The 230,686-nt window shown below is 69.9% G+C and carries 196 protein-coding genes, 1 tRNA gene and 1 other RNA gene (2 of these 198 only partly in view); 87 read left to right on the forward strand and 111 right to left on the reverse strand.

The features are described 5' to 3' along the window. Positions 1-1,235, forward strand: the 3' portion of a protein-coding gene (locus tag ACSHV8_RS36065; RefSeq protein WP_436523269.1) for an MGH1-like glycoside hydrolase domain-containing protein. The gene continues 142 nt to the left of window position 1, outside the view; only the last 1,235 of its 1,377 coding nucleotides appear in the window; the start codon falls outside the window, past its left edge; its stop codon occupies positions 1,233-1,235. A gap of 145 nt (positions 1,236-1,380) precedes the next feature. Here the strand turns inward: ACSHV8_RS36065 and ACSHV8_RS36070 are convergent, their stop codons facing one another. The 9 genes from ACSHV8_RS36070 to ACSHV8_RS36110 form a co-directional block, all read right to left on the reverse strand. Then, on the reverse strand, positions 1,381-2,466 hold the full coding sequence (locus ACSHV8_RS36070; protein ID WP_436523271.1) for an S-(hydroxymethyl)mycothiol dehydrogenase: 1,086 nt from the start codon (positions 2,464-2,466) through the stop codon (positions 1,381-1,383). Between the two features lie 33 nt (positions 2,467-2,499). Further along, positions 2,500-2,949, reverse strand: a complete 450-nt coding sequence (locus tag ACSHV8_RS36075; RefSeq protein ID WP_436523273.1) for a MarR family winged helix-turn-helix transcriptional regulator — start codon at positions 2,947-2,949, stop codon at positions 2,500-2,502. A gap of 303 nt (positions 2,950-3,252) precedes the next feature. Next, positions 3,253-3,642 carry a cupin domain-containing protein gene (locus ACSHV8_RS36080; protein ID WP_436523275.1) on the reverse strand — a complete coding sequence of 130 codons (390 nt, stop codon included), beginning with the start codon at positions 3,640-3,642 and terminating at the stop codon, positions 3,253-3,255. Positions 3,643-3,656: 14 nt separating this feature from the next. Beyond that, positions 3,657-5,297 carry an EAL domain-containing protein gene (locus tag ACSHV8_RS36085; RefSeq protein WP_436523277.1) on the reverse strand — a complete coding sequence of 547 codons (1,641 nt, stop codon included), beginning with the start codon at positions 5,295-5,297 and terminating at the stop codon, positions 3,657-3,659. A 337-nt stretch (positions 5,298-5,634) separates the two neighbouring features. Beyond that, positions 5,635-9,489, reverse strand: coding sequence for an AAA domain-containing protein (locus tag ACSHV8_RS36090; protein ID WP_436523279.1), 3,855 nt, complete (start codon positions 9,487-9,489; stop codon positions 5,635-5,637). A gap of 716 nt (positions 9,490-10,205) precedes the next feature. After that, entirely contained in the window at positions 10,206-11,000 is a 795-nt protein-coding gene (locus ACSHV8_RS36095; protein ID WP_436523281.1) for an SDR family NAD(P)-dependent oxidoreductase, read from the reverse strand. 329 nt (positions 11,001-11,329) lie between these two features. Beyond that, positions 11,330-11,998, reverse strand: coding sequence for a hypothetical protein (locus ACSHV8_RS36100; RefSeq protein WP_436523283.1), 669 nt, complete (start codon positions 11,996-11,998; stop codon positions 11,330-11,332). Between the two features lie 1,065 nt (positions 11,999-13,063). Further along, positions 13,064-13,471 (reverse strand): YbaB/EbfC family DNA-binding protein, encoded by a 408-nt coding sequence (locus ACSHV8_RS36105; RefSeq protein ID WP_436523285.1) that lies wholly within the window; start codon positions 13,469-13,471, stop codon positions 13,064-13,066. Between the two features lie 76 nt (positions 13,472-13,547). Next, positions 13,548-13,919: a hypothetical protein gene (locus ACSHV8_RS36110; protein WP_436523287.1), complete on the reverse strand. Its 372-nt coding sequence runs from the start codon at positions 13,917-13,919 to the stop codon at positions 13,548-13,550. A gap of 82 nt (positions 13,920-14,001) precedes the next feature. On the opposite strand from ACSHV8_RS36110, the gene ACSHV8_RS36115 reads away from it, so the two are divergent. The 4 genes from ACSHV8_RS36115 to ACSHV8_RS36130 all read left to right on the forward strand — a co-directional run bounded on the left by ACSHV8_RS36115 (position 14,002) and on the right by ACSHV8_RS36130 (position 19,296). Further along, positions 14,002-15,297 carry an AAA family ATPase gene (locus ACSHV8_RS36115; RefSeq protein WP_436523289.1) on the forward strand — a complete coding sequence of 432 codons (1,296 nt, stop codon included), beginning with the start codon at positions 14,002-14,004 and terminating at the stop codon, positions 15,295-15,297. A 36-nt stretch (positions 15,298-15,333) separates the two neighbouring features. Further along, on the forward strand, positions 15,334-16,332 hold the full coding sequence (locus ACSHV8_RS36120; RefSeq protein ID WP_436523291.1) for a beta family protein: 999 nt from the start codon (positions 15,334-15,336) through the stop codon (positions 16,330-16,332). Positions 16,333-16,353: 21 nt separating this feature from the next. Next, positions 16,354-17,187 (forward strand): bifunctional DNA primase/polymerase, encoded by an 834-nt coding sequence (locus ACSHV8_RS36125; protein WP_436523293.1) that lies wholly within the window; start codon positions 16,354-16,356, stop codon positions 17,185-17,187. 249 nt (positions 17,188-17,436) lie between these two features. Further along, positions 17,437-19,296, forward strand: coding sequence for a SpoIIE family protein phosphatase (locus ACSHV8_RS36130; RefSeq protein WP_436523295.1), 1,860 nt, complete (start codon positions 17,437-17,439; stop codon positions 19,294-19,296). A 345-nt stretch (positions 19,297-19,641) separates the two neighbouring features. Here the strand turns inward: ACSHV8_RS36130 and ACSHV8_RS36135 are convergent, their stop codons facing one another. Together ACSHV8_RS36135 and ACSHV8_RS36140 are read right to left on the reverse strand one after the other, a co-directional pair. Further along, a complete protein-coding gene (locus ACSHV8_RS36135) occupies positions 19,642-21,072 on the reverse strand; it encodes a hypothetical protein (protein ID WP_436523297.1) in 1,431 nt (476 codons plus the stop codon). After that, positions 21,069-22,115: a hypothetical protein gene (locus tag ACSHV8_RS36140; RefSeq protein WP_436523299.1), complete on the reverse strand. Its 1,047-nt coding sequence runs from the start codon at positions 22,113-22,115 to the stop codon at positions 21,069-21,071. The genes ACSHV8_RS36135 and ACSHV8_RS36140 overlap by 4 nt, the downstream gene beginning before the upstream one ends. A 131-nt stretch (positions 22,116-22,246) precedes the next feature. On the opposite strand from ACSHV8_RS36140, the gene ACSHV8_RS36145 reads away from it, so the two are divergent. Beyond that, positions 22,247-22,531, forward strand: coding sequence for a DUF427 domain-containing protein (locus ACSHV8_RS36145; RefSeq protein WP_436523301.1), 285 nt, complete (start codon positions 22,247-22,249; stop codon positions 22,529-22,531). A 21-nt stretch (positions 22,532-22,552) separates the two neighbouring features. Here the strand turns inward: ACSHV8_RS36145 and ACSHV8_RS36150 are convergent, their stop codons facing one another. Then, positions 22,553-22,885 (reverse strand): hypothetical protein, encoded by a 333-nt coding sequence (locus tag ACSHV8_RS36150; RefSeq protein WP_436523303.1) that lies wholly within the window; start codon positions 22,883-22,885, stop codon positions 22,553-22,555. Positions 22,886-22,934: 49 nt separating this feature from the next. Next, positions 22,935-23,414 carry a hypothetical protein gene (locus ACSHV8_RS36155; RefSeq protein WP_436523305.1) on the reverse strand — a complete coding sequence of 160 codons (480 nt, stop codon included), beginning with the start codon at positions 23,412-23,414 and terminating at the stop codon, positions 22,935-22,937. Positions 23,415-23,575: 161 nt separating this feature from the next. Between ACSHV8_RS36155 and fxsA the strand changes: the two genes are divergently transcribed. From fxsA to ACSHV8_RS36170, 3 genes are all read left to right on the forward strand, one after another. Next, positions 23,576-23,764: an FxSxx-COOH cyclophane-containing RiPP peptide gene (fxsA, locus tag ACSHV8_RS36160; RefSeq protein ID WP_436523307.1), complete on the forward strand. Its 189-nt coding sequence runs from the start codon at positions 23,576-23,578 to the stop codon at positions 23,762-23,764. A gap of 11 nt (positions 23,765-23,775) precedes the next feature. Beyond that, entirely contained in the window at positions 23,776-25,479 is a 1,704-nt protein-coding gene (locus ACSHV8_RS36165) for an aKG-HExxH-type peptide beta-hydroxylase (RefSeq protein WP_436523309.1), read from the forward strand. A gap of 271 nt (positions 25,480-25,750) precedes the next feature. Beyond that, positions 25,751-27,433 (forward strand): putative bifunctional diguanylate cyclase/phosphodiesterase, encoded by a 1,683-nt coding sequence (locus ACSHV8_RS36170; protein WP_436523311.1) that lies wholly within the window; start codon positions 25,751-25,753, stop codon positions 27,431-27,433. 68 nt (positions 27,434-27,501) lie between these two features. Here ACSHV8_RS36170 and fxsT read toward each other — a convergent pair whose 3' ends face one another. Further along, positions 27,502-29,922, reverse strand: coding sequence for an FxSxx-COOH system tetratricopeptide repeat protein (fxsT, locus tag ACSHV8_RS36175; protein WP_436523313.1), 2,421 nt, complete (start codon positions 29,920-29,922; stop codon positions 27,502-27,504). 95 nt (positions 29,923-30,017) lie between these two features. On the opposite strand from fxsT, the gene ACSHV8_RS36180 reads away from it, so the two are divergent. Next, positions 30,018-30,332, forward strand: a complete 315-nt coding sequence (locus ACSHV8_RS36180; protein ID WP_436523315.1) for an STAS domain-containing protein — start codon at positions 30,018-30,020, stop codon at positions 30,330-30,332. Positions 30,333-30,619: 287 nt separating this feature from the next. Here ACSHV8_RS36180 and ACSHV8_RS36185 read toward each other — a convergent pair whose 3' ends face one another. Next, entirely contained in the window at positions 30,620-31,900 is a 1,281-nt protein-coding gene (locus ACSHV8_RS36185) for an MFS transporter (protein ID WP_436523317.1), read from the reverse strand. A 53-nt stretch (positions 31,901-31,953) separates the two neighbouring features. Here ACSHV8_RS36185 and ACSHV8_RS36190 point away from each other — a divergent pair, with 53 nt between their 5' ends. The 9 genes from ACSHV8_RS36190 (at position 31,954) to pilO (ending at position 40,979) form a co-directional block, all read left to right on the forward strand. Further along, complete coding sequence (locus ACSHV8_RS36190; RefSeq protein WP_436523319.1) at positions 31,954-32,931, forward strand: GlxA family transcriptional regulator; 978 nt, start codon at positions 31,954-31,956, stop codon at positions 32,929-32,931. Between the two features lie 69 nt (positions 32,932-33,000). Then, complete coding sequence (locus ACSHV8_RS36195) at positions 33,001-34,665, forward strand: GspE/PulE family protein (protein ID WP_436523321.1); 1,665 nt, start codon at positions 33,001-33,003, stop codon at positions 34,663-34,665. A gap of 86 nt (positions 34,666-34,751) precedes the next feature. Further along, a complete protein-coding gene (locus ACSHV8_RS36200; RefSeq protein WP_436523323.1) occupies positions 34,752-35,873 on the forward strand; it encodes a type IV pilus twitching motility protein PilT in 1,122 nt (373 codons plus the stop codon). A 2-nt stretch (positions 35,874-35,875) separates the two neighbouring features. After that, positions 35,876-37,108 carry a type II secretion system F family protein gene (locus ACSHV8_RS36205; protein ID WP_436523325.1) on the forward strand — a complete coding sequence of 411 codons (1,233 nt, stop codon included), beginning with the start codon at positions 35,876-35,878 and terminating at the stop codon, positions 37,106-37,108. Positions 37,109-37,217: 109 nt separating this feature from the next. Then, positions 37,218-37,733, forward strand: a complete 516-nt coding sequence (locus ACSHV8_RS36210) for a prepilin-type N-terminal cleavage/methylation domain-containing protein (RefSeq protein ID WP_436523326.1) — start codon at positions 37,218-37,220, stop codon at positions 37,731-37,733. A 40-nt stretch (positions 37,734-37,773) separates the two neighbouring features. Then, entirely contained in the window at positions 37,774-38,556 is a 783-nt protein-coding gene (locus ACSHV8_RS36215; protein ID WP_436523328.1) for a prepilin peptidase, read from the forward strand. A 110-nt stretch (positions 38,557-38,666) separates the two neighbouring features. After that, complete coding sequence (pilM, locus tag ACSHV8_RS36220; RefSeq protein ID WP_436523330.1) at positions 38,667-39,695, forward strand: type IV pilus assembly protein PilM; 1,029 nt, start codon at positions 38,667-38,669, stop codon at positions 39,693-39,695. Next, on the forward strand, positions 39,692-40,372 hold the full coding sequence (locus tag ACSHV8_RS36225; RefSeq protein ID WP_436523332.1) for a hypothetical protein: 681 nt from the start codon (positions 39,692-39,694) through the stop codon (positions 40,370-40,372). The genes pilM and ACSHV8_RS36225 overlap by 4 nt, the downstream gene beginning before the upstream one ends. Positions 40,373-40,379: 7 nt before the next feature. After that, positions 40,380-40,979, forward strand: a complete 600-nt coding sequence (gene pilO, locus ACSHV8_RS36230) for a type 4a pilus biogenesis protein PilO (protein ID WP_436523334.1) — start codon at positions 40,380-40,382, stop codon at positions 40,977-40,979. Between the two features lie 40 nt (positions 40,980-41,019). Here the strand turns inward: pilO and ACSHV8_RS36235 are convergent, their stop codons facing one another. Continuing rightward, the gene (locus ACSHV8_RS36235) at positions 41,020-41,859 is read right to left on the reverse strand and encodes an LLM class flavin-dependent oxidoreductase (protein WP_436523336.1); all 840 of its coding nucleotides are present in this window, start codon (positions 41,857-41,859) and stop codon (positions 41,020-41,022) included. Between the two features lie 297 nt (positions 41,860-42,156). Here ACSHV8_RS36235 and ACSHV8_RS36240 point away from each other — a divergent pair, with 297 nt between their 5' ends. Continuing rightward, positions 42,157-42,543: a response regulator gene (locus ACSHV8_RS36240; protein WP_436523338.1), complete on the forward strand. Its 387-nt coding sequence runs from the start codon at positions 42,157-42,159 to the stop codon at positions 42,541-42,543. Here ACSHV8_RS36240 and ACSHV8_RS36245 read toward each other — a convergent pair. The 12 genes from ACSHV8_RS36245 to ACSHV8_RS36300 form a co-directional block, all read right to left on the reverse strand. After that, positions 42,518-43,480: a fatty acid desaturase family protein gene (locus ACSHV8_RS36245; RefSeq protein WP_436523340.1), complete on the reverse strand. Its 963-nt coding sequence runs from the start codon at positions 43,478-43,480 to the stop codon at positions 42,518-42,520. The two genes, ACSHV8_RS36240 and ACSHV8_RS36245, sit on opposite strands and share 26 nt — an antisense overlap. Before the next feature lie 40 nt (positions 43,481-43,520). After that, positions 43,521-44,327, reverse strand: coding sequence for a phosphate ABC transporter ATP-binding protein (locus ACSHV8_RS36250; protein WP_436523342.1), 807 nt, complete (start codon positions 44,325-44,327; stop codon positions 43,521-43,523). 18 nt (positions 44,328-44,345) lie between these two features. Beyond that, entirely contained in the window at positions 44,346-45,341 is a 996-nt protein-coding gene (locus ACSHV8_RS36255; protein WP_436523344.1) for a class E sortase, read from the reverse strand. Between the two features lie 25 nt (positions 45,342-45,366). Then, positions 45,367-45,990 carry a hypothetical protein gene (locus tag ACSHV8_RS36260; protein ID WP_436523346.1) on the reverse strand — a complete coding sequence of 208 codons (624 nt, stop codon included), beginning with the start codon at positions 45,988-45,990 and terminating at the stop codon, positions 45,367-45,369. After that, a complete protein-coding gene (locus ACSHV8_RS36265; protein ID WP_436523348.1) occupies positions 45,983-46,966 on the reverse strand; it encodes a WxL protein peptidoglycan domain-containing protein in 984 nt (327 codons plus the stop codon). Before ACSHV8_RS36265 ends, ACSHV8_RS36260 begins: the two co-directional genes overlap by 8 nt. A 68-nt stretch (positions 46,967-47,034) precedes the next feature. Next, positions 47,035-48,615, reverse strand: a complete 1,581-nt coding sequence (locus ACSHV8_RS36270; protein WP_436523350.1) for an Ig-like domain-containing protein — start codon at positions 48,613-48,615, stop codon at positions 47,035-47,037. 20 nt (positions 48,616-48,635) lie between these two features. Beyond that, on the reverse strand, positions 48,636-49,613 hold the full coding sequence (locus ACSHV8_RS36275; RefSeq protein ID WP_436523352.1) for a hypothetical protein: 978 nt from the start codon (positions 49,611-49,613) through the stop codon (positions 48,636-48,638). Between the two features lie 127 nt (positions 49,614-49,740). Continuing rightward, a complete protein-coding gene (locus ACSHV8_RS36280) occupies positions 49,741-52,173 on the reverse strand; it encodes a hypothetical protein (protein WP_436523354.1) in 2,433 nt (810 codons plus the stop codon). After that, entirely contained in the window at positions 52,170-53,756 is a 1,587-nt protein-coding gene (gene pstS / locus ACSHV8_RS36285; RefSeq protein WP_436523356.1) for a phosphate ABC transporter substrate-binding protein PstS, read from the reverse strand. Before pstS ends, ACSHV8_RS36280 begins: the two co-directional genes overlap by 4 nt. Positions 53,757-53,800: 44 nt before the next feature. Further along, positions 53,801-55,018: a phosphate ABC transporter permease PstA gene (gene pstA / locus ACSHV8_RS36290; RefSeq protein WP_436523358.1), complete on the reverse strand. Its 1,218-nt coding sequence runs from the start codon at positions 55,016-55,018 to the stop codon at positions 53,801-53,803. Beyond that, entirely contained in the window at positions 55,018-56,040 is a 1,023-nt protein-coding gene (gene pstC / locus ACSHV8_RS36295) for a phosphate ABC transporter permease subunit PstC (protein WP_436523360.1), read from the reverse strand. Before pstC ends, pstA begins: the two co-directional genes overlap by 1 nt. Next, on the reverse strand, positions 56,037-56,384 hold the full coding sequence (locus ACSHV8_RS36300) for a hypothetical protein (RefSeq protein WP_436523362.1): 348 nt from the start codon (positions 56,382-56,384) through the stop codon (positions 56,037-56,039). Before ACSHV8_RS36300 ends, pstC begins: the two co-directional genes overlap by 4 nt. Positions 56,385-56,765: 381 nt before the next feature. Here ACSHV8_RS36300 and ACSHV8_RS36305 point away from each other — a divergent pair, with 381 nt between their 5' ends. After that, the gene (locus ACSHV8_RS36305; RefSeq protein ID WP_436523364.1) at positions 56,766-57,188 is read left to right on the forward strand and encodes a PLD nuclease N-terminal domain-containing protein; all 423 of its coding nucleotides are present in this window, start codon (positions 56,766-56,768) and stop codon (positions 57,186-57,188) included. A gap of 391 nt (positions 57,189-57,579) precedes the next feature. Here the strand turns inward: ACSHV8_RS36305 and ACSHV8_RS36310 are convergent, their stop codons facing one another. Next, a complete protein-coding gene (locus ACSHV8_RS36310) occupies positions 57,580-57,900 on the reverse strand; it encodes a hypothetical protein (protein ID WP_436523366.1) in 321 nt (106 codons plus the stop codon). Positions 57,901-58,194: 294 nt separating this feature from the next. Between ACSHV8_RS36310 and ACSHV8_RS36315 the strand changes: the two genes are divergently transcribed. The 3 genes from ACSHV8_RS36315 to ACSHV8_RS36325 all read left to right on the forward strand — a co-directional run bounded on the left by ACSHV8_RS36315 (position 58,195) and on the right by ACSHV8_RS36325 (position 61,480). Next, a complete protein-coding gene (locus ACSHV8_RS36315; RefSeq protein ID WP_436523368.1) occupies positions 58,195-58,857 on the forward strand; it encodes a DUF4097 family beta strand repeat-containing protein in 663 nt (220 codons plus the stop codon). A 45-nt stretch (positions 58,858-58,902) separates the two neighbouring features. After that, positions 58,903-60,126 carry a serine hydrolase domain-containing protein gene (locus tag ACSHV8_RS36320; RefSeq protein WP_436523370.1) on the forward strand — a complete coding sequence of 408 codons (1,224 nt, stop codon included), beginning with the start codon at positions 58,903-58,905 and terminating at the stop codon, positions 60,124-60,126. Positions 60,127-60,538: 412 nt separating this feature from the next. Further along, the gene (locus tag ACSHV8_RS36325) at positions 60,539-61,480 is read left to right on the forward strand and encodes a hypothetical protein (protein ID WP_436523372.1); all 942 of its coding nucleotides are present in this window, start codon (positions 60,539-60,541) and stop codon (positions 61,478-61,480) included. A gap of 243 nt (positions 61,481-61,723) precedes the next feature. Here the strand turns inward: ACSHV8_RS36325 and ACSHV8_RS36330 are convergent, their stop codons facing one another. After that, complete coding sequence (locus ACSHV8_RS36330) at positions 61,724-61,975, reverse strand: hypothetical protein (protein ID WP_436523374.1); 252 nt, start codon at positions 61,973-61,975, stop codon at positions 61,724-61,726. 251 nt (positions 61,976-62,226) lie between these two features. On the opposite strand from ACSHV8_RS36330, the gene ACSHV8_RS36335 reads away from it, so the two are divergent. Both ACSHV8_RS36335 and ACSHV8_RS36340 read left to right on the forward strand, forming a co-directional pair. Continuing rightward, entirely contained in the window at positions 62,227-63,090 is an 864-nt protein-coding gene (locus ACSHV8_RS36335) for a hypothetical protein (protein WP_436523376.1), read from the forward strand. Positions 63,091-63,715: 625 nt separating this feature from the next. Continuing rightward, positions 63,716-64,273, forward strand: a complete 558-nt coding sequence (locus ACSHV8_RS36340) for an HD domain-containing protein (RefSeq protein ID WP_436523378.1) — start codon at positions 63,716-63,718, stop codon at positions 64,271-64,273. On the opposite strand, the gene ACSHV8_RS36345 is transcribed toward ACSHV8_RS36340, so the two are convergent. Both ACSHV8_RS36345 and ACSHV8_RS36350 read right to left on the reverse strand, forming a co-directional pair. Continuing rightward, positions 64,261-64,731: an NUDIX hydrolase gene (locus ACSHV8_RS36345; protein WP_436523380.1), complete on the reverse strand. Its 471-nt coding sequence runs from the start codon at positions 64,729-64,731 to the stop codon at positions 64,261-64,263. The two genes, ACSHV8_RS36340 and ACSHV8_RS36345, sit on opposite strands and share 13 nt — an antisense overlap. Before the next feature lie 12 nt (positions 64,732-64,743). Beyond that, positions 64,744-65,487, reverse strand: coding sequence for a helix-turn-helix domain-containing protein (locus ACSHV8_RS36350; RefSeq protein WP_436523382.1), 744 nt, complete (start codon positions 65,485-65,487; stop codon positions 64,744-64,746). Positions 65,488-65,645: 158 nt separating this feature from the next. Here ACSHV8_RS36350 and ACSHV8_RS36355 point away from each other — a divergent pair, with 158 nt between their 5' ends. From ACSHV8_RS36355 to ACSHV8_RS36425, 15 genes are all read left to right on the forward strand, one after another. After that, positions 65,646-65,966, forward strand: a complete 321-nt coding sequence (locus tag ACSHV8_RS36355; RefSeq protein ID WP_436523384.1) for a hypothetical protein — start codon at positions 65,646-65,648, stop codon at positions 65,964-65,966. 310 nt (positions 65,967-66,276) lie between these two features. Continuing rightward, positions 66,277-67,206, forward strand: a complete 930-nt coding sequence (locus tag ACSHV8_RS36360; protein WP_436523386.1) for a hypothetical protein — start codon at positions 66,277-66,279, stop codon at positions 67,204-67,206. Positions 67,207-67,219: 13 nt separating this feature from the next. Continuing rightward, on the forward strand, positions 67,220-67,576 hold the full coding sequence (locus ACSHV8_RS36365) for a hypothetical protein (protein ID WP_436523388.1): 357 nt from the start codon (positions 67,220-67,222) through the stop codon (positions 67,574-67,576). Then, on the forward strand, positions 67,576-67,911 hold the full coding sequence (locus ACSHV8_RS36370) for a hypothetical protein (protein WP_436523390.1): 336 nt from the start codon (positions 67,576-67,578) through the stop codon (positions 67,909-67,911). Before ACSHV8_RS36365 ends, ACSHV8_RS36370 begins: the two co-directional genes overlap by 1 nt. Before the next feature lie 99 nt (positions 67,912-68,010). Continuing rightward, a complete protein-coding gene (locus tag ACSHV8_RS36375; protein ID WP_436523392.1) occupies positions 68,011-68,889 on the forward strand; it encodes an FtsK/SpoIIIE domain-containing protein in 879 nt (292 codons plus the stop codon). After that, entirely contained in the window at positions 68,886-69,158 is a 273-nt protein-coding gene (locus ACSHV8_RS36380; protein WP_436523394.1) for a hypothetical protein, read from the forward strand. The genes ACSHV8_RS36375 and ACSHV8_RS36380 overlap by 4 nt, the downstream gene beginning before the upstream one ends. A gap of 119 nt (positions 69,159-69,277) precedes the next feature. Beyond that, positions 69,278-69,736 (forward strand): DUF6197 family protein, encoded by a 459-nt coding sequence (locus tag ACSHV8_RS36385; protein WP_436523396.1) that lies wholly within the window; start codon positions 69,278-69,280, stop codon positions 69,734-69,736. A 23-nt stretch (positions 69,737-69,759) separates the two neighbouring features. Next, positions 69,760-70,059, forward strand: coding sequence for a hypothetical protein (locus tag ACSHV8_RS36390; RefSeq protein WP_436537076.1), 300 nt, complete (start codon positions 69,760-69,762; stop codon positions 70,057-70,059). After that, complete coding sequence (locus ACSHV8_RS36395; protein WP_436523398.1) at positions 70,056-70,472, forward strand: RRQRL motif-containing zinc-binding protein; 417 nt, start codon at positions 70,056-70,058, stop codon at positions 70,470-70,472. Before ACSHV8_RS36390 ends, ACSHV8_RS36395 begins: the two co-directional genes overlap by 4 nt. Next, positions 70,469-70,759 carry a hypothetical protein gene (locus ACSHV8_RS36400; protein WP_436523400.1) on the forward strand — a complete coding sequence of 97 codons (291 nt, stop codon included), beginning with the start codon at positions 70,469-70,471 and terminating at the stop codon, positions 70,757-70,759. The genes ACSHV8_RS36395 and ACSHV8_RS36400 overlap by 4 nt, the downstream gene beginning before the upstream one ends. Then, positions 70,756-71,508 (forward strand): DUF2637 domain-containing protein, encoded by a 753-nt coding sequence (locus ACSHV8_RS36405; protein WP_436523402.1) that lies wholly within the window; start codon positions 70,756-70,758, stop codon positions 71,506-71,508. The genes ACSHV8_RS36400 and ACSHV8_RS36405 overlap by 4 nt, the downstream gene beginning before the upstream one ends. Beyond that, entirely contained in the window at positions 71,505-71,798 is a 294-nt protein-coding gene (locus ACSHV8_RS36410; protein ID WP_436523403.1) for a hypothetical protein, read from the forward strand. The genes ACSHV8_RS36405 and ACSHV8_RS36410 overlap by 4 nt, the downstream gene beginning before the upstream one ends. Then, positions 71,798-73,615, forward strand: a complete 1,818-nt coding sequence (locus ACSHV8_RS36415; protein WP_436523405.1) for a replication initiator — start codon at positions 71,798-71,800, stop codon at positions 73,613-73,615. The genes ACSHV8_RS36410 and ACSHV8_RS36415 overlap by 1 nt, the downstream gene beginning before the upstream one ends. Then, positions 73,612-73,848, forward strand: coding sequence for an excisionase family DNA-binding protein (locus ACSHV8_RS36420; RefSeq protein ID WP_436523407.1), 237 nt, complete (start codon positions 73,612-73,614; stop codon positions 73,846-73,848). The genes ACSHV8_RS36415 and ACSHV8_RS36420 overlap by 4 nt, the downstream gene beginning before the upstream one ends. Before the next feature lie 153 nt (positions 73,849-74,001). Then, positions 74,002-74,985 (forward strand): tyrosine-type recombinase/integrase, encoded by a 984-nt coding sequence (locus ACSHV8_RS36425; RefSeq protein WP_436523409.1) that lies wholly within the window; start codon positions 74,002-74,004, stop codon positions 74,983-74,985. 57 nt (positions 74,986-75,042) lie between these two features. On the opposite strand, the gene ACSHV8_RS36430 is transcribed toward ACSHV8_RS36425, so the two are convergent. Both ACSHV8_RS36430 and ACSHV8_RS36435 read right to left on the reverse strand, forming a co-directional pair. Continuing rightward, positions 75,043-75,118: transfer RNA gene (locus ACSHV8_RS36430), tRNA-Ala, on the reverse strand. Positions 75,119-75,195: 77 nt separating this feature from the next. After that, positions 75,196-75,744 carry a YqgE/AlgH family protein gene (locus ACSHV8_RS36435; RefSeq protein WP_436537078.1) on the reverse strand — a complete coding sequence of 183 codons (549 nt, stop codon included), beginning with the start codon at positions 75,742-75,744 and terminating at the stop codon, positions 75,196-75,198. A gap of 123 nt (positions 75,745-75,867) precedes the next feature. On the opposite strand from ACSHV8_RS36435, the gene ACSHV8_RS36440 reads away from it, so the two are divergent. Together ACSHV8_RS36440 and ACSHV8_RS36445 are read left to right on the forward strand one after the other, a co-directional pair. Then, entirely contained in the window at positions 75,868-76,674 is an 807-nt protein-coding gene (locus ACSHV8_RS36440) for an S-methyl-5'-thioadenosine phosphorylase (protein ID WP_436523411.1), read from the forward strand. A 142-nt stretch (positions 76,675-76,816) separates the two neighbouring features. After that, on the forward strand, positions 76,817-78,841 hold the full coding sequence (locus ACSHV8_RS36445; RefSeq protein ID WP_436523413.1) for a prolyl oligopeptidase family serine peptidase: 2,025 nt from the start codon (positions 76,817-76,819) through the stop codon (positions 78,839-78,841). 19 nt (positions 78,842-78,860) lie between these two features. On the opposite strand, the gene pntB is transcribed toward ACSHV8_RS36445, so the two are convergent. Next, the gene (gene pntB, locus ACSHV8_RS36450) at positions 78,861-80,258 is read right to left on the reverse strand and encodes a Re/Si-specific NAD(P)(+) transhydrogenase subunit beta (protein ID WP_436523415.1); all 1,398 of its coding nucleotides are present in this window, start codon (positions 80,256-80,258) and stop codon (positions 78,861-78,863) included. Positions 80,259-80,263: 5 nt separating this feature from the next. After that, on the reverse strand, positions 80,264-81,781 hold the full coding sequence (locus ACSHV8_RS36455; protein ID WP_436523417.1) for a Re/Si-specific NAD(P)(+) transhydrogenase subunit alpha: 1,518 nt from the start codon (positions 81,779-81,781) through the stop codon (positions 80,264-80,266). Between the two features lie 851 nt (positions 81,782-82,632). On the opposite strand from ACSHV8_RS36455, the gene ACSHV8_RS36460 reads away from it, so the two are divergent. After that, entirely contained in the window at positions 82,633-85,482 is a 2,850-nt protein-coding gene (locus ACSHV8_RS36460) for a M36 family metallopeptidase (protein ID WP_436523419.1), read from the forward strand. Between the two features lie 173 nt (positions 85,483-85,655). Here the strand turns inward: ACSHV8_RS36460 and ssrA are convergent. From ssrA to ACSHV8_RS36500, 8 genes are all read right to left on the reverse strand, one after another. Further along, positions 85,656-86,037, reverse strand: a transfer-messenger RNA (tmRNA) gene (ssrA, locus tag ACSHV8_RS36465). A gap of 30 nt (positions 86,038-86,067) precedes the next feature. Continuing rightward, complete coding sequence (locus ACSHV8_RS36470; protein WP_436523421.1) at positions 86,068-86,775, reverse strand: cellulose binding domain-containing protein; 708 nt, start codon at positions 86,773-86,775, stop codon at positions 86,068-86,070. A gap of 97 nt (positions 86,776-86,872) precedes the next feature. After that, entirely contained in the window at positions 86,873-87,349 is a 477-nt protein-coding gene (gene smpB / locus ACSHV8_RS36475) for an SsrA-binding protein SmpB (protein ID WP_436523423.1), read from the reverse strand. 36 nt (positions 87,350-87,385) lie between these two features. Further along, positions 87,386-88,633, reverse strand: coding sequence for a M23 family metallopeptidase (locus ACSHV8_RS36480; RefSeq protein ID WP_436523425.1), 1,248 nt, complete (start codon positions 88,631-88,633; stop codon positions 87,386-87,388). Between the two features lie 121 nt (positions 88,634-88,754). After that, the gene (ftsX, locus tag ACSHV8_RS36485) at positions 88,755-89,636 is read right to left on the reverse strand and encodes a permease-like cell division protein FtsX (RefSeq protein WP_436523427.1); all 882 of its coding nucleotides are present in this window, start codon (positions 89,634-89,636) and stop codon (positions 88,755-88,757) included. A gap of 66 nt (positions 89,637-89,702) precedes the next feature. Beyond that, entirely contained in the window at positions 89,703-90,383 is a 681-nt protein-coding gene (gene ftsE / locus ACSHV8_RS36490) for a cell division ATP-binding protein FtsE (protein ID WP_203739818.1), read from the reverse strand. 140 nt (positions 90,384-90,523) lie between these two features. Then, positions 90,524-91,636 (reverse strand): peptide chain release factor 2, encoded by a 1,113-nt coding sequence (gene prfB, locus ACSHV8_RS36495; protein WP_436523430.1) that lies wholly within the window; start codon positions 91,634-91,636, stop codon positions 90,524-90,526. A 52-nt stretch (positions 91,637-91,688) separates the two neighbouring features. Then, the gene (locus ACSHV8_RS36500) at positions 91,689-92,204 is read right to left on the reverse strand and encodes a PadR family transcriptional regulator (protein WP_203739816.1); all 516 of its coding nucleotides are present in this window, start codon (positions 92,202-92,204) and stop codon (positions 91,689-91,691) included. Positions 92,205-92,535: 331 nt separating this feature from the next. Here ACSHV8_RS36500 and ACSHV8_RS36505 point away from each other — a divergent pair, with 331 nt between their 5' ends. Next, complete coding sequence (locus tag ACSHV8_RS36505; RefSeq protein ID WP_436523432.1) at positions 92,536-93,573, forward strand: hypothetical protein; 1,038 nt, start codon at positions 92,536-92,538, stop codon at positions 93,571-93,573. A gap of 10 nt (positions 93,574-93,583) precedes the next feature. On the opposite strand, the gene ACSHV8_RS36510 is transcribed toward ACSHV8_RS36505, so the two are convergent. Beyond that, positions 93,584-94,117, reverse strand: a complete 534-nt coding sequence (locus tag ACSHV8_RS36510) for a DUF6912 family protein (protein WP_436523434.1) — start codon at positions 94,115-94,117, stop codon at positions 93,584-93,586. A 139-nt stretch (positions 94,118-94,256) separates the two neighbouring features. Between ACSHV8_RS36510 and ACSHV8_RS36515 the strand changes: the two genes are divergently transcribed. Together ACSHV8_RS36515 and ACSHV8_RS36520 are read left to right on the forward strand one after the other, a co-directional pair. Further along, positions 94,257-94,484: a helix-turn-helix domain-containing protein gene (locus tag ACSHV8_RS36515; protein ID WP_436523436.1), complete on the forward strand. Its 228-nt coding sequence runs from the start codon at positions 94,257-94,259 to the stop codon at positions 94,482-94,484. Between the two features lie 913 nt (positions 94,485-95,397). Beyond that, a complete protein-coding gene (locus tag ACSHV8_RS36520; protein ID WP_436523438.1) occupies positions 95,398-95,772 on the forward strand; it encodes an Rv3235 family protein in 375 nt (124 codons plus the stop codon). A 345-nt stretch (positions 95,773-96,117) separates the two neighbouring features. Here the strand turns inward: ACSHV8_RS36520 and secA are convergent, their stop codons facing one another. Next, positions 96,118-99,024: a preprotein translocase subunit SecA gene (gene secA / locus ACSHV8_RS36525; protein ID WP_436523440.1), complete on the reverse strand. Its 2,907-nt coding sequence runs from the start codon at positions 99,022-99,024 to the stop codon at positions 96,118-96,120. A gap of 184 nt (positions 99,025-99,208) precedes the next feature. On the opposite strand from secA, the gene ACSHV8_RS36530 reads away from it, so the two are divergent. Continuing rightward, the gene (locus tag ACSHV8_RS36530) at positions 99,209-100,300 is read left to right on the forward strand and encodes a GNAT family N-acetyltransferase (RefSeq protein WP_436523442.1); all 1,092 of its coding nucleotides are present in this window, start codon (positions 99,209-99,211) and stop codon (positions 100,298-100,300) included. On the opposite strand, the gene hpf is transcribed toward ACSHV8_RS36530, so the two are convergent. The 13 genes from hpf to nfi form a co-directional block, all read right to left on the reverse strand. Next, positions 100,284-100,901, reverse strand: coding sequence for a ribosome hibernation-promoting factor, HPF/YfiA family (hpf, locus tag ACSHV8_RS36535; protein WP_436523444.1), 618 nt, complete (start codon positions 100,899-100,901; stop codon positions 100,284-100,286). The two genes, ACSHV8_RS36530 and hpf, sit on opposite strands and share 17 nt — an antisense overlap. A 287-nt stretch (positions 100,902-101,188) precedes the next feature. Further along, positions 101,189-101,908, reverse strand: coding sequence for a ComF family protein (locus tag ACSHV8_RS36540; RefSeq protein ID WP_436523446.1), 720 nt, complete (start codon positions 101,906-101,908; stop codon positions 101,189-101,191). Then, positions 101,905-103,737 carry an LpqB family beta-propeller domain-containing protein gene (locus ACSHV8_RS36545; protein ID WP_436523448.1) on the reverse strand — a complete coding sequence of 611 codons (1,833 nt, stop codon included), beginning with the start codon at positions 103,735-103,737 and terminating at the stop codon, positions 101,905-101,907. The genes ACSHV8_RS36540 and ACSHV8_RS36545 overlap by 4 nt, the downstream gene beginning before the upstream one ends. After that, positions 103,737-105,383 (reverse strand): MtrAB system histidine kinase MtrB, encoded by a 1,647-nt coding sequence (gene mtrB, locus ACSHV8_RS36550; RefSeq protein WP_436523450.1) that lies wholly within the window; start codon positions 105,381-105,383, stop codon positions 103,737-103,739. The genes ACSHV8_RS36545 and mtrB overlap by 1 nt, the downstream gene beginning before the upstream one ends. A 29-nt stretch (positions 105,384-105,412) precedes the next feature. After that, entirely contained in the window at positions 105,413-106,102 is a 690-nt protein-coding gene (mtrA, locus tag ACSHV8_RS36555) for an MtrAB system response regulator MtrA (RefSeq protein WP_014688036.1), read from the reverse strand. Between the two features lie 186 nt (positions 106,103-106,288). Beyond that, positions 106,289-106,492, reverse strand: a complete 204-nt coding sequence (locus tag ACSHV8_RS36560) for a DUF397 domain-containing protein (RefSeq protein ID WP_436523453.1) — start codon at positions 106,490-106,492, stop codon at positions 106,289-106,291. 53 nt (positions 106,493-106,545) lie between these two features. Continuing rightward, positions 106,546-107,394, reverse strand: a complete 849-nt coding sequence (locus ACSHV8_RS36565; protein ID WP_436523455.1) for a helix-turn-helix domain-containing protein — start codon at positions 107,392-107,394, stop codon at positions 106,546-106,548. A gap of 966 nt (positions 107,395-108,360) precedes the next feature. Continuing rightward, positions 108,361-109,545, reverse strand: a complete 1,185-nt coding sequence (manA, locus tag ACSHV8_RS36570; RefSeq protein WP_436523457.1) for a mannose-6-phosphate isomerase, class I — start codon at positions 109,543-109,545, stop codon at positions 108,361-108,363. Between the two features lie 20 nt (positions 109,546-109,565). Next, positions 109,566-110,528 (reverse strand): cation diffusion facilitator family transporter, encoded by a 963-nt coding sequence (locus ACSHV8_RS36575; RefSeq protein WP_436523459.1) that lies wholly within the window; start codon positions 110,526-110,528, stop codon positions 109,566-109,568. Continuing rightward, a complete protein-coding gene (locus tag ACSHV8_RS36580) occupies positions 110,525-111,748 on the reverse strand; it encodes an SIS domain-containing protein (RefSeq protein WP_436523461.1) in 1,224 nt (407 codons plus the stop codon). The genes ACSHV8_RS36575 and ACSHV8_RS36580 overlap by 4 nt, the downstream gene beginning before the upstream one ends. Further along, entirely contained in the window at positions 111,748-111,945 is a 198-nt protein-coding gene (locus ACSHV8_RS36585; RefSeq protein ID WP_436523463.1) for a Trm112 family protein, read from the reverse strand. The genes ACSHV8_RS36580 and ACSHV8_RS36585 overlap by 1 nt, the downstream gene beginning before the upstream one ends. A gap of 80 nt (positions 111,946-112,025) precedes the next feature. After that, positions 112,026-113,405 carry a phosphomannomutase/phosphoglucomutase gene (locus ACSHV8_RS36590; RefSeq protein ID WP_436523464.1) on the reverse strand — a complete coding sequence of 460 codons (1,380 nt, stop codon included), beginning with the start codon at positions 113,403-113,405 and terminating at the stop codon, positions 112,026-112,028. An 88-nt stretch (positions 113,406-113,493) separates the two neighbouring features. Beyond that, the gene (gene nfi, locus ACSHV8_RS36595; RefSeq protein ID WP_436523466.1) at positions 113,494-114,147 is read right to left on the reverse strand and encodes a deoxyribonuclease V; all 654 of its coding nucleotides are present in this window, start codon (positions 114,145-114,147) and stop codon (positions 113,494-113,496) included. Between the two features lie 66 nt (positions 114,148-114,213). Between nfi and ACSHV8_RS36600 the strand changes: the two genes are divergently transcribed. The 4 genes from ACSHV8_RS36600 (at position 114,214) to ACSHV8_RS36615 (ending at position 118,648) form a co-directional block, all read left to right on the forward strand. Next, a complete protein-coding gene (locus ACSHV8_RS36600) occupies positions 114,214-115,470 on the forward strand; it encodes a GAF domain-containing protein (RefSeq protein ID WP_436537080.1) in 1,257 nt (418 codons plus the stop codon). 32 nt (positions 115,471-115,502) lie between these two features. Then, the gene (exaC, locus tag ACSHV8_RS36605) at positions 115,503-117,026 is read left to right on the forward strand and encodes an acetaldehyde dehydrogenase ExaC (protein WP_436523468.1); all 1,524 of its coding nucleotides are present in this window, start codon (positions 115,503-115,505) and stop codon (positions 117,024-117,026) included. A 3-nt stretch (positions 117,027-117,029) separates the two neighbouring features. Beyond that, positions 117,030-117,410: a DUF779 domain-containing protein gene (locus tag ACSHV8_RS36610; protein ID WP_436523470.1), complete on the forward strand. Its 381-nt coding sequence runs from the start codon at positions 117,030-117,032 to the stop codon at positions 117,408-117,410. Positions 117,411-117,793: 383 nt separating this feature from the next. Then, positions 117,794-118,648 (forward strand): polysaccharide deacetylase family protein, encoded by an 855-nt coding sequence (locus tag ACSHV8_RS36615; protein ID WP_436523472.1) that lies wholly within the window; start codon positions 117,794-117,796, stop codon positions 118,646-118,648. A gap of 468 nt (positions 118,649-119,116) precedes the next feature. Here ACSHV8_RS36615 and ACSHV8_RS36620 read toward each other — a convergent pair whose 3' ends face one another. Further along, positions 119,117-119,482, reverse strand: a complete 366-nt coding sequence (locus tag ACSHV8_RS36620; RefSeq protein WP_436523473.1) for a DUF3499 domain-containing protein — start codon at positions 119,480-119,482, stop codon at positions 119,117-119,119. A 157-nt stretch (positions 119,483-119,639) separates the two neighbouring features. On the opposite strand from ACSHV8_RS36620, the gene ACSHV8_RS36625 reads away from it, so the two are divergent. After that, positions 119,640-120,146, forward strand: coding sequence for a metallopeptidase family protein (locus ACSHV8_RS36625; protein ID WP_436523475.1), 507 nt, complete (start codon positions 119,640-119,642; stop codon positions 120,144-120,146). 626 nt (positions 120,147-120,772) lie between these two features. Here the strand turns inward: ACSHV8_RS36625 and ACSHV8_RS36630 are convergent. The 3 genes from ACSHV8_RS36630 to ACSHV8_RS36640 form a co-directional block, all read right to left on the reverse strand. Next, positions 120,773-121,030 carry a WhiB family transcriptional regulator gene (locus ACSHV8_RS36630; protein WP_014688021.1) on the reverse strand — a complete coding sequence of 86 codons (258 nt, stop codon included), beginning with the start codon at positions 121,028-121,030 and terminating at the stop codon, positions 120,773-120,775. Between the two features lie 868 nt (positions 121,031-121,898). After that, a complete protein-coding gene (locus tag ACSHV8_RS36635) occupies positions 121,899-124,397 on the reverse strand; it encodes a bifunctional FO biosynthesis protein CofGH (RefSeq protein WP_436523477.1) in 2,499 nt (832 codons plus the stop codon). Between the two features lie 97 nt (positions 124,398-124,494). After that, a complete protein-coding gene (locus ACSHV8_RS36640) occupies positions 124,495-125,385 on the reverse strand; it encodes a hypothetical protein (RefSeq protein ID WP_436523479.1) in 891 nt (296 codons plus the stop codon). A 93-nt stretch (positions 125,386-125,478) separates the two neighbouring features. On the opposite strand from ACSHV8_RS36640, the gene cofD reads away from it, so the two are divergent. From cofD to ACSHV8_RS36660, 4 genes are all read left to right on the forward strand, one after another. Further along, positions 125,479-126,429 carry a 2-phospho-L-lactate transferase gene (cofD, locus tag ACSHV8_RS36645; protein ID WP_436523481.1) on the forward strand — a complete coding sequence of 317 codons (951 nt, stop codon included), beginning with the start codon at positions 125,479-125,481 and terminating at the stop codon, positions 126,427-126,429. Then, the gene (locus tag ACSHV8_RS36650) at positions 126,426-127,388 is read left to right on the forward strand and encodes a coenzyme F420-0:L-glutamate ligase (protein WP_436523483.1); all 963 of its coding nucleotides are present in this window, start codon (positions 126,426-126,428) and stop codon (positions 127,386-127,388) included. The genes cofD and ACSHV8_RS36650 overlap by 4 nt, the downstream gene beginning before the upstream one ends. Beyond that, the gene (locus ACSHV8_RS36655; RefSeq protein ID WP_436523485.1) at positions 127,385-127,939 is read left to right on the forward strand and encodes an NUDIX hydrolase; all 555 of its coding nucleotides are present in this window, start codon (positions 127,385-127,387) and stop codon (positions 127,937-127,939) included. The genes ACSHV8_RS36650 and ACSHV8_RS36655 overlap by 4 nt, the downstream gene beginning before the upstream one ends. Positions 127,940-128,037: 98 nt before the next feature. Further along, the gene (locus ACSHV8_RS36660) at positions 128,038-128,688 is read left to right on the forward strand and encodes a DUF4232 domain-containing protein (protein ID WP_436523487.1); all 651 of its coding nucleotides are present in this window, start codon (positions 128,038-128,040) and stop codon (positions 128,686-128,688) included. Between the two features lie 65 nt (positions 128,689-128,753). Here the strand turns inward: ACSHV8_RS36660 and ACSHV8_RS36665 are convergent, their stop codons facing one another. Together ACSHV8_RS36665 and ACSHV8_RS36670 are read right to left on the reverse strand one after the other, a co-directional pair. Continuing rightward, positions 128,754-129,872, reverse strand: coding sequence for a mannose-1-phosphate guanylyltransferase (locus tag ACSHV8_RS36665; RefSeq protein ID WP_436523489.1), 1,119 nt, complete (start codon positions 129,870-129,872; stop codon positions 128,754-128,756). A 21-nt stretch (positions 129,873-129,893) separates the two neighbouring features. Beyond that, positions 129,894-131,039, reverse strand: a complete 1,146-nt coding sequence (locus ACSHV8_RS36670; protein ID WP_436523491.1) for a glycosyltransferase family 4 protein — start codon at positions 131,037-131,039, stop codon at positions 129,894-129,896. A 203-nt stretch (positions 131,040-131,242) separates the two neighbouring features. Between ACSHV8_RS36670 and ACSHV8_RS36675 the strand changes: the two genes are divergently transcribed. Further along, positions 131,243-131,980: a TIGR03089 family protein gene (locus ACSHV8_RS36675; RefSeq protein WP_436523493.1), complete on the forward strand. Its 738-nt coding sequence runs from the start codon at positions 131,243-131,245 to the stop codon at positions 131,978-131,980. On the opposite strand, the gene ACSHV8_RS36680 is transcribed toward ACSHV8_RS36675, so the two are convergent. Continuing rightward, entirely contained in the window at positions 131,958-133,910 is a 1,953-nt protein-coding gene (locus tag ACSHV8_RS36680) for an acetoacetate--CoA ligase (protein ID WP_436523495.1), read from the reverse strand. The two genes, ACSHV8_RS36675 and ACSHV8_RS36680, sit on opposite strands and share 23 nt — an antisense overlap. 16 nt (positions 133,911-133,926) lie before the next feature. Continuing rightward, positions 133,927-134,430 carry an acyl-CoA thioesterase gene (locus ACSHV8_RS36685; RefSeq protein ID WP_436523497.1) on the reverse strand — a complete coding sequence of 168 codons (504 nt, stop codon included), beginning with the start codon at positions 134,428-134,430 and terminating at the stop codon, positions 133,927-133,929. A 59-nt stretch (positions 134,431-134,489) separates the two neighbouring features. Here ACSHV8_RS36685 and ACSHV8_RS36690 point away from each other — a divergent pair, with 59 nt between their 5' ends. Further along, positions 134,490-135,524 carry a hypothetical protein gene (locus ACSHV8_RS36690; protein ID WP_436523499.1) on the forward strand — a complete coding sequence of 345 codons (1,035 nt, stop codon included), beginning with the start codon at positions 134,490-134,492 and terminating at the stop codon, positions 135,522-135,524. Here ACSHV8_RS36690 and ACSHV8_RS36695 read toward each other — a convergent pair whose 3' ends face one another. Continuing rightward, complete coding sequence (locus ACSHV8_RS36695) at positions 135,525-136,964, reverse strand: PLP-dependent aminotransferase family protein (RefSeq protein WP_436523501.1); 1,440 nt, start codon at positions 136,962-136,964, stop codon at positions 135,525-135,527. A gap of 64 nt (positions 136,965-137,028) precedes the next feature. Between ACSHV8_RS36695 and ACSHV8_RS36700 the strand changes: the two genes are divergently transcribed. Next, positions 137,029-138,183, forward strand: coding sequence for a trans-sulfuration enzyme family protein (locus tag ACSHV8_RS36700; RefSeq protein WP_436523503.1), 1,155 nt, complete (start codon positions 137,029-137,031; stop codon positions 138,181-138,183). Positions 138,184-138,334: 151 nt separating this feature from the next. Then, positions 138,335-138,970: a SnoaL-like polyketide cyclase gene (locus ACSHV8_RS36705; RefSeq protein WP_436523505.1), complete on the forward strand. Its 636-nt coding sequence runs from the start codon at positions 138,335-138,337 to the stop codon at positions 138,968-138,970. Between the two features lie 200 nt (positions 138,971-139,170). Here the strand turns inward: ACSHV8_RS36705 and ACSHV8_RS36710 are convergent, their stop codons facing one another. Beyond that, positions 139,171-140,535: an MFS transporter gene (locus tag ACSHV8_RS36710; RefSeq protein ID WP_436523507.1), complete on the reverse strand. Its 1,365-nt coding sequence runs from the start codon at positions 140,533-140,535 to the stop codon at positions 139,171-139,173. After that, positions 140,532-141,746: a M20 metallopeptidase family protein gene (locus tag ACSHV8_RS36715; RefSeq protein WP_436523509.1), complete on the reverse strand. Its 1,215-nt coding sequence runs from the start codon at positions 141,744-141,746 to the stop codon at positions 140,532-140,534. Before ACSHV8_RS36715 ends, ACSHV8_RS36710 begins: the two co-directional genes overlap by 4 nt. Positions 141,747-141,802: 56 nt before the next feature. Here ACSHV8_RS36715 and ACSHV8_RS36720 point away from each other — a divergent pair, with 56 nt between their 5' ends. Continuing rightward, positions 141,803-142,888, forward strand: coding sequence for an Lrp/AsnC family transcriptional regulator (locus ACSHV8_RS36720; protein WP_436523511.1), 1,086 nt, complete (start codon positions 141,803-141,805; stop codon positions 142,886-142,888). Between the two features lie 6 nt (positions 142,889-142,894). Here ACSHV8_RS36720 and ACSHV8_RS36725 read toward each other — a convergent pair whose 3' ends face one another. From ACSHV8_RS36725 to ACSHV8_RS36735, 3 genes are all read right to left on the reverse strand, one after another. Next, positions 142,895-145,054 (reverse strand): carbohydrate-binding protein, encoded by a 2,160-nt coding sequence (locus tag ACSHV8_RS36725; protein WP_436523513.1) that lies wholly within the window; start codon positions 145,052-145,054, stop codon positions 142,895-142,897. Then, positions 145,054-146,925, reverse strand: coding sequence for a ricin-type beta-trefoil lectin domain protein (locus ACSHV8_RS36730; RefSeq protein ID WP_436523515.1), 1,872 nt, complete (start codon positions 146,923-146,925; stop codon positions 145,054-145,056). Before ACSHV8_RS36730 ends, ACSHV8_RS36725 begins: the two co-directional genes overlap by 1 nt. Before the next feature lie 122 nt (positions 146,926-147,047). Beyond that, positions 147,048-148,040 carry a LacI family DNA-binding transcriptional regulator gene (locus tag ACSHV8_RS36735; RefSeq protein ID WP_436523517.1) on the reverse strand — a complete coding sequence of 331 codons (993 nt, stop codon included), beginning with the start codon at positions 148,038-148,040 and terminating at the stop codon, positions 147,048-147,050. Between the two features lie 188 nt (positions 148,041-148,228). Here ACSHV8_RS36735 and ACSHV8_RS36740 point away from each other — a divergent pair, with 188 nt between their 5' ends. Further along, on the forward strand, positions 148,229-149,251 hold the full coding sequence (locus tag ACSHV8_RS36740) for an alpha/beta hydrolase (RefSeq protein WP_436523519.1): 1,023 nt from the start codon (positions 148,229-148,231) through the stop codon (positions 149,249-149,251). 10 nt (positions 149,252-149,261) lie between these two features. On the opposite strand, the gene ACSHV8_RS36745 is transcribed toward ACSHV8_RS36740, so the two are convergent. After that, positions 149,262-150,086: a helix-turn-helix domain-containing protein gene (locus ACSHV8_RS36745; protein WP_436523521.1), complete on the reverse strand. Its 825-nt coding sequence runs from the start codon at positions 150,084-150,086 to the stop codon at positions 149,262-149,264. Between the two features lie 100 nt (positions 150,087-150,186). Here ACSHV8_RS36745 and ACSHV8_RS36750 point away from each other — a divergent pair, with 100 nt between their 5' ends. Beyond that, positions 150,187-151,269, forward strand: a complete 1,083-nt coding sequence (locus ACSHV8_RS36750) for an NAD(P)/FAD-dependent oxidoreductase (RefSeq protein WP_436523523.1) — start codon at positions 150,187-150,189, stop codon at positions 151,267-151,269. Here the strand turns inward: ACSHV8_RS36750 and ACSHV8_RS36755 are convergent. Then, entirely contained in the window at positions 151,266-152,084 is an 819-nt protein-coding gene (locus tag ACSHV8_RS36755; RefSeq protein WP_436523525.1) for a TrmH family RNA methyltransferase, read from the reverse strand. The genes ACSHV8_RS36750 and ACSHV8_RS36755 overlap by 4 nt on opposite strands. 194 nt (positions 152,085-152,278) lie before the next feature. Here ACSHV8_RS36755 and ACSHV8_RS36760 point away from each other — a divergent pair, with 194 nt between their 5' ends. Both ACSHV8_RS36760 and ACSHV8_RS36765 read left to right on the forward strand, forming a co-directional pair. Continuing rightward, positions 152,279-153,841, forward strand: coding sequence for a 2-isopropylmalate synthase (locus ACSHV8_RS36760; protein WP_436523527.1), 1,563 nt, complete (start codon positions 152,279-152,281; stop codon positions 153,839-153,841). A 174-nt stretch (positions 153,842-154,015) separates the two neighbouring features. Continuing rightward, complete coding sequence (locus tag ACSHV8_RS36765) at positions 154,016-154,429, forward strand: ATP-binding protein (RefSeq protein WP_436523529.1); 414 nt, start codon at positions 154,016-154,018, stop codon at positions 154,427-154,429. On the opposite strand, the gene ACSHV8_RS36770 is transcribed toward ACSHV8_RS36765, so the two are convergent. The 3 genes from ACSHV8_RS36770 to ACSHV8_RS36780 form a co-directional block, all read right to left on the reverse strand. Continuing rightward, on the reverse strand, positions 154,374-155,168 hold the full coding sequence (locus ACSHV8_RS36770) for an ANTAR domain-containing protein (RefSeq protein ID WP_436523531.1): 795 nt from the start codon (positions 155,166-155,168) through the stop codon (positions 154,374-154,376). The genes ACSHV8_RS36765 and ACSHV8_RS36770 overlap by 56 nt on opposite strands. A gap of 193 nt (positions 155,169-155,361) precedes the next feature. Continuing rightward, positions 155,362-155,997, reverse strand: a complete 636-nt coding sequence (locus tag ACSHV8_RS36775) for a LuxR C-terminal-related transcriptional regulator (protein ID WP_436523533.1) — start codon at positions 155,995-155,997, stop codon at positions 155,362-155,364. Continuing rightward, the gene (locus ACSHV8_RS36780; RefSeq protein ID WP_436523535.1) at positions 155,970-157,235 is read right to left on the reverse strand and encodes a sensor histidine kinase; all 1,266 of its coding nucleotides are present in this window, start codon (positions 157,233-157,235) and stop codon (positions 155,970-155,972) included. The genes ACSHV8_RS36775 and ACSHV8_RS36780 overlap by 28 nt, the downstream gene beginning before the upstream one ends. Before the next feature lie 125 nt (positions 157,236-157,360). On the opposite strand from ACSHV8_RS36780, the gene ACSHV8_RS36785 reads away from it, so the two are divergent. From ACSHV8_RS36785 to ACSHV8_RS36800, 4 genes are all read left to right on the forward strand, one after another. Beyond that, the gene (locus ACSHV8_RS36785; RefSeq protein ID WP_436523537.1) at positions 157,361-158,386 is read left to right on the forward strand and encodes a fatty acid desaturase family protein; all 1,026 of its coding nucleotides are present in this window, start codon (positions 157,361-157,363) and stop codon (positions 158,384-158,386) included. 11 nt (positions 158,387-158,397) lie between these two features. Next, positions 158,398-159,573, forward strand: a complete 1,176-nt coding sequence (locus tag ACSHV8_RS36790) for an FxsB family cyclophane-forming radical SAM/SPASM peptide maturase (protein WP_436523539.1) — start codon at positions 158,398-158,400, stop codon at positions 159,571-159,573. Between the two features lie 66 nt (positions 159,574-159,639). Next, a complete protein-coding gene (locus tag ACSHV8_RS36795) occupies positions 159,640-160,242 on the forward strand; it encodes an eCIS core domain-containing protein (protein ID WP_436523541.1) in 603 nt (200 codons plus the stop codon). Between the two features lie 326 nt (positions 160,243-160,568). Beyond that, a complete protein-coding gene (locus tag ACSHV8_RS36800; RefSeq protein ID WP_436523544.1) occupies positions 160,569-161,300 on the forward strand; it encodes an AfsR/SARP family transcriptional regulator in 732 nt (243 codons plus the stop codon). Here ACSHV8_RS36800 and ACSHV8_RS36805 read toward each other — a convergent pair. From ACSHV8_RS36805 to ACSHV8_RS36840, 8 genes are all read right to left on the reverse strand, one after another. Continuing rightward, the gene (locus ACSHV8_RS36805; RefSeq protein WP_436523546.1) at positions 161,287-162,237 is read right to left on the reverse strand and encodes an NADase-type glycan-binding domain-containing protein; all 951 of its coding nucleotides are present in this window, start codon (positions 162,235-162,237) and stop codon (positions 161,287-161,289) included. The two genes, ACSHV8_RS36800 and ACSHV8_RS36805, sit on opposite strands and share 14 nt — an antisense overlap. 344 nt (positions 162,238-162,581) lie before the next feature. After that, positions 162,582-163,130: a phage tail protein gene (locus ACSHV8_RS36810; protein ID WP_436523548.1), complete on the reverse strand. Its 549-nt coding sequence runs from the start codon at positions 163,128-163,130 to the stop codon at positions 162,582-162,584. Positions 163,131-163,173: 43 nt separating this feature from the next. After that, entirely contained in the window at positions 163,174-165,123 is a 1,950-nt protein-coding gene (locus tag ACSHV8_RS36815) for a putative baseplate assembly protein (RefSeq protein WP_436523550.1), read from the reverse strand. After that, on the reverse strand, positions 165,123-165,536 hold the full coding sequence (locus ACSHV8_RS36820) for a GPW/gp25 family protein (RefSeq protein ID WP_436523552.1): 414 nt from the start codon (positions 165,534-165,536) through the stop codon (positions 165,123-165,125). Before ACSHV8_RS36820 ends, ACSHV8_RS36815 begins: the two co-directional genes overlap by 1 nt. A 1-nt stretch (position 165,537) precedes the next feature. Continuing rightward, complete coding sequence (locus ACSHV8_RS36825) at positions 165,538-165,882, reverse strand: PAAR domain-containing protein (protein WP_436523554.1); 345 nt, start codon at positions 165,880-165,882, stop codon at positions 165,538-165,540. A 10-nt stretch (positions 165,883-165,892) separates the two neighbouring features. After that, positions 165,893-167,641 (reverse strand): VgrG-related protein, encoded by a 1,749-nt coding sequence (locus ACSHV8_RS36830; RefSeq protein WP_436523556.1) that lies wholly within the window; start codon positions 167,639-167,641, stop codon positions 165,893-165,895. A 3-nt stretch (positions 167,642-167,644) separates the two neighbouring features. Further along, entirely contained in the window at positions 167,645-168,340 is a 696-nt protein-coding gene (locus ACSHV8_RS36835) for a CIS tube protein (protein ID WP_436523558.1), read from the reverse strand. Further along, positions 168,340-168,768 carry a phage tail protein gene (locus tag ACSHV8_RS36840; RefSeq protein ID WP_436523560.1) on the reverse strand — a complete coding sequence of 143 codons (429 nt, stop codon included), beginning with the start codon at positions 168,766-168,768 and terminating at the stop codon, positions 168,340-168,342. Before ACSHV8_RS36840 ends, ACSHV8_RS36835 begins: the two co-directional genes overlap by 1 nt. A 187-nt stretch (positions 168,769-168,955) precedes the next feature. On the opposite strand from ACSHV8_RS36840, the gene ACSHV8_RS36845 reads away from it, so the two are divergent. After that, a complete protein-coding gene (locus tag ACSHV8_RS36845) occupies positions 168,956-169,261 on the forward strand; it encodes a hypothetical protein (protein WP_436523564.1) in 306 nt (101 codons plus the stop codon). A 2,998-nt stretch (positions 169,262-172,259) separates the two neighbouring features. Here ACSHV8_RS36845 and ACSHV8_RS36850 read toward each other — a convergent pair. The 4 genes from ACSHV8_RS36850 to ACSHV8_RS36865 are packed head-to-tail and all read right to left on the reverse strand — an operon-like array spanning position 172,260 to position 174,843. After that, positions 172,260-172,418: a DUF6760 family protein gene (locus ACSHV8_RS36850; protein ID WP_436523566.1), complete on the reverse strand. Its 159-nt coding sequence runs from the start codon at positions 172,416-172,418 to the stop codon at positions 172,260-172,262. Beyond that, positions 172,415-172,846: a hypothetical protein gene (locus ACSHV8_RS36855; RefSeq protein ID WP_436523568.1), complete on the reverse strand. Its 432-nt coding sequence runs from the start codon at positions 172,844-172,846 to the stop codon at positions 172,415-172,417. The genes ACSHV8_RS36850 and ACSHV8_RS36855 overlap by 4 nt, the downstream gene beginning before the upstream one ends. Continuing rightward, a complete protein-coding gene (locus ACSHV8_RS36860) occupies positions 172,843-173,283 on the reverse strand; it encodes a phage tail protein (RefSeq protein ID WP_364487506.1) in 441 nt (146 codons plus the stop codon). The genes ACSHV8_RS36855 and ACSHV8_RS36860 overlap by 4 nt, the downstream gene beginning before the upstream one ends. Before the next feature lie 15 nt (positions 173,284-173,298). Then, positions 173,299-174,843 (reverse strand): phage tail sheath family protein, encoded by a 1,545-nt coding sequence (locus ACSHV8_RS36865; RefSeq protein ID WP_436523570.1) that lies wholly within the window; start codon positions 174,841-174,843, stop codon positions 173,299-173,301. A 239-nt stretch (positions 174,844-175,082) separates the two neighbouring features. Here ACSHV8_RS36865 and ACSHV8_RS36870 point away from each other — a divergent pair, with 239 nt between their 5' ends. Then, on the forward strand, positions 175,083-176,249 hold the full coding sequence (locus ACSHV8_RS36870; RefSeq protein WP_436523572.1) for a hypothetical protein: 1,167 nt from the start codon (positions 175,083-175,085) through the stop codon (positions 176,247-176,249). Between the two features lie 24 nt (positions 176,250-176,273). On the opposite strand, the gene ACSHV8_RS36875 is transcribed toward ACSHV8_RS36870, so the two are convergent. Further along, entirely contained in the window at positions 176,274-177,125 is an 852-nt protein-coding gene (locus ACSHV8_RS36875) for a helix-turn-helix transcriptional regulator (protein ID WP_436523574.1), read from the reverse strand. A 117-nt stretch (positions 177,126-177,242) separates the two neighbouring features. Between ACSHV8_RS36875 and ACSHV8_RS36880 the strand changes: the two genes are divergently transcribed. Further along, complete coding sequence (locus tag ACSHV8_RS36880) at positions 177,243-178,190, forward strand: SDR family oxidoreductase (protein ID WP_436523576.1); 948 nt, start codon at positions 177,243-177,245, stop codon at positions 178,188-178,190. Here ACSHV8_RS36880 and ACSHV8_RS36885 read toward each other — a convergent pair. From ACSHV8_RS36885 to ACSHV8_RS36900, 4 genes are all read right to left on the reverse strand, one after another. Then, positions 178,183-180,225 carry an ATP-binding protein gene (locus ACSHV8_RS36885; RefSeq protein ID WP_436523578.1) on the reverse strand — a complete coding sequence of 681 codons (2,043 nt, stop codon included), beginning with the start codon at positions 180,223-180,225 and terminating at the stop codon, positions 178,183-178,185. The two genes, ACSHV8_RS36880 and ACSHV8_RS36885, sit on opposite strands and share 8 nt — an antisense overlap. Next, the gene (locus ACSHV8_RS36890) at positions 180,222-180,932 is read right to left on the reverse strand and encodes a DUF4255 domain-containing protein (RefSeq protein ID WP_436523580.1); all 711 of its coding nucleotides are present in this window, start codon (positions 180,930-180,932) and stop codon (positions 180,222-180,224) included. The genes ACSHV8_RS36885 and ACSHV8_RS36890 overlap by 4 nt, the downstream gene beginning before the upstream one ends. Then, positions 180,929-183,913 (reverse strand): hypothetical protein, encoded by a 2,985-nt coding sequence (locus tag ACSHV8_RS36895; RefSeq protein WP_436523582.1) that lies wholly within the window; start codon positions 183,911-183,913, stop codon positions 180,929-180,931. The genes ACSHV8_RS36890 and ACSHV8_RS36895 overlap by 4 nt, the downstream gene beginning before the upstream one ends. A gap of 83 nt (positions 183,914-183,996) precedes the next feature. Continuing rightward, complete coding sequence (locus ACSHV8_RS36900; protein WP_436523584.1) at positions 183,997-184,617, reverse strand: response regulator transcription factor; 621 nt, start codon at positions 184,615-184,617, stop codon at positions 183,997-183,999. Positions 184,618-184,800: 183 nt separating this feature from the next. Here ACSHV8_RS36900 and ACSHV8_RS36905 point away from each other — a divergent pair, with 183 nt between their 5' ends. Beyond that, positions 184,801-186,090 (forward strand): COG1470 family protein, encoded by a 1,290-nt coding sequence (locus tag ACSHV8_RS36905; RefSeq protein WP_436523586.1) that lies wholly within the window; start codon positions 184,801-184,803, stop codon positions 186,088-186,090. 194 nt (positions 186,091-186,284) lie between these two features. Continuing rightward, positions 186,285-188,450, forward strand: coding sequence for a hypothetical protein (locus tag ACSHV8_RS36910; RefSeq protein ID WP_436523588.1), 2,166 nt, complete (start codon positions 186,285-186,287; stop codon positions 188,448-188,450). 7 nt (positions 188,451-188,457) lie between these two features. Here the strand turns inward: ACSHV8_RS36910 and ACSHV8_RS36915 are convergent, their stop codons facing one another. Then, complete coding sequence (locus ACSHV8_RS36915; RefSeq protein ID WP_436523590.1) at positions 188,458-189,108, reverse strand: hypothetical protein; 651 nt, start codon at positions 189,106-189,108, stop codon at positions 188,458-188,460. Between the two features lie 104 nt (positions 189,109-189,212). Here ACSHV8_RS36915 and ACSHV8_RS36920 point away from each other — a divergent pair, with 104 nt between their 5' ends. After that, on the forward strand, positions 189,213-189,503 hold the full coding sequence (locus tag ACSHV8_RS36920; protein ID WP_436523592.1) for a hypothetical protein: 291 nt from the start codon (positions 189,213-189,215) through the stop codon (positions 189,501-189,503). A 5-nt stretch (positions 189,504-189,508) separates the two neighbouring features. After that, on the forward strand, positions 189,509-190,108 hold the full coding sequence (locus ACSHV8_RS36925) for a hypothetical protein (RefSeq protein ID WP_436523594.1): 600 nt from the start codon (positions 189,509-189,511) through the stop codon (positions 190,106-190,108). Between the two features lie 161 nt (positions 190,109-190,269). On the opposite strand, the gene ACSHV8_RS36930 is transcribed toward ACSHV8_RS36925, so the two are convergent. Genes ACSHV8_RS36930 through ACSHV8_RS36940 form a run of 3 tightly spaced genes read right to left on the reverse strand, consistent with a single transcriptional unit; the run spans position 190,270 to position 196,719 of the window. Next, the gene (locus tag ACSHV8_RS36930; RefSeq protein ID WP_436523596.1) at positions 190,270-194,613 is read right to left on the reverse strand and encodes an FtsK/SpoIIIE domain-containing protein; all 4,344 of its coding nucleotides are present in this window, start codon (positions 194,611-194,613) and stop codon (positions 190,270-190,272) included. Positions 194,614-194,671: 58 nt separating this feature from the next. Continuing rightward, entirely contained in the window at positions 194,672-194,965 is a 294-nt protein-coding gene (locus ACSHV8_RS36935; RefSeq protein ID WP_436523598.1) for a WXG100 family type VII secretion target, read from the reverse strand. Between the two features lie 32 nt (positions 194,966-194,997). Then, positions 194,998-196,719 (reverse strand): hypothetical protein, encoded by a 1,722-nt coding sequence (locus ACSHV8_RS36940; protein ID WP_436523600.1) that lies wholly within the window; start codon positions 196,717-196,719, stop codon positions 194,998-195,000. Positions 196,720-196,874: 155 nt separating this feature from the next. On the opposite strand from ACSHV8_RS36940, the gene ACSHV8_RS36945 reads away from it, so the two are divergent. Beyond that, positions 196,875-198,188, forward strand: a complete 1,314-nt coding sequence (locus ACSHV8_RS36945; RefSeq protein ID WP_436523602.1) for a hypothetical protein — start codon at positions 196,875-196,877, stop codon at positions 198,186-198,188. Here ACSHV8_RS36945 and ACSHV8_RS36950 read toward each other — a convergent pair. From ACSHV8_RS36950 to ACSHV8_RS36965, 4 genes are all read right to left on the reverse strand, one after another. Continuing rightward, complete coding sequence (locus tag ACSHV8_RS36950; protein WP_436523604.1) at positions 198,172-198,687, reverse strand: sigma-70 family RNA polymerase sigma factor; 516 nt, start codon at positions 198,685-198,687, stop codon at positions 198,172-198,174. The two genes, ACSHV8_RS36945 and ACSHV8_RS36950, sit on opposite strands and share 17 nt — an antisense overlap. Positions 198,688-198,768: 81 nt before the next feature. Then, a complete protein-coding gene (locus tag ACSHV8_RS36955) occupies positions 198,769-201,582 on the reverse strand; it encodes an AfsR/SARP family transcriptional regulator (RefSeq protein WP_436523606.1) in 2,814 nt (937 codons plus the stop codon). Between the two features lie 119 nt (positions 201,583-201,701). Next, a complete protein-coding gene (locus ACSHV8_RS36960) occupies positions 201,702-205,256 on the reverse strand; it encodes a family 78 glycoside hydrolase catalytic domain (protein ID WP_436523608.1) in 3,555 nt (1,184 codons plus the stop codon). A 164-nt stretch (positions 205,257-205,420) separates the two neighbouring features. Next, positions 205,421-207,250 (reverse strand): arabinofuranosidase catalytic domain-containing protein, encoded by a 1,830-nt coding sequence (locus ACSHV8_RS36965; RefSeq protein WP_436523610.1) that lies wholly within the window; start codon positions 207,248-207,250, stop codon positions 205,421-205,423. A gap of 198 nt (positions 207,251-207,448) precedes the next feature. Here ACSHV8_RS36965 and ACSHV8_RS36970 point away from each other — a divergent pair, with 198 nt between their 5' ends. After that, positions 207,449-208,240 carry a PrsW family glutamic-type intramembrane protease gene (locus ACSHV8_RS36970; protein WP_436523612.1) on the forward strand — a complete coding sequence of 264 codons (792 nt, stop codon included), beginning with the start codon at positions 207,449-207,451 and terminating at the stop codon, positions 208,238-208,240. 43 nt (positions 208,241-208,283) lie between these two features. Here the strand turns inward: ACSHV8_RS36970 and ACSHV8_RS36975 are convergent, their stop codons facing one another. From ACSHV8_RS36975 to ACSHV8_RS36995, 5 genes are all read right to left on the reverse strand, one after another. Continuing rightward, positions 208,284-211,682, reverse strand: a complete 3,399-nt coding sequence (locus ACSHV8_RS36975; RefSeq protein WP_436523614.1) for a CARDB domain-containing protein — start codon at positions 211,680-211,682, stop codon at positions 208,284-208,286. 225 nt (positions 211,683-211,907) lie between these two features. Further along, on the reverse strand, positions 211,908-212,798 hold the full coding sequence (locus tag ACSHV8_RS36980) for a YhjD/YihY/BrkB family envelope integrity protein (protein WP_436523616.1): 891 nt from the start codon (positions 212,796-212,798) through the stop codon (positions 211,908-211,910). Between the two features lie 72 nt (positions 212,799-212,870). After that, the gene (locus ACSHV8_RS36985; RefSeq protein WP_436523618.1) at positions 212,871-213,920 is read right to left on the reverse strand and encodes a glycosyltransferase; all 1,050 of its coding nucleotides are present in this window, start codon (positions 213,918-213,920) and stop codon (positions 212,871-212,873) included. Then, on the reverse strand, positions 213,917-215,029 hold the full coding sequence (locus ACSHV8_RS36990; protein WP_436523620.1) for a glycosyltransferase: 1,113 nt from the start codon (positions 215,027-215,029) through the stop codon (positions 213,917-213,919). The genes ACSHV8_RS36985 and ACSHV8_RS36990 overlap by 4 nt, the downstream gene beginning before the upstream one ends. A gap of 124 nt (positions 215,030-215,153) precedes the next feature. Continuing rightward, entirely contained in the window at positions 215,154-215,327 is a 174-nt protein-coding gene (locus tag ACSHV8_RS36995; RefSeq protein ID WP_436523622.1) for a hypothetical protein, read from the reverse strand. A gap of 265 nt (positions 215,328-215,592) precedes the next feature. Between ACSHV8_RS36995 and ACSHV8_RS37000 the strand changes: the two genes are divergently transcribed. From ACSHV8_RS37000 to ACSHV8_RS37015, 4 genes are all read left to right on the forward strand, one after another. Next, the gene (locus tag ACSHV8_RS37000; RefSeq protein WP_436523624.1) at positions 215,593-216,027 is read left to right on the forward strand and encodes a hypothetical protein; all 435 of its coding nucleotides are present in this window, start codon (positions 215,593-215,595) and stop codon (positions 216,025-216,027) included. A 666-nt stretch (positions 216,028-216,693) separates the two neighbouring features. After that, positions 216,694-217,926: a tyrosine-type recombinase/integrase gene (locus ACSHV8_RS37005; protein ID WP_436523626.1), complete on the forward strand. Its 1,233-nt coding sequence runs from the start codon at positions 216,694-216,696 to the stop codon at positions 217,924-217,926. 183 nt (positions 217,927-218,109) lie between these two features. Next, positions 218,110-218,763: a hypothetical protein gene (locus ACSHV8_RS37010; protein ID WP_436523628.1), complete on the forward strand. Its 654-nt coding sequence runs from the start codon at positions 218,110-218,112 to the stop codon at positions 218,761-218,763. A gap of 214 nt (positions 218,764-218,977) precedes the next feature. Next, entirely contained in the window at positions 218,978-220,696 is a 1,719-nt protein-coding gene (locus ACSHV8_RS37015) for an ATP-binding protein (RefSeq protein WP_436523630.1), read from the forward strand. Positions 220,697-220,970: 274 nt separating this feature from the next. Here the strand turns inward: ACSHV8_RS37015 and ACSHV8_RS37020 are convergent, their stop codons facing one another. Further along, positions 220,971-221,402 carry an ASCH domain-containing protein gene (locus ACSHV8_RS37020; RefSeq protein ID WP_436523632.1) on the reverse strand — a complete coding sequence of 144 codons (432 nt, stop codon included), beginning with the start codon at positions 221,400-221,402 and terminating at the stop codon, positions 220,971-220,973. Next, positions 221,402-223,471 (reverse strand): GNAT family N-acetyltransferase, encoded by a 2,070-nt coding sequence (locus tag ACSHV8_RS37025; RefSeq protein ID WP_436523634.1) that lies wholly within the window; start codon positions 223,469-223,471, stop codon positions 221,402-221,404. Before ACSHV8_RS37025 ends, ACSHV8_RS37020 begins: the two co-directional genes overlap by 1 nt. A 314-nt stretch (positions 223,472-223,785) precedes the next feature. Here ACSHV8_RS37025 and ACSHV8_RS37030 point away from each other — a divergent pair, with 314 nt between their 5' ends. The 4 genes from ACSHV8_RS37030 (at position 223,786) to ACSHV8_RS37045 (ending at position 229,587) form a co-directional block, all read left to right on the forward strand. Continuing rightward, positions 223,786-225,423: a GNAT family N-acetyltransferase gene (locus ACSHV8_RS37030; protein ID WP_436523636.1), complete on the forward strand. Its 1,638-nt coding sequence runs from the start codon at positions 223,786-223,788 to the stop codon at positions 225,421-225,423. 269 nt (positions 225,424-225,692) lie between these two features. Next, a complete protein-coding gene (locus tag ACSHV8_RS37035) occupies positions 225,693-227,069 on the forward strand; it encodes a hypothetical protein (protein ID WP_436523638.1) in 1,377 nt (458 codons plus the stop codon). After that, positions 227,066-227,638, forward strand: a complete 573-nt coding sequence (locus tag ACSHV8_RS37040; protein ID WP_436523640.1) for a hypothetical protein — start codon at positions 227,066-227,068, stop codon at positions 227,636-227,638. The genes ACSHV8_RS37035 and ACSHV8_RS37040 overlap by 4 nt, the downstream gene beginning before the upstream one ends. Continuing rightward, positions 227,635-229,587 carry an AAA family ATPase gene (locus ACSHV8_RS37045; protein ID WP_436523642.1) on the forward strand — a complete coding sequence of 651 codons (1,953 nt, stop codon included), beginning with the start codon at positions 227,635-227,637 and terminating at the stop codon, positions 229,585-229,587. The genes ACSHV8_RS37040 and ACSHV8_RS37045 overlap by 4 nt, the downstream gene beginning before the upstream one ends. Positions 229,588-229,941: 354 nt before the next feature. Here the strand turns inward: ACSHV8_RS37045 and ACSHV8_RS37050 are convergent, their stop codons facing one another. Next, a protein-coding gene (locus tag ACSHV8_RS37050) for a serine/threonine-protein kinase (RefSeq protein WP_436523643.1) crosses the window boundary here: on the reverse strand, positions 229,942-230,686 show its 3' portion. Its footprint extends 272 nt past the window's final position; 745 of the gene's 1,017 nt are visible here — the last part of the coding sequence; its start codon lies beyond the right edge, outside the window; its stop codon occupies positions 229,942-229,944.

Genomic DNA, 230,686 nt, shown 5'->3' on the forward strand with positions numbered 1-230,686 from the left:
GCTGGGACGCCGCGTTCATCGCGGTCGGGCTGGCCTACGTCAACCCCACCCGGGCCTGGCGCGACCTGCACAACCTCTTCGAGGCGCAGTGGCCCGACGGGCGGGTGCCGCACATCGTCTTCGACCCGGCGACCGCCGAGGACGACTACTTCCCCGGTCCCGGTTTCTGGAACGTCCCGGTCCTGGCCGGGCGCCCGGCCCGGCGCAGCACCGGCATCGTCCAGCCGCCGCTGCACGCCCTGGCCGCGTGGGAGGTGTACCGGCACGCGTCGGCGCACGGCGCGGCCTGTGTCAGCGAGGCGCGCACCGAGCTGGCCTGGCTCTATCCCCGGCTGGTGCGGCAGCAGGAGTACCTGACCGAGCGGCGTGACGCGGCCGGCGCCGGGCTGGCCTCGATCGTGCATCCATGGGAGTCCGGCCTGGACAACAGCCCGGCCTGGGATCAGGCGCTGTCCGAGGTGCCGGCCGACATGTCGCTGCTCGATCGTTATCAGCGGCGGGACCTGGCCGTCTCGGAGGCCGCGCACCGGCCGACCGACCAGGACTACGCGCGGTACGTCGGTCTGATCCTCAACTACCGCGACGGTGGTTACTCCGACACCGAGCTGGTGCAGCGGCACCCGTTCGCGGTCGAGTGCCCGTCCTTCAACAGCATCCTCGGTGTCGCCGAGCTGGCCCTGGCCCAGATCGCCGGGGTGCTCGGGCGGACCTCCGACGCGCGGCGGCACCGGGACCGGGCCCGGGAGATCACCGCGGCCATCTCCCGGCGGCTGTGGGAGCCGGAGACCCGCACGTTCCGGGCCCGGGACGCCCGGACCGGCCGGCTCAGCCCGGTGCGCTGCGTGAGCGGGCTGATGCCGCTGATGCTGCCCGACCTGCCGGCCGATCAGGTCCAGGCGATCATGGCGGAGGCACGGTCGGAGCGGTTCGGGCTGCCGGCGCCGAGCGTGGACCGGACCGACGAGAGCTTCGACACGCATCGCTACTGGCGCGGGCCGGTCTGGGTGAACGTGAACTGGCTGCTGCGGCGGGGCATGCAGGTGCACGGGTTCCGCGGGGAGGCCGAGCAGCTGCGACGGGCGATGCTGCGGCTGGTGCACGAGCACGGGCACTACGAGTACTTCCACCCGGAGAGCGGGGCGGGGCTGGGGGCGCCGACCTTCGGCTGGACCGCGGCGTTGTGCCTGGACCTGCTGGCCGATCGGTCGGCGCCCGCCTATGCCCGGGCGGATTGAAAGGGTCTTGGGGTAACCGTGCCCACCCACGGAGATCGCCCTGGAGGGCTGAGCGTTCTGGGCGCGCCAGCGCCCTGCTCAGCCCGGAAGGGTCCCCGCGGGAGCGACGGTCTGTACCCCGGCGGACCTAGGCCATGAAAAGCTTTTAAAAGACGACGACCGAGCGCAGGACGTCGCCGGTGTGCATCTTGGCGAAGGCCTGCTCGACGCCGTCCAGCGGGATCTCCTCGGTCACGAACGCGTCGAGGTCGAGGCGGCCCTGCCGGTACAGCTCGGTCAGCATCGGGAAGTCGCGGCTGGGCAGGCAGTCGCCGTACCAGCTGGACTTCAGCGCGCCGCCCCGGCCGAACACGTCGAGCAGCGGCAGCTCGATCTTCATGTCCGGGGTCGGCACGCCGACCAGCACCACGGTCCCGGCCAGATCGCGGGCGTAGAACGCCTGCTTGTACGTCTCCGGCCGCCCGACCGCCTCGACCACCACGTCGGCCCCGAAGCCGCCGGTGAGCTCACGGACGCGCTCGACCACGTCGTGCTCACGCGCGTTGATCGTGTGGGTGGCGCCGAAACCCTTGGCCCACTCCAGCTTCCGGTCGTCGGTGTCGATCGCGATGATCGTGGTCGCCCCGGCCAGCGCCGCGCCGGCCACCGCGCCGTCACCGACGCCGCCGCAGCCGATGACCGCGACCGAGTCGCCGCGGGTCACGCCGCCGGTGTTGATGGCCGCGCCCAGGCCGGCCATCACGCCGCAGCCGAGCAGGCCGACGGCGGCCGCGCGGGCCGACGGGTCGACCTTGGTGCACTGGCCGGCGTGGACCAGCGTCTTCTCCACGAACGCGCCGATGCCGAGGGCCGGGGAGAGCTCGGTGCCGTCCTCCAGGGTCATCTTCTGCTTGGCGTTGTGCGTGTTGAAGCAGTACCACGGCTTGCCCTTGTTGCAGGCCCGGCAGTTTCCGCAGACCGCCCGCCAGTTGAGGATCACGAAGTCGCCGGGGGCCACGTCGGTCACCCCGTCGCCGACCGCCTCGACCACGCCGGCCGCCTCGTGCCCGAGCAGGAAGGGGAACTCGTCGTTGATCCCGCCCTCCCGGTAGTGCAGGTCGGTGTGGCACACGCCGCACGTCTGCACCTTGACCACGGCCTCGCCCGGACCGGGGTCGGGCACCACGATCGTGGCGATCTCGACGGGCTTGCCCTTCTCCCGGGCGATCACGCCCCGCACCAGCTGACTCATCTGTCGCACGCACCTTTCCGCATGAACAAGACCTTACGGATTTTTCAGCAGGGCTTCGGCCAGCTTCGTGAGCTGGCGGACCTGCGCGTCGGTGAGCCGGTCGAAGACCAGCTGCTGGACGGTCTCGGCGTGACCGGGCGCGGTTGCCACGACCTTGTCGAATCCGTCGTCGGTGAGCACGGCGATCTGCACCCGGCCGTCACCGGTGTCGCGCTCGCGGCGGATCCAGCCCTTCTCCTCCAGCCGGGCGACCACGTGGGAGAGCCGGGACAGCGATGCGCAGGCACGTTTGGCCAGGTGGCTCATCGGGAGGCGGCGCTCCGGATGCTCGGAGAGGGTCATCATGACCAGGTAGCCCATGTGGGTCAGGCCGGCGTCGCGCTGCAGTTGCGTCTCGAGCGCGGCGGGCACCTTGACCAGCACCTCGACCAGTTGCCGCCAGGCCGATTGCTGCTCCTGGGTCAACCACCGGGCGTCGTCCATGCTGGAAGGTTAGTGGCGTTCGGACAGTGCAGCATGGGCCGGGCGGACACCATTCCACAGCGGGTCACCGAATCGATCGACTTACGTGAACCTCAGCGAGTAGGCTGTCCGAGGACTTTCCACCTCGACACGGCGCCGGAACCGGCTGGCTGGGGGGCCTCGGCCGGTTCCGGCGTCGTGCGCTAAAGGCTTCCGGCGTCGCACACCGAAATTCAAAATCCAAACAATTGCGACGTACGTCGTGACGAAGCCAAGCATTCGGAAAAGAATGCGCGGAATCGGAAGTCCGAAGCGGCGAAAACGCTACTGAACGGGCGGGTTGTCGAGCCCGGCCTCCTCCAGCGCGTCCCCCTCCTCCTTGGTCTTGTGCACCGCGCCGTCGGCGTGCTCGGGCGGGCCGTAAACGGTGTGCAGGACGAGCGGGTTCGGCCCGTCGTTCACGAAGTTGTGCTTGGCCCCGGCCGGGACGATGACCAGGTCGCCCTGCTGGACGGCCCGGGTCTCCCCGTCGATGATCGCCTTACCGACGCCGCTGACGAAGGTGAGGATCTGGTCCACGTGGTGGATCTCCTCGCCGATCTCGCCGCCCGCGGGGACGGTCATGATGACGAGCTGGGTGTGCTTGCCGGTCCACAGCACCCGGCGGAAGTCGGGGCTCTGCTCGGCGACCGTGGCGATGACGTAGTGCTCCATGCCGGCCACGCTATCTAAAGCAGGCCGCCCGGAACCACCGGCGACGGACGGCCGATCAGGTAGCCCTGCACGTAGTCGACGCCGAATTCCCGCAGCATACGCAGGGTGGCCTCGTCCTGGACGAACTCGGCGACGGTGTGGATGCCGTAGGCCTGGCAGACCTGGACCAGGGCCCGGACCAGTACCTGATCCTGGGGGTTGTCGACCAGGTCGACCACGTACTCCCCGTCGATCTTGACGAGGTCGATCGGGAAGAGCCGCAGGTAGCGGAACGACGCGTAGCCGGAGCCGAAGTCGTCGAGCGCGAGGGAACACCCCAGATCGCGGATCCGGTCGGCGAACCGGCGGGCCTCGCTCAGGTTCCCGATCAGCGCGGTCTCGGTGATCTCGAAGGTGAGCTGCTCGGGATTCACCCCGTACTGCGTGAGCAGCCGCTCGACCTCGGCGGTGAGCCGCGGATCACCGACCGAGCGGCCGGACAGGTTGATCTGCAGGCCCATCCCGGGCTGCTCGGCGGCGAGCTTCATGGCCCGCTCGACCACCCACAGGTCGATGTCGAAGACCGCGTCGAGCCGCTCGGCGGTGTCCAGCACCTGGGTCGGCGACTGCGGGCCGTCGGCCTCGTCGAGCACCCGCAGCAGCAGCTCGTGCCGGGTCACCCGGTTCGTCTGCAACTCCAGGATCGGCTGGGAGTAGAGGGTGAACCGGTCGGTGCCGAGCGCGTCGGCGACCCGGTTGCGGTACGACCCCTGGCGGTCACGCGCCGGCACCGGATGCGCGACCAGGGTGATCGGGCAGTCCGCCTCACGGGACTGCCGCCAGGCCTGCTCGGCGTCGATCAGCAGGTCGTGGCTGCCGGCCTCGCCGTCCGGCCGGAAGCGGACCAGGCCGCCCCAGACCCGCGCGCCGGAATCCCCGCGCAGCGCCTCGACCAGCGCGCCGGCCTGCTTGCGGGCGGACGCCCAGTTGCAGGCGGCCAGCAGGACCGCGAGCTCGTTGGTGCCGACCCGGCCGAGCAGCTGATCCGGGCCGATCAGGTCCTCCAGGCGCCGGGCGGTCCGGTTCAGCAGGTCGGGCTCCTCGCCCTGGACCCGCAGCACCAGCAGCGCACCGGACGCGTTGCGCAGCGCCCGGTCGATCTCGTCGGCGAACCGGGCGCGAGTCAGCAGGCCGGTCGCCGGATCCGGGTCGACCAGCGAGGTCTGCACGGTCTCGCCGCGACGGGTGAGCCGGACGTCCTCACGGCGGGCGCGTTCCCGGTCGGTGACGTCGCGGACCGTGCCCCGCAGGCCGCGGACGGTGCCGTCCGGGCTCATCATCGGCTCCAGCCGGCAGTCGACGTCGAACCAGCCGCCGTCGTGGCGCATCAGCCGGACCGTGGCCCGCACGGTGGCCCGGCTGGTCCAGGCCTCGGTGATCGCCCCCAGGGCGGCCGCCAGGTCGTCCCGGTGCACGTAGCGGGCGAGGATCTGGCGGGTCATCTCGCCCGCTGCCGGGGCGCGGCCGAGCATCGCGGAGAGCGCCGCCGACCAGACGATCTGATCGTTCGCGGTGGTGTAGGAGAACCAGGCGGCCCGGTCCTCGACCGGTGGGCGCGGCTCGGGCAGCGAGGCGGCCGGCGGCGCCCAGCGCTCGCGTTCTTCGGGCACGGTCATCCGACAGCACCTCCCCCCTCGCGCACGGCTGTTTCCCCTGCCACCAAAGACCCCTACCTATTACGACCTGTCACCGGGCCGTAGTAACAGTGGACGTCATAGTCAAAGTTTTGACGTATCCGCCGGCAAGGCCAGGAGCAGGGAATTATCGCCCATCCAGAGTATCGAAACAACCGAACGGTGGACCGCTTTACCACCCAATTCCCCCGAAAAGCGTCTCAGTATCCATGACGGACAGTCACTGTTTGTATCGAGCGGAAAACCTTGTGCGATTTCCTACCCGCAAGCGACCGTCCACATGCACGCCGCGTTTCCAAAACCCTCCGTTGCGTGATCGTCACTCCCCGGCCGGGGTGATCTCCAACTCGCTGATCCGCTGCCACACCGGCCGCATCGCCGCCTCCGGCTCGCGGGCGAACACGCTGCCCCGGATCCGGACGAACACGCAGTTGCCGACCCGTTCCAGGACGGCCTGCCGCCGCATGTCACTCTCCCACTGATCCGGCCCCTGGTAGGCGTCGCCGTCGCACTCGATCGCCAGCCGCCGCCCGTCCGGCGCGTTCAGCACGAAGTCGATCCGGTAACCGCCGATCCGGAACTGCGGAATCGGGCGGTAGCCCCGGACGGCGAGAAGGCGCAGCACGTCGCGCTCGAAATCGCTTTCGCACCGGGCCGCCGGATCACTCCCGGTGGTTTCCACCGGAAGATTCACCGCGTACGAGAGAAGGAGTCCCCGCGCGTCATCGGCAAGCAGCGTTCCCGGCCGCACGGAATGGTAAATCCACAACTGGTCCCGCGCCCGGGACGCGGCCACATTGATCCGCCGGTGGTAATCGCGCTTGGTGAACGCGGCTATCCGGGGATCATTCTCGGACACCACCATGGACACGAGCACCACGTCGCGCTCGTCCCCCTGGAACGTGTAGGCGTCACCGACCCGCAGCCGACGCGCCTGGATCTCGTCCTCGCCGATCGCCTCGCGCAGCCGGGTGAGCATGTGCCCGGCCTGCCCGCTGCTGCTCAGCAGACTGATCACGCCGAGCGTCTTACCGTCGTACCGGGGATCGGCAACGATCTTGGTAACGCGGTCGACCAGGGCATCCGCTTCGGCCGGGTTGATCTCGCCGACCCCCGGCCGATTTTCCCGGGCACCGTCGGAGCAGAACTCGGCCCGGATCGGCGGCAGCGCCGGACGATCCGCGCGCAGCGGCATGATCTTGCTGTCGTAGTAGTGCCGCGACGAGAACTCGATGATCTGCGGCACACACCGGAAGTGCTCGGTCAGCAGAATCCGCTCCGGGGAGCGGCGCACCGCGTGATCGTAAAGTGACGACTCGGGGTCGAAGTGCTCGGCCGACGGCACGTCGGTCAGGTGCCGCTGGATCAACCCCTGGACCGAGCCGACGAAGCTCAACTGCGGGCCGATCTGCTGATCGTCGCCGACCACCACGGCCCGCTCGGCCAGCGACAGCACCGGCAGCGCGAACAGATCGGCCTGCGACGCCTCGTCGACGATCACCACATCGAATTTCGCGCCGCCGGCAAACTGCTCGATCGCCCGGTCGACCGACATGACCCAGACCGGGACCGCGGAAACGGCCGACTCCATCGCACGCTGGGCATGCGCCTGCCACAGCGCGGCACTACGGCCGGTCCCCTTCCCGATCTTGCGGAGCGCGGTGGTCCAGTCGGCCAGCGCGGCCCGGCGGCGATCGTCCAGCGCGCGGGCCACCTCCAGCCAGGCCGAGGCCACGACCAGCTCACCGGTCAGGCGGCGGATCTTCGCCCGGGCCCGCTCGACCCGCCGGGCCAGCACCGCCGGATCCACGTCACCGACCACGTTGTCGAACCAGGTCTGAGCGCGCCGCCACTCCCACGCCTCCAGACAGGCCTGCCCGGAAACCACCGGGTGCTCGCCCGAGGCGATCTGGGCGGCCCACTCCGGCGCCGGATTCACCAGCCGGTCGTGCATGGCGTGGAAACGCAGCACGTCCGGCTGCAACAGGGCCACCCGGGTGATCTCGGCGACCGACGCGTCCCAGCCGTCGAGCGTCAGCCACGCCTCGGCCAGCTCCGGCCACGGCGCCAGCCGCTCGGCCACCGCCCGCTCGGTCGCCTGGGCCTGCTCCAAGGCGAAGATCTCGCCGGCGCCGTCGATCATCTCGGCCACCGCGGCGAGCCGCGCCGCGTCCAATTCAAGATCAATTTGAGGTACGACGGCGGTCATGCGCTCCACCAGCGGCGGCCAGCGGCGCAGATCGAACTCCAAGGACTGCGCGGCCTCGGTCAGCAGCAGCCCCGCCCACACCTCCGGATCGGTCCAGCCACCGGTCGGCTCGTCGATCCGCAGCCGCTCCACCCAATCCGTCCACACGTCACCCAGTCGCCGATGCGCCTGCGCGCGCCGCACCCGGGCCGCCACCAGATCCACGTCCTCCACCGTGCGCATCGGCTCGCCGTCGACCCGGATCTCCTCGGCCACCCGGAACAGGGCGGCCTGCAACAGCCGGCTCACACCCTTACCGGCCGCGAACCGCTGACGGATCTCGCCCAGCCGGGACAGCAGCAGCTTCGGCTCGGCCAGCACCTGCTCGCCGATCGTCACCCGGTGACCGGCCTGCTCGCGGGCGCTCACCGCCAGCTCGTCGAGCAGCGCCGACACCGTGGCGACGTGATCCGCCCACAGGGTGCGCCAGTGCTGATCGTCCATCAGGCGACCCAGACGGTCCGTCCACGTGCCCTCGCGCCGGCGCAGCCAGGCCACCGCGTCACGGAGATCGCTCATCAGTTCCGTGTGGGCGGGGCGGTGCTCACGCCGTACAAAATCGAAATCGACGCCTTGGTCGGCCAAGCGTGAGAGGCGCAGCTCGGCCGCGGCGATCTCGGCCCGCCGGGCCGAGGCCGTGGCCTCGTCCGGAAGATCCATGATCTCCGGGAACGGCCGCATCGACGCCGCCCGATCATCCGCGGTCAGCCGCGACGCCAGCTTGAGCAGCGTCGCGAACTCCTCGATGGTCAGCGGCGGCGGACCCGAAACCGCGTCCGGAATCCCGCCGTGCGCCGCCGCCCGCTCCCGCAACCAGGCCCCGACCTCGGCCGGGAGCAGACCGACCCCGCCGACCTGGTACGTCACGGCCTCGCTCTCGGCGATCAGCCGCAGCCCGGCCAGCGCCGACGCGAGCTCCCGCTCGGCCTCCTCGACACTCGCGGTCAACCGGTCGACCCGGCGCGCCTCGGCATCCTTGTCCAGAGTCGCGGCCCGATCGGAAAGCTCCCGGGCGGCGAGCTGTAGCTGCACCAGCTGATCGGTCGTGCGGCCCAGAACGGCCAGGCAGAGCGCCTGCACCTCCTCCGGAAGCCCGTCCCGCAGCACCCGCAGCGGCTCCTCCTTCTGGGCCACCACCAGGACACGCTTGCCGTTCGCCATCAGATGGCAGATCAGGTTGCGGATGGTGTGCGTCTTGCCGGTGCCCGGCGGGCCCTGAACAGCGACGTTGCGGTGCTGGGCGAGCCGGCGGGCGATCGACTCCTGGGCCTCGTTGGTCGGGAGCGGCATGAGCAGACGCTCGCCGACCCGATCCCAGGACTCGGGGTGATCGTCGGGCATGGCCAGGCGGCTGGGCTCGTGGGCGAGGATCGCGGCGAGAGCGCCGACCCCCTCGGTGGCGCGATTCTCGGTGAGGCGGTTGCGGAGGTTCTCCAGGAAGCCGCGAAGCTGGCGCTGCCGGGGGCGGGCGAAAAGCAAGGCGGTGTCTCGAATGAGAGCCTTCGCGTCGCCGCCCCTCGCGTCCCCGGCTTTCGCGTCGCCGACCTTCGCTTCGCCGGCCTTCAGGATCACGCGGTCGTAGCCGAGGCGGGTCATCGCCCGCTCGAAGAACTCCCGGCGCTCGAAATCGTTCCAGAGATCGACCTCGACCACACCGCCCGGGCCGGCCAGCCCCTGCAGCTGACTGAGATGACGCTCGTCCAGCCCGTGCAGGGCATCGGTCTGCAGCCGCGACGGACCGGCCGGGGAGACGCTGATCAGCGCGCGATCCGCGTCGTACTCGATCAGGACCGGCGTCGCGACCAGCGGATACCGGACCCGGGTTCCGTCGATCGTGGTCTCCAGGATGCCGTGACCCCAGACCATCTCGGTGGTCGCGGCCGCCATGTCGATCTGGTGCATCCGGTCGAACAGCTTGCGGTGCAACTCCCGCGCCTGCTCGGCCGCGGCGGTGAGCTGCGACCAGGGGCGCCAGGTCTCATCCCGCCAACGCTCGAAGTCATCCCCGGCGTCGCCCTCTTTCGCCGCCGCGCCCTCGTGCCCCGCCGCGCCTTCTTGGTTCGCCGCGCCCTCTTGTTCCGGTGCCGCCTCCGCACCTTCTTGTTCTTGTTCCGGTGCCGCCTCCGCACCTTCTTGTTGCGGCGCAGCCTCGGTGGCCCTCCGCCCTTCGGTCGCATCGTCTGGGCGCGGGGCGACTCGCGTTGCTGCCGCAGAGCCCCGGCTCTCGGCGGCAGTCGGCGTAACCACCGCCGGATTTATCGCGATATCTGAAGCTTTAGCGGGGTGGTCGACAGCGGGCTCAGCTGCCGCGGTGACGTCTCCGCGAAGGCGGCGGCGAAGGGCGGCCGGGACGCTCACCGGCCCCGGCAGTTCCGGTCGACCCACCCGCAGCCAGGAGGAACCATCCGCGCCAGGCCCGGCCTGGCAGTCCGGATGGGCGGGCAGCGCGTCCAGCCAATGCGCGTCCGAGGGCACGGTGCGAGCCGGGCGGTCCATCTGGGCACGCACCGCAAGCAGGTAGTCGGCGACCGCGACAGCCCGGTCCCGGATCGTCGTGGGCGACTCCATCCCGTGAAGTCTAGAGGCGCCCGGGCATTCCGGCCGACCCCCATCTCACAAGGTCAGAACGGATCGACGAACCCCTAAGCCTCCTCCGGATCCCGCCCCACCGCCGACCGACCACCGTCCAGCGGAATGATCGCCCCGTTCACGAATCCGGCCGCCTCGGACAGCAGAAACGCCACCACTTCGGCCACCTCATCCGGCTGCCCCATCCGCCCGAGGGGCTGAAGCAGCCGGATCTCGCGGTCAAAAGCCAGGCGCCCCGCCTCCGGGAGCCCTTCCAGGTAGGCCGCCGACCGTTCGGTCGCGATAGACCCAAGGGCAAGAGCATTCGCCCGTACGCCATGAGCCCCGTAGTCGACAGCCAACGCCCTGGTCAGCCCCTCGATCGCCGCCTTCGAGGTCGCGTAGGGCAGAGCCCCGCGCACAGCCCGCTGCGCCTGATGCGACGAGACGTTCACGATCGAGCCCCCACGTCCCCCACCCAGGAACGACCGCACCGCGGCCGCACAGCCGGTAAGCGTCAGGTCGAGGTTGCGCCGGATCATCGCGCTCACCTCGGCCGCCGAAGTCTCATGAAGCCAGGCGGTCGGAAAAACGGCCGCGTTGTTGACCCACCCGCGGAGCGGAGCAGCCCTCTCCGCGACCTCCGCCGCGCGCTCGGCGACAACCTGCTCGGTAGCGTCCCCGATCACCGGAACGATCCGATCCCGGCCGGGATGTACCGCCACCCAGTCCAGCGCCTCGGAGTCGTTGTCCAGCACCACAACGGTGTCCCGCTGGCCGACCAGCCGTTCGACGATCGCCCGCCCGATCCCCCGGCCGCCGCCGGTGACCACGAACGAAGACCCCGGCACCGCTCCTCGAGAATCCACCAATCGACGGTACCCAGCCCGCCACCACCGGCAGGCGAGCCGAGGCGCGGGATCGATGGGCGACGCCACAGGGGCGAACGCGCGGCCGGCCCGGTCGCGGCTCGTGCACTCGGCGAACCGTGGACGGCGGCGGAGAGGCCGCAGAGAGGCAGTGGAGAAGGCGGCGGAGCCGGTGGACACCGTTCAGGGCGGGTGGGCGGTGTCCACCGGGCGGCTCCGGCCCGCCGCCAGCAGAGTTTGCGAGAGCCCGAGGGCTCAGCGGAACCGCGTGCGCCGGAGTTCAGCGGGCCTGCATCCGCCGAGACTCGGCCGAACTGATTGGCGTGACCTCAGGGGAACTGCATGCGCCGGGGGCGCGGGATGACCGGCGGCGGGAGCGGCAGGTCGTCGAGGTGACTCCAGTTGAGGGTGCCGTTGTCGGTGGACTTGACCTCGCCCAGGCAGGCCCGGAGCAGGCCGAGGTTGGGCGCCCCGGCGTAGCCCGCGATCACCACCTCGGGTTTCGGCTCAAGGCGGGCGATGGCCGCGCAGATCTTGGCGACCTCGCGTTCGTCGACCGCGTCCAGCGGAAGCGGCGACTCGACCGGTGAGCGACGCCACGGTGGCCCGAAGCGCCCGAGCAACTCGCGGGCGAGCCGGCCGAACGAGCGGCCCACCTCGGCGTCGGCCATCGACAGCCGCGCGGACTGCCCGTAGCACCACGGCACCACGATGTGGCCGTTGATCAGCACCAGTTGATAGACCGACCGGGGGACGCTGATGATCTCGGCGCCCGGAAGCGTACCGAGGAAGAGCACCAGTTCCTCATAGGGCAACGCCCATCGCGGGTTACCCAGCACGCGCTCCACGGTCTGCGTCATGGCCGGGTGCGCGTGCACCTCACGGTCGATCGCCGTGCTCAGAGCCTCGGGCACTCGAGTCCACAGCTCGTCGGCGATCCTGTCGCCGAACTGCTCGACCAGCCAATCGCTGGGACCGATGAGAACGTCTGGACGCATTCCCCACCACCACCGTCCGTGATTCCGACGTCACTGCTGGCTAGAAGAGTTGCACTTCCGATGATCGACTGGAAGGGGCGGCAACGAGATCATAAAAACAAGCGTGAATGAAATCGCGCATGCCGACCAAAGGCTAGCCACCACGGCGGGGCGTTGAGCCGAGAAGCATCGAAACCTGCAACTTGCGCGGCGAACCGCACGCGCAAGTTGCAAGCCGGTTTCGTATTTCTCCGTACCCGATATTGAACACCCGACTTATTTCCGGCCGGTGACAGAGACGCGAACATCCCTTCACGAGCCTTGATCAAATAGTCTGCCACCTGCACGACTGCCACCTGGCAGATCACCTCGGACCAGGCATCCGATGTGGACCAATGGGACGGAAATTCCTTGCAGTCATTGCTTCCCTCTTTCACCTAGATCCACACATGCGCCATCGACCCTTGGCAACCGGGCAAACCCCGGACGTATGCGCAACTTGAGACAGGTCAAGTGTCGGATTCCCGTCAGAACATCTGTTCTTTGATCAAATAGCCCGGGCAAACGCTCTCCGGCCCGGCTCCAGCTCAGGATGATCTCCGGCGCCCCGCCGGCCGCGCGCGACCGGAGGACGAGCCCCGACCGGGCTCCCCCGCGCCACCGCCCACGAACGCACGCATACGGACCACCACTCCCCCTATCAAGACTCCTGGCCGAATTGCCTATCGCGCCGTTGGATCGATCCAAGACATCGCGAATGCAATTCCACGACTGCCGCCACGGATATAGACCCGGCCCGGATCGGGACGAGAATTCACCGAGCCCGGAACCCTATTCCGCATTCACCCGATGACACGCTCAGCATCGCCGGCCTCCATGACGCGGAGTAACTATTCCCTCCGCCCGCGGGACGGCCTAGCTCCCCGAACTCGGCTCCCTGAAGATCAGCTGAGTCGAGAACCGCAGCCCACCAGGCATTTCCACCGTCCCCGGAATTGACCGCCGGCCCGGAAAGGCGCGCCGACCACGATCCCGCACCGGCCGCGCTCGCATTCCCGGCCTGAACCGGTACAGCATCGACGCCGCTCAGCCCCCTTCTGCAGCAGCCCCGAGGCCACCACGACCGTTCCGGCCGGGCACCGCATAGGCCGCGGCCACCGCACGCCCGGTCGCCGACCCGGCCCCGACCGTCTCCGCGGTCGCCTGCCGCACCGCCTCGGCCAGCGCCTCCCGGGCCGCGTACACCGTCGCCTTGATCTTCCCGGCGGTCTCGGCCGCCGGCCGCCGCCGGATCCCCTCGCCCAGCTCCAGCCCGAGCAGCTCGCCACCGGGCCCGACGGTCGCGCTGATCAGCCCGTCCGGACTTCGCGCGGTCCCGGACAACTGATGGAGCCGGGTGGACAGCTCGCGCGCCCACCGGGCCCGCTCCGCGAACCCGGACCGCCACTCGTCGATCCAGTCCTGCGCGTCCTCGATCTCCCGACCGTCGTTCATGGACTGCCTCCCCTCGCCGTGGCGCCGACGTTATCGCCGTCGGCAAGATCACGGAGGGGCCTGTGGATAACCTCGGTCAGACCGGTTCGACGGTGTCCCAGGAGTAGTCGAAGCCGGCCGGGGGCAGGCGCCATTCGCGGAGCACGGCGAGGAGCTCGGACTCGTCCGCGGCCTCGGCGTGCCGGATCCGGACGACACCGAGGTCCTGGTCGTAGCCCTCCAGCCGGTCCGCCTCGTACTCCCAATGGGTGATGAGGAAGCTGCGCCCGGAGTCGAGACGGGCGGCGCCCTCCCGGATCGCCGCCTCGTCGGCCGACCGCCCGCTGGGCACGATGTGCACGAACGACCAGCGGTACGGCTGCGAGGCCGGGACCAGCATCGCCAGCCTCCGGCCGAGCCGTAACGCCGCCAGCTTCGGAGCCGGCCAGTCCCATTCACGATGATCCATGACAGGTCGAAGCGTACCCATGAAAGGTTTCGACGCGACGGACATCAGCCGTTCTGTCGGACCGCCGCGCTACCGTGCCCGGGTGAGTGAAGTCAGCCCGGCCGAGGAGGCCGCCACCGTGATCGCCGCCGTGCTCGGCGATCTCCGCTCCGGTCGGCACCGGGGCGTCGTCGTCGACTCGCCGCCCGGCGCCGGCAAGTCGACGCTGGTGGTGCGCGCGGCCGGCGAGCTGGCCGCCACGGGCGCCCCGCTGATGATCGTGGCGCAGACGAATGAGCAGGTCGACGACCTGATCGAGCGGCTCGGCACGCGCTCGCCGGAGGTGACCGTCGGCCGGCTCTCCGCGGTCGACTACGAGCGGACGGATCGGGTGAAGGATCATCCGAGCTGCCGGGTCGCGGCCAAGGTGCCCGATCTCGGCTCGCCGGCGATCACCATCGGCACGGCGGCCAAGTGGGCGACCGTGGCCGAGGGCAGCTGGCCGTGGGCGATCGTCGACGAGGCCTATCAGATGCGGTCGGACGCGTTGCTCCGTGTCGCGCCCCGGTTCGAGCGGGCGCTGTTCGTGGGCGATCCCGGTCAGCTCGACCCGTTCTCCACCGTCGAGGTCGACCGCTGGACCGGCCTGTCCTGGGATCCGATGCAGAGCGCGGTGGCGGTGCTGCTCCGGCACAATCCGGAGCTGCCGGTGCACCGGCTGCCGGTGTCCTGGCGGCTGCCCGCGTCGGCCGCGCCGGTGGTGGCCGAGGCGTTCTATCCGTTCACCGGGTTCCGCTCCGGCACCGGCCCGGGTGATCGCACGCTGCACTTCGAGCGCGCCGCCGAGACCCCGCTGGACCAGGTGCTGGACACCGCGGCCAAGACCGGGTGGGGGCTGCACGAGCTGCCGGCCCGGTTCACCGTGCGCACCGACGCCGAGGCGGCCGCGGCCTGTGCCCAGCTCGCCGCCCGCGCGCTGGCCCGGGGCGGGGTCACCGAGTCCGAGGCCGGCACCGGCCCGCTGTCCCCGGCCCGGATCGCGATCGGCGCCGCGCACCGCGACCAGGCGGCGACGATCCGCGCGCTGCTGCCCCCGGAGGCGGCCGGCATCACCGTCGACACGGCGAACCGGCTCCAGGGCCGGGAGTATGACTTGACCGTCGTCCTGCACCCGCTCTCCGGCCGGCGGGACGCCACCGCGTTCCATCTGGAGTCCGGGCGGCTCTGCGTGCTCACCTCACGGCATCGGCACGCCTGCGTGGTGGTGGCCCGATCGGGCATCCCCGAGCTGCTCGACGCTCATCCCTCGACCGAGCCGGTGCACCTGAACGTGCCGGTCAAATTCCCGGACGGCTGGGAGGCCAATCAATCGATGCTCGCGCATTTATACCGAACGTAACCCACTGGTAACTGTCAATCCGGTTACCGTGGTGCTATGACGCCCAACGGGGCTTATCAACCGATTCTCCGGCCCCGCCGCGGTGAGTTCGCGGCACTCGCGCACCTCTCCGACGAGGAGGCCGCACGAGTCACGCCGATCGTCGAGCTGGATCCGGCGGTCAGCATCGTCCCGCTGGTGCGCGAGCTGCCGCCCCGCACCGAGGTGCTGGCGCTCGACTTCGGGCACATTCCGGAGCCGATCGCGCCGGTGTCCGTCGCGAGGCAGCTCGCGCGACTCGGGGTGGCCATAGTGCCGGTGCTACGGCCGTACGAAAGCGGCCGTCGTCTTGTCGCCCATGGTCTCGCCGCACGAATGCACCGCCGTCGCGCGATCCTGCGTCTGCAACCGCACATCGACGCCGGCAATCCGGTGACGGCCGACCTGGTCACCGACCGGGTACTGGCCGCCACCGCGCTCGACTCGAACGAGGTCGACCTGCTGATCGACCTCGCCGAGACGGCCTGCCAAGCCCACGCCGACGAGGTCGAGGATCGGGCGCGGCGGGTCCTGCGCTGGGCCCGGACGATGCCGTGGCGCTCGGTCAGCGTGGCCTCGGGCGCGATGCCGCCGAACCTGGACGACCTGCCCACGGACCGCCCGGTGACGGTGGGCCGGCTGGACGCCCGGGTGTGGGCGCGGCTCGGCGAGCCCGGCGTCGGATACGCCGACTACGGAGTCACCTCCCCGGTCCGGCGGCTCGGCGTGCAGCATCATCGCCAGCTGCCCACGCTGCGGTACACGACCGAGCGGGAATGGTGGATCTACCGCTGGGCACGACGCGGCGGACGCAGCGACGACCGCTGCCACGACCTGTGCCGCACGCTGGTGACCTCGGCGCAGTGGCCGTCGGCGGGTTCCCGCTTCTCCTGGGGCGACGCCGAGATCGCCCGGCGGGCCCGCACCGCCCGGGGCGCGGGCAGTTCGGCGAGCTGGATCGCCTGGAGCACCTCGCACCACATATCGCACGTTCTTCGGGCACTGCCGGAGCGCTGAAATTGTCGTACGGTTGTTCTAATGTCGCTCACGGCTGCCCTCGCGTACGCCCGGCATGGCATCCCTGTCCTGCCGGTGCACACGCCTGACCGGGGTGGTGTCTGTTCCTGCCCGCGAGGAGAGCGATGCGACAGTCCCGGCAAACATCCCCGGCTGCGGCACGGGGTGAACGAGGCCACCACCGATCCGCGCCGGATCGAGATCTGGTGGTCGCACTGGCCGCAGGCCAACGTGGGCCTGCGCACCGGCGTGATCATGGATGTGGCCGACGTCGACTCGGTGGAGGGCTGGCACGGGCTGCGCCACCTGCTGGACGACGAGATCCCGCCCGGTCCGCAGGTCAAGACCGGTGGGGGCGGCCGCCACCTGTGGTTCCGCCCGACCGGCTACGGCAATCGGGTCCGCCTGCTGCCCGGGCTGGACTGGCGCGGCGCCGGTGGTTACGTGCTGGCCCCGCCGTCCCGGCACGCGACCGGTGGTGGATATACCTGGATCCGCCGCCCCGGCCCGCCCCTCCCGGTCGGGCCGCCGGCGCTGCGCGCCATGATCGCCGGACCGCCGCCGATGCCGTCGCGACCGGTCACGCACCCTGATCGGTATGCCGAGGCCGCACTGGAGGCCGAGGTCGAACGGGTGGCCGGCGCCGTCGTGGGGTGCCGCAACGACACGCTGAACCGGGCGGCGTTCGCGCTGGGCCGGTTCGTCGGGGCTGGGTTGCTCGACGCCTGGGTGGTGCGGCGGGCGCTGGAGGAGGCGGCTCGCTACGCGGGGCTGGGGCAGGCCGAGATCCGCGGCACCATCCGGTCCGGGATGCGGGCGGGCACCCGCCAGCCGTTCGCCGACCACGCCGCCTGACCAGACCCGCCGCCAGGCCAGGCCAGGCCGCTGCCAAGCCAAGCCGCCGCCAGGCCAAGCCGCCGCCAAGCCGAGCGAGCAGGCCCGCAGCCAGGACGTCACCCGGGCCGGGCCCAGCCGGCTCGGCCCGAACCCAGCCGCGGGCCGGGCCGGGCCAATAACGCAGGACAATGCCGAATGGCACGGATGAGGGGGCGGATTTGACCGATTGGCCGACCGGAAACGGATGATCGGGTCGGGAGCACACGGGTGAACCCGCCCCGGACGCCGGTAGCCTGGCAGGCGACCGGCTGGGGGGCGATGGTGCTTCAGTGGGACGTCATCGGTGACACCGAGCAGAGTGTGCTCGCTGATCCGGTGCGCCTGCGTTCGGTGCGACGGCTGGGTGGGCCGGGGCCGGACGAGGCGTTCGACCGGGTGGCGATGCTCGTCCGCAAGCTGGTGGACGCGCCGCTCTGCGTGGTCTGCCTGGTCGACGAGGAGATGCAGTTCCTCGCCGGGCAGGTCGGCATGCCGGAGCCGTTCGCCAGTGACCGGAGCATGCCGCTGACCCATTCGTTCAGCCGGCACGTCGTCGTCGCCGGCGAGATGCTGATCATTCCGGACGTGCGCACCGATCCCCGGACGCGTGGCAACCCGTCGATCGACCAGCTGAACGCCATCGCGTACGCGGGCGCTCCCATCACCGACCCGGACGGCCTGGTCGTCGGGGCTCTGTGCGCGGTCGACGAGGAGCCCCGCGAGTGGACGCAGAGCGAGATCGCCCTGCTCAGCGAGCTGGCCGCGGTCTGCTCGTCGGAGGTCTGCCTGCGGATCGCGCGGGCTGCGGCCGAGGAGGCACGGCGGGCCGCCGAGTCCGCCCAGCAGCAGTTGTCGCTGCTCACCGACCTGACCGAGTCGCTCGCGGCGACGATGGACGTGGAGGAGGCGATGCGCCGGCTCGGGCGGATCGTCACCGGCCGCCTGGCCGACTGGTGCGTCGTCACCTACGCCGACGAGCCGGGCGCGAGCCCGCACGTCTCGGCCACGCACCGGGATCCGGCCCACGCCGCCGACATGGACCGGCTGGCCGATCTGGCCGCCCGCTCGCGCACCGACCTGCAGGCGATCGTGCTGGCGGCGCGCCGGCCCGGGCGTTCGGTGCGCCGCGAGCACGGCCCGGCCAAGCTCCGCGGCCGGCTCAGCGACGCGGAGATCGCCACGATCGCCACCTCGGCCGGGCTCGGGTCGTCGATGATCGCGCCGATCCTGTCGCCGGTCCGGCGCGTGGTGCTGGGTGCGGTGTTGCTGGTCAACGGGCCGGACCGGCCACCGTTCAGCGAGGCCGAGGAGCGTGTCGCGGCCGAGATCGGCCGGCGGGCGGGCCTGGCCGTCGAGAACTCCCGGCTGTACCGGGAGCAGCGGCACGTCGCCGAGGTGCTGCAGCGGAGCCTGCTGACCGAGCTGCCCGCGCTGCCCGGCGTCGAGTTGCACGCCCGCTATCTGCCCGCGCAGGACGGCGCCGCGGTCGGCGGTGACTGGTACGACGCGTTCGCTCAGCCCGACGGCAGTGCGATGGTCGCGGTCGGCGACGTGTCGGGGCACGACATCGAGGCCGCCGCGATGATGGGCCAGCTGCGGAATCTGGTGCGCGGCGACGCGTATGGCCGCGCCGACGAGCCCGGCGTCCTGCTCACCCAGCTCGATCAGGCGCTGCACGGCCTGCACGTCCCGGCCGCGGCGACCGCGGTGCTGGCCCGCGTCCGGCAGTCCTGGTCGGGCTACGCGATCAGCTTCGCCAACGCCGGCCATCCCCCGCCGCTGCTGCTCATGCCCGACGGCCGCGTCCAGGTCTGGTGGATCCCGCCGGAGCCGCTGCTCGGCCTGCCGCCACAGCAGCCACGCACCACCACTGTCCGATACGTACCACCCGGCTCGACCCTGGTCCTCTACACCGACGGCCTGGTCGAGGACCGCGAACAACTCCTCGACGACGGCGTCGCCCGCCTCGCCGAACGCCTCCGGGAGAGCTGCGCCTACCCCGGCGACGAACTCTGCGCCCGCCTCCTCGACGTCGCCCCACGCCGCAGCGACGACATCGCCCTGCTCCTGGTCCGCCTGACCGGCTGATCAAATTCAAGATCTTCATTGCCTAGGTCCGCCGTGGTCCCGATCGTCGCTCCCGCGGGGACCCTTCCGGGCTTCGCAGGGCGCTGGCGCGCCCAGAACGCGAAACCCTCCAGGGCGATCTGGGTGGGTGGTTGCGGTCAGAGCAACACCCCCGCCCAAGCCCGAAACTGATCACCCAAGTCCTGCCCTGCGGGCCCGCAAGGCCACAGCCACTCACTCCCCAGCCGCGTCACAGTCCCGGCCGGCGCTCGGCGGTGCCTCCGGCACCGGAAACGACCAGCTGGGGCACAGAACGACGCGAGGCGGACACGGGTGGCGCGTGGGCGTGGTGCCGGCGGGGCGCGGTTAGGGGCGAGGGAGGTCTGGGGTTGGGTCGTCGTAGATGGGGGGACCACCGTGGGTCCAGGGCGTCTCGGTCGGGTCGGGCAGGGACCCGCTCCGACGGAACTCCTCGGACAGCGTGGTCAGGATCAGCTGTTCGCCCACGGACGGGACCGTCCCCGGTTCCGGCGTCAGCTTGCGCCCCATCCCCCCGGAAAGTTCCAGCAGCACGTCGGACTCCCCCGAGTCGAGCCGGGCCACCGAGATCACCCGGGCCTTCTGGGCCGGCCGCGACGGCGAGGTCAGGGACGTCCCGGCCTCGACCCGCACGGCTTCGGCCGTCCGGACCATGATGCGCGGGCGCAGGACCGGCCGTTTGCCGGTGTCGTCGACCCGGTCCGGGGCGGCCAGGGTGACGGTTCCGGCGAAGGCGGCGCCGGCCAGGCGGTATTCGGCCAGGACGAGCGGGTCGTCGAAGGCGCGCTGCACCGCGTACCGGGAGGCCGCCGTTTCGAGTCGTTGCAGGCGGGCCGCGGCGGCGACGGCGCCGTCCCGGCGGGGCTGGGGTGCGCCGCCTTCGGCGACGTGCTGGGTGAACGCCGTGTACGCGTCCCGGTCGGCGTCCCACCGCTGCCGCACCCGTTCGCCGGCCGGGAGCCGGCGCAGCAGGTCGTGGACCCGCCACATCCGTTCCCAGGTGGGCCACATGAGTTCGCGCAGCACCCCGGGCAGTTCGGGTGCGGATCGTTCGATGAGCGGGGCCAGCACCCGGTTGTCGAAGTCGGGGTCGGTCGCCGGTCCGGCCACCGGCCCGTTCTCCACGGCCCGGGCCGCCGCGAAGCCGTCCTCGATCCAGGCCAGCAGGACACCGAGTTGCGCGTCCTCGGCGCTGCTCTGCCCGGTCACCCAGTGCAGCCCGAGCGCCTGTACGGCGTTGAGCAGCAGCGACGACCCGGGCACTTCGGCACTGTTGGCGAAGAACGTGAGCCAGCGCCCCAGCATCGGCACGGATGCGGGCACCGGGTGTTCGCCGTCGACCGTGCGGAACCGGGTGGATCGGCCGAACAGGCGCAGGAAGTCGACGCCGCCCGGGTTCGGCACCCAGATCTGCGGGGCGTCGAGATAGCGGGTGCGCACGTCCTTGCCCCGGTCGATCGGGACGTCCTCGGTGCCGTCGGCGAACATGTCGACGTACGCGATGATGATTTGCCCCAGTCGATCGGCGAACCGGAATCGTTCGTCGCGGTCGCGCGGCTGGGTGACGACGAGCAGTTCGGGTTCGGCCGGGTCGGTGCCGACCATCGCGGCCAGCGGCGCGTTGGCCTCGCCGGCCATCGCGAGCGGCACGAGCACCAGCGGATGGTCATGAACGTGCAGGTGGCGGACGGTGGCGATGGGTTGTGCCCGCCCGGCCGCGACGGCCTGCGCCCGGGCCAGGGCGGTGAGAGTGCTCACGGGAGGGCCTCCGACCTCAGGCGGAGCGCCTGCCGCAGCAGTGCCGCGGCCTCCTCCTGATCCGGAGTCGGCGGGCGGGTCCCGGCGGCGAGTTCGAGCACCTCGCCCACGCTGTCGATCCCGCCCAGCGCTTCCCGCACCGGGCGGCCGAGCGCCCCGGTCGTCCCGCTCGCCTCGTTCCGGCAGAACATCGACAGCTCGCAGGTCGAGAGGCATTCGGGCGCGTATCGCGGGGTCACGTGCCCGAGCGCCACCGCGATCTCGTCGGCCGGCCGGTTCAGGTCGAAGGTCAGCCCGGCCGGTAGCGCGTCGATGATCTCGCCGACCGAGGCCAGCCGGGACAGCTGCCGGCGCAGGGTGGAGAGCTGTTTGCGCACGTCGAGGCGGACCGCGACCGGGCGCATGGCGAAGTTCTCCGGGCAGACCAGCACGACCTCGTGGTCGACCAGCAGCGGGTCCAGGCCGAGGCGTTCGAGCAGTTGACGCAGCGCCAGCACGTACGTCGCGGCCTGGATCGCCGCCGCGGAGACTTTCGCGCTGTCGGCCTGCCCGTCCACGATCGCGAACGACTTGATCTCGACGACCTGCAGGCGGCCCTGATGCGCGTAGGCCACCAGGTCGGGTTCGAGGTAGACGGTCTGCCCGGCCACTTCGAGGGTCAGCAGCGGGTGGTCGATCAAAGCCGACTCCGCCGCCCCCAGAAGCGACGTCGTGCGAGCATGCCGGTCACCCAGCGTGTCGTCCGAGTCCGCTCCCAGATCCTGATACGGCAACGACGCGGAGGCGTCGAGCACCGACCGCAGCAGTGCGCAGTCGTCGGCCTTGAGCATCGCCTCGAACGCGTTGCCCCGGGACAGCGCGAACCGGGACTGGCCGAAGCTGCCCGGGAAGCCGACCGCCTCGGCGAGCTTCAGCTTGTCGACGCCGGCCGCGTCCAGCACGGCACGCCGGTTGCAGCCGGGGTTGCCGGTCAGAGCGGCGATCGTGCGCGCGTTGTGCCGCTTGGCCTTGCCTGAGCCGCGCAGCTCGTCAAGCCGGGTCATCCGCGCCCTTCTTGATCGACAAATGCAGGGGAATTCTACGGGACGGCGGCAATCTCGCCGCGTTTCACCCGCGAGAGGTGAATAAAACGCACATATCAGTCACAAATCCGGCGGCGCGCTAGGTTCGGGGCATGCCGAAGGCCATCTGGAACGACGAAGTGATCGCGGAGAGCGACGACACCGTGGTGCTTGAGGGGAATTACTACTTCCCCCGCGCCTCGGTGCGTGCGGACGTGCTCATCCCCTCCGACACGCACACCGTCTGCCCGTGGAAGGGCAAGGCGTCCTACTACTCGCTGCGTGCCGAGGGGCAGACCGCGGCCGACGCCGCCTGGTACTACCCGGACCCGAAACCGGACGCCTCGGCGGTCCGGGACCGGGTCGCGTTCCGCAAAGACGTGACCGTGGAAATCTGAGAACCCGCAGCGGAGGCCCGCTCACGCGATGCGCGGGTGGGCCTCCTCGATCGCGGTCACCTCGAGGTAGTCCAGCATGTCCCGCTGCTCCTCGGGATCCAGCGCCCGGAAGGCCGCGTAGGCCTCCTCCCGGGCGTTCTCCGTCTCGGCGGCCAGCAGCGCGATGATCGCCGACCAGGCCAGCGACACCCGGTCGAAGAGCCGCGCCCGCCGCAGCGACGTGAGCCGGGACAGCATCGCCACCTTGGCCACCGCGTCGTCGTCGGCGGTCAGACGGTCACACAGCTCGAAAAGCGCCCGCCCGCGATACGGATGCTCGGCCTCGACCATCCGCGCCAGCTCGGCGTTGCTCATCTGATCGGTCGGCGGGGCCGGCCCACGACGCGGCAGGCGGGGACTCGGCTCAGCGTGCACGACTGTCCCGCCCGCTCTCGAAACCGTTGCCGGGCGCCTGATGCGGCAGCGACGGCACCGTGCTGAACGACGGGAACGGCGCCCGCGCCGGCATGACCGGGGCGGCCGCCTCCTCCGGCCCGGACGGGGCGGGGAAACGCTGCGTGAAACTGTCCAGCACCGCCCGGCCGGTCTCGGTCTCCGTCCCGACGGTCTCCTCGACCGCGTCGGCGACCCGGCCGGCCAGTGCCGACTGGGCCCGACGGATCGTCCGCAGGATCTCGGTCGCCAGGCCGGGCGCACCCAGGCCCAGGGACCGCTCGTCCAGCTCCAGCTCCGTCACGTTCCCGGAACTCGCCACGGTGACCAGCACCGCACCGTCCGCACCGGCGGCCGACGCGCGCAGCGTCGCCACCCGATCGGCCAGCGCGGCGGCCGCACCTCCCGAGAGGGATGCGCCGTTTCCGGCACCCTGCTCTCCACCCAGCACGATTTCGCCCTCCGTTACCGACTTACGGTGGTGATGTCCCATGAGATCACGACCACGCCATCCCCGCGAGCACCCACGGTAGCGACTCCCGGCGCTCACTCGACCCGGCGACCGCCGTAACCTTCAAGCAACGTATCGACCGCCACGATCGAGGAGGTGCCGTGGAGACCGGTCAGCCGGACGACGGACCCACGCCCGAGTGGCGGTCCGCGATGATCGACGTCTCCGAGTCCACCCTCGCCGAGCTGGTCACTCGCGACGACTCCGTCCTGGACCGCTGCCTGCGCCGCCTCGCCGGTGACCTGGGCGGGCCGAGCGAGCAGATCGCCGGCTTCAACTCCGCGCTCTGACCGGGCCCGCGGTGCATCCGTTCCGGCTCGCCGACCCCGATCTCGTCGCTCTCGGCGCCGGGCGACCCGCTCCGGAAACCCTCGGCCTGCTGCGCCGGGCGCAGCTCAGCCGCCATCTCCTTCTCCTCCGGGAGATCCGCCTCAAGACCGATCAAGATCCGATTTGGTACGGCGTTCTGCACGCGATGCCGGTCGAGGAGTCCCGCACCCGGATCGCCGACCCGATGACCGGCCTCTGGGCCGCCCAGGCCCTGTCCGCACTCCGCGCCGCGGCGCCGCCCGCCCCGGGCTCCGTCCCCGGCCCGGCCCCGACCACCCCCGCCCCGGGCCCGTCCCCGGCCACCCCCGCCGCGGGCTCCGTCGCCGGCCTGTCCCCGGCCACCCCCGGCCCGGCGATCGCGCTGGGTGAGCTGCCCGAGCCGGCCGGCCATGTGCTCTCCGTGACGCACGCCGGCCGGACGCTGACCGTGCGACTGGATGATCGCGGCCCGCTGCGGCACCTGCTCGGGCTGGCGCCGACCGGCCCCCTCGACCCGGCCGGGGTGGCCCACTGGCGGACCTGTCTCGACGAGGCCTGGCGGATTCTGATCACCCGGCATCCCGGCGCGGCCGACATCGTCGAAGGGGTGCTGCGCGTGATCGTTCCGGCGCGGCCGGATCCCCGGGCCGAGGGGGTGAGCGCGACGTCGGCGATCGCGTTCGGGGCGGTCGCGATGTCGGCCCCGGTGACCGGCACCGGCCTGGCCGTGGCGCTGCTGCACGAGACCCAGCACAGCGTCCTGAACGCGGTGCACGGCCTGTTCGAGCTGGTCGGCCCGGGGAGCGAACTCGGGTATTCGCCGTGGCGCGAGGACCCGCGGCCGGCGTTCGGGACCCTGCACGGCGTCTACGCGTTCCTCGCCGTGACCCGCTTCTGGCGCACCGAACGGTCCGCCCGCACACCGCATCCGCTCAGCGCCCCGGCGCATCCGCTCAGCGCCCCGGCGCACCTGCCCGGCGCCCAGGCCGAAACCACGCGCCGAGACGAGCGCGCGACACGCACCGAAGGCGCACAGCGCACGCGAGGCGGGAAAAACACGGGAGGCGGCAGCGAGGCGGAGTTCGAGTTCGCACGCTGGCGGGCCGCGGTGCACGAGACCGCCGGACAACTGCTGGCCGGCGGGGAGCTGACCGCGGCCGGCGTCCGGCTGGTCGGCGCCCTGCGGGACGAGGTCGAACCCTGGCTCGACGAGCCGGTCGACCCCGAGGTCGAGCGGCTCGCGGACCTCGCCCGGGCCGACCACTACGCGCGGTGGCGGCTGCGGAATCTCACGGTCTCCCCGGAGGACGCGCGGGCGCTGGCCGAGGCCTGGCGCGCGGGACGGGCCGCACCGGCGGTCGAGTCCACGGTGTCCGGCGGCGAGCGGGTCATCGAGTCCAGTCCCCGGTTGCAGCTGATCCGGGCCCGGCTGCGCGGCGACGAGATCCACGCGACCGAAGCGCCGAGCGACGCCGGAGATGTGGCCTGTGTGCTCGGCGATGCGGACGCGGCGCTCACCTCGTACCAAATCGGGGTGGTGAATGACCAGGATGCGGCCTGGAGCGGACTCGCCCTGGTCTCCCCGCACCCAGCCCTGCGCCGCAGGCCGGAACTGGTCCGCGCCGCCGCGCTGGCCGCCCCCGAAGCGGACCTCGCGGAAATCGCCGCCTGGCTGTCCAGCGCCGACGAACGCTGAGCCGACGCAAGACGCCGACGCAAGACGCGGAAATAAGACGCCGACGCGAGCCGCGGACGCAAGACGCAGACGCAGGACGCGGACGCGAGCCGGGGAAGGGCGCGGAAACCGCAGCTGCACGTGCAGCGGAAAGCGCGTCCGCGAAAACCGACCGCCCCCCGGTTGCAATACGGTTGACCTGCGGTTTTGTGCCAGGTAGCGAACCACGAAAGCGCCCCGGATGACTTAACCCACCCGCCCCCGGACCGATGTGAGCGACCGGAGGTGGATCGTGGCTCGCAAAGCTCTGTTGGACCGGATGCGTCGTGCCGTCGACGACGGTGTAGTTCTGGCTTCGCTGGTACTGCTGGTCTGGCCGGCAGCCGACGCTACGGACGTGACCCTCACGTCCCGGCTCGTGCCGCTGGCCGCGGCTCTCTGTCTCGGCCTGGCCATGCTGCTGGTGGCGCCGGAACGTCCGGTGCTGCGGTTCGCGCCGACCGCGGCCGCGCTGGCGGTGAGCGGCATCCGGCAGGCTCAGGGTGAGCTCGCCTCGGGCGCGGTCTGGCTGCTGCTCGGGATGGCGCTGGCCGTGCTGGTCCGTCGCTGGCTCGGCGCCGGCACGGACAAGGCGCTGCTGCACGAGATGACCACGCAGCGGGCCATGCTGGCCCGGCAGGCGTACCGGGACCCGCTGACCGGGGTCGGCAACCGCAAGATGTTCCTGGAGCGGGCCGATCACGAGCTGGCCGAGGCGAGCCGGACGATGACCGCGGTGATCGTGGTCGACCTGGACGGTTTCCGCGAGCTGAACGACGAGTTCGGCCACGAGGTCGGCGACGACCTGCTGCGGGCCGCGGCCGATCGGCTGGCCGCCAACGTGCGCGCCAACGACGTGGTGGCCCGGCTCGACGGCGACGAGTTCGTGGTGCTGCTGCCCGGCCTGGAGGACGAGCAGGCCGCGGTCGCGGTGGCCGAGCGGGTGCTGACCGAGCTGCACCGGCCGCTGGAGGTGGGCGGTCTCAAGATGACGGTCCGGGCCAGCGCCGGGGTCGCGATCACGGCCGGCGGCGAGGGCATCGATCACGTGCTGCGCGAAGCCGACCAGGCCCTGCACCGCGCGAAGCTGGACGGTGGCGGTGCCGCCCGGCGCTTCGACCCGGAGCTGTTCGCCCTGGAGGAGCAGCGCCGCAAGGCCGAGGGCGACATCATCCGCGCTCTCGACCTGGGCGAGTTCGAGGTGCACTACCAGCCGATCGTCGACCTGCAGGGCGAGCAGACGGTCGGGGTCGAGGCGCTGATCCGCTGGCAGCACCCGGAGAAGGGCCTGGTCCCGCCCGGCCTGTTCCTGGAGCTGGCCGAGCAGCTCGGGCTGCTCCCCCGGCTCGGCGGCTGGGTGCTGGAGGAGGCCTGCCGGCAGGCGGTCAAGTGGCAGCACCAGTTCCCCGGCTTCGAGATGAACGTGAACCTGTCGGCCTCCCAGCTGAGCAACCCGAACCTGGTCGCCGAGGTCCGCTCGGTGCTGGAGCGGACCGGTCTGGAGCCGGAGCACCTGGTGCTGGAGCTGACCGAGTCGGTCGCGCTGGTCGACCTGGAGGAGTCGGCCCGCATCCTCAGCGAGCTGAAGGACCTGGGTGTGCGGATCGCGCTGGACGACTTCGGCACCGGGTTCTCCTCGCTCAGTCACCTGAGCGCGCTGCCGGTGGACGTCGTCAAGATCGACCGGTCGTTCGTGCAGGCCATGCCCGAGAGCGGGGGCGCGTCGGTGGCCGAGGCGGTGCTGCACATCGCCCGGACGTTCAACCTGGCGCCGGTGGCCGAGGGCGTGGAGGACGCGGCCCAGGCCGAGTGGCTGCGCGAACTGGCGTGCAGCCGGGCCCAGGGCTACCACTTCGCCCGCCCGATGCCCGCCCTGGGCGTCACCGAACTGCTCGACAAGCAGAACGATGACAAGGAAATCCCGCTCGCCTCCTGACACACCTCAACGAGACCTGCTCCAACTCCAGCCCGCGCATTTTGCCCGCCGAGCGGAGCGAGGCCAGGTTAGAGGGGCGGCAGGTCGATGTCGGTCTCCAACCTCTGTGCGGCGGCGGTCATCCGGAACACCGGGTGGCCGTCGCCGTACGCCTTGGCCAGCGCCCCCAGCGCCTGCTGCTGCGCTGCCTCGTCCTGATCGGCCAGCGCCAGGTTCCACGCGCAGGCCACCGTGTCCGGGTGGTCGGCCCCGCGCACCACCCGGGACCGCCGCAGCGTGTCGGCCGCCAGTTCGCGTGCGGGCTGGCCCTCGCCGGCCGCGAACAGGTCCGCGGCCAGCCCGTTGGCGCAGCTCAGGGTGAACGGGTGATCGGCGCCGACGCTGCGCCGCAGCCCGCCCAGGACTTCTTCGTCGATGGTCCGCGCCTCGTGGAACCGTCCGGCCGCGCGGACCACCCCGGCCAGCCCGGCCGAGGCGGCCAGCGTGAACGGATGCTCGTCGCCGAGCACCGCGTGGAACCGGATCACGGCGCGTTCCAGCAGTTCGTGGGCGGCGGTCAGGTCGCCCGCGGCCCGGACGCAGTTGGCCAGCGACAGCGCCGTGGCCAGGGTGTCCACGTTCAGGTCGCCGAACCGCTGCCGGCACGCCTCCAGGTTGGCGGTGGCCAGGTCCCGGGCTTCGGCCTGGCCCAGCCGGTACGCCGCCATCGCGGTCAGCCGCGCGGCCCAGAGCGCGAACGGATGGTCCTCGGCGACCTGTTCGGCGTGCCCGGCCAGGGTCTCGGCGACACCGGTGTAGTCGCCGAGCCCGAACAGGTCGTAGGCGAGCGCGGCCCGCGACGACAGGGTTTCCGGGTGCCCGTCCACGAAGATCGCCTGCCGGTGCCGCAACGTCTGCTCGTCGAGGGCCCGGGCGCCCCGGAAGTCGCCGAGCAGCCGCAGGTCGATGGCGAGGTTGTTGGCGCAGCGCAGCGCGGTCGGGAAGCTCTCGCCGAACAGCCGCCGGTACCGCACCAGGTTGTCGGCGTCGAGCTGCCGGGCCTGCCCGAAGTGGCCCTGCATGCGCAGGTCCCCGCCGACGCTGTTGGCGGTGGCCAGGGTGGCCTCGTCGTCGGCGCCGAACACTTCGCGCTGGGTGCGCAGGGTCTGCAGGTTCAGGTTCCGCGCGTCGGCCGAGCGGCCCACCGCACGCATGGCGTTGGCCAGGTGGAACGAGGCGAGCAGGGTCTGTTCGGCCGATTCGCCGAGCGCGTCCTTCCAGCGGGCCACGGCCGCGCCGGCCAGTTCGCGGCTGGAGTCGTAGTCGCCGCGGGCGAAGTGGAACCGGATGCAGTTGATCACCAACTGGCGGACCTCCTCGGCGTCGCCGCCGAGCAGGTCGGAGTGGATCAGGTGCGGGGCCAGCTCGGCGTACCGGTACCAGCCGGCCGGGTTGTCCGGGTCGCCCGGGTCGGCCGCGGAGAGCATGCCGCGCACCAGGCGCAGCAGCTCGGCGTGCCGCTCGGAGCTGAGTTCCTGCCCGAACATGCCGCGGACCAGCGGGTGCACGGTGAGTCGCTCGCCCGACGGGTCGAGCCCGGCCAGCCCGAACCGGGCGATCCGCCGCATCGCCGCCCGCAGCCGGCGCTCGACCCGGACCGTGCGGGCCACCTCCGGTTCCAGCGGGAGCGTGCGGGCGGCCCAGAGCAGCTGCCAGGAGACCGGCGCGCTGGCCAGGAACGTGCAGAGTTCGAGCAGCACCCGGTCGGCCGGGGCGGCCTCGCCGAGCGCGTCGGCGGCCAGACCCCAGGTGACCCGGATCGGGGTGGGGAAGGCCAGTTCGGCGGCCCGGTGGTCGTACCGCTCCAGGTATTCCCCGACCGGCCAGCCGGTGGCTGTGCGCACGGCGGTGGCCAGGTCGAGCGCCATCGGCACGTCGCCGAGCCGGTCCGCGAGCCGGTCGGCGTCCTCGGGCGAGAGCTCGGGGGCGCGGGTGCGGAGCAGGTCGATCGCGTCGGCCCGGTCGAAGACGGGCACCGGCAGGGCCTGCGCCACCTCGGCCGTCCAGCGCGGGTTCCGGCTGGTCACGAGCACGTGGCCGGCGCCCGAGGGCAGGTACGGCATGATGTCCTCGGGCCGGTTGGCGTTCTCGAAGACGACGAGCCAGTGCCGGTACGGTTCGCCGCGGCTCAGCGCGTCCCGGACAGCACCGAGCGTGCGGTTGAGGTCCCGCGCCTCGGGCAGCCCGAGTTTCTGGGCGAGACCGGCCAGGGCCGCGCGCATGCCCGCGTTCTGCTCGGCCGGGATCCACCACACCAGGTCGTAGGCGTCGGCGTGGCGGTAAGCATATTCCACCGCCAACTGGGTACGTCCTGTCCCGCCGAGTTGATGGTCCGGGCTCGGCAGCAGCACCACGGGACCGTTGCCGAGCAGGCCACGCACGCGGGACAGTAACTCTTCACGGCCCACGAAGCGGGGATTGCGCGGCGGCAGACCGCCACGGATCGGCACACCGTGCTCCTCACGTGTTGGTGATGCCGATTACCGTACGTGGAACCCCCGCCACAGCAAAGCGGGCACCGGCCCGGCGAGACGGAAGGCCCCCCGTGATCGAAGAAGTGACGAGCCTGGATGCGGACGGCACCCTCACCACCGTCTCCCTGCGCGGCGAGATCGATGTTCTCACTGTCGAGCAGGTCCGCGTCGCGCTGGGCGAGGCGGTCGCCGGCCGTCCACGGCAGATCGTGGTCGACATGCACGACGTCGCTTTCATCGACTCGACCGGTCTGGGCGCGCTCATCTCCGGCTTCCAGCGGGCCCGTGACCAGGCGATCGCCTTCCGGCTGGCTCGCCCGAGCAGCAACGTCCGCCAGATCCTGATGCTCAGCGGCCTCATGGAGGTCGTCGAGGTGACCCCATAAAACCACCCTGCCACGTCCGGGCCGCTTCGGCGCCTTCTCTCCCATTTCCCGTACGGCGATGAGCCGCCCGCCCGCAGCCTCTGTCGCAAGCTCCGCTCGACACCGGCCCCAGCCGCGACTCGCGCAGGGTCAGCTGGTGCTGAGGGCTGTCTCCGAGGGTCGGAGACAGCCCTGAGCACCAGCCGGAAGGCGGGGGCGCGGCTGGGCCCGGAGCTCGGCGCGGGTCGCGGCGGCGGGTGCGGGCGGGCGGCTCTATCGCCGTACGGGAAAGCGGATCTGGGGTTTGGTCAGGCTTTTGACGTGACCGCGAGACCGATGCCGGGGGCGATCGGCTTGAGGTGCTTGCCGGCGAAGAGCATCAGGCTGAGCAGGGACGCGAGGATGGCCAGGGCGCCGGCGCCGTACCAGGCCCAGGTGTAGGCGCCGAGTTGGTCACGGACCAGGCCGGCGGCGGTGGCGGCGATCGCGGCGCCGAACTGGTGGGAGGCGAAGACCCAGCCGAAGACGACCGGGCCGGCGGCCCCGAAATACTCCCGGCAGAGGGTGACCGTGGGCGGCACGGTGGCCACCCAGTCCAGGCCGTAGAAGAGGATGAAGACCAGCATGCTCGGGTGCGCGGTGGCGGCCAGGATGGACGGCAGGATCAGCAGCGACAGGCCGCGCAGGGCGTAGTAACCGCCGAGCAGGATCCGGCTGTCGACCCGGTCGGTGAGCCAGCCGGAGGCGATCGTGCCGACGATGTCGAAGAGACCGACCAGGGCGAGCAGGCTCGCGGCGGTCGTGGTGGGCATGCCGTGGTCGTGGGCGGCCGGGATGAAGTGCGTGCCGACCAGCCCGTTGGTGGTCGCCCCGCAGATCGCGAACCCGCCCGCGAGCAGCCAGAACGCCCGCGTCTTGGCCGCGTCCCGCAGAGCGGTGAGGGCGGTCCGGGCGGCGTTGCCGGTCGGCTTGGCCGGCGGGTCGGTGACCCCGCCGAGCGCGGTCACGCCGAGATCCTGCGGGTGGTCGCGCAGCCGCCACAGGATCAGGGGCACGACCAGCAGCGCGACCGTGGTCACGGTGAGCGCCGCGGTGCGCCAGCCATGCGCCTCGGTGATCCGCGACAGCACCGGCAGGAAGATCAGGTTGCCGGTGGCGCCGCCGGCCGTGAGCACGCCGGTGACCAGGCCGCGGTGCTTGACGAACCACCGGCCGGTGATCGTGGCCACGAAGCCCAGCGCGAGCGAGCCGGTGCCCAGCCCGACCAGCACACCCCAGCAGAGCATCAGCTGCCAGCTGGAGTTCATCCAGATGGTCAGGCCGGAGCCGAGGGCGACCAGGCCGAGCGCGACGGCGGCGACCCGGCGGATGCCGAACTTGGCCATCAGCGCGGCCGCGAACGGCGCGGTCAGGCCGTAGAGCAGCAGGTTGACCGAGACGGCGGCGGAGATCGTGCCGAGCGACCAGCCGAACTCGTCGTGCAGCGGCTGGAGCATGACGGACGGGGTGGAGCGGAAGCCGGCCGCGCCGATCAGGGCGATGAACGCGACGGCGGCGACCGACCAGGCGGGGTGGAGGCGTGCTTTCACGTTCTGAATTCTCCGGGTCACCGCCCGTCCGGACGAGTGGCCGGGAGGCCATCATGCGCAAGAATTGGGCCATGCCCCATGTGCTCGCGGTTCTGGTCCTGGACGACGTCGTCGGTTTCGACCTGGGCGTGCCCCCGCAGGTGTTCCGGGCCGCTCGCCGCTCCGACACCGACCACCTCTACGACGTGCGGGTCTGCGGCCCGGGCCCGGTGCACAGCGCGGCCGGTTTCACCGTCGTGCCCGACCACGGCCTGGACACCCTGGCCGTGGCCGACACCGTGGTGATCCCCGGCATCCACGGCACCGGCCCGATGACCGACGGCACCCTCGACCCGGTCATCCGCGACGCGCTGCTCGCGGCCGCCGCGCGCGGCGCCCGGATGGTGTCGATCTGCACCGGGGCCTCGGTGCTGGCCGCGGCCGGTCTGCTCGACGGCCGTCCGGCGGCGAGCCACTGGGGGTGGGAGCCGCGCCTGCGCCGGCTCTACCCGGGCGTGAGCTGGGACTTCGACGTGCTCTTCGTCGACGACGGGAACGTGCTGACCTCGGCCGGGGTCGGCGCCGGGGTCGACCTCTGCCTGCACATCATCCGCTCCGACCACGGCTCCGAGGCGGCGAACCGGGCGGCCCGGCGCTGCGTGGTGCCGCCATGGCGGGACGGCGGCCAGGCGCAGTACATCGAGCGTCCGGTCCCGGCGGCCGCGGGCAGCGGTACCGAGCCGACCCGGGCCTGGGTGCTGGATCGGCTCAGCGAGCCGGTCACGCTGGAGGAGATGGCCGCGCACGCCCGGATGAGCGTGCGCACGTTCACCCGGCGCTTCCGCGACGAGACCGGCTCCAGCCCCCGGCAGTGGCTTCTGCGCCAGCGGGTCGAGCACGCCCGCCTGCTGCTGGAGTCGACCGACCTCGGGGTGGACGTGGTGGCCCGGCGGGCGGGGCTGGGCAGCGCCACCGCGCTGCGGCAGCACCTGCACGCCACGATCGGGGTCGCCCCCAGCGCCTACCGGCGGACGTTCCGCCACGCGTCCTAGCGGCTAAGTTTTGCGGCCCGATGTCCGATGGAGGGGTGTATAGCCGGTGCCGCCGCGGTTGAGGAATCCATGGACCAAACCTTCCGTCCGCTGCTCGATGCCCTGAAGCAGATCGGCGTCGACGCTCATGCGGTCGACGCGGCTGCCGAGGAGGCGTTGCGCAGCGGCCGCCCGGTGCGTGCGGTCCTGATCAACGACCAGGTGGTCACCGAGGAGCAGCTGACCCAGGCGGCCGCCGCCGCGTTCGGCATCAACACGCTCGACCTGGTCGGTTTCACGCCGGACCCGACCGCGCTCAAGCGCATCCCGCTGCCGGTGGTGCTGCGTCACCGGGTGCTCGGCCTGGCCATCAACGACGGCGAGCTGGTGGTCGGCGTGACCGACCCGGCCGACGTGGTGGCGCTGGACGACGTCCGGGCCGCGACCGGCATGACGGTCCGCCCGGTGGTGGTGGCCCGCAGCGAGGTCCGGCGGATCATCGAGAAGCTGCAGCGCGAGGACAGCGACCTCGGGGACCTGGCCGACGCCGTGGCCGAGTCGACCGGCATGTCGGCCCAGCAGACCAGCACCGAGGACGCGCCGATCGTCCGGTACGTGAACAGCCTGATCGAGCAGGCCGTCATGAACCGCGCGTCCGACCTGCATCTGGAGCCGACCGAGGACGACATGCGGGTGCGGTACCGGATCGACGGCGTGCTGCACGAGGTGGACATCGTGCCCAAGGGCGTGATGGCCGCGCTCACGTCCCGCATCAAGATCATGTCCGGGGTCGACATCACCGAGAAGCGGGTGCCGCAGAACGGCCGGATCACGGTGCTGATCCGGGACCGGACGGTCGACCTGCGTACCGCCACGCTGCCCACGGTGTGGGGCGAGAAGATCGTGCTCCGGGTCCTGGACACCGGCGGCATCGACCTGGACCTGCGCAAACTGGGGTTCACCGAGCACAACCTGAGCCGCTTCGAGGCGTCCTTCACCAAGCCGCACGGCATGGTCCTGGTCACCGGCCCGACCGGCTCGGGCAAGTCGACGACGCTTTACGCCACCCTGGGCCGGATCAGCAAGCCCGAGGTCAACGTGATCACCATCGAGGACCCGGTCGAGTACCGCCTGCGCGGCGTCAACCAGGTGCAGGTGAACGTGAAGGCCGGACTGACCTTCGCCGCCGTGCTGCCGGCCATCCTGCGTTCCGACCCGGACGTGGTGCTGATCGGTGAGATCCGGGACGGCACGACCGCGCAGATCGCCGTCGAGGCCGCGCTCACCGGTCACCTCCTGCTCTCGACCCTGCACACCAACGACGCGCCGGGCGCGGTCACCCGCCTCACCGAGATGGGCATCGAGCCGTTCCTGGTCGGCTCGTCGCTGGACTGCGTGCTGGCCCAGCGGCTGGCGCGGCGGCTGTGCGACTGGTGCAAGGAGGCGTACGCGCCGACCGAGGAGGAGGTCTACGCGGCCCGCTGGCCGATCGAGGACCTGCCCTTCCCGAACGCGCTCTACCGCCCGGTGGGCTGCCGCAACTGCGCCAACACCGGGTACAAGGGCCGGATCGCGCTGCACGAGGTGATGCCGATCAGCTCGGAGATCGAATCGCTGACCATCCGGCGGGCCCCGGCCGGCGAGATCCGGGAGGTGGCGGTCGCGCAGGGGATGTACGACCTGCGGGCGGACGGCCTGGCCAAGGCGTCGGGCGGATTGACCTCGGTCCGCGAGGTCTCCCGGGTCGCGGTCTGAGCGCACCCCGTCCGCAACTAAACCGGATTCCGGTCGTGCCGATTCAACAAACGTCGGGACATGAACGGAGAGGGCCGGAACAGCAGATGGACACCATCGAGCACGAGGCGCGGGTCGCGGACTCCGCCGGTAGCGCGGACGACCTCGCCGTGCTCGACCAGCTGCTGGTCACGCTGGTCGGGTCACGCGGTTCCGACCTGCACCTGACGGTCGGTTCGCCGCCGATGATGCGGGTGGACGGCTCGCTGCGCCCGGTCCCCGGGTACGGCAAGCTGAACGCCGGCGACACCGAGCTGCTGGCCCGCGCGGCGGTCACCCCGGACCAGTGGGAGACGTTCCAGCGCGAGCAGGAGATGGACTTCGCGCACAGCATCGTCGGTGTCTCCCGCTTCCGCGGGAACCTGTACAAACAGCGCACCTCGTGCGGCGCGGTCTTCCGGGCCATCCCGCACAAGATCAAGCCGCTGGACGAGCTGGGCATGCCCGAGTCGGTCGGCCGTTTCGCCCACCTGCCCCGCGGTCTGGTGCTGGTGACCGGCCCGACCGGTTCCGGCAAGACCACCACGCTGGCCTCGATCCTGGACCTGGCCAACCGCAGCCGCGCCGACCACATCATCACCATCGAGGACCCGATCGAGTTCCTCCACCCGCACAAGCGCAGCATCGTCAACCAGCGCGAGGTCGGCTCGGACACCGAGACGTTCGCCAGCGCGCTCAAGCACGCGCTGCGGCAGGACCCGGACATCATCCTGGTCGGCGAGCTGCGGGACCTGACCACCACCTCGACCGCGCTGACCGCGGCCGAGACCGGCCACCTGGTGCTGGCGACGCTGCACACGCAGAGCGCTACCCAAACCATCGACCGGGTCATCGACATCTTCCCGCCGCACCAGCAGTTGCAGATCCGCGCGCAGCTGGCGGCCAGTCTCCAGGGTGTGGTCACCCAGGCGCTGGCGCCGCGGGCGGACGGCAAGGGACGTCAGGTGATCTGCGAGATCCTGAGCGCGACGCCGGCCATCCGGAGCCTGATCCGGGAGGGCAAGTCGCACCAGATCCCGTCCTTCATGCAGGCCGGCAGCAACGAGGGCATGCTCGCCTTCGACCAGCACCTGGCCGAGAAGGTGCGTGAAGGCGTCATCACCATGCAGACCGCCCTGGAGATCACCCACTCGGCGGAGGAACTCAAGCGGCTCGTCGGGCGGAACTGACCATGAGCGCCAACAAGACCTTCATGTACAACACCATCGACGCCTCGGGCAAGAAGTCGAAGGGGACCATCGAGGCCCCCAACGAGGCGGCGGCCACCCACATGCTCCGGCAGCGGGGCGAGGTGCCGCTCGGCCTGGTCGAGGCCGGCCAGGGTCTTCAGCGTGAGCTGAAGATTCCCGGGCTGGGCAACCGGGTCAAGCTCAAGGACCTGGCGGTCTTCGCCCGGCAGTTCGCCACCATGACCGCGTCGGGCATGTCCCTGCTGCGCTCGCTGTCGATCATGGAGGAGCAGACCTCGGCCCCGCCGCTGAAGAAGGCGATCGGCGAGGTGCGGGCCGACGTGGCGGCCGGTGGCGGGCTCTCGGCGTCGATGGCCAAGCACGACCGGGTCTTCCCGCGGCTGATGATCGCGATGATCCGGGCCGGCGAGACCGGCGGCATGATCGACCGGGCTCTGGAGCAGATCGCCGACAGCCTGGAGAAGGACACCGCGCTACGCGGCAAGATCAAGAGTGCCCTGACCTATCCGGCGATCGTCCTCGGCTTCACGTTCCTGCTCATCGCGGCAATGTTGATCTTCATCGTGCCGATCTTCGAGCAGATGTTCAAGAACCTCGGCGGCGAGCTGCCGGCGATCACCCAGTTCCTGGTCACGACCAGCCACAACATGTGGTGGATCGGACCGCTGGCGATCGGCATCGGCATCGGCGTCACCGTCGCCTACAAACACCAGAGCCGCACCAGCGCCGACTTCCGCCTCAAGGTGGACAAACTCAAGCTTCGGATGCCGGTCTTCGGCGCGCTGTTCCAGAAACTGGCCATGAGCCGGTTCTCCCGGAACCTCGGCCTGCTGCTCAACGTCGGCGTGCCGGTCATGCAGGCGCTCGCCGTGGTCGGTGAGACCACCGGCAACGAAGTGATCAACATCGCGATGAAGGACATCCAGGCGACCGTCCGTGACGGCCAGCCGATGTCCTCCTCGATGCGCAACCACAAGGTCTTCCCCGAGATGGTCAACCAGATGATCGAGGTCGGGGAAGAGAGCGGTCAGATCAGTCAGATGCTCGACAAGGTTGCCGACTTCTACGACAGAGAAGTCGACGCCGCCGCCGAGTCCCTGGCCGCCTCGATCGAACCGATCATGGTCCTCGTCATGGGCGCCGTGGTCGGCGGGATGGTGGTCTGTCTCTACCTCCCGATGTTCACCATCTACCAGAACATCCAGTCGAGCTGACCCTTCCGGCGTGCGACGCGGCACGCCAGGCGCAACACCCGGCCGATTCCCGACGGCCGTAACACCCCTTCCCCGCTCCACCCCACCCCTTGCCCTGGAGGCACCCCGAATGCAGAACGTCATCGACCGCCTGGCCGTCAAGCGCGACGACATCATGGCCAAGAAGGACGACGAGGGCTTCACCCTCATCGAGCTCCTGGTCGTGGTGGTCATCATCGGCGTCCTGGTCGCGATCGCCGTGCCGGTCTACCTGAACTACCGCCAGGGCGCGGCCGACAAGTCGGCGCAGTCCGACGTGCGGGGTGCGATCAGCGCGGTGGAGCAGTTCTACACCAACAACGGCAACGCCTACCCGGGCACCTCGCAGCTCGGTGACAACTCGGCCGGCGCCGCCCCGAACCTGACCCTGACCGGCACCAACGGCAACGCCACGATCACGCTGTCGGACAAGACCAAGCTGCAGTACGCCTACGTCGCCGCCAGCGGCAGCACCGCCGCCAGCTACAAGATCTGCGCGACCAACACCGGCGGCAGCGGCAAGTACTACCTCTACGACAGCACCGCCGGTGGCTCGGTGAAGTCGGTCACCGGCATCACCACCACCAACTTCACCACCTGCGGCTGACGCCGGCCTGACGCCCACCGCGAGCCTGAGGAGAACCGCCGTGCCGCAGTACTTCCTGCTCTGTGTCACCGGCCTCCTCGGGCTCGTGGTGGGCTCGTTCCTGAACGTCGTGATCCACCGGGTGCCCCGCGACGAGTCGCTGGTCCACCCCGGCTCGCACTGCCCGCACTGCGGCCACGCGGTCCGCAACCGGCACAACGTCCCGGTGCTCGGCTGGCTGATGCTGCGCGGCCGGTGCGCCGACTGCGCGGCCCCGATCAGCGCGCGCTACCCGCTCGTCGAGGCCGGCACCGCCGCCCTGTTCGTCGCGGTGGCCGCCCGGTTCGGCTGGTCCTGGGCCCTGCCCGGTTACCTCTACCTGGCCGCCGTCGGGATCGCCCTGGCCCTGATCGACCTGGACGTCATGCGGCTGCCCGACAAGATCGTCCTTCCCTCGTACGCGGTCGCCGCCGCCCTGCTGGTCCCGGCCGCCCTGCTCGCCGGTGACCCGTCGGCGCTGCTCCGGGGCGCGGTCGCGGCGATCCTGCTCTACCTGCTGTACCGCGTGCTCGGCGGGTTCGGGATGGGCGGCGGCGACGTGAAACTGGCCCCGCTGCTCGGCTTCTACCTCGGCTGGCTGGGCTGGGGCGCGGTCGCGGTCGGCGCGTTCTCCGGATTCCTGCTCGGTGGCCTGGCCGGCGGGGTTCTGCTGCTCACCCGGGTCGCCGGGCGCAAGAGCCGGATCCCGTTCGGGCCGTACATGCTGGCCGGGGCGTTCCTGGCGGTCTTCGCCGCGGCGCCGATCGCCGATTGGTACGCCAACCTGCTCACCCCGATCGCGTAACGACCGATAGCCCGTAGGACACCGTCGCGCGAGCGGCGGTGTCGACCGGCAGCGTCGTCACCGCGGCGTCGTCACCCCGCAGCATCCGTCACACCAAGGAAGGAAGACCGATGGCTGGCGCAACACCGATCGGGCTGGACATCGGCTCATCCTCGATCCGGGCCGTCGAGGTCCGTCGCACCCGGGACGAGTACTCGCTGAGCAACTTCGGCCAGATCCCCCTCGAACCCGGCGCCGTGCACGGCGGGGTGGTCCAGGACCCGGCCGGCGTGACCAGCGCGCTCAAGCAGCTCTGGGCGGCCTCCCGGTTCGGCACCAAGCGGGTCAGCCTGGGCGTCACCAACCCGCAGCTGGTGGTCCGCGAGATGTCGATCGCCAACCTGCCCGCCGGGCAGATGCGCCAGGCGCTGCCGTTCCAGGTCAAGGACGCGCTCCCGCTCGCGGTCGAGCGCTCGCTGCTGGACTTCTACCCGCTGGAGCAGCCGGGCAACAACCCGACCGTGCGTGGCCTGCTGATCGCCATGCCCAAGGACGCGGTGGCCGAGTTGGTCCAGGCCGTGGAGAAGGCCGGCCTGCACGTCACCGGCGTCGATCTGGCCTCGTTCGCACTGCTGCGCGCCGCTTCCCGGCTGGACAGCCAGGTGGAGGCGATCGTCGACATCGGCGCCGACATCACCAGCGTGGTCGTCCACGCGGACGGCGAGCCGCTGTTCGTGCGGACCCTGCCCCGGGGCGGCACCGAGATCACCGACAGCATCGCCACCCGGCTCGGCGTCCCGGCCCCGCAGGCCGAGGACATCAAGTGCCGTTTCGGGCTGCACGGCGACGGCAGCCCGGACAGCGTGGCGGCGATCACCGACGCGGTCCGGCCGCTCGCCAGCGAGCTGCGCAGCTCCTTCACCTACCTGGCCTCGGGCGAACGGCAGAAGCAGGTCACCCGCCTGGCCCTGTGCGGCGGCGGCGCCCTCATGCCCGGTCTCGCCGAGCACCTGCAGGAGCAGCTCAGCGGCATCGCCGTGATGTACGCGGACAGCACCTCCCGCCTGCGCGACACCCGCCGGGCCCGGGAGCGCGGGTTCGACAGTTTCGTGCCGTCGGCCGCCGTGTCGATCGGCCTCACCCTGGGAGCCGGCCGATGACCACGACCGCGTTGATGCCGCTGGACCCGACGGTCTCCCCGCAGCAGGCGAACCGGGTCCTGCCGATCCGCGCGAACCTGCTGCCGCAGGACATCAGCGACGGCCGGCGGGCGCGGCGGACCCGGACCGCCGTGATCATCTCGGTGGTGCTGGTGCTGGCCATGCTCGGCACCTGGTACTGGCACGCGGCCGGGAAGAAGCAGGACGCCGAGGCCGACTTCGTGTCGGTCACCGGGCAGGTCTCCCAGATCCAGAAGGCCCAGGGCAAGTACAGCAAACTGACCACCACCAAGAACACGATCACGGTGATGGACGGACAGCTGGCCAAGCTGATGGCCGCCGACCTGCCCTGGCAAACCATTCTCGACCTGGTCCGCAGCACCGGAGACAAGTACGACGTGAAGGTCGCCGAGGTCACCGGGCAACTGGCCCAGGCCAACGGCACCACCTCCAGCGACGTGGTCGGCACCCTCAACCTGACCGGATCGGCGCCCGACAAGAAGGCCGTCGCCAAGTACGTCCTCGCGATCGTCGACCTGAAATCCAAGGGCCTGGCCGACCCGTTCGTCAACGACGTGTCGGGAGCCGACAAGGACGGCGTCACCTTCGACATCACCGTGTCGCTGACCAAGACGGCACAGTGCGGCAAATACACCACGAAGTGCAAGGCCTCGTAGGAGATAGATGATGAGTCTGTTCCGCTCCGACCGCGTCTGGCTCTTCGGCGGCCTCGGCCTGATCGCGATGGTGATCGCCGCCGGGTGGTTCCTGATGATCAGCCCGAAGTACGCCGAGGCGTCCGACATGCAGAGCCAGGTGGAGGAGACCACCATCCAGCTGGCCACCCTGAAGAAGAGCCTGTCCCAGCTCAGTGCCGACAACGCCAACCTGGCCACCTACACGGCCGAGAAGGCGGAGCTGATGAAGGCGCTGCCGACCGGCGACCAGATCCCGGCCGACGACATCCCCGCCTTCCTGACCCAGCTCCAGGTGATGGGCATCGACCTGGGCGTCGACGTGGACGCCTACTCGGCGACCGGCAAGTCCAAGTCGGACGTGATCCCCACGGTCGAGGCACTGCCGATCGCGCTCAACGCGAAGGGCCCGACCAAGGCCATCAGCAAGTTCATCAACCAGCTGCAGAACACTCAGGCCCGGGCCGTCCTGATCAAGTCGGCCCAGCTGACCGTCGACGAGTCGGCCGGCACCGCCGAACTGGGCCTGACCCTGAACGCCTTCCGGAACCCGGACGGCAGCACCACCACGGCCGTGACCACGAACTGACCGCGACGGCCGGGCCGCCATCAGGCAGCCCGGCCGCCCGTCACCCCAGCAGGGCGGCGACGCCGTCGAAGGCCGGGCGGCGGACCGCGTACCGGCTGATCCCCCACCGGGCCTCGATCCGGTCCAGCTTCGCCCGGATCTCACCCAGGGTTCCGGCCATCATGTAGGGCGTCAGGGCCGCCTCGGCCGCACTCATCTCGGTCTCCAAGGCCCATGTGGCGTACGTGGCCTCGGCGTCATCCGTCACCTCGAAGTAGTGCGCGAGCACCTCCACCGGGGTCGCGCCGGCCAGCTCGACCTGCCGGTCCACGTCCTCGACCCGGAACCGGGCGGTGTGCTCGTGCCCGTCGGCCAGGGTGCGGCCCAGGCCGGAGAGCCCGATCAGGTCGGCGTGCTCGGCGGCCCAGCGCAGCAGCCGGGTGTTGCCCCCGCCGAACAGCAGCGGCACATGATCCTGCACCGGCCGCGGCCAGGTCAGGCCGTCCCCGGCCAGCAGGCGCTGAGTGGCCTCGGCGACCCGGATGAAGTGGTCGACCCGCTCGGCGACCCCGGGGCGCTCGCGGCCGACCGCGGCCCACTCGGCCGGGGTGTGGCCGGCGCCGATGCCGAGAACGGCCCGGCCGCCGGAGATCAGATCCAGGGTGGCCACGTCCTGGGCGATCAGGATCGGCTCGCGGACGCCGGCGTTCACGACGTAGGAACCGAGGCGGATCGTGCTGGTGACCGCGGCCGCGGCGGCCACCGCGACGAACGGGGAGGCACTCGTGCCCGGGTGGTCGGCGGTGTAGAGGGCGTGGAAGCCGGCCGCCTCGGCCCGGCGGGCCAGGTCCAGCCAGTCGGCGGCGTCGGTGGGTCGCGCCTGCAGCGAGAAAGTGGTCATGCGTCATTGTTCGCGGCGATCAGGCACGAAGCCGACAGACTTCTGCCGATGGCAGAGGATTTTTGGGGTAACCGTGCCCACCCACGGACGCCGCCCTTTCGGGCCTCGCGTTCTGGCCGCGCCAGCGGCCTGCGAGGGTCGGAAGGGTCCCCGCGGGAGCGACGGTCTGTACCCCGGCGGACCGAGGCAATGAAGAATGTGATCTTGGGTTATTTGCGCTCCTGATCCGCAACTCGGAATACCTGCTGCAGGGCAAGCAATCGTCGATCAGATGGGGGCACACGAGGAGGAGCCCCGATGAACCAGAACCTGATCCTGATCGCCGATGACGACGCCGACGTCCGTGACCTGCTGTCGGTCACCCTGGAGGCGGCCGGCTACCGCGCGCTCGGCGCCAAGGACGGGCACACCGCGGCCCGCATCCTCACCGTCGCCAAACCGATCGGCATGATCACCGACGTCCGGATGCCGGCCATGAACGGCATGGAGCTGTGCCAGCTCGCGCGCAGCAACCCGGCCATCCGGGACATGGCGATCCTGATGGTCTCCGGCAACGCGCACGCCTACGACGTCGACGCCGGGTTGATCTCCGGCGCGGACGGCTACCTGGCCAAGCCGCTCGCGCCGAAGGCGCTCGTCTCCGAGCTGCAGAACCTGATCAACCGTCGTCACCTGGGGGTCTGACGGCGCGCAAACGGTCCGCGGTCGACGGAATCGGGCCGCGGACCTGACGGACCGCCGCGTTCCACCAGCTCAGGTCGAACCGGCCGCCGTCGGCCAGGAACGCGCCGCGCAGATCGGCCCAGGCCAGACCCGGGTGCTTGTGGTGGATCCCGTGCAGGTTGAACGCCAGGATGAAAGTCTCCAGCGGGCGCGGCAGGTAGAGGTTCATCGCCTCCAGCGGCTCGTCGAGCGGCGTCGCGTAGTGGTAGGCATTGTCGGCCACCGACACCACGAACGCCCGCCCGAGCAGCGCCGCCAGCAGCATCCACCAGTGTGGACCGTAGGCGGCGAACGCGGCCGCGTGGACCCCGACGATCAGCGCGGCGTCCAGGCGGAACATGCCCAGCCGGCGGGCCGCCACGTTCTCCAGCAGCAGCGACGTGACCGTCTCGGGATCCTCCAGACGGCGGGCGGCCCAGGCCCAGCCCCGTCTCGGCAGGGGCGCCAGCAGCAGCGACGACACCTCGGCCAGGTACAGCCCGCCGAACAGGCGCAGGTAGTACCCGGGTGCCTGAGCACCCCAGGTGGTCCGGCCCGGATCGAAGATCTCGGTCCGCTCGCGCGGTGTCCGGCTGAACCGGTGATGCAGCAGGTGCCCGGCCTTGAGCAGGGCGAACGGTGCGCCGTAGGCGACCGCCAGCAGGCGGCCGAGCCGATCGTTGCCGGCCCGGTCGCGAATGAGAGACCCATGGATGGACTCGTGCAGCAACGACCACAGTGGCGTGTTGGTCAGCACGATCGGAATCAGGAGCCATCCCCAGGCCGTGCCTCGCGGCAGCAGCCCGAGCGGGATGACGAAAAGTTGGCCGCCCACAAGGATGAGGGCGATGGCGACGAGCGCGGACGAGGTCGCGGTGGCTCCGTACGTGCGCGTCGGTCCCGTCGAGACGGTTCGCACCCGATCACGTTAAAGGCCCCGGGCGACCACCCGGTGTACGTCAGCCGAAGACCCCGTTGACATAGTCGTGGGTCCGCGGGTCGACCGGCGCGCCGAAGATCTGCTGGGTCTCGCCGGCCTCCACGATGTGACCCGGCGTGCCCTGCTCGGCCAGGAAGAACGCGCACTGGTGGGACACCCGCGCGGCCTGCTGCATGTTGTGCGTGACGATGACGATGGTCACCGTCTCGGCCAGCTCGGTGATGGTCTCCTCGATGCGCCGGGTCGACGTCGGGTCCAGGGCCGAGCACGGCTCGTCCATCAGAAGAACCTTCGGACGTACGGCCAGGGACCGCGCGATGCAGAGCCGCTGCTGCTGCCCGCCGGAGAGCGCGCCGCCGGGCTGACGCAGCCGGTCCCGCACCTCCTTCCACAGGCCGGCCCGGGTCAGACTCTCCTCGACCAGCCCGTCCTTCTCCCGCCGGGACGCCCGGGTGCCGGTCAGTTTGAGCCCGGCCACCACGTTGTCGTAGATCGACATCGCCGGGAACGGGTTCGGCTTCTGGAACACCATGCCGATCTTGCGGCGGGCGTCGGTGACCCGGACCGCGGCGTCGTAGATGTCCTCGCCGGCCAGCTTCACCTCACCGGCCAGCGACGCGCTGGGCACCAGCTCGTGCATCCGGTTCAGGATCCGCAGGAACGTGGACTTGCCGCAGCCGGACGGGCCGATCAGGGCGGTCACCTGGCGGGCCGGCATGGTCAGCGAGACCCGGTCGAGGACCTTGCGCTCGCCGAACCACGCGGACACGGCGGCGGCCTCCAGGGCGAGCGCGTCCGAGCGCACCGGGGCTTCCATGACGGTCATGGCGATTCCTCTTCTCGATCAGATCAGGTTGGGCAGCAGGCGGGTGACCTGGCCGGCCACGAGCAGGCCGAGGACGGCCAGCACGGGCAGGCCGATCAGCCACGCGTGCCACAGGCCGAGCCGCTGCCGTACCCAGGCCACGGCCAGCGCCGAGATGAACATCAACTGTCCCCACAGGACGAGCGGGACCAGCGCGATCAGGTCGATGCCCATCAGGTTCTCGGACGGCGGCAGCAGCGCGGTCGAGACGGCCAGGGCGGGCGTGTCCTGCACCTTGGAGGTCAGCTTGGCGTCGACCCGGAGGACGTTGTTCGGCAGGTAAGCGGTGCCGTCGGCGGTGACCAGGGTGAGCCGTCCGGAGCCCGGGGTGAGCGTGGGCGGTTGCGGGTCGCCGGCGCGGCGGACACCCATCACCTCGTACGTGTGCTCGCCCTGCCCGGTGACGACGGAGATCCTGTCGCCGCCGGAGAGCTCGCCGATCCGGGAGAACGGGCCGCCGTAGCCCGCACGGCGGGCCATCAGGATGCTCGTGCCGGCCTGACCGGGCAGCACGGTGTCGCGGCGGTGGCCCGGACCCCGGGTGAGCACGCCGCCGTCGGTGCCCTCGAAAACCACCTCGCGCAGGCCGATCGCCGGGATGTCGATCACCGCGACGGCCGTGCCCGAGGGCAGCGCCGTCTTGCCGTCCTCGGTGACGTGACCGACCGGGGCGGTGGCCAGGGCCAGTTCGGCTCGGAAGTTGGCGTAGGCGAGCTTCTGTGCCCGGTCGTGTCCGAGGTCGCCGAGGACGGTGAACTGGAGGACAAAACCGAGAAGTACGGCGGCCAGGATGCTGAACGCGGTGCCGGGCAGGCTGGCCCAGAGCGGGCCCGGGCGCGCGGGCGGGGCCGGCGGGGCGGCCGCGGGCGGGGTCGGCGGCGCGGCCACCGGGGGCGGGACCGGGGGCGCGGCAGCCGGGGGCGCGGCAGCCGGGGGCGCGGCGGCCGGCACGACCGGGGTGATCGTGGTCGTCACTGGACCTCCTGGGATGTCGCGGGTGTCACGGGGTGCGGGAGCGGCGGCCGAATCGGCGGCCGGCTTCGAAGGCGAGGAGGACGACGGCCAGGCCGGCCACCAGCCACCACGGGGACGGGGTGGTGCCGGTCGCGGCCGGGCGGGCCTCCGTCGTGGGCACGGCCTCGGCCTCGGCCGGCGCGGTCACGGGTGGCTCGGCAGCCTCCGAGATGACCGGGGCCGGTGACTGGGTGGCTGCCCCGCCCGCGGCTTTGTACTTGTTCGGGGTGCTGAACACCATCGCGCCCCGGTACTCGGCGTGGACGGTGTTGGAGAACTGCTCGACGCAGTACACCGTCACGTCGTACCGGCCGCTCAGCTTGGTGCTGTTGTCCTTGGCGAAGTCGGCCATCGTCTGTGCGAAGTAGACGTCGAAGCCCTCGGTCGCCGACATCCCGGCCGTGGTCGGCGCGGTCACCATCTGGCCGTCCTTCGGGAAGCCGTGCCCGCGCGCGACGGCGTAGAACCCGTCGGCCGGCGCCGGGCAGCCCCCCGAGGTGTGCACCTTGATCGCGGCCAGGTCGATGCTGTCGGCCGGGGTGAACGTGATCGTGCCGGTCGCCGGGGCCGGAACCGCGAGGAGCAGCGCCACCAGCGCGCTCTCAAGCATTCTTGACCGCCCGGCGGCGACGGCGCCGGTTCAGGAGCACGCCGGCGATCAGGACCACGATCAGGAAGACGACGGCCGCGGTGGTCCACGAGAAGGCCCAGAAGCCGTACTCCCGGGTGACGGCACTGAGCTGCAGTTTCTGGTCGCCCGGCTGGGCCAGCGGGTCGGCGTGCACCTCACCGGTCAGCCACACGGCGGGCAGGGCCCCGTTGACCTCGGCGGTCATCGTGACCGCGTCGCCGGGCAGGATCTCGGCGACGTCGGCGATGCCCACGGCCTCCCGCTTGCCGCCCCACAGGGTGCTCACGGTGACCTTCTGGCGGGCGCCGAGACGGACGTTGCCGGTGTTGCGGACCAGGTAGGTCAGCGTGGTGCGGCCGCTCTTGAGCGGGTTGGCGTTCGGGTGGTACTTGGCGGTCAGCTTCTCGACCGTGATCCCCGGCGTCAGCGTGCCGCTGATCCGCAGGTAGACCCGGGAGCCGACGCGCTGGTCGACGGAGACCTTGTTGCCCTTGGCATCGGTCTGCAACGACGACACCGAGGCGACGATGCCGGCGGTGTGGTCGCCCGGGGTCGCGGTGGCCGGGATCCGGAGGGTGAACGGGACGACCGTGCGACCGCGGGCGGGAACCGTCACCGAACCCTTGGACATGGTCACCCAGGCGCCGGCGTCGGCCGACTTCCCACCGGACGCGAGCACGTCGAAGCCGCCGCCGGAGGTGGTGAAGGCGTCGTTGGCGTACACCCGTACGGTGATCGGCCGGGTCCCGGCGTTGGAGACCTCGACCTGGTCCTCGACCGAGGCGCCCGGCGTGGCCGCGTAGGCGAAGGTGGAGCGCTTGTCCGGACCGGTCTTGCCGGTCGGCCGGACGCCGAACGTGACCCGGCCGTCGCCACTCGCGGGCGCCGCGGCCGCGGGACCGGCGAGACCGATCCCGATGAAGGTGGCGAGGAGTGCCGTGACCGCACGCCGCATGGTGACCGTCCTTAGAAGCTGTGGGGTGGTGCGGGGCGGCGGGCAGTGCCGCCCCGCACCGGGGTGTTTCAGATGGCGGTGATGGTCAGCGTCGCGGTGTAGGTGCCGGCCACCGTGGTGGTCGGGACCTGCAGCGACACGTCGGCGGTCACGTGGGCGGTGCCCACGCCCGCACCGGCGCCGGCCAGGGCCAGCGTGCGGGCCGAGGCCAGGCCGAGACCGTTCGGCGCGGTCGCCTGAGGCGCGATCGCGTTGGCCGGGTCGACCTTGCTGCCGGGGGTGATCGTCTGCGAGGCGGACTTGTCGACGAGCTTGGGCGACCAGCCGAGGTTGGCGCCGTTGATCGCGTGGCTCGCGCCGTCGGAGAAGTCCGACACCTGGCCCGAGACGTTCCAGCCGAAGTTGCCGGCCCGGGTGTCGGTGACGGTCAGCGGGTTGATCGAGCCCGCGGTGGTCAGCTTGGAGGCGTCCGACGTCAGGGCCGGAGCCGGGAGCACGACCGGGGCATTGTTGGCGACGCTGATCGTCAGCGCACCGCTCTCCACCGTGGTGGAGATGGTCTGCGAAGCGCTGCCGCCCTTGAACGCGGTGACGGTCAGCGGGACCGACGCCGACTCCGAAGCGGTGTAGACGGCCGCGTCGGCCGGGACGAACTTGGCCGTGAAGCCGTGGTCACCCTCGGACAGGCTGCTGGTGTTCAGCACGGCGGTGCCACCGGAGACGGTCACCGGGGCGCCCAGGTTCTGGCCGCCGTCGGTGAACTGGACCTTGCCCGCGGCCTCGCTCGGGCTGACCGTCGCGGTCAGCGCGACCGGCGAGAACTGCTCGACGGTCGGCTGCGGGTTGACGGCCAGGCCGACCGAGGTGGCCTGCGCCGCGGCCCGGTTGACGACCAGGGTGGCGGCCGACGAGGTGGAACCGGAGACGCCGGCCGTGGTCGGGGTGAAGACCGCGGTCAGCGTGTGGGTGCCGGCGGTCAGCGCCGTCGTCTTCAGCTCGGCGACACCGTTGGCGACGGTGACCTCGCTGCCCAGGTTCTCGCTGCCGTCCTTGAACTGGACCTTGCCCGCGGCGGCGGCCGGGGTGACGGCCGCCTTCAGCGTGACCTCGTCACCGGCGGTGACCGGGCCGGTCGGGTCGACCGAGATGGTCGTCGTCGACGGCGAGCTCGAGTTCGGGTCGGTGGTCGTGTACGCGGTCGGCGACGTGAAGTAGAACGCCGTCGTGAAGGTGCCGTATTCGTGCTGCTCGAACGAGTCGACACACGTGATGACCAGGTCGTACTCGCCGGCCACGATGGTGGTGCCCTGGTCGGTGGCGACGTCCTTGAAGCTGTTGTCGACCTGGATGTCGAACGGCGCCGTGGCCGAGAAGTTGGTGTCCTTCGGCGTCACGACCTGCACGCCGCCGGTGAACTTGCCCGGGCCGAAGAGGTAACCCCAGTAGGAGTCGGCACCGGTGGTGCCACAACCGGCCGAGGTACGGACCTTCGGGACGGTGATGTCGGCGCCGGTCGCCGGGGTGGCGGTCAGCGTGCCGAAGCTGCCGGCCGGCGGGGCGGCCTGAGCCGCCGCGCCGAACGGGAGGACCAGGGCGGTGGCCGCGACGGCGACCAGGGCACCCTTGGCGGTACGGGACTTGAGCTGCATGGAAGTCTTCTCGCCTTCGATCACGGGGTGCGCAGGGACGTGTCGCCGCAGGACGTGTGCGGCGCGAAGCCGAACTTCTTGATCGTCGTGGTGTTGGAGCAGATCTTCGAGGTCGGGCCGACGAAGACCGAGGCGTACGGCTCGGCGCCGATCCGGGCGGTCGGGACCACGTTGTAGACGTCCCGCGTCATCGTCGAGCCGGTGTTCAGCACGGTCGGCGCGATGCCGTCGAGCTGGCCCAGGACCGACTTGCCGTGCACGTCGGCGACGACCGCGGTGGTCTGCGACAGGTACTGCGCGATCGAATAGGGCACGATCTGCTTCGGGTCGGTCAGCAGGGTGCCGTTGTTCTCCTGCAGCGGGGCGTTGGTCGCGTCGACCTCGCCGATGCAGGTGTGGTTGGCGGTCTGGGTGAAGGTCGACGCGTCGGTGAAGCCCAGCGACTTCAGGAAGAAGGAGCGCGTGCCCGAGCCGAACTGCGGGAGCAGCGGCTTGTACAGCGTGGTGTTCGAGCAGTTGTAGATGCTCGTGAGCTGCGCCTTGGTCAGCTTGCGGGAGATGTTGCTGTCCCCGCGGACCGCGTAGGTGACCGCGTCCACCCCGAACGGGATGTAGGTCAGGTTCTTACCCGGGTAGCTCGCCGAGTTGTTGCTCGACGAACGTGCGAAGTCCACGCATCCGTTGTTCGCGTCGAGCGAGTTGACCAGGGCCGTCACGCCGGCGCCGGAGCCCGACGGGCGGGTGATCTCACAGCCGGTGGCCTTGGTCTTGATCGTCTGCGAGCCGAACGCGTCGTAGGAGGCGATCTGCTTGGTGGTGCCGTCGAGGACGAGGTCGGACAGACCGTTCATGACGCCCTCGGTGGTGTCCGAACCGACACCCGCGAGCACCCGGTAGGTGGGGTCGCCGGCGGGGTCGGCCTGCGCCGGGGAGGCAGTCACGGCGAGTGCCGCGATCAGCCCCATCCCGACCGCGGCCAGGAACCGTTTGTTCTGCACTGCGGCTATCCTTTTCTCTGCGTTCGCGTGCCGGACGGTTGTCCGGCCGCACTACGCCGGCAGCTGCGAACTGCCGGTCGCTGTGGCCAGGAGTGGTAGCTCCTGGCCACAGTCGTCTTGGTGGTGATCACCCGTTCCTCCGCTTGGCCCGGGCGATGGTGAGCAGGATCGGCCCGGCCAGCGCCGCGAGCAGACCCGCGGCCAGCGCCGCGAAGAGCCCGAAGCGCACGTTGCCGAGCGGGGTGCTGGGTGTCGGGTTCGACACCGCGACCGGTACGGCCGAGCCCAGGCCGCTCGGCGTCGCGGCGGGCACGTCCGAGGGCGTGCCGGTGCCGGTGTTCGACGCCTTGGTCGGCTTGGTCGCGGGCTTGGTCGTAGGACTCGTGGCCGGGGTGTCGGCCGAGCCGGAGACGGCGTTCGGGTCGACCCCGGCCGTCTTCTGGATCGTCGTCGCGGCGGTCCGGGTCTGCGCACGCAGCTTGGCCGGGAGCGGGGCGTATCCGGCGGGCAGGGTGCCCGGCTTGACGCCCGGGGTCTGTCCGTTGCCGGCGGCGTAGCGCAGCAGATCCCCGTACGCCGCGCCCAGGTCCTTGTCGATGTCGGCCGGCGCCGTCGCCGCGTAGATCACCGAGGTCAGCGGGTACGCCTGGGCCGACGTGGTCGACGGGTTGGGCGCGAGCACGCTCTTGTCGACGGCCGACGGCTTCATCGCGGCCACCGCGGCCAGCATGCTCTCGGAGGTCGGGGCGACGAACTTGCCGGCCGCGTTCTGCAGCTGGACCATCGGCAGCCCGAACCGGGTGGCGGTGGCGGTGTCGGTCACCGCGAGCACGGCCCGCTTGCCGGGCAGCTGCGGGGTGCCCTTCTTCCAGCCGATGACGTCGCCGTTGCTGTCGAACGAGGTGGCGTTGCGGACCAGCGTGTCACCGCGGGCCGCGGACCGGGCGGCGTCGTGCATGTTGTTGGCGAACGGGTGCATGTCGAGCGTGCACCAGTCGACGTCGTTCTGTGCCTCGTTGCGCATCTTGACGCAGTACAGGTCGCTCTTCGGGAAGTTGTCCTGCGGCCAGGTCAGGCCCGGGTAGACCGGGTTGACCACCATGCCCCACGGATCCGCCTTGCCCTTCAGGAACGCCTTGGCGTCGGGGTCGGACAGAATCCAGGACCAGAGCTCGGTGGCCATGTCGGTCTGACCGACGCCGACCAGCGCGTCCCCGATGGCCAGCGGCAGCTGCACGCTGGACGTGGTGTCTTCCGGATCCTTCTGCACCCAGTCCGGGTTGAGCTGGCGGAACTCCGGGTCGAAGGTGATCGTCTGCGGGTTCTTGATCACCGTCGGCCGATTCAGGTCGGCGCCCGACCGGTACGACTGGGTCATCAGCTTCGCCACCAGCCGGGCCGTGAGTTTGAGGGTGGGCAGGCGTTTGCCCTCGTTGGCCAGTTCCTCGGGGTTCGCCCCGGAGCCGGAGACCCAGTCGATGTTCATGGCGATGGCCAGTCCGGAGACGGCGGCCGGCGCGTAGACCACTTTCCGGCCGGGGACCGGGGTCATCGGCTGGTTGACGAAGACCATGCCGGGGTCCACGCCGGCCAGCCGGTCGCGGGCCGACGCGTCGGTGGTCTGCGTCCAGCCGAACACCCGGTCCTTGCGGCCACCGGCGCACAGCGTCGGCTGCCAGCGGATCATCGCCTCGGTCATCGCCTCGGCGCCGATCGCGCGCTTCTCGGCCGCGCCGAGCGGGCAGACCCGGCCGAGCGGCTGGAACTTCAGCGGCACGACCAGGCGGTTGGCCCAGTTGGTGGCGCTCAGCGGCGAGGAGTCCAGCGCGTGGTGCGGCTTGGCGTCACCGCTGGTGCCGTTCACCTCGGAGTCGTTGCGCGGCACGATGACCATCCAGCAGGACCGGCCGGTGCCGTTGGCCAGCAGCGACCCGCAACCCAGGCCGGGGGCTTCGAGGGCGGTCTGCACCTCGAAGAACTCCTCGCCGTGGCCGTCCGGGCTGGTCCGGCCGTACGGAATCTCGTTGGTCGTCGCCTGGTCGAAGTACTCGCCGCCGGTGCCGTTGGTGACCGGGTCGCCCTCGACCGGCTTGAACGGCGCGAAGACGTTCACGTTGGCCTGGGTCATCTTGACCGTCTCGAGCGGGTCCCGCAGACCGTCCGGGCACGTGCCGGCCTTCTCGTTCTCCGGCGAGCAGTACGGCGCGTAGTTCAGCTGCCGCTTCCCGGTGTACAGGCCGCCGCGCTGGTCGGTGTAGAGCGCGCCGAACTGGCACTGCTCCCGGGTCGGCCCGCTCTTGGCGTCCCCCCAGCACTGCATGATCTGCAGGTAGTTGGAGTAGGCGGCCGAGTCGCCGGTGGGCGCGCCCCCGGTCCAGGTGACGTCCACGACCTGGTTGATCAGGTTGGTGGTCTGGCTGACGGTGACCTTGAGGTCCTTGAAGTCACCCCGCCCGGTGACGGTCACCGCGGTCGAGTCGGCGGCGTCGGCGGCCGGGGCCGGGGCGGTGAACATCAGCAGTACGGCGGCGAGCGCGGCCGCGGTCCAGCGCCGGATCATGGCTTTCCTCCCCGCCGGAACACCCGGGCGATCAGGGGCGGGCCGACCGTGAGGCCGACCAGCAGCGCGACGGCGAGCGCGATCAGGACCGTCTTCAGCGTCGAGTCGAGTTGGATGCCGACCGAGACCGGGACGGCCAGGGCCGAGTCGGCGCCGGTGCCCCCGCCCGTGCCGCCGGCCGGCAGCCCGGTGTCCGGATCGACCGCGCCCGCGGCCGGCCCGTTGTTCGTGCCGGTGGCTGTCCCGGTGCCGGTGCCGGTGCCCGTACCCGTGCCGGTGTTTCCGGTGTTGGTGTTGGTCTTGCCGCCGTTGTTGTTGGTGGTCGGCGTGTTCTGGGTGGCGCCGCCGGTGCCGGTGGCGCACTGCGTGGTGCCGACCTTGTCGCACGCCTGCGGGTAGGGCGCGTTCTTGGCCAGCGTGTTCGAGCCGTCCTTGGAGAAGGTCGGGTTGTTGCAGGTGGCGATGTTGATGTTCTTGACCACCACGCCGGGGATCTTCTTGGTCTGGGTCAGACCGGCCTCGACCAGGTTCTTCGGCAGCGGCGAGTAGCCGAGCTCGTCGGCCTGCTGCTGCCCCTCGCAGAGGAAGTAGTAGTTGAACGCGCCGAGGGTCTTGCCCTTGGTGGTGGTGAACCGGTCCGTCGTCGCGGTCGGGATCAGCATGTAGCTGTAGCTGGACAGCGGATACGTACGCGGGTCGTTGTAGGTGTAGACGCCGCTCAGGTCCTGGGTCAGGTAATCCGGCCCGGGCGTCTGGTTGATCTTGGCAGCGAGCAGCGCCACCGCGACCGACTTGGCGGTCGGCTCGACGTAGTAGTCCTTGGCGTTGCGGATCTTGGCCACCGGGAATCGGGCATTTTTCGCGTACGAGTATTCGACGTACGTGATGGCGCCGACGCTCGACGCCTGGGCCACGTAACCGGCCACGTTCTGCGAACCGCTCTGCGCGGTCATCGCACTGCCCGGGATCGTCGGATACAGCGAGGTCACCTTGCACGGCGTGGACCGGCCGGCCTTCTTGCAGTACGCGTCCCAGATGCTCGGGTAGCGGGCCTTCATCCACGTGGTGAACTGGGCGGTCGTACCGGAACCGTCGGACCGCACGACCGGGACGATCTTGCGTGCCGGCAGCGACAGACCGGGGTTGTCGGTCTTGATCGCCGGGTCGTTCCAGACCGTGATCACGTTGGTGAAGATCTTGGCGAGGGTGTCGCCGGAGAGCCGCAGGTTGGTGACCCGCTTCCCACCGATCTCCAGGTTGTACATGAACGAGGTACCACCGGCCACGATCGGCATGTACGCGTAACCGAACTTGGGCTTGGCCTCGGTGTCACCGGCGTCGTCCTTGCCGTACGCGATCTCCGAGACGCCGAAGTCGAGCAGGCCACTGGCGAACTGGTTACGCCCGGCGGTGGAGCCGTTCGCGGTGTAGTTCACCGTGATGCCGTACTGCTTCACATTGGACGTCCACTGGTCGATCGCGTTGGAGCTCCACGTCGAGCCGGCCCCGGTGATCGGCACGTAGACCTCGGCCGCGGCCGGGAGGATCCCCGCCACCTGGCCGGCCGCCGTGAGCGCTAACACCACAAGCGCCGCGGAAACGGCGCGGAGAGCGCGCCTCAACATGGTCACTGAACCTCTTTTACTTGTACGGATTGCTGTTGTTCGTGCGCGTTGCCGGGCAACCCGGCGCTCTCGGGCGTGTTCTCCCAGAGGGGGGTGAGGACCGCCGGAGCCTGCTTCTGGAAGCGGGCCAGATCCCGCGCCGACGCCCGTGCCCGGGCCGCCCGCTGGCGATCGCTCAGCTCCAGCGGCCCGCGTCCGCCGATCAACCGGGCGATCACGAACAGCAGCAGCACCAGGAGCAGCAGCAGCGCCGCGGTGCCGAACCCGCGCGCCACCATGTTCGGCTCCGGCGACTTGATCAGCGTGAACGTGGCCAGCGGCAGCGACACCTGCGACTCGTGGAACGCGTCCGGGTTGAGCGCCTTGTTGTATCCGGCGGTCAGCAGCACCGGCGACGTCTCCCCGATGCCGCGGGCGGTACCCAGGATCACCGCGGTGGCCAGGCCGGGCCGCGCGGTCGGCAGGATCACGTGCCAGGCCGTCCGCCAGCGGCTCGCGCCCAGCGCCAGCGACGCCTCTTTCAGGTTGCCGGGCACCAGCCGCAGCACCACGTCCGAGGCCCGCACGATGATCGGCAGCATCATCACGCTGATCGCCAGCGAGGCCGCGAAACCGGACTGCTGGAAGCCGAGGATCAGGATCACCGTCGCGTAGATGAACAGGCCGGCGACGATCGACGGCAGCGCGGTCATCGCCTCGACGATGGTCCGGACCAGCCGCGGGAACGGTCCCCGCATCTCGGCCAGGAACAGCGCGCAGAGCATGCCGGACGGGACGGTGATGGCCAGGGCCAGGCCGATCTGTTCCAGCGTGCCGACCACCGCGTGCACCGCACCACCCTCGGTGAGCGGGGCGAGCGGGCCGGTGACACTGAGGTCCCGGGTGTAGAAGTTCAGGTGGATCAGGGCCTGGAACCCGCGGATCAGGGTGAACCCGACCACGAAGACCAGCGCGCTGATCATCAGGATGGCCGCGCCGTGCACCACCGTGGAGACCAGCCGGTCACGGACCGCCGGCCCGTCCCGGTCCAGCCAGACCAGCACCGCGTAGAGCGCCAGGAACACCACGAACGAGCAGACGACAAAGCCGAGCAACCCGGAGAACGGGGCGATCCAGTAGAAGACCAGGGCGGTCAGGGCGACCGCGGCGACCGCGGCGCCGAGGCCGGCGAAGACGTCCTCGCTGCGCAGGGACGCGGTGTTGCGCCGAAGTTCGGACATCAGGCTTCGCTTTCCGCACCGGAACGGCTCCGGGCCACGATCATTCCGGCGCCGAAGTTCACGACGAGGGTCATCAGGAACAGCGCGACACCGGCGGCCATCAGGGCGGAGAGCGCGACCGGGCCGGACTCGCCGTACCGCAGGGCGATCAGCGCCGACACCGAGTTGGCGCCGTTCTGCAGGATGTGCGGCTGGATCACGAAGACCGGCGAGATGATCAGGTAGACGGCGATCGTCTCGCCCAGCGCCCGGCCCAGGCCGAGCATGGTGCCGCCGATCATGCCGCCCCGCCCGAACGGCAGGACGACCGAGCGGATCATGCCCCAGCGGGTGGCGCCCAGCGCGTACGCGCCCTCCCGCTCGCCGATCGGCGCCTGAGAGAACGCTTCGCGCATGATCGAGCAGATCACCGGCGAGATCATCATCGCGACGACGATCCCGGCGATGAACGTCGAGGACGTATAGACGGTCGCCGTGGCCAGCGGGTCACGAGGATCAGAATTGGTCACGCGCAGGAAGGGGATCCAGGCGAAGTACGTCGACAGCCAGCGCGACAGCCCGATCACGTGCCCCTGCAGGAACGCGAAGCCCCACAGTCCGTAGACCACGCTCGGCACGGCCGCCATCAGGTCGACCAACGCGATCAGCGGGCGCTTGAGCCGGCGCGGGACGTACTCGGAGACGTACAGCGCCATCCCGGTGGCCAGCGGCACCGCGATCGCGATGGCCACGCTCGCGATGAGAACGGTTCCGGTCAGCACGGCCGCGATACCGAAGTGCCCGGAGTCCGGTTCCCAGGCCTGCGTGGTCAGGAACGACCAGCCGGCCACGTTCAGCGCCCGCGACGCCTTCTCGAACAGGAACACACCGACCAGCGCCATCAGCACCAGGACGAACGCACCCCCGACCCGCAGCACCGACCGGTAGAGCAGGTCGACGCCGCCCGAGGGCCGGATCCGCCGGCGCTGCTCGGGCGCGTCCGGCTGCTCCACCACCGCCGGCATGGTCAGGGTGTCGGTCATGACCGCAGGCCCTCGGCGAGCGGCGCGGCCTGGGGCAGGAGGGTGAGCATGACCGTCGCCGACCGCTCGGCCTGCAGCCGCCGGTGGTAGTCCCGGCTGGCCACGGCCACGATCGTGTCGCCGACCAGCATCCGCCAGCGCCAGCCGATCGAACTGCTGCGCACCAGCGTGATCCGCATCTCGGCCACGTGCTCCTGCACCCACTGCGCCGCGGCCCGGGCCGCCTCGTGGTCCGGGTAGACCGTCGAGGACCGGCCGAGGTCACGATTGTTGGTGGTCAGCAGTCGCCAGCCGACCCAGTCGGATGTTCTGGTCGGAAGAAATCCGAAACGCGCCGCAGACACAGTTCCGCCTCGCCTGAAGGGTGGGAACACGCGGAACCGGATTCGATCGTCACGCGTGCGATGCACACGCTGAACAGGCTCTGTACACAGAGCGCGCACAACCGGTTAACAGGAGACGCAGCGCAAGAGACGGGGAGCACGGAACTGCCAGCAAACACTCAAGTTACCCGCCGGTTACCGGCTGTATAAGAATGTTATGCGCTGGCCACGGTCTCGCCGATGCCTTCGGGACGCTAACCGACAAGGCTTCAAAAACCAACATCAAACTTATTTCGTACGAAGGAAGCGTCGCAACCGTACCGATCCCCGCAACCACCACAACCAGCACGGACTGCGAAAACGGGGCAGCAGAGTCCCCACATCTTTGGCATCATCTGCCGCGTGTTTCGTCTCTACTCGCTGTTCGCGCTGGTCGACCTCGCGCTGCTCGTCATCGCCCTGATCGACTGCCTCTCCGTCGAGGAGTACGCGATCCGGGCCCTGCCCCGCGGCCTCTGGGTCTTCCTCATCCTGCTGTTCTCACCGATCGGCGCGATCGCCTGGTTCATCGCCGGCCGCCCGGCCCGCCCGGTCCAACTGAGCAACGGCACCGTCTGGCGCCCCGGAGCCGGCTTCCCGGAGCACGAGCGCCCGGCCGGCCGCCGCGGCCCGGTCGCGCCCGACGACGACCCGGAGTTCCTCCGCGGCCTCACCACCTCCCGCAAGGAGGACGAGCAGATGATGAAGACGTGGGAGGCCGACCTCCGCCGCCGCGAGGAGGAACTGCGCCGCCGCGAGAAGGACCGCGGCGACGACACGGCCTGACGCCCGCCTCGGAGCGGGTCGGCGCTCAGCTCACCGGCGGGTCTCCGGTGGGCCGGCGATCGGCTGCGGCGGCGGTCCGAGCTCGGCGAAGCGAGCGCGGAGCTCGCCGAATCCGTCGCCGATGAGTGTGGTCTCGATGTGAGACCGTCCGCCCCGCTCCTCCACATCGACGCTGAGCAGGGACTCCCGGCCGGCGGTGACAGCAATGAATCCGTCGGTCAGCCACTCCCCCGCGGCCGGGGCTCCGGAAGTCGGCGATGACTGCGTCCCGCGCCTTTCTCGCCTTCCACTTCCACCGAGCCGATGCGGCGCGGCTCGCGACCTCACTCGCTACAGGGCGGCTTCTCTTCGTAGTTCGCCTTCGACTTACCGATGCTGACCCGGAGTCGATTCAAGCCGTCCCGCCGGCCGGCTCGACCGCGCCGACCTCCCGGTGCGGGGCGTGCGGCGTGTCCGCGTTCAGGTCGTTCCAGTTGCCGGTCACCAGCCACGTCTTGCCGTTGCACTCGTGGACGCAGCCGCCCTGACCGCACCCGCCGAATCGTCCTGGCAGGATTCGGCAGGCGGTTTTGCGGGGCGGTTCGTTACCGGTGACGCCACCGTCGGTCGGCGGCGGCAGTTCCGGTTCTTGCTGCACGCAGGTCGACGCCGAACCGCCCTTGCCATACAAGCCGGACGCGTCAGCCGGGCCGGCACGCCGCAGCAGATCCAAAGACGATCATGAATATGGGTCGCGATCCGGTTAACGAGAGACGCCATGCCGGAGTCAAGTGACTACACATCGCATTCTTCGGCCAATCACGCACCCGGGCTGAGTCGTCGCATTAACCTTCACTCCATTGCAACGCCAAATCCCCCCTCGTTGCATTAACCGAGAGGTCCAGTGCAACGATTTAAGCATCTTGAACTGCTAATTTGCCTCTTAGATGCAACTTCGATGTTGCCCGATCAGCGAACGCAACGTAGCGTTTCTCTCATCGGAAACAACGCATCGAAGGAGCCCACGATGAACAAGTTCGCCACCACCGCCGCGATCACCGCCGTCCTCGACATCCCGGCCGGCCGCATCCAGGTCATCGCCGCCGACCGGTCCGACACCGTCGTCGAGGTCCGCCCGGCCGACGCCACCAGCAGCCGCGACCAGAAGGCCGCCGAGCGGGCCCGGGTCGAGTTCGCCGACGGCGTCCTGCGGATCGGCACCGAGCGGAGGAACCCGATCCTCGGCAGCCCCGGCTTCGTCGAGGTCACCGTTCAACTGCCCAGCGGCTCCCGCGTCGAGGCCAAAGCCGCCGCGGCCGACTTCCGCGGCGTCGGCCGCCTCGGCGACGTCACCCTCGACACCGCCCGCGGCGACATCAAGATCGACGAGGCCGCCGCCGTCCGCTCCACCACGGCCGCCGGCGACGTGACCATCGACCGTCTCACCGGCCCGGCCGAGGTCGCCGTCAGCAAGGGCGACATCCGCATCACCGAGGCCCACCAGGGCCGGGTCGCCCTGCGCACCGAGGCCGGCTCGATCACCATCGGCGCGGCCACCGGTGTCTCGGCCGCCCTCGACGCCGGCACCGGCCACGGCCGCATCACCAACCGCCTCAAGAACGACGGCGTTCCCGCCCTGACCATCAAGGCCACCACGGCGTACGGCGACATCGCCGCCCTGAGCAACTGAAACCCACCTCTCATCAGCCCGCCGCGCTCGTCAAGGAGAACCGCCATGACCAACCCGACCCTCACCGCCGCCGGCCTGCGCAACTGGCGGGCGACCCTGGCCCGTTACGTCGACTCCGGCCGCATCCCCGGCCTGGTCGCCCTGCTCAGCCTCGGCGACGAAACCCACGTCGAGACACTGGGGACCATGCGCCACGACGGTGGCCCGCCGATGCGCCGCGACGCCATCTTCCGGATGGCCTCCACGTCCAAGCCGGTCTCCGTGGCCGCCGCGATGATCCTGCTCGACGAATGCCGGCTGCGCCTCGACGAACCGGTCGACCGGTGGCTGCCCGAACTCGCCGACCGCCAGGTCCTCAAACGCATCGACGGCCCGCTCGACGACACCGTCCCCGCGCGGCGCCCGATCACCGTCCGGGACGTGCTGACCTCCACCTGCGGGATCGGCATGGACATGACCTCACTGGGCACGCCGATCATGAACGCGGTCTTCGAGCAGGGACTCACCCCCGACCTGCCCACCCCGATGCCGGCCCCGGACGAGTGGATGCGCCGCCTCGGCACCCTCCCGCTGATGCACCAGCCCGGCGAACGCTGGCAGTACCACATCGCCAGCGACCTGCTCGGCGTGCTCGTCGCCCGGGTCACCGGCCGCACGTTCGGCGAATTCCTGGACGAGCGCGTCTTCGGCCCGCTCGGCATGACCGACACCGGCTTCCACGTTCCGGCCGACAAACTGGACCGGCTGCCCCCGCTCTACGCCCCCGACCCGCAGACCGGCGAGTTCCACATCTGGGACGAAGCTTCCGGCGGCCGGCACAGCAAGCCCCCGGCCTTCGAGGGCGGCGGCGGTGGCCTGGTCTCCACCGTCGACGACTACCACACGTACTTCACAATGCTCGTGAATCACGGCATGCACGGAACCGAGCGGATCCTCTCCCGCCCGGCCGTCGAGTTGATGACCACCAACCGCCTCACCCCCGACCAGCTGGCCGCCCGCACCACGATGGCCCGCGACAACGTCCACATCTCGTTCGGCCAGGGCCAGCACGGCGGCTGGGGCTTCGGCATGGCCGTCCGCACCTACCGCGGCGACTACGCCCCGGCCGGCCAGTTCGGCTGGGACGGCGGCTCCGGCACCGCCACCTACGCCGACCCGCACACCGGCCTGACCGGCATCCTCCTGACCCAGGTCGGCCTGACCGTCCCGCACGCGGCCCACCTCGCCCAGGACTTCTGGACCACCGCCTACCAGTCCCTCGACCACTGACCCCATCAGGGCCGTTTCGGGCGGCGGAGCGACCGCGACCAACCGCGATCCCAACGCGGACGCCCGGCCTTCGGCTGGGCGTCCGCCCAACCCTCACCGCCCGGCCCCGGGTCGGGCATCCCCCAGCCCTCACCGCCAGCCCGGCGACCCGAGCCCGCCCGCCGAGGCGGACAACGAAAAACGCTCGGACCAATGGTCCGAGCGTTTGCAAGGGTGGAGCTGAGGGGACTCGAACCCCTGACCCCCACACTGCCAGGACGGTGCTCGCCCAAGATCGCTGATCTGCAGCTCGCTGACCGGCAGCGCCGTAGGTCGACTTACTGTGACTCCCCGCTGCACCCCGCCCGCAACTCCCCCATCTGGCACGGATCTGGCACACGGCTGTCAGTGATACTTGCGGCGATGGACGCGGATGCCCTCCGGAGCGTGGACGGCCGTCCGGAGCACGATCGAGTCAATCGAGATCATCCGCATCGACTGCTGCGTCAGCGTTGCCGTCAACGTCACGGCTGCTGGTGTCAATGCTTCGGGTAGGCAGCACTTGACTCGTCAGGCCAACTTGAGCCTGTCCGCTACCGTTGCGGACTGGCTGTTACTCGTAGAATTCCGGGAAGGAAAAATGGCGAACGAGGACGTCGAGAGAAGCTGGGATGTCGGAGCAAACGCGACCGGCAATGCTGTAGGCGGCCTATTGGGAGCCGCTTTAGGCGCCTCTTTTGGCCCTGTTGGGGTGGTTGCTGGCGCCGCCGTGGGTGCTATAGCAGAAGACTATGTCAAGCTCTATGCAGCGGACCGCGCAAGGCGTGTACGTGCTATGTCGGCCGCAGTTAGCGAAGTTGCCGGAGACTCGTCCGACGAACTCTTTCCGGCGATCCTCGGTGACGAACGTAAGCGTGAACTTTTGGCCAGGGCCGTTGAAGAGGCTGCCCGCTCCATGGAAGATCAGAAAATTCACGCTATAGCTCACGCCTTCGTTACTGGTGCACTGTCAAGCGACCCTGCAGCGGTCGACGACGCGATGCTAGCTATCGAGGTGGTGCGACAACTCGAAGCTCCGCATTGGCGTCTGATTTCTACACTCGTCCGAACATCACCTATGAGCGGGGTCGATACAACGGACGAGGACCTGGTTAACCGGTATCAATTCGCTTGGACTAGGGAAGAAATCTTGAAAGCGGATCCCGGCCTAGAACGGGTTTTCGATCACTTGATTGGCCGTATCATCAGTCTCGGTTTGGTAACCGACATAGCCATTGGGACATGGGACTACACGGGCCGCTGGGCTTTAAATGCATTCGGAAAGACCTGCGCGGAGTACCTGAATATTCTGGGAAAGAACGGCCTCGCGACGTAACACGGCTGGCGGCCCCCTTGACCCCCAGGCAACTCATGATCTTGAATGAACTTGGTCAACATGGTTCTGACCTGCTAGTGGTCGTCCGCCAGCGTCCACCGACGTCCCTCGCGATCACTGGCGATTGTCACTCAGTTAGTCACCCGGCTCCGCGCCCAGGGCCAACCATCGCAACCTCGTTCAACGGGATCTTGGCGACGAGGGGGTTGATCCCGCTGAGGCATGACCACCGCAGACTTGGCCCTACACCTCTTCAGCTCGGCGCTTGTGTTCCAGGAGGTGCTCCAAGTCTTCAATATCGCCGTCGCCAGGGCGAGGAATGATGTTCTTGCGGGATCCGTCAGAGCGGGTCGCCTGCTCGAAGAACGGCTTGGCGCAGCCGTCGGAGAAATGCTGCTTGTGCGCGCCAGCACGGCGCTCCAAGATCCAGAAGACAGCGCCCCACCCGACGAAGATCACGGCACCAACCAACAGAAGCCACTGCAACCAACTCACAGCACGAATCCTTCCGACCTGTCGATGAGCGTGCCTGACTGCCTAAGCCCAGGCGCGAGCCGTCGCGGAAAGTAACTATACAGTTACTCACGCCAATGCGGCTATGCGACTCGGACATGCAGCTGCACCTAGCCGTTCACCAAATTACTGATCTTGAATTACTGATCTTGGTCGGTCATGCACAATGTTGCAACCGACGCAAGTCGGACGATAGAGGCAGTACTCTTGACGCACTCCGGCACCATGACTCGATGGAGGATGAGAGTTATGAAGATCCAATCTTTACCGAGGAAGAACTCGAAGATCTAGTCGAGGTACAATCGCGGCCTCGACGACGATACCGCCGAGTTACTATTCTCGTTCCAGGACGAAGGTTTAGGCGGCCGATAACTTATCTTTTCGCGCTCGCCTTCCTCGGACTTCTGATTTATCTCATCCTGCAAAGTATTCAGGAGAACGAACGTCCTCCTTCATATGGAATAGCCAGCGAAAGGCGTTCCGCTATTGAGAGTTGGCTTAGTTTTTTCTACACTTGGCGACTGGAAGTAGTTGCATCACTCTTCGTTCTCTTCTTCGTGATCGGCGCGTATCGCCATACTGGCTATCGGAAGCTAGCCTTCGGCATCAAACGTCCGCCCTGGATATTAGGTGCAATTTTAGGCACCCTTGCCGTGGCAATTGGGGGCATTGCCCTCGCGGTACTACTCAATGAAGCCAACAAGGTTGCACCAGATAAGCGGCCCGAAGTCAGAATAGAGGCTATCAAAACGGCCGCGACCGTTGCTCTCGGAGCCTCCGGGCTGAGTGCAATATTTCTTGGAGCGCGCCGTCAGTGGACTGGAGAGTCGGATAGAATTGACGACAAGTTCAACAAAGCAATTGAGCTGGTCGGCAGCGATAAGGGAGTAACCCAAGTAAGCGGAATGGTTGTGCTCGACCGACTTTCGCGTCAAAATCCCGAGTACGGATTTGGCGCATCTCAAATATTTACTTACATGGCGTCTACCATGCCCGAGGCGCAACGGGTGCGCGAGGTTGCACAAAGCATGCTACAGGAGCGCCGCCACAGAAAGCGCATGTGGCGTTGGATTAGCGATGACGACATTCAACCTTGACTTGATACGGCCCAGATTGATCGGCGTCAAGGTGCTCTTGACACGTTAGCAACGTCCGAGTCGGTGCAGGGAGTGGCGGCGCGCGCCATGATGCGGGCAGGCCATCGGCCTGCCGCTTGACCACCTGACCGCTAGGGCCGTAGAGGCTCCGAGGTCCAGGGCGGCCGCTTGCGGCCGTCGCTTGCGACGCGAAGCGCCCTTGACCTCGGAGGGGCGGCCCGGACACACTGCGCGCCGCCGCGACCGGCATCCGACGGCCATGACTCGCGCTGCGGCCCGGCGCGGCAGCTCGGCCGCGCCGCCTTGGCCGCACCGGTCGGCAGCCGGCCAAACTCCCCAAGCCTCACCCACCTGTTGACCTGTCGTCGCCGCGGCCCGATCCGCTCCTGCACGCCAGCCGACGGGCTGCCTGCGTGCCGGTCGTGTGCGCCAGCTAAGCGACCGGCACGCGCCCAGGCGGCGGCGTGAGCGGCCCGTTTCGGGCCGCCTTGAAGACGTACAGAAAGTTTGAACAAGATCCGGCGGCCGACCGGCTCAGGTGTTCCCCTGGTCAAACCCCAGGGACGTCCCAAGACGTCCCTTTCGGCGCTAGCCCGGCTTCGCTGTTTCGTGCGAGCCTGAACTGGTGAGCGAATTGATCAACAGGGCCGCGATGCTCGCTGAGTCCTACCTCGCCGTGGCGCTTCCTACGCGCTGGCAACATGTCCAGGCCGTTGCTGCAAAGGCTGCTCGCGTCGCCCCAATCCTGTCTGACGCCGATGCCGAAGCGCTCGTTGCTGCCGCGTGGCTGCACGATGTCGGGTACGCCCCGGGAGTCACCGACACTGGCCTTCACTCGCTGGACGGTGCTCGCGAGCTTCTGAAGAACGAGATTCCTCGCCGCGTGGCCGACTTGGTCGCGTACCACTCCTGTGCCATTTTCGAGGCGACTGAACGGGGCCTAGCTGATCTGCTCACTGCAGAGTTTGTAGATGAGCGATCGCCGGTGACGGACGCGCTCTGGTACGCCGACATGACGACAGGACCGTCCGGGCACAGTCTTTCGGTCAACGCTCGGCTTGGGGAGGTACGTCAACGTTACGGACCGGAGCACGTCGTAACCCGCTTTTGGGCTACTGCTGAGCCGACGCTGGTAGCCGCAGTATCGCGTACGGAAGAGCGTCTGGGCACTCAACCGATGTAAGGCTTGCTCCGCTGCTCAAAGCCGTGATCGATGCGAAGCCTCATCGAAGGATGGATCGGAAGCGCGTCCAACTCTTCGGCGGCAACCCACCTGACTTCTGACGACTCGCTGCTGGTCGTCGGCTCACCAGCGACGTACTCGGCCCGGAAGCAGATCGAAAACTGCTGCCGGACTTCGCCATTGCTGTACTCGACGAGGTGGTGTGGGTTCGTGTAGATACCGACCACGTCAACGACCTCGATCGTGATGCCGGCCTCCTCAGCCGTCTCTCGCACTGCGGTCTGAGCGATGTACTCGCCAAAGTCCTGAGCACCTCCAGGCAGCGCCCACAGCGTGTTGTCAGTACGACGGATCAGCAGCACCCGGCCCTCTCCATCTTGAACGAACGCTGTTGCAGCCGAGACGATGCTGTTGGCCTTCGGAGCTTCTGGATCGTTGAGGTGCTCGATGCGTGCCATGGTCCTACCTTGTCACGGCCAGACGTAACGGGACTTTGAGATCACGCGCTGGAAGCTATTGGCGTACCCATCGAACAGGTCGCCGCCTCCGAGGCGCCGTAGATGCAGGACTGGTGCGTAAGCCGCCGGGATGCCGTAGAGATGTGTGTTCACCAGCATCTCGTCGTCGAAGCGATAGATCGAGTTATAGAGGGTCGTCTGGTGGAAGTAGACCGAGGCGTTGTCGTTGCCCTTCAAGTCGCGGTAGAAGGCCAGGGCGTTGTGGATCTTGCTTGCCATTGCTTCGCCTATGCCCTCATCTGCCCCTCGTTGAGCTACCTCTGCGCTGTCGGGATCACCGAGTGCGACCTCGACGACGGCACCTGAGTCTGCTTTCTCAATGAGGGTTGGAACGAAGCGAGGATTCTGCTCCGGCAAGAACAGTCCAGCGTAGGCAAGGATCCCAATATGGTTGTTGGCCTGGTCCAACAACTCTTGCCACAGGTCATTCGGAACGGCACTCCGTCTCGGATAGATGCGTAGAATCTCCGACTCTGCAACCCGAGTAGCTCTCTGAGGCGTAAGCGCTGAGGGCCAAAGGTAGGACTCGGCCTGGCGCACGAGCTGTGCGATCGCGTGGCGATGCTTCGGATATGGATTCCGATCCTGAGTAATCCAGCGTTCAACCGTCTTGGGATCGACGCCGATCTGCTGAGCCACCGACGCCACCGTCAGATCTTTGCGCAGAATCGCGTCACGCAGTCGCTCGTTCGGCATCAATTCCTCCGGGACATCTAGGGACGTCTTCACATTAGGACGGACGTCCCTAGCTGTCCATACTGCGTGGTGAAGTCGTCATGCCAATTCACGAGAGTCTTTCTCCAGATCGAGCAGTCGTCCGCAGGGGACGCGCTCAATATCAGGGAGGATCCCTCGTGAAGATCTACGTGGACACCACCGGCATCACGTTCACGGTGGCGAAGAAGGCTCAGCCGAAGGTGGACGAGAAGGGCAATCAGCGGTCCGAGAGGGGAACGGGCCGTCCGATGTGGCAGACCCAGGTCGTCGCTCTCGACGAGACGGGTGGCGAGGTCATCAACGTCACGACGGTCGGTGAGATTCCGTCGGTGGAGGTTGGTCAGTTCGTCACTGTCGAGCAGCTGGAGGCCAAGGCATGGGCCACCAATGGTCGTAACGGCACCGCGTTCCGCGCGGCGTCGCTGAAGCCCCTGACGAGTGCCTCGGCGAGCAAGTAGCACTTCAGTAACACCGGAACACCCCCGCCACAGTGTCCGTGGCAAATCCTCGACCATTGACGGTCGCCATCTCCACTGATTCAACCTGACGGCCCGGGAATTCCGCTGGTTCTCCAGCATCCCGACCTATCGGCCACCCATGTTGGCCGAAGCAATCCGAAGTGTGGCGCGGGGCTGGTACTGGTCTCATCCCTGCCAGCCTCGCCGCCTTCGATCTCGAAGAGACGACGTGGGGCCGGTTCACGGGCTACCAACCTGCCGACCCCTACGCCTTCCAACCCATCCCAGCCCTGATAAGGGAGGACGTGTCGTGTCCAAATCTAGCCGAGGTTTCGGTTTCGGCAGAAGGTCCGGAACTGTCACCGTCATCGAACAGAAGGTCCTGCGTACCACCGCCCGGAACGCCCGGATCGCGTTCATCATCACCGCGCTGATCGTCGGCATCCTGGCCATGACCGTGGCCTCCGACCACATGCACCCGATTCTCGCCGGGCTGCTCGCCATCCCGATCGCCTTCGTGGCCGGCGCTTTCGTCTGGACGCTGGTCCGGATCTGGCCCGTGCTGCGGGTGCTCTGGTGGTGGACGCCGGAGATCAGTGCCAGCATGGCACTCGTCTACGGCTGGATCGCCCTGGCCAACGCCACCCCGGCCATCATCACCTTCGCCGTCATGGCACCCCTGGTCGGCATCCCGGCCGCCGTGCCTGCCATCCGCCGCCGGGTCACCGCCCTCGGGTGGTGCTTCATCGTCCGGCACCGACTGCGGGTGTGCTTCTCGCAGTTCATCATCGCCAACAAATCCGGCAGCCTGCCGCTGATCCTGTGGGCACACCCGACCCCGGTCGGGGAACGTGTCTGGGTCTACCTGCGGCCCGGCCTGTCACTGTCCCGGCTGCAAGACCGTCTCGAAGAGATCGCCGTAGCCTGCCACGCCAAATCGGCTTTGGTGGAACTCGCCAGCAAGGGTGAGAAGGCCGCCTACCTGCGGTTCGACATCAAACGCCGCGAGGTCCTGACCGCCCAGGTCAGCTCGCCGCTGCCCGGTGTCATCGACACCGAGAACATGCCGCACGCGTACACGGCACCCACCGACGTGCCGACCGCCCTGGATCTGCCGGACGTTCCGGCCGAACCTCCGTTCGCCACGGCTGCCAAGTCGGCCACCAGCCCGAACGGCAAGAAGGCGGCCAAAGCTGCCCCTGCCGCCGACACCTTCGACGAAGACGACCTTTGGGACTGAAAGGACAACCGAGATGGCTGATCTTTCCTACTTCTCCATGACCGAACACACGTCGCGATTCGACGACGTCACTGCTGCCGCCTACGTGGACGAGATCGCCGCCGAGGTCGACGGCTCCGAGAGACTCGTTGTTTCTCGTCTCGCCTCGGCCATTGCCGGGCTCCTCGGAGACGCCCAAGGGCTGTCGGACATCTTCATCAACGATGGCCTCAACCCGGACGTCTACGACGACTGGGCCCTCGCACCCGAGCAGCGTGACCAGGTCATTGACCTGATCGAGAACGTTGCGACGAACGTCGCGCTTCTCGCTAGCCAGCTGCGTAGCCGCCACACACCTAACGTTCGGCGACCTGGTCGGGACCCTCTCTGATGACCCTCGACTTGTCGGGCACGTTCCCGGCAGACATCCACGATCCGCACAACGCTCAGCAGCTCTTGGACTACCTCACAGAGCTGCGCGCCCAGCGGGACGTCATCGACTGTCAGATGCGGCGAGTAGTCGCCTACGCGCGGGAGCACGTCAAGCCCCGCCCGTATCCGCTGGCCGACCTCGCTGAGGCGTCTGGCCTGTCCATCTCCGGTGTCCGGACCTTCTACAGCCCGGACGACACCGCCCTCGTCGCCCCGCTTCTCGATGTGGGCGGCTACCTCGCTTGCGGCTGTGACGGCTTGCAACGCGAACACACCTGCACCAACAACGACTGACCTGTAAACGGAACCGACGCGAAGGCCGCACACGGCCTCCAAGCAGCAGCGTCCTCCGCGTCGGTCTCCGCAGTTTATCGCCTATCGGAGGCCATCACTATGTCCATCGTCGCCCGCGACCCTCTCGGCCAAGACCGGGTACCGGTCGCTCCTGGCCTGTCGATGTTCGACCCGATGTTCATCGGCATCGACGAATTCGGCGAGCACGTGATGCTCGACGTCGTCTATCACAACCTGCTGATCGCCGGAGAGCCCGGCGGCGGCAAGTCGGGCCTAGTCAATCTGGCAGCAGGAACGTCGGCCTTGGCCGACAACACCCGCCTCATCTTGTTCGATGCCAAATGGGTCGAGCTTGGCCCCTACATCGACGTGGCCGACGAGTTCATCGGCGACGAAATCGACAAAGGCATCAGCGTTATGCGGCGGCTGCTCACCGTGGCCCGCAACCGCTATATCTGGATCCTCTCGCAACGCCGACGCAAGGTTCGTCGGAAAGATCTTCTTTCGACCATCGTCACCATCATCGACGAGCTCGCCATGTTCACCACTGTGCTCGGCACCAAAGCACAACAGGAGGAGTTCGAGGGCCTGCTCCGCGGGCTCGTCTCACTCGGTCGCGCCTGCGGCATGCCCGTCATCTGCGCGACCCAGCGCACCAGCTGGGACATCATTCCGGCCAGCCTGCGGGACCTCTTCGGCTACCGCTGCGCATTCCACTGCACCACCAACGGCAGCTCTGACGTCATCCTCGGCGACGGGCACGCCGCCATGGGCTACGACGCCTCAAAGATCAACCCGGACAACCCCGGAGAGGCGCTCCTGCGGGCAGGGAAACGAGCCCCGTACCTGATCAAGGCCGCGTACCTGACCGACGAGCAGATCTACAACATCGCCGACTACGCCGCATGGATGCGACGTCCGTCCGGCATCACCGTTCCCGCACCCACCACCACACCGCAATGGGAGATGGCGGCATGAACTTCTTCACTCGAATCCTCGACCGTATCCACGCTGACGGCGACGCCCAGGCCCTCGCTCAGGGCTTGACCGTCGAGGTACTGCCCGGCGGTCGTCGCCGTATCGGGCACCCCGACTTGCCGGCCTTCCTCGAAGCCCGACGCCGAGCAGTCATCCTCTCCGGTCCTGACTTCGCCGATGGTGCCCTGACGGACCAGGCGACCCGCGACGCACTCGACGCGACCCGGCAGCGCATGAAGGCCACCAGCCGACGGACCGCCGTCCACTGACCGACCAGTCCGGACAAGTGCATAAGCACGGCCGACAGGACCCGACCCGAACGCTCGCCAGCAACGGCGGGTCCTGCCAGCCATCCAACAACCACCACCCAGAAAGGGACGTGGCTGCCATGAAGGCTACCCGTCAACCGACCACGACACCCGACGACGACCCGGCCATGACCCCGGCCGCGTTGCTCCGCGGAGCAGCCCTCTACCTGGGCACCCATGGCTGGACTCAGCACGAGTTCTACGACCTGGTCGACGACACCACCGGGCCGTTCCCGCCCGCCTGCGCCTCCGGCGCCATCATGGCCGCCGCGCACGGGCGTTGCTTTGGCAACAACATCGGTGCCCTCGATGTCCATCGCGAGGACACGGACACCATCGCCGCTATCCGGGCCATGCGGGTGTTCGCCGCGTACCTCGACCTCGAATACATCCCGAACAACAACTACGACACGAGCGCCATCGACGTGATCGGCGACTGGAACGACTACGACGGCCGCACCATCGACGAGGTCATCGAGGGCCTCATCGACGCCGCCACCGAGTGGGACCGTCTCCGCACCACCGGGGGTGCCCGGTGAGCGGCTTCTTTGTCAACCTCGCCTTGACAACCGGCACCGGAAACGGCGACACCCAACCGCCCAAGCCGCGCCGCCGCAACGTCGTCGAGAACGACGAATACGGCGCGTTCGTCCGGCGCATCATCCGCGCCTACGCCCGACGCATCGCCACCGGCGACGTCGAAGCGCTCCGCGACATGGTCGCGCTCTCCACGCTGCTCGACGAATCCCTCGATGACGCGGTCGAAGGCCTGCGTGAACACGGCTACTCCTGGGCCGAAATCGCCACCCGGCTCGGGATCTCCCGGCAGGCCGCTCACCAGCGGTGGGGAGGCGGAAAGTGACCGCCGCCGCGCTGACCAGCGAATTCCTCGACGCTCTCGGTGCTCGCACGGGCATCCGTGTCGAGTTCTACGACCCCACGGGCAGCCGCTACGGCTTCCCCACCTTTCCGTTCCGGCTCGCTCCGGACTTCCTGGCCACCCGCCGCCAGCTGCGGGCCGAAGGACTCTGCCCCGGCGGCCATGACCCCGTCGCTCAGATCCTGTGGCGACACCGCAAACAGCGCCGCATGGCCTACCTCTACCGGCGTGACCTCGCCCGGCCCAAGCGCATCGCCAGCCCGGCACAGCTCGCCGTCATCGAACGGATGCTGACCGCCCGCCGCACCTGCCCGGGCTGCGGCGTCACCCGCGACTACTACATCCCGCGCCGCACCGGCACCTGCCTGACCTGCGAGAACGGAGGCACCCGATGAGCCTCATCGACCTCGGCGCGCACCTCGCCGCCGACAACTGCCTGTGGTGCATCGGCGGCATGAGCCCTGCCGGCATCCACGACGACCTCGGCCCCGTCCTGTCGCTGTGCCCGACCCGGCGGTGGTGCGACGAATGCGGCGGCCTGTCCCTGTTCCCCGCCGAATACGAAACCCTCGACGACCGCATCAACGAACTCTTCGACGACGGCCTGTCCGCCGTCTGGTGCTCCTCCTGCATGGGCGTGACCGCTGTCATCCCCGTCACCAACGACGGAGGCATCCGATGACCACCACCAGCCTCACCCAGCAATTCGCCACCGCCTACGCCAAGAAGGCCGTTCCCGGCATGCTCCGGGCGATCCGCATCATCAAGCTGGCCAACAAAGGCATCGTCGTCGGTGCCGTCGCCGCCAGCTACCTGCACCAAGCCCATTTCCTCGACCACCTCGGCGCGGGCGTCTTCTCCTGGATCGTGCCCGCCGTCTTCGACCTGGCCATCGTCTCCATGCTGACCATCACCCAGACCGTCGGCATGGCCACCGACGCCAAACGCGCCGCCCTCAAAGTCCTGATCGTCGTGGTCGTCGTCTCCGGCGCGGTCAACGCCGCCGCCCCCGGCCCGATCGGACTACGCATCATCTTCGCCCTCGTCGTCGGCCTGGTCGCCGCCGTCGAATGGGTCGCCGGAAAAATCCGGCCCGACTTCACCGCCATCGAACACCGCGAAACCGAACTCACCACGGGAACCACCACCCCGACCGACGACACCGCCGACGGTCTCACGCAGGTAGCCACCACAGCGCCGGCCAAACCCGACCGTCACCCGACCGACGACATCCCGCCCCGGCTCGTCTCCGCCGCCCGCATGATCACCATGCAGCACCGGCAAACCTCCACCGAGCCGATCACCGCCGACGAACTCGCCGCCCGGCTCAACACCACCCCGGCCATCGCCGGACACCTCCTGACCGCCATCGACAACCCGGCCCCGACCCGGATCAACGGCAACATCCCCGCCCTCGGCGGCACCCGATGACCGCCTACCTGGTCGACGTCCACCACTACACCCACACCTGCCCGGCCGACCCGCAACCGCACCCCTACGACACCCGGCGCACCATCGTCGCCACCGTCCCCGGCGGCCCCTGCCGCAACCCGGTCACGGTCCGGTCCGGCGACACCACCGCCGTCATCGACTGCGGACGCCACATGCCCCGCGACCGGCAGTGCCCGGCCTGCCGGATCACCGTCATCGAACACACGGTGACCTTCACCCACACCGGCCACCACGGCCCGCAGCACCCGACTACCGGAATCGCTGCCTGATGAGTTCGACGCTGGACCTCGTACCCCGGGAGCACTCTGCCCGGGGTACGGGCTCGAACGCCGACACCTGGACACCACCGGCCGCCGTCTCATCCGCCGCCGGGCAAGCCCTCGCCCGCGCCTCACGCCCCGACTACTTCGACTGGCTCACCCACGTCCAAGCCGCGTCCGGCTGCACCCGCCCGGTCCGGCTGTCCGGCACCCTCGACACCATCGAAGCCGCCACCGGACGCCTGCTCGACGCCCGGCACACCGACCAGCTCCCCGACGCCGCCATCTACAAAGCTTGCGGCACCCGGCTCGCCTCGGTCTGCCCGTCCTGCGCCCGCACCTACCAGCGCGACGCGTTCCAGATCCTGCGCTCGTTCCTCGTCGGCGGCAAAGGCATCCCCGCCACCGTCGCCCAGCACCCCGGCGTGTTCCTCACCTTCACCGCCCCCAGCTTCGGCACCGTGCACACCCGCGTCGTGCGCAAACACACCTGCGCAAGCCGCAAACGCTGCGACTGCCGCCCGGAACCCTGCCACGCCCGCCGCGACACCGGCCTCTGCGAACACGGACACCCCGCCGTCTGCTGGACCCGGCACACCGCCGACGACCCCACCCTCGGACGCCCGCTGTGCCTCGACTGCTACGACCACGACCACCACGTCGTCTGGAACCTGTTCTCCGGCGAGCTATGGCACCGCACCAAACAAGCCGCCGACCGCTACCTCGCCCAACTCTGCAAAAGCCGCGGCCTGCCCCCCGTCGCGAAAACCACCGCCACCGGCAACGTCCGGATGGTGCCACCAGCCCAGCTCACCCACGGCAAAGCCGCCGAATTCCAGCGCCGCGCCATCGTGCACTTCCACGCCCTGGTCCGCCTCGACGGCGTACACCCCAACGACCCCGACGCCGTACTCGCACCCCCGCCCGGAGTCGACACCGACGACATCATCGCCGCATTCACCCACGCCGTCCGCTCCATCGCGTTCACCACCCCACCGCACCCCACCCGGCCCGACGGCTGGACCATCCGATGGGGCGACCCCGACAAAGGCTTCGACGCACAAGCCCTCACCCTCGCCGGGGACGGCAGCATCACCGACGACATGATCGGCGACCACCTCGCCAAAGCCGGATACCTCGCCAAGTACGCCACCAAAAGCACCGAAGCAACCGGCTTCTCCTCCACCCGCATCACCGACGACACCGCCACCCAGCACGACCCGGACGGCGACCACATCGCCCGCCTCATCGCCGCCTGCTGGCAACTCGGCCGCCCCACCACCGACCCGACCACCCACAGCCGGCCACCCGCCGACCGGCCCACCCCCGCCAACGGCAACCCGTTCGGCGCCCCCTGGGACTGCCCCGACTGCGGCACCCACACCCGCTACCGCGCCTGCCCCGTCTGCGTCGCCGAGCGTCAAGCCAGTCTTGACACCAAAACCACCAACACCAACACCAACAACCCCTACGCGCGGCTACGCCGATGGGCACACCGGTTCGGCTTCGCCGGACACTTCCTGACCAAAACCCGCCGCCGCGTCGTCCGCTTCGCCACCCTCCGCGACACCCGCATCGCCTTCCGCCGAGCCGAGGACCAGGCCGACACCGACCCCAGCACCATCCGCACCGCCGACCACACCGACGAAACAACACTGATCGTCGGCACCCTCTCCTTCGCCGGAGTCGGCTGGCACAACAACGGCGACGCACTCCTCGCCAACACCGCCGCCGCCATGGCCCGTGAGCGACATGCCGTAGGCCGCGAGGAACTGGCGCACGAAATCGGTAGCGCCCTCACCGTGAACGATCCGATAGCCGCATGACACATCGAGTGGAGGAATCACCATTGGCCGAGAAATACCTGTCCCTGCCGGAGGTTGCCGAGATATTAGGAACCACGCTACGGTTCCCGCGACGCCTGGTGGAGGAAAGGCGTATCGAATTCAAACGCTTCGGCCGTCACGTGCGGATTGCCGAAAGCGTACTCAACGCCTACATCGATCAGTGCACGGTCTCGACCATTCGGCGACCGTCACGAGGAAGGAGGGCCGCCTGAGTGTCCGGGAACGCGAAGGGACGTAAACGTCGGTTCGGAAGTGTGCGCCAGCTTCCGTCCGGCTCCTGGCAGGCCAGGTACACCGGCCCGGACGGGTTGCCCCGTACCGGACAGTCTCCCTTCGACACCAAACGGGCCGCTGAGCAGTGGCTCGTGGAGGTCGAGGCCGACATCCTCAAAAACGAGTGGGTCGACCCCGATGCGGGCAAGGTCGAATTCAATGACTATGTCGCCCGCTGGATTAAAGAGCGTGACCTCAAACCGCGTACTCGCGAAGAGTACGAAAGGCTTATTCGGCTGCACGTCCGAAGCCAAATAGGCGAGGTTCCCCTGAATCAAATATCTCCGCAGCGGATACGCACATGGCGGAGCAACCTGCTTGAAGCAGGAACAGGGCGACCTACGGTCGCGAAAACATATCGAATCCTTCACGCCATTTTTGTCACAGCGGTCGACGATGACTTGATCCGACGCAACCCCTGCCGGATCAAAGGCGCTGGCTACGACAAGGCCGACGAACGTGATACCGCCACCCTCGACCAGGTCTTCGCGATAGCCGAACGTATCCAGCCGCGTTACCGGCTTCTGGTCCTGCTCGCCGCCTTCGCTCAACTGCGGTTTGGCGAACTGGTGGCCCTTCGCCGCACCAGCATCGACCTCGCCACCATGGAGCTGCGCGTCAGCATGGCCACCGGAGAGATGGAGGACGGCACCCAGTTCGACGATGATCCTAAGTCGGACGCGGGCAAACGCCCCATTAGCCTGCCGACAGGCTTACGCGGGGATGTCCAGGTCCATCTAGACCGTTACGTCCAGCCCGGCTCAGACAGCCGGCTCTTTCTTGGGCCACTCGGCGGCATCCCCCGCCGTCGCAACTTCAACCGGATCTGGAAGGCCGCTCTCGAACGCGCCGGGATCCCACCGGAGATGGACCTGCACCTTCATGATCTGCGGCACACCGGGAGCACCTGGTCCGCACAGAGCGGCGCAACCCTGAAGGAGCTGATGGCCCGGATCGGCCATTCCAGCACGCGGGCAGCCATGATCTACCAGCACGCCAGCCGGGATCGGGATCAGGCCATCGCGGCAGCCTTGGACGCGTTGATCGTCGAGGCTCGTACGCAGGCCGAGAAGTGATCTGGCACGGATCTGGCACAAACCAAAAGACCCGGACCGAAGTCCGGGTCTTTTACCTGGTGGAGCTGAGGGGACTCGAACCCCTGACCCCCACACTGCCAGTGTGGTGCGCTACCAGCTGCGCCACAGCCCCTTGCCGTCGTCCCCGGCGTTTCCCCCGGGCACGCTGGAAATACTACACACCCCCGAACCGCCCCCTGCAGCACCCCCTCAGTTCAGGGAGACGTCGGGTGGGAAGTGGGCGACCGCGGCCAGGATGTCCCCTTGGCGGCGCAGGACCATGGCCCACAGGTCGTCGGGGCGTTCCACGAACGGGTCGCCGGGGAGGGCGTCGAAGACGAACCAGGAGCCGGAGGCGATTTCTTCTTCCAGTTGGCCCGCGGACCAGCCGGAGTATCCGGCGAAGACGCGGATGCCGGCCACGTTCTCCCGGAGGCGTTCCGGGTCGGCCGACAGGTCGAGGGTGCCGAGGGATCCGGAGACGGGATGGAATCCGGTCACCCGCTTTTTCACTTCGGGGCGGGTGCGGGCCAGGCAGATGGCCGATTCGGGCTGCACCGGGCCGCCTTCGAAGAGGACTGCCGGGTCGCCGGCCAGGTCGCCCCAGTTGCCGAGCACTTCGGCGACCGGGACTTCGGTGGCCCGGTTGAGGACCACCCCCAGGGCGCCGCCCGGTTCGTGGGCGACGAGGAGCACGACCGTACGGTCGAAGTTCGGGTCTTTGAGGGTGGGCGTGGCAACCAGCAGCTGACCGGTCATCGACTCCACCGACCGGCCTCCGATCCGCTGCCCCTCACCGAACACGGGGTTCCTTCCGCCGTCCGACGTCAACGCCATGTCAGCACATTAGCCTGCGTTTCCGGCCATGGATAAGGTCTGCTCATGAACCCGTCACCCCCGGCAGCAGAGATCGGTGTCATCGGCGGATCCGGGCTGTACGCACTGCTCGACGGCGCCATTGAACACGACGTCGAGACGCCGTATGGTCCGCCATCCGACAAGATCACGATTGCCGAGGTCGGTGGGCGCCGGGTGGCGTTCCTGCCCCGGCACGGGCGGGACCACCGGTTCCCGCCGCACAAGATCCCCTATCGGGCGAATCTGTGGGCTCTGCGGTCGCTCGGTGTGCGCCAGATCGTCGCGCCGTGTGCGGTCGGCGGTCTGCGTCCGGAGCTGGGCCCGGGCACGTTCGTGGTGCCGGATCAGCTGATCGACCGCACGAGTGGCCGGGTGCAGACGTTTTTCGACGAGGGTGCGGTGCACCTTTCTTTCGCCGATCCGTATTGTCCGGCCGGGCGCGCCGTGGTGCTGGATTCCGCCGCCCGGGTGAATGCGGTCGACGGCGGCACGATGGTGGTCGTCGAGGGTCCGCGTTTCTCGACGCGGGCCGAGTCCCGCTGGTTCACCTCGATCGGCGGCACGATCGTGAACATGACCGGTCACCCGGAAGCGGTTCTGGCCCGCGAGCTGGCGGTCTGTTATACGGCGATCGCGCTCGTCACGGATCTGGACGCGGGTGTCGAGGGCGATCAAGGCGTGACTCAGGAGGAGGTTTTCCAGGTTTTCGCCGACAACACGGCCCGCCTGCGCGATGTCCTCCTGGATGCGGTGACCAAGCTGCCGGCCGAGCGCGCCTGCCCCTGCAAGGACGCCTTGCAGGGCATCAAGCTCCCGTTCGATCTTCCCTGAGCTGCGCCGGACCCTCACGGTCCGCTGTGGTTCCGCTTTCCCGATTTCCCGTACGCCGTGAGACGCGCCCCACAGCTCGGGGCGCGTTCGCGTCAGGTCTTGGCAACGGCGGCTGCGGGTGCGAAGGTCGAGCCACTGATCGATGCTGGGGGTGGCCGTGCCGGGCGACGACCGTTATCTCTGGCTGGAGGAGCTGGATTCGCCCGAGGCGCTGCGCTGGGTCGCCGACCGTAACGGCGAGACGCTGAAGCGTTTCGGTGACGCCGAGTTCGGGCGGTTGAAGGATGCGATCCGGGAGACCTTGGACAGCAAGGACCGGATTCCGTATCCGGGCTGGCGCGGTGACGGTCTCTATTACGACTTCTGGCAGGACGCCGAGCATCCGCGTGGCCTGTGGCGGCGGACCACTGTGGAGCAGTTCCGGCGGGACGAGCCGGAGTGGGATGTGTTGCTCGACGTCGACGCGTTGAACGCGGCCGAGGGCGAGAACTGGACGTGGGACAGTGTGACGGTCCTCCGGCCGGGCTACGAGCGCTGCCTGATCAGTCTGTCCCGGGGTGGCGCCGACGCGGTCGTGGTCCGCGAGTTCGACCTGGTCGCACGGGCTTTCGTCGAGGGCGGGTTCACGCTGCCGGAGGCGAAGACCAGTGTCAGCTGGATCGACGCCGACCACATCTATGTGGGCACGGATTTCGGCCCGGGTTCGCTGACGTCGTCGGGTTATCCGCGGGTCGTCAAGCAATGGCGGCGTGGCACTCCGCCGGCCGAGGCCGAGGTGGTTTTCGAGGGGCGGGCGGATGATGTTCTGGTCGCCGCCGGCCGCGATCCGTCGCCCGGGTTCGAGCGTGATTCCGTACTCCGGCTCGTCGATTTCTTCCGCAAGGAGCTCTATCTGCGGACGGCCACCGGCGATCTCGTCCGAATGGATGTCCCGGATGACGCCGACTGCGACTGGCACCGGGAGTGGCTGCTGATCCGCCTCCGATCGGCGTGGACGATCGGCGATGTCGTGCACCCGGCCGGTTCGCTGCTGGTGACCGATTTCGACGATTTCCTTTCCGGGGTACGGCATCTGACCGTCCTGTTCGAGCCGGACGAGCACACCTCGTACCGTTCGCATTCGTGGACGCGCCACCACCTGCTCCTGGTCACGATGACGGATGTCCGCACCCGCGTGCAGGTGCTCACCCCGGCCGCGGACGGCTGGGTCCGTGAGCCGCTCGGCGACCCGGGTGAGGAGGACGATCTGGGGATCGTCGAGACCGATCCGGATCGCGACGACTCGTACCTCATCTCGTCCGAGGGTTTTCTCCGCCCGGACACTCTCAGCCTGGGTCGTGTGGGCGGCCCGGCCGAGGTTCTCAAACGGGAGCCGTCGTTCTTCGACGCGAGCGGCATGACCGTGCGGCAGTTCTTCGCCGTTTCGGCCGACGGCACCCGGGTGCCGTATTTCGTGATCGGCCGCGGCGATCGGGGGCCGACGATCCTGCACGGGTACGGCGGTTTCGAGATCTCGCTGACGCCGGGTTATGACGGCGTGCTGGGCCGCGGCTGGCTCACGCGCGGCGGCACCTATGTGGTGGCCAACATTCGCGGCGGCGGCGAATACGGTCCGGATTGGCACAAGGCGGCTCTCCGGGAGAACCGCCCGCGGGCGTATGAGGATTTCGCCGCGGTCGCCGCCGATCTCGTCACCCGCGGGATCACCGTGCCGAGCCGGCTCGGTATCACCGGCGGCAGCAACGGCGGCCTGCTGATGGGCGTCATGCTGACCCGGTATCCGGAACTGTTCGGCGCGGTCGTGGCCTCGGTCCCGCTGCTCGACATGCGCCGGTACACGAAATTGCTGGCCGGCAAGTCCTGGGCGGCTGAGTACGGTGATCCCGACGTCGAGTCGGATTGGGCGTTCATCCGCGAGTTCTCGCCGTATCACCAGGTGCGGGCCGACCGTCCGTACCCTCCAATTCTGTTTTTGACCTCGACCCGGGATGACCGCGTGCATCCCGGGCATGCCCGCAAAATGGCGGCGCTGCTGCGCGAGCACGGCTACGAGGTGGCGTATTACGAGAATGTGGAGGGTGGGCACGGCGGTGCGGCCGACAACGAGCAGGCCGCCACCATCGAGGCCCTGAGCCTGGAATTCCTGTGGCGTGAGCTCAGGGCCTGACGGGGGGCGGTTTTCTCGGTCAGAACGAGCGCAGGATGTCGTTCACGCGCTCTTTCGCGTCGCCGAAGAGCATCGCGCTGTTCTCGCGGAAGAACAGCGGGTTCTGCACTCCGGCGTAACCGGACGCCATCGACCGCTTGAAGATGATCACCTCGGCCGCTTCCCACACCTTGAGCACCGGCATCCCGGCGATCGGGCTGGACGGGTCGTCGGTGGCGGCCGGGTTCACCGTGTCGTTGGCGCCGATCACCAGGACCACCGACGTACGTGCGAAGTCGTCGTTGATCTCGTCCATCTCGAGAACCACGTCGTAGGGCACCTTCGCCTCGGCCAGCAGCACGTTCATGTGACCGGGCAGGCGCCCGGCGACCGGGTGGATGCCGAACTTGACGTCGACGCCCCGCTCCCGGAGCTTGCGGGTGAGTTCGGCCACGCCGTACTGCGCCTGGGCGACGGCCATGCCGTACCCCGGCGTGATGATCACCGATTGGGCGGTCGACAGGATCTTGGCGACGGCGTCGGCCTGGATCTCCCGGTGCTCGCCGTAATCGGTGTCGGACGACGGCCCGGCCTCGATCCCGAAGCCGCCGGCGATGACCGAGAGGAACGACCGGTTCATCGCCTTGCACATGATGTACGACAGGTAGGCGCCGGACGATCCGACGAGCGCGCCGGTCACGATCAGCAGGTCGTTCGAGAGCAGGAAGCCGGAGGCGGCCGCCGCCCAGCCGGAGTAGCTGTTCAGCATCGACACCACGACCGGCATGTCCCCGCCGCCGATCGACGCGACCAGGTGCCAGCCGAGCGCCAGCGCGACAGCGGTCACCGCGATCAGCAGCCAGAGCCGCGGGTCGATCACGAACCAGACCGTGAGCAGCACGAACGCGACCAGGGCGCCCACGTTGAGCAGATTCTTGCCGGGCAGCACCAGCGGCCGCGAGTTGATCCGCGCCGACAGTTTGAGGAACGCCACGATCGACCCGGTGAACGTGACCGCGCCGATGAAGACACCGATGAACACCTCGGCGCTGTGGATGCCGACCAGGCCCTGCGCGTCGAGCGTGGCCGTGTCGGCGTGCAGGTATCCGTTCCAGCCGACGAGGACCGCGGCGAGACCGACGAAGCTGTGCAGCAACGCGATCAGCTCCGGCATGCCGGTCATCTCGACCTTGCCCGCCCGGTACAGGCCGATCGTCGCGCCGATCGCGATCGCGGCCAACATCAGGGCCAGCGCCGTACCACTCAAGTCGCCGTCGATGGCCAGAGCGATCGTGGCCAGGAGCGCCAGGGCCATGCCGCCGATGCCGAAGGTGTTGCCGAGCTTGGCGCTCTCGTGCCGGGACAGCCCGGCCAGCGCCAGGATGAACAGGAGAGCGGCGACGAGATACGCCGCCTGGGCGGCCTTTTCGATGGTCATCGGGGTCAGCTCCTGGTGAACATGGCGAGCATGCGGCGCGTCACCGCGAAGCCACCGAAGACGTTGATGCTGGCCAGCAGGATGGCGGCGAACGCCAGCGCGGTGACGACGGCGCCGCCGTGTCCGAGCTGCAGGAGCGCGCCGACCACGATGATCCCGGAGATCGCGTTGGTGACCGACATGAGCGGCGTGTGCAGGGCGTGGTGCACGTGCCCGATCACGTAGTAGCCGATGACGATGGCCAGCGCGAAGACCGTGAGGTGTCCACGCAGGGCGACCGGCGCGAACGCGGTCAGCACGAAGAGCAGTGCCGCGCCCACGCCGACGAGCGGTCGAGTCCGATTTTTCGGCTTATCAGTTGCTTTTTCAGTTTTTTTGGCCGGCTGTTCTACTGCTGGCGCTGCGGACACTGACACCGGCGGCGGGGGCCAGGTCAATTCCCCTTCGCGTACGACCGTGATCGAGCGCTGCACCACGTCGTCGAAATCGAGCACCAGCCGGCCGTCACGCTCCGGCGTCATCAGCTTCATCAGGTTCACCAGGTTCGTCCCGTACAGCTGGGACGCCTGCGCCGGCAGTCGCCCGGCCAGATCGGTGTACCCGATGATGGTCACCCCGTTGGCCGTCACGATCGACTCCCCGGCCACCGTGCCCTCGACGTTCCCGCCGTTCGCGGCCGCCATGTCCACGATCACGCTGCCCGGCTTCATCGTCGCCACCATGCGCGCCGTGATCAGCCGCGGCGCCGGCCGTCCCGGGATCAGCGCGGTCGTGATGACGATGTCCACGTCGGTGCACTGCTCGGCGTAGAGCCGCGCCGCCCGCTCGTTGTAGTCGTCCGACATCTCCTTGGCGTAGCCGGTCGACGAAACCTCGACATCGGCCGCCTTGACCGCCAGATACTCCCCGCCGAGCGACTTCACCTGGTCGGCCACCTCCGGCCGCGGATCCGTGGCCCGCACGATCGCGCCCATGCTCCCGGCCGCGCCGATCGCCGCCAGACCGGCCACACCCACCCCGGCCACCAGCACTTTCGCCGGCGGCACCTTGCCGGCCGCGGTCACCTGCCCGGTGAAGAACCGCCCGAACGCGTGCGCCGCCTCGACCACCGCCCGATACCCGGCGATGTTGGCCATCGACGACAGCACGTCCAGCGACTGCGCCCGCGAGATCCGCGGCACCGCATCCATCGACAGCACGGTGATCGGCCGCCGCGCGAACTCCTGAACCAGCTCCTCGTTCAGCCGCGGGCTGAAGACACCGACAAGCGTCGCCCCACCCTTGATCCGATCCAGCCGCGCCGGCTCAGGCGCGTTGATCGTGAAGACGACGTCGGCCTCGTAAGGATCCCCGATCGTCGCCCCGGCCTCGGCGAACGCCTCATCCGAGAACGACGCCAGCCGCCCCGCCCCCGGTTCGACGACAACCTCATACCCCAGCTTGAGCAACTGCCCGACGGTCGCGGGCGTCGCCGCCACGCGCCTCTCCCCCGGGCTGGACTCCCCAAGAACACCAATGATCATCAATCGACTCCCATGTAGTTCTAGCGACGCTGCCGGACCTACGGCGGAAACGTGAATGTGGGTGTCTTCACGGATGCCGACCATGAACGCGTTCAAGGCGTGAGCTTGTTACTCGCCGGTAGCTTAACGCCCCGCATGACCCTCGTCACCCTACAAGACATCACATCACTCTCAGTAACCTCAAACTAAGCATGCGAACCACGAAAAACACATTCTTCATTGCCTATGTCCGCCGTGGTCCGGACCGTCGCTCCCGCGGGGACCCTTCCGACCTGAGCAGGGCGCTGGCGCGCCCAAAACACTCAGCCCGAAAGGGCGACGTGGTCAGCTGGGCACGGTCAGATCAACAAACCCGCCCACGACCGACCCCTCCCAAACAGCGCCCCGCGCCAGCTCGCAGCCCCACTCTCGGCTGGTTCTCACGGCTGTATTCCGGCCCAAATACAGCCGTGAACACCAGCCGGGACGCCACACCGCGGCGCCGGTCGGACCACGCAGAAACCCGCGCCCGCATCCGACCCGACTCGCCGCCCGCCGCGGACTCAGCCGAACCCGCGGCCTCCGCCACCGTGGCAAACACACTCAGCGCGCAGAGACGCATATATGGATCGTGCCAACTTGAACGGCACGGCGGATGTGTCCGATTTTCTCCACGGCGTGATCTCGGATCGGTAAAGATCCAAATACATCTCTAGTTATGTACACCGATGGCAATGAGCATCACCCATCGACGGGCCACACAAGTGAGGTGCGGACCGGCCCCGGGCTAACCCCGGGGCGGGGCCGCACCTTAGCCCGGTCGAGAGGGGCTGAATTTGAGACCGTTATCCGTACCGTCCGCAACCCGGCGGGTGGGAGCGGCAGCCGCCGGTGTCGTTCTGCTCGCGGCGTTGCTGCCGCAGCAGGCACAGGCCGCGCCGCTACCAGGCGTCGTGCCCGCGGGCGCTGACAGCAACTCGCCACGGCGAGCCGATTACGATTCCCGTGAGAACCTGGCCGCCGCGGCCGAAGCACAAGCGCCGGCGGCCGCGCCCAAGAGCAGCGCGCTGAGCCGCGCCTTCGCATCCGCTCCGTCGGCCTCGGCGGTGCAGGCCATGCGCAACACGCTCGGTGTGCAGGGCATCGTCGACATCGATCGGGCTACCGGCACTCCACGCCGGGTGGCCAAGCTGGACGGCTTCCTGACCGGCCCGAGCCGCAAGAAGCCGACCACGATCGCGCTCGATTACGTCAAGGCCCACCCCGAGGTCTTCGGCTTGGACGCGGCCGGCCTCGCCACGCTCGAGCTGCGCCGCGACTATGTCGATGTCGATGGCACCCACCACCTCAGCTGGGTGCAGGTGGCCGACGGCGTGCCGGTGTTCGGCAACGGCCTGAAGGCGCACGTCACCAAGGACGGCCGCCTCGTGCAGGTGGACGGGTCGCCGCTCACGTCGCTGCCTTCCACGGCGGGCGCCGCCAGGATGACCGCCACGGACGCCCGCGCCGCGGCGGTCAAGGACGTTTTCGGCGCGTCCACCGCCAAGGTCACCACGACCGCGGCCGGCACGACCACCTTCAGCGACAACGGCACGGCCAAGAAGGTCTGGTTCCAGACCGTCTCAGGCCCGCGCCTGGCCTGGCAGACGATCGTTGTCGACGAGGGCTACGTGCACGTGATCGACGCGGCCAGCGGCGAGGTGCTCTATCGCCACAGCACGATCGCGAACGACACCGCCGAGGTGTTCAAGAACTATCCAGGCGCGCCCAAGGGCGGCGTACAGCAGAAGGTCGATCTGACCGCCAAGGGCTGGCTGCCGAACAACGCGCGCCAGCTGTCCGGCAACGTCGCGCACGTCTACTCGGACGTGAACGACAACAACCTGGCCGACCCGACCGAGGAGGTCGGCCCGTCCGGGGTGCGCCGGTGGGACTACCCGCTGGTCGACTTCAACGACGAGGTGGGCGGTCTCTGCTCAGACGCGTACCCCTGCTCGTGGGACCCGAAGACGGCGAACTCGTGGCAGGTCAACCGCAAGCAGAACGCGGTGCAGCTCTTCACGTTCCTCGGCACCTTCCACGACCACCTCAAGTCCTCGCCGATCGGCTTCACCCGGGCGGCGGGCAACTTCGAGGCGCAGGACGGCGACGCGGTGCAGGGCCAGGCCATGGACGGCGCCAACACCCTGAACGGTCTGCCCGACGGTGACCACACCGACAACGCCAACATGAACACCCCGCCGGACGGCATCCCGCCGGTGATGCAGATGTACCTGCTGAACCCGGCCCCGGACGCGGTCGCCGCGAACACCGGTGACGAGTCCGACGTCGTGTTCCACGAGTACACGCACGGCCTGTCGAACCGGCTCGTCGTCGACGCCGCCGGGAACTCCACCCTGAGCAACATCCAGGGCGGCGCGATGGGCGAGGCGTGGAGCGACTGGTACGCCGAGGACTACCTGCACGCCACGGGGCTGGAGAAGGACACCGCAAAGCCCGGTGACGTGCTGATCGGCAAGTACTGGACGGCCGGCGGCACCATCCGCACCGAGGCTCTCGACTGCACCGTCGGCATCGTCGCGGCGGCGTGTCCCGGCACCCCGACGGCCGGCCCCGGCGGTTACACGTACGGCGACTTCGGCAAGATCTCGTCGCGTGGTACCGAGGTGCACGCGGACGGCGAGATCTGGGCCCAGACCCTGTGGGACCTGCGCCGCGCCATCGGCAGCAAGAAGGCCGAGTCCATCGTCACCCGCGGCATGGAGCTGTCCCCGGACAACCCGTCCTACCTGGACATGCGGAACTCGATCATCGCGGCCGACCTGGTGGTCAACCAGGGCAAGAACGCCAAGACCATCTGGAAGGTCTTCGCCAAGCGGGGCATGGGCTACTTCGCCGCCGCCATCGACGGCGACGACGCCCAGCCGATCGAGGACTTCTCGATGCCGCCGGCCGCGAGCACCCCGCGCGGCACGCTCACCGGCAAGGTGACCGACCAGGACACCAAGGCCCCGGTGTCCGGCCTGACCATCGCCTTCGGTGGGCACGCCTCCGGCTTCGCCGGTGACTACCGCGCCACCACGGCGGCCGACGGCACCTACAAGATCTCGGGGATTGTCCCGGGCACGTACGCCAAGGTGTACGCGCGCGGCGCCGGCTACGACCAGGTCGTCAAGACGGTCTCTATCAACTCGGGAACCAAGGCGGAGAACTGGGCGGTCCGCCGGGACTGGGCGGCCTCCTCCGGCGGTGCGGGCATCATCAGCGCCACCGGTCCGGACTACACCCCGTATGGCTGTGGCCCGGGTCAGCTGATCGATCAGTCGCAGATCTCCGGCTGGGGTTCCGACGTCTCGGCCGAAGGCCAGAACGCCGTGATCCGCCTGTCCGACGTCGTCAACGTCGCGCAGCTGGTCGTCAACCCGTCGGCCACCTGTGGTGACGACGCGACGGCCTCGACCGGTGGTTACCGGATCGAGACGTCGAAGGACGGCGCGACCTGGGTCGTCGCCGCGAGCGGCAGCTTCCCGGCCGGCACCGTCACGCCCACCCCGGTCGCACTGGCCGCGGGCACCGGCGATGCCATCGAGTACGTCCGGTACACGATGCTGACCACGCAGGCGCAGGATGCCGGGCTCTGCGCGGCCGGCCAGCCGGCCACCGCGAACGGCTGCACGTTCATGGACTCCACCGAGCTGGCGGTCTACGGACCAGCCGCCTGACCAGTGATGGTGCCGGTTGCCCCGCGGTGGGCAGCCGGCACCATCCCTTTCTGCCGGGAGACCACGGCAGCGGACCGCGCCCCGCGTAACACGCGGGCCTGGCGGCTCGGCCCTCAGGATGAAATACGAAACGGCCCCCGGCTCGCGCTTTCCGCGAACCAGGGGCCGTCCACCAGTGGAGGTGCCGGGAATCGAACCCGGGTCCTTCGTTGCTTTGTCAGGGCTTCTCCGAGCGCAGCTCACTACGTCCCTACTCGGCCCTCCGACTCATGTGAGCAAGTTCGGACGACGGGCCCAGTCACTGATTAATCTCGCCGCGCGGTCCCCGTGACCGGGACCGGTTGGCCAGCCTCCTAGCTGATGCCGGCAGCTGGGACGGAGGCGCTCCCAGACCGACAGACCACGCTACTTGCCTCAGGCGGCGAGAGCGTACTGGTCAGCGTCAAACTTAGAGTTGGCGCTTATAAGTTTCCGACGACCGATTCTCGAGACGACGTCGGCTTCCTCGGCTCGCTTCCCCTGTCTCCACGTACGAAGTCGAAACCAGTCACCCCCTGGATATTGGTACAGCCCGACAATATTAGCTCACCCGCCGACAACCGCCACCGAGCACCCGGTCGGGCTGAAGTCACCGTCGCTCTTCTTGTTGCCGATGAACCCGGGGTTGGCCGTGCCGCCGCCGCCGACCGCCGCGCTGCCCCGGAGGACGACCCGGCTGGAGCTGACCGATGTCGCCTGGGCGTTCCACGGGTTGCCCTGCAGGCCGGTGACCTTGGCCGAGTCCGGGAAGCTGACGGTGACCTCGAAGTTGTGGGCCTGCGAGCCGCGGTTGGTGACCTTCACGTTGACGAGGAACGAGCGGCCCCACGAGCTGACCGAGCAGGTGGCGCTGAGGTCGTTCACGACCGGCGGGGTGGTCTTGCTCGGCTTGGGGCTGGACGACGTCTTGGAGGGCTTCGGCGAGGACGAGCTCTTCGACGGGGTCGGCGAGGACGACGCGGAGGCCGACGGCGACGAGGAGGGGGATTTCGACGCCGATGCGGAGGGCGAGATCGGGGCCGAGGAAACGTCCGGTGCCGGCGTGGTCTCGGACGGCAGCGGGGCCGTGGTCGACTCGGCCGCCTGCAGGTTGGCCGAGGGCTGCACGATCACCGGGTTCTCGCTGGCCGAGGCGTCGCCGCCGGCTCGCACCGCGATGAAGACGACCAGGCCGACCAGGATGGCGGCGGCCAGTCCGAACACTCCGCGGGCGAGGAAGAACTGGCGATCACGGTGCTTGGACTGGGCTGACACGGCCGGTCTCCTCGATGAAGAGTCGAGCAAGGGGCTCGCCCTGCGGGGTCGCCGCTAGGACGCAATGATCAACAAGCCTGGCGGGGCAGAATACCCCTCAGCGCATGCCCTTGGCACGGCGGCCCATGGCGCGATTGATCTCTTTCTTCGCATCCCGCTCGGCCATGTCCTGACGCTTGTCGTAGCTCTTCTTGCCCTTGCCGACGCCGAGCTCGACCTTCGCGTACCCGTTCTGGAAATACACCGAGAGCGGGATCAGCGTGACGCCGTCGTCCCGCAGCTTGCCCATGATCTTGGCGATCTCGTCGCGCTTGAGCAGCAGCTTGCGGACCCGCCGGGGCTCGTGGTTGGTCCAGGTGCCCTGCGTGTATTCCGGGATGTGCATGCCGTGCAGGAAGATCTCGCCCTGGTTCTCATGGCCGAACGCGTCGACCAGTGAGGAGCGCCCGGCGCGCAACGACTTCACCTCGGTGCCGGTGAGCACCATGCCCGCCTCGTACGTATCGAGGATCGAGTAGTCGTGATACGCCTTGCGGTTGGAGGCGACGAGCTTGCGCCCCTGTTCGCGTGGCATGGCCCGAACCCCCTGCTGATTGATCGACTCACAACTCTAACAAAGGCAGGGAGGCAAATAATTCAGTGGATTCCGGGGCGCACCACCGAAACGCGTCTCGAAGTGCAGGTGTGACCCGGTGGATGCGCCGGTGCTACCGACCAGACCGATGATCTCGCCCTGCCGGACGTACTGCCCGACGTGTACGTAGATCCGGGATTGATGGCCGTAACAGGTGGAGAAACTCGTCCCCATGATGCGCCCGTGGCTGACGCACGTGTAGTTGCCGTAGCCGCCTCGCCACCCGGCCTGGATCACCCGGCCGGCCGCCGCGACCCGGATGGGTGTGCCCGAACCGGCGGCGAAGTCGGTCCCGGCGTGCAATTGCCAGACGCGATAGTACGGGTCGTAACGGTTCCCGTAATCGCTGCTCTTCCATCCGTGTACGGGCATCATCAGCTGCCCGTGATACTGCCGCCGATACCCGGATCGGGTCTCCCACCCGCGCATGCTGGTGCGGATCTTCCGTTCGGCCGCCACCGCCGCCCGGTACTGCTCGAGCACGGTCGCCCGCTGCGCGTTCGCCGCGGCCAGCGCCGTCCGCCGGGCCAGCACCAGTTGGTAGACGTCGCGCCGGGCGCGCACGGCGTCGACCTGGGCGGTCTGCGCAGCCCGGAGTTTCGCGGCCGCCTCGGCCTCGGCCAGTTCGGCCGCCCGTTTCGCGGCGCCGGCCTGGTCCTGGGCCACGCGGGCCTCCCGGCGGGCGACGACCAGGTGGCTGACCTCGGCGTTCTCGTTCCGGACCATCGCGTCGACCAGGCTCATCCGGTCCATCAGGTCGGCCGGCCCGGTCGCGGACACGAGCAGGTTGAACCGGGTGATCGAGCCGCCGCCCATGTAGCTGTTGCGGGCCATCTCGGCGACCCGGTCGCGGGCGCCGGCCACCCGTTCCTGGGCGGCCGTCCAGTCGTCGGCGACCTGCTGGTAGCCCTGCCGGGCGGCGTCGGCCCGGCCGCGGGCGGTGGTCGCCTGGACCCGGGTGGCGATGACGACGCCGCGGGCGGCGGCGACCCGGTGCTGCGCTTCCGGGAGTACCGCCGAGGCGGCGGCGAGGCGGCGCGCGGCGGCCCGGGCGGTCGCTCCGGCGTTTTCCAGAAGAGCTTCGGCCCGGCGTACGGCTTGGGCGGCCTTCGACGCGTCGTTCTGATCGGCCATCGCCGGCACGGGCCGGGCCAGTGTGGGTACGACGGCACTGAGAACGCAGAGAACAAGGGTCAGCAGCGGATTCGAGCGGCGGTACCTCACTGGAGTCACCGTACTCTGACTAATCGCCCGGATAGTCGCAAACCGCCCGAAGGCCGTAAAGGCAACGAAGGCCGCGACCCGGTCGGGTCGCGGCCTTCGGAGTGAGGTCGTGAAGTGGGCGTCAGACCTTGAGGTAGAAGCGGAGCGTGACCCAAGCGGTCGCGGCGCTCACCACCGCGCCGACACCGACCAGCAGCGGCAGCATCAGCCAGACGTTGCCGTTCGGCACCGGGGTCAGGATCGCGGTCAGGGCCTGCAGCTTGTTGTCCAGCAGCACGACCTTGCCGATGAACAGCCCGACGAAGCCCAGTATCGCGCCGATCGCGCCGGCGACCACCGCCTCCAGGACGAACGGCGCCTGGACGAACCAGTTCGACGCGCCGACCAGCTTCATGACCGCGACTTCTCGCCGTTTGCTGTACGCGGCGACCTGGATGGTGTTACCCACCAGCAGCACCGCGGCGCCGGCCATCACGACCGCGAAGACGAGTGACATCAGCTGGACCGAGTTGAAGATGTTGAACACCTTCTGCAGGAGTTCCCGCTGGTCGATGACCCGCTGGATGCCCTGGCTCTGCTGGTCCCCGAGGCTCGCGTTGAACTTGTCGTAGTCCTCCGGGTTGTTCAGCTTGACCCGGAACGACTCCGGCAGGCTGTCCGCGTTCACGGCGGCCACGAAGTCGGGCGAGTCGGCGTAGAGCACCTTGAAGCGCTCGAGCGCGTCCTGCTTGGTCTCGTGGGTCGCGGTCTTGACCAGCGGGTTCGACTTGAGCTTCTCCTCGAGCGCTGTGATCTGACCTTCGGAGACGTTGTCGACGAGGAAGATCGAGACCTCGATCTCGCCGTAGTAGAAGGTCTTCATACGGTCGACCTGCAGGTACATCAGCACGCTGGCACCCAGCATGCCCAACGAGACCGTAATGGTGATGATCATGGCGATCGTCATCGTGACGTTTCGCCACAGGCCCACCAGGACCTCATTGAGGACGTACTTCACGCGCATCGGGGGGATCCTTCCGGGACTCCGCGTGTTGCTGTTTCGGCGTTGAACATGTGGGCGGAGCCTGTCTCAGCCGTAAACGCCGCGAGCCTGGTCACGGACGATCCGACCGCTCTCGATCTCGATGACGCGGCGGCGCATCTGGTTCACGATGTTGGAGTCGTGCGTGACCATGACGACGGTGGTGCCGGTGCGGTTGATCCGGTCCAGGAGTCGCATGATCTCGATCGACGTGTCCGGGTCGAGGTTACCGGTAGGCTCGTCGGCGAGCAGGATCAGCGGCCGGTTCACGAAAGCTCGGGCCACCGCGACACGCTGCTGCTCACCACCCGAGAGCTCGTGGGGGTAGCGGTGCTCCTTGCCGCCGAGGCCGACCAGCTCGAGAACCTCGGGGACGACGCGACGGGCGACCGCCTTGGTCTTGCCGATCACCTCAAGGGCGAAGGCGACGTTCTCGTACGCCGTGCGGTTGGGGAGCAGCCGGAAGTCCTGGAACACACAGCCGATGGAACGGCGGAAGTGCGGGACCTTCCAGGAGCGCAGTGAAGTGACGTCCTTGGCGTTCACGACCACCTTGCCGCGAGTCGCCTGGACCTCCTTCAACAGCAGCTTGATGATCGTGGACTTGCCGGAACCGGAGGGGCCGATGAAGAAGACGAACTCACCCTTCTCGATCCCGACGTTGACATTGTCCAACGACGGCCGAGACGCCTTCGGGTACGTCTTCGTCACGTTCTCGAGCTGAATCACGGGAGTGGAGTCTACGCGGTGTAACGAATTCGCCAAGTCCGCCGGGGTCGGGAATCTTCGCCACCTGCGGCAACAACAAAACTGAACGATCCTCGCCTGACCGAGCGTTCAGACGAGGTCGCTCACCGTGATGGATTCGGCTAGGCGGCGATCTCGTTCTGCTTGCGCCACCGGATGCCGGCCTCGATGAAACCGTCCACGTCGCCGTCGAAGACCGACATCGGGTTACCGACCTCGTACTCGGTGCGCAGATCCTTCACCATTTGGTACGGGTGCAGGACGTACGAACGCATCTGGTCGCCCCACGAACCGGTGGTGTCCTGCTTCAGATCGGCCATCTTGGCCCGCTCCTCCTGGCGGATGCGCTCCAGCAGACGGGCCTGGAGAACACGCAAAGCGGACGCCTTGTTCTGCAGCTGCGACTTCTCGTTCTGACACGTGACGACGATGCCGGTCGGAATGTGCGTCAGCCGCACCGCCGAGTCGGTCGTGTTGACGCTCTGCCCACCCGGGCCGGACGAGCGGTAGACGTCGACCTTGAGCTCGTTCTCCGGGATGTCGATGTGGTCGGTCTGCTCGACGACCGGCATGACCTCGACACCGGCAAAGCTGGTCTGCCGGCGGCCCTGGTTGTCGAACGGGCTGATCCGGACGAGCCGATGGGTGCCGGACTCGACGCTCAGCGTCCCGTAGGCATAAGGAACCTTGACCGTGAAGGTGGCCGACTTGAGGCCGGCCTCCTCCGCGTACGACGTGTCGTAGACCTCGGTCGGGTAGCCGTGCCGCTCGGCCCACCGCAGGTACATCCGCATCAGCATCTCGGCGAAGTCGGCGGCGTCCACACCACCGGCCCCGGCCCGGATGGCCACCAGCGCCTCGCGGGAGTCGTACTCCCCCGAGAGCAGCGTGCGGACCTCCATCTCGTCGATCGCCTTGGTCAGCGTGGCGATCTCCTCGCCGACCTCGGCGACCGAGCCCGCGTCCCCCTCGTCCTCGGCCATCTCCAGCAGCAGGCCGGCGTCGTCCAGACGACTGCGCAGGCGCTCCAGCTTGGAGATCTCACCGGCGACGTACGACAGACGACTGTTGACCTCCTGCGCCCGCGCCTGGTCGTCCCAGAGGTCGGGGGCGGAAGCCTGCTCCTCGAGATCCGCCTTGTCCCGCCGCAGCTTGTCGACGTCCAGGACGTTCTCGATGTTGCGGAGGGTGGCGTCGAGGGCTTTGAGTTGCTCAGGGAAGTCGGCAGCGGTCACGACACTCAAGACTACGCCGTCCGGCCAGATCACTGGCCGGGGCGTCCGCAACTCATTCCGACGGAACGGTCTTCAGCCAGGTGAGAGCCGCCTTGTGATACGCGACGGCGAACTCGAGCGCGGCTGCGCCGTACGAATCGTCATTCTTCTTAGCCTCCTTGGCCTGCTCCTTCGCCATGGCCAAAGCCTCCGAGTGGTACTGGTTGGCCGTGGTGTAGAGGGTCTGCAACTGCTCGGTGCTGTGCTGCTGGCCGAAAGCGACTCGCAGCGCGACCGGGTTGCGCAGCGCGTCCCGGCCGGGCGACTCGGTGAGCCAGCGCCCGAAGGCGCGCTTACCGGAGGCGGTGATCGCGTAGGGCTGACTGGAACGAGGGCCCGGCTTGCCGAGGCGCACATACCCCATTTCGGCCAGTACGGGCAATTCGCGGTAGACCTGGCTCCGCGTCATCGACCAGTAGGGCCCGAGACGGCGTTCGGCAGCCGCCATGAGCTGTCCGCCGGTCATCGGCCCCTCGTGAAGCAGGCCGAGCAAGGCGGCAGCCGTGGGATTGATCTGGAAGTCGGGCATGCCTTCTAAGCTGCCACTTTGTCGCTCCGGCGTCCAGGATTTCGCACGATCCGTCCAGTTTGCGCCTCCACAAACGACTGTCCCGCACAGACAGTCCGACAACGAGCGCCCAGACCGGGCGATTTGCGCCCCATCATTTAGTTGACCAGCTAAAATGGAGCACCTATTCGGTCAGACAGGCAGCCCGAGGCAGGAAACCCCCATAACTGGGCGAGTCGCCGCGCACATTCGGACATTCAGCGCATGTGGGAGTACTCGTTCGCCCGTCCATCGTCGCACCCGGACGACGGCCGGTCAGGGGCCCGCAGGTTCGCCTATTACCCTGACCTCCATGACCGACCCCGAGCCCCAGTCCGCTCCGGAGACCCGCGAGGTCTCGCGCCTCACCGCGATCCTGCTCGCGGTCGCCGCGATCGTCTGGGCAGCCGGGATGCTGGCCTCGGCCCGCGCCAAGATCACCAGTTGGGCGGACGCGGCGATGGAGGTCACCTCGACCGCCTACGCACTGCCCGGCGCGGTCTCCGCGGCCCTCGTGGCCGGCGCCGCCGTCGCGCTGCTCGTGATCACCCTGATCAGCCTGCGCCGGACACTCGGCGCCACCACCCGGTTCACCGTCGGCACCGGCACCGGCCTGCTGGTCGGTGTGCTCTGTGCGCTGGTCCTCTTCACGATCAACACCGAGGGCACGATGTACGCGGCGGTCGGCGGGACGGTCGCCGCGGCCGCCACCATCGGCGGGGCGTTCGCCGGTCTGCGCATCCCGCCGGTCATCGCCGCCGCAGGGTGGGGCACGCTCGGGGTCTTCCTGGTCGGACTGATCCTCAACGACAGCTACGTGCAGGGTCCGGTGCTGAACCTGCTCGGCAACGACTCCACCGCGGCCGCCGCCGATGCCAACCAATATTTCGCGTACGGGCAGTCCGCCCTCAGTGGTCTCGCCGCCGGCCTGATCGTGTTCGTCGTCCTGCGCCGCGCCGGCCGCAACGCCGGCACCGACCTGCGCTGGCCGTTCTACCTGATCGCGGGCGCCGGCGCGGGCGTGCTCTCGGTGATCTCCGAGATCCTCACCCGGACCGCCGGGGCCCAGGTGCTCGACCTGGCCGGCAAGGTCAGCGAGCTGGAGAAGTCGGTCCAGCAGGTTCTCAGCACCAACCGGCTCAACAGCGCACTGATCGTGCTGTTCGTCGGGGCGTTCACGGCGATGGTCGCGGTCGGGCGGACGATGTCCCCGGCCGAGGACGACGACGAGGAGATCGCCGCGGCCTCGACGGCGGGTCAGGCCGACGTCGAGGAAGCCGCGATCGAGCCCAAGACCCCGGCCAAGAGCTCGGCCGGGTCCGCCTCCTCGGAGGACACCGAGCAGGGCTGAGGGCTGCCGGTCAGAGGAGTTCGTCGAGTTCGGAGACGGCGTACCACTCCAACTCGTGGTCCTCGGCGCCGTCGACGGTGAATTGGGCGTCCGGGTCGCCGGCCAGCGCCTCGACGATCACGTCAGCCGCCGCCGCGACCGACTCCAGCGACTCCTGGCCGTCCACGTGAATGCTCGCGACCTGCGACAACTGGATCGGCTCGGGCAGGCGGACGGTGCTCGAACCGAGCTCGACGTCCTCCCGGACCAGCGCTGACGCCGGCACGTCGGCCGAGACCACGACCCGGCGGCGCGGCGCGGCGGCATCGTGCCGGAGCAGCAGCAGGGCGCCCTGGGCGGCGCGGGTGAAGGCCACGTACTCCAACTCCTCCTCGTCGCCCTCCGCATACCACTCCCGCAGAGCGGGCGTGACCGCGTGCGCCTCCGTCGTGGTCGCATCGCCGAGCCGGCCCTCCGCCCGCAGGGCCGCCAGCATCGGCACGGTGGCCGGCACGTAAACCCGGACCAGCTCGGTGATCGGCACGTTCTCCTCCTGCTTCGACATCCCGGTCAGTACACCGCCGCCGCGGTCCGGGAGAGGCCCATTCCACCAGGCGTCTCCGGATCGTGGTCACCCGGGATGATGTCGACGGCAAACGGTGGCAAACTCAAGCTGCCGTAATCAACGAGTGTGGGAGGCCCCGGTGGAGGCCCGGTTCCTGTTGTTGTCCGACGTCGCGGCCGAGCTGAACGTCTCGGACTCGCAGGTCTATCACATGGTGCGCAGCGGAGAGCTGCCCGCGATCAAGATCGGTGGCCGCGGTCAGTGGCGGGTCGAACGGGCCAAGCTGGAGGAATACATCCAGGGGAAGTACACGGAGACGGCCACCTGGGTCCGGGAGAACCCGATGAGCGAGCGCGAGCAGGAGTGATCCGTAACGCGGCTTTTGTTCCTCTTCCCGGATATCGTCGCGGCGTTGACGGTCGCTTGTGGACGCGAGCAGACTGGGCTCATCGCAAGCAAACGTAGGCAAACGCAAGGTTTGCCGGGACGATGGATGGGCGGTGAAGATGCGGTCGCTGACCGACACTCCACCCGCCGGGTCCCGCGCGGGGATTCGCCTGCGCCCGGTCCCGCGGTTCGAACCTCCGTTCGACGATGAGCTGCCACCTCCGCTGTGGTCGTCGGCCCAGCAGCTGGCCTTGGACCTGTCACGGCCGGCCGGTGGTCCTCCAACAGGCGGGGCAGCCGACCCGGACGGCGAGGCGGAATCGCCCCGCGACCCGGCGCCCGACGCGGACACGGCGCGCGGAGCTGGCACGGCGCGCGGAGCTGGCACGGCGCGCGGAGCTGGCACGGCGCGCGGAGCCGGCACGGCGCGCGGAGCCGGCACGGCGCGCGAGGCTGGGGCCGCTCGCGGCTCAGATCGCGTGCCAGGTCCAGCTCACGGCTCGGGTGCGGCCCGCGGATCGGCCTCGGGCAACACAGCACGGGCGCGCGGATCGGCTTCGGCTAGCGGGCTTGGGCCGGACGTGGGACGAGGTGTGGTCGGTGCGGAGACGACGGCGGGTGAGGACGGGCCGAGGCTCGGCGGGCACCCGTTCCGGCTGAGCGACGAGGCCGGGCACTGCAACGCGGCTAACTGTGGGGCGGCCCGGGCCGGCGGCGCGAGATGCGGTCGCGCCGGCTGCGGTGGCACGGAAGGCGGGCTCGCAGGCCACGGCCGCGTAGAGAGCGGGCTCGCAGGCCACAGCCGCGCGGAGAACGGAGCCGCAGGCCACCGGCACGCGGAGAGTGGAATCGCAGGCCGCGGTGGCGGGGATGGCGGCGGCGCGGCGCCGATCGTGGTCGGGGCTTCCGGGGACGCGAAGCTGGCCGTCAAGCGGTTCGTGCAGACGTGCGTCGAGGTGCTCAACGGGCACCGGCCGGCGGCTCACCTGCGGCGGCTGTCGACACCCGGGGAGGCGGCCGATGTGGTCGCCCAGGGTCTCGCCGGGGCTCGACGGGTCGCCGACATGCGGCGTCCACGCCGGCCCGGGGATCGGCGGCACCAGCGCACGACGCCGGTCGCGGTCCTTCGCGTTCACCTGTGCGAGCCCCGGCCCGGTGCCGTCGAGGTAGCCGTTGCTCTGGTAACCGGCGAGCGGACATGGGCCATGGCCCTACGGCTGGAACTCCACAAGGAGACCTGGTCAGCCACCGCCCTCCGCCTCATCTAGACCACGCCGCCAGCCGTCTGCCGCCCTCCTCCGGTCGACCCGGCACCTTTCGGCCGGCCGGCGGCCAGGCGCACGGCCGACGAACAAGCGCGCGGCCGACGGCTACGCGTGTGGCCGGCAACCAAGCGCACGGCTGGCGGCTAGGCGTGCGGCCGGCGACCGGGCGCACGGCCGATGGCGGCTGGGCCGGGCGGCGCTGGTGGGAGGCGGGAGGGAGCAGGGGAGGCACCCGGGGCGTCCGGTGAGCGACACAGGCGGCGGGCGTTCCGGGTTCCAGCAAGACGGAGACGGCCCGTGCTCCGGCGGGAAGCCGGGGCACGGGCCGTTCTCGTCAGGCGCCTGGGGTCAGGCCGCGCCGCCCGGGGCACCGTGGCAGCGCTTGTACTTCTTGCCGGAGCCGCAGTAGCACGGCGCGTTGCGGGACGGACCGTTCGAGTCGGTCTCCTTCGCCGCGTGGCGGCCGGCGCCGGTGTGGGCCGGGTTGGCCGGGATCGGCGAGCCGCCCGGGCCGAACGCGGCCGGGATCTCCGGCTGCTGGTTGATCGCCGGGCCGCCGGCCACCTCGCCGTCGATCGTCGGCGCGGTGTACTGCAGGTTCTGCGGGCGGTTGCCGCCGCCGAGGCCCTTGGCGCGCACCTCGACGTGCTCGTGCGGTTCGGTGACGGGCGCGTCGTCCGGCACCTCGCCGACCTTGGGCAGCGCGAACGCCTGGGACGGGTCGACCGTGATGGTGGGCTGCTCCTCGACCTGGACCTCCAGGTTGAAGACGAAGCCGACGGCCTCTTCCTTGATGCCTTCCATCATGGCGTTGAACATGTCGAAGCCCTCGCGCATGTACTCGACCACCGGGTCACGCTGCGCGTACGCCCGCAGGCTGATGCCTTCCTGCAGGTAGTCCATCTCGTAGAGGTGCTCACGCCACTTGCGGTCGATCACCGCGAGCAGCACCTGCCGCTCCAGCTCGCGCACCGCCTCGACGCCGAGCTCTTCCTCGCGGGCCTGGTACGCCGCCTGGGCGTCCTGCTTGAGCTGCTCGATCAGGAATTCCTGGTCGATCGAGTTGCGCTCGCCGCCGGACTCCTCGATCAGGTCCTCGATGGTGAGGGTGACCGGGAAGAGCCGACGCAGGTTCGTCCAGAGCTGCTCCAGGTCCCAGTCCTCGGCGTAGCCGTCGGAGGTGGCCACCGTGACGACGTCCGCGATCACGTCGTCGATCATGTGGGTGACCTGGTCGTGCATGTCCTCGCCGTCGAGCACGCGCTTGCGCTCGGCGTAGACGACCTGGCGCTGCTTGTTCATGACCTCGTCGTACTTCAGCACGTTCTTCCGGATCTCGGCGTTCTGCGCCTCGATCTGGGTCTGCGCGCTGCGGATCTGCCGGGTCACCATCTTGGACTCGATCGGCACGTCCTCGGGGATGTTGAAGCGCTCCATGACGGCTTCGACCGCGCCGGCCCGGAACCGCTTCATCAGGTCGTCCTGCAGCGACAGGTAGAACCGGGACTCGCCCGGGTCGCCCTGCCGGCCGGAGCGGCCGCGCAGCTGGTTGTCGATGCGGCGGGAGTCGTGCCGCTCGGTGCCCAGCACGTACAGCCCGCCGGCCGCCTGCACCTCGGCCTGCTCTTCCTCACAGGCCTCCTTGACCTGCGGGAGGACCTCTTCGAGGGCCTTCGCGTACTCCTCCGGGTTCTCCACCGGGTCGAGGCCGCGCTGGGCGAGCTCCTGCGCGGCGAGGAAGTCCGGGTTGCCGCCGAGCAGGATGTCGGTGCCACGGCCGGCCATGTTGGTGGCCACCGTGACCCCGCCCTTGCGGCCGGCCTGGGCGATGATCGTGGCTTCCTGCGCGTGGAACTTCGCGTTCAGCACGCTGTGCGGGATGCCACGGCGGCGCAGCAGGGTGGAGAGGATCTCCGAGTTCTCCACCGAGACGGTGCCGACCAGGACCGGCTGGCCGGTCGCGTGCCGCTCGGCGATGTCCTCGATGACCGCGTTGAACTTGGCCTTCTCGGTCTTGTAGATGACGTCCGGGTGGTCGACGCGGACCATCGGGCGGTGCGTCGGGATGGACACGACGCCGACCTTGTAGACGCTGTTGAACTCGCCGGCCTCGGTCTGCGCCGTACCGGTCATGCCGCCGAGCTTGTTGTAGAGGCGGAAGTAGTTCTGCAGCGTGACGGTGGCCAGCGTCTGGTTCTCCTGCTTGACCTCCACCCCCTCCTTCGCCTCGATGGCCTGGTGCATGCCCTCGTTGTAGCGGCGACCGTGCAGGATGCGGCCGGTGAACTCGTCGACGATGAGGACTTCGCCCTCGCCGCTGACGATGTAGTCCTTGTCCTTGCGGTACAGCTCCTTGGCCTTGATGGCGTTGTTCAGGTAGCCGACCAGCGGGGTGTTCACCGACTCGTACAGGTTGTCGATGCCGATCCGGTCCTCGACCTTGCTGACGCCGCGCTCGGTGACCGCGACGGTGCGCTTGGCCTCGTCGACCTCGTAGTCGCCGGCGCCGTCCTTGCCCTTCTCGAGCCGCTTGACGATGGCGGCGAACTCCCCGTACCACCGCTGGGAGTGCTCGGCCGGGCCGGAGATGATCAGCGGGGTGCGCGCCTCGTCGATGAGGATCGAGTCCACCTCGTCTACGATCGCGAAGTTGTGGCCGCGCTGCACCAGTTCGTCCTTCGACCACGCCATGTTGTCGCGCAGGTAGTCGAAGCCGAACTCGTTGTTCGTCCCGTACGTGATGTCGCACTCGTAGGCGGCGCGGTGCTCGGCGGCCGGCCGGTTCGGCAGGATGACGCCGACGGTCAGGCCGAGGAAGACGTGCACCCGCCCGACCCACTCGGCGTCACGCTGGGCCAGGTAGTCGTTGACGGTGATGATGTGCACGCCGTCGCCGCTCAGGGCGTTCAGGTAGGCCGGGAAGACACCGGTCAGGGTCTTGCCCTCACCGGTCTTCATCTCCGGGATGTTGCCGAAGTGCAGCGCGGCGCCACCCATCAGCTGGACCTCGTAGGCCCGCTGGCCGAGCACCCGCTTGGCGCCCTCCCGGGCCACCGCGAACGCCTCGGGCAGCAGCGAGTCGAGTGTCTCGCCCTCCTGATAACGCTCTTTGAACTGCTCGGTGCACTCGCGCAACTCGTCATCGGTGAGGTCGACGTAGTCATCCTCGATCGAGTTGACCGCGTCCGCGATCGCCTTGAGCCGGCGTACCATGCGGCCTTCGCCGGCACGGAGGATCTTTTCCAATATCGACACGGGTCAGCGCTCCCCTAGACAGTCTGCCGAACCATCGTAGGCATCTTCTTTCGAGACCTGTGACCCGAGCCTCCCGGCAAGCTCACAAAAGGGAGGAAACGGTGCAGGAAGTTCGCTGACAGCGCAGTCGCCGACCGATTGGAACGTGTTTGGCGCCCGGGCGAGTCTGAGAAAGGATGACCCGGTGGATCAGCTCAACGGGGTAGGACTGCGCGCCTTCGGCCCGCAGGACGAGGCGGCTTTCGCCGCGACACGCGACGACCGCCAGGGCCGCCGATTCCTTCCGCTCATCCCGGGCATGAGCAGCGATTACTCGTACGTCATAGTCGCCGCAGGCGCGGACCACCCGGTCGGCGGCATCGAGCTGGACCACCTCCTGCCGGGGCGAGGCGCAGCCGAGGCCCGCTTCTGGGTGGGGCCGCACGCGCGGCGGCGCGGCATCGCGACGGCGGCCTTGCGGATCTTCAGCGAGCGTGTCTTCACCGGCGTGGCGGGGATGCCTCGCCTGCAACGTGTGGAATTGCTCATTCATTTGGACAATCCGGTCGCTCAGCGCGTCGCGCTGGCCGCCGGTTACAGCCGCGAGGGCGAGCGGCGCGGCGCGTGGCCGAACTCGTCCGGCGGCTTCGATGACGTGCTGGTCTACGCCCGGCTGGCCGGAGACTCGGGCGTGCCGGCCGAGCGACTGCTGCCGGATCTGCCCGGCGGCGAGCTGAGCGACGGCGTGGTGACCCTGCGGCCGCTCGGCGAGCAGGACGCGCCGTTCTACACCGAGCTGCACCGCCAGCCGGACATCGTGGCGACGAGCGTGCCGCCGATCCCGCCGGAGCCGGCCGAGGTGTACCGGCGGTGTGCCTGGGCGCCCTCGCACTGGTTGGCCGGCGGCCGCGCCGACATGATCGTGGTGGACGCGGCGAGCGGGCTCCCGGCCGGCGAGATCGCGCTCTACTACCAGGAGCCGCGCACCGCGCAGGCGATGATCGGGTACAGCATGATGCCCGCGTTCCGCGGCCGCGGACTGATCACCCGGGCCGCGAAACTGGTCGCGCTCTGGGCGTTCGCCGAGACCGGCATCGCCCGGCTGATCGCCGGGACGCTGCCGGACAATGCCGGGTCGCAGCGGGTGCTGGAGAAAGCCGGGTTCCGGCGGGAGGCCTACCTGCGCTCCCGGCTGCCCGGCCTGGCCGGCGCCCGCCACGACGACGTGCAGTTCGTGTTACTCGCCGAAGACCTGCTCGCGCAGGCCTCCGGCGGGGAACTCACCCAGCCAGGCTGAGAATCCCGTAGTCGTAGCCTCGACGGCGGTAGACGACGCTGGGGCGGCCGCTCTCCTTGTCCTGGAACAGATAGAAGTCGTGCCCGACGAGTTCCATCTGGAAGAGCGCGTCGTCGACGGTCATCGGCTCGCCGGAGTGCTCTTTCTCGCGCACGATGCGCCACGGCTGGCCGTCATCGTGCTCGACAAGTTCCTCGACCTCTGGCTCCGCGGTCAGCGTGGCGGTGCCACCCCTGGTCAGGTCGGTGGGAAGGTTCGCGGTGGCGGCGGCGACCGAGACCGGCGCGTGCCGTCCGCGATGGACGCGGCGCCGGTCGGCGGAGCGGCGCAACCGGGCGTCCAGTTTGCTGAAGGCGCAGTCCAGAGCTGCATAGAAATCCTGCGCCTGAGCCTCGGCGCGGACCACCGGTCCCTTGGTCATGACCGTGATCTCGACGCGCTGACAGGTGTCGGACTGACGCGGATTGCGTTCGTGGAACAACTCGACGTCGACTCGGATCAGCTTCTGGTCGTAACGCTCGACCTTGCTCAGCTTCTCGGCGACATGCTCTCGATAGTGGTCGGGAACCTCTACGTTGCGGCCCTTGACGACAATGTCCACTCGTGACCTCCCCCAACGTTGATCTTTGGGGCGCCGGATGCCGGCGCATCGTGATGCTTGAGAAGGACGCCGCGCACCTGTGCGAGAAGCGGAAGAGGCGCGGCAGACGTGGGTGAGACGACTCCTTTCCGGTACGGCGGAAAACGCTGTTCCCGGTGGTGGGTAAGTTGATGAACCCTACCCTCGTCACCTAGACGCTAACCTGCCGATCCCTGCGAGTCACCCCTCGTTGGGGATACCGGATGGCTGACGTTCGCCTCTATCGGCGCACGCAGGCTTGACCTCAGTCAAATTCCCGGGAAGTTTCGGCGAAGTTGTGTCGCAGCCAGCACCGCGGCGCCCGTGACCTGCATTTCCGCCTCCTCTAGACGACGTACCGCGGCGGCCAGCGTGGCCCCGGTGGTGACGATGTCGTCCGCTACCACCAGCGTGCCTCTCATCGCCGCGCCGCGCCGCGGATTGCCGATTCGAGCGGTGGTGATTCGCAGGGAATTGACAGCCGCTGTGGACCTTGCGGCAGCGTCCAGTGACGTGGAGTCAGGCTTGGGCAGCGCACGCAGCGGATGCTCGACCCGGGCGGTCCAGCCGGCGGCCCGCAGCCGTTGCGCCGCGTGGTCGCTCAGGCGCGACATGTGGTCGCCGTACCGTTCGCGGCGGGCGGCCCGGGTGGACGGGATCGGGACGATCAGCACCGGGCGGTCACGGGGTGCGATCGCCGCGACCGCGCCGGCCAGCAGTGCGCCCAGCGGCCCGGCGAGACGATGACGGCCCTTCTCCTTGTACGCCAGCAGGGCACCGCGCAACGCGCCCGCGTACGGCCCCACGGCCACGCAGGGCGGAAAGCCGGGCGGCGGCGGGCTCGGCGACGACCAGGCCGGTCGCAGCGCCTCCAGCTCGGCCACACAGGCCGGGCAGGCGCCGTGCCGCAGCCGGGTGCGCTCGGCCCCGCAGCCGGCGCAGGCGCTCGGCAGCACCAGGTCGGCCAGTTCCCCGAAGACGCCGGTCATTCCAGGTAGAAGGGGGCGGTCGGGACGGCGTCGGGGGGTGCGTCGCCGATCAGGCCGGACACCTTGTCGACGCCGATGGCCTGGGCCACCGAGAGCGCCTCCCAGGCCTTGCCACCCCATGAGTACGAGACGGATCGGAACGGCGCCCGGGAGACGAGCGGATTGGACGGGTACGCCGCGATGGAGTCGACCGGCTTGTCGCCGAGACTGTCGAGCCGGCCGGACTGCACCGCGCCGTCGATCGACAGGTCCACCATCGTGGTCCGCTTGTCCGAGGCCTGCTGGCCGGCCACGGTCAGCCAGCCCTCGGCGGTGAAACCGGCCGCGGTCACCGAGGACAACCCGTACGGGCGGATCTGCTGCGGCGTGCCCAGGGTCGGCGTGTCCCCGCTGGTGGTGAGCGCGGCCCGGTACAGCTTGCCGTCGACCACCAGGACCACCCGGTGACCGTCCGGCGCCACCGCGACCGAGCTGATCACCGCGCCCGGGCCGCTCCACAGGATCGGGACGGCCCGGCCCTTCTTCGGGCCGAACGAGAAGAGCTTGCCGTCGGCCGTGATCAGCCCGACCGCGCCGTCGGCCGTGCCGGGATCGGTGATCGCCCAGACCGGAGTGCCCAGCGTGCCGGTGAGCCCGGAGATCGGCTGCAGCGCGGCTTGGGCCCCGGCGCCGGCCGCGGCGACCCGGAGCACGTCGTTCTTGCCGTTGCGGCTCACCACCGCCGCGAACGTGAACGACGTCGAGGCGCTCATCGCGGCCAGGCGGACGTCCTTGTTCTCCTCGGTCACCAGCACGGGCACCGGGGCGAACGTGTTGGCCGAGCCGGTGATCCGGTGGATCTTGCCGTCGAAGACCACGAACCGTTCCGGGTCGGAGACCAGCCGGTACGCCGGGTTGCTGCTCTCGTAGTCCTCCCCCGAGAACGTGCCGACGTCCTGGCGGCCGACCTTGAGCACGAGCTGCGTGTTGGTCGACAGCATCGGCCGCAGCGACCACTGGAGCTGCTGGCGCAGCCGGGTGAGCGCCTGGGCGGTGTCGTTCGAGGGCAGGGCCTGCGTGCTCAGCGTGATCTGCAGCTTGTTGTCGCTGACCTCGACGACCTTGCCGACCAGGGTGGTGCTGTCGGGCAGGTCGGAGACCGACAGCCAGGGCGCCGGCCCGTTCAGCAGCCAGGTCATGACCGTGGTGGGGCGCTGCTCGACCGGCACCGCGTCCGGCATGTAGCGCACGTCCGGCACCAGGCCGGTGTAGTCGGTGTTCCAGAAGTAGATCGTGTGCTCTTCGTAGTACGCCGTCAGGGCCTCGGCGCTGAGCAGCAGGCCCGGCGGGGGCTCGGTGACGAAATACCCGGACTGGCCGGCGTCCGTGCCGATCCTCATCTGGTACGTGCCGCGGCGGGCCTCGGTGGCCGGCTCCAGCAGGCCGAACTTGTCCAGCGTGCCGACCTGCTCGTAGTTCAGCGTGACCAGGTCGCTGCCCGGCTCCACGAGCGGATCGGCGGTCAGCCGGATCACCGTCAGGTCGGTGCCCTTCGGGTCGAACGAGGCGGCCGCCGACTTGGTCATGAACGTCCGCATCCGGTCGGCCGCGGAGTCCAGGTCACCGGCCGCGACCTTCAGATAGTTCTCGGCGAACGTCTTGCGGTCGGCGGCGGCGTCCCGGGAGATCTGGCCCGGATTGCGCTCGTCGCCCGAGGACGTGCCGGCCGACGGGCCGGCGCCGACCACCGTCACGCCGGACTCGTCGGGGATCCCGCAGGCGCCGCTCAGCAGCGCCACCAGCGCCACCACGGTGGGCAGCGCGATCGGTGCGGTCCTGCGCCGGTGCATCAGCCCACCTCCGCCGTACGGTCCCGGGGGATCAGCGGCAGCGGGGCCGCGACCAGCCGGTCACCGGCCCGGATGGGCAGCGTGAGCCGGAACTGGGCACCCTCGCCGGGCGCGCCCCACGCCTCCAGCCAGCCGCCGTGCAGGCGGGCGTCCTCCGCGCTGATCGACAGGCCCAGGCCGGTGCCGCCGGTCTGCCGGGCCCGGGACGGGTCGGCCCGCCAGAACCGGTTGAAGACCAGGCGCTCCTCACCGGGCTTGAGGCCGATGCCGTGGTCGCGCACGGTGATCGCCACGGCGGCGTCGTCGGTCGCCATCGTGATCTGCACCGGGCGGGCCTCGCCGTGCTCGACCGCGTTGCCGACCAGGTTGCGCAGCACGCGCTCGACCCGGCGCGGATCCACCTCGGCGATCACCGGGCCCTCGGGCAGGTTCAGCTCCAGATCGACGCCGACCCGCTCGGCCAGGCCGGCGAGCCGCTCGGCGACCCGCTCGACGATCGGCACCAGGTCGGCGTGCTCGGAGTCGAGCGCGGCGAACCCGGCGTCGAACCGGCTGATCTCCAGCAGGTCGGTGAGCAGGCCCTCGAACCGGTCCAGCTCGGCCTGCAGCAGCTCGGCACTGCGGGCGACCGCCGGGTCGAAATCCTCCCGCTCCGAGAAAATGAGATCCGCCGCCATCCGTACGGTCGTCAGCGGTGTCCGCAGCTCGTGGGAGACGTCCGAGGTGAAGCGCCGCTGCAGGCGCGACATCTCCTCCAGCCGCACGATCTGCCGCTGCAGGTTGGCCGCCATCTGGTTGAACGCGGCCGCGAGCAGGGCCAGGTCGTCCTCCCCGTCGACCTTCATCCGCTGGTCGAGCAGGCCGGCCGAGAGGCGCTGGGCGGTCCGCGCGGCGACCCGGACCGGGGTCACCACCAGTCGCGTGACCAGGCCGGCCACGACGCCCAGCAGGATCACCAGGGCCAGGCCGGTGAGCAGCACGGTGTTGCGGATCTGGTTGGCCGCGCGGTCCTCGGTGGTCAGCGGCACCGCGTAGTAGAGCTCGACGTGGCCGAACTTGGCCTGCACGGGCGACCCGTACACCAGATATTTCGTGCTGTGGCCGTTGACCATGACGGTGCGGATCTGCCGGGCCACCTTCGCGTTGTCGGCCACCGAGTGGATCAACGAGGTGGTGATCAGCTCGTCCGGGGCGGACGAGGGGACGGTGTGCGGCTCGATCTCCGGGTACTGCTCCGCGCGGATCGAGACGACCGTGCCGCTGTCCCCGGCCTGGTCACCGTCGGACAGCTCGTCGACGGTCTCGCTGATCGTGGCCGGCAGCTCCGGATCGTAGGGCTGCGGGTGCACGGTGAGCTGCCCGGAGGCCCAGTCGACCTTGCGCTCCAGGGAGGCCGCGACCTCGTCCTGCGCTCGGTCGAGCAGGATGTTGGCGCTGCGGTCGGCGATGAACCAGCCGAACGTGCCGACCAGCAGGCTCGACGCGACCAGGGTGAGCGTGACCACGCGGACCTGCAGCGAGCGCCGCCAGGAGCGGCGCACCGGCGAGGTGTACCTCTCCAGCCGGTGCGCGACCACGCGCCAGCCGCGCCGCGCCACTCGGAGGACGCGACGCACGGGTTGAGGAAGCCAGGCCGGAGCACGCATATCGCGGCAAGATTAGCCGCTCCCGCCGATCAGCCGGTGCCCGCCTTGTAGCCGACACCACGGACCGTCAGGATGATCTCGGGTCGCTCGGGGTCCGGCTCGATCTTGGCGCGCAGGCGCTGCACGTGCACGTTGACCAGCCGGGTGTCGGCCGCGTGCCGGTAACCCCAGACCTGTTCGAGCAGAACCTCGCGGGTGAACACCTGGCGCGGCTTGCGGGCCAGGGCCACCAGCAGGTCGAACTCGAGCGGCGTGAGCTTGACCTCCTCGCCGTCCCGGGACACGGTGTGCGCCGGCACGTCGATGGTGATCTGGTTGCCGGGCGGTCCGATGGTGAGCATCTCGGGCGCGGCGTCCTCGCCCCGGCGCAACCGGGCCCGCATGCGGGCCACCAGCTCCTTGGGCTTGAACGGCTTCACCACGTAGTCGTCGGCGCCGGACTCCAGGCCGAGCACCACGTCCACGGTGTCACTCTTCGCGGTGAGCATGACGATCGGAATGCCCGACTCGGCGCGGATCGCGCGCGCGACGTCGATGCCGCTCATTCCGGGCAGCATCAGATCCAGCAGAACGATGTCCGGGCGATTTTCCCGGAAAGCGGCGAGCGCGCGTTCCCCGTCCGCCACGAACGAGGGCAGGAATCCCTCACTGCGCAGGACGATGCCGAGCATCTCGGCCAACGCGGGATCGTCGTCGACGACCAGTACCCGGGCTCTCATGCGGTCCAATATTGCACTGTCCTCCCGGCCCCCGCGCTACCCGGGGGGCGATCTTGCCCGGCAGCCTACGCGAAAAGGCACCTCTCTCAGAAGGCCGTGAGGACCCGGAAACGCTGGGTGAACACATGAAAACGGGCGGTCCCGGACCGGGACCGCCCGTGGCGCGCAAATTCGATGAATCGGCTGTTACGCGCCGGGCCGGTCGAACTCTCCTGCGCGGACCCCGGTGAGGAAACCGGTCCAGTCCCGCGTGTCGAAGCTGAGCACCGGGCCGGTCGCGTCCTTGGAGTCGCGGACCAGAACCGCTGCCGGAGTGTTGGCGACCTCGACACAATGCCCAGCAGCGCCACTCCGGCTGCTCTTACGCCAAGTGGTCGTGGCGTCCTGCATGGTTTCTCCCCTTCCAACGGAAATGCATCTCCATTGGACCTCACCGCAGGCGCTCACCGAGCCAAACGATCCCTCGTCTCAGCGATGACCGTTCGGCTCTCTTCTTTCGACAAAGCGCGTTCGCGCAGGTCATCAAAGGCGTCCTGGTAGACGTCTATCTCCTCCGGCTTCACTCGGAAGTGGCCGCCCGTCAACCCTTCGGAGTGCACGACCGGGTTACGCGTACCATCCGGGAACTCGAGCACCAGAAACGATTCGGTCAGACCGGCGTGCGCGCCCGCTTCGAACGGCAGGATCTGCACCTCGACGCCGGGCTGGACGGTGGCCTCGTGCAGCCGGGTCAGCTGGCGGAGCAGGACGTCCCGGCCGCCCACCTCACGCCGCAGGACCCCCTCGTCCAGGACGACCCGCAACGTGGCCGGTGGCTCCCGGGTGAAGACCCGCTGGCGGTCCATCCGCACGCTCACCCGGCGCTCGATCACCTCGTCGTCGCCGATCCCGGCGCCGGTCTCGATCACGGCGTGCGCGTACTCACTGGTCTGCAGCAGGCCGGGCATGACCTGGGCCTCCCACTGGGAGATCGAGATCGCCTCGCCCTCCAGGGCGAGATATTCGTCGTACGGATCGGTGACGAACGAGCGGTACGACGTCCACCACGCCCGGGCCCGGCCGCGTTTGGCCAGGTCACGCAGGCGTCCTCGCTCCTCCACGCGGACGCCGTAGAGGGTGAGCAGACGGTCGAGATCCGCCTCGTTGATTCCCGTATGCGCCGTCTCGATCCGGCTCAGTTTCGACTCCGACCAGCCCAGCGCGGTAGCCACGTCCACCGCACGGCGCTCGCCACGGAGCCGGCGCAATTCGCCGCCGAGTTCCCGGCGCGCTGTCGATGTCGGCCTCGCCACGGAGCCACCATATCGGCGTATCAATGACTGATTGCAACTTGCAGTGCGACTCCGTCGGTAAAACGCGCCGCCTGTCCGTTCCGGCACTTCACTCCGGTCATGCGTTTCCGCGACGATGACCCCGGTCGTTCCGCACTGAAGGCAACCCGGTTTCAACAATCAATGCGCAGGTAGACGGCTTGGCGAGTGACCATCCGCCCGTCCCGTGACCGAATCTCATCGGCGCGATCCGTCCCGGCGGCCGTTCTGGTCACGTGTTCGGATCGTCATCCGTACAGGTGACCAGTCGCCCCGGGCGCGTCGCCGGGCCGGGTAGACCCCCGAAGGAGATTCATCACCGGTTGCCCGACTTGGCGGGCTTCCTCCCGGAAGTCGCGCGTTGCCGCGGGCTTCCGGCCATGCCGCCGGGCCCCGAAGGCGAAACCTGATCGCCCGGGAAACGGGCCCGGGAATGGTCTCCCGAACGGGCGGGCCGGCCGCGCGTACCTCACCGTTCCGCCGATTATCGGACAACGGGTAAGCGTGTGAAGAATCAAACATCCGGCCCGAAACCGCCCATCCGGAAAATGGCTCGGCAGGGAACGGCGACGGCCTCGCGGAACACCGAGGGCCGAAGCGATCCGCGAGGCCGGGCAATGGCGCAGGAAGAACGGCGAGAAAGGCTGGAGCCGGCCGGGCCGGGATAGCGAACGGGGCGACAGGTCGAAACCTGCCGCCCCGTTCATCCCCCCGGTTTGGTACCGCGCGCGTCCGTGGGACCCCCCGATCACCAATGACGCTGCGTGTTTATAGATTCACACTCCGAACATGCCGTGTCAAGTTATTTCCAGAAATTTCGGGCGGATCGGGCGCGAAAGTCAGACCGATCGCGACTCTGAAGCCGCATCAGGCCCGGAGCAGCCCGGACCGGGAGCCGACCGCCGGGCCCGGAGGCGCCTCGAGCCGGCCGCCGGGCCCGGAGCAGCCTCAGTCCGGGACGGCCGCCACGAAGAGCGTCCCGAGCCCGGCCGCGGTCAGCACCCCCGCGTCGGCCGGCGCGTACGCCGCCGTCCCCGGAGCCAGCGTCACCGGGGTCCCGTGGTCCTCCCCGATGTGCACGTCCCCCGCCGCCCCGAGAAGGATCCGCGGCCCGCTCCCCGGCAGCCGCACCGGCGGCCGGGTCTCGACCAGCTCGACCCGGTACATCTCGAAGTCCCGCACCGGCACCCGCCACGACGTCACACCGGGTGCCACCTCGGCCCCGTGCAGCAGCGGATCGTCCAGCGTCTCGAACCGCAGCACCTTGAGCAGCTCGTCCACGTCGACCCGCTTCGGCGTCAGCCCGCCGCGGAGCACGTTGTCGCTGGCCGCCATCAGTTCGACGCCGAGCCCGTGCAGGTAGGCGTGCAGGTTCCCGGCCGGCATCCAGATGGCCTCGCCGGGCGCCAGGTGCACGAGGTTGAGCAGCAGCGCCACCAGCACCCCGGGGTCACCGGGATAGTGCCCGGCCAGGTCGACGGCGAGCCGGAACGACTCGGCGTGCGGGTGCTCATCCCCGAGGTGCAGGGCCGCGGCCACGACCGCGTCGATCAGCGCCGGCCGGTCCTCCGCGGGCCAGCTGAGCAGCAGCCGGACCGCCTCGGCGAGGTCGGCGCCGCGCAGGGCGGCCACCACCGGGGCCAGCTGGGGCAGGTTCAGCTCGGCCAGGACGTGTGCGGAGACCTCGGCCGGCCGGAAGCCGCAGAGCGCGTCGAACGGGGTCAGCGCCACAAGCATCTCCGGCTTGTGGTTGGCGTCGGTGTAGTTCTTCGGCCGGGACGGGTCGGCCTCCTGCCGGGCGAACGCCTCGGCGGCGTACTTCAGGTCGGGATGGGCCTGCAGGGAGAGCGGGGCGCCGGCGGCCAGGACCTTCATCAGGTACGGCAGGTGGGCGCCGAACCGCTCGGCCACCCCGGCGCCGAGCTGCCCGGCCGGGTCGCCGTCGATGAGGGCGGTCAGCAAGACCGGCCCGTCGGGGCCCGGCACAGTGGACGGGTCACCCGGGTGCGCGCCGAGCCACAGTTCCGCCTCAGGCCCCTCGGTGGGGGTGGGACGGCCCTGCAGCTCGGCGATCGCGGTCCGGGATCCCCAGGCGTACGGCCGGATCACTCCGGTCAGCGGGTACACGGTCATACCCGGCAAATTAGCAGTTGTCAGGCGGTGACGGGTGGCGCGGAGGTTACCGCTTCCTCCGAGACCTCACGGGCGCGGAAGATGTCCGGCTCGATGTAGATCACGCGGGCGATCGGGACCGCCTCGCGGATCCGGACCTCGGTCTCGTCGATGTGCTGAGCCACCTCGGCCGCGGTCTCCGACTTGGGCACCGCGATCTTCATGGCGACGAGCAGCTCCTCGGGGCCGAGGTGCAGCGTCTTCATGTGGATGATCCGCTCGATGCCGGCGCCGGCCAGGACCGACTGCTCGATCTTCTTGATCGTCTCCGGGTTCGCACCCTCACCGATCAGCAGGCTCTTGGTCTCGACGGCCAGGACGGCCGCGATCACGACGAGCAGGACGCCGATCGCCCCGGTGCCGATGCCGTCCCACACGCCGTCGCCGGTGATCAGGGTCAGCCCGACGCCGAAGAGCGCGAGCACCAGGCCGACCAGGGCCCCGGCGTCCTCCAGGAGCACGACCGGCAGCTCGGGGGCCTTGGCCCGGCGGACGTAGTCGACCCACGAGGTCTTGCCGCGGGTGCGGTTCGACTCGGTGATCGCCGTGTAGAACGAGTACGACTCCAGAATGATCGCGATGACCAGGACGACCACCGGAACCCACTGCCACTTGGTGATCGGCTCGGGGTGACTGATCTTGTGGTACGCCTCGTAGAGCGCGAACAGGCCACCGACGCTGAACAGCACGATGGAGACGATGAACGCGTAGATGTAACGCTCACGCCCGTACCCGAAAGGGTGTTCGGGGGTTGCCTTCTTCTGCGACTGCTTGCCGCCGATCAGCAACAGCAACTGGTTGCCGGAGTCCGCGACGGAGTGGATCGACTCGGCGAGCATCGACGACGAGCCCGTGAGCAGCCAGGCACCGAACTTGGTGACCGCGATCCCCAGGTTGGCGCTGAGCGCCGCGATGATCGCTTTGGTGCCGCCCTCGGCGCTCACGTAAGTGCCTCTGGCATCGGGTTGGACAGCTCCTTCATCTCGCTGATGGCGGGCACGGCCATCGGGTCCAAGCCGTGCGCCAAGGCCAGGTACAGCGACGCGAAGTCGGGCACCGCGACAAGAGAAGCGAGCCGCTCCAGCGTCGAACCGCCTTCGGCGGTAAGCACGTCGCAGCGTACGCCACGTCGATCGGCGAGCGTCTGGATGGCGTCGGCCCGCCGCTCCTCGACCGCGACCGGCTCGTCGGCGTCGTCCTCCGGGTTGAGGCCGCCGTCGCGCAGCACCACGAGACGCAGGCGGGTCAATGCCTCGTCGTCCTCGTCCGGGTCGGCGAAGATGTCCCGGGAGCCCTCGGCCAGACCGCCGAAGACACCGTCGAGCAGGCCCACCCGGCCCCGGCCGGCCTCGCCGAGCGCACCGGCCATCACCGGGTAGCGCGCGTTGGCGGCCAGGGTGTCGGCGAAGCGCCGGGCGGCGACGGTGGCCAGCGGGGACGAACCCCAGACGATCGGCACCGAGCCGGCCAGGCCGAGCGCGAGCGACTTGGCCGGGTTGACGAACGAGTCGGCACCCGGACGGCAGCGCTCGGCGTCCGCGTCCAGCCGGGTCGCGGTCTCGGCGATGTCCGCCTCGGTGACCTTGACCAGGCCCAGCGCGCGGCCGGCGAACAGGACCGGGACGACCAGGCCCCAGAGCGTGGCCCGGGCCGGCGCACGGCGGGGCACGCCGATGAACGGCGCGCGGGCCCGCTCGGCCACCGCCTGGAGCTCGGAGTCCGGGTTGCCGATGGCGACCAGGCGGGCGCCGCGACGGGCGGCCGCCTCGGCCGCGGCCAGCGCCTCGGGGCTGCGGCCGGAGGCGGAGACGGCGATCACCACGTCGGCCGCGCCGACCCAGCCGGGGATGCCGGCGCTGCGGTGCCCGATGATCGGCACCGGGCAGCGCGGGCCGGCCACGGTGGAGAGGATGTTGCCGGTGAGGCCGGCGGTGCCGATGCCGGCGACCACGACGGCACGCGGGCGGCCCTCGTCGGCCAGCATGGTCAGGTCGACCTCGGCCGACAGCGCCGCGGTCTCCCGGACCTGGGCGCCGGCCGAGGCGGTGGCCCGGAGCATGCCGCCCGGGTCGTTGGCCAGCATCGACTTCTCGTCGTTGAGCAGTGATTCGTCGGCGACCCGGTGGCCGTTGACCCCGGACGAGCCTTCCAGTGGGTTGACCATCAGTTCGTCTCCTCCCCCGCGGCCGGCTCGGGCCGGCGGGCCTCGTCGAGGAGGAGGATCGGGATGTCGTCCTTGATCTCGAAGATCCGGCCGCACTCCGTGCACGTCAACGTCTGGCCGCCGGCGTCGTAGTCGAGGGGCGCGTGATGGGTGTCCGGGCAGGCCAGGATATCCAGCAGCTGTGGATCGAGCGCCACCTTGTCTACTCCTTCTGGAAGTGGATGCGGCGGAAACCTCGCGCGGGTTGCGCACCCGCGCGAGCGTTTCCCCGGCGATCCTATCCGCGAACGATCGCGAGCACGTCGTCCCTGAGGGAGCCCATCCGCGCGGCGTCCGGCGCCTCGACGTTCAGCCGCAGGAGCGGCTCGGTGTTGGACGCCCGCAGGTTGAACCAGGACCCGTCCTCGAACGAGAAGGTCAGTCCGTCCAGATCGTCCACCTGGGCGTCCGGGAACGCGTCGCGCACCTCCCGGCTCTTGGCGGCGGCGTCGGCCACCGTGGAGTTGATCTCACCGGAGGCGACGTACCGCTCGTACTCCGCGGCGAACTCGGAGAGCGGCAGGTCCTGCCCGCCGAGCGCGGCCAGCACGTGCATCGCGGCCAGCATGCCGGTGTCGGCGAACCAGAAGTCCCGGAAGTAGTAGTGCGCCGAGTGCTCGCCGCCGAAGACCGCGTTGCTCTGGGCCATCTCGGCCTTGATGAACGAGTGACCGACCCGGCTGCGGATCGGCTTGCCTCCGTTCTCCAGGATGATCTCCGGGACCGCGGCCGAGGTGATCAGGTTGTGGATGATCACACTGCCCGGGAACTTGGCCAGCTCCCGCGCGGCGACCAGGCCGGTGATGGCCGACGGCGAGACCGCGTCGCCGTTCTCGTCGATCACGAAGCAGCGGTCGGCGTCGCCGTCGAAGGCCAGGCCGATGTCGGCGCCCTGCTCCCGGACCGCGTTCTGCAGGTCGACCAGGTTCTTCGGGTCGAGCGGGTTGGCCTCGTGGTTCGGGAACGAGCCGTCCAGCTCGAAGAAGAGCGGCACGATGGTCAGCGGCAGCGGGCTGAGCACCTGGTCGCCGAGCACGGCCGGGACGGTGTGCCCGCCCATCCCGTTGCCGGCGTCCACGATGACCTTGAGCGGGCGGATGCCGCTCAGGTTGACCAGCGAGCGCAGGTGCGCGGCGTAGTCGCCGAGCAGGTCCCGCTCCTCGACCCGGGACGGGCCGTCGGCCTCCGCGTTCAGGTCGCGCAGCAGCTGCTGGGCCCGCTGCCGGACGATCACCAGCCCGCTGTCCTGGCCGACCGGCCGGGCGCCCGAGCGGCACAGCTTGATCCCGTTGTACTGCGCCGGGTTGTGGCTGGCGGTGAACATCGCGCCGGGCAGGTTCAGCGAGCCGGACGCGTAGTAGAGCTGGTCCGTCGAGGCCAGCCCGATGTTGATCACACTGGCCCCGGCCGCGTTGACGCCCCGGGCGAACGCGGCGGCCAGCCCCGGGCCGGACTCGCGCATGTCGTGCGCGACCACGATCTGGTCGGGCTGGTCGCCCGACTCACGCAGCATCTCGATGAACGCCGTCCCGATCGCCCGGGCCACCGGCTCGTTGAACTGGTCCGGGACCACCCCCCGGACGTCGTACGCCTTGATGATCTCGGACAGATCGAGCACCACGTCACTCCTAATCGAAAAAGCCCCGTTTCGGCTGAGGCTATCGGAGCCCGCGCACCGGCAAGGTTTTATCCCCACGACCGCACCGTTAACTGAGGAGATCGCGACACGCACGGTCCGCCGCCCGGGTGGTCTCCGGCAGGCGGAACCGCGTGGCCAGCCGCAACGTCAGCGCGCAGGCGTTGTCCAGGTCGATGCGGTGCCCGACCGAGACGAAGACCGGTTTGACCCCGTCCTGGGTGCGCAGCACGGCCCCGACCGTCTCGCCGTCGTCGACGAGCGGCGACCGGCTGCCCCGGGCCTCGCCGACCGGCTCCCATTCACCCAGTAGCCGCGTCTTGCCGACCCCGAACGAGGGAAGATCGGTCAGGACCCCCAGATGCGAGGCGAGCCCGAAGCGCCGCGGGTGGGCCAGACCGTGTCCGTCACAGATCAGCACGTCCGGCCGCACGGTCAGCTTCTCCAAGGCCTCGATCAGCGCCGGGACCTCACGAAAGGCGAAGAGCCCGGGCACGTACGGGAAAGCGGGTCTGCTCTTGATCGTCGCCGTGTCCCGCACCGACAGGTCGTCGAGGTCGAGCACGACGACGGCCGCGCCCAGACGATCACCGGAGTCGTCGTAGGCGACGTCCAGACCGGCCACGGTCGCCGGGGACGCCGGGCCCGCGGCCGAGATCACGCGGCCGCGCAGCGCGTCCTGCACGGCAAGAGCTTCTTCTTCGGTACGGGGCCAAGGCTGCACCGCCGTGACAATAGATCCTGTTGTCTCCTCGGGTGATGCGCGTCACGATGGGTGGGTCTGGAGGTGCTGCCCGTGAACCCGTGGCTCGCGCTGACCCCTGGGGACGATCCGGCGGAACGGATCCGCCAGGTCGGACGCGCCCATGAACGGTTCCTCTCGGGTGCCGTGCCCCCGGAACGGATGCGCACCGTGGTCGCCGAGTCCTGGGCCCGGTCGGCGAAGTCGATCGGGGCGGACAGCACCGCGCCGATCGACCTGTGCGACGACGAGCTGGAGGCCTACCGCTCGGCGCATCCGCTGGCCCGGGTCATGCCGCTGTTCCGGGATCTGCTCGGCGGGCTGGCCGACGACGGCGATCACATCCTGGCCGTCTGCGACGCGAACGGCCGGATGCTCTGGGTCGAGGGGCACGCCGGCACGCTGCGCGGGGTCGCGTCGATGAACTTCGTGCCCGGGGCCCGCTGGGACGAGGCGCACGCCGGCACGAACGCGCCCGGCACCGCGCTCGCCGTCGACCACGCCCTGCAGATCTTCGCGACCGAGCACTTCAGCCGCTCGGTGCAGCGGTGGACGTGCACCGCCGCGCCGATCCACGACCCGGTCGGGCGGCTGCTCGGGGCGATCGACGTGACCGGGGGCGATCATCTCGCCAACCCGCACAGTCTGGCGCTCGTCCGGGCCACGGCACTGGCTGCCGAGACGTACCTCCGCGGGCTTGAACCGCCCCGGGACCAGCCGGCGGTCGCGGCACTGGGCCGGGACGAGGCCTCCTTCGCGTCCGGAGATATCCGGGCAAATCTCAAACGTCGCCACTCCGAACTGCTGGTCCTGCTCACCATGCACCCCGAGGGGCGCACCGGCGATCAACTCGGCTTCGATCTGTACGGCGACGACGTCAACCCGGTCACGGTCCGAGCAGAGTTGTCGCGTTTGCGGCGCCTACTGAGCCCTGAGCTGCTCGATTCTCGCCCCTACCGGCTGCGCACTCAGCCGACCACCGACTTCGGCACCCTGACAAGTCTCGTCAAGTCCGGGCAGATCGCCGAAGCGCTGGCCGCCTACACCGGACCGCTGCTCCCCGGCTCGGACGCGCCCGGCATCGTCCGGCTGCGGCGGATGATCGACGACCGGCTGCGCGCCGCGATCCTCGGCACCGGCGACCGCCGCCTCCTGCAGACCTGGCTGAACAGCCCGTGGGGGGCCGACGACCTGGAGATGTGGCAGGCCTACGCGCGGCTGACCCCGACCGATCTGGTCGCCGCCCGCCGCGCCGCCGAACTCGGCCGCGAATACGCGTGCAACGTCCGTGCAACGTTGCCGTAACTAACGTCCGCCTCAAACGAGGAGGCGAGACCGTGACCATATACACCCCGCCCGGTTCCGACGGCGCCATCGTCAGCTACCAGTCACGCTACGACCACTACATCGGTGGCGAGTACGTCCCGCCGGCCAAGGGGCAGTACTTCGAGAACCCCAGCCCGGTCACCGGGCGCACGTTCACCGAGATCGCCCGGGGCACCGCCGAGGACGTGGAACGGGCGCTCGACGCCGCCCACGGCGCGGCCGACGCGTGGGGCCGCACCTCGGCCGCCGCGCGGGCCGACATCCTCAACAAGATCGCCGACCGGATGGAACAGAACCTGGAGAAGCTGGCCGTCGCCGAGTCCTGGGAGAACGGCAAGCCGGTCCGGGAGACCCTGGCCGCCGACATCCCGCTCGCGATCGACCACTTCCGCTACTTCGCCGGCTGCATCCGGGCCCAGGAGGGCAGCGCCGGCGAGATCGACGAGGACACCGTCGCGTACCACTTCCACGAGCCGCTGGGCGTGGTCGCGCAGATCATCCCGTGGAACTTCCCGATCCTGATGGCGGTCTGGAAGCTGGCCCCCGCGCTGGCCGCCGGCAACGCGGTGGTGCTCAAGCCGGCCGAGCAGACCCCGGCCTCCATCCACTACCTGTTCTCGCTGATCGGTGACCTGATCCCGGCCGGCGTGGTGAACATCGTGAACGGCTTCGGCGTGGAGGCCGGCAAGCCGCTCGCCTCCTCGAACCGGGTGGCCAAGGTCGCGTTCACCGGCGAGACCACCACCGGGCGCCTGATCATGCAGTACGCCTCGGAGAACCTGATCCCGGTCACCCTGGAGCTCGGCGGCAAGAGCCCGAACATCTTCTTCGACGACGTCAGCAGCGCCGACGACGACTTCCTGGACAAGTCGCTCGAAGGCTTCACAATGTTCGCGCTCAACCAGGGCGAGGTCTGCACCTGCCCGAGCCGCGCGCTGATCCAGCAGGGGCACTACAACGACTTCCTGGCCGCCGGCGTCAAGCGGGTCGAGAACCTCAAGCAGGGCAACCCGCTCGACACCGACACCCAGGTCGGCGCGCAGGCCTCCAACGACCAGCTGGAGAAGATCCTGTCGTACTTCGACATCGGCCGTCAGGAGAGCGCGAAGGTGCTCGTCGGCGGGGCTCGCGCCGACCTCGGCGGGGACCTCTCGGGCGGGTACTACGTGCAGCCGACGATCTTCGAGGGCCGCAACGGGATGCGGATCTTCCAGGAGGAGATCTTCGGGCCGGTCGTCTCGGTGACCCCGTTCGCCGACTTCGACGACGCCATCAAGATCGCCAACGACACGTTGTACGGCCTCGGGGCGGGCGTGTGGACGCGGGACGGCAACCGGGCCTACCGGGCCGGGCGCGCGATCAAGGCGGGCCGGGTCTGGACCAACTGCTACCACCTGTACCCGGCGCACGCCGCGTTCGGCGGTTACAAGCAGTCCGGCATCGGGCGGGAGAACCACCGGATGATGCTCGACCACTACCAGCAGACGAAGAACCTGCTGGTCAGCTACTCCCCCAAGGCGATGGGCTTCTTCTAGGCCATGGCCAGCCGGGTAGATGTGACTCCCGCGGCCGCCGACCTCATGCGGCGGCTGCGGGAGCAGCACGGACCATTGATGTTCCACCAGTCCGGCGGCTGCTGCGACGGCAGCTCGCCGATGTGTTACCTGGAGGGCGAGTTCCGCACCGGGAAATCCGACGTGCTCCTGGAGTCTCTGGCGATCGAGGGGGTGCCGGAGCCGATCACGTTCTGGATGTCGTCCGCGCAGTTCGAGCTCTGGAAGCACACGCACCTCACGGTGGACGTGGTGCCCGGGCGCGGCGCCGGCTTCTCGCTGGAGGCGCCCGAGGGTTTCCGCTTCCTGATCCGGTCGCGCCTGCTGACCGAGTCCGAGATCGTCGAACTTTCCGAGATCAACTGATTTTTCCCGTACGTCGTTGAGCCCGTTCCACGCCGTCGTGGCGAGGGGCGGGCTCGACGCCGTACGGGAAATTCTGTTTTCCGGGTTTTATCCGCGTCATCTGAGATCCCGGTCACACGTGGGCGGAACGTGGCATCCCCGGGCGGGTGAGCGACGGGTTCGCCAGGCGATCCGGGACCGATACTCACAGTAAAAGTCGGACCCGCGGGCATTGCCATCAATCCACCACATTTACGGGCATGCGTACGGGGTAGCGGAGGTGCGCCAGGATACGACTGCGAACGCGAACGAGTAACGAAATCGGTGCGAAAGATGCGTACGGGACTTGTCGACCACCCGGATCCCGAGGCATCGTCGTCGCCGATGAACTGGGGAGGTAATCGATGCGGCTGTCCCACACCCGGAAGGCTCTGATGATCAGCCTGACGCTGATCATGGCGGGTCTTCTCGGCCAGGCGGCCGCCGCCGAGTCGTCCCACACCGAGGCGGCACCAACGGCGGCGATCGCCCCCAGCACGGCCCCGAGCACCATCCCGCCGGCAACCCAGACACCCACCTCTCCGCGCACGGAGAAGACCACCGCCCCCAAGAAGACGACCAAGACCAAGCCGCCGAAACCCGGCGCGCACACCGGACCGGCCGGCAGCCTGCTCACCACCGGCGGCAAGGGCGTCGCGCTCACCTTCGACGACGGCCCCGACCCGGCCAACACCCCCACCCTGCTCCGGATCCTCGCCCGCCAGCACGTGAAAGCCACGTTCTGCCTGGTCGGCGAGAACGTGAAGAACCACCCGGACCTGGTCCGCAAGATCGTGGCCGGTGGGCACACCCTGTGCAACCACACGTGGAACCACGACCTGAAACTCGGCAAGAAGAAGCCGGCGGCGATCCGGGCCGACATGGAACGGACCAACGCGGCGATCCGGGCCGCAGTCCCGGGCGCGAAGATCAAGTACTTCCGGGCGCCGGGCGGGAACTTCACCCCCGACATCGTGAAGATCGCCAAGGATCTCGGGATGACGTCGATCTACTGGAAGGTCGACCCGCGCGACTGGGAGCACGGGCGCGAGGAATCCGACGGGGCCCACACCACCCGCGTGATCAACGCCGTGAAGAAGCGGACCCGGGCCGGGGCGATCGTGCTGTCCCACGACTACGCCCAGCCGGACACGATCAAGGCGTACGGCGTGCTGATCCCCTGGCTCAAGAGCCGCTACAAACTGATCCCCCTCCCCTGACCACGACGCCGCACCCCGCCGGCCTCCGCGGCGCGCCGCCCGCCGCCGCGGCGCGCCGCCCGGTGACCGGCTGGTGCTGAGTGCTGTGCCAAGCACCCGAACACAGCCCTCAGCACCAGCCGGCCCCTCAGCACCAGCCCGACAGCGACGCGACGCGAGCGCTCCGGCTGGGCTCGGCAGCGCGGCGCGCGGTAGCCAGCTGGCTCTCAGGGCTGTATCAAGCACCCGGAAACAACCCTCAGCACCAGCTGGAACCTCAGCACCAGCCCGACACCGACGGCGACGCGACGCGAGCGCTCCGGCCGGGCTCGGCAGCGCGGCGCGCGGTGACCGGCTGGTTCTCAGGGCTGTGTCAAGCACCTGGAAACAACCCTCAGCACCAGCCGGACGCCGCAGCGAGCGCTTGTGGTGGGCTCGGCGGCGCGGTGGTGGGCCGGCTTCGGGAGTGGGGGGACGGGCCGGGGCGCGTCAGTGGGAGGGCGGGATTACCCGGAGGTGGCCGCGGCGACCGGTCTGGTGGCCGGGCTGGGGGTCCTGAGTGTCCGGGCGCGGCGGCGGGGCCGGACGGGCCGCCTCGCGAACGGCCTCGGCCAGGGCGACCAGGTCGTCCGTGGTCGGGGGCGGCGGGGCGAAGTCGCCGTCGTGCCGGACCAGCTCCCAGCCGCGCGGGGCGGTCAGGCTGCGGGCGTGCGGCTCGCACAGGTCGTAGGTGTGGGGCTCGGCGAACGCCGCGAGCGGACCCACGACAGCGGTTGAATCGCTGTAGACGTAGGTCAGGGTGGCGACCGCCTGTCGGGGACAGCCGTTCCGGGAGCAGCGCCGTGGTGACCTCACGGCGGCAACTTATCTCTCCGCCGGGCTTTCTGGGGACCGATACCCCGCGACACGCCGACCCGCGATGCATCACGATTCGGCCATGGTCGGCCGACACGCCGTCTCGATGGGACGAATTAACGCCTAGGACACACGGTGAGGAACGGGCTGACCACGGATGTCGCCCGAGTGGGGATACGCTCAGCAGGTGACCACCAGCCCCGAACGCCGTCGCACCGATCCGAAGGCGGCGCGCAGCTCCGGCCCGGGTCATCCGGCGCGGCGTGATCGGCACGGCCGCGGCCTGCGTGGCCGTCTCGTGCCGGCGACCGTGCCCCTGGCCCGCACCAAGGCGGAAATCTTCGACGACCTGGTGCTGGACACCGTCGAGAGCCTGGAACGCCGCTATGCGAAAGAGCTCGCCGGCGTCGAGTTCGCGGTCGAGGACGTGCCACCGGAGCTGAACGTCTACGACTCCGATGTGCTCGAGGACGGCGAGGTGCCCCTGGCCCGCCTGCTGCCCGGCCGTCCGGGGCGGCACGAGCTGCCACCGCGGATCGTGCTGTACCGGCGCCCGCTGGAGTTCCGGGCGATGGACCGGGAGGACCTCGCCGACCTCGTCCACGACGTGATCATCGAGCAGGTCGCGAACCTGCTCGGCGTCGACCCGGACGAACTGGCCTGACGCCCGGCGCGGCCTCACCCGCCGCGCCCCGCACCGAATCACCGCGCGCTCACCGCGCGGCCGGTCACACCATCACCGCGCGCTCACCGCGCGGCCGGTCACACCATCACGCCGCGCTCATCGCGCGGTTGATCGAGTAGCCGTCCGCGCGTTACTTGCGCAACTGTCCGCGCGTCGCGGCCGCCCACCCGCCTTTTTGGCGGATGATCATGTGGTCGCTCGTTTTCGAACGCCGATGCCGCGCGATTTCGCGCGTGGCGACGGCACCCGGCGCGGGTCACCGCGTCATCGACGCGGGCTGCCGCATTTTTGCGTGCGGTCGCCGCGTTTTTTCACGCCACTACCGCGCTTCTTGTGCTTCACGTGATACTCGCGGCTCCACGCAGTTCTTGCCTTACGCGGAACCGGTCTTTAAAGCGGATCTTGCCGTTTGCTCCGCCGCGGTTCTCGTTCCGATGCGGTTCCGGCCTTGTTGTGGTTCTGGCTCTGGTGCGGTTCTGGCTCTGGTGCGATCGTGCCGTGCTGCGATCTTGCTTCAAGCAGATCGTCGCGTTTCCCATCCGGTTGGCCGTGCCCCCTCGCGCGGGTCGCCGGACGTGCCGCACGGAGTGCCACTCCGGCCGCGGTCAGGCGACGCGCCGCTTCAACTTGCGACGTTCACGTTCGGACAGTCCACCCCAGATCCCGAAGCGCTCGTCATGGCCGAGTGCATACTCCAGACATTCGGCCTTGACCTCGCAGCGGCCGCAGATGCGCTTGGCCTCGCGCGTCGAGCCGCCCTTCTCCGGGAAGAAGGCTTCCGGATCGGTCTGTGAACACAGCGCCCGCTCCTGCCACTCGGGCGCGTCCCCGAGCAGGTCTACCCCTTCAACCTGCGCTTCCATCGGCGTGCCTCCAAATTTCTGCGCCGGCAGCGATGCCGACACTGACCCCCCACGCACGCGGCGTGTTTCTGTGGGTTCGACGCAAAAGTCGCACATCGTCCCCACAACCCCACCAAAATTACACGCGTGTAAGACGTGCGTCGTCAAGCCGAACCTGATAAATGGGCCCGTTTCCCCTCGGCGCCAGGGCGCGTCGAGGTCCCGTTCCTGCCCTATCTCCCGGAGCCACCGGAAGGTAACGCGAACGCTGCCCTACGCGTCCAATTTAACCCGTTTTGTTACCTGACCAGAAGGGGGGTCACGCCACCGGGCCCCGTTCCCGCCCCGACCTGGCCGCGAACAGGCCATACGGCTTCCCCGCAGGACGGCTTCTACCCGCGAGTAACGCCGCACCCCCGGGTCGCCCCGCCACGAGGGACAGTCCGCCCGCGACCGGCCCGTTGAGACGGTCCAAACGCCCCCGGCGGTGAGTCGGGGCCGCGGATTCCCGGCCGTTCCGGAATCGAAACCCGCCACATCCGTGGCGTATCCCACCTCGCACGGATCACCCACCAGTGGTCGTCCGTCCAGACGGCCCGGCCCAGCATTCGGGACAAAAAGTGCTGAGCGCCCATCGAAGCCCCGCCCCGGCGCCCGGCCCGGAGGCAGCAACGAGCGTCGAACGCCCCCATCGAAAAACGGGAAGGGCGGGCCGCCTCTCGGCCGCCCACCCTTCCGAAACGACTCAGCGCCGCCCCAAAACCCCCGACGCCTCAGCGCCGCCGGCAGACCGCCGACCGGCTCAGCACCGCCGGCAGACCGCCGACCGGCTCAGCACCGCCGGCAGGCCACCGACCGGCTCAGCGCCGACCGCGGACCGCCAACCGGCTCAGCGCCGCCCGTACACCGTCGTCCGCTCCACCGCCGGCCGCCCGGCCGCCGCCGCCAGCTCCTTGAGCTCGGCCACCGTCCGCGCCGACCCGTGTTCCGACCCGGCCATCCGGGAGATGGTCTCCTCCATCAGCGTCCCGCCGAGGTCGTTGCAGCCGCCGTTGAGCATGACCCGGGTGCCCTCGTCGCCCAGCTTGACCCACGAGCACTGAATGTTGTCGATCCGCCCGTGCAGCAGAACGCGGGCCATCGCGTGGACGACCCGGTTCTCCCGCCAGGTCGGGCCGGGCCGGGCGATCCCGGCCAGGTAGATCGGCGCGTTCGTGTGGATGAACGGCAACGCCACGAACTCGGTGAAGCCGCCGGTCACGTCCTGGATCCCGGCCAGCACCCGGAAGTGGCCGAGCCACTGCCGGGGGTGGTCGACGTGCCCGTACATCATCGTGGAGCTGGACCGGATCCCGACCTGATGCGCCGTGGTGACCACGTCGACCCAGGTGGCGGCCGGCAGTTTGCCCTTGGTCAGCACCCAGCGCACGTCGTCGTCGAGGATCTCGGCGGCGGTGCCCGGGATGGTGCCCAGGCCGGCCGCGCGCAGCTCGGTGAGCCACTCCTTGAGCGACACCCCGGCCTTGGACGCGGCGGTGACGATCTCCATCGGCGAATACGCGTGGACGTGCATGCCCGGGACGCGTTCCTTGACGGCGCGGACCAGATCCGCGTACGCCGTAACGGGCATCTTCGGGTCGATGCCGCCCTGCATGCACACCTCGGACGCGCCGTCCCGCCACGCCTCCTCGGCCCGGTCGGCGACCTGCTCGACGGAGAGCCGGTACGCGTCGGCGTCCTTCTCCCGCTGGGCGAACGCGCAGAACCGGCAGCCCACGTAGCAGACGTTGGAGAAGTTGATGTTGCGGTTCACCACGTACGTGATGTCGTCGCCGTTGACCGATTTTCGTAGGTCGTCGGCGATCCGGGCGAGCTCGTCGAGCGCGCTGCCGTCCGCGTTGAACAGCGCCATCGCCTTGTCCTCGTGCTCCGGCCGCAGCAGCGCGCCCGGGTCGGTCGAGGCGAGCTTGAGCCCGGCCAGCACGTCGGTCGGCACGTGGGCCGGGGCGCTCTTGACGTGGGCCGCGACCTCGTCCCAGTCGCCGTAGACGAAGTCGAAGTCGGACCGGCGGTCGCCGGTGCGGCCCTCGGTGTCGACCGCGGTGTGCAGGTCGGTGCGGCCGGTGCCGAACGTCTCCTCCGGCTCCTGCCAGGGGCGGCCGACCGGGAGAGCTTCCTCCAGGGCCATGCCGTCCGGCCCGGACAGGGCGGCCACGTGGGCCGCGAGGCGCGGGTCGAGCCAGCCCTCGTCGCTGCGGCGCACATACTCCGGGTAGATCGTCAGCCGCTCGCGCAGGGTGAACCCGGCGGCCGCGGTCCTCTCGGCCAGCAGGTCGATCTGCGGCCACGGACGCTCCGGGTTGACGTGGTCCGGAGTCACCGGCGACACCCCGCCCCAGTCGTCGATGCCGGCCCGCAGGAGCAGCGAGAACTCGGCGTCGATCAGGTTGGGCGGGGCCTGGATGCGGGCCCGGGGGCCCATGATGACCCGGCCGACGGCGACCGTGGCGGCCAGCTCGCGCAGCTCGGCGTCGGGCATCCCGCGCATCGCCGTGTCCGGCTTGGCGCGGAAGTTCTGAATGATGAGCTCCTGGACGTGCCCGAACTCGCGGGCGACCCGGCGCATCGCGAACAGCGCGTCGACCCGCTCGGCCGGGGTCTCCCCGATGCCGATCAGGATGCCGGTGGTGAACGGCACGCCGACCCGGCCGGCGTCCTCCAGCACCCGGAGCCGGACCGCGGGCTCCTTGTCCGGTGAGCCGTAGTGCGGGCCGCCGGGCTCGGACCACAGCCGGGTGGCCGTGGTCTCCAGCATCATGCCCATGCTCGGCGCGACCGGCTTGAGCCGCTGCAGCTCGGCCCAGCTCATCACGCCCGGGTTGAGGTGCGGCAGCAGGCCGGTCTCCTCCAGCACCGCGATGGCGCAGGCCCGCACATAGTCGAGGGTGGAGTCATAGCCCCGCTCGTCCAGCCACTGGCGCGCGGCCGGCCAGCGCTCCTCGGGCCGGTCGCCGAGCGTGAACAGGGCCTCCTTGCAGCCCTGGGCGGCGCCCTGCCGGGCGATCTCCAGCACCTCGTCGCGCTCCAGGAACGCGGCCGGCAGCCGGTGCGGCACCGTGGCGAACGTGCAGTAGTGACATCGGTCCTGGCAGAGCCGGGTGAGGGGGATGAAGACCTTTTTCGAGAACGTCACCACGCCCGGCCGCCCGGCCTCACGCAGCCCGGCGTCGCGGATGCCGCCGGCGATCGCCAGCAGCTCCTCGAACTGGTCGCCGGTTGCCGCGAGCAGCGCGGTGGCCTCGTCGACGTCGATCGCTTTACCGTCGGCGGCGCGGCGCAACGCTCGCCGGATGCTCGCCTCGGTCGGTGCCTGGTTGACCTCTGCCACGAAAACAACCTAGACCGGAATCGTTTCGACTGCCGCCGCCGTCCACAGGCCCGCGAAGTGTCGTGAGACACCAAGCGCGGCCTGTGGACAAGGAATATCAGTGCCGGGGCGGGTCCGAGTCGGCCGGGCCGAAGCCGGGACGGTCGTCCGGCAGCTTGCTGGTGCGGTCGATCGGGGCCGGTTCCTCACGGGGCACGACCTGCGTCGGGTCCACAAAAGGGGCGGCCGGCGGCGCCGAGGCGGGCGGCGGCGTGGTGCTCAACGGCGGGGTCGGGACCGCCGGCTGGTTCCAACCCGGCTGGGCCACGGGCTGCGGCTGGCCATAGGTGCCGGGCGGGTAGACCGGCGCGGCCGGCGGCGGCGGGGCCTGCCCGTAGGTCCCCGGCTGAGGCTGCGACTGCGGCTGCGGCTGCCCGTACGGCTGCCCATAGGGCTGCTGACCGTACGGCTGCTGACCGTAGGGCTGCCCGTACGGCGCCTGCGGCTGCCCGTAGACGCCCGGCTGCGCCTTCGGCTTGGGCACCATGTAGATACCCCGCCAGATCTGCAGCATCGCGTACGCCGCCAGCCCGTACACCGCCAGCCAGGCGATCCGCACGAGAAGCGCCTTGAACGCACCCCCGGCGTCGTACGACGCGATGTTGATCACGCCGAAGAGCAGGCCGAAGATCACCCCGAAGAAGCCCATCACCGCGTACTCCACGACCGCGGCCAGCGTGATCAGCCGGGCTTTGGGGTGGTGCGGCTTGAGTCCGAGCGCGAGCACGACCGCGGCCAGCGGCATCCCGACCGTCTCGAGACTGATGAAGTTGCCGAAGCTGGCCGCCGTACGGTTGCCGAAGTTGTCGCCGAACAGGTTGATGACGGCGACGAACAGGAACACGGCGGGCGCGCCGACCAACACGTACGCGGCGAGGTCGCGCAGCGGTGTCAGGTACTGGCCGATCGGCTTGCCGTCGGCCGGCGTGGGCGGCGGTGGACTGGTCACGGTAACTCCCGGTCGTGCGGTGATCGAGGTCCGCCCAGAGTAAACCGCCACCCGGCAACCGGCCCGGCGACGCGGGTGGGAGAGGATGGGCTGATGCGGATCGTGGTCCTCACCGGGGGCATCGGCGGCGCCCGGTTCCTCGTCGGCGTGCGTGAGCACGCCCGTGCCATCGGCGCCGAGGTCACAGCGGTGGTCAATGTCGGCGACGACGTCCGGATGCACGGGCTGCAGATCTGCCCGGATCTGGACAGCGTGATGTACACGCTGGGCAGCGCGGCCGACCCCGAGCGCGGCTGGGGCCGGGTCGGGGAGAGCTGGGTCGTCAAGGAGGAGCTGGCGAAGTACGGGGTGGAACCGTCCTGGTTCGGCCTCGGCGACAAGGACACCGCCACCCACCTCGTGCGCACCACCATGCTGAACGCGGGATACCCACTGTCGCAGGTCACGGCCGCTCTGTGCGAGCGCTGGCAGCCCGGGATCACCATGCTGCCGGCCACCGACGACCGGCTGGAGACGCACGTCGTCGTCGACGTCGAGGGCGAGCGCAAGGCGATCCACTTCCAGGAGTGGTGGGTGCGTTATCGCGGCGAGGTGCCGACGCACCGGTTCATCTTCCGTGGCGCCGAGCACGCCAAGCCGGCCGCCGGGGTGCTGGACGCGATCGGGCAGGCCGACGTGATCCTGTTCGCCCCGAGCAACCCGGTGGTCAGCATCGCGCCGATCCTGGCCGTGCCGGCGATCCGGGACGCGGTGGCGGGCGCCTCGGCCCCGGTGATCGGCCTCTCCCCCATCATCGGAGGTTCACCCGTGCGGGGGATGGCCGACAAGTGCCTGGCCACCCTGCAGGTCGAGGTCAGCGCGGCCGGTGTCGGCCGGATGTACGGCCCGCGGGCCGACGGCGGCCTGCTCGACGCCTGGCTGGTCGACACCTCGGACGCCGGCGTCGAGATCCCCGGGGTGAACGTGCGGGCGGTGCCGCTGTGGATGAAGGACGAGACGCTCACCGCCCGGATGGTGGCCGACGCGCTGGAGCTGGCCCGATGAGGCTGGAGATCCGGCCCGTCGAGGGCATCGGCGACGTCACCCCGGGCGACGACCTGGCCGAGTTGATCACCGGCGCGGCGCCCTGGCTGCAGGACGACGACGTGCTCGTGGTGACCAGCAAGATCGTGTCGAAGTCGGAGGGCCGGCTGGTCGAGGTGCCGGCCGACGGCCCGGAGCGCGACGAGGCCCGGGTCCGCGCCCTGGAGTCGGAGACGGCCCGGGTGGTGGCCCGCCGCGGCCCGACCACGATCGTGCAGACCCACCACGGGTTCGTGATGGCGGCGGCCGGCATCGACGCGTCGAACGTGGACAAGACGCACCTGGTGCTGCTGCCGGCCGACCCGGACGCGTCCGCGCGCCGGCTCCGGGCCGACCTGGCCGCGCGCGGGCTCGACGTCGCCGTGATCATCTCCGACACGATGGGCCGGGCCTGGCGGAACGGGCTGACCGACGTCGCGCTGGGCGCGTCCGGGATCGATGCGCTTCTCGATCATCGGGGCCAGATCGATCCGTACGGGAATGAATTGAATTTGACCCAGATGGCGATCGTCGACGAGCTGTCGGCCGCGGCGGAACTGGTCAAGGGCAAGTGTGACCGGGTGCCGGTCGCCGTCGTGCGCGGCTATCCCCGCCGGCTGGACGCGGGCGACGCCGGCGTGAAGGTCCTGATCCGGGACGCCGAGAGCGACATGTTCGGCCTGGGCACGGCCGAGGCCCACGCCGAGGGTCTGCGCGACGCCGCCCGGATGGCCGCCGACATCCCGCGGGAGACGGTCGCCAAGCTGGTCGGATCCGGTTCGGGCACGCTGCGGCTCGGGCCGGCCGGGTCCCGGCCGGCCGATCTGGTGCGGCTGGGCGCCGATGCCCAGGCGTTCCGCGCCGAGCTCGCCGCCGCGGGCATCACCAGCACGATCGAGTACGACGACGACGGCGTGACGATCACATTCGGAGAAGCATGAGCCTGTACGAGGACGCCGTCCGTGTCCTGACCACCTGGACCGCCACCTCGGAGACCGCCGAGGTGAACCGCAAGCGCACCCTCGGCCTGCTCGCCGACGGTCCGGCCGCGATGACCCGGGCCCATCGCGCCGGCCACGTCACCGCCAGCGCGCTGATCCTCGACGACGCCGGGCGGGTCCTGCTCTGCCTGCACGGCCGGCTCGGGCTGTGGATGCAGGTGGGCGGGCACTGCGAGCCCGGCGACGAGACCCTGGCCGCCGCCGCGCTGCGGGAGGCGACCGAGGAGTCCGGCATCGACGGGCTGATCCTCGATCCGGAGCCGATCGACATCGACATCCACGAGGTGCGCTGCGGCGCGTCCGATGGTGCTCCGGCCACCGATTCAGTGCACTTCGACGTACGTTTTCTGCTGCGCGCCCCGGCCGGCTCGGTCGAGCGGATCAGCGCGGAGTCGTCCGACCTGGCCTGGTTCACCACGGACGCGCTGCCCAGCCCGCTCGCGTCCGGCGTGGTGCAGCAGATCGCCCCGGCCCGGGCCCGTCTGGGCTGACTCTCCCGCGTTCGTGCCGTCCGGGCGGATCGGTTCGGCCCACGTTCCGCCCGGGCCACATGATCATCCTCAGTTGATTCGTGACCGAGGAGAACAGCATGCGTACCCGAACTCTGATGGTGGCCGTCCCCGCCCTGCTCGTGCTCGGGCTGGCGACCGCCTGCTCGGGTAGTGAAACGCCCGTGGCCGGCGCCCCGACCAGCGCCGCCCCGACCAGCGCTGCTCCGACCAGCGCGGCTGCGACCAGCGCTGCCCCGGCCGCCACCAAGCCGGCGGCGACCAAGCCGGCCGCTCCGACGAAGGTCGCCTACTGCCGCAGCGCGGATCTGAAGACCACGGTCGCCCTGCAGCCGGACGGCACCGGAACCACGCAGAAGGCGATGGTCGTTCTGACCAACGGCGGCCAGGCGAGCTGCACACTCGACGGCTGGGTGGCGATCTCGCTGGTCAACGCCGCCGACGAGGTCGTCGCGGTGCCGACGAAGAAGGTGAACGAGCCGGGCCCGGCCGAGGCGTTCACGGTGAAGCCGGGTACCTCGGCGTTCGCCGGGATCAAGTGGACGACCTGCGACAAGGGCGACGCGAGCTGCGGCGTCGGCAACACCCTGCGCTACAACCTGGAGGCGTCCACCGACGGCACGGTGGCCGCGCTGGAGGGCTTCCCGAACGCCGAGAGCAGCGGGATCACGATGAAGTCGCTGCAGATCGGCACGCTGCAGCCGAGCAACCAGGGCGTCGTCGCCTGGTGACAAGCGGTGACAAGCGGTAACGGGGTCCAGGGCCGCACGAGCGGCCCTGAACCAGCGGAACAGGATCAGATGTAACCGTGCTGGCCGAGCTCCTTGAGCTGGTCGACCAGGCTCTTGACCTCCTGCGCGCGCTCGCGCGGGCAGATCAGCACGGCGTCGGCGGTGTCCACGATGACCAGGTCACGGACGCCCATGGCGGCGACCAGACGACCCGAGCCGGGGACGACGACCAGGTTCTCGGTGTCGCGCAGCAGGACCGTGGGGCGTTCCGGCCCGGTGTCGTGGCCGACGACCACGTTGCCGGCCGGGTCGGCGGTGAGCACCTCGCCGAGGGTGTGGAAATCGCCGACGTCGTTCCAGCCGAAGTCACCCGGCACCGTGGCGACCCGGCCGACGGTGGCCGCGCCCTCCATGACCGCGTAATCCACCGAGATGCGCGGCAGGGTCGGCCAGACCTCGCCCAGCACCTCTTCCTGCTCGGCGGTGCCCCACGCCTGGGCGATGCGGCTCACGCCGGAGGCCAGCTGCGGCTGCTGCCGGGCCAGCTCGGCCAGGAACACGTCGACCCGCCAGACGAACATGCCGGCGTTCCACAGGTAGTTGCCGGACTTCACGTACGACTCGGCCACGTCGTACGACGGCTTCTCCTTGAACTCCTCGACCTGGAGCACCGGGCCCTCGCGCAGCTCGCCACCGCACTGCAGGTACCCATAACCGGTCTCGGGGCGGGTCGGGGTGATTCCGAGGGTCATCAGCAGGCCGTCCCGGGCACCGACCATCGCACGCCGGATGACGTTCGCGAACTCGGCCTTGTCGGCGATCAGGTGGTCCGAGGCGAACGATCCCATGATCGCCTCCGGGTCCCGGCGGGCGATCACCGCCGCGGCCAGCGCGATCGCCGCACAGGAGTCCCGCGGCGAGGGCTCGACCAGGACGTTCTCGACCGGCACCGAGGTCAGCTGGCGGGAGACCGCCGCGGCGTGGGCCACGCCGGTCACCACGAACACCCGATCGGGTGTGGTGAGGGTGTCGAGCCGGTCCACGGTGGCCTGCAGCAGCGAGGCCTCGGTCCCGGTCAGCGGGTGGAGGAACTTGGGATGACCGGCGCGGGACAGTGGCCACAGGCGGGTTCCGGTGCCACCCGCCAGAACCACTCCGTACAGCGCACTCTGTTCGTCGCTCATGGGCGGGAGTTTAGTAGAGGGTCAGTTCGCCACCCGATTCCACGTTGTTACATGCACCTCCGCGCTGGACGACCAGGTGAACTCTTTCGCCCGATCGAAGCCGGCCTTGGCCAGAGTGTGCCGCCGCTGCTCGTCGTGGAGCAGGTCGGCCAGGTCCTCGGCGATCCGCTCGGGGGCCTCGGTCGTGTACGCCACCGCGTCGCCGCCCACCTCGGGCAGGGAGAGCCGGGGCGTGGTCAGCACCGGGGTGCCGCAGGCCATCGCCTCCAGAATCGGCAGGCCGAAGCCCTCGCCGAAGGAGGGGTAGCAGGCGACCAGGGAGCCGCCGAGGAAACCGGGCAGATCCGCGTAGCGCAAGTAGCCCGGCCGGAGCAGCCGCAGGTGCGACGGCACCTCGGAGACCGCCCGGTCGATGTCGTCGTCGTGCCCCTGACCGCCGGCGATCACCAGGGCCGGCGGGTGCGGCCAGTCGGCCACCGCGCGGGCCCAGCCGCGGATCAGGTTCGGCACGTTCTTCCGCGGCTCCTTGGCACCGAGGAACGCGACGTAGCCCGAGTCGCCGAGGCCGAGGCGGGCGCGCACGCGGGCCTTCTCCTCCTCGCTCGGCATGTGGAAGGCGGCCTGGTCGACGCCGTGATAGGCCACGTCGATCTTGGTGGGGTCGGCGTCGAGCAGGCGGATCAGCTCGTCCCGCGTGGCCTTGCTGGGCACGATCACCCGGGCCGCGCGGCGCAGCGACGTCTTGATCGCGCTGCGGAAGAACGTCCGCTTGGTGTTGTCGTAATGCTCCGGCTCGGTGAAGAACGTCGCGTCGTGCACGGTCACCGTGACCGGGACGCTGGAGCGCAGCGGGCAGGTGTAGAACGGCGAGTGCAGAACCTCGGCGCCGACCTGCTGGACGAGCAGCGGCAGGCCGGTCTGCTCCCAGGCGAGCCGGGCCGGGCGGTGCGCGATCGCGGCCGGGCCGGGCAGCACTTCCGCGTCGGGAAGCATCCGGCGGTAACGCTCCGCATCCGAACGCTGGGCGACGACGGCCAGGTCCACTCGATCCGGGCCCAGCTGCCCGAGGGCGCCGAGCAATCCGTCGACATATCTGCCGACACCACCTCTGTCCGCGGGGACACTAGTGGCGTCGACCAGCACTCGCGGGGGGCGACCGGGGGTCACGAGGCATCTCCTTGGCGTCTCTGACGTACCGATGCTGCGGTGTAACACGGGCGCCGAGGGTAGGTGGCGTCCACCCCGAGCGTACGCCCGGAAGGCTTCCGGCAAGTGTCCGCGACACCGGTGGTTGCCGTACGTTGCCGTAATCGATGCCGGATGGACGCACCGGCACGAACACGCACAGTCACCCCCTAGTCTGAGGGACGATGAACACCACTATCCCGCAGGTCTTCGCTGAGGCGGTCCGGCGCGACCCGGCCGCACCCCTGCTCACCTGGTACGACGACGCCACCGGAGACCGGGCCGAGCTCTCCGGCGCGACCCTGGACAACTGGGTGTCGAAGACGGCGAACCTGCTCGTCGACGGCGTCGGGCTGGGGCACGGCGACGCCGTGGCTCTGCTGCTGCCGCCGCACTGGCAGACCGCCGCGATCCTGCTCGGCGTGTCGGCCGCCGGTCTCGCCGCCGACCTGGCCGACCTGGGTGGTGATCCGCAGCCGGTGGAGGCGCTGTTCACCACCCCGGAACGGGTCGATCGGGCGGCCACCTGGGCCACCACCGACCGGTACGCGACCGGGCTGCTCCCGCTGGCCATGCCGCTGCGCGAGGTCCCGGCCGGGTACGCGGACTTCGTGACCGAGGTGCGCAACCACGGCGACCACTTCCGGGGTCATCCGGTCGCGCCGGCTGACCGGGCCTTCGCCGGGCCGATCGAACTCAGTCACGCCGACGTGCTGTCGGCCGCCGAGGATCGGGCCACCCAGCTAGGATTCGGCGCCGGTGACCGGGTCCTGATCGACGTGACGATCCACCCGGACCCGGTCGACTGGCTGCTCGCGCCGCTGCTCGCGGGCGCCTCGGCGGTGCTCTGCGCCAACCTCGACGAGAGCAAACTGGACGCCCGCGCCACCGCGGAGAAGGTCAGCCTCGTCCTGGCGGTGTGAGACGTGTCTTCGCCAGCTCGGCGAAGGCGTTCAGCGACTCCGGGTTCGCCAGCGCGCCCTTGGCGGCGGCGGACTCGATCGGGGTGCCGGTGAGGATCCGCTTGACCGGCACCTCGAGTTTTTTCGCGGACAGGGTGCGGGGCACCGCCCGTACCGAATAAATCGCGTCGGGCACGTGCCTCGGGGAGAGAGCGCCGCGCAACTCCCGGGCGATCTTCGCGCGCAGCGCGTCGTCGACCTCCGAGCCCTCGGCCGGGACGACGAAGAGCAGCAGCTCACCGTTGGGGTCGTCGGCCTTGTCGAGGTGCACGACCAGACAGTCGGCGACCTCGGGCAGGCCCTCCACCACCGAGTAGAACTCCGAGGTGCCCAGCCGCACGCCGCCCCGGTTCAGGGTGGCGTCGGAGCGGCCGGTGATCACGCAGCTGCCGTCGTCGCCGATGGTGATCCAGTCGCCGTGCCGCCAGACGCCGGGGAAGACGTCGAAGTACGCCTCCCGGTAGCGCGAGCCGTCGGTGTCGTTCCAGAACCCGACCGGCATGCTCGGCATCGGCGCGGTGATCACCAGTTCGCCCAGCTCGCCGATGACCGGCTTGCCTTCCGGGTCGTAGGCCTCGACGCGAGCGCCCAGACTGCGGCCGGAGATCACGCCGGCGCGGACCGGCAGCAGCGGCGAGCCGCCGACGAAACCGGTGCACACGTCGGTGCCGCCGGAGAGCGAGATCAGCTGCAGGTCACGGCCGACCGCCTCGTACACCCAGGCGAAGCCCTCGGGAGGAAGCGGCGCGCCGGTCGAGCCGACGCCCTTCAGGGTCTTGCCCGGGGTCAGGCCGGCCTTGCGGCAGGCCATCAGGAACGGGGCCGACGTGCCGAAGTACGTGATCCCGGCGGTGTCGACGAGGTCCCACAGCGCTTCGAGCGAGGGCCAGCCCGGGTTGCCGTCGAAGAGGACGATGGCGGCGCCGACGGCCGGGCCGCTGACCAGGTAGTTCCACATCATCCAGCCGGTGGTGGTGAACCAGAAGAACCGGTCGGACGGGCCCAGGTCGTGGTGCAGCGCGAGGATCTTGAGGTGCTCCAGGAGGATGCCGCCGTGGCCGTGGATGATCGGCTTGGGCAGGCCGGTGGTGCCGGAGCTGTAGAGGACGTAGAGCGGGTGGTCGAACGGGACGGGCTCGAAGGCGAGCTCATCCGGCCCGTCTAGTTCGGAAAAATCGCCATCTTCGCTGAGATATCCGATAGTGACGACGTGTTCCAGTGACGGCAGCGCTGCGACGATCGCGTCGACCTCGGCCCGCCTGTTGACCGATTTGTCGCCATATTTGTAGCCATCGACGGCTACCAGGACCTTCGGGGCGATCTGACTCCACCGGTCGATCACGCTGCGCGAGCCGAACTCCGGCGCACAGGACGAGAAGATCGCGCCCAGGCTCGCGGTGGCCAGCATCAACACGTACGTCTCAGGGATGTTCGGCGCGTAAGCGGCGACCCGATCCCCCCGGCCGACCCCGCGGGCCTTCAGCCCCGCCCGCACCCGCCGCACCTGCTCGCGCAGCTCCCGCGCGGTCAGCGTGATCGGCTCCCGGCTCTGCGAGTACGCGATCACGACCGGCTCGTCGTCCGCGATGCCGGGCATACGCAGCACGTTCTCCGCGTAGTTGAGCGTCGCGCCGGGGAACCACCTCGCCCCGGGCATCGTCGCGTTCTCCAGCACGGCGGTCGGCCGGTCATGCGCGACGACGTCGAAGTACTCCCAGATCGCGCCCCAGAACCCGGACAGATCGGTGACCGACCACTCCCACAGCGCCGCATAGTCCGCGAAGGTCAGCCCGCGCTCGCGCTCCAGCCAGCCCAGGAAGTCACCGATCCGCGAGGTCTGCCGGGCATCGGCCGGCGGTTCCCAGAGGACTGTGCCCGTCGTCACCGTCATGCGCTCACCCTAACGTTCACTCAGCCCGGGCCTTCTGGATGGCGGCGCGACGAGCCAGCCGATGGTCACGGCGGATCAAGGCTTCCTTGAACCGGCGCTGGTCGTCCATGTCGGTGGGCAACACAGGCGGGACCGGACGGGGTGTGCCGGCCACATCGACGGCGACGAAGACCAGGTAGGCGGTGCCGACCGGGATCGTCGGGCCGACCGCGTCCCAGCGCTCGGCCTCCAGCCGCACGCCGACCTCCATGGAACTCTTGCCGGTCCAGTTGACCTGCGCATACGCGTGAACCAGGTCGCCCACCCGGACCGGTTCGAGGAACACGATCTCGTCGATCGCCGCGGTCACCGCGGTGCCCCCGCTGTGCCGGGCCGCGGCCGCCCCGGCCACGTCGTCGACGAACTTCATCAGCACCCCACCGTGGACCGTGCCGTACAGGTTGACGTCCACCGCGGTCATGATCTTGCTGAGCGTGACGCGGCCGTGTGCGGTGGGTCGCCCCGGAAGTGGTTCATCCATATCGGCACACTACGACTGGTTTGGCGGCTCATTGCCGTCGCCGGGTAGCCTGCCGGATCATGCGCCACCTCCGGTCGATCCTCTACGCCCTCGTGCTCGCGCCCGCCGTCTGGGTCCTCGCCGGTGTCGGTTTCACCCACGACCTCACCAGCCGTGGGCGGGACTTCTTCACCGCCGAGTCGCTGAGCGGCCTGCTCCTGCTGATCTTCTCCGGGATCCTGTACGCGATCCTGGCGTTCTCCCCGATCTCGCCGCTCGGCCCGACCATCGCCGGCGCCGCGTTCCTCGGGGTGACGTACTGGGCGTGGAGCGCACCGGAGTCCTACGCCGGCATCTGGTCGCCGGACGTGGTCAAGGACGGCTTCGACCTGAGCCGCCCCGGATACGGCCTGGCCGCACTGCTCGCGGTGCCGCTGCTGTGCACGATGCTGAGCGCCCGCCGCTGGGCCCGCTACGAGCCGCCGGTGCTGCCGATCATCGGCGAGATCGGGCGTTTCCGGGGCTCGGCCAAGGTGGCCGGGATCAACGTGGCCGCCGAGCAGACCACGGTCTTCCGGACCGCGCAGCCGCCCGCCGCGCAGGGCGACCGGACCCAGGTCCTGCGTACGCCGGCGGGTGCTTCACCCCTGGCGCGTACATCGTCGGCCGACGCCACCGTCGCGATGACCCCGGCCGACGCCACCGTGGCGATCCCGGCCGCTCCGGCGCCGGCCGCCCCGAGCAGTCCGCGGGTCACCCCGGCCAGCGACGACACGACCACCGTGTTCGCCGCCGTGAAGCCGGCTCCGAGCACTCCCGAAGCGCCTAAATCTAATAAATCCGGCATTACCACTAATCCGACTATTGCCGCCGCGCCCGCGAAAGCAGCGCCCGAGCCGGTGAAAGCAGCGCCCGAGCCCGCGAAAACAACGCCTGAGCCCGCGACAACGACGCCCGAGCCGGCCGACGACGACAAGACCACGGTGCTCACGGCGGCCGGGTCGAGCGACGACAAGACCACCGTGATCCCGGCCCAGCCGGCCGCCCCGAGGACCGAGACGGCCGCGGGCCCGGACCCCGACCGCACCGAGCCGATGAAGCTCCCGGCCCCCTGATCAGACCGCGATCGCCGGCAGCGGCGGTGGACTCCCCACCGCCCGGCCGGCGAATCCGCGCCAGGCCTCGGCCATCGCCCGTACTCCCGCGCTCAGCACCGAGGGTTCCGCCACGAACGGGATGCGCAAGTAGTCGTTGCTCCCGCCGGACGGGTCGAGCGACCCACCGGCCAGCACGGCCACCCCGTGCCGGAGGGCCGCCTGCGCGTACGACGCGGCGTCCCCGTACGGCAGCCGCACCCACAGCGTCTGCCCGCCGCCGGCCGGCTCGAATTGCCACTCCGGCAACTGTTCCCGCAGCTCAGCAGCGAGATGATCGTGCCGCTGGGCGAGCAGCCGGGCCCGGTCCTCGATCAGCGTGTCCAGCCGGCCGATCAGTTCCACGGCCGCGAGCTGGTCGAGCACCCCGCTGCCCAGGTCGATCACCGCTTTGAGGCGGGCCAGCCGCCCGATCAGCGCCGGTTGCGCCCGCACCCAGCCGATCCGCAGCCCACCCCAGACCAGTTTGCTCAGCGACCCCACGGTGATCAGCTCGTCCGCGTCCGGGGCAAGCCCGGCCACCGGCACGGACGGCGCCGGCCCGGTGAAACTCAGCTCGGCCAGCACGTCGTCCACCACCAGGGGAACCTGCCACTTCAGCGCCGCGGCGACGATCTCGGCCCGTTCCTCGGGCGCCAGCGTCCGCCCGGTCGGGTTGTGGCAGAGCGCGATCAGATAGGCCATGGCCGGCCGCCGGGCGAGGGCTCCTCCGTACGCGCGAATGGCGGCCCGGACCGGCAGCAGAGCCGCCGCCGATTCGCGAAAGATCTCCAGAGCCCCGGGGTAGGTCGGCGCCTGGACCAGCACCTCGGCCCCGGGCGCGACCAACGCCCGGGCCAGCAGCGCGAGCCCTTGCTGCCCACCGGTCGTGATCAGGATCTGGGCCGCCGTCGTCGGCACCCCACGGGCCGAGTACCGCGCGGCCAGCGCGGCCCGCAGCCGCGGATGCCCGGCCGGGTGATATCCCAGGTCCGGCCCGCCGAGCAAGCCCAGCGCGGCCTGATAGGCGGCGATCACCTCGGGCGGCGCCGCGGTCGGCCCGGCGCACGCGAACTGCGCCACGTGATCCGGCGGGTCGAGCAGGTGCAGGAAGACCGGGTTGACGGTCGGTTCCGCCCCCGGAGGCGCCGGGGCGCCGGACGGCCCGCCCGCGACCCACGTCCCGCTCCCCTGCCGCCGGACCAGCCGCCCTTCCTGACGCAGCAGGTCGTAGGCGGCGACCACGGTGGTCCGCCCGGCCGAGAGCCCGGCCGCGAGGGCCCGATCGGTCGGCAGCGCGGTCCCGGGCGGCAACTCGCCGTCGTCGATGAGCGCCCGGAGACGGCCGGCGAGCAGCAGGTACAGCGGCCCGCGCCCGGCCGACCAGCGGCCCAGGCGCGCGGCGAGCTCGATTGGTTCCATCAGCGGACCAATATAGCGGCATTGGCTCTGTCTCCGGCCGGTCACGGTCCGCGACCATCGGGGCATGCATCCCGACACCCGCATGGTCCACATCGAGGCGCCCGTGCCGGCGGCGAGCAGTCCGCTGGCGGTGCCGATCTACCAGACGTCGTCGTACGCGTTCGACGACCCGGAGTTGATCGCCGACGGCCTGAACCGTCCCGACGGCGGCTACGCCTACTCTCGTTTCGCCAATCCGACCGTCCGCGCGCTGGAGAACGCGGTCGCCGACCTGGAGGGCGGGGCGGCCGCGATCGCCACGTCGTCCGGCATGGGCGCGATCTCCCTGCTGCTGCACAGTCTGGTTGGCGCCGGCGACCACGTGATCGCCCAGCGCGAGGTCTACGGCGGCACCCACGCCCACCTGCGCGACCTGGAGAAACGGTTCGACATCGGGGTGACCCGGATCGACGGCCGCGACCCGGAGGAGCTTCGCGCCGCTCTCACCCCGCGCACCAAGGTCCTCTACCTGGAGACCGTCGCCAACCCGACCGGCCACATCAGTGACCTGCCCGCTCTGACTCCGGTGGCACGCGCGGCCGGGGTGCTGACGGTCGTCGACAACACGTTCGCCAGCCCGATCTTCTGCCGCCCGATCGAGCACGGCGCCGACGTGGTCGTGCATTCGGCGACCAAGTTCCTGAGCGGCCATTCGGATGTGACCGGCGGGCTCGCGGTCTTCGCCGATCGGAGCCGCTACGAGCGGGTGTGGGAGCACGCGGTCGAGTTCGGTTCGGTGGCCGACCCGTTCGCCGCCTGGCTGACCATTCGCGGTCTGCACACGCTCGGCCTGCGCATGGAACGGCACGCCGCGAACGTGACCCGGGTGGCCGGTTGGCTGGCCACCCATCCGGCGGTGAGCCGGGTGACCTGCCCGCAGCCGGGCGCGGCCGGGCACATCACCGGTTTCCCGGGCGCGTTCTGCTTCGACCTGGCCGGTGGGCGCGAGGCCGGGGTGCGCCTGATGAGCCGGCTCCGGGTGATCAAGGTGGCCGCGTCGCTCGGCAGTACGCAGTCGCTGATTCTGCATCCGGCCGGCACCACGCATAGGCAATTGACTCCGGAGCAACTGCGAGAATCGCATTTAACCCCCGGAACCATCCGAATCGCCATCGGTATCGAACACCCGGATGACCTGGTGGCCGACCTGGCGCAGGCGCTCGACTTTGTCGCTCGTTAATACGTGTGACGTTTCGAAAATAGGTCGTAACGAATAGGGACTTTCGAGAGCGGTCCATCGTGGATATCGTGATCATCGCTTTTGGACTACGGGGGGTAACCAAAAAGCAACGTTGTGGAGGCCCCCTGCCCTCCTCTGGAAGGACCACACCTTGTCCGATACACCGTTGTGGCTGCAGGGCCGGGACGCCGTCATCGAGGCCGCCGATCCGTCCGAGTTCCGCCATGGCACCCCTGACTACCACCTGTCGCACGTCGTGATGCCCGGGCAGCGCACCACGGAGCACGCGCCGGGTTCTCTCGAAGCCATCGTCGAGTCGATCGTCCAGGTCTTCGAGATGGAGGTGTCCCACAAGAAGGACCCGGCGACCTGGGTGTCGATGGTGTCCGAGCACTTCCGCACCAACATCAACGGCGGCGGCTGGGCGTCCGCGCAGGACATCGCCGACCAGGGCAGCTACAACGTGCTGATCGGGGACAGCGCGTTCTACAAGCCGGAGTCGTTCGACGGCCAGCACGACGTCTTCCACGGCGCGTTCCCGAACGGCTTCTACTGGGAGGTCCTGGAGGTCCTCAGCCCGCCCCCGGTCGTCACGTTCAAGTGGCGTCACTGGGGCGCGTTCGACGGCGAGTACCACGGCCACCAGCCGAACGGGAAGACCATCGAGATGTTCGGCATGAGCGTCGCCAAGGTCAACGACGACCTGAAACTCCTCGAGGTCGAGCACTACTACGACCCGAACGCGTTCCTGGGCAAGCTGACCGGCGGCTGCCCGGTCGCCCACTGATCCCGAGCCGGTGCCGTCGCGATCCGGCGGCACCGGCCCTTTCAAAGATCAACTTCAAATTCTTCATTGCCTCGGTCCGCCGTGGTCCCGATCGTCGCTCCCGCGGGGACCCTTCCGACCCTCGCAGGGCGCTGGCGCGCCCAGAACGCGAGGCCCGCAAGGGCGACGTGGTCGGGTGGGCACGGTTACCCCAAAACCCGCTACTCAGCTCGACGGGCGAACCGGGCCGCCACGGCCGCGACCGCGCAGAGCACGGCGCAGATCAGCCACACGGTGACATAGGCCGACTCGCGCGGTGTCTCCCCGTCCGGCAGCACGACCGCGGCCAGGATCGCGGCCACCACCCCACCGGCCACGGCGCCGCCGAGCGTCTTGACGTTGTTGTAGAGCGCCGTGGTGATCCCGGTCCGCGACGGATCGGCGGTCTCGGCGATCACCGTCGGCATCGCACCCAGCGCCACCCCGGCGGCCAGCCCGATCGGCACCTTGACGGCCAGCAGTTGCCAGACCTGGTCGTGGAATGCCGCCGTGGCCACGAACCCGCCCGCGATCACCGCGAACGCCGCGACCAGGGTCGGCCGGTAGCCCAGCTTCCCGGCGATCAGTGCGGTGCACGCCGACCCGATCACCGCGAAGACCGCGGCCGGCAGCGCGACCAGCGAGATCTGCAGCGCGGTGAACCCGAACCCGTACCCGGCCTCGGAGCGGGTCGCGGCCAGGAACGTCGAGTCCGGTGACTGGCTTCCGAAGTAGACGATGCCGAACACGAACGACGCCCCGAAGAACGGCGCCACGTGCCGCCCGGCCATCGCCCGTAGGTCGACCAGAGGCTCGGCGGTCCGCAGTTCCAGCACGACCCACCCGGCGAAGCCGAGGCCCCCGATCACGATCAGGATCGCGTTGAGCAGCGAGATCCCGGCCAGCAGGGCGACCATCGAGACGCTGAGCACGGCGATCCCGGCCAGGTCGAGCTTGCCGCCGGCCAGGCGCGCGCTCTCGGGTACGGCCAGGAAGCTCACCGGCACACAGATCACCGCCAGCAGGGCGGGCACGAGCAGGGTCAGCCGCGCGTCCTCGATCACCTGATGCAGTCCGGCGGTCAGCACCCCGCCGAGCAGCGCCCCGAGGGTCAACGCCCCGACCAGCCGCGCGATCGCCTTGCGGGCCAGGGCGACCGGCAGCCGGTCCCGGACCAGCGCGATCTCCAGTGGCAGCAGCGCGGCCAGCGGCCCGAGCAGCAGCCGCCCCACGAGCAGCACCGGCAGGTTCGGGGCGAGCGCGACGAGCAGGCTGCCGGCGGCCACGCAGATCAGCGCGATCCGCAGCATCCGCCGATGCCCGTGCAGGTCGCCGAGCCGCCCGAAGGCCGGCACGCACACCGCCGAGGCCAGCAGCTGCACGGAGATCACCCAGTTCAGGTGTGCGTCCGAGATGCCCATCTCGCGGCCCAGGTCGGGCAGCAGCGGCGCGATGCTCCCCTGGATGAATCCGCTGGTCAGCTCGAAGAGCACGAGCAGCCCGACGACCGCCCCGACCTTCGGAGCCCGATCGGCGACCGCGGTCACGACGCACCGGCCGAGGCGTCGGCCAGCTCCAGGCGGGCCGCGGCGAGCGAGGCGAGAACGGAGGCCGCCTCCAGGACGCTGCGATCGTCGAAGACCGCCTGCGGCGAGTGGTTCATCGGCGCCGTCGCCGGGTCGACCCCCGGCGGGACCGCGCCCACCATCAGATACGCCCCTCGCACCTTTTCCAGCACGAACGAGAAGTCCTCGGCCCCGGCCAGCGGCTGCGGCGCCTGGAACGCCCGCTGCGCCCCGACGATCGAGCGCATGGTGTCCAGTGCGAACGCCGCTTCGGAGGCGTCGTTCACGGTCACCGGGTAGTTCGCCTGGTAGTCGATCTCCACTTGGACGCCGTGCGCGTCGGCGATGCCGCGCACCACCCGCCGTACGGCCGCCTGAATTTTTTGATGGGTGGCGGGCGAGAAGGTGCGCACGGTCGCCTGGAAGGTCCCGGACGCGGGGATCACGTTGAACGCCGAGCCGGCGTGGATCGAGCCGACGGTCAGCACCGCCGGGTCGAACGCGTCGGCGGTCCGGGTGACCATGGTCTGCAGCGCGGTGACCATCTCGCAGAGCGCCGGCACCGGGTCGACGGCCAGGTGCGGCGACGAGCCGTGCCCGCCGCGGCCGTGCACGGTCACGGTGACCGAGTCGGAGGCCGCCAGGATCGTGCCGGGCCTGGTGGCGACGGCTCCGAGCGGCAGCATGGTGCTGGCCACGTGGATCGCGTAGGCGGCGATGACGGTCGCACCGGCCGCTTCCAGCACGCCTTCCTCGATCATCACCTTGGCCCCGCGCTGTCCCTCCTCGCCCGGCTGGAACATGAACACGACGTCCCCGGCCAGTTCGGCGCGCCGCGACGCCAGCAGGTGGGCCGCGCCGACGACGGCGCTGGTGTGCACGTCGTGGCCGCAGGCGTGCATGACGCCGGGGATCGTGGAGGCGTAGTCGACCCCGCTCTCCTCCTGGACCGGCAGCGCGTCCATATCGCCGCGGATCAGTACGGCCGGTCCGGGGCGCCCGCCCCGCAGCACCGCGGTCACCGAGGTCAGCGCCGTGCCGGTGGTGATCTCCAGGGGCAGGCCGTCCAGTGCGGCGAGGACCTTGGCCTGGCTCAGCGGCAGGTCCAGCCCCAGCTCGGGCTCGCGGTGCAACGCGTGCCGCAGGGCGATCAGGCGGTCGGCGAACGGGAGAGCGTCGAGTGAGGTGAACATGACGGGTATGGTCGGCAAAATGATCGTGGTCGCCGCCGGATTGCCGAGATCCGCCGATGCAGCCCTCTGACGTGCCGGAAACGGTCACCCTGGACGAGCTCGACTACCAGTTGATCACCGCCTTGCAGCTGGCCCCGCGGGCCGACTGGCAGCGGATCGGCGCGGCGCTGGGGGTCGACGGTTCGACCGCGGCCCGGCGCTGGAACCGGCTCTACCGTTCCGGGCACGCGTGGCTCAGCTGCCTGCCCGCGCAGCTGGCGATCCCGAGCGTGGTGCTCGCGGTGATCGAGGTCGACTGCGTCGCCGGCCGGCTGCCCGAGGTCGCGGCCGGGCTGGCCGGGGACGTCAACATCGTCACCCTGGAGCACGTCACCGGGGCGCGGGACCTGCTGATCCAGGCCGCGTTCGCCGATCACGCGCAGCTCGCCCGCTATCTCAGTTTCCGGCTCGGGATGCTGCCCGGGGTGGCCGCGTCGCGCACGCAGATCGCGGTGACCGTGCACATCGAGGGCAGCCGCTGGCGGCTCGACCGGCTGACCGAGAGCGCCCGGCAGGCACTCACCGAGGGGCGGCCGTCGGGCGACACCAAGCGGAAGCTGACCGGCGAGGACCTGGACGTGATGCGGATCCTCAGCGACGACCCGCGGCAGCCGGCCGTGCGGATCGCGGAACGGCTCGGGCTGAGCCCGACCACGGTCCGGCGACGGCTGGACCGGTTGGACGCGGATCGTTCCATCGTCTACCGGGCCGAGGTCGCGCGCTACGTCTCCGGTTTTCCGATCTCGGTGTCGCTCTGGGGCACGCTGCCGCCCGGCGACCTGGGCCGGGTGGTGAGCCGGCTCAGCGGCATGCGCGAGACGCGGTTCTGCGCCACCCTTTCCGGTACGGCGAACCTGCTGCTCGTCGTCTGGTTGCGTTCGGTGCCGGAGATCGCCGCGTTCGAGGCGCGGCTGGGGGCGCAGGTCCCGGAGTTGACGATCATCGACCGCTCGGTGGCACTGTGGGTGATGAAGCTCGGCGGTCATCTGCTGGATCCGCTCGGGCGCAACCTGCGGTCCGTACCCCTGAATTTCTGGAGTGATCCGGTCTCCGACGCTGCCGAAGGCGAGCTTTTGGCGCGCCTCCGGCAGGCCGGCGGTTGACCGCCCCTACTCGGTCAGCCGTAGGTAGTCCAGATTGAACCCACCCGTTTCACAGTAAACCGTAACCGTCTGATCACCATCGGCCAGCGAGACCGGCAGTTCCACCGATTGGTAGGTGCCCCAGCCGCCGGTGTCCGGTACCGACACTGTGCCGAGCACCTTGCCGGCCGCGTCCCGGACCGAGATCGCGCCGGTCGCCACCGCCCCGGATCCGTTGGCCACCCGCAGTTCCAGGCGGTGCGCACCGGCCGGCACGTCGAAGCGGTAGGACAGCCAGTTGCCGGGCGCGGTCCAGCCGATGTTCTTCCCGCCGCTGGCCGCGGCATTGCTCTCGACGAAGTTGCCGCCGCCCTCGGTCCAGCCGTGCTGGGCCGTGTACCCCTCGGCCTCGACGATCGCCCCGACCGGGGCGCCGTGCGGCGCGATCGTCACGTGCACGGCGGTCTCGGCGTGGGCCCGGCCGTCGGTGACCGCGACGGTCAGGTCCTGGGTGCCCGCGACGACCGGGTTCAGCGTGAGCACGCCGGTGGTGGCGTCCAGGCTCGCGCCGGCCGGCAGGTCGACCGCGTAGTAGGCCAGCCGATCATGATCGGGGTCGGTCGCGTGCAACCGCACCTTCGTGGTGCCGTACTGGTCGGCGGTCACGTCCGGGACGCCGGCCAGGCGCGGGGCGCGGTTGTGCCGCGATTGCGGGCCGGGGTCGGTCCAGCGGTAGGTCGCGTACGCCCCGGCCGGCACCGACGTCACGAACGACCGGCCGCCGAGGATCACCCGGGTGCTGGTCGCCGTCGTGTTCGTGTTGCCGAGCACGGCCACGTAGTCCTGGCCGTCACGGAACACGACACTGCTCACGCCGTGGTCGGCCGCGCTCGACTCGACGCGCACGTGATCCGGCGTCAGGTACTTGGCGAACTGTCCCAGCTGGTAGAGCTCACTCCGTACGGAAAACGTCCTGGTGTTGGTGTTGACCTTGACGAGTCGATCGGGCCACTTGCTGGTCCGGGCGACCTCGTCCCAGTCCACGTTGTTGTTGCGCTCGCCGGTCCAGTGCAGCGTGCCGCCGTCCTGGTCGGTGGTCTGCGCCCAGAGGATGTAGTCGCCGGCGTCGAGCCGGAAGTAGGAGAGCACCGTCGAGGGCGAGAGGTCGCTGGTCTCGGTCATGTGCACCGGCTTGCCGGTCTGCTGGTAGGCGTCGCGCATCACCGTCGGATCACCCCAGTACGGGTGGAACGCGATCGCGTCGGCCGCCGCCGCGGCCTTCGGGTCGTTCAGGACCCGGTAGTAGTTCTTGGTCGCGGTGCTGTTCGGGTCGCGCCAGTCCCAGAAGTTGAAGTCGTGGATGTAGAGGTCGGTGCGCAGCCCGGCCCGGTGGAACTCCCGCTTGATGGCCACCGAGAGTTTCTGCTGCTGCTCGACGCTGATGTCCATGGCCGGGTAGACGACGTCCATGCCCGGCTCGTTGAGCAGCGTGATCGCGTCGACCTTGATGCCGTGCCGCGCGTACGCCTGCAGGTACTTGACGTAGTAGCGGGCGAACACGTCGATGCAGTCGTCGCGCAGCTTGCCGTACTGGTAGTAGTCGGTCGTGCTGCCGGGCTTGAGCGCGACCTCACCCAGGAACTTGTTGTTGGTCTTCATCCAGGCCGGCGCGCTCCACGCCGAGGCGAAGAACGTGGCCTTCGGGTTGTACTTCTGGATCAGCTTGATCGTGTCGACGATGTGCAGGTCGACGTCGCGCTGGATGGAGAAGCGCTTGAGGTTCCAGTCCTCGCCGGCCCCGTCGTCGTAGGACCAGAACGGCAGGTGCTCGATCAGGTCGGGGCTGCCGATGGTCAGGCGGAATCGGTCGAGACCGGCACCGGTGCGCGGGTCGACGAGCAGCTTGATCGCCTTCTCGCGCTCGGCCGGCGTGAGTTTCCACAGGTTGGAGACGCTGGTCTCGTCGATCGAGAAGCCGATGCCGGCGTAGTACTGCTCGGTCCGGGTGGGGTCGACCACGACGGTCGCCGTCGCCGACTTGTCGGATTTATCGAGATAAGTGGCTGGAAGGGAGCTCCACTGCGCGGCGCCCGCCGAGTAGGTCCCGGTGACAATCGGCGCCTTCGCGTGGGGAAGGTGGGCCGGCACGATCGCCACCGCCGCCGCCATCACCATCTTGAGCAGCATCAGTTCAGCACCCACTTCTGGTTGGCGCCGGTCGTGCACGTCCAGATCTGCAGACGGGTCCCGTCCGCCGAGGTGTTGTCCTTTACATCAAGACATTTGCCGGAATAAGAGTTCACGAGATGCTGGGTCGCGCTGTCATACGTCCACTTCTGCGAGGTGCCGGTGTGGCAGTCCCACAGGTGCGCGAGCGTCCCGTCGGCGTTGCTCGGCCCGACGATGTCCAGGCACTTGCCGAGCGAGCTCAGCGTCCCGTCCGAGTTCCGCGTCCACTGCTGCGCGGTCGAGCCGTTACAGGTGTACAGCTGCACCGCGGTCCCGTTGGTGGTCGCCGCGCCGGCCACGTCCACGCACTTGCCGCCCAGCCCGGTGATCGTCCCGCCGGTCGCCGGGGGCGGCGTGGTCGTCGTACCGGCCCAGGTGAAGGTCGCCGTGGTGCGGGCCGGCAGCGTGTAGGTGAACGACTGGCCGCCCCAGTTCACGCGAACCGACTGGCTCGACGTGCCCCCGTTGTGCGCGATCAGCGCCTTCGACCCGTCCGGGTTCTTCCAGGCCACGTTCGGCACCGCGCTGGTCGCGTTGGTGTCGATCCGGACCGCGCCCGGCTTCACGAACTTGGTCAGGTGACCCATCGTGTAGTACTCGATGGTGTAGTCGACCTGGCCGGCCCGGGCGCCGCCGTTCTGCACGGTGATGAAGCCGGTGCAGGTGCTGCAGCCGCCGTTGTGCGGGCCCTTGCTCTGGTCGACGCCGAGGCTCCACTTGACCACCGAGCTACCCCAGTTCCGGGTGTAGTCGATGATGTTGTTCATGTCCTCGTTCTGCTGATTGCCGATCCAGTCGCCGCCCGAGTGCTCGGTCTCGAACTGCTTCACGCTCGGGTACTGCGTGTGCACGTCCGAGCCGGTCGAGGCGCTGCCGGTGTAGCCGTGCCAGGCGATGCCGCCGAACGCGGAGTCGCCGCGGATCCCGGCGTCGTTGAGGATGCCCGAGCCGAAACTGGCGTAGTCGCCGTAGTTCCAGTCGTGCACCAGCACCTTGGTGTTCAGGCCGGCCGCGTGCAGCGCCGGGTACAGGTTGTTCTTGGTCAGCTCGACCAGCCCGGACGGGTTCCAGCTCATCCCCGGGTAGTTCATCGCGGTCGGGTTGCCGGCCTGGCAGCAGTTCGGCTCGTTCTGCACCGACAGGTAGTCGACCGGCACGCCGGCCGCCTGGTAGCTCTGCACGTACTTGACCAGGTACTGCGCGTACATCGGGTAGTACTCGGCCTTCAACCAGCCCATCTGGTCCATCCGGCCGTTGTCCTTCATCCAGCCCGGCGCACTCCACGGCACGCCCATCACCCGCAGCGCCGGGTTGAGCTGCTTGGCCTGCTGGGTCAGCAACCGCACGTTGGTGTCGTAGCCGTTGCTGCCGAAGTCGTTCAGGTCGCAGCAGGTGTCGTCCAGCGAGACATTGCCGGGCCGCGAAAGATCAGAAGCACCGATCGGATTACGTACGAAGGACAGCCCGATCCCATTCGTCGGGCTGAACAGCTTCGTCATCGTGGCGTCCCGGGTCGCCGCCGTGACCGGGCCACCGCGCAGCAGGTAGGCGGTGGTGTCGGTGATCGACGCGCCACCGCCCTCGAAGGTCTGGTAGGTGGTGCCCTCGTTGACGTTGATCGTGGTGCCGGCACTGCCACCGGCCGGGCCGAACGCGACGTTGGCCTGTTGCTGCAGCCCACGTGTCACATTTCGGCCGCCGCTGTCCGACGTGGTGGTCAGGTAGACCTGGACGGCCTCACCGGCGGCAATCGCCGAGGCCGGGGCGAACAACACGCTCCCGGCCAGCACCGCCGTGGCGGCCACGGCTTTGGTTACAGGGGATCTCATGACTGGCTCTCCCTCACGGGGGAAGGGGATGGCGTAACAGGAAGGAAACCTTTGCCAAATACACCAGTCAATGAGTTACGGGTTCCGGATGCTTCGTTTCGGTTCCGGAACCATGAAACACGTCAATACGGCGCCTTCGTCGTGGAGTCCCGCACCACGAGTTCCGTCCCCAGCTCGATGTGCAGCGCGTCCAACCGGTGCCCACCCAGCATGCGCAACAGCAGGTGGACCGCCATCCGGCCCATCTCGCCGAGCGGCTGCCGGACCGTCGTCAGCTGCGGATCGCAGGCCGAACCCAGGTCGATGTCGTCGAACCCGGCCACCGACAGGTCGTGCGGCACCCGGAGACCACGCTCGTTGGCCGCCCGCAACGCCCCGACCGCCATCTTGTCGTTGAACGCCAGCAGCGCGGTCGGCCGCTCCGGCAGGTCGAGCAGGTCGGCCGCGGCCCGATAGCCCAGCTCGGTGGTCGGCTCGGCCACGAACCGGGTCAGCTCCGGCCCGGCCAGCACACCGGCGTCGGCCAGCGGCGCCAGATAGCCGTGGAAACGGTTGTCGCTGGCCAGCCAGTCGCGCGGGCCGCCGATGATGCCGATCCGCCGGTGACCCAGCTCGATCAGGTGCGCGGTCAGCGCGCGGGCGCCGGCGAAGTGCGCGGCCGACACCGCGGCCACGTCCCGGGGCGGGGAGATCCGGGGGTCGACCAGCACGAACGGGAAGCCGCGATCGCGCAGGCGGATCAGGTCGGCCCCCGGCTCGGGCGGCAGGATCAGCACGGCACCGGCCACGTCCCGCCGCTCGGGCAGGGTGGGCAGCACGCGGGTCTGCTGGGCGGCGGTGCCGGCGTTCAGGATCACGTGCAGGCCGTGCGGCTCCAGGGCCTCGGCGACGGCCGAGACGATCAGGCCGAAGTAGTCGGTCAGCACGTACGGGCAGCGGACGAAGACGCCGGCGCCCTGGACCCGGCCGCCCCGCCGGCGCGGGGCGCGCTCGCCCAGATTGCCCATCGCCCGCAGGACCCGGTCCCGGGTGGCCGGGGCGACGTTCGCCCGATCGTTCAGAACCCGGGAAACGGTGGCGATGGAGAGCCCGGTGTGGGCCGCGAGATCGCGCACGGTGACTCTTGTTTCATCGCCCTGTTTCACGGACGAAGCATAGACCCGAGTCTTTGCCTACCGTACCGCAGGGTGACCGGCGTAGTACCTCAGGGCTACACCCGAGTTCCCGCCACGGATTGACGTCCACCACCATCCCGTCCTCCTACCTTCGCCGCACACCGGAAAAACAGGCTCAGGGGGACGTCGTGAATCGCTTGTGGATTGTCGCGCTTCTGCTGCTGGCAGCGCCCGCGGTCTGGCTGTTCGGGCCGACCGAGGCGGTCGCCGACCAGCTGCCCGGGGCGGCCGCATGGACGGCCGACCCCCGGCACCTGCCGGACCCGGCGACGACGACGCCGGCCCAGGTGGCGGCCTACTTCGCGGGCCTTCCGGCGGGCGCTGGCGCGGCGCTGGCCCGGGAGTATCCGACCGTGGTGGGCAACCTGGACGGGGTGCCGGCGGCACTTCGGTACGCGGCCAACGGTGATCCCTCGTACGCGGGCAGGCAGATCTTGACCTTGGACCGGCGCGGCGACGGGCGGATCGTGGAAGTGCTCGGTGACCTCGACGCCGCCGAACGGGTGGTGATCCTGATCCCGGGCGTGGACACCACGCTGGCCGACTTCGACACCGGCCTCGGACATGTCCGGCGACGGGCGCCGGCGTGGCAGGCGCGGCAGCTGTTCTCGCAGGTCAGGCCCGGGGTCGCGGTGATCGCGTGGCTGGGCTACGACCCGCCCGAAGGGGTGCGGCGGGCCGCGCTGCGCGAGGACCGGGCGGCCAGTGGCGCGCTCGCCCTGGAACGCTTCGTCGACGGCCTGGTCGCTCAACGGCCGGACCGGTCGATCACGGTGGTCGGGCACAGCTACGGCTCGATCGTCGCCGGACGGGCCGCGGCGCACCTTCCGGCGCAGGTCAGCGACATCGTGGCGATCGGCAGCCCGGGGATGGGCGTGTCGAACCGGGCCGCCCTGGGGGGAACCGCCCGCGTCTGGGCCGGCAGCGCACCGGACGACTGGACGCGGAAACTGCCGTCGATCCGGGTGCTCGGTCTCGGTCACGGCCGCCTGCCGATCGATCCGGCCTTCGGCGCCCTGCCCCTGCCCGCCGGCAACGTCAGCGGCCACGACGGCTACTTCATGCCGGGAAGTGTGGCCCTGACCGCGATCGCCCGGATCGCCACCGGCGCCGCTCTCCCCCAGGATCAGCCGGCCCTCAACGCCTCCTGATCGCCCGGGGTCAGCCCGCGACCAGCCTCAGCGGGGCGATCCCCCGCAGGGCGGTCGCCGTCGCTTCGTCGGCCGGCAGCTGGATCAGCAGGCGCATCCCCTCGTCGCCCGGCAGTTGCATGATCTCGTAGGTCAGCCGCAACGAGCCCGCCTCCGGATGCTCCAAGCGCAACAACCCATGCGCCCGGGGCAACCCTGGCACTCGGGCCGCGCGTTCGGTGAAGTCGGCGCCGGCCAGCACGGTCAGTTCGTCGGTGAAGTCCGGCCGGGGCGGGCCGTCCTTCAGCGCGGCGACCTGTTCGTCGGCCACGTGCGCCCAGTCCGGATACGCCTCACGGGCGCGCGGATCGGCGAACACGTACCGATTCAGGTTCGGCTCGTCGCCGTCCAGCAGCCCGATCGGGCCGGCCAGCCGGCGGAACCCGGCGGTGTGGGCCAGGATGTCGCCGACCTGGTTGAGCAGCACCGCCGCGGCCGGTTCGAGCTGGTCGAGCACCGCCCGCAGACCGGGCCGGACGACCCGGACCGGGTCGCGCAGATTGGCCCCGCAGCTGAACCCGGCGGCCAGCTTGGTCAGCCGATACAGGTGGGAGCGCTCGCTCACGGTCAGCCGCAGCGGGCCGGACAGCGCGGCGATGACCTGCGGCGACGGGTGCCGATCGCGACCCTGTTCGAGCCGGATCAGGTATTCCACGCTGACCCCGGCGAGCATCGCCACCTCGGCACGACGCAGCCCGGGCGTGCGGCGCCGGCTCCCCGGCGGCAGCCCGACCTCGGCCGGTGTCACCTCGCCCCGGCGAGCGCGCAGGAAGTTCCCCAGTTCGTTGTCGCTCACGAATCGACCGTAACCCGCGCCCGCGCCGCCCGGGTGGCCCTGCCGCTACCAGCCTGAGCGCGGTCTCCCCGCACGGCTGCGACCAGCACAGAGTCGGGGCATGACAAATGCGAAGGTAGTGGTGGTGGGCGGCGGCTACGGCGGCGTCGCGGCGGCTCGGGCCCTGGACGACGTCGCCGACGTCACGCTGGTCGAGCCCCGGGAGACGTTCGTGCACAACGTCGCCGCGTTGCGCGCCGCGGTCGATCCGGTCTGGGCCGAGAAGATCTTCATCCCGTACGGCGGTCTGCTGTCCCGCGAGCGGATCGTCCGGTCCCGGGCCTCGCTGATCACTCCCGGTCACGTGGAGCTGGAGTCCGGGGTGCGGCTGAACGCCGACCACATCGTGCTGGCCACCGGCGCGACCAGCCCGTTCCCGTCCAGGATGGACGTCGGCACCCGGGCCGCGGCCCTGGAGCGGCTGGGTGAGGCGCGGGACGCGCTCGGGCGGGCCGGAAAGGTGCTGCTGCTCGGGGCCGGGGCGATCGGCCTGGAGTTCGCCGGCGAGATCGCGGCGGCCCGGCCCTCGACGACGGTGACGCTCGTCGACCCGTCTCCGGCCGTGGCCGGCGGGCGGTTCCCGGAGGAGTTCGGGACCGAGGTGGCCCAGCAGCTCGACGCGCTCGGGGTGACCGTGCTGCTCGGCACGAAGCTGACCGCGGCGCCGGACGTGCCGCCGGGCGTGGTCCGGCCGTTCACGGTCACCACCGCGGACGGCGACGTGATCGCCGCCGACCTGTGGTTCCCGTGCTACGGCGGCGAGGTGAGCAGCGGTTATCTCGACGACACGCTCGCCGCGGCGCGGCAGCCGGACGGGCGGATCGCGGTCGATCAGTACCTGCGGGTCGCCGGGCACGAGCGGGTGTTCGCGGTCGGCGACCTGACCGCGGTGCCGGAGATGAAGATGGCCCGCGCGGCCGGTCGGCACGGCGAGGTGGTGGCGGCCAACATCCGGGCGCTGATCGAGGGCGGCGAGCTGACCGCGTACGAGCCGTTCCCGGACGGCATCGCGCTGACCCTGGGCCCGGCCGGTGGGGTCACCTGGGCGCCGGAGTGGGGCGGCCTGCTCGGTGCCGAGCAGACCTCCCAGCTCAAGGCCACGTTCCTGCTGGAGCGCTTCGAAGAGCTGCTCGGCGCCCGCTAGCGGCGCTGGCGGGCGGCTTCGTAGAGGACGACGGTGCCCGCGGCGGCGGCGTTCAGGGAGCTGGCGGCGCCGGTCATCGGGATGCGCAGGATGTGGTCGCACGCCTCCCGCCAGGCGCTGCTCAGGCCGCGGGTCTCGTTGCCGATGGCGATGACCTTGGGGCCGGTCAGGTCGTGGTCGGCCAGGTCGACGTCGCCGCCCTCGTCGCTGCCGAGGATCTCCACCGGCAGGCCGCCGCGGCGCAGCGCGACCACGTCGTCGACCACCTCGCGGTGGCCGGCCACCTGGACGACCGGCAGGGCGAAGAGGGAACCGGTGCTGGCCCGGACCGCCTTCGGGTCGTACGGGTCGGCGGCGTGACCGGTCACGATCAGGCCGGAGGCGCCGAACGCGTCGGCCGAGCGGACCAGCGCCCCGATGTTGGCCGGGGTGGACGGCCGGTCGAAGACCAGGGTCAGCATGCCCGGGCCGGCCGGGATGCGCTCCAGGTCGTCGGCCGGCATGCCGACCACGGCGAGCAGTTCGGGCGACTCCTCGTCCTTGCCGCCGAGCTCGTGCATCAGGTCGCCGTCGAGGGCGAACCGGGACACCCCGGGCGCCCGTTCGAGCACGTCGCGGCCCCATTGGGAGAGGCGGCGGGCATCGTCCAGGAGTAGCGCGCGGATCGGCCAGCCGTGCTCCAGGGCGAGGGTGATCGGGCGTACGCCCTGGACCAGGAACTCGCCGGCCCGGTGCCGCTTGGTGCGGTTGGTCAGCAGCGCCTGCCACTGCTGGAAGGTCGCGTTCCGGCTGCTGATCCGCAAGGTCCTGGACATTCCCACTATCCAAGCAGTCCCTGGACGGCCGTTCCGCTTCGGGTATCGTCCCCGCCGTGACGCGATTCGTGGCGCTGCTCCTCAGCCGCCACGGCGGGGCCTGATCCGACGACCGGCTCCCCGCCGTGGGGGCTGTTCGTGCTTTGCCGGTCGATCTTTTTCCCGGCGCTGAAAAGCAAAAACGGAGCCTCGTCATGATCAATTGGAATCCTCAGCAGCCCAGTCCCATGCCGTTCCACCGCTACCGGCCCGCGCACGAGCGGGTCGACGTCCCGATCACCGACCGCGCCTGGCCGACCCGGCGGCCGACCGCCGCCCCGCTGTGGGTGCCGGTCGATCTGCGGGACGGCAACCAGGCCCTGGCCGAGCCGATGGACGCCGAGCGCAAGCTGCGCGCGTTCACGATGATGGTCGCGATGGGCTTCAAGGAGATCGAGGTCGGCTACCCGTCGGCGAGCGGGCTGGACTACGACTTCGTCCGGTTACTGGCCGAACGGGACGACCTGGTCCCGGACGACGTGACGGTGGTGGTCTTCACGGCCGCACGGGACGATCTGATCCGCCGTACCGTCGCATCGATCTTCGGTTTGCGGAAAGCGGTCGTGCACATGTACACGGCGACCGCTCCGACGTGGCGCGACGTGGTCCTGCGGGCCTCGCGGGACGAACTGAAGGCCAAGATCCTGGCCGCGGCCGGGGTGGTCCTGTCCGAAACCGATCGGCTGACGGACACGTACACCCGATTCGAGTTCAGCCCCGAGGTCTTCAACCTGACCGAGCCCGCGTACGTGCTGGACGTCTGCAACGCGGTGACCGAGCTGTGGGACGCCGGCCCGGACCGTCCCGTGATCCACAACCTGCCGGCCACGGTCGAGATCGCCACCCCCAACGTGTACGCCGATCAGATCGAGTGGATGAGCCGCCACCTGGACCGCCGCGACGACGTGATCCTCTCGGTGCACCCGCACAACGACCGCGGCACCGGCGTGGCCTGCGCGGAACTGGCCGTGCTGGCCGGCGCGCAGCGCGTCGAGGGCTGTCTGTTCGGCAACGGCGAGCGGACCGGCAACGTCGACCTGGTCACCCTGGCCATGAACCTGTACGCCAACGGGATCGACCCGAAGCTGGATTTCTCCGACATCGACGGGGTACGGCGGACGGTCGAGCACTACAACCGGATGCCGGTGCCCGATCGCCACCCGTACGCCGGTGACCTGGTCTACACCGCGTTCTCCGGCACCCATCAGGACGCCATCGACAAGGGCATGATCTTCCACGCCAAGCGCGCCGCCGAACTGGGTGTCGAACCGTCCCGGGCGCCCTGGGAGGTGCCGTATCTGCCGGTGGATCCGGCCGACGTGGGTCGCTCGTACGAGGCCGTCATCCGGGTGAACAGTCAATCAGGGAAGGGCGGGGTGGCGTACCTGCTGCGCACCGAGCACGGGCTGGACCTGCCGGCCGGGCTGCGGGCCGAGGTGGGCGCGCTGGCCCAGTCGGCCAGTGAGGGCCGGGCCGGCGGCGAGCTGAGCCCGGACCGACTGCTGGCCCTGTTTCGCGAGGAATACCTGGTCACGCCCGGTTTCTCGGTGAACCTGGACGGGGTCGGGGTGACCGAGGAGGTCACGCATCCGTGGCGGGACGGGGTCATCGCGTACGTCCGCTGCCGGATCGGCTCGCGGGAGCGCTGGGGCGCCGGGGTCGCGGCCACCGCGCCGGCCGCCCGGGAGGCGGCTGTGACCAGCGCCGCGGTGCGATGATCCAGTCGCCGGACCCGTGCGGCGGCACCTATGCTGAACGGGAACGCGGCCGCCCCGGACCCTGGCGGTGGATTTCCACACCCGGGAGCCGCCGTGAATGTCTTTCACCCCGTGCCGGCGACAGCCGGCCAGTCGCCGTATCCGAACGGCGCGACCCGAATTCGCTTCGATCTCGTGCGTCACCTGACCCGCGAGCCCGAGTCCGTCCTGGCGGTCCGTGACCTGCTGGAGGACGTTCTGCGTCCGATGGGGGTCACCGACGGCTGCCGCAACGAACTGGCCGTCGCGGTCAGCGAGGCGTGCACGAACGCCGTCGTGCACGCCCGGGGCAGCGATCTGTACCGGTTCTCGGCCGGCTTCGATCCCCAGTGGTGTCACGTCGAGGTGGCCGACTGGGGTGTCGGGGTGGACCCCCGGCGGCATCGCGGTGAGGCCCCGATGCCGCCGCCCGGCGCCCAGGGCGGGCGCGGGCTGCCGCTGATGAGGGCGTTCACCGACCACCTGACCCTGGGCCCGACCTCGCCCACCGGTCTCACGGTGTCGCTGGTGAAGCGCCTCCGGTACGCCGGCGATCCGCGGCCGGCGTGACCGGTGGGGTGAGCGCGGCGTCGCCGAGGATCTCCTGGGCCAGGTCGGCGAGCTTCCGGTTGGTCTTGCGGGCCTGAGCCCGCATCTGGTCGAAGGCGACGTCCAGCGGGATGTCGTGCCGCTCGGCCAGCACCCCCTTGGCCTGCTCGATGGCGACCCGGGTGGTGAACGCCTGCTGGAGCTGGGCGGCCCGCAGCCGCTGGGCCGAGAGCGCGCGATGGTGCAGCAGGCTGATCGTGACCTGGTCGGCCAGGGCCCGGCCGAGCAGCTGCCCGGGCTGGCTCAACGGTTGGTCGGCCCGGCTGAACAGACTCAGCCCACCGATCACCTCGTCGCCCCGGCGCAGCGGGATGGCGTGCGCGCAGCGGAAGCCGGCCGCCCACGCGGACGCGGCCAGCGCCGACCAGCGGCGCTCGCCGGGGTCGAGGCGGACGTGCGCGACGGCCTTGCCGGTCCGGTACGCGACCAGGCCGGGCCCGTCGCCACCGGCGAGTTCGGCCTGCACCAGCCGCTCGACCGACGGGCTGGAGGCGGCGGCGACCCGCAACCGGCCGCTGGGGTCGTTGAGCATCACGCCCACGCCGTCGGCGCCGAGAAGATCCTGGGCCAGGCTGATCAACCGCCGCAGGTAGGCCGCGAGCTCGAAGTCCTCGGCCATGGTGTCGGCCAGGGCGACGAACGCCTGCCCGATCCGCTCGGCCGGCATCGGCACGCGGGCGAACCCGCCCGAAACACTCATCGGGCTGTTCCGTCGTCGATTCTGATCAGGACCCGGTTGCGGGCGGACCGGCAGATCTCGATGCCCGTTGATGGCCACTTTTTTGTCACAACGCTCCCCGGAGACCTGTTGAGCGAACAGGGCCGCCGGGGTCTCGGGCGGTACAAACAAGACGATCCTACGTGTCGGCGGGGCCCACACTACTCCTGGCGTGTCAGGTGCCCAGGAACATCAGGACGGCCAGAACGCGGCGGTTGTCGTCGTCCGACGGCGGCATGCCGAGCTTGCTGAAGATGTTGTTGATGTACTTGCTGACCACCTTCTCGGTGATGAAGAGCCGGGCCGCGATGGCCGCGTTGGATCGCCCCTCGGCGATGTGCCGGAGCACCTCCAGCTCGCGCGGTGTCAGGCTGGCCAGCGGCTCGTTGCGGGTCAGCAGCTGCGCAACCACCTCCGGGTCGAACGCGGTACCGCCGGCCGCGACCTGGTTGACGGCCTGGATGAACTGCTCGACGTCGGAGATGCGCTCCTTGAGCAGGTAGCCGATCCCGCCGGCGCGGTCGCCGAGCAACTCCCGGGCGTACAACGGCTCGACGTGCTGGGACAGCACCAGCACGGGCAGGCCGGGGATCTCGGCCCGGGCGGCGATCGCCGCTTTCAGCCCCTCGTCGGTGTGGGTGGGCGGCAGCCGGACGTCGATGATGGCCACGTCGGGCCGGTGGCTGAGCAGCGCCGGCAGCAGCGCGGGACCGTTGTCGACGGCCTCCACCACCTCGAAGCCGAAGGCCTGGAGCAGCCGGGTCAGCCCGTCCCGCAGCAGGGTCAGATCCTCGGCGATGACAACACGCACGGCACCTCCATGGTCACGACGGTCGGGCCACCCCGTGGAGAGGAGAGTGCCATCGTCCCGTCGAAGGCCCCCAGCCGGCGGGTGATCCCGGTCAGCCCGGTCCCGCGTTCCGGGTCGGCGCCACCGACCCCGTCGTCGCCGATCCCGACCAGGAGCACGCCCTGGTCGTGGCGGATGGTGACCCAGGCCGTCCGGGCCCGGCTGTGCCGGCTCATGTTGGCCAGCGCCTCGGCCACCGCGAAGTAGATCGCCGACTCGACCGGGGTGTCCAGGCGCCCCGGCAGCTCCGAGGTCACCGCGGTACGCACCGGCAGGCTCATGGCCAGGGCCCGGACCGCCCCTTCGAGGCCGCGCTCGGCCAGCACCGGCGGGTGTATGCCCCGGACCAGGTGGCGCAGCTCGACCAGGGCGGCGGTGCTGGACTCGCGGGCCTCGGCGAGCAGCTGCAGGGCGGCGGTCGGATCCCGGCGGACGAGTCGCTCGGCCAGGCCGATGGTCATGCCCACCGACACCAGCCGGGCCTGGGCGCCGTCGTGCAGGTCGCGTTCGATCCGGCGCAGCTCGGCGGCCTGCGCGTCGATGGCGTCGGCCCGGGTGGTGGTGAGGTGCTGGACCCGGAACCGCAGCTCGGCGGCGGCCGTCGGAGCCAGGAACAGCCGGGCGAACAGCACGTCGGTCGTGCGCAGCAGCGGCGCCACGGCCAGGCCGGCGGCGAGCACGACCAGGCCCTGGGGCAGGGCGAGCCAGGCCTCGGCGGTGTTCGTGATCGGCCAGAACAGCCCGTACCCGAACGGCACGTCGCCGAGGAACAGCCACAGCGGCAGCAGGAGGACGCCGCACAGGCCGTACAGCGGAATCGCCACCGCGATCAGGCCCAGCACCAGGCCGACGAGCGCCCCGGGCAGCAGCCAGGAGACGTCACGCCAGGTCGCCGGGTCGGTGATGATCCAGGTGAGCCGGCGGCGGCTGTCGATCTCGGCGTTGGCCGGCGGCGGCGAATACGGCTGCCGGATCAGGACGCCGACCCGACCGGCGTGCACCCGCTCGCGGCCGGCCCGCCAGCGGACCACCACCGTCGCCACCGTCAGCAGCGCCATGCCGAGCACCGGGACCGGGCTGAACAACAGGCCGATCACCCACAGGACGAGCACCGGAATGTTGAGCATCGCCAGGAGGACCGTCAACAGACTGTCGACGACCGCTGTCACGCCGGCACGCGACCAGGCCTGGGACTTCATGCCCCCCATCATCCCGCCCGGCGGCCGCCGGGACGAGAGAGGCCACGCAAGGGTGCTGGCACCCCAAACGTCACGGGGTTCTGGCGCTCCTGAAAACCCGGCCCCGAAATCGGGACACTGAGCGGATGACGGCAACGACAGTCCGGCGTACCAACAGCGCCGGTAGCGACTTCGCGGAGCTCAACCGCAGGGTGAACGAGCTGGACCTGATGCGCCGGCGACCCGCCTACTACGCGGTGCGCCTGACGCTCGTGGGGCTGCTGGTGTCCGCGGGCTGGGCCGCCTTCTTCCTGGTCGGCGCCAGCTGGTGGTCGCTGGCCGTCGCGGTGTTCCTCGCGGTGGCGTTCGCCCAGCTCGCGCTCGTCGCTCACGACCTGGCCCACCGGCAGGTGTTCCGCACCAAGCGTCCGAGCGAGATCGCCGGGATGGTGGCCGGGAACCTGGGCATCGGCATGAGCTACGGCTGGTGGATGGACAAGCACACCCGGCACCACAACAACCCGAACCACGACGACCTGGACCCGGACGTCGCGCCCGAGGTGCTGATCTGGGCCACCAAGTCGGCGCTCGGCCGCCGGGGCCTGGCCGCCTTCGTCACCCGCCACCAGGCCGGTCTCTTCTTCCCGCTGCTGACGCTGCTCGGCATCGACCTGAAGGTGTCCAGCATCAAGGCGATCCGGGCCGGCAAGGTCAAGCGGCCCGTCCTGGAGTCGGTGCTGCTGGTCGTGCACGCGGTCGTCTACCTCACCACGGTCTTCGTGGTCCTGTCGCCGCTGCAGGCGATCGCGTTCCTGGTCGTACATCAGGCGCTCTTCGGTGTTTACCTGGGCATGACGTTCGCGCCCAACCACAAGGGGATGCCGCACCCCACCGGTGACGAGGACTTCCTGCGCAAGCAGGTGCTGACCTCGCGCAACGTCCGCGGCGGGTGGATCGCCGACGTCGCCCTGGGCGGCCTGAACTACCAGATCGAGCACCACCTGTTCCCGGGCATGCCGAGCGTGAACCTGCGCAAGGCCCAGCCGATCGTGCGGGAGTACTGCGCCGAGATCGGTGTGCCGTACGAGGAGACCGGGCTCATCGAGTCGTACCGGCAGGCGCTTCGTCACCTGCACGAGGTCGGCGCTCCCTTGCGGGACGCCCGGGCCTAACATGAGCCCGGATGAGCAGCGACTGGCCGGACGCGGCGCTGGACGTCGAGGCACTGCTGCGAGCCGGGTGGCGGCCCACGCCGTTCCGGGACGTGGTGCTGAAGGTGCATCAGCGCTGCAACCTGGCCTGTGACTACTGCTACGTCTACACGATGGCCGACCAGTCCTGGCGGGACCGGCCGGCCGTCATGGACCGGCGGACCTGGCGGATCGCCGCCCGGCGCACGGCCGCGCACGCCGACGCGCACGACCTGGACGGCATGCGGCTGGTGCTGCACGGCGGCGAGCCGCTGCTGGCCGGGACGGCGCGGCTGGACGAGCTGATCGGCGACTTCCGGGCCGCGTTCCCGGCCGGGCGGCGGCTCGAAGTGCTGATCCAGACGAACGCGACGTTGATCGACGAGGCCGCGGTCGCCCTGTTCGACCGGCACGACGTCCGGGTGGGCGTGAGCCTGGACGGCCCGGCCGAGGCCAACGACCTGCGGCGACGCCGGCCGGACGGGCGCGGCAGCGCGGCCGGGGTCGATCGGGGGCTGCGGCTGTTGCCCCCGGACCGGTTCGCCGGGCTGCTCTGCGTGATCGACCCGGCGACCGATCCGATCGCCTGCTACGAGGCTCTGCTGAGCTACCGCCCACCGGCGATCGACCTGCTGCTGCCGCACGCGAACTGGGACTCGCCACCGGCCGGCGGTTACGCGCAATGGCTCATCGCCGTCTTCGACCGCTGGTACGACGCTCCGCGCCAGGAGACCTCGATCCGCCTCTTCGAGGACGTGATGACGCTGCTCCTGGGCGGTCCGGGCCGGTCCGAGCAGGTCGGGCTGAGCCCGGTCGCGGTGGTCGTGGTGGAGACCGACGGTGCGATCGAGCTGGTCGACTCGTTGAAGTCGGCCTATCCCGGTGCGTGCGCGACCGGCCGGAACGTGGCCGACGACGAGTTCGACGCGGTGCTGCGGCACCCCGGGGTGGTCGCGCGGCAGATCGGCGCCGACGCGCTCGGCGACACCTGCCGCGCCTGCCCGCTGCACCGGGTGTGCGGTGGAGGGCATTACGCGCATCGATATCGTTCCCCCGACGGTTTCCGCAACCCCTCGGTTTACTGCGCCGACCTGGCCGCGCTGATCCACCATGTGCGCGACCGGATCGCGGCCGACCTGAGGGCACAATCTTTGCCCGTACGGGAATGATTCTGATCGTCAGCCCTTGATCCGGGCTACCGTCGGGCGGGCGAGAGTCGCGCGAGGGAGGCAGCCGTGGGCAGCAACCGGCAACCGGTCGAGAAGCGCGCCGACCCGGGACGGACCGCCCCATCGGCGCGACCGGCGGTTTCGGGCTCCCTGGGCCTGCCGGCGCTGCAGCGGATGGTCGGCAATCGGGCGATCGGTGAGCTGCTGGCCGCGCGCAGCCACGACGCCGGGTGCGGTGACGGCTGCGGACACGGCGGTGGTTCCGGCGACGCAACCGGGCTGGTCGAGGCCGCCCTGCGGGGCAGCGGCCGACCATTGGAGGCACCCTTCCAGCGGGAGATGGAGTCGACCTTCCAGTCGGATCTCTCCACCGTGCGCGAGTTCCGCGGGCCGGTGGCCGAGCGCGCCGCCGCGGCCGTCGAGGCCAAGGCCTTCACCATCGGAAATTCCATTGTGTACGGTGCGGGCAGCCAGTCCCGGGAGACGCGGATCCACGAGCTCACCCACGTGGTCAAGCCGATCACCAGGGCCGGGTCCGCGGTCGGCGGCGTGAACGTGACCGACCCGGGCGGCAGTGGCGAGCGCGAGGCCGAGGCGAACGCGCGCCGGATCACCTCCGGCGGGTCCAGCTCGGTGATCGGCGAGGGCCTGCCCGAGCTCCACGAATAAGGACCCGCCGAGTGTTCAATAGTGAGATCTCCGGCACGGCCTGTTTTATGTGATTCGAACAACATGAATGCGCTCACAGGCGACTGAATGCCGAAATAGGACGGTTTCTTATCAGTCGTCAATCGTCCCTGGCCGAGGGCCTGAAGCGCACAGAACGGGCATCTGTTACAAGATCACAGACATCGCGATGTCCCCGAACCGTTGCCCGCAGTTGTTACCCGCGAGTTCCGGAACCCCAGCCTTATCGGCCAGACTGTCGGTCCAACCAGGTTGATCCGCATTGCCCGGACGGTCACACCCGCCGAGGTTCACCGGGAGGGGACATCATGACGCTGCGCTGGTTCTGCTTCGGCGGCTTCCGGGTCGCCAACGACCGACGGGAGCTCGACCTCGGCTCCATCCGGCCACGCAGCCGCACCCTGTTGCGGTACCTGGCGGCGGCCGCCGGCCCGGTCCACCGGGAACAGATCATCGACGCGCTCTGGCCCGAGATGGCCACCGGTACCGCGGTCAACAGCCTGCACGTGGCCGTCTCGACCCTGCGGACCTTCCTCGAACCCGGGATCGCGCGCGGTGCGTCGCAGTACATAGTGCGCGACGGCCCGACATATCGGCTGGTCACCGGCGCACACCTGGACGTGGCCGCGTTCGGGGAGGCGTACCGGGCCGGGCGCCGAGCCGCCGACCGGGCCGAGGCGATCCGCTGGTTCCAGGCCGTGCTGCAGATCTACACCGGCGACCTGCTCCCCGAGGACGGGCCGGCCGACTGGGTGGTCCCGGAACGCTCGCGATACCGGACCCAGGCCGCCGACGCCGCCGCGATGCTGGCCGAGCTCGAACTCGAAGCCGGGCATCCGGTGGCGGCCGCCCGCGCGGCCCGGCGGGCCCTCGACCTCGACGATCATCACGACGCGGGATGGCGGTTGCTCATCGCGGCGCAGGTGCACGGCGGGGATCGGGCCGCGGCGGAACGCACCCGGCGGCAGTACGAGAGCATGCTGCGCACTCTCGGCGTGCCGTTCACCTCCGTCCTCAACCCCGCCCTCAGGGTCGCCTGAACACCTCGATCTCCGCCATCGACGGGACCTTTCCCGAGGTCAGCCCGTAACCGGACTCGACCGTCAGGCGCATCCGGGTCACGTCACCGACGGCCATCTCGAAGGTCTGCGGACCGGCACGATCGACCATGGGCAGATCCTTTTCGGTCCGGGTGCCGTCCGGGGTCCAGAGTTCCAGATGTACGTCGGCCGGACGCCCCTGCCGCGCGTAGTCCTGCTGCTGCGGAGAAACGCCACCGGTGACGATCACACTGAGTACCCGGATCGGCTTGGTGAAGGTCAGCTCGACCCAGGGCTTCTTGTCGTGCCCGGGCTCCCAGTAACGGTTGCTGAGACCGTCGCTGACCAGGTTCGGGGCGTGGCCGCGGGTGGAACTGGAAGCGGTCACGGCGTCCGGGGTGACCAGCTCCGGGGTGGCCATCCGGTCACGGACCGCGTCGACCGCGCGAGGACCGTAGGTCATGCCGGCCCAGATCAGGGCGGCCACCAGGATCAGAATCGCCAGGACGGCGAGCAGGCGGCGGATCCGGCCGAGCCCCTTGGGCCAGCGGAACCGGAACCGGCGGCGGGCCTTCTCGGCGGCCTGCTCGGTGTGCAGGGCCTGGCCGCACTTGCGGCAGAAGGTGCGGTCGGCCGGATTCTGGGTGCCGCAGTTCGGGCAGGCGATCTCGCCGGTGGTGTCCGGGACGTCGGCGAATTCCCGAAGAATCGGACGGGGCGCCGTGGGGCGGCCGGGCAGGACGGCCCCCGGCTGATCAGAACCAGACACCTTTTCCGGTACGACCACGGGGGTGGCCACCGGGCGGTCGGTGGCCTCGGCGATGGGGACGACGAGCGCCGCCGCCCGATTCCGCGTTTCCGCTGCTTCACGGGCCGCGGCCATCGCTCGCTCGGCGGCCACCTCGGCCACCGCACTGGCCGCGGCCAGTTCAGCCACGGCACTGGCTGCCGCCGGCTCAGCAGCCGGGTTTGTCGCCGCCGGCTCAGCAACCTCTTCGGCTGGGCGGTTTTTATCCGTTTTGTTGCTTACATCTGGCTCGCTGGGCTCGGCCTTTTCCGCGGGAGCGGGATCGGCCTTTTCCGCGGGAGCAGGATCGGTCTTTTCCGCCGGACCGGGAACCGTCGGCAGCGGCGCGGAAACGAGCGATGACTCAGCTGCGGAAGGAGCGGCCGTGGGGGCCGCCGGGGCTTCCTTGGCCGCGGACCAGTCCAGGAAAGCGCCACAAACCCCGCAGAAAGCATCCCCCGGCGTCACCGGCGAACCGCAGTTGTCGCAGAGTGTCATCCCGCCACCACCTCCACCCGGCACGGCACGTGCGCCGGCCGATTGGCCTCGACGAACTCCCGCAAGCGGGCCACCAGCAGCTCCGACGGTTCGGCCACCCGGACGCGGACGAGCAGGTCCGGCTGCGTGCTTCCGGGCAGTGCCGCGCCCGGTGTCGCCGACCAGGCCGTCCCGCCGCTCTCGACGATCTCCGCGTCGAGGCCGAACAGATCGTGGATCTCCGCGCGCAGTCCGGCCGCGGTCCCGCGCAGGCGGTGCGTCTCGACCGCGTTGAGGACCGCGGTCCGCCGCTGTTCGACCGGCCGGTCCGGTCCGGCCGCGGCGCCGACCCAGCCGCCGAGCCAGGTCACGAAGTCGTCCGGGGCCAGGGCCGGGGTCAGGTACGCCCACAGGTTGTCCAGGGTCGCGTGCACCGGCGCCAGGACCTGGTCGAATCCGCCGGTCAGGCGCTGGGCCAGGTCGTCGCCCGCGTACACGGCCGGGAGCCGCCGCCCGAGCGGATCCGGCGTCGGCAGCCCGGGGATGGCCGCCCGCTGCCCGCTCATCGCGCTCCCTCCGTCCCGCCGGCGGAGTCACTCCGAAGCCCGCTCATCGCTCCTCCACCCGGATCTGGTGCTGGTGGGAGAAGACGAGCGCGTGCCGGTCCAGCTCGATCCGGGTCACCTCGTCACCGCGGCGTCCGCTCAGCGGGTCGGCCGGGAACATCCGCACCTCCTCGACCACCTCGACGCCGGGCAGCCGTTGCAGCACCCCGAACACCTCGCCGGAGTGCACCGGCCGCCCGAACGGCCAGCCCTGCCCGTCGGGTCCGCCGTGGATCGGGTCGAGATAGCGGTACAGCACCTCTTCGGCCTGGGCCCGCAGCCGTACGGCCGAGGCGTCAGCCCGTGGCCGCAGCCGCGCGACGACGGTGACGCCCTGGTAGTACGGCGGTTCGACGACCAGCCGGGCCCCGATCGGCCGTCGCGCGTCCAGGTCGGCCGCGATGGTGGCCAGCATCGTGTCGTCGGGCACGAGATCCTCGAACGGGAGGCGTCCGGTCTCGTCGGGCACGGCGGCCGGCACGACGAGCAGCCGCACGCCCCCGGCGTCGCTGCCGTCCCCGGCGGGCAGGCAGCGGACGCGGGCCGCGGCGGGCGCCGCCTGCCGGGCCAGCAGCTCGTAGTCGGCCGCGGTCACGGCCCGGTCCTGCGCCCGCAGTTGCACCGGTCCACGCATCCGGGCCTCGCCGACGGTCTCGCCGTCGACGCCGCCGAGCGCGGGACCCCGGTTCTCGACCTCACTGACGTACGGGATGGAGGTCCTCAGCACCGTCAGCGCCCGCCGGGCCACATTGCCCCGCCGACCGCCGCCCGTGCGATATCTCCGCACGCGGACCCGGGCGCCGACCGTCGGCACCGCCCCGAACTGCCGCAGCGTCCCGTCGGCCTGCCGGACGGCCGGCCCGAAACCGATCTCCCCGCTGGTCCGGTCCACGGTCACGTGCCGGTCGAACGGTTCCGACCCGGCGAAGCTGTCCACCTCGGTCCAGCGCGTCCAGGCGTCGCCGTCCGAGGTCTCGACCACGATCGGCTCGCCGTCGGCCACGATCGGCGGCCGCGCGATCACGAACCGCTGGCCGGGCACGCCCTCGGAGTCCCCGATCATCTCGTCGGCGACCGTCTCGGCGTGCATGACCGCCGCCGTCCCGCCGATGGTCGACACCACGACCGAGCGCACGGTCGGCGGCTGCACGTAGAACGGCTGGCCCGGCTCCGGCTGGACGAGCCGGCAGCGCAGCCAGGCGGCCGACTGCCCGCCCTGCACCGACGGGGAGTGCCCGGCCGGCACGTGCAGGATGACGTCGCCCGGCCGGTTGAGGCCGCCGGTGTCGTCCCGGTCGACGTCGCACGCGGCCCAGTCGTCCCCGGTCCACGCCTCCCAGACCAGGGGTGGCTGCCGCGGGTCGACGCCGACGCCCTCGACCCGGCTGTCCAGTTCGAGGAGCACCGCGCAGGACGGCACGGCGGCCGAGAGCCCGACGAGCAGGCTGTCACCGACCGCCGGGGTCGTCTGGAAGACCGGCGTGTCCCGGCCCTCGGTGACGTCGTCGAGCAGGTCGACCGGCGGGCCGGCGGCCGGGTGCCGGCGCAGCCGGGTGAGCCGGCTCGGCACGATCGCCAGGTCGGCCACGGTGGTGAAGACGACCGCGTCCTCGGTGCTGGTCCGCTCGGTGGCGATCTCGGCGCCGGCCGGGACCACGACGAGCTGCTCCTGCGGGCCGGACAGCCAGAACGTGACGCCGCCCCGGGCCGCGGCCGGCGGGAACAGCCGGACCCCGATCAGGTCGAGGAAGGCCAGGTAGTTCTTGTCCGGCACCCGGTTGAGCCGGTAGAGCAGCTGGTCGACCATGTGCGCGAACGCCTCGATGAGCGTCACACCGGGGTCGGAGACGTTGTGGTCGCTCCACTCCGGCGCGCGCTGCTGGATGAATCTCTTGGCCTCGTCGACGAGCTGCTGGAAGCGCCGGTCGTCCAGGTTCGGTGCGGGCAGCGGCATCAGGCGGCGCTCTCTTCGTCGTGCGACGGGATGACGTAGAACGGGAAGACCAGGTTGCGCGGGTCGTTGGTGCCCCGGATGGTGTAGCGGACGTCGATGTAGAGCACGCCCGCGTCCTCGTCGTCGAAGCCGACCACCACGTCGGCCACGTCGATCCGGGGTTCCCAGCGGTCCAGCGCGCGGCGCACCTCGAAGGCGATCCGTCCGGCCGTGTTCTCGTCGGCCGGTGCGAAGACGTAGTCGTGCACGCCGCACCCGAACTCGGGGCGCATCGGGCGCTCGCCGGGCGCGGTGGCCAGGATCAGCCGGATCGCCTCGGCGATCTCCCGCTCGCGGCTGACCAGAGCGATCCCGCCGGTCGCGTCGACCCGCAGCGGGAACGCCCAGCCGTTGCCGATGAACTGTTCGGCCACGTCACCCTCCGATCAGGACGTTCGGGGCGCCGGCGACGATCCGGGCGTTGCACACCAGCTGGTCGAACTGGCGGGCCGCCGGGAAGCCGCCGATCAGCACCTGGCCGCCGATCCGGGGCGGCGTCGGCGGCCGGACGACGTTGGTCACCAGCAGCTCGTAGTGCGGCGTGCAGACGCCGGCGCTGCCGACCACGGCGGCCGGCTTGCCGCCGATCAGCACGGTCGGCACGCCGGCCAGCGGGGGCGGGCCGGGCATGCCGAGGACACCGGTGGGCGGGCCGGGCACCATCGGGGCGGCCAGGTCGCTGATCGGATCGCCGAGCCGGGCGGCGGGAAAGTGCGGCATGAGCGGCTCCTCAGTTCAGCTTCACGATGGGCGCGTGGATGTCGGCCTCGATGGCGCCGGCCACCTCGACGCGCCGGCCCTTGAGGGTCAGGTCGCCGCGCCCGGCGTCGAGGGTGATGCCGTTGCCCCGTACCTCGATGGCGCCTGTCGCATCGATCTCTATCTTTCCGTCGGCGTGCACCACGATCTTCTTGTTGCCCCGGTCCAGGAAGACGACCAGCTTGTCCTTGGCCGTGGCCAGCCGGATCCCCTTCGGGTTGAGCCGCGAGTCGAGCAGCTCCACGCGGTCGCCGGCCCGGGTCGCGAACGAGCGCCGGTTCACCTTGCCGGTCGTGCCGTCGATCAGGTCCGACTGGTGCGGCGAGGGGCTGTCCTTGCCGTTGTACAAACCGCCGATGACGTACGGCCGGTCCAGCAATCCCTGTTCGAAACCGACCAGGACCTCGTCGTTGATGTCGGGGCTGAAGACTCCTCCCCCGCCGACGCCGCCGAGCTGCACCGTCCGTACCCAATCGGTCTGGTATTCGGTGTCGTCGGTCAGCCAGGGAAAACGCAGCCGGACCCAACCCTGGTTCCGATCCTTGGCCGTGGCCTTGGTGTCCGTGACGATGCCGATCGCCATCCCCGGCACGCGGACCGGGCGCGCGGGCGCGGCCGAGCCCCCGGCCAGGCCGAACACCGACCGGTCCTGGCGTCCGCTGACCGTCACCCAGGTCTCGTAGACCGAGCCGGGCGCGAAGACGTGCCGGCTCGACGTGATCGTGTACTTGCCGTCGAACTCGGTGCCGATCTTCTTCAGCGTCATCGGCACGCCGGCGCGCAGCTCGGGCCGGCCGCGCACGCCCACCTCGACCTCGGCCAGCGCCGCGGTCACGTCGGCGGCCACGGCCCGGGCCACCACCCGGGTCTCGGCCTCGGTCTCGTAGGGCACGTCGGTCACGTTCAACCCGGCGCCGCCGCTGCCGAACGGCTGGATCGCCTTGCGCGGCGTGGTCTTGATGTCCAGCTCGGTGCTGTCGGTGACCGGCAACTCCGTCTTGATCGACTTCTTGCGGGCCGGATCCCAGCCGCGCACGGTCACGGTCGGGATCTGCCCGACCGAGGTGACCGTGGAGCGCACCGCCAGCACGTTGTTGCCGGCCTCGATCACTTTCGGACTCTGGTCGGCGGTCAGTCCGGTGCCGGGCGCCGACGAGGCGCGCTCACTGGTCCGGAAGTAGAACTTGCCGTCGATCACCGCGACCTCGGCCTCGTTGTCGACCGCGAGCATCTTGAGGAACTCCCAGTCGCTCACGTTCGGCTGGGTGATCATCTCGTACGAGCGGGTGAACGAGTCGATCTTGCCGATCGGCAGGCCGGCCGCGGCGGCCAGGCGCTGGGCGATCACCGACGGCGTCTGCTTGACGAAACTGCGCACCCGCTGGCCGCGCATCAGCCGGTGCGACAGGTCGAGCGCGCGGATCACCGAGAACGTGCCGTGCCCGTCATGCTGGGACTCCAGGGTCACGACCTCACCCTTGAAGAGCATCACCGATGCCGTACGGCCGCGGCGGACCCGCACCGTCACCCGGGTCCCGATCGCGACACTGTTCTCCGAGTAGAAGACGCCGTGCTCGTCCCGGAACCGCAGCTCGGCCACGGCGGCCAGATTGCTGCTGTCCTCGACGGTGGCCGAAACCAGTCGCCGCTCCCACTTGCGCGGCAGCTGACCGGGCAGGCCCAGCTGAAGATTGTTGACGTGATCGGTGCCGGCGCCCACCCGTCAGCCCTCCACCGACGGCAGCAGCAGCTGCTGCCCCGGGCGCAGGCGCACCGGGTCGTCCAGGTCGTTGGCCTCGGCGATCACACGCCAGATGGTCGGATCGCCGTACTCCCGGTAGGCCAGCATCTCCAGCGTGTCCCCGGCCACCAGCCGGTGCACCCGCTGCGCGGTCAGCGCCCCCGACGTCGGGTTCTGGCCCGGGGTCGAGCCGCTGATCTCGGTCAGGGTCAGCGTGCAGGTGGCCCGTAACGGCGTACCGTCGGGATCGAAAAGCTTGTAATTGGCGTCGATCTGGCTGACGTACGAATAGAACGAAACCGTCTGGAACTGCCCCCACGTGAACTTGACCCAGGGCGGTGACGGCGCTTTCGCCGCGATACTCGCCTTGGTCGGAACGCAGCAGGTCAAAAGCTTCTCCACGCGTTCCTGGACCGATCGATCGTGCGTGTCGGTGGCATCCAGGAAAATCGAGAGATTGAGCGTACGAGGGCCGGAACCGCTGAACTCGGCCACACCGACGTCCTCGGCCGCGCGCGCCACGTGCGGAATCCAGTTGGCCGACTTCGACAACGCCAGCTCGTTCGGATTGAACATGAACGTGATCGGTCCGCCCAGCGGCCCACCGGGCTGATCCCCACCGGCCGGCGGAGGCTGGAACAACTGGAGGCCGGCGGCCACCTTCCCGGTCCGCGCCATCAGCCGCTCACCTCGGTGAAACCGTGATAGGCCAACTCGATGCTCTCCGAGGCGACCTCGGAACGAGACGGGTCGAAGCTCGGACCCGACCAGCGCACCAGCACGACATCGGCCAGTCCCCAATGGACCAGCAACGACCGGTCCGGCTTGAGCGCGGCAATCTCGGCCGAACCGCGGCGGACACGTTGCGGCAGCTTGGAGAGGTAGGAGAAGACCTTGGCGGTGTCGGCGGTCAGCGGGCGGGTCAGGGTCACATTCGTGTAGACCAGACGCGACGGCAGCTGCCAGACGAAATCGTTGTTGCCGCCCTCCTGGTGTTCCTCCAGCTCGACCTGGATGCCCAGGCCGTCACAGGTGTTCCACTCGCCGAGGTCGATGCTGTCGATGCGCAGGCGGAAGTGGACGCTGGTACCCGGATCGCCGCTCATCTCGCCCCTGTTCCGTGCGGCTGCGGCCGCTTCGTCTTTTGCCTGGTCTCGGCGCGTTCGCCAACCCTTGGCCCGGCTTTCGCTCCGGGCTTTGCCGCGGTCCTTGCCTCGGCCTTTACTCCGGCTTTTGCCTTGGCCTTTGCCTTGGCCTTTGCCTTGGCTTTTGCCTTGGCTTTTGCCTGGTCTTTTGGCGCGGTCGCTGCTTTCGCTGTCATCGCCAGCCGTCCCGCAACCGGGCGGAACGCTCGCGGCTGGTGCGCATCTCGGCCCGGAGCAGACGCTGGACCGGATCGGTCAAGCGGTGCGCCAACTCGTCGAGGTGCTCGCGCTGCAGGAGCCGGACCAGCTTCGTCAGCTGCTTGTCGTCGAAGCGACTGAGGATCGCGTCGACATGCCTTGGCTCAAGGCGTTTGAGCAGGGCATCCAGATCCGGGGCGGGAATAGCGGCCGGGGCGGCGGGCCGAGCTTTGGCGGGCGTCGACGGCGCGGATGAACGCTGGGCCGGAGGGGCTTTGGGGGCCGCCTTCGGTGCCGGCTGCGGAGCGGGAGCCCGCTGAACGACCGGCGGCGGAGCGTCCTGTTGGCTGATCACAAACGGTCGCTCGACCGAATGTGATTGCCGCAGCGTCGTGGCGCCGCGGCTGTGGTCCGGGTGGCCGGTTCGCTGCGGCTGCAATCCCTGATTCGGTACGCCGTGAGCAGCGCCATCCGCTCTTCCCGGCGCCGGTGGGAGCGGTCCGATCGGGTGGGCGGCGCGCTGGATCAGGTTGCCGCGCGCTGCCCCGATGCGAGCCTCGGGGGCGGCGGGGTGCGGGCGGGCGCTCGGGTCGACAGCGCGTGGCCGGAAGCTTTGGTCGGCTGCACGCGCACCGGCAGCTGGATTCGCGGTGCGTGGGCCGGGTGCCGGGTTGGCCGTGCGCGGGACGGCCGGCCGGATCGAGACCGCTTGTCGGGCTGACGTCGGCAGGTCCTGGTCGGCCGGCGGGGAGCCTCGTCGTGGCGAGAGTTGGACCACCGGTCGCTGCGAGAACGCGCTCGTCGGCTGGGCGGCGTTGTCAGTGGCCCGTGCGTGCGCCGTATCCGCAGGGCCGGGGGTCGAGGCCGGGGCCATCGGCAGATTCGGTGCCGCGATTGGCTGGTCGGTGGGGACAACCGGACGAGGGTTCGGTGACGTCTTAGGGGCGAAGGAGGGTGCGCGCTGCAGAGGGGTCCGGTTTCCGCCACCGTCGGCGCGGGCGGCAGGTGGCGCGGGCGACATCGACGAAGGAGGGGTGGCGAGTGGGGCACCGAGCCCGGCCCGGCGGGAGTTGCCGGGATCCGATGTCGGGGTCGGTCGGACGGCCGGATTCCCAGGCTTGTCGTTCGACGCTGAATCGCCGCTGGGTGCCGCGCTTGCGGGAGCCAAGGGGGTGCCCGGGCGTGCTGGGGCGGAAGGGCTTCCCGGGACGGGAGCGGAATGACCTGCGGGCCGGCTCGCTGGGGGTGGCGAGTCGGCTGATCGGGTTCGGAACAGTTCGGCTGAGGAGGTTGCTGCCTCTGCGCCGGGCAGCGGATCACGCTGAATCGGGCGGGCAGTCACCACCGGCGGCGGGCCCGGGGGCGTACCCGTTCCATCCGGCGATCCCGCCGAAGCCGAACCGGTCTCGGCGGGCACCGAGCCGGCCGAGCCCGTCCCGGACGACGCCGAGCCGGGAGAACCCGCCCCGGACGACACCGAGCCCGGAGAACTGGCCACGGACGACGCCGGGCCGCGCGAACCGGCGGCAGGCGATCCGGAGCTGCGGGAACCGGGTGCGGGCGATGCTGGGCCGGTGCCGGAAATGGCTGGGCGGGAGACGCCTGGTGATCCGGGAGTGGTGCGGGGATCCGGGGATCGCTGGGCTACTACGGGCGGGGTGGGACCGGATCGGGGTGATTGCGGCCAGCCGGTGGCGCCAGCTGGGCGGGTCGACTCCGCCGGGCCGAAACGGGCCGTGGCCGGGACTCCGCCGTCCATCGGTTCGCCGAGGCCGAGGGGTCGGGACTTACCGGCGAGAGGGGTCTCGGAGGAACGCTGCACCGGCAGCCGAGGCTTCTCGACCGCTCGCTCCGCCGCAGGCAAACGTTCAGCCCGGCGTTGCGCCGCGGGCGAGCCCTGCCCTGCACGCGGGTGATCAGACGCGCGTTGTACCGCGGCCGAACCCTCGGTTGGACCTTGCGCCGCAAGCGGAGGTGCCGGCGCGCGTTGCACCGCGGGCGAGCCCTCAGCGGAGCCGCGAGCCGCGAGCGGATGCTGAGGCGTGCGTTGTACCGCGGGCGAGCCTTCGGGCGAACCCGGTGCCGCGAGCGGACGCTCGGTGGGCGAGCCTTCAGCCGATGCGCGAGCCGCGGGCGGGTACTCACGCGTGCGTTGCGCCGGGGCCGTGCTGTCAGGCACGGGACGAGCCTCGGGGGCAGGCCGAGCCTCGGGGGCAGGCCGAGCCTCAGGGGTGGGACGGACTTCGGGGGTGGGGTGGGGTCTCGCCGGGCGAGCGTCGTCTGTCCGAGTTGGATTGTCGGCCGGTGGGCGCTGGGCCGGGCCAGGGGAATCGATGTCGCCGGAAGTCGTGCTCGGCTCGGGCTGGCGGGCTACCGGGAGGGTGGGCGACGTGGTCCGCGGCGGGCGGGGCCGGACGGGCAGGCGTCGCGCCGGCTCGACCGGGTGGCCCGATACCAGCGAACGGGTCCGTGCTGGGGCCCGCGCCGGCACCACGGGACGCTGTGAGCTGCTGGAAGGCGCCTTCGCGGGGGACGACGCCGTGCCACCCGAGTGCGCTGGGCCGCTCGACGACGACGAGATCCCGCTTGCCGAAGCCGTGGTCGAGGTCCCGCTTGCCGAAGCCCTGGTCGAGGTCCCGCTTGCCGAAGCCCTGGTCGAGGTCCCGCTTGCCGAAGCCCTGGTCGAGGTCCCGCTTGCCGAAGCCCTGGTCGAGGTCCCGGAGCCAGCCGGCCGGGAGCCGGGAGCCGGGGATCCGGTGGCCTCGGGCTGGGTTTCCGAAGTCGCGTTCGTCGCGAGCGGGGCGGCCGCGCGGTTCACCACCGGAGCGGCGCGCGAGGAGCGGTTCGCCGTCGGAGCCCCGATCGAAGAACCATTCGCTGTGGGAGCGGCCGAAGGACGATTCGCGGCGGGGGTGGCGGCCGGCGGGCGGCTTGGCGGGGTGGGGGTGGCTGACGGGGCGGGGCGGGGGCTTCCGGTGGGGCGGAGCAGGTCGCGGATGACGCCGGGTGGGGCTGTGGCGTCGCGGGACGGGGCTATGGCCGTACCGAAGGAAGGGTTTTGCTGGGTTGTCAGGGCGGCGGTGAAGCGGGCACCGTCGCTGAGCAGGGAGACTCCGCCGGAGGAGGTCGGGCGTAGCGCGGGCAGCGAGGTCCAGCCCGGGTCGGCGTTGTCCGCGACCGCCGCCGGGTCCGGCGGTGGGGCGGGCGTGGTCTGCGGCCCGCGCCGCCGCAGCCTGTCCCAAACCGCCATGGTGTTACCGAACCTCGTTCATCCTGGTGTTGATGCGCGCTATTTCCTCGACGTGGCGGGACCGCTCGGCGTGGGTGAGTCCGAGGATCTCGGTCCGCGGCCAGTGGAAGTGGTAGGCGACGTACGCGACCTCCTCGTGGAGCCGGTCGGTCCCGTACGTCACGATTCCCCCAGGCGGCTGCCGGCCAGGTCGACGTCGAACGACGTGTCGCAGTTCGGGCAGGTGACCTCGGCCAAGGTGTGACCCTCGGCGTTGATCCGCCGGTACAGGTCCTGCAAGAACGCCAGGTCGGAGGCGAACAGGCGCTCGATCGTCTCGGTGCGGATCGTGGTGATCGTGCCGAGGCGGGTCACCACGAGGCTGAGCAGGACCACCGACAGGTAGGCCGGGTTCTGCTTGACCCGCACGTCGATGAGCGGCGCCAGTTCGTCCCGCGCGGTGGCCAGGCGCATCGAGCCGTCCCGATGCACCTGGCCGTCCTCGTCGACGTACCCCCGCGGCAGTTGAAAGGTGAATTCGGTCTGCAACCGCGGAGGCGGCGGCGCGGCCGGAACCACCACGGGGTCGAGTTCCGCGCTGCGCCGTCTCATGACGTGCTGATGTCCTCGTAGACCACGGTGACCTTCTCGGTGGCGGCGGTGGAGTCGCCGGCCTTGAGGCTCGGGCCTTCCCACTTGTTGACCCACGCGTTGGTCAGCTCGAAACGCCGGCCTTCCTGGCGCTGCGAGTCGTTGATGATGATGCTGATGTGCTTCCGGGCGTCGTCGACGGCGCCGTTCAGGAACGTCTTCTTGATCCACTCGGTGAACGCGCTGCTCTTGTCGAGGCCGCGGGTGATGGTGCACTCGCCGCCCTTGCGCGCGCCCGGGATCTTGCGGATGACCAGCTCGCCGGTCGGGGTCACCTGCTGGACCTCGATGGCGTCGAGCTCGAAGGTCAGCCCGCTGACCTCCTGCACGTACTCGACCTGGATTCCACCGAGCTCCACGGAGAAGCTGTGGACAATGAGGGTGTCGCCACCGGCCATTTTCGCTGCCTACCTTTACTCGTTGACCAGGCTGGTGCTGTCGGAGAACTGCGAGAGCCGGAAGATCACGAACTCGGCCGGCTTGACCGGGCAGATGCCGATCTCGCACACGACCTGGCCGCGGTCGATGACCTCGGGCGGGTTCGTCTCGCTGTCGCACTTGACGTAGAACGACTCGGCCGCGGTCGCCCCGAACAGCGCGCCGCGACGCCACTCCTCGGTCAGGAACGCGTTGATGTTGCGGCGGATGGTGCCCCAGAGCCGCTGGTCGTTCGGCTCGAAGACGATCCACTGGGTGCCCAGCAGGATCGACTCCTCGATGTAGTTGAAGAGCCGGCGCACGTTGATGTAGCGCCAGGCCGGGTCGGACGAGAGGGTGCGGGCGCCCCAGACGCGTACGCCGCGGCCCGGGAACGTCCGGATGCAGTTCACGCCGATCGGGTTGAGCAGGTCCTGCTCGCCCTTGGTGATGTTGTTCTGCAGGTCGACGACGCCGCGCAGCACCTCGTTGGCGGGCGCCTTGTGCACGCCGCGCTCGTTGTCGCTGCGCGACCAGAGTCCGGCGACGAGGCCGCTCGGCGGCATCATCACGTTGCGGCCACCGGCCGGGTCGAAGACCTTGACCCAGGGGTAGTAGAGGGCGGCGAACTTCGAGTCGTAGCCCGCGGTCTCCTGCCGCCACACGCGCACCTGCTGGGCGCTGAGGCCGGGCGGGGTGTCCAGGATGGCCAGCCGGTCGCCCATCTGCTCGCAGTGCGAGATCAGGGCGAGCTGCGCGGCCTTGACCTCTTCGAGGCTGAGCGACCCCTGCTGGTACGCGGCCATCAGGTCGGGCGCGACGACCATGGTGACCTCGTCGATCGCCTCCAGGCCGCCCAGTCCGGACCGGGTGTCGAGGTCGCCGGCGAACTCGTCGACCGAGACGGTGGCCGGGACCACGTCGGCGCCGGGCGCCGGGGCCGGCAGGGTGACCGTCTGGTTCGCGGGGCGGGCCAGCGCGTTGGCCGCGGCCGCCTCCTCCAGCGTGATCAGCTTGGAGTGCTCGCGGACCTGGGTGACCACGTTGTTGTCGCCGCGGCGGCGGAACGAGCCCTGGAACACCTCGGCCTGCTGGCCGTTCTGGTGCACGATCAGCCGGAACTGGTCGTCGCCGGTGCTCTCACCCTCGGGGTCGGCGATCTCGACGGTGACCTCGCCACCGCCGGGGAGCGCGGCCGCCCGGAACGTGCCGACCGGGGCCGGCGTGCCCGCGGGCAGCGACTTCTGGCCGTTGCTGGACGCCGTGGAGCCGGTGGCCGGGGCGCCGACCCGCACGACGTAGGCGACGCCGCCGCCGTTCGCGAAGTAGCCGTACACCGAGTTCGCCAGGTAGGTGCCCTCGATCATGCCGCCGAAGACCTGGACGTACTGGCTCCAGTTGGTGACCAGCGTCGGCGTGTGGAAGGGACCCTTCTCGGCGAATCCCACGAACGCCGTCACGGCGGTGCCGACACCCTCGATGGGGCGCGAACCGCTCGGCGCCTCCTCCACGTAGACGCCGGGAGACAGGTACGTCGGCATGCGGAACCCCTTCAAACCCGTGATGGTGGACCCTGCCAGCCTCGCCGGGAGATCGGGTCACGCCTAGGTCCATCGGGACGTCGCGGAGGGCAGAAACGGTGCCCGAGCGCTTACCCGTCCGGGGCCGTGCGACCGTGTTGACTGGCGGGATGCACCACGGACGAACCGCGCCCACGCAGGAGCCCCGGCCGAGTCTCGGGGCGGTTCGGAGTCCGAACAGGACACATCTTGCACCGGACGTGGCCCGGGCGCATCTTCTGCAGCGCACGATCGGCAACGCGGCCGCCGGCGAGCTGCTGCGACGTGATGCCGCGCCGATCCAGCGGGTCACCGCCGTGACGCCCCAGGGGTATTCCGCGGGCCGTCATCCGGCGCGCCCCCAGGCCTCCCAGCTCACCAAGCTGGAGTTCGTGGACTACATGCACTGGGCCGTCAAGGACGACTATGCGCTGGCCACATCGTTCGCGCCGGATCCGCGCCCGCTCAAGGCCCGGTTCCGGGCGATCGCCCAGGGGCTGGCCCCGTTGAACGACACCGACCAGGTCGGCGCGGTCGCCGACGAGCTCGACGCCCTGCTCACCGCGATGCAGCCGGTGCTGGAGGACATGCCGAACCGCGATCACCGGTACAGCGTGGAGCCGCAGAACGGTTACGAGCACACCCGCTCGCGGGCCGGCACGACCTGGGCCAACGACGACGACATGTGGGGCCAGGCCGGTCCGCCCCTGGTGGCGGCCGGTCTCCGGACCTCGGTCGGGGCCGCCGCCCGGTCCAATTCGGAGCCGGCGGTGAAGCAGCTCCCGTGGGCGACCGCGACCGCGATGCTGCCCCGGCCGCTGCTCAACCTGCTCTTCGACGTGCGCTACCAGTTGGAGAGCGGCACGGTCGTCGACGAGCGCACCCAGAACGAGAAGGACCGGCGGGTCAAGAGCCCGACCGCGCCCGGCACGCTGCGCAGCTGGCACCAGGACGATCAGGGGAAACTTCCCGGCACCGGCGTCACGCCGGGCGACCGCGCGCACATCCGGAACCAGGTCCCGGCCGATGCGCGGGCTCTGCACGACGACTACACGGTGAACTCGCAGAGCGGCGCCGGTTCGTCGATCGTCAACCCGGCCGACGGCCCGCGCGGCCTGGCCGAGTACACCGGTACCGGCTCGAACGGCGAGCACAACACCAAGGTGGTGCTCGACTACGTCAACAAGCGGGTCTACCTGACGCTCACCCACTATCAGTACTGGGCGTTGTACTCGCCGGCGAGCGGGCCGGCCCAGTTCCTGCCGCTCGGGACGCAGACCATGTCGGCCGCCCAGGGCAAGATCGCCGACCGGGTCCGCGACGGTGGCGAGACCGTGACGGCCGCCCAGTTCACCCTGATGAGCCCGTGGGTCCAGATCCTGATGTGAGCCCGGTGAGCCCGCCGGCCAAGATCATGACGTGAGCCCGGTGAGCCCGGCCGCGCCGATGACCTCCAGCAGCCGCAGCTTGTCGTAGCTCTCACTCCCCGGCACGGCCGTGAAGACGTGCAGGTAGTGCGACTCCCCCGGGTCGATCAGCGTCTGACAGTTCAGCTCCAGCCGCCCGAGCTCGGGGTGGATGAACCGTTTGACGTCGTCCGGCCGGATACCCACCTCGTGCGCGTCCCACAGCGCCCGGAACTCGTCGCTGGCCGCGAGCAGGCCGCCGGCCAGCCGCGCCGCCCGGGAGTCGGGTCCGCGCAGGGTGACGATCTCCCGCGCGCCCGAGGCGAACATCCTGGACAGGAACGTGTGGTCCTCGGGCGCGTACAGCGCGCGGGTGGCCGGGTCGGTGAACCAGCGGTGGACGATGCTGCGGGCCGGCCCGGTGAACCGGGTCGTGTCGCCGGTGAGCGCGACGCCGAGCGCGTTCTGCCGCAGCGTCTCGCCCAGCTCGCTGACGATCTCGGCCGGGGTGTCGACCAGGCGGTCGAGCACCCGGAGCATCCCCGGGCTGATGTGCTCGACGGCCGTGCCCGGCGTGGGCGGGCGGTGCCCGGCCAGCCGGAACAGGTGGTCACGCTCGATGCGCGAGAGGTGCAGCCCCTGCGCGATCGAGGCGATCATCTGTTCGGACGGGTGCGGCCCGCGTTCCCGTTCCAGCCGCGCGTAGTAGTCGGCCGACATGTGGCACAGCGCGGCCACCTCCTCGCGCCGCAGCCCGCCGGTACGGCGTCGCGGCCCGCGCGGCAGGCCCACGTCCTCGGGTTGCAGTGCCTCACGGCGGCGCCGGAGGAATTCGGCCAGTCCGGTCCGGTCGATCACTACTCGTTTCTACCGCTCGCGGCCGGGCGTAGCCACGGATCGACAGACCGTGGCTAACGGCGCGCCCCGGCGCCCATCCTGAAATGGCATCAGTTCCGACGTTCTCAGGAGCAGCTCATGCCACGTACCCGGCCCGACCTGACCATCGGCGATCTCTCCGGACGGCGGGCGGTCGTGACCGGCGCCAGCGACGGCCTCGGCCTGAGCATCGCCGGACGGCTGGCCGCGGCCGGCGCGGAGGTGATCATGCCGGTCCGCAACGCGGTCAAGGGCGAGGCGGCGATCGCCACGATCCGGCAGCGGACGCCGGGCGCGCAGGTGTCGGTGCGCCCGCTCGACCTGTCGTCGCTCGACTCTGTCACCGCGCTGGGCAGGATCCTGCGCGACGAGGGCCGGCCGGTCCACCTGCTGATCAACAATGCCGGCGTGATGACCCCGCCGAGCCGGCAGACCACCGCGGACGGGTTCGAGCTGCAGTGGGGCACGAATCACCTGGGCCACTTCGCGCTGGTCGCGCATCTGCTCCCGCTGCTCGTGGCCGGCCACGCGCGGGTGGTCTCGCAGATCAGCGTGGCGGCCGATCAGGGCGCGATCAACTGGGACGACCTCAACGGGGAGAAGTCGTACAGCGGCATGAAGGCCTACAGCCAGTCGAAGATCGCCTTCGGGTTGTTCGGCCTGGAGCTGAGCCGCCGGAGCCGGGCCGCCGGCTGGGGGATCACCAGCTACCTGTCCCATCCCGGGGTCGCCCCGACGAATCTGCTGGGCGCCCGCCCGGAGCTCGGCCGGGACCGGCAGACCGTGGGCCGCCGGGTCATCGTGGCGCTGTCGCGGCGCGGGATCCTGCTCGGCACCCCGGACAGCGCGGCGCTGCCGGCCCTGTACGCGGCGACGTCTCCGGACGCGCGGGACGCCGGCTTCTACGGCCCGAGCGGCCCCGGGCACCTCGGCGGCCCGCCCGCGGAGCAGAAGTTGTACTCCCGCCTGCGCGACGAGCAGGAGGCGGCCCGGGTCTGGGCGGTGTCCGAGAAGCTGACGAACGTGGCGTTCGCCGGCATCAGCTGATCGGGAGCAGGCGGCCCAGTTTGCGGTACTCGCGTTCGGCCGCCGCCACCAGCTGCGCCATGGTCACCGGGCCACCGGCCGCCGCCGCGAGATAACCGGCGGTGACCGCGCAGGCCCGGATCGCGCCGCCGGACAGCTCGTAGAGCCGCGCGCAGCGGTCCAGGTCCACGTCGTCGGCGCGGGGCAGGTCGGTGCCGAGGCAGTGGTCCCACAGCGAGCGCCGCAGCGCCTGGTCGGGCACCGGGAAGTCGACGATCACGTCGAGCCGGCGGATGAACGCCTCGTCCAGGTTGGCCCGCAGGTTCGTGGTCAGGATGGCCACGCCGTCGAACGACTCCATCCGCTGCAGCAGGTACGCGCTCTCCATGTTCGCGTAGCGGTCGTGCGCGTCGCTCACCTCGGAGCGCTTGCCGAAGATCGCGTCGGCCTCGTCGAAGAGCAGCACGCCGTTGACCCCGGCGGCCTCGGTGAAGATGCGTTCCAGGTTCTTCTCGGTCTGGCCGACGTACTTGTCGACGACCGTGGAGAGGTCGACGACGTACAGGTCGAGGCCGAGGTCGGCGGCGATCACCTCGGCCGACATGGTCTTGCCGGTGCCCGAGTCGCCGGCGAACAGCGCGGTCACGCCGCGTCCCCGGCCGCCGCCGGGCCGCAACCGCCAGCCGCCCAGCACCTGCTCGCGGTGGCGTACCCGGGCGGCCAGGTCGCGCAGCTGCCGCCCGGCCTCGTCGGGCACCACGAGGTCGTCGAAGGTGACCGCCGGTTCCACCCGGCGGGCGAGTTGTTCCAGGCCGGCGGCGTTCTGGCTGCGTACTCCGGCGCGGATGTGCCCGGCGCCGACGCGCTTCGCGCCGTCGATCAGGGCCAGGTGGGTGGCGACGGTCGCGGCCCGGCGGGCCTGCGCCGCATTCAGCGTGTACGGCGACAGCTCCCGCACCACGTCCACATCGTCCTCGACCGGCGCGCCCAGCGCCGCGCGCCACAGCTCGGCCCGTTCGGGTCCCACTCGCGGCGCGGTGACCAGCACCGGTGCCTGTTCGGCCCAGAGCGGGTCCCACCGGGACCGCCCGGTCAGCACCACCGGGGCCGCCGCGTCGAGCAGTCCGCGCAGTGCGCCCACCCGTTCCGGGTCGACCGGCCCGGCGACCAGTCCTGCCCCGGCGAGCCGGGCTTCGCGGACCGCGGCCGCGATGATCTCGGCCGGTGCCGGGTCGGTGGCCACCGCGTCCAGGTCCAGGCGCAGGGCCGGTCGGCCGGCCTGGGTGAGGGCGACCACGGCCAGGTCGTCGGCGGTGCTGTCGTGCACGTAGCTCAGCCGGTGCCCGGCCCGGATCGCGGCGGCCAGCCCGGCCGCCCCGGCCGGTTCCCAGCCCGGATCGGTGGCCGGGTGCAGGATGCGGGCCAGGCGCGGGTCGGGCCGGTCGTCGCCGAGCAGATGTCCGAGCAGCCGGTCCGGTACGCGCAGCGTGCGGGTCAGGAACGGCCGGTCGGTGTCCTCGACGAGCAGCAGGCCGCCGTCGACCAGCGGGCATCCGGCGGTCAGCCGGGCCCGGGCCGCGCCCAGGACGGGCGGGACGCCGCACAGCTCGATGGCCAGCCCGACGGTGGCCCGGGGGCGGGTGACGTCGTCGTTGAGGTAGCCGTAGAGCTTCTCGTACCGGCGGTCGAGGTCGGGCAGCATGGCCACCAGCAGGATCTCGGCGTCCAGCGGAAGCAGGTCGAACTCGCGGACCAGGTGACGCAGCGGCACCGGCCGGCCGGCCCGCTCGGCCCGGTCGGCGATCTCCTCGGCCGCGGCCAGGGCCTCCTGGTCGACCAGGTCGGGCAGCGGGCCGGCGGCCGGGTCCTCGATGAGCCGCCGGGCCGCGGCGTCCGAGATGTGCAGGCCGCGCAGCGGGTCGCCGGGATCCGGGTCGGTCTCCTGCCGGACCTCGACCGCGTGCCGCACCCGCTGCTCGACGAGCGAGAGCCGAATCCCGAGGTGTTCCGCGCCGGTCAGCTCGTCCTCGTCAAGGGACGGCATGGTGCTGGTCACCGCGGCCCGATCGGCCGGCCGCCGCGACGCCGGCGTTCGCCGGGAAGATCACGTTCCCGGGGTACGCCCATCCGCCGCACCTGATCGTCGGCGTCGAGTTCCGGCTGGTTGAGCCGCCGTGACTCGCTCGTCCCGACATCCGCGTCCCGCGTCGTCAGCCGCAGCCCGTCGGTCACCGCCGCGGCCGCCCGCACCCGGCTGCCGGCCAGCGGCACGAGCACCACCAGGTCGAGCGACGGTTTCAGGTTGCCGCCGAGCGCGGTCCAGATGTCGGCCAGGCCGCGGTCGCGCATCGGCGGCACGGCGATGGTCAGCGACACCGGCAGGGCCATGTCGGCCAGCGTGCCGGTCAGCCGCTCGGGCGGTACGGCATCGTGCCGGACCAGCCCGCCGAGCAGCACGGACAGGATCCGGTGCTCGTCCTGGGGGCGGCTGGTCCAGGCCGTGACCAGGTAGGACAGTGAGAACCAGCGCGGCGCGTCATGCTCGGCCACGATCGCGCCACCGTCGTCGTACTCGGCCGCCGACCCCTGCTGCCGCAGGGACATGTCCTCCTGGATGTCGTAGAGGAACAGGTTCACCGTCGGGGCGGTCCGCCGGGCCGTCCACTCCTTGGTCGGCGCGTCGAACGCGACCTGGATGTCCATGCCCGGCAGCGTGTCCTCGGTCAGCAGCGAGAGCAGCGCGGCGTCGACCTCGTCGATCATTTGCGCAGCACCAGTCCGGGTGGCTGCTGCGCCGGCAGTACGACCTGGAAGTCGGTGGTCACCTTGGCGAAACCGGAGCCGGTGGCGATCACCTTCCGGGCGCCGAGCTCGTCCTTCCAGAGCACCAGCAGCTGCGCGTCGAAGCCGCCCTTGGCGTCGGGCACGGCCGGGTTGGCCGCGACGGTCACGCCGGTGTCCCAGGCGAGCCGGACCGGCACGCCGGGCGGGAAGTCGAAGCCCCGGATGATCGTGACGAATCCGGGCGGGCCGATCTCCGGGTTGGCCACGATGCGGGGCTGCAGTACGCGCAGCGGGGCCGACACGGTCTTCGCGACCAGGGTGTCAGCGCTGATCACACCCCGTACCGTCGCAGTGATCTTCTTGGGTGGAACGAGGACGAAGGTCAGCACGCTTGCGGTCCCCGGGTTCAGGTCACCGACCCGGCAGACGGTCGCGTCGCAGGCCGCGGGGCGGGTGACGACCGGGATGCCGGTCGGCAGTTGCGGCTGGACGGTGACGCCGGTCGCGGTGCTGCCGCCGATGTTGCGCACGGTGTAGACGACCGTGGTCCGGTGCCCGACCCAGGTCGGAGTCGGCGTGATCACGACGCTGACCTGCAGCAGCGGCGGCGCCGGGGCGGGCGGTACGGGCGGCGCCGAATCGCTCGCCGACGGGACGGGCGGAGCCGTGGCCGTCAGGTCCACCTCGGCGGTGTTGTCGACCGGCGCGGCGTCGGCCAGCCAGCCGCCGGCCGTCCAGCTCAGCGCCCCCTCGGCCGCGGTCGTGGCGGTGACCGTGACCCGGACGCCGACGGTCACGCCGATGCCGGGCGAGCCGAGTTCGCAGGTCAGCCTGGTCACGTCGCAGGTGCCGGTGTCGGCTTCGAGCTTGGTCACCTGGAAGCCGGTCGGTACGTCGAAGTCGACGTGCACGCCGTGCGCGGTCACCGGCCCCTTGTCGGTCACCGACAGCGAGACGGTGGTGGTCTCGCCGGTGCTGATCGTGTCCGGCTTGTCGACCACGGCGGTGGTGACGTCGCTCGCGGCCTGCCAGGCGGGCCAGCGCTGCCGGCCCGGGATCTCCCAGGTCAGGCCGTCGCGGACGCCGCTGGCCAGGTCGTACGTCTTGACGTAGTCGGGCTGGGTCGCCGGGGCGAACCGGCGGGCCGCGTGGGCCAGGGTCAGCCCGTCGGGCGACCAGACGACCTCGCGCGGGTGGTGCGGCCCGGTGTCGGGCGCGGTCAGCGCGCCACCGCAGGCGTTGCCGATCGGCACCAGCACCCGGCAGTTCCCGCCGGCCAGGTCGGTGACGAGCATGCCGTCCGGCGCGCGGCCGAACGCGATCTGGTTGCCGTCCGGCGAGAAGCCGGCACCGTAGTCGGCCCGCCCGCTGCCGCCCGAGGCCAGGGTGATGTCGGTCTGGAGGCCGGTGCCGTCGGCCGCGCCGATCCACAGGTGGCTGTTCGCCCCCGCGCCCTCGGTCTGCCCGCGGTCGAAGACCAGTGTGGTGCTGTCCGGTGACCAAGCCGGCTGGGTCTCGCCGACCGCGTCGCCGGTGGACGGGACGGAGGCGACCGACTCGCCGGTCTCGGCCTTGACCACGAGGATCTTGGCCGGGGCGCCGGGGGTCCGCAGCACGTACGCGATCCGCGTGCCGTCCGGCGACCAGACCGCCTCGGTCTCCGAACCGTTCGCGGTCCGGCCGGGCAGGTCGAGCCGCTTGCCGTTGGTGCCGTCGGCGAAGTAGACCCAGAGCCGGGCCACCCGGACGGTCCCCTCGGTCTCGAACCGGCTGATCAGGATGCGCTGCCCGTCCGGCGAGTACGACGGCCGGGCCGTCCACGGGTCCCCGTTGGCCGGGTTCCACAGCAGGTCGGGGTTGGTGCCGGCGCCCGGGTCCTCGCGGAGCACGGTCACGCCGAGGTCGCGCGGGTCGACGGCGTCCGGCCGCACGTCGGAGAGGTCAGCCGTGTACTGGTCGGCCGCGGTGGTCCGGGTGATCAGCAGGCGCTGGCCGTTGCCGTCCGGGTTGTACCAGCTGGGTGTGCCGATCGAGCGGTCCTCGCCGTACTGCAGCGCCGCGATGCACGGGCAGCCGTCGTCGCGCGGCTCGCCGCTGTAGAGCAGGTCGTGGTCGCCGAGCGCGCCGGCCGGCTGGGTGCTGCGGCTGAGGAAGGCGACGGTGACGCCGTCCGGGGACCAGGCCGGCTGGTGGCTCTCCCAGGCGGCGTTGAGCATCAGCCGGTCGTTGGTGCCGTCGAGCGAGCTGATGTGCACCTTGCGGTCGGTCGTACTGGCCGGCGCGGCGGTCCAGGCGATCAGGCCGCGACCGGCGTCCGGGTTCCAGGACGGCTCGCCGGCGCCGCCGGGCAGCGCGGTCACGAACCGGGGAGCACCGCCGGCCACCGCGATGCACCACACCTGCGGGACGTCCGAGCCGATCTTGCCCTCGAAGGCCAGCTCGGTGCCGTCCGGCGACCAGGACGGCCAGTAGTTGTCGCCGGTCCCGTCGGTGACCCGCTGCGGGGTGCCGCCGGAGACGCCGACGACCCAGAGGTCACGGGCGCTGCCCTGGGCGTCCCGGGTCATCGCGTAGGCGACCTTGGTGCCGTCCGGCGAGACCACCGGGTGGCTGGCCACCTGGGCGGTGTCGTTCGTGAGCTGCACCGCGGCGCCGTTGCCGACCTTCACCCAGACCTGCGCCAGGCGGGACGTGCGACGGCTGACGAAGGCCACCGTGGCGCCGCGGGCCGAGGCCTCGTCGTCGTAGTGCTGGATGCCGGTGGAGAAGAGCGGAGGGGTCGTGGTGGTTCCGGAGACGACGCCGATCGACCGGTGGGCGGTGCCCACGTAGGCCACCCGTAGTTCGTCGGCGGTCAGGGGCGGGTCACCGGGCGCGGCGCCCGCGACCACCGCCCAGACGGCGGGCACCGCGACGAGCGCGGCCAGGGCAAGGGCCGTGAACGCCCGAGACTTCAGCACGTTGTCATCCTGGGTAATGGGCCCCGGCGCCCGCACCGGACGCCGGGGCAACGAGGAGGGCAGAATCGGTGCCCTCACAAAGTTCAGATCAGGTCGTGTCGCAGCGCGTAGGCCACGGCGTGGGCCCGGTTGCGCAACTGGAGCCGGGTGGTCAGCTCGTGCAGCACGTTCTTCACGGTCCGCTCCGAATAGGACAGTTTGGAGGCGATCTCGCGCGTCTCCAGACCGTCGGCGACCAGGCGCAACACGTCCACCTCGCGGGTGGTCAGGCCGCGCAGGGTCAGGCCGCGCGGGTGCAGCACCTCGCGCTGCAGGCGGCCCATCTGCTCCAGCAGCCGGCCGAGCAGGTCACCCGGGACGCTGCCCTCACCCTTGGCCGCGGCCAGCAGCACCTGGATCAGGCGGCCGGACGGCACCTCGCCGCGGCGCACGACGCCGACGACGCCGCACTCGACGGCCCGGGACAGCTGCGCGTCGTCCAGATCGGAGGCCACCAGCACCAGGCGGCTCGTGCCCCGGCGAAGGTCACGCAGGGTGGCGAAGATTTCTTCACCGACCGCGTCGGCGACGACCACGGTGACCACGGCGGAGGCCCGCTCGGACTCGCCGACGACCCGGATCTCCGGGCGCCCGCCCAGGTGGCTGTTCATCCCGAGCAACGTGATCGGATCAGTGGCCTGGACAAACACCGGCACCCGCTGCATGATTGCTGCCCCCTTCGCCGACCAAAGCAGGGGCATTCTGGACCGGCCCGCTTAGCAAGCACTTAGCAGGCACTTAACGGGCGATGTGCCGCCGAACACACAGACCGGACGGGCACCAGGTCTGCCCGCGGCGATTCCCGGACGGCCCTGTCCTGGCGCTTGTCGATCCCTACGCTCAGCGACATGCGTGCATCCGCGAATCTGGGGAGCGACACCGTCTCGGTGATCCCCGGCTCCACCGTGACGGTCCCGGTGACCGTCCGCAACTCGGGCGACACCGTGGAGGCCTATCGGATCGAGGTCCTCGGCGAGCCCGCCGAATGGGCTGTGGCCGAGCCCGCGGAGATCACCCTCTATCCCGCCGGCAGCGAGACCGTGACGGTCACCTTCGCGCCGCCGCGGTCCCCGCGTGTCGCGGCCGGCGAGCGCCCGTTCGGCGTGCGTGTCGTGCCGTCGGAGCACCCGGACGCGACGGTCGTGCAGGAGGGCGTGCTCACCGTCGAGCCGTTCCAGGAGGTCACCGCCCAGCTCCAGCCCGGCTCGCAGTCCGGCCGGCGGCAGGGCCGCTACCGGATCGACACCGACAACCACGGCAACGTCGCCGAGGAACTGGCCTTCGCCGCCGCCGACGGGACCGACCAGGTCACGTTCGCGCTGCGGCCGGCCGCCCTGGTCGCCGGCAACGGCACCCGGGCCGAGACCCGCCTGACCGTGAAGGCGCGCCGCTGGCTCTGGTGGGGCCCGTCCCGGGAGTACCCGTTCACCGCCGAGGTGCAACCGACCGGCGGCCGGGTCCTGGCCATGGAGGGCGTCTTCGTCCAGAAGCCGATCATCTCGGCCGGGCTGCTCAAGCTCCTGGCCGCGCTGCTCGCGCTGCTGCTGGCGCTGCTCGCCCTCTGGTTCGGGCTGGTCCGGCCGGCGGTGAAGTCGGCCGCGAAGGAGGCCGTCGACCAGAACACCGCGCAGCAGCGGGCCGCCCAGGAGGCCGAGTTCGCCACGACGCCACCGGACCCGACGCCGACCCCGACCGCCACGGCCGGAGCCGGCTCCGGGAACCAGGGCGCGCAGGGCGGCGGCCAGCCGAGCGGTGGCGCCGGGGCAGCCGGGAACGGTCAGGGCGAGCAGTTCTCCGCGGCGATCACCTTCCGGACCAACAAGGCCGGCTCGGCCGAGCGCAGCTACACCGTCCCGGCCAAGCAGACGTTCCTGCTCACCGACTTCCTGGTCGACAACGTGCAGGGTGACGAGGGGACGCTGCGGGTGACCGCGAACGGCGTGCCGGTGGTCACCTACGCACTGGAGAACTTCCGCAACCAGGACTACCACTCGGTCACCCCGATCCGGGTGCCGGCCGGCGCGAAGGTGAGCATGCAGGTCACCTGCCGCACCCCGGGCACTCCGGCCAACGCGACCGCGGCCACCCAGTGCCGCGAATCGCTCTACCTCAACGGCATCATGCAGAAGACCAAATAAGACCCTTTCAAAAGAGAGGACCCGATTTCCCGTACGGGAAATCGGGTCTTCTTCTTGGAATCCCGAGATGCCATCCGCGGGTCACCTCAGCTCGGGCTGTTTCCGCCGGGTGCCCGGACGGGCAGGTAATCGTGCCCGGGGAACTGCCCGGACCACCCTGGGGCCGGTGGGTCCACATCGGCGACACTGCCGGGATGGGTCTCCGTCGCACGGCCGGTGACCAGCGCGCCACCCCGGCCGTGACGCCGGCGGCGACTCCGGCCCGCCCGCACACCATGACCGCGACCGATCAGGTGCTGCGGCTGCAACGGCTGGCCGGGAACCGCGCGGTCACCACCATGCTGGCCCAGCGCGTGCTCGCCACCGCGACGCCGGGCACCGCCCTGCGGGAGTACGGGCCGGACGACTTCACCTTCATCAAGGAGTTCAAGGGCGGTTCCAGCCAGCCCTGGCACGTCGAGGTCGGCGGTGTCGGGAAGGTGTTCAAGTTCGTCCGCCGGCGCGACCGCACCACGGTCCGGCCGCCCGGGGTTCCCGGCGTGCCCGACGCCGCCGAGCAGGCCGCCCTGGACGCGGATCAGATCGCGCCCGAGGACGTGATGCGCACCGAGATGCTGACCGGCCAGCTGTATCAGGCGGCCGGGGCCAAGGTGCTCCCGGCCGAGCTGGCCTGGGTCGCCACCAGCATCGGCGGCCGGCCGCAGTGGTCGCTGGCCCAGATCGCCGACTTCCGGGCCGACGCGCAGGAGCCGAGCACCGAGGAGCTGGCCGCGTCCCCCGACTTCCGTCGTGACCTCGGCCTGGACGCCGTGCTGGCCATCTTCGACCTGCACAAGCCGGCCAACTGGCTGAAGACCGGCGACGGCATGATCCGGCAGGACCTGGGCGGGGCCATGCACGTCCGGGCGCAGGGCGGCCGCAAGCCGGACGGGGACTTCCTGACCGGCACCGACCTGCCCAAGACGATCATCGGCATGGGACGGAACAAGGAGTCGCCCTACCACGGGCTGAACCTCGCCGAGCTGGCCGAGTCCCTGATCAGCCTGCGCCGGCGGCTCCCGCAGGCCCGGATCGTGGAGCTGGTCACCGCCAGCGGCCTGCCCGAGCGGGACCAGACCGACCTGATCCGGACCCTCGACACCCGGATCAACGAGGGCGTGGCCTGGGCCATGTCCCGCAACGCGGAGGAGGTGCCGGTCACCTTCGACCAGGGAACGCGGCCGGGCGTCGCGGGGGCCGACCCCACCCTCGACACGTACGGCGGACCCGACGTGGTCGAGGGCTTCCGCTCGAACGCGACCACCGTCGGCGGCCTGGTCGCCGAGCTCACGATGATGCTCGGCAAGGTCGGCGAGCAGCGGCTCCCGGCCCGGGAACGGACCATCGGGCAGCTGCGGCGGTTCCTGGCCACCGGCCCGGCCGGAGTGCTGGCCGAACCGGAGAAGCTCGGGGCGTTCACCGCCGCGCTGACCGGCTGGATCCCGGCGGAACGGGAGTTGCGGATCATCCCGGTCCTGTTGCAGACCCTGGAAGCCCAGGTCATCCTGGTCCGGGGCACGGCCCAGGAGACGTGGAACGTGGATCCGGACGCGGCCGGGCGCAACGACGATCCGTACGCCACGCCGCCCATGGTCGGCCCCGAGGAACTGCTCAACATCACCCAGTACACGCCGGCCAAGCGGGCCGACTTCGTCGCCGGTCTGCAGCGGCTGCAGGGCAGCGTGCTGATCCGGCGGCTGGCCCAGGCCGAGGAGAACGCGTTCAAGGCCGCCGCGGCGGCCGGCGACGTGGACGGCGCGCTGACCGCCCTGTTCACCGCCGGCAAACGCGGCGAGATCGTCTTCTCGGTCAACGACGCGTACATTTTCGACCGGGAGATCGACGATCTCAAGGACGCGAACTGGAAGCAGCTGAAGCCGAAGAAGGGTTACGAGCGGATCGTGGAGATCCCGGTGACCGCCGGGATGCTGGCATTCCTGCGCGACTACTCGTACATCAGCAATCCGGAGACCGGCAGCGCCAAGCTGTCCCCGTTCAAGGGCAGTCCGAACGTCAAGTTCGAGGGCAGCGCGGGCGGCGCCCGGGACGGCGACGGCATCCCCAACGTGGTCGTCAAGCGGCAGGGCTTCGCCCAGTTCTGGGCGGCGGCCGAGGCGGTCCGGTTCTTCGACGCGACCGGCTACAGCGGGATCGACCGTTCCATCGCGCGGGCCAAACGGCTGGCCGGCGGCGACGGGCCCGTCCAGGACGAGTCGGCCCAGGCCAAGGCCCGGCGTGACGCCCGGACGGCCAAGAAGAAGGGCAAGGAGAAGGCCGGGCCCGAGGACACTGAGGACTTCGGGCTCGGCGGATTCTTCTGAGCCGGGCCTACTTGGCCGCGACGACCTTCTTGCCGTCGGGGCCGACCGCGAACCACGTGCCGCCCACGCCCTGCCCGTTCAGGTCGCCCGGCTTCGAGTCCCCGGAGAACCGGTAGATCGGCCACCCACCGACGGTGAGCTGCACGTTCCCGTCGGCCCGGCGGATCGCGCCGACCTGCTTGGGGTCCACGCCGGCCAGGTAGACCGCGCCACCCTCCTGGATGATCACCGGCGGCCACTTCACCGCGCAGTCGTCGTTGCAGTTGGACTTGGACGGCTTGGCCGTGTCCTTGTCGAACCGGTACAGCGCGGCCTGGTTGATGTTGATCAGGTGCGCCTTGTTCAGCGGCGGCGAGGTCACCGCGGCCAGCTGCTGCCACACCGGCGGGGTCTCCTGGATCGCCACGCCGATCACGGTGCCGCCGTTGCCGGTCTTGCCGTTCTGCGCGGCGGTCGAGTCGACCACCTCCAGCTGACCGTTGCCGCCGGCCGCGGGGGCCGAGGACGCCGGGGCGGCGGCGGCCGAGGTGGCCGCGGGCGCGGCCGGCTGCTGCTTCGAGTCGGAGTCGGTGATGGTGATGGTCTTGCCGCAGCCGGACAGCAGGGCGGCGGCGCACAGCAGAACCGCGGCGCCGCGGCGGATGGAGGTCGAAGCCATACCGCACACACGAGATCGGCCGCCCGGATGGTTCACCCCCGCTTGAACCATCACCGCCGGTCGTCTCGTGTGTCAGCCGAGTAATTCACATCGGAGGGAACGGGATGGCCGAGGACGTCAACATTCCGGGCAACGAGTTGAAGGAAGCCCAGGACATGCTCACCTTCGTCCACGACTTCATCGACATCGGGAACCACACGTTCGACTTCGACGCGGCCTTCGGCCGGGGCCGGCTGCGGCACTCGGCCCAGCACTTCGAGGACCGCTGGAACGACGGCCGGTTCCAGCTGAAACGGCAGATCGTCGGGGTACGGGACGCGATCGGCAGCATCCTCGACTCCTTCGAGAAGACCGACCAGGACGCCGCGAAGAACCTCGACGAGGGACAAGGGTGACAGCGATGACGACGACGACCGCGCGACGGTTCCTGCTTGACGTGCCGGACCTCTGGGACCAGGTCGACCTCAGCGGCGAGGAGCTGGCCGCCGTCCGCGCGCAGGCCCTCGCGATCACCACCGACCCGCGCGAGCGGATGCGGATCAACGACATGTTCCGGCAGGCCCGCGAGATAAGCCGCGCCGCGCGCCGGCAGGGCGCACTGCTGGCCGCCGGGACGGCCACGGTCTACGACGAGGGGCTGTTCATGGCGTACGGCATGGTCTTCGCCGTCACCACTCCCCCCGGTCAGGAACTGACCCTGCCGGTGCTCTCGGCGCAGGCCGGGGTCTCGTCGGCCACCGGCATCGCGCCCAAGGACCGGATCATCTCGTCGGTGCGGCTGCCGCACGTCGGCGTGGTCGCCCGAGTCACCGGCACCGAGACCACCCGGCTGACCGGGGACATCGACGTCAAGCTGCTGACCATGCACACGATGATGCCGGTTCCCGGCCGGGCCGAGGACTTCCTGGTGGTCACCCTGGCCAGCCCCAACCTGCCGCTGAAGAACGAGGTCTACGACCTGTTCGACGCCATCACCAGCACGTTCCGCTTCGTCGAGTGACCACCGCCGGGCCACGACCCGGAGTGATCAGCGCGGCGCCACGTGTTCGGCGCCGCGCCGCGGCCACGTCAGGCCGCGGCGCGCCGCCAGGTCCCGGCCGGCGCTGAGGGTCGTATCAAGCCCCCCGACACAACCCTGAGCACCAGCCGGGACCGCGCCCCCTAGCCGATCGGCACCTGCACGGTGATCAGGCTGCCGTCCCCCAGATGAAGCAGGCCACGGCCCGGTTGCGGCGCCTGTCCGACGTTCCCCCGGGACAGTTTCACGCCGATGATCTCGCCGTCGCTCAGGCCCTGGGGCGACAGCAACATCCCGGTCCGGTTGCGTTTGACCTGCCCCATCCATCCGGCCAGGGAGAGTGCGAGCGACTCGGCGTTGCCGGCCGCGATGAGACCCCACCCGTTGCCCTGCGCGCCGCGCGCGAACGCGGCCAGGTCCGGGTCGATCTCGGAGCCCATCAGCAGTTCCGCGTCGTCGATCAGGATGACGGCGCTGGGCTCGGGAATGTTGCCGAGCACCCCGCGGAACTCGCCGATCCCGAGGTCCGGGTCGGTGAAGACCGCGGCGACACCGGGCCGCCCGTCGAGACCGCGCAGCGGCGAGCGCCGGGGCGCGATCACGACCAGACCGGCGCCCTGGGCCAGCAGGGACTCGGCCACGGTCATCAGCGCCGTGCTCCGGCCGGTGCGCGGCGGGCCGGCGATGACGAAGCTGGGCACCTCGGTCAGATCCGGCCCGAGCGAGGTCAGCGTGTCGCCGCCGACCGCCACGAGTGGGCGCATCGGGCCACGTTCGACATGCAAATTCCAGGCTTGCGCGTACGGAACCAGGTCCGGCAACACATCCAGCCGCCGCGCTCGCCGCCCGGCCGGCACCCCGGCCTCCCGCTTGGCCAACTCTTCGCCGAGTTCCTGCAGCACCTGGGCCTGCCCGGCCCCGGAGAGGTCCTCGCCGAGCACCGCGATCTGCACCTCGCTGAGGTCGGAGGTGCGCATCGCCCGTCCGGGCTCGGGGTCGACCGGCGCCGACTTGGTCGGCACGCCGACGGTCGAGTAGTCCTGCCGGTCGTTGAGCCGCAGCACCAGCTTGTCCTCGGTGGTCCCGGAGTACCGGCCGCTGCCCAGCACCTTGTCCCCGGCCAGCACCACGTGGATGCCGACGCCGGCGCCGTCGCGCAGCAGCCGGACCATGCGCTCCATGTAGCTGCCGTTGTCGTAGTTGACGAACTCCCGGTCGAACACCTCGAACCGGTCGACCATCAGCACGATGTGGGCCGGCCGGTCCTCGGGCGCCTGCGAGCGGCGCAGTTCGGTCAGGTCGGCCGCGCCGCGCGCCCCGAGCGCCGACTGCCGGGCGGTGAGCTCGGCGTTGAGCCGGTCGAGCAGCCGGCCGAGACGTTCGACCTGGTTGCGGTCGACGATCGCACCGGTGTGGGGCAGCGCGGTGAGCACGTTGAGGGCGCCGTTGCCACAGTCCAGTCCGTACAGGTGCAGGTCGTCGGCGCCGTGCGCGGCGGCCAGGGCGGCGGCCAGCGTGCGCAGGGCCTGCGAGCGGCCGCTGCGCGGGGAGCCGATCAGGTGCAGGTGCCCGGCCTTGTCGAGGTCGAACGTCAGCGGCACCCGGCTCTGCTGGGCCGGGAGGTCGACGACGCCGTAGTCGACCGTGGGCAGGGCGGCCGCCCGGGTCGCGGCCGGCTCCGGGGCCGGCGGGCGGTTCCAGGTCAGTGTGCTCGGCAGCGGCGGCAGCCAGGGGCTGGGCTGCGGCGGGATGCCGGCCTCGCGGGCCGCCTGGGCGATCGTGGTGACGAGCACGGCCAGGTCGGTGACGGCCTGGGTGCCGGACTGCCCGCCGCCGCGCGAGGAGGCGACGGCCGGGAGCGGGCCGCCCAGGTCCTTCCAGGTGACGGCTGATGCCCGTACGGAAATCCGGTCTTGATCCTCAGGAATCTGACCGCCCGGACGGCGACCGCCGACCCGCGCCGACTGGAACGGCAGCAGCACCGACGGGCCGAGCCGGGCGAACGCACGGCCGGGGTTGGCCGAGGAGATCTCGCCGGAGTCGGGCGCGTCGATGATGTCGCGGCTCTCCGACGTGTCGGTGGTGCGCAGCGCGATGCGCAGGTTGGTGTTGGCCCGGATGTCCGGGGTGACCGCGCCGCCCGGACGCTGGGTCGCCAGCACCATGTGGATGCCGAGCGAACGACCGCGCTGGGCGATGTTGACCAGGCCGGAGATGAAGTCGGGCAGTTCCCGGACCATCGACGCGAACTCGTCGACGACCAGCAGCAGCCGGGGCAGCGGCGGCAGCACGTTGCCACCCCGCGCACGTTTGTCCAGGTAGTCGACGATGTCCTTGGCCGACGCGGAGGCCAGCAGCGTCTCCCGGCGGCGCAGTTCGGCGCCGAGCGACACCAGCGCCCGCTCGACCAGGTGGGTGTCCAGGTCGGTGACCAGCCCGACGGTGTGCGGCAGGTCGGCGCACTCGGCGAACGCGCTGCCGCCCTTGTAGTCGACCAGCACGAACGTCATCTCGTCGGGCCGGTTGACCACCGCGAGCGTGGCCACCAGGGTCTGCAGCAGCTCGGACTTGCCGGAGCCGGTGGTGCCGGCGATCAGTGCGTGCGGCCCGTCCCGGACCAGGTCGATCGAGAACGGCCCGTCGTAGCCGGCCCCGAGCGTCGCCAGAGTGCTGCGCCCGCCCAGCGCCCACCCGGCGGTCAGCGCCCCCGCGGTCGGCGGCTCGATGCCGAGCAGGTCCAGCAGTCGCACGCTGCCGGGCAGCGCGCTCTCGTCGCTGTCGCCGACCCCGCGCAGCGGCGCCAGGGCCCGGCCGAACGGCTCGAACCAGCCCTCGTCGGGCGCGTCGGTGCGCACCCCGGTCAGCGGTGCCGCGCCGCCGGTCCGCACCTTCGACATGTTCCGCGCGCCGAACTCGGTGACCGCGATCGCGCCGCACTCCTCGGGCAGCACCCGCTCCTCGGTGTCGATGCAGATCACGTAGACGCCGACGGCCGGCCCGTCGCGCAGCAGCCCGACCACGCCGGGCAGCGAGCGGGCCCGGCGGGCCTGTTCGAGCACGACCAGGATGTCCGGGTAGCCGTTGACGCCGCCGCGTACCAGTTCGGCGCCGGCCGCGACCCGGGCGGTGACGATCTGGCCGAGCTCGCCGACCCGGCGGGCCAGCGAGTCGGCCGTGCTGCCGACCAGCGAGTACGCGTCCTCGGTGGCCGCCTGGGCGTGCGGCAGCCAGCGAGTCCAGGCCCAGTTGCGTTCGCCGTCCGGGCCGGCCAGGACGACCGTGCGCAGGTCGGTCGGGCTGTGCAGGGCGGCCGCCTGGGCGACCAGCCAGCGGGCCAGGTCGGTCGCTTCCGGGCCGGCGACGCCGACCACGCCGGCCTGGCGGACCGAGATCGCGACCGGCGCCTCGAACAGCGCCGGGACGGTGGTGCGGCGGTTCTCGTCCTTGGTGGGGTCGTCGACGCTCAGCGCCGACGGCAGCTCGGTCGTCCCGATCCGCAGGGACAGGAAGTCCGGGTCCTGCCAGCGCCGTTCCCAGAGCCGCTCGGAGGGCTGGCTCGCCATCTGCAGCAGGGCCGCCGGGTCGGGCAGCGCCATCCGCAGGTCGAGCTGCTCGGCCAGCAGCGAATCCTCGATCTCGGCCCGCACCGAGGCCAGTTTCGCCTGGTACGCCTTCTCGTCGTCGAGGTACTTCTGCAGGATCTGCTTGCGCCCGCCGAACTGGGCCAGGATGGCCGCCAGCGGCGAGAGCAGCGCGATGAAGACGAACGACCACTTGCCGGTGGCGACGATCGACACGATCGCGCCGGCCACCGGCACGAGCAGGATCGGCAGCAGCGGGATCGGCCGTTTCTCGGGCTTGACCGGCGGCGTCGGCAGCCGGAACTTCCCACCGGCCGGGGCCGGCAGGAACCGCGGCGGCCGGTTGAACTCCAGCCCGAAGCCGTCCGCGGCCGGGGTCAGCGGCGCCCGGTGCGACTGCCGCGAGGTGACTTCGAGCAGGATGTCGCCGACCGTGACCAGGTTGCCCTCGCGCCACGGGGTGCCCGGCTCGACGGCTCGGCCGTCCAGCCGGGCCTGGTCGGCGCTGACCAGCTCGGCCGTGCCGTCCAGCCGGATCCGGACCCGGGCCGCGTGGGCCGGGGTGGTCCCGTCCTCCGAGGCCAGCCTGATCCGGCAGGACGCGCCGCTGCCCAGGTCGTAGTCGCCCGGCGTGAGCCGGTAGATGGTGCCCGCCCCGGGCCCGGAGACGACCCGGACCTCGGTGCGGCCCTCGACGGCGGGCCGGGCCGGCAACGGCTCGCCCAGCCCGAGGTCCACGCCGTCCCGTACCCCGGCCGCCTGCAGCGTGCTCGCCGGGTCGGCCGCTTGCGGCCCGAGATAGAGCACCGGCGCGCCACCGACCTCACGGGCCAGTTCGGCCGCGAGGTCGCCGACCGTGGCCGACGACTCGGTGTCGACGACGACGGTGGTGTCTCGGACGCTCACGTTCAATCGCACGGCAACATCTGCTTTCGTGTCGGTACGGGACGGCGTGGTCGCGCGGTCAGTTGAGGTTGGAGCCCAGCTGGTCGTCGGTCTGCGAGAACGCGTCACCGACCGCCTTGACGTACTGGCCGATCCCCTGCAGACCCTGGTTGACCTGGTCGAAGCCCTTGGCGAACTCGTCGAAGAAGGGCGAGAACTTCTGCTGCGCGGCCGGCGTGCTGTAGCCGTTCGCCAGCAGGGCCGAGATCTTGCCCTTGACCTCGGTCAGCTTGTCCTGCAGCTGCGCGAAGTCGTTGAGCAGCGCCTGCGAGGTCGAGGCGGTCTCGTCCGAGTTGACCCGGTAGTCGGGCATGGTGCACTCCTTCTGTCGTTGTTACCGATGAATCAGGTGAGTTGAACGGGGACGAACGGCAGCTTGAGGTCCTTGGCCGTGGCGATCCGGTGGTTGCCGTCGTTGATCGTCAGGTCGTCCTTGGCCAGTCCGACCGGGTTGAACGCCTTCTTGTCGGCGAAGCCCTGGGTGATGTCGGCGATCCGCTTCGGGTCGGCGTCGTCGCGGATCAGGTGGTCCGGGATGGTGTTGGTCGGGACCAGGACCACCTGGCCGGGCGGTACGTCCTTGAGGTCGTCGAAGTGGCCGACCTTGGGCAGGTCCACGCCGTCGAAGCCCTTGACCCGGAAGTGATCGGTCGGCACCTCGCCGCGGAACTGGGTGAAGGCCGCCTCGTTCTTGCCGTCGAACGTGCCGTCGAATTCCTTGAACTTGTTGGTGTCGATGTCGAAGAAGACCTTCTCGCCGCTGCTCTGCACCTCGAAGACGGCCGGGTCGATGTCCTCCGGATCGGTCTTGTGCAGGGTGAGCGTCTCGTCCGGGAAGTCCTTGTGCTTGAAGTCCAGCGAGTCGCCCTGGCGTTTGACCGACGACGGGATGCCGAAGCTGTCCGGGTCGGGCGCGTGCACCGGCGGCGCGCTCGGCGAGCCGGGGCCGTCCAGGCTGCGCGAGCCGGTTCCGGCCGGCGGGGCGGTCTTGACCGGGATGCCGTTCTCGGACAGTTTCTTCTTGCCCGCGACACCACCGGTCAGCCCGCCACCGGCGCCGACCGCGGCGATCTTCCCGGCGTCCAGTTCGTCGCCGTTGAGCACCTGGGTCGCCGTCTCGTCGACCGCCTTGTCGGCGGCTCCCTTGCCGGCCTCCTTGGCGATCTTCCCGGCGTTGCTGTTGATCAGCGGCCCGATCGTCTTGCTGGAGTTGATCGAGGTCTTGATCCCGGCGATGCCGCCCTTCACGGTCTTGGCGAAGTTCGGCAGGATCTTGGAGACCAGGCCCGCGCCGGCCTTGGCCCCGGCCCCCAGCACCTTCAGCACCGACCCGCCCGGGACCAGGCCGATCAGCCCGACCAGGAAGTCCCCCAGTTTGAATTTCCCGCTGGATATCGCGGCTATCTGGGTGATCGCGAACAGGCTGGCCCCGAGCAGGAAACCGACCACCGGGAAGAAGACCGCGACGGCGGCGATCAGGATGCCGAGCAGGATCTGGACGAACGGGAAGTCCTCGAAGAAGTCGGCGATCTTCTGGAAGATGTTGCGCTCCGGGATCGCCTCGCTCGCGGCCCGGTCGAGCGCGTCCGAGCAGCTGCGCTCGGCCGACTCGCGCATGCTCTGGGCCTGCTCGGCCAGGCTGCGCGCGGCCGACATCTGGCCCTTGGCGGCGTCGATGTCGTTCTGCGACTTGGTCGCCGCGGCCTTGTCGGCGTCGGTGGCCTCGGGTGCCAGCGGCGGCACGGTCTGATTGGCCTGCGGCGCGGCGCTGCGGGCCTGCTCGACCGCCCGGTCGAAGGTCTCCTGGGCCTCGCGCAGCTGCGGCATGTACGTCCGGTAGGCGTCGGCCGCGTCCTGATAGGACCGCTGGGTCTTGGCCAGCTTGTCCGGCAGGTCGTCGCCGACCTTCTCGCGCAGCTTGTCCATGGCCGAGCCGCGCCCGGCCGCGATCGAGCCGTCCTTCTTCAGGACGTTGAGCGCCCGCTCGGCCGCGTCGGCGATGTCGGAGTAGCGCTGGACCACGCCCTGGATCTGGTCCGGATCACCGGGCGTGGGATCCGAGCTCATACCGACCAGCTCGAAATCCGCGGGGGTCGCGTGCTGCCGCGCCATCCTCCACCTCTCGCCGTGCGCCAACGTCGGGGGATACACGGGACACCCGCGCCGGATGGTTCGAGGGTTTTTCGTCGAACCTTTTCGCCGCGCGGTCCCGTGTAGGTGGCATGTCTTCGCTTCTTCGGACCGTGCTGGTCCTGGTGCTGGCCGGCTGGGCGGCGCTGATCGGCGCCGGTCCGGCCGCCGCCGACGACGGTGACCTGATCAAGGTGTTCGTGGTCACCGACGCGTCCCAGACGCTGCCGGCGATCGCCGCCAGTACCCTCGGCGACCAGCGCCGGGCCGGTGAGATCCTCGACCTCAACCGGGGCCGTCCGCAGTCCGACGGCGCGGCTCTGACCAGCGCGGACACGCCGCTGCACAAGGGCTGGGTGCTGCGCCTGCCGCAGGACGCGTCCGGGCCCGACGTGAAGCTGGCCCGCGAGTCCGGCGGTCAGGAGCAGACCCAGAATCAGGGTCAGAACCAAAATCAAGATCAAGATCCGGCTTCCGGTACGGCGGTGACCTTCCCGCTGGCGGCCGCGCTCGCGATCGTCGGCTCGGTGCTGCTCGCCCTGATCACGGTCGTGATCGTGAGCCGCCGCCAGGTCGTCGCCGGCGTCCGCCGGATCATCGGCGCGATCACCGAGCCGGGCCGTCGCCGTCGCCGGCTGGCCGAACGCCACGCTCTGGCCCAGCGGTTCGCCGCCGACGGGGAGGTGCTGCGCCGGGCCTACGACACGGTCGGCGAGGCCGCGGCCGCCGCCCCCGGCGGACAGGGCCTGGTCCACGCCGTCCAGCTCGACCGGGCCGGCGCCTCGGTGTGGCTGTCCCCGGCCGACGAACTGAGCGCCCCGTGGGAGCGGGTCGACGGCACCCGCTGGCGGCGCGACACCGGCAGCTCGTGGCGCGGGCAGGCCGCCGAGCCGGACGCGTTCCTGGTCCGGGCCGGCGCCGACCCGGCCGGCGAGCCGCTGCTGGTCGACCTGAGCCGGCTCGACGGGGTGCTCAGCGTCACCGGCGACCGGGCGGTGGCCCGCGACGTCGTGCAGAACCTGCTCGGCGAGGTGGCCCGGCTGCGGCCGGGCACGCCGGTGCTGCCGCTGCCTGCCTCGGACGGGTCGGCGCCGCTGGTGATTCCGGGTGGGCTGGAGGTCGTACGGCAAATGGCGGCGCCGCCGCAAGCGACCGCGAGTGAAACGCATGGTCCTCTGCGGGGCGCCGCCGTGCGCGGGCCGATCCGGGGCCTGGTCGTCCTGGCCGGTGACCCGGACGAGCAGCAGAAAGCGGCCCTGCTCGCGCTCTGCGGCCGGCGCGGCGCCGGATGGACCGGGCTGGTCTGCGGCGACGCCGGGGAGAGTGCGCACTGGCGGTGGGCGGCCGGCGCCGACGGATCCCTGTCGATCCCGGTGCTCGGCCTCGAACTCACCGTCCCGGCCTAGGCCGGGTCCGGCGCAGAACGTTGAGCGCGTAGTGCTGACGGGATTTGATCGTGCCGACCGGGACACCCAGAAGGCTCGCGGTCTCGGCGGCGGTGCGCCCGGCCATGGTGGTGTGCAGCAGAACCGTCCGGTGCTCGGTGGAGAGCCGGCGGAGCAGCGTCGTCACCTCGGCCGTGGCGACGATCGCCTCGGCGTGGTCGGGCTCGGCCCGATCGGCGTCCCCGTCCTGCACGGCCGGGCTCTCGTGCCGGTTGGCCGCGCTGCGCAGCCAGTCGATGGCCAGGTTGCGGGCGACGGTGAGCAGCCAGCCGCGGACCGAGCCCTCGTTGCTGAACAGCCGCTCGCTGTGCCGCCAGGCCCGGATCAGCGTCTCCTGGACGATGTCCTCGGCCAGGTAGTGGTCGTTGACCAGGGTCCGGACGTAACCGAGCAGGGCCGGGCCGTGCTCGGCGACCAGCGCGTCCACCTGCGACTGCTGGTGGGTGAGGGTCGTTGCCATGCGCGGACGGTAGGCCGGGCCGACTTCCGAAACTCTGACCAAGTTCTGACCGGCCGGGCGTTTACACAGCTCAGGGCCCGGTCAGGCGACGGCCGGCACCTCACGGGGGCGCAACCTGTCCCGAATCCCGGACGCGTCCGGATGACCGAGGTCGTCCAGGATCACCAGCGCCTCCCGCCACGACAGCTCGGCCTGCGCCGGCCGACCGGCGCCGAGATGCGAGTCTCCCATGTGGACAAGCGTGTCGGCCTCCAGGTAGCGGTCGTGGACCAGCCGATAGAGCCGCAGTGCTTGGCTGAAAGAGATCAGGGCTTCGTCGTACGACCCGAGGTGGTGCTGTGCGTAGCCGGTGCTGTCCCAGGCCGCGGCCTGCCCGTTACGGTCGCCGATCGCCCGGTGCTCCTCGATGGCCCGGCGGCACTCGTCCAGCGCCTTCGTGTAGTCCCCGAGCAGGATGTACGTCCAGCCGGTCTCGTTGTGCACATGCGCCAGCCCCGACCCCCAGCCGCTCGCTCGGTAGAGCTCGGCCGCGGCCCGGTAATGTTCGAGCGAGGCGTCGTACCGCTCCCGCTGGTTGAGCAGGAACGCCAGCAGCCGGTGCGCCCGGGCCTCGCCGTTACCGTCCCCGAGCTGGGCGAACAGTTCCAGCGCGTGACCCAGATGCCGGTCCGCGTCGGCCCACCGCCGCAGCCGGCCCTCGGCGAACCCGAGCGAGCGCTCGGTGCAGGCCAGCGCGTACCGGTCCACCAGGATCAGCGCCGACGCCCGGGCCGCGGCCTGGATCTCGCGCTGCACCAGCCACGCCCCGGTCCGGTCCAGGTACATCTCCAGCGCGACGGCCAGCTGCCAGGCATACCCGTCCCCGGCCGTGGCGTTCTGCTTGATCGCGGCGATCAGGACCGGGCGCTCGGCGTCGAACCAGGCCAACGCCTCGCCCGCGTCCCGGAACTCGGCGACCGGGGTGCCCGGCGCCGGCGGATCCAGCGGCAGCCGCTCGCGGCCCGGGAACAGCACGGCGGTCGCGTCGACGGCGGCGTGCAGGTAGTGGTCGAGCATCCGGCCACGGGCGCCGTCATCCTCACCGTCCAGTTCCCGCGCGTACGCCCGCAGCAGGTCGTGACAGCCGAACCGGCCCGGCTCGGTCTCCACGATCAGGTTGGCCCGCAGCAGCTCGGCCAGCGCCCGCCGCGCCTTCCCGATCGGCACCCCGGCCAGGGCGGCCGCCGCCGCGGTGGTGCACTCCGGGCCCGGGTGCAGGGCGAACAGGCGGAACAGGCGGGCCGCGGGCGGGGTCAGCACGTTGTACGACCAGTCGAAGACCGACCGGACACCGGACCGCGCCGACTCCCCCTCGAACGCGTCCAGGCTGCCGTCCGACTCGCGCAACTCCCGGGCGATCGCGGCCAGCGAGAACCGCGGGTTCATCGCGGCCCGCGCGCAGACGATGGCCAGGGTCAGCGGAATCCGGCCGGCCAGCTCGACGATCTCGGCCGCCGACGCCGGCTCCCGCTCGACCCGCTCGGCGCCGAGCCGCCGTGTCAACAGCTCCACGGCCTCCCCGGGCGGCAGGTGTTCCAGGGTGATCGCGGTCGCGCCGTGCGCCGAGACCAGGTCGTACAACTGATGCCGGCTGGTCACCACGGTCAGGCAGCCGGGCGCGCCGGGCAGCAACGGCCGCACCTGCTCGCTGTCCCGGGCGTTGTCCAGCACGATCAGCACCCGGCGCCCGGCCAGCAGGCTGCGGAACAGCGCGGTCTGCGCCTCCAGACCGGCCGGGATGCTCCGGACCGGCACACCGAGCGCCTCCAGGAACGAGTGCAGCGCGTCGGCCGGGCTGATCATCGCCCGGTCCGGAGAGAAGCCGTGCAGGTCGATGTAGAGATGACCGTCCGGGAAGTGCTCGGCGATCCGGTGCGCCCAGTGCACGGCCAGCGTGGTCTTGCCGGCGCCGCCCATGCCGCCGATGGTGACCACCGCGGCCGCGCTCGTCCGCTCGTCGATCGGCGGGAACAGTCCGAGTTCCAGACGGCGCCCGGCGAAGACGGCCAGGTCCGGTGGTAGTTGCGCCGGTCGCTCGGCCGTCGGCGGCCCGGTGTCGGCCGCGTCGGGCTTCCCGGGCGACGTGTCCGACGTGGACACCTCGGATCGCTGACGCAGCACCCGTTCCTGGGCCGCGCGCAGATCCGCCCCCGGGTCGAGCCCCAACTCGTCGGCGAGCAGCGCCCGCGTCGCCCGGAAGACCTCCAGCGCCTCGGCCTGCTTACCGGCCGCCGCCAGCACCAGCATGAACCGGGCCTGCAGCAACTCGTCGAGCCGATGCTCGGCGGCCACCACCCGCACCGCGTCCAGCACCCGCTCGGCCACCTCGCCGCCGGCCACCGCCGCGTACTCGGCGGCCGACCGGACCGCGGCCAGCCGTTCCCCCTCGACCAGCGTGAACACCGGCCGCATCCGCACGTCGGCCGGGATGTCGGCCGCGACCGGACCGTGCCACAGGTCGAGCGCGTCCAACAGGAGCCCGGCGGCCACGCCCGGCTCGCTCCGGTCGGCGTCGCGGCGCAGCCGGCGGAACCGCAGCAGATCGACATCGGCCGGCTCGACGTTCAGGCGATAACCCCCGGAGCCGCGCACCAGCACCCCGGACGCGCCCCGGCCGGTCAGCTCGGGCTCGAACAATCGGCGCAGCGCGCCCACGTACCGATGTACGAGATTGTCCGCGGTGTCCGGCGGCTCACTCCCCCAGAGCACCGCAACGATCTCTCGCAGTGACAGAGGGTGACCGCTATTGATCAGGAGAACCGCCAGCAGCGCCCGCTGTTTGGGCGCTCCCAGATCCAGTTCGGTCTCGTCCGACCAGGCACGCACGGGTCCGAGCACCGAGAATCTCAGCGACATCGCTGCCCAGCGTAGAGTCGCCGCTCGATACGGGCGAGTAACAAGAGGTGACGGAAAGCTGTCAGTGGCCCCGGTGGAGGCCGGGCGCAGCGCACCCGGCCTCCACGCCGCGGTTGGGATCAGAGCGTCGAGCTGAACGTGTAGGTGCCCGATCCCAGTACGTAGGACGTCCCGCCCACCGGCACCGCCTCGGCCGGCGCCGAGGTCACGACCGAGCCCGGTACCCGTACCGTCGCCGTGCTGTTGGGCGCCACGGTCACCTGCAGGGTGAGCGCCGAGCCGGACCGGCTCCACGCGCTGCGCACCCGGCCGTAGCCCGTGGTCAGATCGGACGACGCCGAGGTCAGCGTGCCGCCCGGCTTCGGCGCCAGCAGCACCTGGGCATAGCCGGGCGCGGCCGGCGCGACCCCGCCGACCTGGCGGTAGAGCCAGTCCCCGACCGAGCCCAGCCCGTAGTGGTTGAACGAGTTCATGCCCGGGTCCTGCAGGCTGCCGTCCGGGCGGATGCCGTCCCACCGTTCCCAGATCGTGGTCGCGCCGCGCGAGATCATGTAGCCCCAGCCTGGATAGTCCGGCTGCTGCAGGACCTGGTATGCGGTGTCCACGTGCCCGTGATCGGCCAGCACCGGCAGCAGGTTCTCCACACCCATGAAGCCGACCGACAGGTGCCCGCCCCGCGACGCCACCTTGGCCGCCAGCCGGTCGGCGACCGCCTGCACCCGGTTGGCCGGGACCAGATCAAAGGCGAGAGCGAGGACGTACGCCGTCTGGCTGTTCGCCCCGACCGTCCCGTCGGCAGCGACGAACCGGCTGGTGAAAGCGGCCGCGATCTGATCGGCCAGGGCGCCGTAGGAGGCGGCCTGCGCGGTGCGCCCGGTGGCCGCCGCCATCCTCGACACCAGCCGCGCCGACCAGCCGAAGTAGGCCGTGCTGGTCAGGTCGTTGGCGGTGCCGTCATCGACGTTGAGCCAGTCGCCGTACGTGTCCTGGTTGCGGATCAGATCGGCCCCGGCCGTGCCGCGCAGGTAGTCGACCCAGCGGGCCATCGCGTCGAAGGTGCGGTCGGCCGGGCCGAGGTCGCCGTACCGCTGCCAGATCGTGTACGGCACGATCACGCCGGCGTCCCCCCAGCCCGCCTTGCCCGCGCCCCCGAGCACGTCGGGCGCCACGTCGGTGAACGCGCCGTCGCTGTGCTGCGCGTCGACCAGGTCGGTGGCGAACTTGTCGAGCAGCCCGTACGTGTCGAAGTTGAACGTCGACGTCGCCCCGAACGCGGCGATGTCCCCGGTCCAGCCGAGCCGCTCGTCGCGCTGCGGGCAGTCGGTCGGGATGGAGAGCAGGTTCGACCGGGCACCCCAGAGGATGGCCTGCTGCACCTTGTTGAGGGTCGGGTCCGAGGTGGTGAACGTGCCGGTGGACGCCCCGGCGGTCCAGACCGCGAGCCCGGTCAGGTTGTCCGCGGTCGGCGTGCCCGGGAAACCGGTGATCTCCACGTACCGGTAGCCGTGCACGGTGAACCGCGGTTCGAACGTTTCAGTTCCGGACCCGGCCAGGGTGAACCGATCGGTCGCCTGGGCCGCCCGCAGGTTCGCGGTGTAGAGGGTGCCGTCGGCGTTCAGGATCTCGCCGTGCCGCAGGGTCACCGTGGTCCCGGCCGGGCCGCTGACCCGCAGCCGGTCCCAGCCGGTGAAGTTCTGCCCGAGGTCGGCGATGAAAACTCCCGGAGCCGGCTGCGTGACGGCGACCGGGCGCAACTCCTGCTGCACGGTCACCCCGGGGTCGACCTGCGGAACCAGGGTGGGCCGGCTGCCGGTCTTCACGGTCACGGCGCCCCAGCCGCTGTCGTCGAATCCCGGGTTGCTCCAGCCGGCCCTGGCCTGCCGCGCGTCCTGGGTCTCACCGGCGTAAAGGTCGTCGGCCCGGATGTTGCTCGGCGTGGTGCGCCAGCTGCCGTCTGTCTGCACGGTGGCCGAGGTGCCGTCGGTGAACTCGATGATCAGCTGCGCGGCGTACCAGGGCTGGGTGCCGTACCGCTGGCTGCCCGCGAAGCCGATGTTCCCCGAGTACCAGCCGCGCCCAACCTGCGCCGCGAGGGCGTTGTCACCCTGGCGGATCGCCGAGGTGACGTCGAAGCCCCGGTACTGCAGCCGCTTGGTGTAGTCGGTCCAGCCCGGCGCGAGCCGTTCGGCGCCGACCCGCGTGCCGTTGAGATAGGTGTCGTGCAGGCCGAGAGCCGTGGTGAACAGTCGCGCCCGGGCCACCGGCTTACCGACCGAGAAACCCTTCCGGAGGTACGGCGCCGGGCCCGGCACCTGCACCTGGCTGCCCCACTGGCCGCCACCGTAGGGGGCCAGGACCCGCGCCGAGGCCCAGCCGGAGTCGTCGAACCCGGGCTGCTGCCAGCCGCTGGGAGCCGAGGTGAACGCCTTCCACGACCCGTCGGTGACCGTCGAGCCGAGCTTGGCGATCACCCCGGCCGGGCCGACCGAGGTGTTGGTCGCCGCGATCGCGATCGTGCTGGTCCCGGCCGGGACGGTCACGGTCGCCGCCGTCTTCCAGGAGTCGGTCACCCGGGGACTGGCCAGGACCGGCGTCCCGTTGATCCACACGTCGGCGGTGTCGTCGCCGGTCACCACCAGCGTGGTGCTCGCGGCCAGGGTGACCGTCCGCCGGAAGTACCGGGTCGCGGCGGGCGCGCTGTTGGCCGGGTCGCCCTCCGGGTACCAGATCCAGTTGGCCCCGCTCAGGTCACCGACCGGAGGCGCGCCGACGAACGGTGCGGTCAGGGCGATGCCGGTGTCGAAGCGGGCACTCGGGCTCCAGCCGCTCGGCCGGCCCTGGGCGTCCCACACCCGGACCCGCCAGTGGTAGGTCCTGTTGGCGGCCGGCACCGGGCCGCCGTACGCGATATCAATTGATCTTGAGCTGGCCACCGTCCCGCTGTCCCAGACGTCGGCCGCGCCCGGCGTGCTGCCCACGGTGATCTGATAGCGCCCCTGCATCTGGCCCCCGGCGCCGGACGCGAGCCGCCAGCCGAATCGCGGCGCGTCGACGCCGACCGGGTTGACCTGCCGGTTCACGGTGAGGTCGGTGACGCTGACCGGCGACGCCACGGTCGGGTCGGGCAGCGTGACGCCGCCGCCCCACGGCCCGGCGCCGAGATCTTTCGCGGCGGCCCAGGAGGCGTCGGAGAACGCCGGGTCGGACCAGTTCTCCGGTACGGAGGTGGCCGCCCGCCACGACGTGTCGGTCACCAGGTCGACCGCTCCGGCGTGCAACCGCCCCAGGACACCGGCCGGTCCCCCGGTGTTCCGGACGGCCAGCGCAACCGTGTTCGACCCGGCCCGCAGCGAGCCGGCCAGGTCCACGTAGATCGCCTTCTTCCAGGAGTCGGCCACCCGCGGCGAGCCGGCCAGCCGGACGCCGTTGACCCACACGTCGACCGTGTCGTCACCGGTGACGACGAGTTGGGCGCCCACGATGTCGGCCGCGGTGACGGTGAACGCGCGACGCAGATATCGGGTCGCGACCGGCGCGCTGCTCGCCGGATCGCCCTCGGGGTACCAGATCCAGTGCGCGCCGCTGAGGCTCACCGGCGGATCGGCCGCGGCGACCGGAGCCTGTATCGGTGCCAGCAGGAGCGCGGCCGTCATCGCCGCGAGTGGACCGTTCATCCGGGACCTCCCGAGAGTGTGAAACGTTTCATACTTACACTCATCGATACTATGACCGGCAACACACCTGAAACAAGACAGTCATCTATATCCGCGGTTCCGGAACCGGCCGCACGGGAACGGACGAGGGCCGGCGCGGGTGCGCCGGCCCTCGGTGAAACCCGTCAGCTCAGGACGAACTTCTGCGCCGCGCTGCCGTTGCAGTCCCAGATCTGCAGACGGGTCCCGTTCCCGGTCGCGCCGTTGGGCGCGTCCAGGCAGCGGCCGGACTGCGGGTTGAGCAGCGAGCCGTCGGCCTGCTGCTGCCACACCTGCCCGCCGACCCCGTTGCAGTCGTAGAGCTCGACCTGCGTCCCGCCGGCCGTCCCGTTCCCGTTGATGTCCAGGCACCGGCCGAGCGTCCGCAGCGCCCCGTTCGACTGGTGGAACCAGTGCTGGTCGGTCGCGTAGCTCTGGCAGTCCCACAGTTGGACCGCGGTCAGGTTGCCGCCGTTGTCGTCCCCGGCCACGTCGACGCACTTGCCGCCCGGCCCGGCCGTCACCCCACCGGCGTTGACCGCGAACTTCTGCGCGGCCGCGCCGTTACAGTCCCAGATCTGCAGCCGGGTCCCGTTGGCGGTGGCGCCGTTGGGCGAGTCCAGGCAGCGACCGGACTGCGGGTTGCGCAGGGAACCGTCGGCCTGCTGGACCCACTTCTGCCCGCCCACCCCGTTGCAGTCCCACAGTTCCAGTTGGGCCCCGCCGGCGGTCCCGTTGCCGACGATGTCGAGGCAGCGGTTGAGGGTGCGCAGCGTGTTGTCGGCGAAGTGCGTCCAGCGCTGATCCTCGGACCAGGTCTGGCAGTCCCACAGGCTGACTGCGGCCCCGTTCGCACCGGTGTCGTCGGCGGCCACGTCCACGCATTTGCCGCCGGGTCCGGTGATGGTGCCGGCCGGCCCGTTGGGCACGTTCGTCTGTCCTGAATAGCCGACCGCGACCACGTTGGCCTGCACTGCGTTCTCGGCCGCGTCGGTCGGATAGCCGGCCACCATCGCACCCTCGAACCAGGTGCCGCGGTTGCGGTTGCTGTTGTCACCGCCGATGCCGAGGATGATCCCGCCCTCCTGGTGCATCGGCTTGTAGCCGGATTTGTCGGTCGGCAGAGACCCGTTCCACCACGTCGTCAGCGCGCCGGTCTGCGAATTTCCGCCCTTGAGGGCGTACGTCGTCTGGCCGTTGTTCTTCAATACGGCGGTCACGAACGGCGAGTTGTTGCCCGGGTTGGGGTTCGAGCCGTTGCCGCCCTGGAACATGCCGTTCTCCAGGTCGGCCTCGATCCACGGCCCGGAGCCCTGGCACGGCGCGAAGTAGCAGGTGGTGGCGATGCTGACCGCGTCCATGTGTCCGTTGCCGGTGTCGTAGGGCGTGGATTCGGCGTTGCCGTAGTCGAAGCAGCAGTCGGAGCCGACGTGGGTGCCGCTGGCCACCATGTAGACGCCTTCGGGCTGCCCGTTGACCGCGACGCCGGAGGCGACGCCGTTGTAGCGGTAGCCGACGCCCGGGGAGACCCAGAGTCCGTACACCTTGTGCCCGCCGGCGGTGACCGCGATCTCGCTCGCGTCGGCGCCGCGGTCGCCGCTGCCGGCGCCGCCGTCGGGCGCGACGGTCAGGTCGTTGTGCCGGCTGGTCTGGTCCCAGACCTTGGTGATCCGGCAGGTGGTGCCGTTGCAGAAGGCGTCCTGGTCGGCGGCGTCGGCGTAGCCGCCGGCGGCCAGGGTGCCGATGTCGTGGGTGGCGCCGTCGGAGGCGCGGGTCACCTGGTAGAGGCGGCCGCCGTAGGCCCCGAACAGGGCGCGGGTGGTGCTGTGGGCGGCGACGCAGGCCGTGCCGGCCGCGGCGTAGATGTCACAGGGCAGCGTGCCGGCCGCGGCGGCTGGGCTCGGTGCCCCGATCAGCCCGGCGATCAGGCTGATCGCCGCGGCGGCGAGCAGCGTGAGAGAGCGTTTTCTCGACATGGACGGTTGCTCCTAGCGGTGGAGGACGGAGCAGGTCAGGTATCGACGGAGGTCGACGCGCCGATGTGTCGAAAATTACGCCCGCTGGTCGAACGAGTCAATATGCGATTACAAATGTTCGTTCGTGTTGAATCCCCGGGGAAACCAGGTGTCGGAAGTTACTTTTCCCAGGCCGGACCGACGGGAAGACTGATGGTCATGACTGCAGCCTGGCGCCGGTGGGCGTGGATCCCGGTACTGATCGTCGGCGTGGCGTTGTTCGTCCTGGTCCTGGTGACCCTGGTGGACACGCAGAACATCAACTTCGTCCCGTCGATGATCCTGCTGGGCGCGACCATCGCCCCGGCCACGTTCCTGACGTTCGCGCAGGGCCGCTCCGGCCGGTGGCAGGTCCCGGCGTCCACGCTCGCGGTGGTCGCGTTCTTCGGCGGCGTGATCGGCGTGGTCGCGGCCGGCTGGCTGGAGTTCGACGCCCTGCACAAGCTCGGCGTCCTCCCGATGGTCTTCGTCGGGTTGATCGAGGAGACCGCGAAACTGCTGGCCCCGCTGGCCGCGCTCGCCCTCCTCTGGCGCCGGCACCCCACGCCGGGCGACGGTCTGGTGATCGGCGTCGCCAGCGGCGCCGGGTTCGCCGCCCTCGAGACGATGGGGTATGGGTTCAGTGCGCTCGTCGCCTCCAACGGCAACATCGGAGATCTGGAGCAGACCCTTTTCGTACGGGGTGTCACCGCCCCGGCCGCCCACCTGGCCTGGACCGGCCTGACCAGCGGCGCACTGTTCGCCCTGGCCGCCGCCCCGAGCCTGCGGCGACTCGTCGGGTTCGCGCTGACCTTCCTGGCCGCGGTCGCCCTGCACGCGGCCTGGGACAGCTTCGGCACCGAGATCGCGTACATCATCGTCGGTGGTGTCAGCATGGGCTGGATCCTGCTGGAGTTGCACCGTTACCGGCGGCTCGCGCCCTCGCCCGCCCCCGTGCCGGCGACGGCCTGACCACCGCAGGGGTGCGCGTCTCCGCGCACCCCTGGACGGCCGATCAGCTACCGGAGATCGTGAACTGGGAGCCCGGCTGGATGACGACGTTGCCGTCGGCCGAGTTGGTGATCGTGACGTTGGACAGGGTCGCGTTGCCGCGGGCCCCGCTCATCGCCAGGATTCCGGCGCCGTTGTTGGACTTGTCGATCCGTACGTTCGTGATGGCGACGTTCGGCATGTTCCCGCCACCGTTCTTGAACTGGATCCCGTCGTACGTCGAATCGATGATGTCGGTGTCTCTGATGGTGACCCCGGTGATGTCCTTCGTGGACGGGAACAGGGTGATCGCCCCGAATTCCTGGTCCTCGTTCCAGAACGCCCCGCCGGTGCGGTAAAGGCCGTTGTTGGCGATCAGCGTCGTGCCCGAGAACGGCAGCGGGCTGTGGTCGGTCGCCAGCATGATGCCGGGGTAGTTCGCGGTGTCGGAGACCAGGTTGTTCTCGGCCGAGTTGCCGTAACCGCCGTAGATGGCGATGCCGTTGGCCCGCCACGGCAACTGCACGGTGTTGTTCACGAAATGGTCGTCGTGATCGATGTCGACGCTCTGGTCCTTGACGTACGGATTGGCCCAGATCGCCAGCGCGTCGTCACCGGTCGTCCGGAAGGACGAGTTGAAGACCCGGGAATTGCGCGTGCCGTTGGAGAAATTGATGCCGTCGGCGTACGTGTCGCGAATGCGCATGCCGGTGAACTCGACCCCGTCACCCGGGTTCCAGTAGGCCGGCGTGTCCGAGTAGTCGCGGCCGACCCAGGCGCCGACGTTGACGTGCTCGATCCACACGTTGCTGATCTTCGTGTTCTTGCCGAACCGCCCGTTGAGTCCGTGACCGCGGTTGGCCCGGTTCTGCGTGTTGCCGAAGATCGCCAGGTCGGAGATCTGGGTGTTGTCGTCGATGTCGAACCCGACGTTGCCCTCGTGCGGGTGGTTGATGTTGCCGACCACGTTCTGCGGCTGCGTGTTCGAGTAGAGAACCGTGTGCCACATGCCGGCGCCGCGGATCACGGCATTGCGGATGCCCTTCTGGTTGTACTGGCCCCGCGTCGGGTCGGGCGACAGGATCTTCTGCTCCTGCCGCCACTGGCCGGCCGGGATCCAGACACACGGGATCACGCCGTTCTCATCATCGGTCACGGCCCGCTGGATGGCGGTCGTGTCGTCGAGCCCGTCGTTCGGCACCGCGCCGTACGTGGTGATCGAGACGCAGCCGGTCGGCTGGCTCAACGGCGCCGCGACCTGCTCCAGGTCGATCAGGTCGATGACGTAGAAGCTGGCCGAGTCACCCGAGTCGCGCTGCAGCTTGAACCGGGTGCCGGCCGGGTACGACGTGCCCAGCAGCGCGTTCGACTCGTCGAAGAGCCGCCGCGCGTCGGCCGACGGGGTGTTGGAGAGCGACTCGGTGTCGTCGGTGGTGCCGTACAGCCAGCTGTTGCGCGAGCTGAGCGTCAGCTTCCGGTTGAACACGTCGTTGACGTAGAGGCTGATCGTCCAGTCCTGGCCGCCCCCGCCGGCGGCGTCCGGCACCGAGTTGCGGACCACGATCGAGTTGCTCTGGTTGGTCGAGGTGAACTCGACGAACTGACCGGCGCTGCTCAGACGCACCGACTGCCGGCCGGAGGACTCGGAGGCGAAGTTGGTGTGCCCGAACGTACGCAGCGCGTCCGGCTGCAGGAGCGTGCCGGTGTAGCGGGCCGACTCGGCCTCGTACTCGGTGTAGGGCACCGCGGCGCCGCGACCGACCACGATGGACTTCGACAGCGTGTTGTTGCCCTCGTTGGTCTCGGCGACCACGCCGGTCGAGTCCGCGGTCGCCACCGCGGTGGCCCCGCCGCTGGTCGCGGTCCAGGTCCCGCCGATGGTCACCGTCGTGGTGGCGCCGGCCGCGATCGCCGGGGTCGCCCCGGTCAGGGTGGTCGAGCCGACGGCCACGCGGGTCGTGCTGGCCGCCGCGGTGCTGGTGCCCCGGTTCTGCACGCCGACGGTGAAGCTGACCGCCGCACCCACGGCCGGGTTGGCCGGGCTCAGGTTCACGGCCGTGACCAGCAGGTCCGGGCCGGGCGCCTGGGCCACCACCAGCTGCGAGCTCGCGGTGAACGTGTTGTTGTCGTTGTTCGACTCGGCCACGGCGTTCGCCGGGTCGACCGTCGACGCGACGGTGTAGCTGCCCTGCGCCCGCGCGCTGACCGAGCCGGTCACGGTGGCCGACGCACCGGCGGCCAGGGCCGGGACGGTCGCGGTGGCCACGACGGCGCCGTTGAACTTGAAGTCCAGGGTGGTGGCGGCCGAGGCGACGGTGCCCGCGTTACGCACGCCGGCGGTCAGGTTGATCACCGAGGTCTCGTCCGGACCGGCCGGACTCCAGGTCGTCGACGTCACGACCAGGTCCGGGGCGGGCGCCCAGGCGCCGATCACCTGCAGCTCGGCGACCTGGCCGCCGGGCGCGCCGTTGTTGCTGAAGATCTGCAGACGTACGTCGGAAGCGGTCCCGTTGACCGGAATCGTCACCGTGTTCTGATTGCCCGACGGGCTGAAACCGTAGTCGGCCCGCGCCTTCAGCTCGGTGAACCCGCCGGCCGCCCCGGCCCGGCCGAGCACCTGGATGTTCTGGGTCCGCGCACCCCAGGCCGCGTCCGGGTTGAGCTTGACGACGACACCGGTGACGTTCGCGTCGGCGCCGAGCTTCACGGTCAGCGTGGACGGGAAACCGGCCGACTCCCAGTAGGTGGCCAGGTTGCCGTCGTTGGCGTTGGTCGCCACGAAGTTGAAGGTGGCCGACGACGCCTCGATCGCCTTCCCACCGGCCAGGTTCGAGCCGGTCGGCGGGTCCGGGTCGGGGTTGGTCGGGCCGGCCACGCCGTAGATCTCGAACTCCGACAGCTGCCCGGCCGGCCAGCCGGTGTTGCCGGTGATGGTGACCCGCACGTACCGCACGGTCGCCGAGGTGAAGTCGATCGTGACGGTGTTGCCGGTGGCCGGGTTGAACACGCGCCCGGCCGACGCCGACAGCGTGCCGAACGACGAGCCGTCGGTGCTGCCCTGGACGGTGAGCGTCTCCGTCCGGGTGGCCCAGGCCGTGGCCGGCGGCAGCTTGAGCGCCACCTGGTCGATCGCGGCGGTGGCCCCGAGGTCGACCTGGATCCACTGCGGGAAGACGTTGTTCGTGCTCTCCCAGTACGAGCTGGAGTTGCCGTCGTTGACGGCGGAGGCGGGCTGGGCGCCGAGGGCGCTGCTGGCGGTGACCGTCTTGCCCAGCGCGAGGTTGGAACCACCGGCGGCGAGGGCGGCGGTGGATCCGCCCACGGCGTCGGCCGCGTGGGCGGCGACCGGGGAGAGGCCGAGGACGGTCAGGCCGGCCGCGAGGGCCACGCTGACCAGTCTTCGACTGAGGGTTATCGGCTTCATGACGTCCGTCCTGTCGGACCGGCGCGTCGACGTACGCCGAAGCGGTCACCGCTGCGCCGGGGGGATGGGTTGAGGAACAGCGGCCCGGCGTAGCATTTTCCAACTCGATCTAGGAAAATTTCGTTGTTCTGCTGAGTTCTTGCAGACCGGGACATTCAATGTTTCAGATATGTCACTGGTTCGTCAACGGCTCTCGTCCAGAACCGAAAAAGACGCAGCCCTCGGCTACTCGCCGTCGTCGGCCCGGGCGGACAGATCGGTGACCTCACCGACCGTGCTGGTCGCCGTCAGCGCCGCGGCGAACAGGATCACCTGGTTGATCAGGTTGAGCGAGAACAGCAGCCCCACGGTTCCGGCGACGACCTGATACGTCGGGTTCGCCGCGACATGCTGCACGAGGACACGGCCGGCGGTCTTGAGCAGTTCCAGGCCGCCGGCCACGAGCAGGGCGGGCACGACGACACGACGCAGCGGCACGCGCAGACGCGGCAGTCCGACCAGGATCGCGGCCGCCAGCAGCGCGTTCACCCCGACGCTGACCACCAGACCGACCACGCTGAGCAGCCGGTGACTCCAGACGGCGCTCGCGGTGGCCGGCTCGATCAGGGCACCGGCCACCGCGATGGTCACGTACGCCGTGGCCAGCGAGACGGCCAGCAGCAGGCCCAGCCCGAGCAGCACGAGCAGATCGATGAGCAGGCGGCGCACGATGAACCCGGGGTACTCGGGCAGTCGCCACACCTTGCGGATCGAGGACCGTACGGCGTCCGCCCAGAACCAACCGGTCACCGGCAGCCCGAGGAAGGCGATGACGCCGGCGGTGTTGCGGGCCACCCGCAGACTCTGCACGTCGAGACTGGGCAGGTTCGCGGTGAGATAACGCTGCAGCTGCTGCTGCACCTCCGGCCGGTCCAGGACGAACCCGAAGGCCGCGAAGCCGAGCAGGGCGAACGCGAACGTCGCGAAGAACGCGTAGTAGGTGATCGCGGCGGCGAGCCGGCCGCCGTCGGCTTCGTCGTACCGCAGGACGGCACGGCTCAGGTGATCGAGCCAGCCGAAGCGGCGCCGGGCCCGCCTCCACGCCTCGACGGCCGGCCGCATCCTGCCTTTCGCCACCGAGACACCCACCATGGCCGATCGAGTTGCGCCGAGGAGGCCAGCACACCGCACCCTACGCCGGTCGAGCCCTCACCGGACGGTTCGGTGCTGGAGCGTGGAGATTCGGTGCTGGAGCGCGGAGGTTCGGTGCTGGAGCGTGGAGATGAAGGCCAGGGTCGACTCGGCGCCCTGGTTGAGATTGGGCCCGCCCGGGGTCAGCCCGTCGAAGCCGCCCCCGGTCGACGGGTCCCACATGACCTGACCGGCGTCGTTGTCACCGAGGAACCAGGCGACACACCGGTGCACCCCGTCCGTCCAGGCCGGATCGCCGGTGACGGCGGCGGCGGTGGCACAGGCGTCGGCCAGCGCGGCCACCTCGATCGGCTGCTGGTCGTAGCGCAACCGCGGAGTGTCGCGTCGCCAGCCGGCCACCGGCAGCACCGACAGGTGGCCGTCGCTGGTCTGGATGTCGAGCAGCCAGCTCAGCATCCGCAGGCCGTCGGCCAAGGCCGGCGGGTCGTCCAGGAGGTCGCCGGCCAGGATCAGGACTTCGGCCAGCGCGGCGTTGGCGTAGGTGAGCCGGTCCTGCGGCCACGGCCAGTGCGGATCGTGATCCGGGCGTCCGATCGCCGCCGCGGCGTCGGCCAGCAGGGCGGCCGCCGGCTTGTCGTCGGGATCGACGCGGAGCAGTTCGGCGGCGCCCAGTGCCGCGAACGTCATCGCCCGCGGACTGCTGCTCCGGCACGAGGCGCCCTGGCGGAAAGCGATCAGGGCGTCCTGGCGGATCCACGGCGCCGGGCCGCGGGCCGCGGCGGTGCCCAGGCCCCAGAGCGCCCGGCCCCACCAGTCACCCAGGGCCGGTCGATCACCCCAGGTCCGGTCGAAGCCGAGCCGGTTGCGGAACGCGCCACCCGCGTCCTGGGCGTGGACGAGGAAGGTCAGATAGCACTCGGCCAGCCGCAGCACCTCGGCCGAGGGGTCGAGCTCACGGCTGGTGACGACGAGGCCCCGGGCGACGTCGTCGGTGCAGTAGCCGTGCTCCCGGCGCACCGTGGCGTGCCGGGCGTGTTCGAAGAGTCCGGTGTCGTCGGTCAGCCGCGTCAGGTGCGCGAAGGGCGGAACTGTCGTCGAGACGCTCACGTGGCCACGGCGACCGGGCGGTTCTCGGCGACCAGGGTCGCGGCCAGTTCGTGGTACCGCTGGGCGACGGCGGGCCAGCCCAGCGCCTGGCCATCACGTTCGCGCAGCGTGGCGGCGAGGGCGGGCTTGGTCAGGATGCGCCGGATGGCGGTCGCCAGGGCGGCCGGGTTGCGATGCGGCACGAGCAGCCCGGGACCGTCGGTGAGCAGCTCCACCGCGTGCGGGAATGTGGTGGCGACGACCGGGATCCCGGCCGCCACCGCCTCGACCAGAACTCCCGAGGTGACCTGCTCGGTGGAGTCGTAGGGCAGCACGACCACGTCGGCCGAGCGGATCAGCTCCCCGAGCGCCCGATCGTCGAGATAGGCCGACTCGTAGCGCACGCTGTGCGCGATGCCGAGGGCGGCGCCGAGCTGGTGCAACCCGGCCCGGTAGGCCTCGCCGTGCAGCTCGACCACCTTGGGATGGGTCCGACCGGCCACCGTGTAGACCGGCGCGGGATCGAGATTCTGCAGCCGGGCCAGGCCGCGCAGCGCCCACTCGATGCCCTTGCCCGGCCCGAGCAGACCCCAGGTGAGCAGGTGCGGCCGGGGGTCCCGCCGGACCGGCGGACCGGCATAGGCGGAAGTGCCGTGCGGGATCACCGAGATCTTCGCGGCGTCCACCGCGTAGCCCGCGAGCAGCCGGTCGCGGGCCGCCCGGGTGCTGGTCACGACCGCGCCGGCGGCCGACACGATCTGTTCGAGCAGCGACTTCTGGCCGGGGGTGGGCTGGGTCAGCACGGTGTGCAGGACCACCAGGCTGGGCACGGTGAGCCGGCGCAGCACGGACAGCACCTCACCGCCGTCGCGCCCGGGGTAGATGCCGTACTCGTGCTGGATGACCGCGATGTCGAACGTGTTCAGCACCTCGGCGGTGTCCCGCCAGCCGGCCGGCGTTCCGGCCGTCCAGGTGTGCACCACGTCGGTCTGGGACGTGAGGTCGTCGCCCGTCTCGGCGACACGGACGATGCCGCCCCCGCCGAGGTGCGTGGCGAGCGCGGAGTTGAAGGTCGCCAGCCCGCACAGGGTGGGCGGATGGGTACTGAGGAATCCGTACCTGATGGTCATGAACCGTGCCTTCCGTTCGTCGACCGGCTGCGGAGGACGCGCCGGGCGGCGACACGTGATGACGGCGCCGAATCGGCGAAATCGCAGGCCGGATGGGTACGCGACGGTGAGCCCCGGCCCGATGTCACACCGGGTCGGACTCGGCCAGCGCGACCGGATCGAGGTGGAGCGTGGCCAGGAGCCCGCCGTGCACCGAGGAGTCGATGCGGTCCGGTAGTTCGCGGTCGACGAAATCGGCCCGGGCGTGCTGACCGCGTTCGCGAAGCACGGCGAGGACGGCCGCTTTCAGAATGATCATCTGTCTGCTCTCCCGGGTACGTCCGCCGAAGCTGGACCGGAGCCGCCGGAGTCTGGAGCGACACCACCACACTACGCGGTCGCGACGCGGACGTGGTCATCGCCGCTCCTCGGGTGGCAAACCCCACGCCACCAGGCTCCGGTAACCCGATCGAGCGAATGACACCTATTCGTGGCCGCCCCGCGTCACACTTGACGCGGCACGACGAGAGCAAGTCGCTCCAGACCCCGGCGGCAGCCTTCGCGACAGCAGCCTGGGAGCACAGATGAGCGTCTTCGCCCGAGACCGGACCGACCGGAAGCCCCCTACCGAGCTACGACTCGACGACAGCTCGCCATCGCCGACCATGGAGGCGATCTCGCGCGGCAGCCACGAAGCGTTCGCCGTGCTCTTCGACCGCACCTGCGCCGCCGTCGCCGCCGACCTCACCGCCCGCGTCGCCGAACCCCGCCGGCGGACGGCGATCCTCGCGGCCACCTACGTCGAGGTGTGGTGGCTGGCCGGCTGCCGCAGCGACGCCGACGCGGACGAAACCCAGTGGATCAGAAGCATCCTGGATCGGCGGGTCACCGAGCCGCACCGGCCCGAGGCGGGCCCGGGCCGCGCCGAACGCGAACTGGCCGACCTGCTGGGCCGCCCGGTCGAGGAGCTCTGGCCGAACGGCAACGGGGCCGACCATCGACCGTCGGCCCCGTCCTGAACTGCGAAGACGTCAGCCCTTAAGGAGCTGCCGAGCCATCACGATCCGCTGCACCTGGTTGGTGCCCTCGTAGATTTGGGTGTTCTACGCAGGCACCCCTTCTGAGCTGCGAAAACTCCTTCTTCCGGGGGCTCGGCCAGGATTTGGCCAGGACGCCTAGGACTCGTCAGCAGCTTTCTCGGCGGACCGGGGACCAAGGCCATCGACGCTTGACGATCTATGGGTCACCCAGCAGCAACCGGCAAAGATCAGTAACAACCAGCACCATCGGGAGCCCCAGGGGCCAGGGTTCAATAGGCGTAGATCGAAGAGGCCGGACCACCAATCGCCGGGCCTCTATCTACAGCCCACGTCGAACCTGAGGACCCCGGCCGCCGCGTGAATGCACGGCATTCGGCACTTCAGCGCTCACCAGAGCACCCGAAAAGCACGGCAAGTGAGTGAATAATCCATTTCATTACTACGAGTCCCATTCATTGGACTGCTGGCTGAACTCCGCTGCCCCGCGTCCCTGTCGGCCCTGATCCGGCAGGGGACCGGCTGGCTCCAAGCCCCAACGCGTACCCGCAACCGGCTGGTGAAGCTGCCGCAGATGACCAGCCGTCGAAAAGGTGAGACAACCTTTGAACAGCCACAGCGAGACTCCGGTACCGATGGAATCCCGGCATGGCGCATGCATGGGTAACTGCCCGTACCGCAAAACTCGGCTACACCTGCTTCTGGATGGACCCCGACAAACGGCAACGGCAGAAGGTGTTCCGGCTGAAGGGCGACGCCGACGACTTCCGGGCCAAGAAGGAACGCGAGATAGCTACCGGCACCTATCTGGAGACCGAGCGCGGTGCCCAGACCGTTGTCGCCTTGTTCGAGCGGTGGGCGACCAGCCGCGGCGTGGAGAACTCCACCGTCCGGCAGTACCGCAGCCTGCTCAACCAGGCGATCCGCCCGTTCTTCAAGGCCAAGACGATCGGCGCGCTGAAGCTCGCCGACGTGCAGGCATGGATCCTGTGGATGCGCGACACCAAGGTCTACTCGCCGCAGACGCTGCAGACCCGGTTCGGGTATCTGTCCGCGGCGTTGCAGTGGGCGGTCGACAACGACGAACTCGGCCGCAATCCTGCCAAACGGGCCAAGCTCCCCGGTAAACGCGCCAACGTTCGCCGCAAGGTCAAGGGCAAGATCGTCGTACCGACCCTCACCGAGATCGAAGCGCTGATCACCGCCTTCGACCCTCGCTACACCGCGATGGTCTGGGTGATGGTCGGTTGCGGGTTGCGGGTCGCCGAGGCGATGGGCCTGTGTGTCGACCAGATCGACTTCGAGCGCGGCTTGCTGTACGTCAACCGGCAGGTCACCGAGGACGGCACAACGGCGAGCGGCAAGAACGCCGGGCTGCAGCTGAAGATGTACACCAAGCACCGTGATGCCGACGACCCCGGACGCACAGTGCCGCTACCCAAGATCGTCGCCAACGTATTGTGCGCGCACATCGAGCGGTTCGGAACTGTCACCTGGAAGTCGTCCAAGTACCCTGTGCAGTTGCTGTTTCCGAACCACAGCCGCAGAGGGCTGCTGAATCAGAACTACCTGCGCAACAAGGTCTGGCAGCCAGCGCTGGCCACCTCGCGGGTGTCGTTCGACCGCACTCACACGATGCGGCACTTCTTCGCCTCATCCCTGCTCGCCGACGGCGTCCCGATCACCGACGTCGCTGAGTGGCTCGGCCACGCCTCACCCGAGATCACCCACGATTACTACGGACACTTGATGCCCGACGCTCCCGATCGTGGGCGTGCCGCGATGAACAATGCGATGGCAAGCCTGCCGGACCTGCGTGCGATCGCGGCCAACAGCGGCCGACACGATGGCCGCCAGTCGAAGCAGGCTGCCGCAGCCTAGAAAAAGCACGGATCCCGGCGGACGAGAATTTGACGGCAAGACGGAGAGAGCCAGCGTCGGCATCCACGCCGGGCGTAGCTCGACGGCCGCTGGCCGACACCCAGAAAGCGCCGGGGCGATTCGCACATGTTAGCTATTGTGGACGGTCGTCTATGTCGCCGAAGCTAGGACGAACGTCTAGTGATGTCGCGTTCGCCGGGAACCTCGCCGGCACGATCCGCCCGGAAGTCACTGATCGATGCCATCGCAGCCGTCTCGACTATTCTAGCGCTGTTCGTTGCCCTGTTTGCCTGGCTGTTTCCGCGTTCGCCTGACCCTGGCGCCGTGGCCGAACCGGGGCAGAGTCCTGCAACGGCACAGCCGCGCATCTCCGCCCCGCGCGCGATGGACTCGGCTGACCCGACGGTGGTTTCGTCAGTCAGGCCGACACCCACCACCCATGACACTTCACTGGCCTACGACCGCACAGAGCTCACGATCAACTGCGGCACGGGGGTGGAAATCGACTTGGACGAACCACGAGTATTTCCCGTCTCCGGGGAGGATCTCACCTACCATTGCATCGACCAGGAGTTCTGGCTCGCCACCGGCGCGGCCGGCGGGTATTCGAACACTGCCACGCCCGCCACCCTCGACACATGCCTCGAAGCTCTGCGAGTCTCGGCTTTCGACGAGACGACAACTCGGGTCTCTGCCGGGCTCAGCTTTTGTGTCTCCACCGCAGACCAAGCGCGCGACAAGGGCAAGATCGTCCACGTCGAGGCGCTCACTGACGGCTGGAGCGGGCACGTGACGATCGCGGTGACGGCCTGGCGGAACCCCGCTAACCGGAACTAAACCCTCCGCGGAGGGTCCTGTCGCAGCTCATGAAGGACGAACGGCCGCGGCCGCCGCCGAGTGCCGCACCAAGCCGCTGGCCTGGACAGTCAGTAGTTCACCCTCAGCGAACCGGCATGACGGTGCGCCGCAGTCTTCACACCACTTCACAATGCTTCACACAGTCTTCGCACGTCGCTTGCGAGGTGTGAAGCTTGGGTGATGAGATGGACCCATGAGCGCTGAAAGCGTCAGGGAAGCCCTCGCCACGTTGCGTCGAATGGGCGGCGAACCGACACGAATCGAGGCGAAACGTGCCGCAGGCGGGTTACCCAAGGCGGTGCGCGAGACACTGTCCGCCTTCTCGAACACCGACGGCGGGACGATTTTGCTCGGCGTAGACGAAGCAAGCGGCTTCAGCGTGGTCGAGCTCACCGATCCCAGTTTTCTCCGTGATGCGCTGGTGCAGATGTCACGAGACGACATCACTCCACCGCTGCAGATCAGCACTGAGATCGTCGATGTCGAGGGCCAGCGGCTGGTCGTGGCCGAGGTCCCCCCAATGTCGGCGGACCGCCGGCCCGTCTACGTCACCGCGCAAGGAATCTCCGGCGGTTCCTACCTTCGCGGAGGAGACGGCGATCGACACATGACCGAGGCTGAGATCGCCCTCGTCATGGCGGCCCGGACTCAACCGGTCTATGACCGTGAGATCGTCGAAAGAACCTCCGTACAGGACCTGGATGAGGAGGCATGGCGGCGCACCCTGCGCCGGGTTCGGGCCGGGTTCCCCAAACTCGCACAGTCCGACGACGCCACGGTCCTCTTCCGCCTGGGCATCACCGCCGGGCGTTCCGAGGATGCCCCCCTGACCCTGGCAGGGCTGTTGGCCTTCGGCCAGTTTCCACAGCAGTTCTTTCCCCAGTTGATGGTCTCGGTTGTTGTACACAGCCCAGACTCCAGCTCCGGAACCCGGTTCCTCGACAACCAAACCGTTCGTGGCCCCATCCCTGAAATGGTCGAGACAACGCTGGCCATGCTTCGCCGCAACCTCGCGGTCCGCGCAATCATCAGCGAGTACGGCTCACGCGTGGACGAAGTCGAGTACCCCTTGGAAGCGGTACGCGAGGCGGTCGTCAACGCCCTGATGCACCGTGACTACAGCCCGGTGACCAGAGGCACTCAAGTGCAGATCGAACTGTTCCCCGATCGTCTCGTCGTCCGCAGCCCTGGCGGACTCTACGGCGGAGTCGTCGTCGACGAACTCGGCGAGGAAGGCATCTCCTCATCTCGGAACGCAGTATTGAGCAGCCTCCTCGCAGATACTTACCTCCCGTCATCGAACGAACTCGTGGCGGAAAACAGGTCCTCGGGCATCCCTGCGATGCTGGCCGTGGCCCGGCGCCGAGGACTCCCCCGGCCGAGCTTTCGCAGCTCGATCGCCAGCTTCGTAGTCACCATGGCCCGGTCTGAACTCCTCAGCCCCGAAGTCCGCGGCTGGATCTCCCGACTCGGGGCGCACTTGCCCACACAGGCACATCACCTCGCTCTTGCCATGCTGCGCGACGACTACCTGACCAACGAGATGCTCCGCCAGTGGGGAGTCGACCGCGTAGCAGCCGGCCAGGTCCTCCGCGACCTCGTCGATCAAGGACTGGCAGTGAAGGAGGGCGGCAGACGCTATGCGCGGTATGTCCTCGACCCCGCAGTCTCAGGCCGGTCAGGAGCTCCCGATCTCTTCTCGGCGCTTTCGCCTCAAACGCCGCCCGATGTCGCCGAAGCGCTCAAGGCACGTGGGGAAGCGACAGCAGGCGAGCTCGTTGAAATGACCGGACTGTCCCGTAATGCCGTCTTAAATCATCTCCGTGCTCTGGCCAGAACCCAGGCTATCGAGGTCATAGGACCTACCCGAAGCCCCAAACGTCGCTACCGATGGGTTGCCCCTCACGCCTGAGCAGCATGATCGCCGGAGCACCGTTGCCGGAAAGGATCCCTATCGCCTACAGGAGCAGACCCGAAGCGGAACAGCGCAACACCGCCTTGCGGTTTCAGGTTGCCGAGATGATTGCCGCCGACACAGGCAGCCTGCCGCGGCCTAGAACGGCGCGAACAATGGACAGACGAGGCTCGGGCAAGAGAACCGCATGCCGTGCACAGCGACGGTATGTCCTCCGGCCGGCCGCGGGCCGGAACCTCGCTGCATGGGCCGCCTGGCGCGGCGAGGGCGATCAGGCTTTGACAAGGTCGCGCAGACCTGCCGGGTCACCCGCCGCGACGTAGCGGAAGCTCTGCGGCGGCTGGAATGGCGCCTGCTCTCGAAGATGTCGCAGAGGTAGTGGTTCGTTGAGCCGGTTGACTGCTCTGATGTGCAGCAGATGCGCGTTGGCGGCGCCGTCGAGGTAGGCGTCGTACTCCTCGCGGCTGACACCGAGATCTTCGTGGAACCGGCGCCACCCGTCGCCGGGAAGACAGACGGTTACCTCGCCGAGCCTGGCGGTGCCGACAACCGCCATCTGGGGAGAACTGGCGTAGAGAATGATCGGCGTGCCGGGCACGGCGTTCACCGGGCGACGCCGGATTTCGATGACTTTCGTGCCCGCCAGGATGGCGGCGGCGAAGCGGGGGCGGAGCGAGAGCAGCAGTGTCCGCTGGTTTGTCATCAGGCTCGACCTTCCTGGTAGAGGGCAGCGAACAGGGCCGCGGGGATCCGGGTGGGTTGTTGTGGCGGGTTGACGGGACCGCCGTGTTCAAGGGCGAGACGGCGGATCGTCTGCCTCAGGATGAGCCGCGGGAAGATCTCGGTGTTGGTGAACCGCAGGGCTTGGGCGATACCGTCGCGGGCGGCCTGGTGAACGGTGTTGCGGTCCCAGACGCCGAGGTGCTGGAACCGGTCGTAGAGTTCGTCGGCCGGGGCGGTGATGACGGAATCGAGCTGCGAGCAGGCGATGATCGCCGCAGGCTGCTGCGTAGTCTGTCCGCCTTTGCTCATGTACCACAGCAGCCGCGCCGGTGCCTGCGGTCTGGTGCCACCGGGGCTGCGGTAGTAGACGTGTTCCCGGCTGATGCCCAGGACGTCCTGGCGGGGCAGGAAGCTGGCCGGGACACCCAGCAGCTGCGACGAGTAGGGCTGCTGGATGGGGATGAGATAGGTCGGCAGCTCACTGTCGAGGATCTTCGTCGGCCACCAGATGCGTTCGAGTTCGGCAGCAGCGACGGCGGGCATACCAGATCTTAACGGGGCGGGCTCGGGTAATCCGGCCACCCTGGCGGCTGAACTCGCCACCCGTTCGATGTCAGATGCCGTGCCGAGGGTGTCGATGACGTAGCAGTAGAGGGTGTCGGCGGCTTCCTGAAAGCCGTCGTTGAGGGCGGCAAGCTGTGCCTGGGGCGACAAATGCGAATCCGCGATCTGGATCATGGGGAGTGCGGCGTCGCGCGCCGACTCACGTAACCGAAATAGCAGCTGCCTGGCGAGAGTGTCCGCGAGGGGCCGGTTCGCCACCCGTAGCAGCGGCACCTGGAGGGCACCCGCTGTGCGGGTGGTGGCATAGGCAGCCACCAGTTCCCCGGACGGCTGGAAGACGCCCAGCCGCTGGGCGCCGATCGTGGCGAGGCTGGTGAGTGTGTTCTGCAGGTCGCGGGGACGTTCGCCGGTGGTGTGATTGCGCAGGGTTTCAACGGTCTGGTTCTCACCGCTGCGCAAGCGCCGTTCAACGTAGCCGGTGTCGTGAAGGCTGGCGGGGCGATACGACTCCGCGTGCGCTAGTTCGTCGATATGGGTGACCACGTCGGCGGGTCGCATGATGCGCAAGCCGTACCGTTCGGCGATGCCGCCGTAGATCCTGGTCAGTTCCCGGTCGTTGGTGACGAGCACGTTCAGTCCGGCGGCGATCGCCTCGGCGACGTGCTGCAAGTCGAGCAGGTCTTGCCGGTCTTTCGGGTTGGCGGCGACGAGTGGGCGGGTGTGCTGCCGTAGCTGGGCGATGACCTCGCCGCGGGTGCTGGGATCGGAGCGGACCGCGGTGAATCCCTGTGCGCGTTCGGTGCAGCGGGTTCGCAAGTCGCTGTCCATGCGGTCAATCTCGGTGTTCAGCGCCGCGGTACGGATGATCTCCAGCAGTCCGACAAGGTGGGGTGCGAGCAGCGCGTAGGACTCGTCGGCGTTGGTCCGGCCGGGTTCGGTGAGGTCACGCAGGACGTTCATGTCGATGGCCGCGCGCACGAGGACCGTGTCGGCGTCCACCGACAGCAGGTTGGGGTGGCCGTGGTCGCGCCACCAGTCGATCAGGATCTCGCCTTTGGCGCCGCGGCCGCGTCGTTCGCCTCGTTGCGCGAAGCCGAGCCGGATCCACATCTCGCCAAGGTCGTAGTCGCGGCGGCACCGTGCCGAGATTCCGAGGTGGTCGCTGTGGCGTTCGCTGATGTCCTCGACGAGCAGCCGCGCGATACCCGTACCCCGCCACGTGGGATCGACGCAGAGGTGGCTGAGCCGAACGCGTCGGCGTGCCAGCGCGTACAGGGCGTATCCCACGGCAAGGTCGCCAGCGTAGGCGAGCAGCAGGGTGCGGTTGTCTGCCGCGTCGCTGTAGCCGGAGAACGGCATGTGTCCCAGCGTTGACCGGGCCGCGTTCCCCAGCTGGATGGCGGCGTCGATGGCAGCGCTGTCCCGTGAATCCGGTCTCGCCAATCTGATCGATTCCGGTATCTCGGTACCCCGCTTCGCCGACATGAACGCAGTGTGCACGATCCACTGTGTTGAGTGAAAGCCATTGCAGCCTCTTTGCGTTGAGGACCTCGGTGGCAGTGAAGTGCAGGTCGGCGACCTGGCACCGCTCAAGGTGCTTGCTGGACGACAGGCCATAGCGGCCGAGGTTGACGAAGCGGTCGGAGGATTCACCGTTGTCGCCGCCCTGAGCCGCGATCTGCGCCGTTCCCGGATCCGCCAGAGCATGGTCGGATTTTGGCTACGCTCACCCATCGAAATCTGCCAAATAGTAACGGTACGGTTACTCGCAGCAATATTCGCTGTGGAGGGAGTCGCCCGTGAGCAAGCGCAGCAGCCGGTCTCGACGCAGGGAGCCGATCCGTCGTCCGATTCCGGCAGCACGACTGTCCGCTTCAACGGGCAAGGTCGCTGACCTGACCGAGCAGCACTTAATCGACGGGTGGTCGATGACCGAGCAGGTGCGAGTGCGGCTGGCCCGCGGCGAGGACATGGCCGCAGTGCGCCGGCTCACCTCGTTAGCCGGCGCCCGGCTGGAGGACGAGGTCGTCGCGGCAGTGGAGGCGGGCGTCGGCGGGGCCGCTTTGCAGGCCGGTCTGAGTGGCGGTCCGGACACGTTCATGCGGTACATGGCCGAGAAGTTCACTGGACCACAGGGCACGGACCTGGGTCGGCTGCTGCCGCCGACGACTCTGGTGCTGGTAGCCGAACACGTCGAGCACGGCGTGGTCGGTGCCGTGGTCGCGTATCCGCCGGGCGGGGTCATCCAGCAACTGGTGGAGCACCAGCGGCGGATCGGCTCCAGCGGTCAGCAGCGATTCCAGCTGGTCATGGCCGCCGTGATGTGGATCGTGCGGATCAAGGCGATCGCGGTCGATGAGGCCATGCGCGGTCAGGGGATCGGCAGCGCGCTGCTCTACCGCTGCCAACAGGTCTATACCCATTGCGGCTACATGATCACGTACGGGCAGATGGCAGACAGCTCAGCGCTGGAACGGTTCTACCGCAGCCACGGCTTCGACATCCTTGATCGCGACAGCGGCTTCGACCCGTGGATGGTCCTCGGGGTACATGCCGAGATCCGCCCCGACCCCGGCGAGCGCACGTTCGTCCGCCACCAGAAGCCCGGTTCTGATCGGAGCCGACCCGGCCGGGTGCCAGCGCCGCGTCGGGCCAGGACACACTTTGACCCTGGCACCCTGGCTCTGCACGACGATCACCTACCGGCCCTGTTGATGCAGGGCTCCGGCGAGTACCTCGCCATTCAGTTCCTGCCCTTGCTGTGGGTTAAGATGGCCGAAGGCCAACGGGCAAATGCTTGCCTTGACGCGTGCGCCCAGCTACGACATGCCTACCAGTTGTTCGGGATCTCCGCCGAAATCCTGCCGGTCGGCGTGGCGCTCCACCATCCCGACGGTAGCCGCACCCAGTACGCCACCGACGAGCCTCGCTGGCATGACGACACCACCTTGATCGGGCACACCATCCTGTTGTTACCCCATCACGACAAGCTGGTGGATCCGACCATCGAGCAGGTTCCCGAAATTCGGGCACTGCGACAGGGCCCGGTCGTCGGCCGAATCCCTCGGCAGAGTCGAGACGCCCTGCACGATGGGCAGACCAGTTTCGGCGTACCACGCGGAGATCTACTGATCGAATACCAACCGGTCCGGGCCGAGTACCGCGACAGACTCCTGAACGGATCGCTGCTCGCCCGCAATGACTCGGAGTATCGGCGTGCCGCCGCCAACCTGGCGATGATGGCCATCCAGGCCTTCCGCGGCACCGACGCCGCCGACCGGATCCGACAGACTGCAGCCTTCCCCCGCCTCACTGCCCTGATCGACACCATCGGCGACGCCCCGATCGAGGCCAATGAGGATGCAGGCGACTTGCTAGCCCATCTACCAGACGGACCACGTCGCCTCGACCAGATCCCTCTTCCACGGCTGTCATAGCTTTTGAGAAGCAACTCACCTGCACGGATTACGGATCCCCGACCGCCTGCCGGAGACCCGGAAGTGAACTGAAGGCAGAACGGCGCGATCGCGGAGCCATCCATGGTTTGGCCTCACCTGCTCGCCCGACTCCGGAACCCTGGAGCGTTCGCCGCTGTCGGCTTGGCGACAGGCCTCTACTGTCGCCCGCGCAATGGCCGCCCTGATACGGTGCTGCGACCACAAGCGGTGAGTGCTTCGATACCTACGGATATCTGTGCGGGTGGCGGTTGCAGGCTGAAGACGGAGCGGTTTCGGCCGCTGATCTTGTGGTGACGCAGGAGCCACCCGACGATGCCGGTGCTCGGACTGCGGATCTGTACGAGTGGCAGGCTGTTATGGCCGCGGCGGACGGATTGCGGCTCTATCTAAACGCTCTGGGCACGTCGGGCGAACTCGTCGCGGCAGAGGGCTGCCGGGTGTTGTGTGAGCGGCACGAGGACTGGGTGATCCTGCGCGACAGGGATGCCGAGTTGATCTCCGCCAAGCATCCGGGTCTCTCGTTCGGCGCCTACACGACTCTCAATTCGCTGGCCGATGACGGCGGCGTCGGGCATCTGTTCAACCGCTGGATGACCATGGGCGAGCAGGCGACGTGCCGGCTCGTGACGACCGCTGGCGTGGACAAGCAGCCCAAACAGCTGACTGCACTGGCAGACACACTGCAGCAGCGGCGGCTTGCCGGTGTCGATCTGCTCGCCGACGGCGAATTTGAGGAATTGCTCGACGCCTTCGGTGCCGCGCTGTTGAAACACTGCGATGGCCTGCCCGAGCGATGGAGCGCCGACGCCGGAGGCCAGGCTGATGCGGTTCCGAGTCGGGATCAGCGGCGGCAGATGGCGCGCTTCCTGTCGATGTTCCGCTATCAGCCGAGCCCTCTGCGGGACTATGTCGGCTTTGCAGCGCCGTCGATGTATGTGCAGCCGGTGCTGCGGCGTTTAGGCAGCTCGGTTCCTGCCGACGCGGTGTGGGGAGCGGTTCTGTCGCTGTTCCGCGCTCGGATGCGGGCTTGTGGCCCGACCGAGGCGGGCGGCCTCCCGGCGGTTCTGGCGGCTCCGGTGGGTGCCGGAATCCCGAGCGTGGCCGAGTTGGAGAAGGATCTGATGGGCCGGATCGTCACGTTGGGCGATATTGATGTGGCCGTCCGCGCTGCGCTGGCGTTCCCGTCGGGTTTCGCGCGGCTGCCGCGGATGCAGCGCACCAGCCGTCTGGCCATCAAGATGGAGGTCGGGGGCTGCTCGGACAATGCTGTGGAACGAGCGGAGCAACTGCGTCTGGATTACCAGGATTTGATGCGTGAGCGGATGGCGGGTGATCCGCTGGCTCGCGCCGAGGAGATGCGGCTGCGCCGCATGTTGTTGCGGATCAGCGACACCGCGACGTCGCGGGTGAGCGATCCGGATGCGGAGTGGGGTACCGCTCTGTGGCGGGAACTTGAAGCTTCGCTTGAGCAGCAGGCTGCCAAGTTGCCTGACGATATGGATGTGGACCTGGCTCTGGGTGGGCTATGTGACTTGTCCAACCGTTGTCAGGTGTGGTTCAGCGAGAAGTTCGACATCGACAGCGAGGTTGAGCGCCGGCGTGGTGAGGGAGGTGGAGGATCATGACGACGGCATTCGAGGCCGCTGAACTGGCGTTGCTGCGGGAGGATCTCGCCTACCACCAGGCTCGCGTGTTGCTGCTGGTGACCGCTACCGCCGCGGAGCGAGGCCACAACCGCAAACTCGACGGGCTCACCAAGCTCGCGAAGCTGGACTTCCTTCTGCGCTATCCCGCTCTGGCCACGCAGGTGCTGGATGAGCTCGACCCCGACGATCCGCGTCTGCACCTGAGCGAGGACGAGATCGAGCAGCCCACTGACGTGGAAGCCCCGATGACCCGCTACAAGTACGGACCCTGGGATGACCGTTACTACGCGATCATCGGTGCTCTGGTCGGGCGTGGCCTGCTGCGCTACGCCCGCGGCCGCAAAGGCAGCGTGGCGCTGGTGCCGACCTCTGAAGGCCGTGACCTGGCCGGGCAGCTCGCCGACGCCTCCGCCTGGGAGGTCATCGCTGAACGCAGCCGGGCCATCGCGCAGGCATCGACCGGTCTAACCGGCAACGCTCTCAAGGATCTCATCTACCAGAGGCTGTCCGACCTCATGGACCGACCCCATCGACAGGTGATCCGTTGACCACCACGTTTCGTCTCAACGCCGTCGTCCTCGACACCGTCGAAGGGACCGTACGGCACGAGTTCCCCAGAGATCTGACGATCCTGGCCGGCCCGACTGGCGTCGGGAAGACCACGCTGCTGGAAGCGATCAAGTACGGCTTCGGCCTCGACGGCGTACTGGCTCTGGTCATCACCGACAGCGTCACCGACATCAGCGTCGATGTGAGCATCGGCGATGAGCGCTACCAACTGTCGCGCTCGACGGACCCGAACAAGCGGCGCAACGTCCGGGTCACCGACCTGAAGACGCAGGAGCGGCTGCCCGATCACAGCACCGATCTGGACCAGGCACCCAGCCTCAACACCCTGTTGCTGAACGCGCTGGGCCTGTCGGCCGACATGCGGGCGGCATCGAAGAACAGCACCAGTGGCAACCCCGGCACCCGCATCTCGTTCGCCGACGTCTTCTCCTTCCTCTATGTCGCGCAATCGGACATGAACCGGGACATCGCCCGGAGCCAGGACCAGTACCTCGAACCGAAACGCAAAGCGGTCTTCGAGCTGCTGTTCATGCTGACAAACGAGAACATTCTCGCCCTGCGCTCCGAGGCCAGCAGGCTGAACGCCGAGGTGTCGGCCGCGCAGAAGGAAACTCAGACCATCCGCAGTTTCCTGCGCACCACCAACACCACCGGCAAGGAAGAAGCGCTGAGCGCCCTCGGTGACGCCACCAACGATCAGATCGCCGCAGAGGCGCAGTTGAAGGTGTTGCGGGAAGCGATCAACCCGGCCGTCGACCGCGAAACTCAGGTGATCCGCGACTTGTTGACCGACACCGAACGGCGGCTGGCGGACGCCCGGGCGACGGTGACCGCCCTGAGCCGGCAGCAGCGGGAACTCACTCGCGAGCGGAGCCGGGTCGAAGCCGATCTGGCCCGGCTGGAGCGCATGCGCGATGCCGGCGCCCGGATCGCCGACATCGAGTTCGTAACCTGCCCCCGATGTCTGCAATCGCTGACAGCCAGGCCGGTTGCCGAGGGCGCCTGCCGAGTCTGCCTTCAGCATGATCCGGTGACGACCGGGCACAGCGATGACCAGTACGAGCAGCGTCAACTGGCCGAGCAGATGCGCGAGATGGAAGCGCAACTGGTGGTACTGAGGGAACAGCTCGCCGCCACCAAGGAAGCGGTCACCGATCGCGAGGCTCTCGTCAACCGGCTCACCGTGGAGATCGAGACTCGGACAGCGGAGCGGGTCACGCCACGCCTGCAGGCATACACCGACGCCGCCACCAAACTGGCCAACGCACAGGCCCGGCATCGAGAGCTGGAAACCGTCCTGCGGCAATGGGACCGGGTCGACGATCTGCGCCGCGTCGAAGACGAGCTGCGCGCCAAGCGTGATCGCATCCGCGGCGAGTGCCAGCGGCTGGAGGCGGATCTAAACGAACGCCGAGACTCGATCATCGGACAGCTGAATTACCAATTCGACCGGATCATGCGCAGCATCGGCGTCCCCAGCGTGAGAACCGCCGAGATCAGTCCGACCACCTACCTACCGCTCCTGAACGGTAAGCCGTTCCAGAAGTCGAGCAAGGGCGGCGGCATCATCACCGCCACCCAGATCGCTTACTGGACATCGGTCCTCTACGTGGTGGTGTCTCGCGGCGACACCCGATACCCGTCGTTCCTGCTGATCGACAGCCCGAGGATGGCGTTGAACTCGGCGACGAGCATGCAGGTAGCTCTCTACCGGCGGCTCAGCGGCCTCGCCGGCGCCCTGCCCGGAAAACTGCAACTGATCGTCGCCGACAACGAGCTTCCCGCAGCCGTGCAACGTGACTTCGCGGAGATCGACTTCGACTACGACGCGCCCACGGTGTCCACCATCGGGCACCCGGGTCCGGCAGCCGTGGACACCATCTACGAGAACGACACCGAGCAAGACGAACCCGAAGCCGACCAGTGAACACCGGCAGGAACCGAGCCGACCTAGGTCGGCTCGGTTCCTGCCGGGTCAGGGCAACTGGCCGGGTCGCACGTTGAGCATCGTGGGCTCGGCGGTCTCCACGCCGCTACCGGCGGCGGGGTCCGAGAGACTGTCAACGCGCGCACGGTTGGCGGCAACGCCATTGGCCGATTTCTGCTATTGTCCCTCGGCGCTCGGCTGCTCCTGGACGCGGGCCCAAAGTCGCTGGTTGTCCGACCGGGCGAAGAACACCGGCCGAGACCGAGTAACCGCTGCTGCGGCCTCACAATGTACGTGATACTGCTCGCGACGCGATCTCAGGCTGAGGAGAGTGCGCGGCCCGAATGGAGTCGACTAGCGACCGCCGATCGCGATTCGCTGAAGAACGATTGCGGAATGCTGGTTGGCGCTGGCCTCCGTTGTGAATTGTGCGCAGTCCGCACTGACTGACCGGAAGTTTCCGTTAGCGCTTCTACGCTTCAAGATGAAGCGAAACCCGCGCTTACTTCCGTCCACCCCAGCTTGCCACTCCACTCCATCCTTACTGATTCCCTTCCATGCGCTGCCTGTAACCATTTGCCAAGACACCTTAGGGCGCGCGGACTCTATAGCGTGACGCATGGCGCGTGCAGATTGGAATCGCTTGGCGGGATCCATATGTAATGCTTTCGCCACCACCTGGCGAAGACTTTTATGCACGTGGGGCGCAAATGTTTCTCTCGGCGGAAGGGATCCGGATTTTATCAGTCGCGCTATTTGGTCACTACTGGCTGATGCAATGGCAGACAAAAAGCTGTCTCCATTAAGCATGCGGTACAGGGTGACGCCCATCGCATAGACGTCACCGGCCGCAGCCTCGATACAACCCGGATCAGGAAAAGCTTCGGGCGGCAGATGAGGCGTGTAGCCAATTGGCGCGAACGCCGCATGACCTTTCTGGCAAGCAAGGCCGAAGTCAGACACCTTCACTGATCCGTTTGCAGCGACCAGGAGATTGGCTGGTTTCAAATCTCGATGAAGAAGATTGCGCGAGTGAAGGTATTCGAGGCCACGGCAGGCATCCTCGACCGCTGCGGTTGCGAGCCGTACTGGCAGCGGT

The sequence above is a fragment of the Actinoplanes sp. HUAS TT8 genome (assembly GCF_051380535.1).
Classification (GTDB): Bacteria; Actinomycetota; Actinomycetes; order Mycobacteriales; family Micromonosporaceae; genus Actinoplanes.

Bases quoted from the DNA above. Each gene is read 5' to 3' on its own strand.
- ACSHV8_RS36205 (WP_436523325.1), top strand. From the start codon at position 35,876: ATGAGCGCCAACAAGACCTTCATGTACAACACCATCGACGCCTCGGGC.
- ACSHV8_RS36365 (WP_436523388.1), top strand. From the start codon at position 67,220: ATGGCTGATCTTTCCTACTTCTCCATGACCGAACACACGTCGCGATTC.
- ACSHV8_RS36540 (WP_436523446.1), bottom strand. From the start codon at position 101,908: ATGACCGGCGTCTTCGGGGAACTGGCCGACCTGGTGCTGCCGAGCGCC.
- ACSHV8_RS36210 (WP_436523326.1), top strand. From the start codon at position 37,218: ATGCAGAACGTCATCGACCGCCTGGCCGTCAAGCGCGACGACATCATG.
- ACSHV8_RS37020 (WP_436523632.1), bottom strand. From the start codon at position 221,402: ATGACAAACCAGCGGACACTGCTGCTCTCGCTCCGCCCCCGCTTCGCC.
- ACSHV8_RS36925 (WP_436523594.1), top strand. From the start codon at position 189,509: ATGACGACGACGACCGCGCGACGGTTCCTGCTTGACGTGCCGGACCTC.
- ACSHV8_RS36455 (WP_436523417.1), bottom strand. From the start codon at position 81,781: ATGATCATTGGTGTTCTTGGGGAGTCCAGCCCGGGGGAGAGGCGCGTG.
- ACSHV8_RS36320 (WP_436523370.1), top strand. From the start codon at position 58,903: ATGACCAACCCGACCCTCACCGCCGCCGGCCTGCGCAACTGGCGGGCG.
- ACSHV8_RS36725 (WP_436523513.1), bottom strand. From the start codon at position 145,054: ATGCTGCTCAAGATGGTGATGGCGGCGGCGGTGGCGATCGTGCCGGCC.
- ACSHV8_RS36240 (WP_436523338.1), top strand. From the start codon at position 42,157: ATGAACCAGAACCTGATCCTGATCGCCGATGACGACGCCGACGTCCGT.
- ACSHV8_RS36085 (WP_436523277.1), bottom strand. From the start codon at position 5,297: ATGACCGTGCCCGAAGAACGCGAGCGCTGGGCGCCGCCGGCCGCCTCG.
- pilO (WP_436523334.1), top strand. From the start codon at position 40,380: ATGATGAGTCTGTTCCGCTCCGACCGCGTCTGGCTCTTCGGCGGCCTC.
- ACSHV8_RS36915 (WP_436523590.1), bottom strand. From the start codon at position 189,108: ATGGCTTCGACCTCCATCCGCCGCGGCGCCGCGGTTCTGCTGTGCGCC.
- ACSHV8_RS36760 (WP_436523527.1), top strand. From the start codon at position 152,279: ATGATCAATTGGAATCCTCAGCAGCCCAGTCCCATGCCGTTCCACCGC.
- ACSHV8_RS36755 (WP_436523525.1), bottom strand. From the start codon at position 152,084: ATGTCCAGGACCTTGCGGATCAGCAGCCGGAACGCGACCTTCCAGCAG.
- manA (WP_436523457.1), bottom strand. From the start codon at position 109,545: ATGACCGTGTACCCGCTGACCGGAGTGATCCGGCCGTACGCCTGGGGA.
- ACSHV8_RS36260 (WP_436523346.1), bottom strand. From the start codon at position 45,990: ATGCTTGAGAGCGCGCTGGTGGCGCTGCTCCTCGCGGTTCCGGCCCCG.
- cofD (WP_436523481.1), top strand. From the start codon at position 125,479: ATGCGGATCGTGGTCCTCACCGGGGGCATCGGCGGCGCCCGGTTCCTC.
- ACSHV8_RS36615 (WP_436523472.1), top strand. From the start codon at position 117,794: ATGCGGCTGTCCCACACCCGGAAGGCTCTGATGATCAGCCTGACGCTG.
- ACSHV8_RS36900 (WP_436523584.1), bottom strand. From the start codon at position 184,617: ATGCAGCGGGTGCCGGTGTTTGTCCAGGCCACTGATCCGATCACGTTG.
- ACSHV8_RS37005 (WP_436523626.1), top strand. From the start codon at position 216,694: ATGGCGCATGCATGGGTAACTGCCCGTACCGCAAAACTCGGCTACACC.
- ACSHV8_RS36800 (WP_436523544.1), top strand. From the start codon at position 160,569: ATGACGCTGCGCTGGTTCTGCTTCGGCGGCTTCCGGGTCGCCAACGAC.
- ACSHV8_RS36660 (WP_436523487.1), top strand. From the start codon at position 128,038: ATGCGTACCCGAACTCTGATGGTGGCCGTCCCCGCCCTGCTCGTGCTC.
- ACSHV8_RS36770 (WP_436523531.1), bottom strand. From the start codon at position 155,168: ATGAGTGTTTCGGGCGGGTTCGCCCGCGTGCCGATGCCGGCCGAGCGG.
- ACSHV8_RS36125 (WP_436523293.1), top strand. From the start codon at position 16,354: ATGTCGCTCACGGCTGCCCTCGCGTACGCCCGGCATGGCATCCCTGTC.
- ACSHV8_RS36350 (WP_436523382.1), bottom strand. From the start codon at position 65,487: ATGCCGAACGAGCGACTGCGTGACGCGATTCTGCGCAAAGATCTGACG.
- ACSHV8_RS36890 (WP_436523580.1), bottom strand. From the start codon at position 180,932: ATGATCGACGAGGTCGACGCCGCGCTGCTCTCGCTGCTGACCGAGGAC.
- ACSHV8_RS36235 (WP_436523336.1), bottom strand. From the start codon at position 41,859: ATGACCACTTTCTCGCTGCAGGCGCGACCCACCGACGCCGCCGACTGG.
- ACSHV8_RS36715 (WP_436523509.1), bottom strand. From the start codon at position 141,746: ATGTTCACCTCACTCGACGCTCTCCCGTTCGCCGACCGCCTGATCGCC.
- ACSHV8_RS37025 (WP_436523634.1), bottom strand. From the start codon at position 223,471: ATGTCGGCGAAGCGGGGTACCGAGATACCGGAATCGATCAGATTGGCG.
- ACSHV8_RS36880 (WP_436523576.1), top strand. From the start codon at position 177,243: ATGCCACGTACCCGGCCCGACCTGACCATCGGCGATCTCTCCGGACGG.
- ACSHV8_RS36675 (WP_436523493.1), top strand. From the start codon at position 131,243: ATGAACACCACTATCCCGCAGGTCTTCGCTGAGGCGGTCCGGCGCGAC.
- ACSHV8_RS36855 (WP_436523568.1), bottom strand. From the start codon at position 172,846: ATGAGACGGCGCAGCGCGGAACTCGACCCCGTGGTGGTTCCGGCCGCG.
- ACSHV8_RS36315 (WP_436523368.1), top strand. From the start codon at position 58,195: ATGAACAAGTTCGCCACCACCGCCGCGATCACCGCCGTCCTCGACATC.
- ACSHV8_RS36990 (WP_436523620.1), bottom strand. From the start codon at position 215,029: ATGACCATCAGGTACGGATTCCTCAGTACCCATCCGCCCACCCTGTGC.
- ACSHV8_RS36190 (WP_436523319.1), top strand. From the start codon at position 31,954: ATGCGCAAGAATTGGGCCATGCCCCATGTGCTCGCGGTTCTGGTCCTG.
- ACSHV8_RS36140 (WP_436523299.1), bottom strand. From the start codon at position 22,115: ATGACCCGGCTTGACGAGCTGCGCGGCTCAGGCAAGGCCAAGCGGCAC.
- ACSHV8_RS36545 (WP_436523448.1), bottom strand. From the start codon at position 103,737: ATGCACCGGCGCAGGACCGCACCGATCGCGCTGCCCACCGTGGTGGCG.
- ACSHV8_RS37040 (WP_436523640.1), top strand. From the start codon at position 227,066: ATGACGACGGCATTCGAGGCCGCTGAACTGGCGTTGCTGCGGGAGGAT.
- ACSHV8_RS36370 (WP_436523390.1), top strand. From the start codon at position 67,576: ATGACCCTCGACTTGTCGGGCACGTTCCCGGCAGACATCCACGATCCG.
- ACSHV8_RS36375 (WP_436523392.1), top strand. From the start codon at position 68,011: ATGTCCATCGTCGCCCGCGACCCTCTCGGCCAAGACCGGGTACCGGTC.
- ACSHV8_RS36225 (WP_436523332.1), top strand. From the start codon at position 39,692: ATGACCACGACCGCGTTGATGCCGCTGGACCCGACGGTCTCCCCGCAG.
- ACSHV8_RS36995 (WP_436523622.1), bottom strand. From the start codon at position 215,327: ATGATCATTCTGAAAGCGGCCGTCCTCGCCGTGCTTCGCGAACGCGGT.
- ACSHV8_RS36780 (WP_436523535.1), bottom strand. From the start codon at position 157,235: ATGAAGTCCCAGGCCTGGTCGCGTGCCGGCGTGACAGCGGTCGTCGAC.
- ACSHV8_RS36935 (WP_436523598.1), bottom strand. From the start codon at position 194,965: ATGCCCGACTACCGGGTCAACTCGGACGAGACCGCCTCGACCTCGCAG.
- pstA (WP_436523358.1), bottom strand. From the start codon at position 55,018: ATGTCCGAACTTCGGCGCAACACCGCGTCCCTGCGCAGCGAGGACGTC.
- ACSHV8_RS36200 (WP_436523323.1), top strand. From the start codon at position 34,752: ATGGACACCATCGAGCACGAGGCGCGGGTCGCGGACTCCGCCGGTAGC.
- ftsX (WP_436523427.1), bottom strand. From the start codon at position 89,636: ATGCGCGTGAAGTACGTCCTCAATGAGGTCCTGGTGGGCCTGTGGCGA.
- ACSHV8_RS36510 (WP_436523434.1), bottom strand. From the start codon at position 94,117: ATGTCGAAGCAGGAGGAGAACGTGCCGATCACCGAGCTGGTCCGGGTT.
- ACSHV8_RS36950 (WP_436523604.1), bottom strand. From the start codon at position 198,687: ATGGCAACGACCCTCACCCACCAGCAGTCGCAGGTGGACGCGCTGGTC.
- ACSHV8_RS36070 (WP_436523271.1), bottom strand. From the start codon at position 2,466: ATGAGTCAGCTGGTGCGGGGCGTGATCGCCCGGGAGAAGGGCAAGCCC.
- ACSHV8_RS36270 (WP_436523350.1), bottom strand. From the start codon at position 48,615: ATGCAGCTCAAGTCCCGTACCGCCAAGGGTGCCCTGGTCGCCGTCGCG.
- ACSHV8_RS36400 (WP_436523400.1), top strand. From the start codon at position 70,469: ATGAGCCTCATCGACCTCGGCGCGCACCTCGCCGCCGACAACTGCCTG.
- ACSHV8_RS36195 (WP_436523321.1), top strand. From the start codon at position 33,001: ATGGACCAAACCTTCCGTCCGCTGCTCGATGCCCTGAAGCAGATCGGC.
- ACSHV8_RS36610 (WP_436523470.1), top strand. From the start codon at position 117,030: ATGGCCAGCCGGGTAGATGTGACTCCCGCGGCCGCCGACCTCATGCGG.
- ACSHV8_RS36405 (WP_436523402.1), top strand. From the start codon at position 70,756: ATGACCACCACCAGCCTCACCCAGCAATTCGCCACCGCCTACGCCAAG.
- ACSHV8_RS36410 (WP_436523403.1), top strand. From the start codon at position 71,505: ATGACCGCCTACCTGGTCGACGTCCACCACTACACCCACACCTGCCCG.
- ACSHV8_RS36815 (WP_436523550.1), bottom strand. From the start codon at position 165,123: ATGCCGCTGCCCGCACCGAACCTGGACGACCGGCGCTTCCAGCAGCTC.
- ACSHV8_RS36440 (WP_436523411.1), top strand. From the start codon at position 75,868: ATGAACCCGTCACCCCCGGCAGCAGAGATCGGTGTCATCGGCGGATCC.
- ACSHV8_RS37000 (WP_436523624.1), top strand. From the start codon at position 215,593: ATGAGCGTCTTCGCCCGAGACCGGACCGACCGGAAGCCCCCTACCGAG.
- ACSHV8_RS36865 (WP_436523570.1), bottom strand. From the start codon at position 174,843: ATGCCGACGTACCTGTCTCCCGGCGTCTACGTGGAGGAGGCGCCGAGC.
- ACSHV8_RS36840 (WP_436523560.1), bottom strand. From the start codon at position 168,768: ATGAGCGGCGATCCGGGTACCAGCGTCCACTTCCGCCTGCGCATCGAC.
- ACSHV8_RS36630 (WP_014688021.1), bottom strand. From the start codon at position 121,030: ATGGAAGCGCAGGTTGAAGGGGTAGACCTGCTCGGGGACGCGCCCGAG.
- pstC (WP_436523360.1), bottom strand. From the start codon at position 56,040: ATGACCGACACCCTGACCATGCCGGCGGTGGTGGAGCAGCCGGACGCG.
- ACSHV8_RS36415 (WP_436523405.1), top strand. From the start codon at position 71,798: ATGAGTTCGACGCTGGACCTCGTACCCCGGGAGCACTCTGCCCGGGGT.
- ACSHV8_RS36750 (WP_436523523.1), top strand. From the start codon at position 150,187: ATGACAAATGCGAAGGTAGTGGTGGTGGGCGGCGGCTACGGCGGCGTC.
- pntB (WP_436523415.1), bottom strand. From the start codon at position 80,258: ATGACCATCGAAAAGGCCGCCCAGGCGGCGTATCTCGTCGCCGCTCTC.
- ACSHV8_RS36325 (WP_436523372.1), top strand. From the start codon at position 60,539: ATGCCCTCCGGAGCGTGGACGGCCGTCCGGAGCACGATCGAGTCAATC.
- ACSHV8_RS36690 (WP_436523499.1), top strand. From the start codon at position 134,490: ATGCGCCACCTCCGGTCGATCCTCTACGCCCTCGTGCTCGCGCCCGCC.
- ACSHV8_RS36110 (WP_436523287.1), bottom strand. From the start codon at position 13,919: ATGGATCATCGTGAATGGGACTGGCCGGCTCCGAAGCTGGCGGCGTTA.
- ACSHV8_RS36655 (WP_436523485.1), top strand. From the start codon at position 127,385: ATGAGCCTGTACGAGGACGCCGTCCGTGTCCTGACCACCTGGACCGCC.
- ACSHV8_RS36945 (WP_436523602.1), top strand. From the start codon at position 196,875: ATGTCTTCGCTTCTTCGGACCGTGCTGGTCCTGGTGCTGGCCGGCTGG.
- ACSHV8_RS36790 (WP_436523539.1), top strand. From the start codon at position 158,398: ATGAGCAGCGACTGGCCGGACGCGGCGCTGGACGTCGAGGCACTGCTG.
- ACSHV8_RS36105 (WP_436523285.1), bottom strand. From the start codon at position 13,471: ATGAACGACGGTCGGGAGATCGAGGACGCGCAGGACTGGATCGACGAG.
- ACSHV8_RS36420 (WP_436523407.1), top strand. From the start codon at position 73,612: ATGACACATCGAGTGGAGGAATCACCATTGGCCGAGAAATACCTGTCC.
- ACSHV8_RS37015 (WP_436523630.1), top strand. From the start codon at position 218,978: ATGAGCGCTGAAAGCGTCAGGGAAGCCCTCGCCACGTTGCGTCGAATG.
- ACSHV8_RS36280 (WP_436523354.1), bottom strand. From the start codon at position 52,173: ATGATCCGGCGCTGGACCGCGGCCGCGCTCGCCGCCGTACTGCTGATG.
- ACSHV8_RS36695 (WP_436523501.1), bottom strand. From the start codon at position 136,964: ATGGAACCAATCGAGCTCGCCGCGCGCCTGGGCCGCTGGTCGGCCGGG.
- ACSHV8_RS36680 (WP_436523495.1), bottom strand. From the start codon at position 133,910: ATGACGGTGACGACGGGCACAGTCCTCTGGGAACCGCCGGCCGATGCC.
- ACSHV8_RS36970 (WP_436523612.1), top strand. From the start codon at position 207,449: ATGACTGCAGCCTGGCGCCGGTGGGCGTGGATCCCGGTACTGATCGTC.
- ACSHV8_RS36905 (WP_436523586.1), top strand. From the start codon at position 184,801: ATGCGTGCATCCGCGAATCTGGGGAGCGACACCGTCTCGGTGATCCCC.
- ACSHV8_RS36940 (WP_436523600.1), bottom strand. From the start codon at position 196,719: ATGAGCTCGGATCCCACGCCCGGTGATCCGGACCAGATCCAGGGCGTG.
- ACSHV8_RS36835 (WP_436523558.1), bottom strand. From the start codon at position 168,340: ATGGCGCGGACCGGGAAGGTGGCCGCCGGCCTCCAGTTGTTCCAGCCT.
- ACSHV8_RS37010 (WP_436523628.1), top strand. From the start codon at position 218,110: ATGTCGCGTTCGCCGGGAACCTCGCCGGCACGATCCGCCCGGAAGTCA.
- ACSHV8_RS36920 (WP_436523592.1), top strand. From the start codon at position 189,213: ATGGCCGAGGACGTCAACATTCCGGGCAACGAGTTGAAGGAAGCCCAG.
- mtrA (WP_014688036.1), bottom strand. From the start codon at position 106,102: ATGAGAGCCCGGGTACTGGTCGTCGACGACGATCCCGCGTTGGCCGAG.
- ACSHV8_RS36385 (WP_436523396.1), top strand. From the start codon at position 69,278: ATGAAGGCTACCCGTCAACCGACCACGACACCCGACGACGACCCGGCC.
- ACSHV8_RS36960 (WP_436523608.1), bottom strand. From the start codon at position 205,256: ATGAACGGTCCACTCGCGGCGATGACGGCCGCGCTCCTGCTGGCACCG.
- mtrB (WP_436523450.1), bottom strand. From the start codon at position 105,383: ATGCGTGCTCCGGCCTGGCTTCCTCAACCCGTGCGTCGCGTCCTCCGA.
- ACSHV8_RS36080 (WP_436523275.1), bottom strand. From the start codon at position 3,642: ATGGAGCACTACGTCATCGCCACGGTCGCCGAGCAGAGCCCCGACTTC.
- ACSHV8_RS36665 (WP_436523489.1), bottom strand. From the start codon at position 129,872: ATGAGCGACGAACAGAGTGCGCTGTACGGAGTGGTTCTGGCGGGTGGC.
- ACSHV8_RS36265 (WP_436523348.1), bottom strand. From the start codon at position 46,966: ATGCGGCGTGCGGTCACGGCACTCCTCGCCACCTTCATCGGGATCGGT.
- ACSHV8_RS36500 (WP_203739816.1), bottom strand. From the start codon at position 92,204: ATGCCCGACTTCCAGATCAATCCCACGGCTGCCGCCTTGCTCGGCCTG.
- ACSHV8_RS36075 (WP_436523273.1), bottom strand. From the start codon at position 2,949: ATGGACGACGCCCGGTGGTTGACCCAGGAGCAGCAATCGGCCTGGCGG.
- ACSHV8_RS36965 (WP_436523610.1), bottom strand. From the start codon at position 207,250: ATGTCGAGAAAACGCTCTCTCACGCTGCTCGCCGCCGCGGCGATCAGC.
- ACSHV8_RS36910 (WP_436523588.1), top strand. From the start codon at position 186,285: ATGGGTCTCCGTCGCACGGCCGGTGACCAGCGCGCCACCCCGGCCGTG.
- ACSHV8_RS36810 (WP_436523548.1), bottom strand. From the start codon at position 163,130: ATGAGCGGGCAGCGGGCGGCCATCCCCGGGCTGCCGACGCCGGATCCG.
- ACSHV8_RS36625 (WP_436523475.1), top strand. From the start codon at position 119,640: ATGTCGCCCGAGTGGGGATACGCTCAGCAGGTGACCACCAGCCCCGAA.
- ACSHV8_RS36345 (WP_436523380.1), bottom strand. From the start codon at position 64,731: ATGGCACGCATCGAGCACCTCAACGATCCAGAAGCTCCGAAGGCCAAC.
- ACSHV8_RS36580 (WP_436523461.1), bottom strand. From the start codon at position 111,748: ATGGTCAACCCACTGGAAGGCTCGTCCGGGGTCAACGGCCACCGGGTC.
- ACSHV8_RS36730 (WP_436523515.1), bottom strand. From the start codon at position 146,925: ATGAGATCCCCTGTAACCAAAGCCGTGGCCGCCACGGCGGTGCTGGCC.
- ACSHV8_RS36380 (WP_436523394.1), top strand. From the start codon at position 68,886: ATGAACTTCTTCACTCGAATCCTCGACCGTATCCACGCTGACGGCGAC.
- pilM (WP_436523330.1), top strand. From the start codon at position 38,667: ATGGCTGGCGCAACACCGATCGGGCTGGACATCGGCTCATCCTCGATC.
- ACSHV8_RS36825 (WP_436523554.1), bottom strand. From the start codon at position 165,882: ATGCCGCACTTTCCCGCCGCCCGGCTCGGCGATCCGATCAGCGACCTG.
- ACSHV8_RS36120 (WP_436523291.1), top strand. From the start codon at position 15,334: ATGACGCCCAACGGGGCTTATCAACCGATTCTCCGGCCCCGCCGCGGT.
- ACSHV8_RS36445 (WP_436523413.1), top strand. From the start codon at position 76,817: ATGCTGGGGGTGGCCGTGCCGGGCGACGACCGTTATCTCTGGCTGGAG.
- ACSHV8_RS36650 (WP_436523483.1), top strand. From the start codon at position 126,426: ATGAGGCTGGAGATCCGGCCCGTCGAGGGCATCGGCGACGTCACCCCG.
- ACSHV8_RS36250 (WP_436523342.1), bottom strand. From the start codon at position 44,327: ATGACCGTCATGGAAGCCCCGGTGCGCTCGGACGCGCTCGCCCTGGAG.
- ACSHV8_RS36435 (WP_436537078.1), bottom strand. From the start codon at position 75,744: ATGACCGGTCAGCTGCTGGTTGCCACGCCCACCCTCAAAGACCCGAAC.
- ACSHV8_RS36150 (WP_436523303.1), bottom strand. From the start codon at position 22,885: ATGAGCAACGCCGAGCTGGCGCGGATGGTCGAGGCCGAGCATCCGTAT.
- ACSHV8_RS36955 (WP_436523606.1), bottom strand. From the start codon at position 201,582: ATGTCGCTGAGATTCTCGGTGCTCGGACCCGTGCGTGCCTGGTCGGAC.
- ACSHV8_RS36145 (WP_436523301.1), top strand. From the start codon at position 22,247: ATGCCGAAGGCCATCTGGAACGACGAAGTGATCGCGGAGAGCGACGAC.
- ACSHV8_RS36860 (WP_364487506.1), bottom strand. From the start codon at position 173,283: ATGGCCGGTGGCGACACCCTCATTGTCCACAGCTTCTCCGTGGAGCTC.
- ACSHV8_RS36700 (WP_436523503.1), top strand. From the start codon at position 137,029: ATGCATCCCGACACCCGCATGGTCCACATCGAGGCGCCCGTGCCGGCG.
- ACSHV8_RS36505 (WP_436523432.1), top strand. From the start codon at position 92,536: ATGACCGACCCCGAGCCCCAGTCCGCTCCGGAGACCCGCGAGGTCTCG.
- ACSHV8_RS36335 (WP_436523376.1), top strand. From the start codon at position 62,227: ATGGAGGATGAGAGTTATGAAGATCCAATCTTTACCGAGGAAGAACTC.
- ACSHV8_RS36975 (WP_436523614.1), bottom strand. From the start codon at position 211,682: ATGAAGCCGATAACCCTCAGTCGAAGACTGGTCAGCGTGGCCCTCGCG.
- ACSHV8_RS36560 (WP_436523453.1), bottom strand. From the start codon at position 106,492: ATGCAGGACGCCACGACCACTTGGCGTAAGAGCAGCCGGAGTGGCGCT.
- smpB (WP_436523423.1), bottom strand. From the start codon at position 87,349: ATGCCACGCGAACAGGGGCGCAAGCTCGTCGCCTCCAACCGCAAGGCG.
- ACSHV8_RS36685 (WP_436523497.1), bottom strand. From the start codon at position 134,430: ATGGATGAACCACTTCCGGGGCGACCCACCGCACACGGCCGCGTCACG.
- ACSHV8_RS36720 (WP_436523511.1), top strand. From the start codon at position 141,803: ATGCAGCCCTCTGACGTGCCGGAAACGGTCACCCTGGACGAGCTCGAC.
- ACSHV8_RS36100 (WP_436523283.1), bottom strand. From the start codon at position 11,998: ATGCGTCCAGACGTTCTCATCGGTCCCAGCGATTGGCTGGTCGAGCAG.
- ACSHV8_RS36785 (WP_436523537.1), top strand. From the start codon at position 157,361: ATGACGGCAACGACAGTCCGGCGTACCAACAGCGCCGGTAGCGACTTC.